Here is a 230,686-nt window from a genome sequence, read left to right on the forward strand (position 1 = left end):
ATTTCTTTGGACATCATATAAGAGCTTATTCCGAGAACCGCCGACAGAGTTACAACCGTAACGAAAAGAATCATAAACAATTTCGTGCCAACAGACTTGAAATGAAATGGGTTCCTAAGCTTCATCTTCTGTCTCCCCCTTTATACGGACAAGCTTATGTACTGAAAAGGGTATAGTTCCCAGAAGACTTCTGAGGCTATACCCTTGGTAAACCTATGCTATCCTTTGCTCGCGCCGGAAGTTAATCCATCCACAAGCAAACGCTGCATAAACATAAACAGAATCGTAATTGGAACAGCAATCAGGACGGCACCCGCCGCGAACACGGTAAAGTTGGAATTCTGCTGAGAAGCCACCATGTCCCACATACCGACCGCAATCGTCCAGTTCTCCTTGGAGCGTAGGATGAGTCTCGCAAATATAAAGTCTACCCATGGTCCGACAAACTGGAGCAATGCCAAGTAAGTCAAAATTGGTCTCGACAGAGGCAAAATAATGGATGTGAAAATCCGGAAATTGCTCGCTCCGTCAATCCGGGCCGCTTCATCCAGTGACCTTGGAATCGTATCGAAGAATCCCTTAGCTATAAGCGTTAATCCAAGAGGAGCACCTGCTGCGTACACCATGATTAAGGCGATATGTCTATCAAGAAGGTTTATTTCCTTTAGCAACAAGAAGATAGCAATCATACTCATGAAGCCCGGGAACATCCCGAGAACCAACATAACGGAAAGGGCGTTTTGACGGCCGCGGAACCGGAAACGGGACAACGCATAACTGGTGAGCAAAGTCAGGAGCACCCCGAGCAGCATGGAAAAGATCGCAACTTTCAGCGTATTCATATACCATTGCGGAAAAAGGATGACCCGGGAATTAAACAATTCCCCGTAATGCGCCAATGTAAAGGATTCAGGAATCATCGATTTACTGTACAAGGACTTGCCCGGACGGAATGAACCGAGTACGATCCACAGCGCGGGATAGATCGAACAAATTGCCAGAATAATCAGCAATATATAACTGCCCGTTAAACGAAAGACATTTTTTGTTTTGCGTTTGCTCATTGGATCATATCCTCCTCTTTAAATGACTTGGTTCTGCGATAGTTGTAGATCGAGAACGAGGCGATGATCACGAAAATAATAATACCTACGGCCGAAGCCATATTGTACTTGTTCTGACTCAGCGTCAGTTTGTATAGCCAGGTTACGAGCAAATCCGTAGCCCCCGCATACTGATAATCCCCTTTAACCGGGTCGCCGCCCGTCAACAGGAAGATCATATTGAAGTTATTGATATTACCCGCAAATTGGGTAATCAGTGTCGGAGCGGTAGTAAACAGAATCATCGGCAAGGTTACAATTTTAAACTTCTGGAACCCGCTGGCCCCATCCACTTCGGCCGCTTCGTACATGTCTTTCGGAATTGTGGTCAATACCCCCATGATCAACAGCATGGATACCGGAATACCAACCCACATATTTACGAGAATTACGGTAGCTTTGGCCCAAACTTCATGGGTCAGCCACGGCACGCGCCCCAGTCCAAAGTATTCAAGATACTGGTTGATCGGCCCGAATTCGCCGTTAAACATATTTCTCATCACAAGCAGCGATATAAGCTGCGGAATTGCGTAAGGAATAATCAGAATCGTTCTCCAAAGCCCTTTGAACCGGATCCCCTTCTGATTGATTAGCAAAGCTACCAACATGCCACCGAAATAAGTGGTCACTGTGGACAAAATAGCCCAGATGATCGTCCAAGTTAGTACCCCGTAAAAGGTTTGGCTCCATGATTTAAGAGCAAGCAAATTTTTGAAGGTACCAAAACCGACCCAATCGACCAGCATCGCCGGAGGAACATGTTTTGGAGCGGAATAGTTAGTGAATGCGATCATTACCATAAAGATAATCGGCAGTACCGTAAAGAATAGGATACCAATCGTTGGAATGCTCAACAGAGCAACCGGAAACTTATAATCAAGGACATAACGAACGGTTTGCAAAAAGGTATGCGGTGATTTGCCGCTATCGCGATCATCGCCCACACGTCTGGCATCCCGAATATTTTGAATATAAACAAAAATAAATACCAGTAAGAAAATCAGGGTGATCAAACTTTGGACCATAATAAAGATCGAGTGGTCCCCTTCCATCCATTTCCCTTTAACCAGGGTTCTAGGAACATCCCCTAAGGTGACGATCCCCCAGAGCGCCCTACCCAAATTCCCAATTAAATAATAGACTCCAAACGCTTCAAAAAGTAAAAAGAGCAGTCCTTTAAGGTATTGCTTATTATATATCTGTCCTAGGCCCATGCTCAGTATCGACAGTATCGTTGCTTTGTTCCGATGTCGGTCCATGTCCTTCTCCTCTCCCTTGGGAAATCAAGGAATTACCCGCCGCTGTAGGCGGCGGGTGATAAATCCCACTCGGGTGACGGGAAATTATTCCGCTGCTACCCCGTTGTTCAAATCCGTAATTTGTTTCATTGCTTTTTCCATTGCTGTTTTTGGATCCGCATTATTGTTCCAGATTTCCGGCAAAGCAGCGTTTACTGGAGACCAAACGTTAGACATTTCCGGAATGGACGGCATTGGCTCGGAGTTCTTAGCTTGCTCAGCAAATCCTGCAATGAATGGATCGTTCTTGATTTGATCCGATTCCAACGCTTCCAGGTTAGTAGGAATGGAACCGACTTTTTCATTCAGAATCAATTGCGATTCTTTGCTGGATGCGAACTCAGCATACAATTTTGCGGCATTCGGATATTTCGTGAACGAGCTGACTACATAAATCTTCATACCGGAGAAGCTGATTGCCGTTTTACCTGCAACCGTTGGGATCGGAGCAATACCCAGATTGTCGCCCAGTGCTTCTTTGTATCCGGCGAGTTCCCAAGGACCGTTGATGTCCATAGCTACGTCACCAGTATTGAACAAACCGCGTTTGATGTCCGGGTTGATGTCGCCGCTGTTGATCGGAAGAATTTCTTTTAGACTTTGGTATACTTTCAGACCTTCGATAGCGCCTTCGTTAGCAAGCCCGATATCGTCCTTGTTCGTTCCGTTGTCGCCGAACAGGTAACCGCCTGTGCTGGCAATAAACGGATAGTTGAAGTACATGTTGCCTGTTTCCCACATGATTGCGTATTTCTTCTTGGCTTTATCAGTGAACGTTTTACCGAACGCGATAACGTCCTCAAAGGATTTAGGCGGTTCTGGAACGAGCGATTTGTTATAGTACAAAGCATAAGTTTCAGCCGCTCTTGGATAGCCGTACAGCGTACCGTCATAAGTAGAAGCTACGATCGAAGATTCTGTATTATTCTTCGTAGTCGCTTCGCCGAATACGTCGTTTGCCAAAATCAAACCGGATTGAGCTGCGTTACCAAGATGGTCATGCGGAATCATCATAACGTCTGCGCCCAGACCCGAAGGTCCGTCCGTCGTCATTTTGCCGACTTGGTCAGGAACCGCTACTTCTTCGATTTTTATCTTTACGCCATATTTCTCTTCAAATTGCTTGGCTACTTCTTCAGTAAAGGCAACTTCTTCTCTACTTTCCCAAACGAGAAGCTCTGCCCCTTCTTCAGGCTTGATCTCTTCCGTCGTTGCTTCATTGCTGCCGGTATTCTGATTCTCTGCTGCCGTGTTGGACGGCGCAGGCGTGTTCGCTGCGTTGTTGGTTTTGTTGCCGTTGCCTCCGCATGCTGTAATGGATGCAGCCAGTGACAGCGTAGCGAGTAAAACTAATGTTCTCTTGAATTTCATAAAGCTAACCCCTCCCAAATTTTATACAAAGCAAGAGTTACAGAATTTTGCGCAAACGATTTCAGAGATGAATGATAAATTCCTAGTTTTTTTTGTTTCTTCAGGGAATTGTTCATCTTTCCCGAATAGAAAGCGCTTTATAACTGAAATAATCATACAACATAGCAAGGGCATTGTAAAAACGTTTGCACATATCGTTTTTGGGTATAATCGCTTTATTTTATTCATAATGCTCCCAAATGCTCTTGTTTTCGCAAAATAGCTTATTTTTATCGTCTTATTTTTAAGCTCTATTCCTCCTAGTTCGGCCTGCTATCAAGGCTTTCGGCGGAAACCGGATTCTATTCGCGAAAAGAAAAATCCTCCTATTCTTTCAGTCTTGTGCAACGGTTTGAACAATGCTATAATCCTGAACCATAAACGGTTCCATCCGCTATGGATCCCGTCTTTGTTCCCAATGCACAATTTGAAGGCACTGTTATCTTCAAGGTACATCCTCGGCTACTATTCTTGCCGCGGTGTGCCTTTTTTATTATGAACCAACCAGGATAGGGTACCGTTAAACGGTTACTATATCTTAAGGGCAACCCTCGTGCCGTGCATCGCATCGACAGCTCCGCCAGATGGAATTAACTTAATACAGACCAAGGAGGAAATGAATCATGCAGCTTGAAGCGGTCTATCACCGTCCGAAACTGAACTGGTCCTACGCCTATGATCTTGAAACGGTCCATCTTCGCCTGCGCGCAAAAAGGGATGACTTGACCGAGGTTTTTGCTTTGGCCGGCGACAAATACATATGGGATCAAAGCAAAGAATTGATCCCCATGTCCAAACTTACTTCGGACGACCTGTTCGATTACTGGGAATGCGCCGTCAAACCGAAGTACCGCAGATTAAAATATGGTTTTCTGCTAAAGTCGGGGGATGAGGAAATCTGGATGACGGAGAATGACTTCTCCAAGGAACGTCCTCCGGTCCCGGACCGGTTGTTCGAATACCCGTTCATCAATCCCGCCGACGTGTTTACCGTACCGGCTTGGGTCAAGGATACGATTTTTTATCAAATATTCCCCGAACGGTTTGCTAACGGGAATCCGGACAATGATCCTGAAGGCGTGCTCCCTTGGGGCGGCAAACCGGAGAGAGAGAATTTCTTCGGCGGAGACTTGCAAGGGGTCATCGATCATCTTGATCATCTTAGCGAGCTTGGCATCACAGGGATCTATTTCACTCCCGTTTTCGAGGCAACGACAAACCACAAATACGATACTGCCGATTACATGAAGATCGATCCGCATTTCGGCGATATTGAAACGGTGAAGAAGCTTGTGAAAGCTTGTCATGACCGCGGCATCCGCGTTCTGTTCGACGCAGTGTTCAACCATTCCGGCAAAACGTTTGCCCCGTTCGTCGATGTGATGGAAAAGGGCGAAAAATCCCAATATAAAGACTGGTTCTCCGTCCGCCAATATCCGCTTGAGGTTAAGGATGGCGTTCCGACATACGATACGTTCTCCTTCGAGCCGCTCATGCCAAAGCTGAACACGGACAACCCTGAAGTCAAACAATACCTGCTGAAAGTCGCTGAGTTTTGGATAAAAGAGGTTGGCATCGACGGCTGGAGACTGGATGTCGCCGACGAAGTCGACCATCAGTTCTGGCGGGATTTCCGCAAAACGGTCAAGGCCGCTAACCCCGATGCTTATATTCTCGGAGAGATTTGGCATGAATCCTCCCCTTGGCTGCAGGGCGACCAATTCGACGCGGTCATGAATTATCCGTTTACGGATGCGGTGCTGGACTATGTAGTGCGCGGAACTTTGGATGCCAAAGGCTTTGCCAACGCCATCGGCAGACAGTTGTCCCGCTACCCGCAGCAAGCCAGCGAGGTGGCTTTTAACCTGCTGGATAGCCATGATACGCCGCGCCTTCTGACGCTCTGCAAGGGCGATAAAAACAAGATGAAACTCGCCGCCCTGTTTCAATTCACTTACGGCGGCACGCCGTGCATTTACTATGGCGATGAGATCGGCCTCGATGGTGAGCAGGATCCCGACTGCCGTAAATGCATGGAATGGGACCCGGAGAAACAGGACCATGATCTGTTTGCGTTCTACCGCAAGCTGATCGCAGTCCGTAAGGACCTTGCCGCGCTAAGATCCGGTTCCATCCATTTCCTGATTGCCGAACAAGGCGGCAGCAAGCTGGCTTATGAACGTCGGCTGGGCAAGGAGTCGGTACTCGTGCTGCTCAACAACTACGATGCGGCGCAAACCTTGGAAGTGCCGGCCAAAGGTCTAATCTGGCGGGATGCCATGAACGGCAGCACCCATGAGACTTCGGACGGCAAACTGGCCGTGAAGCTTCCGGCATATGGATATGCGGTATTGACGCAAGCATAGCAACTTGCCAAAACATGAAATGGCGGTGCGGGGAACATCTCCCCGGCACCGCCATTTTTTTATACGGAACTAACTTTCATTTTTTACAATCCCGCTTTCTCCATAAAGAGAATAAGCACGGCAGCTACTTGCTCACGAGTCGAGGTTGCGGCAGGTTCAAATTTATTCTGCCCCATTCCGTTCATAATACCAAGCGCTTTTGCCGCTTTAATGCTGTCTACGGCGTAAGCGGATGCCTTGCCTAGGTCGGAGAATGCTTCCTCTGCCCCAGCAGCCTCATTCGCCGATTGCCCGGTCACCTGAGCATACGCCTTCATCAGCAAGGTCGCCATCTGCTCTCTGGTAATCGTCTGGCTCGGACGGAAGGTTCCATCCTCATAACCGGATACGATGCCCAGCTCGCTCAATGCCGCGACATAACCGGCATAGTAGCTGTTCTCGGCTACATCGCTCATACCGGAAGAAAGCCCTGCCACATCAAGCCCCATGGCCCGACCGAGGAATGCGGCAAATTCACCGCGGGTGACCTCGCCCTTCGGATTAAACCGCTCTGCATCGACACCGGATGCAATATGTTTTGCAGCCAGAATCTCGATATAATTTTTGGCCCAGCCGCCCGTCACATCACTGAACGTTTTGTTGTACTCCATAACGATATATTGGGCAAACCGGTCTGTCGAGAAGGTGATGCGGTTACCATCCCACTTACCGCCTACGTAAACAACAGATCCGTCTTCATTGACCGCATAGACTCCTGCCTTGTTCTTGTCCCCAATTCCTTTCAAGGCGGTCTCATCAAGGGTCAGCGTCACTTTTACTTTGGCAGCCAACTGGATTGCGCTGGCTTTCTTGCCTGCATCTACGCTTGAGAAGTTAAAGTTATAAGTCCCCCCAACCGGGCGGTAAGCCCCACCTACAGTAGGGGTGCTGCCTGCTTCTTTACTGAATACAACCGTTCCATCTTTCTGAATCGCTGTAGCCGGAATACTTCCTGCTGGGAACTCAACCGTGACATCAGGGAATACGAGTTGAAGAGCAGCCTTTTGTTCCAAGGCCTTCCCAACGGCACTTCCCGGAATCACGAGCTCCGCCGCTTCTCCCGCAGCTACTCCGGAAATTTGAATAGTTACTGGTTTATTACCGTTCGTGGCTGCCGCAATGGCTTTCTCCAGATCAGCCGCACTCACTTCGGCAACCTTGCGTCCGTTCTCACCGGCTTTAGCCGTTACATTCACGTACTCGGATACTGCCGGCGTTGGGTTGCCGGCGCCTGGGGCTGAGGATCCTGATCCGGAACCAGGATTCGATGATCCCGGAGGAGTTACCGTACTCGAAGCCGCAGCCAATACGATCGTTCCTCCGTCCAGACTGGACGGCAGCGTTAATGTCACTTTGCTGTCACTATCGGCCTGCACCGTTTGATTGCTGTACTGATCGACCCATTTCGTATTTTTATAGCCAGGTACAGTAAATGTGATTTGTTGTGCAGTAGTCTTTGTGTTTATACCTACAACTACGCTCTTGCCTTGATATGTCCGTGTAAATACATCATATCCGACCTGGTCGGAGCCGCCGATTTGCACACGGGTTCCCTTGGAGAAAATCTTCGAATAGTTGTCGCGAATACGCAGCATTTTCTTATAGTGTTCGTAAATATGGCTGTACGTCGGATCGTTCAACCCTTCCCAGTTGAAATCGTACCGGTTTTCGCTAAACTGGCCATTTTCCATATTCCCGGCATTCATGCCGGACTGCCCTACTTCTTCGCCATAATAGATAACAGGTTGGCCCTTGGCCGTAATTTGCAAGGAAGCTGCGATTTTATGCTGCGCCTGCAAATTCCTCAATACTTCTGCGTCCAGAGTTCCGTCCTTGAATTTTTGGCGATCGGCTTCTGACAGCAAACTTACCATGAACCCGTTCTCGTCATGGCTGCTCAGGAACTGGCCGAGCATGGCTGTATTGTCGATCTTACCGTTGCGGTCCTGAAGCTTCCGTTCGACGGACTCGATTTGTCCTTTGACGAAATCGGTGGCAATTCCTTTAAAGCCGAAATCGAGCTCGGAATCCATCGTACCCGTACGCAGAAAACCGCCATCGTTATCCACGCTTGCCCCAAAGTTCTCCCCGATCATTTTGAAGGCAGGATTGATTTCGGTCATCCGGTTCTTAAATGCCATCCAGGTCGTGTTCTCCACATGCTTGATCGTATCGACACGGAAGTAATCGATCGTGTTGCCGCTGGCCGTCTTGGACTTCTCAATCCAGTCGGACTGCCATTTGATAATTTGTTCGCGTACGGCAGGATCTTCCGTTTTGAAGTCGGGAAGACTGGCTACTCTGTTCTTGATAACGGGATCTTCATCGCTATCCCGCAGCATTCCGGCGAACACCTCGCGTTCAGTCTCCGTAGGAAGGTTGCTTAAACCGCTCCAATTTGGACTCAACTGATCCATGCCGTAGCCGGTATGGTTCAATACCACGTCAACCATGACTTTAATGCCTTGGGCATGAGCCGCATCCAACAGATTTTGAAAATCTTTCAAGTCTCCAAGATGCTCATCAATTTCAGTAAAGTCTTTAGCCCAGTAGCCGTGGTAAGCATACTGGTTGCTGTTGAAATCTACGCCCTTGTTAAAGTCGATGTTATCAACAATCGGCGTAATCCAGATCGTATTGATACCGAGATCCTTCAGATATCCAATTTTCTCGGTAACGCCCTTGAAATCTCCGCCGTGATAAGTCTCCGCATGGCTGAGGTCGTAATTCTCCCCGTTTGGATCGTCATTGGCGGTATCTCCGTTCAAGAAGCGGTCCGTAAGCATGAAATAGATCCGGGCTTCATCCCAGTCAAAATCGTCTTTTCCGACCGTCTGCCGCGGTTTGACGGTAACCTGGGCATTCTCTGTATGTTTATTGCCGTATACATCGACAACGGTAACTGGGATTTGTTTCAAACCAGTGGTTACCGAGTGTTTGACTGCAATGCTTATAGATTTAAGTTCCTTATCGATTACTGTAATCGCATTTCCGCCCAATACAGTCAAGTCCGCGGAAATGCTGCTAATCTCATCGTCGGCTATTTGTGATAATGAAAGGTTAAGAACCGCATTTTCATTGTAAGAAATCCTCTCCGGTACTGTTGTAGTCTGAATGTCCGGGTGGATTACTTTGTAAACGATACGCGATTTTCCGTCGATCGTATTTTTCGGATCTGTAATCTCGTTCTCAGTACCATCCAGCATTTTGACAACGTAGGTGTACTCGAATGTACCCTCTGTTAACTGATCAAGAGTGTAAGTAAACCGCTCATCTTCGGCATTATAGTCCATTTTGTAAAGTTGGCCGTCGATTTTCAGATGAACGCTCACAATTTGATCCATGGCATTATTCTCATATAAAGCCTGGTCACGGTAAGTAAACGTCGCCTTACCATTCTCCAGAACCGGTGCGGCAGTTCCCGGAAGAATCCGGAACGGGCCTTGGCCTGCCGTGACAATAACCTTGGTTAAAGCTTCAGACCCCGTATAAATCTCACGGTCATAATCCTGATCGATTTTCTCAACCGTGCTCCAATCGCCTGCTACTCCGCCTTTACGCATTTTAAAGCCGATCTTCTCCACGCTGGAGCCGATTGGAATTATAGCTGTAGCCTTATTGCCGTCAAACTTCGTGAATTTGTTCTCTCCGTCCGATTTCACCGTATACCATGTCCAGATATTCCACTTTTTCAATTCCGATGGATCCGTTTCATCAGAAATGTAGGTGAATTGGATAGACCGGGAACTCGGCTTAATGGCTTCAAAATCCGGCTTTTCGTAATATACCGTCGGTATATCTTCAACAAGCCATACTTCAACCTCCGTTTTTCCTTCCGGAACGGCGATTTTTAATTTAGGACCCTCCGCGGCCCAATCATTTCCCGGCTTGCTTAAGCGAGTAATCACATTAACCGATGATTGCGTGTATTTGTAAGTCCCTTTGGCAATGCCGTTTTCGTTGCTGGTGAACTTATTACCGGTTCCATTCGAACCGTCCGGCCAGAGCCAGAGGTTCCAATCATTCGCTGTGCCATCATAGCGGTAATAGTTAATGGTGAACGAGTTCATTTTCTCAACAATTTGAATAGTCTTGGTGGTTTCCAAGCCATTATAAGAGGCTTTGACTTCTACGCTTCCTTTGGCTGCGTTAGGAGCGACAGTCAGCAAACCGGCATCCGAGATTGTAAAGCCGGTAGGAGGAGTCACTAAATCCCATTTAGGTTGCTGCGTAACCGGGGCTTCCTTACCTGTCTGATATTCTTCAGCCTTCAGTTGCAGGGAGCCTCCGATCTCCACTTCTTCGCCTGAATTAATTACTAGTCCCGGGACGATGGCCAGGGAATTCCCGCCTGCACTAAGCGGATTTAACGTATCGATGAAATCGCCGGCCCAGCTACCCAAATTCGGAATGAATTTGTATTGGTAAGCCCCTGGAGCAAGGTCTAGAGTCACACTAAAAACTCCGTTTTTCAACTCCATAGGTATGGCTTCGTTCTGGTTCCAGCCGTTCAAGCTGCCAACCAAGAAGACGGAGGACAAATTACCTTGGGCTACGTTGAAGGTGATCTTTCCATCGCTTATAACCGGACTTTGCAGCGCCTTATCCGTGATTCGTATCGTTTTCGTGACTTTCCACTGATCGTAAGCGATATCAAGCTCAATATTACCTTGATCCGCATCAGCGGCCACACTTATTTCATTGGTATTATCGTTAAACTCAACGCCCTTTAAGCCCGTTTTTAAGGTAACAACCGCTGGGACGGTGTCCCCTTGGTTGCCTGTGTAATAAACAGCGTCGATAACTGAGGATTTATTAAGCAATATTTCTGAAGGTACTTTGACCGCTAACCCCGGAACAGAGAGGCCAGGGTTGTTACCCTTTTTAACGAGATTCCATGGATCTCCGATCCATTCCCCGTTCGGGTCCTCAGAGGGATACCATGCCATTCCATACTCGTACCAACCGGCAGGAATATCAAGGGTTCCGGACCACAAGTTCTCAGAATCTTTGCTTAGGTCCGTGTTATTCCAACCGTTAAACTCACCCTTAACAATTACCTTGTTCTCTTGCCCTTTCCCTTCATAATTAAACGTCACATCCGCTCCGGTTGCAGTCCTATTCGCGATGACCGGACTGGCTATAACGGTGCTGGAGCTGCCCTCGACCGGTTCCTCCGCTCTCGCTTGAGTAAGGAAGCTGCCGAACGAACCGACAACCAATACAAAAATGAGCAGGCGGGAAATCCAGCCTTTCCATGACTTATGCATTTTGTTAAGACCTCCTAAGTAGTATTCACTGACTTACATCATAAGAATTACTGAAATAAACGACTTGTGGCAGGCGTGTATGTATCCTCCTTTCAACCCATAAATTGCGCAAACGTTTGAATAAAATTTAATACTTTTCTGTTATGTCTAAGGAGTACATTAAGCGTGGAAAGCGCTTTTATGTTTCTAATCATATTATATTAAGCGCTTCCAAATGTTAAAACGTTTGCACAGTTGATTTTTAGAGGATTTTATCCCTATTCCTTCTGTTTCCTTATTCATTCTCTTTCAATCTTCGAATTACTAATTATTTAATTAATAAAGTAAAAATCTCACAGTCATGCCCATCTCTAGGGGAAAATGCTCATAATATGACACCTATTCCCCGCTTTCTCTATTTACTTTCCGATATGTTTCGATTAATATTACAATGTAAAGCAAACGGTTCCACAGAGGAGGTTTTTTATGGCTGTTACCATAAAAGATGTTGCCAAAAAGGCCGGAGTATCACCCTCTACCGTGTCCCGGGTGCTGTCCAATCATCCAAGAATTAGCGCCGAAACTTCGAGAAAAGTAAAGGACATTATGGATCAGCTTGGATACCATCCGAATATCATGGCTAAGAGCCTGGTATCCAAAACAACCAACAGTATTTGCATCATGTTGCCGAAGTCTGCCGAGGAATTGTTCTCCAACTTCTTCTTCATGGAATTGATCCGCGGGATTGTCACGCAAGCGAGCCGTTTGGGCTACGACGTGCTGATTAGCTCGGGAGCCAATGAGAAGGAAGAAATTGAAGGCGTATCCAGACTGATTAACGGTCGCCGGGTAGATGGAGTGATTTTACTTTATTCGAGAAAAGACGACCCTGTTATCGATTTCCTGCATGAGAACGGTCACCATTTCGTTCTGATCGGACGAAGCGAGCAATATCCCGATATTTTATCGGTGGATAACGACAACGTCCAGGCATCCTATGATGCCACGAAGCATTTGATCTCGCTCGGACATGAACGGATTGGGTTCGTCAGCGGACCTCCAGACCTGGTCGTTTCCAAGGACCGGCTTAAGGGGTATCTGGATGCGTTGCATGATTCGGGACTGGAAATGCGCCCTGAATGGATTGTTGAAGGGGAATTCTTGCAGGACAGCGGCTATCGGGCTATGTCCTTCTTCATGAATTTACCGAATCGTCCTACGGGGATCGTCCTAATCGACGACGTTGTATCTTTCGGCGTGTTGCGTGGCCTGCATGAGCTCAAGTACAAAGTCCCCGAAGATTTATGCTTGGTCAGTTTCAACAATATTCCCTTGTCTGAATTGTCGACACCACCGCTCAGCAGCATAGATATCGGAATTTACAATTTGGGATACACCGCTTCCCAGGTTCTGATCCAGTCGATCCAGAACAACAACGACAAGAGCTATCAGAAGCGGCAGATCATTCCACATCGTTTGATGGTTCGTGAATCTTCCATGTATTCGATATCGAAAAAATAAGGCACGGGACACAAAAAATAATCGAAGCGACGGCTTCTTTTATTTTTTGCAATTTGTTCAAACGTTTGCGCTATAGGAGGAGGAGAGGTTATGACCTCAATTAAAGCATGTTTATTCGATCTGGACGGTGTGCTTGTCGATACCGCCAAATATCACTATCTTGCCTGGAAACGCTTGGCCGACGAATTGGGCTTTGAGTTTACCGAGCAGGACAACGAACGATTAAAGGGTGTCAGCCGAATGGCTTCGCTCGATATTTTGCTTAGCGTCGGCGGAGTCGAACTGGATGAAGCGGCCAAGCTGGAGCTCGCCGAGCGCAAGAACAATTGGTATTTCGATATGATCTCCAAAATGGATGATTCCGAAATTCTGCCGGGAGCGCTTGAATTTCTGAAGGATTGCCGGGAGAATGGCTTAAAAGTCGCCCTGGGTTCAGCCAGCAAAAATGCCATGACTATTTTGAACAACACCGGGCTCACGCCATATTTCGACGCCATTATCGACGGGACCCGGACTACCAGCGCCAAGCCCGATCCCGAAGTATTTACGCTGGGGGCTACTGAACTGGGCGTCTCCCCGGATGAATGCGTCGTCTTCGAAGACGCGGAAGCCGGTATCGAAGCGGCTCAGCGGGCCGGGATGCGCAGCGTTGGCATCGGATCGCCATGCACGCTCGGCAAAGCCAATCTCGTCATCGCATCACTTGGAGATATTACGGTCGATCGGCTGTTGAGTATTGCCGCCGTCTAGAACTGCCATTCTTTTTTTATAACCCTATTCATATAAACAAAACACTTGATAACTTAAAGAAGGAGCCGGTAAATCGTGAGACAATATTTAAAACTGGATGAGTGGTCCATTATTGAGGAGTCCTTTGACCCAACTACGCATGAAATTTCCGAGAGCATCTTCAGCATCGGTAACGGATTCATGGGGCAACGGGCAAACTTTGAGGAGCAATACAGCGGAAAGTCCCTCCAAGGCAGCTACATGGCGGGCGTATATTATCCCGATAAAACGCGGGTCGGCTGGTGGAAAAACGGGTATCCCGAATATTTTGCGAAAGTGTTGAACAGCACCAACTGGATCGGTATCAACGTGCTCATCAACGGCGAGTCGCTGGACCTTGCCAAATGCGAGGTTAAAGACTTCGTACGCGAGTTGAACATGAAAGAAGGCTACTTGTCCCGCCGTTTCGTAGCAGTGATGGAGAGCGGCAAAGAAGTTCGTGTGGAATCGATCCGCTTCGTTAGCATGAAACGTCAGGAAATCGGAGCGATTCGCTATTCGATTACCCCGCTTAATTTCTCCGGAAGTATCCGGATTGTGCCTTATTTGGACGGAGACGTTCAGAACAAGGATTCCAACTATGACGAGAAATTCTGGCTCGAAGTGGAAAAGGCAGTGGCTCCGGATCTCTCTTACCTGACTTTGAAAACGAAAAAGCTGGATTTCCATGTTACGTCGGTCATGGCTTTTGATGTTTACAAGAACGGACAAAAGCTGGAGTTTGAAGCCTCCGTATCCGAGCGCGAAAAATTCGTTTCCGCGGAAGCCGCTTTTGAAGTTGAACAAGATGCAACACTGACTGTATACAAATATGTCGCCAACGTGACTTCCCGCAATCACGGATTAGGCCAGCTTGTGGAAGTGGGCAAAAACCTCTTGCTTGAAGCACATGCGGCCGGATTCGATACCCTGCGTCAGGAACAAGCCGATGCCTGGGCTGATAAGTGGAAAGGCAGCGACATCATTATTGAAGGTGACGTCTCGGCTCAGCAAGGGATCCGCTTTAATATTTTCCAATTGAATCAAACGTACACCGGGGAAGACGATCGTCTGAACATCGGACCGAAGGGCTTTACAGGGGAAAAATACGGCGGCAGCACCTACTGGGATACCGAGGCTTACTGCGTACCGTTCTATCTGAGTACTGCGGATTCGAACATTTCCCGCAACTTGCTGATCTATCGCTACAAGCACTTGGAGAAGGCAAAGGAAAACGCCAAGAAGCTCGGCTTCACTAAAGGCGCGCTCTACCCGATGGTTACCATGAACGGCGAAGAGTGCCATAACGAATGGGAGATCACGTTTGAAGAGATTCACCGGAACGGCGCGATCGCTTACGCAATCTACAACTATGTGAATTACACCGGAGATAAATCCTATCTGAGTCAGTACGGCTTGGAAGTGCTCGCGGAAATTTCCCGGTTCTGGGAAGAACGCGTCAACTTCTCCAACACCAAAGGAAAATACGTAATGCTCGGCGTTACCGGTCCAAACGAATACGAGAACAACGTCAACAACAACTGGTATACAAACCGGATTGCTTGCTGGACGATGGAGTATACGCTGGAAGTGCTCGATTATTTGAAAAAGAACGAGAACGCCCGCTATCTCGAGCTGATCGACAAGTTGAAGCTGACGAACGAAGAAACCGCCAAGTGGCAGCATATCATCGACAATATGTACTATCCGGTCGACGAAGAGCGCGGAGTTTTCCTGCAACAAGACGGCTTCCTCGACAAGGAACTGGTTCCGGTCAAAGACCTGGCTCCGGAAAACCTGCCGATCAACCAGAACTGGTCCTGGGACCGGATCCTGCGTTCCTGCTACATTAAGCAAGCGGACGTGTTGCAAGGCCTGTTCTTCCTGAGCGACAGATACGATCTCGAAACGAAAAAACGGAACTTCGATTTCTATGAACCGTTGACCGTTCACGAGTCCTCCCTGTCCCCTTGCGTGCACTCCATTATGGCCTGCGAGCTCGGCTATCAGGACAAAGCGTACGAAATGTACCTGCGCACTGCGCGTCTGGATCTGGACAACTACAATAACGATACTGAAGACGGCTGCCACACCACAAGTATGGCAGGAACCTGGATGGCTGTTATCCAAGGGTTCGCCGGACTCCGCGTTAAGAACGACGAGCTGGTGCTCCAGCCGTTCATTCCTTCGCACTGGAAGTCCTTCTCGTTCAACGTAATGTTCCGCGGCGCTACGTTGAAGGTCAACGTCGGCGAAGACGTCATCACCGTGACGAACGAGACCGATACACCGGCCGCGATCCGGATCTATGACCGCAGCTATACGGTCAGCGCACACGGAGAAATCCAGGCGCAAAGATCTTCCGTTACGATCTAAGTTATAGTATGAATACAAAAAGGCAGGCCCTGCGATATTATGCAGGGCCTGCTTTTTTCATGGCTACTTAGTCAACATGTTCAGAACAAATTGCGCCGCGTCGGCACTTATTGCCGCTTGATCCGGAGCAAACAGGCTCCTTACAAGGCTTATGCCGCGATATCGCCTACCAGGTTCTTGATCCACTTACGCGACCGGATTCGGGCCAAGCCGATGCCGAGCCGGACAACCTCCTCTAAGGACAGCACAAGATACACCAGGTAAACCGGTTGTTTGAAGACAAACGACAGGAGCAGCCCGGACGGAACCCCGATCAGCCACGTTGCCGCCGATTCCATCGCAAATACGAATTTGCTGTCCCCGCCGCTGTTCAAAATGCCCCCGGCCATAATCATGTTTCCGACCTTGACCCATAAGAAAGCGGCAAATACCCAAACCAGGTAAATTCCCAAGCGGTGGGCTTCCCCCGAAATATTAAAGAAGGATACATACCAAGGGGAAGCTGCCGCAATCACCAGGCCGACGGCAAGGGAAACGGATATTCCCAATGCAATGAACCGTTTGGCGTACTGCATGGCCGTCTCTTCTTCCCCGGCTCCGAGCTTGTTGCCGACCATGACTCCGCCCGCGCTGGCCAATCCCGAGAGCAATCCGATACAGATGCCCTGCAGCGGAAAGGTAATCGTCATCGCCGTCATCTCGGAGGTTCCCATCCGGCTGTAGATCATGGCATAAGCCGTCTCGCCCATGACCCAGATGAATTCGGTCAGGATGATGGGATAAGTTGTTTGAATGAACTTTTTCAGGAGCGGTCTTGGAATTACGAACAGGTTGCCGAAATCGACCGAACCCGGAAGCCTGAACTTATAGACAGCTCCAATAATTAATATGCACTCCACAATTCTGGCAATTAACGTTGCGATAGCCGATCCTTTTAACCCCAATTCCGGAAAACCCCAATTCCCGAAGATCAGCAAATAATTCAGTAGAATATTCAGAACTACCGTGAACAAGCTGACGAACATCGGCAATTTAACATGCGTCGTGCTTCTTAGAATGGCGGAATACATCATCGTAAGCATCGTCGGCACATAACTTAGCGAGATGAGCTGCAGATAAATGTACCCCTCTCCCAAGATCCGCTCATCCGTCGTAAACAAGGACAAACAAAGCTGGGGCTGAAAGAAGACGAGCAGTGTGAATAGAAACGATAATGCAAACCCGGCCATGAGGCCGATACCGAGCAATTGAGAGATGCTTTTGCGGTCCTGTTTTCCCCAGAACTGGGCCGCGTAAATCGACACGCCGGCAGAAAGACCGGCGAGCACTACGGAAATGACTCCGTATATTTTCGTTGCCATTCCGACGGAAGCGATGGCCACATCGCCCAGCTGTCCCACCATCAACTGATCCGTGAGCGTGAGCAAAGACATAATCAGGCTTTGAAACGTTACCGGAAGCGCAATTTTATATACGTTCTTATAAAAATCTCTTTTTAACTCATCGCTCATTTAACCTGATCCCCCATATTCAAACCGCTTTTAAATACCGCAGCAAGGTGTAATTATCCTTCGGCTCCACTTCGACCACCTTAAACTTTTTGGCAAAATCGAGCTCTGTGTAGCCTTCCCCATCAACCAGCGTAATGTTGGAGGCTCCGCCGATGATGATCGGAAGCTGCATCAGTATGATCTCGTCAACCAGATCCTGGTTGAAAACATGCCAGTTCAGAAAGCCTCCGCCCTCCACCATCAAGCTGTTGATGCCGTACTTTTCCTCCAGCAAGTTAAACATTTGCCCGAAATCCACTTTGTCTTGCCCGCAAATCAGGCACTCCTTGCCCCGTTCCCGGAGCTGTTCAATCTTGCGTTCATCCTTGCCGTTCTCCGTCGTAACAATGAGGGTTTGTCCCTCATCCGTCAGCACATTGCTATCCATCGGAATATCCATGGTTCTAGTGGGGATAATCCGCACCGGATTCTTGTTCTCTTCATAACGGTTCGTCAAAAAGGGATTGTCCGTGGTGATGGTATTTTTTCCGACCATAATGCCGTCAACCTTGCCCCGAAATTTGTGAATATACTCCATATCCCGGCCATCAAAGAGACTGAACAAGGGCTTGCTGGACTGCCCCGGACCCAATGTCAGCTTACCGTCGATAGAAATCTGGCTAAATACGCTCGTTTTCATGGATCATCCCTCATTCCTTGTTTTTTGTTTACAGGACACCGGCAGACTGCTTAAAATGTTGATCCATCGCACTCCAGGCAGACGCTTCGCCTTCTTTCTCCAAGACTAGCAGACCCGCTCGGATCGCCTCCCAAACCGAAGCCATGGCCGGTTCAATCGGCATGGACCGACTCTCTTCCAACAGTGCCGCAAGCGTCCCTCTATTAACACCGGTTAAGTTTTTCAATCTACCGCGTGCCTCCGAATGAACGGGAATCCGCTGAACCTCCGTTCCCCATTTCATTTGGCTCTCCGCACTTAGCATGAAGGCCGCAAAGGAAATAACCTCTTCCCGAAACTCCGACTCCAGCGAATAGCCCGGGAAAACCAGTCCGATCGCCGATGACATGGATATGGATGGGCGGCCCTGTATGGAAGGCAGCCTTGCAACGCCTAGCTTTGATGTCATATGCCGATCCAGGTGATTATATATCCACTCCCCGCAAATAATTGCGCCGACTTCCCCGGCGATGAATCCCTCCAATAGTTCGACCGATCCGTTCAAACTGGCCAGTAGACCGCTGTTCATCCGGGTCCGAACATATTGCAGCGCCCGCTTCATCTCGCTCTGCGGGAGACAAGGCGTGCCTTCCGCCATGGGCCAACCTCCGAATGCCGTCAAAAATGGCATGAACCAGTAGGGCTCCCGTAAGTCGGCGGCAACGGGAATAATGCCCTTCTCCAACAATCCGTCACCCAGATCTTCGATTTCCTCCCAAGATGCCGGGGGCTCCGGGTAAATTTCACGATTGTAATACAGCACCAGATGGTTACCCGTAAGAACAGGCAAGCCATAGGGTATTCCTTCAGACCGCATGGATTCGAGAAAGCCGGAACCATGCGGGGCTACTAGCGACAGCAGTTCATCCGGTACCCTGGAATACTTCGCCTTCTGACCGAATCCAGCCATATCCGCGGGAACCAGAGCCATTTGGGGGGCCTCGCCTCCCTCGCCTACTGCGTTCAAGCGAATGACCAGCTCCGAAATATTCATCACTTCGGGAATAACCTGAATGTCATTTTGCCGGGAATATTCATGGCATAAACGTTCCAAAAGTTCAATGGAGGTATCCCCCGGTCCATCGAATTCATGCCAAATCACCAGCTTCTTTGGATGTGATCCCATCTTTGCACCTGCCTCCGTGTTTTTAAATTTTGATTTGAGGGTGATAAAAAATCATGCCCTGATAAGGCTGAAGCAACCACTCGCCCTGCCGGTCTACTGCTGAATGAAGCTGCGCCGGCTCGGATTCGGAATCGGCCCGGCTGTCGATCAGGACAGTCCATCCCTTCGATACGGGATATACGGCATTCAGGCTTACGGTTTGCGGTTCATCCGGACTTAAATTAAAACAGCCTACAAGCAGCTCACCGCCATATAAATAGGCGTACATCAATACCTCACCCTGGGGATTTGGTATAAAAAAGTTATGCGGCTGCACCAGATAATCCAGCTGGTTCTTGCAAGAGTACAAGCGGTTCAACAGGGGGATCATGGGCAGCGGATGCGTCCAGTTAATGGATAACCGGTTGAAAAATGCCCGCGGGATGTCCGCGCCTCCCGTATTGTCTCCAAGGCCGCAGTTGAGCGGCTGCTCTTCGTTCACTTCCATTCCCGTAGTCAGAAACGGAACGGCGTTTGGCAAAAAGCTGTTGAAGACGCTCATCATACGAGCCAGCGGAATTCCGCCGCGACTTGTAATTCTAGGCGTGTCCGCCGTTTCGGAACAGGCAAAGACATGAATGGCCAGTTCCGGAAGTTCTTTTAGATAAGCCTGAAGTGTCTCTACGGAAATATCCGTCATGATATTCCAGCCGCTGCCAAGCATAATATTATAGCCGGTGCTCGCCGCCTTTCGATGGTTGCGGTTGAACAAATCTTCGCTGATCAGGATGGCGTTCGGCCTGATTTTCTTGATTCTCCGGAACATTTCCTCGAGAAGCGCCACGGGCAGAACATGACCGATGTCGATCCGAAACCCGTCGATGCCGTAAGTATGTAAGTTAAATTCAATGGCTTCCACCAGCATGTCCCACAATTCCTGGTTCGGTTCGGACCCGGGATACATATTGCATTTGATCGTGTCAAATAACACGTATGGCGGTTGACCCGGCTGTATCAGATGCCTTACTTGAGGCGAAACGTCCTTATACAGCCTGTAAAAAGCGATATCCGTCCAGATCGGCTGAACGTCATTGATCCAGTCGGAATGTGCCGGCGCCGTAGTAATTCCCATTTCTGTCTCCACAAGAGAAAGCAGTTGCTCCCCGGATTGCCGGGCACGCTGCTTCAGGCATTGCCATAGCAGCGGATTAAGCTCATTCGGCGGAGGTGAAAATTTACTCAGAAACGAAGATGTGTCTGCACTTCGATAAACGGTCTCCAGTTTATCCGGCGTGCATTCTTCAAAGAATCCAAGCTCCGGAATATGCGGCGGAGTAAACCCGTCCAGATGTTCTTTACCGATCCAGTACACCCAATCCGGATGCTCTTCAATAATTTCACTATCCCGTGCGGTCACCCGGGGGATAAAATCCACTACAACTTTCATGCCGAGCAGATGGCAAGCCTCAACGAGCGAGCCCATTTCGTCATGCAGCGTAAATTCGGGGATTCCGTCGAGCAAGGGATCGTGCAGTTCGGGATCAAGCTCAAACAACGAATGAACCGCGTAGGGAGATCCCACGTCCCCTTTCCAATGCATTTGGCTGTATCTTGTAACCGGCAGTAAATACAGGATATTTACACCCATCTTCTTTAGCAGCGGGAGCAGAATCATGAAGCGCAAAAAGGTCCCTGATTGGACGCTTCCGTCATGGTTGTAGTCCCAGGCCGCCGAATAGCGGACCAGCGACGAGTAAATGACGCTGCGATCCAGATTTCTTCCCTCTGAAAAGGCATGGGATTGCGACAATTGAAAGAGGTAATTTAGATGATGCAGGAAAAAGGGTACCGGCTGCACTTCAATTTCATTATTTTTCGTATTCAGAATATCCGGGTACCGGCATTCGTTCCAAATCGCCGGAATCCAGATCGACGGCAGTTCTTCGCGCTGGCGGGAGGCCAGAAACCGGTACATATGTCTCAATCCCTCTTGGTGTGCCATGCACTGCATCCCCTTTCTTCAAAAATTCTGTTCAGAACGTGAATACGGTTTTCATCGTTTCGGACGGAAGACGATTTCCCGTTGACAGCTCGTAGCCCAATAGCTCGTGAATGGCCGTCTCATATTGTTTGAGCGGATATTTTTTTGTCACCAGGGACGCCAAATCCGGATGATTCGCCGCAAAGTCAAGCGCCTCTTCGAAGGTATTGAGGTATTCTCCGGCACCTATGATTTTGATGGCATTCTGTGTGTAATGGGTCGGAGTCAACAGATATCGATAACCTCCGTTAATGCCGAAGGGAACGATTCTGCCGCCTCGCTCCACCCATTGCTCCGCAAGGTCCATTTGGGTTCCCACCGTATCGATGACAACATCGTATTTGCCGGATTCCCCAAGCCGGAGTTCTGTTTCCGCAGCCAGCTCCGCCGGGGTTAGGACCACCTCCGAAAAACGGCGCGAATACGACAGCCGATACGGATTTATTTCTGTAGCTATCGTGATGCACCCCAAGGCTCTGCTTACGATTTGACAAAGCAGCCCCATCGGACCGGACCCCAATATCAAAACCCGGTCTTCCCGGGTTATTCCGGCTTCCTTGAAATTGTGCAGCACGCATGCAAGCGGTTCTACAAGCACCGCCGCCTCCCAGCTCATGCCCTCCGGTAACTTGTGAACAAAGGACTCGTCGGTAACGAAATAGGGGGCAAACGTTCCGGAAATATTCAAACCGGCGATCGGCATCCCTTGTCCATCCGGACCGATGCAGAGATGCAGCCTTCCTTTCCGGCAAAACCGGCATTCCCCGCAGCTTTGGTTAGGGTCGATCACAACGCGGTCTCCTACCCGGAAACGGGTTACCGCAGACCCGATATCGACAACAGTCCCCACAGCCTCGTGACCGCGAACAACACCCGGAAGTCCCGGTTCTTTACCCGTAATAACAGCAAGATCCGTACCGCAAATGCCTGAGAGCTGGATTTGTATCTTTACGTCACCTGGCTTGGAACAAGAAGGAGACTCCTCCTCGACAAGCTCCAATTGGCCATGATTCGTCCATATTAATGACTCCATCTGAATTCCCTCCTTTCACATCGTGATTAAAATATCTGTTGTTCAAACGTTTGCGCAAAACGTTTGAACACATCTTATCACAGTTATTTGTAAAAGTAAGGGAAAATTTGTCGAATGCTTCCTCTGTTTTCGGAATTTTCATGCAACACCTGTAATTTCACATCTAGTTTCTGCAAATTCAAAAACCGCAGGCTGTTCACTCATTCAAGTGTTCATCCTGCGGTTGTTATAAGCTATTTAATTGTTCGGCATTGGGACAGTTTAGGAAGTTATGTTCAAAACGACCATACCGGTTCCATGGACTTCCAGTCTGTTATTCCCGAGCTTTTGAACGAATTCATTCCCGTAATGCACTTGCCAGTCACCGAGATCGGGCAGTTCCAAAGAAATCGGCTCCGCATTGGCGTTATAGAGTACATACAGATGGCGGTCGGAGTCGCCACCGGCGTGATTCCGCAGTGTATAAGCCACGGCATGAGCAGGCGCCGGTTCAAAATTCAAATGCTCGCGAACCTCCTGGGCCGTCCGCAATCGGAAAGCGGGATGGGATTTCCGCAGCTTGATCAAGCTCGCCATGTATAACACGTCATTTTGACGGCTTGCACAGCGTCCCCAATCCAGCCAGTTGATCTCAATCGCCGATTTGTAGCTGTTCTCCACCCCGTTCTTGGAACGCATGAATTCCTGGCCGGCATGTATAAACGGGATGCCCTGCCCGGTGAGAATTATCGCCGAAGCGAGCCGGTGCATTTGAGTGCGCTGTTCTTCCGATTCAACGGCGGAGGAAATATCCAATTTATCCCAAAGAGTATGGTTATCATGGCATTCAACATAATTAACGTTTTGTACCGGTTCATCCGCAAACTGTTCAATCGAGCCGCTGTAGCGGATGCCGCCGACTACGCCGCGTTTGACGCCATCCTCAAGCCCGCCGCCCCGGCCGACGAACCCCTTCGATCCGAAAATAAAGGTGTCCCCTTTCACAGTATCGCGGATACCGTCGTTGAAATGGGCGATTCTCGGCATGCGCCAGGCGTTGCCTTGATGGGCGCGACGATCTTCCGGCAGAACGGTCCCCATGTTCCAGCCTTCGCCGATCATCAGGATCGAAGGATCGATCTCATCGACCCGGCGCCGGATTTCGTTCATCGTATCCACATCGATCAGGCCCATCAAATCGAACCGGAAGCCGTCGATATGATACTCGCGGATCCAATGCAATACGGATTCGACGATGAATTTTCTCATCATCGGCCGTTCGGAAGCGCACTCATTACCGCAGAACGAACCGTTCGAGAAGGTTCCGTCCGGGTTGTAGCGAAGATAGTATCCCGGAACCAGCTTGGTGAAGTTGACCAGATATCCGTCGTATACGTGGTTATAAACCACGTCCATGATCACCCGCAAACCCCGGTCATGAAGACTCTGGATGCACTGCTTCAATTCCGTGATCCGGGAAGCGGGAGCATACGGATCCGTAGCGTAGGAGCCCTCGGGAACGTTATAATTTTTCGGATCGTAGCCCCAGTTAAAATGCGGCTCATCCAATTTGGTCTCATCCACGCTCTGCGTGGAATAATCGTAAATCGGCTGCAACTGAACATGCGTGATGCCCAGCCCTGCAATATGATCCAGGCCGGTCGGAATCCCCCCTGGCCCGCGAGTGCCGCTTTCGGCAAGGCCGAGGTATTTCCCTTTATGCTGGATACCGCTGTCGGGATGGATTGATAAATCCCGGACATGCAATTCATAAATTACCGCGTCCACTGGCGAAGAAAACGGCGGCATCGCTCCGGTCCACCGCTCGGGGTCGGTACGGCGTAAATCAAGCACGACCGCCCGGTCGCCATTGACGCCAACCGCCTTGGCGTAAGGATCGGCCGCTTCGTTCCAGCTAGTGCCGACCTTGACCCGGTACGTGTAATAAACGCCGTGGTAATCTCCCGCCGTTTCCAGCACCCAGGTCCCTTGCACATCACGGACCATCGCCCGCTCTTTTACGGGCAAGCTGTCCCACGAAGAGTAAAACACGACTTTCGCCTCCGAAGCAGTCGGAGCCCATAATCGAAACGATGTTTTCTCAGGGGTATAAACCGCTCCCAAATCATCGCCGTTATAATAAAATTTATCGTCAAACGCTTTGTCAAAAACGGAAACGCCTCCGGTTACCTCCGGATCACCATAATCCATAATCACATCAATTTCCTTCTGTACCGACAATGGATTCACTCCAATCATTTAAAATTGTCGCGCCTTAGTTTCCCAGGCTTCATATCATGGGTTATTGATTAACCGATTCGCTTAAATAAGGCAGAACATCCTCGGTATACGCCCGCAAAATCTCCCCGACGCTCCAAGCCTGCGAGAAGCAACCGCGGCCCGTGCAGGCAAACTCGCCGTCGAAAATCTCGGCGATTCCGCCGATAGCTCCGTCTTGAAGATGATCCTCAAACACCTCGCACATCTCCTTGGCCGCTGACACGGCTTCCTCGCTGTAACCGTTTACCCTGCAATAAGCGGAAATAAACGCACCTAACGGAAACGCCCATACGGTTCCCATGTGATAAGCGCCGTCCCGGTCAATGAGCTTGCCGATATAACGGGGTTTGTATTCCGGATCTTCAAAAGAGAGCGACCGGAGTCCGTAAGGCGTGTACAAATGCTTATATACGGTACCGACGACCGCTTGTTCTTTCTCGGCGGGAAGCATCGTAAACGGGAGCGAGACGGCCCAGATTTGATTCGGCCGGATTCTGCCGTCGTTTTCCAATAACCCATGGCCCTGGTCTACATCGACCACATCGTACAAACATTCCGCCTCTTCATTCCAGAATCGGCGGTTGAAGGATTCGCGCACGGTTCGTGCTAATGCATCATATGGCTCCGTGTCCCCAAAACGTTCCGCCAATTCCGCCATGACACAGAGTGCATTGTACCAAAGGGCATTGATTTCCACCGGTTTCCCGTGCCGCGGGGTGACGACCCATTCGCCAACCCTGACATCCATCCAGGTCACCTGGTCCAAACCGCCGCCCGCACGGATGAGACCGTCTTCGTCCATACTTATGGAAAAGTCCGTTCCCGCTTTGTAGGCGCTAACGATCTCCTTGAGTTGCGGGTAAATTTTCTCTTCGATAAATCGGTAATCCTCGGGGCTTCCGGTATAGCGCAGGTACTCATGCACGGAATGAAAATACCAGAGCGAAGCGTCGACCGTATTGTATAGCGGCTCTTGGCCGTCATCGGGAAACATGTTTGGAATCAGCCCGTTCCGCACGTACTTAGAGAACGATTCCAAAATTTCTCTGGCATCCCCGAACCGCTTGGTCGATAGCGCCAAACCTTGCATCGCGATCATCGTATCCCGTCCCCAATCGGTAAACCAGGGGTATCCGGCAAGTACGGTTTTCAGCCCCGTCGATTCACGATGGACGATAAAGTGGTCCGCGGCCTCCACCAGACGATCTGCAAACCGGTTTCCGTATCCGGCTTGGGCCACCAGGCCGTCCATACGCTGCTTATATTCCCGGACGATGGTAAATCCGTCTTTCTCGTCGAGTGAATCTATGGAACATTTTACATAGAAGGCTTTCTTTTCATATGGTTTCAAAGCTATTTGAATTTCATAGGGAGTATAATGATAATCCACCCCCATAAACCCGTTGCGATTCTCGAACTTGTAATAGTGAGCCTCTTCATATAAATACGGCGGCGTTGCCATCGTTACCGGAAACGTGGATCTGTCCACGTATTCCCCCTCGGATGTCATGAAGTGGATTGCCGTTTCCGGCCGGCTGCCGGGCACCAGTTTCAGCGTTTTTCCCGTCTGCTCTGTTTCAAAGATGAGATTCCCTTTCTCTGAAGCCTCGCCAGGCGAGCGGTAATTGAACAACGGGACCAGCTTGAGGGTCGTATGCTCCCGGCCTCCCGACACTTCATAACAGACGGTCACGGTATTTCGGCCATATTCCATGGCGATCGTTTTGCGGATGGACACGTCCTCCACCTGATAGTGATATTCCGGAACGGTATCCAGTTTGAATCTTCTCAAGTAATGCTGTCCGTCCTTTTGCCAGTTCACATATTGCTGCGAGGTTAAATCGTAAGATTTGCCCCCGATCTGAACCTGCTCCTGGGTTCTGGTAAATACCAGCACCCGGTTTACGGGCGCTTTGGTCGAAGCGACCAGATAACCGTGGGACATCCGGAACCCGCCGCCGGGCACCGAGTGACTCGCATAACCGCCGATTCCGTTGCCGATCAGCCATTCCCGTTCATTGCCTTCCTCGATCGTGCGCCAGGCGCTTCGTCCCAATACGTAAGCTCTTTCCATGCCGCAACTCCCCCTTTAACGCTACAGAAAAAGAAGTTATATCCGCAGCTAGTTAAACGTTTACTTAACCATTATGTGCTGAATTATATCATCGCTCTTTCCTGCAGGTCAATCGTTTGCACAATGATAATTCGCAGGATTTATGGCGTTCCATGTACATTCCAGTGCAGCTTACCAAAAATGCATCTTTCTGCACACAAGGCCTAACCTTTAACCGCCCCGGCGGTGATCCCGGCGATGAAATATCGCTGTAACAACAGGAATAGCAGAATAATCGGCAGAATGGCGATCAAGGAACCCGCGAATACAATCCCCCATTGGGTCGTATATTGACCCTGGAAGTTGGCCAAGGCAATCGGCAAAGTGCGTTTTGCCGGATCATTAATAATCGTCAATGCCCAAGGGAACTCCTCCCATACCGTTAGCGCATTGAAAATAGTAGCCGGAACGAACGCAGGCTTGGACAGCGGTAAAATAATCGAGGAGAACAGCGTCCATGCATTTCCGCCTTCCATCTCCACTGATTCATCGATATCGCGGGAAATGGAATCGAAAAATCCCTTTAGCATAAACGTCGTAAACGGAATGGCCCCTGCCGTGTAAATAACGATTAATCCCCAACGCGAATCAAACATGCCGAGCTGACGGATCAGCACAAATTGGGGAATGAGAAGCGTTAGACTCGGAATGACGAGCCCACCCATCAAGATGGTGAAACTCAGTTTCTTTCCTTTAAAGTCAAATCTTGAATAAGCAAAGGCCAGCATCGAAGAAAACAGAAAAATAAGACCAAAGCTGGCTATAGTAACTAGAACGCTGTTAAAGAGATACAGTGCGAAGTTCTGACTGACCCAGGCATTCCTGAAATTGGACAAGGTCATTTCCGAAGGCAAAAAGCGCGGTGGAAATTCAAACAATAAAGTCATCGGCTTCAATGCGGTCATGAACATATATACTAACGGATAAATGGAGATCAATCCGCCAACAACGAGAAAAGCATAGACGCATATCGACTTCCAAAGCGAGCGCATAGGATCGCCTCCCTCCTATTCCTGTTTGTTCAAACGGAACTGCAAAAACGTCAGGCCGGCAATAATGACGGCAAACACGTAGGACAATGCGGAAGCATAACCGAGGTCATATTCGGTGAACGCCTTCTGGTACATCCGGGTAAGCATCACTTCGGTCTGGTGCAGCGGTCCGCCGTCCGTAATCAGATAAATCGACGTGAACACATTAAAAGCGCCGATAATCAGCATCATTTGAATGAAAAAGGTAGTGCTGCGAATTGACGGCAACGTAATATGGCGAATTTGCTGCCACGCGTTACATCCATCGAGCGAAGCAGCTTCGTATTGATCCTTTGGCACGCCTTGCAGGGCGGCCATATAAATTACCATCGCCCATCCAACGCCTTTCCAGATCCCGAGGAAGCTAACCACCATCATTGCTTTGCCCGGATCGCTCAACCAACTGATCGTCTTATCGGTAAAGTGGAGTACATCCATTATGAAATAATTCAAATATCCCTGATCAGTGAACACGAATTTAAAAATTAGCGACGCGACTACCCAAGACGTAATGACTGGTAAAAAGAACAGCACCCGGAAGGTCTTGGTTCCGGGCCGGTTCTGGTATAAGGCGTACGCGACCAGAAATCCCAAGACCATTTGGCCGGGAACGGAGATGATCCCATAGATGAATATATTTTTAAGCGAAATCCAGAAAACGTGATCCTGAAATACATGCCTGTAGTTCCCCAGCCCGATGAATTCCAAATGATTGAGATCGGTTAGGCGGAAGTCATAAAAGCTGTACAGGAAGTTCCGAATTAACGGATACAGAATGAATACGGCAAAAAACAAAAAACCGGGCAGAAAAAATAAATATCCGGCCGTTCCGTTTTTTTTGCGCATGATCATGACTCCTTCATTGGAGATAGCGTCTCCCAAGCGGAAGACGCCCCCGGTGTAATTAATTATTCAGCTTCAACAATCCGTCAATTTTGGATACCGCAGCATCCAGTTCAGCCTTGACGTCTTTGTCGGTCATAAAAATGCTGCTCATCGTGTCGCTAAGGACGCCGTCAATTTGCGGCCAGGAGTCGACCGGCGGACGAGCCTTCGCTGTCTTTAACTGTTCAAGGAATGGAGCGTAATAGGCGACTGCTTTGATTTCGTTACTCTCCATAGCATCCAGATTGACCGGAATTTGCCCGATTTTGCCCATTTCGACCTGCGCCGCTTCCGAAACCATGAATTTCACAAACTTCCAGGATTCCTCCTGCTTGTCCTTGCTGAAAATCCCGAGATCCTCCCCGCCAAGCACCTGTATGGAGCCGGCAGAGCCCTTCGGGAAGGACGCCATTTCAAACGTGAAGTCGCCGAACTGTGACTGGAACTGGGCAACCGCCCACGGTCCTTCGGCCATCATGGCATAGCTTCCGCCCGCATGCCCTTCCGTCACTGGCACATCGCCCGGTTTAAATCCTGCGAGCTGTCCCGAGGTATATGCCGCTTTCAGCTTGGTAACGATGTCGATCGTAGCCTGACTGTTCAAGAAACCATCCGCCGTCGTAAAGTCCGGTGAGAGCACATCTCCCCCGTTACTCCAAATCCACGGGAGGATATTCCACCCCTGCAAGGCCGGCTCGCCATATCCCCAGCTCTTGTCGTATTTGGCTTTGATTTGCGCAAGATCCGCAAAGAACTCCTCCGCGGTTTCCGGCGCTTTATCGATGCCGCTTTGCGTTAGCATCTCCTTGTTCCAGAACAAAACCTTGGTGTTTGTGTTGAGCGGAAGGCCGTAATAATGCTCCCCTACTTTAGCCGTAGACAGCGGGCCTTCCAGCAGTCCCTTGGCGATGTCGTTAAAATCGCTGAATTTCTCGTCCAACGGCTGAAGCAGCCCGCGTTTCTGGAACTCCGGCACCCAAATGATATCCAGCCGGGCTACATCCGGCAGGTCCCCGCCGCTGCCTCCGATTTGCAGCTTCTTGTGCAATTCTTCCCAAGGAATCGCTACCGCTTTTACCTTGATCCCCGGATTCTCGGCTTCGAATTTGGGGATCAGCACTCCCGTGAGCGTTTTCTCCTCCGGAGATGCCGTACTGTAGTGATGCCAGAACGTTAAGGTTACTTGCTTTCCGGTAGCCTTCCCTCCGGATTCCGATGCACTCTCGTTACCCGTGCCGGCTCCCGAACCGCATGCGGTTAATACCAGCAGCATAGCCAGAATTACCAGCGATAATTTGCTCCATTTATTTGTCATCGTTCATGCTCCTTATTTGACAGTCTGAAAAAGCAGGCATTGGCCAGGTTCAATGTTTTCAGGCAGATCACCCGTATATTCAAAATCGCAAATGTTATATGAGCCGTTTAAATCAAATCGGGACAGCTCAGGCGCAAGGGCCAGACGATCTGCGGAGAAATTGCAAAGAAGCACGATTTCATCCGTCCCCATGTACCGCCGGATGACGTAGCAATCCGAACCTTCCCGGTAACGGAGCTCCAAGGAGCCGCTCTGCAAGAGCGGATTCTCTCTTTTGCGCGTGATCCAGTTCTGCGTGTACCCGAACAGGTCCGATTCCTCCGGTGATCGTTCCCATGTCATGCTTCCTCGGCAGCCCGGATCATTCTCCCCGGTCATTCCCAATTCGTCGCCGTAATAAACGGTTGGATTACCCGGGAAGACAAATTGGATAGCCATGATTTGACGCAGCTTATCCCTATTTTCCCCGCAACGGGTCAAAATGCGTTCCGTATCGTGGCTTCCCAGCAGGTTGAACATCTGGTGCAGCTCCTTCAGGGAGTATCTATGGGCAAGCCGGACCAAACGGGAATGAAACTGCCGAAGCGTAATGGAACGGTCGAGACAATAGTCAAACAGAATAGTTCTGAACTCATAGTTCATAACGCTGTCGACCCCGCCCGACATCATCAGCCGCTTGGCATCGTCCCAAATTTCTGCAATAATGATTGCGTTAGGATTTAATCTCTTGACACAGGATTTCAGCTCCCGCAAGAAGCTGATCTCCACCTCATCTGCGACATCGATTCTCCAGCCGTCGATACCTGTTTCTTTCTGCCAAAAGGAAACGATATCATAAATGTACTGCTGTACTTCGGGATTCGATGTCCGCAGCTTAGGCATCCACTGGTAATACCCCACGGAATCGTAATCTTCCTCGCTCCGCTCAACCGGATAATTATTGACGTAGAACCACTCTTTGTAAGCCGAAGCCTCTCCTTTTTCCACCACATCCTGAAAATAGGGATGATAAAATCCGCAGTGATTGATTACCAGATCCAGAACGACCTTGATCCCGCGTTCATGGCACTTGTTCACCAGTTCCCGCAAATCTTGTATCGTACCGAACTGCGGATCGATTTCAAAATAATTGACCGTGTCGTACTTGTGATTCGAAGTCGCCGTAAACACCGGATTCAAATATAAGGCGTTAATTCCAAGCCTGCCGAGATAATCCAGCTTGCCAATAATGCCTTGCAGGTCACCTCCCATGTAATTGTCCCGGGTAGGCTCGCTTCCCCAGGGTTCCGTCCCCTCGGGGTCATTGCCTAGATCTCCGTTGCAGAATCTCTCGGGGAAAATCTGATACCATACCCGGTCCCCGATCCATTCCGGAGCTTGTACGGCATCCCGGTCTCCCGCGTAAGCATAAGAATAGCTTCCTTTGAAACCTTTCGTATTCTGCAATCCCTCGGTATTAAGCCAACGCGTCTCCCCCTCGAGCTTAAATTCAAAAGCATATTGTAGGTATCGAATCCGGGATTCCATACCGGTCAATATCGTGCGGTAATAGCGGTGTTGCTCCGATTCCGCCCATAGCGTCATCGGCTGCGACTGAACTCCGAATTGTTCGGTTTTGTACTTATTCCAGTAGAGCAGCCGCACTTGTTCGGCTTCCGCCGGAAGCCTGAGACGAACCTCCAGCTCGTTAAGCGAGATTAAGGTGGCGTCTACCGCCGGGTCGTGATCATAGTTAGTCATTATCATAGTTTCCTCTTCATCCTATATTGTTTTGTACATGAATAATAAAGGCCCTTAACTTCCGATTCTTGTAGCAATGGACACCGACTTCGGTACGCCCGGCTCCTTGTTCATTAAGGAAAACAGCATGCCTGCCGCCGCCTTTCCCATCATCTCGAGGTCGACCTCCACAAAGTGTACCGGATGCTTCATATACTTGGACATGGGGAAATCGTCAAAGGTCGCCAACGCGATTTCCGAAAGCAAGGGATTACCGTTCTCGAAATCCAATATTTCAAAGAGCTGTTCATGCGTGCAGCAAATTAATGCTTCGGGGCGCCCCTCCACAGCCGATTCGGACGACTCGGAGCCGTAAAGCGATTTCAACACTTCCGCTTGCTCGATAATACGGACTTCCAAACGATGGTTCTCCATCGTTTTCCGGTAACCATTCAGCCGGTCGGCGATAAATTTATCCCTCTCCGCGGCTGCTCCGCCTGCATAAATCATGATTTCCCGGCAGCCAAGATCGATCAGATGCTCCGTCAAAATTTGACCGGCCTGCACGTTATCGATGTCTACCCACGGAACGCCGTCTTTGGACAACATGTTTTCCCCCGTGACGACGTAAGGCATCTCATGCTTAACGAGCAATTCGTAATTCCGCTCATTCAGCAGCGAATTCGGAATAATCAACCCGTCGACACGATGCTCCACTACCACTCGTTCGAAAGTCGATTGGCTTTTCTTGTTGTCATGATCATGATCGCTCATCATTAAAAACATATGATCATGGTTATAGACGATCTCTTCGATTCCTTGAAGTACCTTGTAAAAGAACGGATTGGCAAAAGCCCGCTTATCCGTATAATCCGAGCAAAATCCGACGGTAAAGGTTTTATTGAAGGCCAATCCCCGGGCTATAGAATTGGGGACATAGTTGTGCTGCTTCATGATAGCTTCGACTTTCAGCCGCGTCTTTTCCGAAATGTTACGGTTCCCGTTGATCACGCGGGAAACCGTCGCCTTGTTCACGCCCGCCAAATCGGCGATTTCTTGAATCGTTATCTTGGACATCTTCTAAATCTCTCCTATCTAATGCAACCGGTTGCATAAACTATTATATATAACGTTTCCGGACAATGCAATACAGATTTTTGATTTGATTTCTATTCAATTATGCACCAACTGTTCCGATAAATATAAATGACTTAGTTCTTTCGAACTATTACGATGCTGTTGAAATAAGTCGGTCGGAGGTAGCCATGTTTTGTTCAAATTGCGGTACTAAACTTTTAGAAGATGACAAGTTTTGTGTTAGTTGCGGAAGTCCGGTGAAGCCCCGGGAAGAAACGGCTCCTGCCGATAATCCCTACTACGCACCCCAGTCATCCGGTTCGGCCGGATATGCGGCAGGAGCAGGGAATCGGGGCAGGGATACGGAGCCTACTGAAGAGGATTTTGCTCTGTTTATCGGCAAGAAGGCCGATGAATACTTGAGCATCTGGAACGAGGACCGGCGCTGGAATTGGCCCGCATTCCTGTTCGGAGGCTACTGGATGCTGTATAGGGGCATGTATTTGTATCTGCTCCTATACCTGATTGTGATGAGTTTCATGGTCAATATCGTCCGTGCGATCATGTTCCCGGTGTATTACTTCTCGGGAGGTGTCGTGGTCGTGGTTCTCATCGCCAATATCGTGCTTCAAGCTATCTTTGCCCTGTTCGCCAACAAGATCTATTTGCATCATGCCCGGCGGAAAATCAGAGCCATAAATGCTCGCTTGGCCAACTTCCCGGATCTCCGGGAAGAACGAATCGCTACCGCCGGCGAAACGAGTCTGTACATTCCTATCGCTCTCGCCGTATTGCCCGTACTGATCTTAATCGTCACGACTCTCTTTTACTCGGTCCACGTGTATAAGGAGATCAATGAAGAAATGCGTTATCGGCAACAGCAGGACAGCAGCATGGTTCAGCCTTATTTCTATTCCCGGGTAACTTAAAAAGAACGGTGGAGCATCCTTTGCTCCACCGTTCTTCTGTTTAATCCCCTTCTTATTCTCACCATTGGATAAATTCCAATGAGAATCGGCAATCCATGCCCAGGAGCAAGTCTGCTTGGAAGATTTCCAACCATTACCCCCATTTAATTCAATACTTGCTTAAATGGCGCTCCCTCATTGGAATTTCTCCAATGAACTTAGCAAGTAAGCGCTCTTGAGGAAGATTTGATTGGATATTATCCAATCAAATCAAACTCCACTCGCTGCCGCTATACTCCCGCCTTCTCCAGCATACCACGGGCGATCCAAACGCCTGCGGCTCCTGCCTGGGCCAAGCCCCGGGTAATTCCGGCGCCGTCCCCGCCGCAGTAAAGCCCGGCGATCTCGGTTTCCAGCGATTCCGACAGCTTCGGACGCGCCGAATAGAACTTCGCCTCTACGCCATAGAATAGCGTGTGTTCAGAGGCGATGCCCGGAGTCACCTTTTCAAGCGCCTCTACCATTTCAATCAAACTTTTCATCGTATTGTATGGAAGCACGAGCCCCAGATCCCCGGGAACGGCCTCTTTCAGAGTCGGCTCCAAGAAGCCCTCCGCAATACGCCCTGCCGTCGAACGCCGTCCGCGCAAAATATCTCCATACTTCTGAATGATCACGCCGCCGTTCGAAAGATCATTCGCCCGCTGGCAAATCTCTCTGGCATATTCGTTCGGCTTGTCGAACGGATCGGTAAATTTATGCGAGACCAGCAAAGCAAAGTTCGTATTGGAAGATCCCAGTGCAGGATCCTTGTAGGAATGGCCGTTGGCCGCCATGACACCGCTATGGTTCTCCACCACGACATGTCCCGACGGATTGCTGCAAAACGTACGGACTCGGGTGCCGACCGAGGTGTTGAATATAAATTTTCCTTCATATAGATGTTCATTGATTTCTCTCATAACCACGTCGGAGGTTTCCACCCGAACGCCTACGTCAACTTGATTGTTCGTCATTTTCAGGCGGCGTTTCTTCAATATGTCGGTCAACCAGGCCGAACCGTCGCGCCCCGGAGCTACCATCACTTGATCGGCTTCATACGTATCGCCATTTTTCAAAATGATGCCTTGAACCCGATGCTGCCCGTCTTCCTTGACGGTAATCAGATCTTCAACTTCCGCCTTATATATCATGTCGATCCGCGTTTTCAGGTATTCATAAATCGACTTTAATATCTCCAAATTTTGTTCCGTACCCAGGTGACGTACTTGGGCGCGCAACAGTTTCAGTCCGGCGGCATATCCCCGCTGTTCGATTCCGCGAATCGCATCCGTCATCGGATCGGTGATATTCTCGGTTGCCCCGTGTTCGAGATTGATGGAATCCACATAGCGGATCAGCTCAAGCACTTTGGAAGGCGCAATGTAATCAGTCATCCAACCGCCGAATTCAGTCGTTATATTAAACTTGCCGTCGCTATAAGCTCCTGCGCCGCCGAATCCCGCTGTAATGGAGCAGGCCGGAAGACAGCCGGCAAATTCCTTTTTGCCTGCGGCAGGCGGACAAAGCGTGATCTTCTCCTCCAGAATCGGACAACGGCGCCGGTAAATGTCATGTCCTTTATCAACCAGCAGCACCTTCCAATGAGGCGCACGGCGTGTCAATTCATAACAAGCGAATATTCCTGCAGGTCCGGCTCCAACCACAATCACATCATATTTATTCATCAGTTTCCTCCTGAAGTAGGTTTATAGAGGTACTTATTGGCCAGGTAAAAATGAGCACAAAAAAATCCCGACTATGAATAGGTATGCGCAAGCACCCGTTCGTAGCCAGGAATTTGTGGTTCCTTGTAGAGACCCTCAAACCGTATTTTTGAGGATATACGAATCGTCTCGTAAGACTTAATTTCAATTGTCACATCACGTTAGTAATATTATCGTTAAAACACGTATGAGTCAACACCGATTTATACTATTATTCGTATATTGTTGAATTTACCTAATTAAATCATCCTCGCGCTTGTTGAACATTAAGCAAAACACGAACATTAAATCCGGAAAATAATCCAGATTCCCTCCGACTTATTAGCATTCGCATACAATATGCTATATAATAGGCTTATGCTTTATTCATATTTTTATAAACAAAAGGAGTAGATGTAGAGAATGGACAGTGACAGGCTTTTGGTATTAAATTTGGTTTTGGTCGTGGTTCTGATTGCGCTGACGGCATTTTTCGTGGCGGTGGAATTCGCGATCGTCCGGGTACGGGCAAGCAGAGTGGATCAATTGATCGCCGAAGGAAACAAGAAAGCTTTAGCAGTCAAACAGGTAACATCCAATCTAGACGGCTATTTATCGGCGTGCCAATTGGGGATCACTATTACGGCTCTCGGACTCGGTTGGCTGGGCGAACCAACGGTGGAAAAAATAATGCACCCGGTGTTCCACAGTCTCCATATACCTGAAGCGTTAAGCGGTGTGCTTTCTTTCATTATCGCGTTTGTAGTCATCACATATCTTCACGTCGTAGTCGGTGAATTGGCGCCGAAGACGATCGCCATTCGTAAGGCGGAGAGCGTCGCCATGTTGACGGCGAAACCGCTCATTCTTTTTACCAAGATCATGCGTCCGTTTATCTGGACGTTGAACGGCTCGGCTAACCAGCTCGTGCGGTTGATCGGGATCAAGCCCGCCTCCGAGCATGAGGAAGCCCACTCGGAAGAGGAATTGCAGATCATTATCAACGAAAGCTTCGAAAGCGGAAAAATTAATCAGAGCGAATACGGATATGTGAACCGGATTTTTGCTTTTGATAACCTGCTCGCCAAAGAGATTATGGTCCCTCGGACCGATATGGTGTGCTTATATACGGATAAATCGCGCCAGGAAAACCTGGACATCATCAAAGAACAGCAATACACGCGGTTCCCGGTCGTAGAGCAAAGCAAGGATAACGTCATCGGGATCGTGAACACCAAGCAATTTTTCCTTGCCTATGAAGATAACCCTAACCTGGAGGTTGCTGCACTGCTGCAGCCGGTCATGGCGGTATCGGAAGTCACTCCGGTCAATGAACTGCTGAAGCGAATGCAGCGCGAAGGCACTCACATTGCCATCCTGATCGACGAATACGGCGGAACGGCCGGCCTCGTCACCATCGAGGATATTCTGGAAGAGATCGTCGGCGAAATCCGCGACGAATTCGACAAGGAAGAGGAGCAGCCGCTCGTACAGCTCAGCGAAACGCATCTCGTCGTCGACGGTAAAGTGACCGTCAACCAGATCAACGATGTGCTCATGTCCGACCTCGATACGGAGGATGTGGATACCATCGGGGGATGGTTATACGGAAGACATCCGGAAATGAATGTCGGGGAAACGCTGGAGCATCATGATTTACAATTTAAGCTTCTGGACAAGGAGCCTAACCGGTTCAGAAAGCTGGAAATTATAAAACTTACGGTGCAAACCGATTCCTAAGAACAGCCGGTAAGACCGGGTTAGAATAAAGCACCCTCATCCGAGACATTTGTCTCTGGATGAGGGTGCTTTTGTTTTGCGGGCTTGTCCTTTTTCCGGCTGAAATTAAAAGTCCAGCTCCCTTTTAATTCTCGCGATTTCGTCATCGGACGGCTCCTGCTCCTTATACCGGGCTTTATAATACAAACCCAGAAGCTCCTTGGCCGCGGATCTTCGCATCCCCCAAGCCGACTTCCCTTCCCTCGACTTTGGGACTGGCTGCTGGCGCAATTCCGCTTCCGTTTCCTGCGGAGTAAAATAAGGCTTCAGCTTATAGCCCTGCGCCTGCTCGGCGTGAAGCAAATGCCGGTATAAATAACGGATCCGTTCCCGATTGTCCGGGAGATCCTCCAAAGTGACTTTCTTACCGGAACGGGAGCCAAAGATACCTCGCCAATTCTGCCATTTGGGGATCGCAGACTTCCCCATTTTCAACCGGATCTCTTCGTCAACAAAGGCTTCGTTCCGTTCGTCTTTCCCTGCCCGGCCAAGCATGGCTAGCAGCCGGTCCATCCAGCGGCGCCAAATCCCGCCTGCGTTCTTATAGAGCCAGTATAAAACAACCGCCACCAAGGCCAAAATTACTGCCGTAGCGAACACGTAAAACAAAATATTCAGAAATTGAGACAGCCACCCCGGCTCATGCGATTTTCCCGTTTCCATCGGAAAAGCCGCGGGTCCTCCCGTATCCTCTTCCGGTATGGTCACAGGCTCCCCCGAAGATCGGGTCAGCCAGCCGACTATTTGCCTTAGCATACCTAGCAGAACTCCACCGGCCCAACGCCCTGCACCCGTTGCCAGCAGCAAGGCCGCAAGCACGATAGCCCCAATCCAGGTCATATTGTGCCCCCTTAACCCACGGGGCAGCCGATTTCCCGCCTCTTCTTCGGAGAACGTGTTGTACCGCAAATAACTTCGGTTGACCGCGAACAGCGTCCATGCCAAACAAAGAACGCCCACCCAGGTAATGAACGGCATAAATTCCTCAAGCTTGGTGAAACGAGGAAAAAAGATACCTGCAAGCAAATAAAGACCAATCCCGATCTTATACAGCTTGTTTTGATTGGTTCTCCCTGCGGACGTCACCCCCTGATAAGTAAGGACTGTCCCCGCGAACAGACAAACCATAACTCCCAAGATAGTACCGTTTCCCAGGCCCCCTATCGCTACAGCAAACAGCGTTCCCAACAGTACGGAAGCGCCTGCCCGCTTCCAGAACACCGGCAGAGCTGACCGGACCGTTACTCCGGCGAGGGACATCAGGGGAATGCTGCATAACGCAAGCAGAGAAATTTGTTCCGGTACGAGAAAAGAATAGGCAAGCAAGAAGAGCGGCATAAAAAACACGCACTCTATGAGACATAAGCTCCAAGCCTTTATAGACCTGGTGAAATAATCAACACGAACGGTTTCCAAGAAATGACCTCCCTGAAGAGGATTAGATTTACAATTACAGCGTCAAATACATTTCGTATTGCGAAATGGCGTCCCGTTGGAACCCGAGCCGACGTATGAACCCCTCTATCAGGGCATTATTGGGCATGGAGATGGAGAGCTTGGAGAGTTCGAGTTCCGAAACAGCTCTCTGGAGCAGCCGTGTCGCCGTTCCCCGAGACCTGAAGTCAAGGTCGACGAACAGGATGCTGATCCTTCCCGTACGGGTAATTCCAAGGGTACCGACCAATTCCCCCTCATGGAATGCGCCGAAAAACACATGGTCGCCAGCCCGTCTGATGTAATCCAGATCATTTTGCCAGTTCAAGTGAAAATACCTGTTCTTATTGACGCTAGATGCAAAGTCACCCCAATCGAGTGGGGCCACTGAAATAGGGTCATCCAGCTTGTTGGGCAACGATTTCAGATTGCTCAAATCGCTCTTGCTAAAATAGGAGAGCTCATACACCCTGGAGTAACCCAGCTTATGATAAAAGGCGATAGCCCGGTCATTGCCGACGATGACCTCCAGCAGAAGCTGCCGACAGCCTTGCCGGATCGCCTCTTTGCGATGCAGCTCCATTAGTCGGGCGCTAACGCCCTGCCCCCGCTCCCCGGGCTTCAAAGCCAACGCGCCGCAGCGCATCGTGCGGATGCCCTCGTACTCTCTAGTTCCGCCAAGGACAATTCCGACCGGCTCGTCTCCGCGCAGCGCAACAAAGGAATGCTCTATTGCATTGCCCTCCGGACCGAAGAACCGGTCAGCGAACTGTTCCAACGTAAAATTGTATTTGATGAGGTAGTCCGAGAATCCGGTTTGGAAAGCCGTAAACAGCACATCCATTTTGCATTCCGTTCCGCGATAATATTGAATCGTTGTCATCGCCGCATCCCTCCATAGCCCTGTTATAGTTTCACGCACGCAATCACTTTCTCGCCGGGTTCAAGCTTAAGCTGTCTCCGGTATATCCATCCATTCGATTCCGTTCCCGTTCCGCTCCAGCAATTCAGCCTGGATCAGAAGAGTTTCTCCCTGGTGGCAGGAAATGATTAGAAAATCGGTGTCCCTAGTGTCCGCCTCCAATTCTTCCTCCAACAGACGCGTCATGGAAACGGAGCGGTCCAGCTCGACTCTGGCCAGCGTATCAAGCAGCCATTCAAGCTGCCCCCCGTCGGCCGAGGGCTCGAGCCGGATCGGATCTTTGGAGCCACCCTTCAGCCGCCCATTGCAGAGAAACCCGGTCTCGATGCCGTTTTGCAGCGCATAACCCGCTACTGAAGCGGCATACCGGATCCCCAGCTCGATCCGCTCCGGATTGAGTATATTCCTCCACATCGTCTCGCTCGACTCCACATTCAGACAGATGACCAGCCGGTGGTCAGCGGTATAATCCCGCTGATGAACCTGCATGACTCCCGTTTTTGCAGTAGCCTTCCAATTGATGCTCTTCAGCGTATCCCCGGACCGATATTCGCGGATGCCCGAGGTAAGGAACGGATCCTCTACAATCCAACGCCGCACGGCCAGATTGCCGAGCCAGCTGTGATTCGGCAACGGCAGTTCCTCTAACGCAAGGATGCGGGGGTAAACCAGCAGCTCGAGGTTCAGCTCAAATTTCAAGACTTTAGCCACAATGCCTAGCGGATCGCCTGTAGTCAGCGTGGCCGATTCCAAGCGATACAGGCCTCGCCGCACGCAGGACACCTGATGCCGCCGGGTAATTTGACGGAAAGGGCGAAGATAGAACATGCTGATATGATTTTGATAAATGTCGCCCGCATACACATCCAGATTGTTCTGCCGGCCAAACTTAATTCCGGCGGCCATGCTGGATTCCAGTCGCAGCCAAGGCAGCGGAAGCGGCTTGGCGTTCGAAATAACCTCCACCATTTCCAGGGGGTCTTCCTCAAACACGGCCCTCTGCGTGAAATACCGGGTGTAGCTCACTCCCTTTAGCGCAAACCGTTCATAAATCCAGCCCACTGCAAAGACGATCAAAACCGCGCTGACAAGAAACCATGGAAGCATCTCTCAGTTCACCTGCTTCCCCTTTGCGGCCAGTACTTCCTCCGCCGGTACCTCCACTTCGGAGAGAACCTGGCGGATCACTCCGCTCTCCGGCGATTCCCCGACCTTAATGCCGTGACGCAGCATCAGGCGGTGGGCCAATACGGGGATCGCTACCTCCTTAATATCGTCCGGCGTCACATAATCCCTGCCCCGCACCAGAGCGTAGCCTTGCGATGCGCAAAGCAGAGCTCCGCTGGCCCGCGGGCTTGCTCCCAACCGAACCTCCGGATGCTTGCGGGTGGCTTCGGTAATCCGGATGATATAGCCCAGCAAGTCGTGCGGCACATGAACTTCACTCGCACAGCGCTGGGCGGCGGCGATTTCCTCGCCAGTAGCTACCGCCGCAAGTCCTTCTAGAGGGCTCCGCTCACGGAACCGCTGGAGGATATCCACCCCTTCTTCAAAGCTGGGGTAGCCCATGGAAATTCTCATTAAAAACCGGTCAAGCTGAGCTTCCGGTAACGGGAAGGTCCCCTGGTTATCGATGGGATTCTGAGTAGCCATAACAAAAAACGGGGCTTCAAGCTTATGGGTGAGCCCGTCGATCGTAACCTGCCGCTCCTCCATGCATTCGAGTAGGCTGGACTGTGTCCGAGGTGTTGCCCGGTTAATTTCGTCGGCCAGAAGAACATGGGTAAACAGCGGACCCGGCCGGAATTCAAAATCGCCCGCTTTCTGATTATAAAAATTAATCCCGCTCAAATCGGAAGGCAGCAAGTCCGGCGTAAACTGGATCCGCTTGAAGGTTCCGTCCAGCGAACGGGCGAGCGCCTTCGCCAATAACGTCTTTCCGGTCCCGGGAACGTCCTCCAGCAGGACATGTCCATTTCCGAACAGCGAGGCCAGCAACAATTCGATGACCTCAGTCTTTCCTACGACGACCTCCCCGATATTGCGGGAAATTCGCCCGGCTATATCCATTGCATTCTGCATATTCATTCTATGAAGACACCGCCTTTGATAAAGGTATGTATTTCCATCTGTATCTAATTTATCATATCAAAAAGCCCGCCAGGTTTATAGCGGGCTTTTCCGTGATAGATATATCTTATGGATCTATTCTATTGCAGGAATCTTCTGATCTTGCCCGATTTCAGCAAGCAGGGTATCTTCGATCCCGGACAAGACTCCCTCGTCAGCCGCCTCCTGATAGATCTCCTCCAGTCGCTGGACGATCTGCTTGACTTCGGCCAGGAGCGAAATAGAGTGTTTCATGGAAGCTGAGTAACGATCCTTGATGCCGCGTATAGGATCGGCGTATTTCTCGTCCGTCCCCGGAGTAATTGCCAGCTCGTAGACGTCGAGTATACTATCCCCATCTCGGACGGGGAAATGCTCATGCGGGGCCGTGCTATCGAATATACCGAGGCTGAGTTCCGGAAAAATCAGCATATCCAGGCTGTTCGGATCAAACCCGCAATGATAAATTTCCGTGTCGATTCCTTTGTCGGCAGCCAATTCGCCGAGCTTGCGGAACAACGTAGATTTGCCCGAGCCCGGCCGCCCTTTTACAAAAATACGGGTGGTCAGACGGTCGGTCAGATTAGGCACGAAGTCTACCGCGCCGCGCCAGGTTGCCGCGCCAAGGAAGCGGTGCGTCACCCGCGCCTGCTTCTCCTCGCCTTCCGGCCCCAGCAGATAGGAATCGGACCACTCCAGCGCCAGGCGATTCATCGTCTCCCGGTCCAAATTGTCGATATAAAATTTCTCCCATTCATCATGAATCCGAAGAGTTTTCAGGAAGGAGGCATAAGCCTCCTCGTAAAGCTCGGCAATTTCGCGCTCGAAGTTCTGGATTTGTTCCGTAGAAGCAGTCAGCTTTTGCGGCTGAATCGCCTTTTCCAAGTCTACGAACTTCACCTCACTTCCTGCCTGAACCGATTCGCCCGACCATGCGCCACTATCAATCAAGGCGACGGACAGATCTTCAATCACGATCCCCTCCAGACAATCTCCGTCCAGCGGCTGATGAATCAGCTGCAGTCCCCAGCCGCGCCGCGCAAACTCCGAAGCCAGACGTCCCAGTACTTTCGCCGTTCCTCCCGGATATCCCTTAATCACATAAATTGTCCGTACCTCTTGAAATATCGAATCCGTTAGACTGTGCAGCCCAGCCGCCGTATTGCCCCGTGCAAAATAGTGAAGCTCCCGTTCTGACATGCCTCGTAAGACTCCCTTCCCTGAACCCGGTAATGAAATACCTTACACTTTATGCGAATTTCCCGCACTGTGTGTTTGCCTATCTTTCAGGAATTCAGCCAACGGTGCACATCCACCACGGAACCAATCGCATATTCCTTAAGAACAGGAATCCCGTTTTCCGTCACGATCAGGCACGGTACGCTGGATATTTGCCATTCATCACGTAAAACCGGGGCAAAATTGATATTGATCTTCTTCCCAGGAATCTTGGTGCCCGATTCTTCCGCAATCTCCATCATCCTTTCCGCCAACAGGCAGGTCCCGCATAGGGGGGTATAGAACAGCAGCGCCATTTTATCTTCAGCCTTCTCCAGCCGGAGAAGGAGATCACGTTCCATAATTTCTTGCAGCATGAGCCTCACTCCTTCCTCTCTACACGTAACTATATCATAAGAAAAAAGGCTGAAAGTACTCCTCCCGCCCGCTGGACTCGGCTCCCATCGCAAGTCATAATAATGACAATGAATGTCACAATAAAAATAAAGCTGCAGGAGACTTGTAACATGCCAAAATCTAAGCGCCTGATGGAGTTAATGATGACCGTGAACCGAAAACGTAAATTCACGGTTAAAGAGCTGGCCGGCGAATTCGGCGTATCCTCCCGGACTATTCTCAGAGATTTGCAGGAACTGAGCGAACTGGGCGTGCCTCTCTATTCCGAAGTTGGTCCGCACGGCGGATACCAGGTGCTGAACGAGCGGGTGCTCCCTCCGATCGCTTTTACCGAGGAAGAGGCGGTCGCCATCTTTTTCGCCAGCCATGCCCTCCGTCATTATTCCTTCCTCCCTTTTGAATCGGAGAGCTCCTCGGCCCTCAGCAAATTTTATAATTATATGTCCGGCGATATCCGCGACCGCATCGACGAGATGAAGAACCGGGTGGACTTCGTAAGCCCGCAAAGACAATCTGCGTTCCCGCATTTAGGCATCCTGCTGGATGGAGCCGTGCGGCAGCGCGTGATCCGTATCGAATACGAATCCAGAGAAGAAAATCTCTGCCGGGATATTCAGCCGGTGGGCATTTATGCCAGCGGCGGTCTTTGGTATTGCCCGGCTTACTGCTTCCGGCGCAAGGATTTCCGGCTATTCCGGTGCGACCGTATCCTTTCCGCGGCGCTCCTTCCGGAGGCAGAGCCGCTGGACCACCGCGATGTCAATCTGAGCAATTGGAAAACCAGGATCCGCTCCAAACGGCACGGTGCCGATTGTTATGTGGAACTGAGCAAAATGGGGGTTGAATTGTGTGAGCCCGAGTTGTCCCGCCGAGTGCCTATGCATGTTCGGGAGGACGGTTCCGGTTATCTGGAAGGATCCCTTCCGCTCGAAGATATCCCTTTTCTGGCGAGGTTTTTTATCGGACTGGGCCGGGAGGCCACGGTAAAGCAGCCGCCCGAGCTGTTGGATGAAATCAAGAGGGGACTGGCCGAATTGACGGAGAAATATAACCGGGAGTGAACCACAGAAACAGGGCCAAGAATAGTTCTGGATAAGTTCAGGCCCCTCCTCAAGTGCCAACCCGGCTGCGGTAGTCTCTGGGAGATACGCCGGTGATTCTTTTGAACACGCGGGAGAAGTAAAACATATCTTTGTAGCCAAGCATCTCGCTGATTTCCTTGACGCTCATTTCCGTGTTGAGCAATATATTTTTTGCTTCTGCTGCTTTGAGCCGGTGAATAAATTCATTCAGGGGATATCCCGAATACTCATGTATCACTCTCCTGAGTGTCGATACGGAAATATGATGTCTGGCGGCAATATCAACTGCATCCAACGGCAGATATAGCGATCGGCCGATATCTTCAATCACCTGTAGCACGAATCCGCCCCGATTGCCCGCCTCCGCTTTATCTTCCCAGGACACCAGCTCATACAACAGCGATTCCAGCTGCAGGGCGGCCCGGTCCAAATTGCCGGGGACGCCGCTGTCGATCAGCATGAACATCAACTCCATTTTGTGCAGCAGCGTATCGTCGACCGAGACTCTTTTCACCTGATCCGGAGACAGCAGCCAGTCCCTCAACCATTCTCCGACCCGTTCGCCTTCCACCGTGAAATAATATTCGTCCCAGTATCCGCCTGCGTCAGGCCCATAATTGAATTCCGTACCGGGAAAAAGGCAGAACCAACTTCCGGCCTCCACGCGCTGCCTCTCGCCCCGGTTTACTTGGTAATAGCCCGCGCCGCCCGTAATCACTACAAACGCCCATTGCTGAAAAACGGCACTCGCACGCTGCAGCGTTCTGCCCGGCAAATGGCCTGCTCCCACGACGGAGATCGACTTGATCTTCAGCCGGGTCGCCTCGACGGCCGGATTGAACACCCGTATAGGATGGGGGCTGATCATATAGTCCATAAACTTTGTCATCCTGCACATTCTCCCCTTATATCAACTATGTTAGATTATTGGTGAATGATTAAATAAAACATATTCGTGCGTTGAAGCCGGTATTATTGTAGCAAATCCGCACGGGTAATGAAAGGGTGTAAACGATTACAATGGGCGAATTGAAAGTAGGCCTGATCGGTAACGGCTCCATCTCGGAATGTCATCTTCAAGCGTATGCGTTAAACCCTAAAGTTGAGTTAGTCGCAATTTGTGATCTTCAGGAGGATCGGGCCCGGGAAAGTGCCCGTAAGTACAATATCCCTCACATCTATACCGATTACCGGGAGCTGCTCGCCAACCCGGATGTTCAAGCCGTCAGCATTTGCACATGGAATAACAGCCATGCCGAAATCAGTGTCGCGGCGCTTCGAGCGGGCAAGAACGTGCTCTGTGAAAAACCGCTATGCAAAACCGTGGACGAAGCGCTAGAGGTGGAACGCGCCGTGCGCGAAACCGGTAAGCTGCTCCAGGTGGGCTATGTCCGTCGTCACGCCTCCAACATTGCGGTATTAAAGAAATTCATCGATGCCGGTGAACTCGGTGACATTTACTTTGCCAAAGCCAGCCTGATCCGGCGCCTCGGCAATCCGGGCGGCTGGTTCGCGGACAAGGAGCGCTCGGGCGGCGGTCCGTTGATCGATATCGGCGTTCACGTCATCGACCTGTGCTGGTACCTTATGGGCAAACCGAAAGTGAAATCCGTAAGCGGGAATACGTACAACAAACTCGGTAACCGCTCGCATATCGAAAATTACGATTTCTATAAAGCGGCTGATTACGATGCCTCCCTCAATACGGTCGAGGATATGGCCAATGCGCTGATCCGGTTTGAGAACGGCGCCTCGCTGATGGTTGACGTCAGCTTTTCGCTCCATGCGAAAGACAACTCGGCGATGGTCAATATTTACGGCGACAAGGGCGGCGCGGAAATTGAGCCGGTGCTCTCGATTGTAACGGAGCGCCATAACACGATCATCAATATCGATCCGCAGATCAGCACGCCGGGCTTTGATTTCCAAGGAAGCTTCAATACGGAAATTAACCATTTCGTCGACAGCTGTCTGGGTCTGCATGAGACCAGCTGTCCGGTGGAGGACGGCGTGGAAATGATCAAAATATTAAATGCCATCTACCAATCGGCCGCGGAAGGGCGGGAAATTGAAATCAATTAATTTAAAGGAGGCGGACCAAGGGTGAAACTGAACAATAAAATCGGAGTTATCGTTGACAGTTTCGGTCTGGGCGTTAGAGAGGGATTACTCAAAGCCAAAGAGGTCGGAGCCGACGGCGTGCAAATTTATGCCGTATCTGGCGAAATGGACCCGGAAGTACTGACCGGAAGCAAACGCAAGGAATTGCGCAGCTATATTGAAGGCTTGGGCCTGGAAATTTCCGCGCTCTGCGGCGATTTGGCCGGACATGGATTCCAGGACGCGGAAGCGAATCCGGCAAAAATTGAGAAATCAAAACGGATCCTCGATCTGGCCGTCGAGCTTGGCACGAATATCGTTACGACGCATATCGGCATCGTGCCGGATAATGCGGATGGCCGTATTTATGAGGCGATGCAGCAGGCTTGTGAGGAGCTCGGTGTGTACGCCAAGAGCATGAACGCCTACTTTGCCATTGAGACCGGACCCGAGCCGGCGGCACATTTGAAGGAGTTCCTGGATACGCTCAGCACGAACGGCGTTTCCGTCAATTTCGATCCGGCCAATATGGTCATGGTGACGGGTGATGATCCGGTACAAGGCGTCAAAACGCTGCGGGACTACATCGTCCACACGCATGTCAAAGACGGCAAGCGTCTGCGTCCGGTCGATCCGAAGGACGTATACGGTTTTCTTGGCTACAGCGCGATGGATCACCAGAAAATCGCCGAAATGGCCGCCTCTGGCGCAGCCTTTGAAGAGGTTCCGCTCGGTGAGGGCAAAGTCGACTTCCCGGCTTATTTTGCGGCGCTCCAGGAAATCGGTTATACCGGCTACCTGACGATCGAGCGTGAAGTAGGCACCAACCCTGCGGAGGATATTGCCAAAGCGGTGTCCTTCATCCAATCTTATCGAGGCTAAATTAGGGAGATGACCAATCATGAAGTTAGGAATTAGTTCTTACAGCTTGTTCCAGGCTATGCATCAAGGCCGCATGAATATCAGTGAGGTGATCGATTGGACCGCAGATATCGGGGCCAGCCATATTGAAATCGTGCCGAAGCTCGGATTCGACTTTGACAACGACCCGGGGCTTGAGGAACAAATTATAAATAAAACCAAAGCAGCCGGCATCGAAATTTCGAATTACGCGATCGGAGCCAACTTTATCACGGATACGGATGAAGCCTATGAGGCGGAAATTGCCAGAGTGATCAGCGAGGTGGATCGGGTCCACCGTTTGGGCGCGAAACTGATGCGGCATGACGTCGCATCCCGCCAAGATATCTCCATCCAGCGGTTTAACGAGGACCTGGACAAAATCGCGGCAGCCTGCCGCCGGATTGCCGATCACGCAGCGCAATACGGAATTACGACCAGTGTGGAGAATCACGGCTACTATGTCCAAGCCAGCGATCGCGTACAGGCGCTTCTTCATGCCGTAGATCGGCCGAATTTCAAAACAACACTGGATGTCGGCAACTTCGTGTGCGTGGACGAGAATCCGGTTACTGCCGTAAAAAGCAATTTGAAATATGCCTCGATCGTGCATATCAAAGACTTCTACATCCGTCCGTCCTACCGCAATCCCGGGGAGGGCTGGTTCAAGAGCACCGGAGGCAACTTCTTGCGCGGAGCGATCGCCGGACATGGCGATATCGATCTATGGGAAATTATTCGGGCTATCAAGAGTTCCGGCTATGACGGATTTTTCTCGATCGAATATGAAGGCATGGAAGACTGTCTGAACGGTACGAAAATCGCCTTTGATAATGTGAAACGAATTTGGGACGAAGTATAGCCTGACTCCGCTCCTTGCTCAAACCTCCTCTCCCTCTATTACATAATTTGCTATATACGCAAATTTTGAAACTAAGGGGGAGATGAGGAACTTTGAAAGCTGCTAAACAAACGCCCCTTTTGATGTGTTACGGAAAGACGCCCTATACGCCCGGAAGTTATTTGGAACGGGCTTTAAGGAATATAGGCACTCCCGTAGACACGGTTGAAAAGGAAGTGGATTTTGCAAAAATAGATCTTGGCAAATACAAAGCTATACTCTTTGTGGAGAGTCCTGCCCGACCACCCGTTGTCGTAGCGAATCGCAATCTCGTCAAAATTCCCGTCATCCATTGGATTCACCATGGGGAAAACCGCCTGGACACTAATCTGGAATTGGTCGCTGCATACCGCCCTGATCTCCTGTTGATGTCCCATTCTCTACATCTGGCGCCCCTGTTCTCGACATCCGTTAAATTTTTTCCGTTCGGGGCAGATCCTCATATTTTCCGCTCCGATATTCCTTTACCTGATCGGACCGTCGATATTGCGTTTGCGGGCTCGCACACCTCCATCTATGCTGAACGTGATGCCAATCTCCGGTCTATGGAAACGTCCCTCAGTCAAAGAAACTGTTCGTTTCGCAAGCGTCCTTATTTGGAAAAGCTAAGCGAATTGTATGGAAACTCCAAAATCGTGTTCAACCAGACAGCCGATCATATCAAGACTTTTAACATGCGGATCTTCGAGGGTATGGGTTGCGGCGCTCTGGTCCTCACGGACGATACTCCCGAGCAGTCCCGCTTGTTCCAGGACGGGAAGCATTATATTATTTTCAACTCGACAGAAGATTTACTGGAAAAGGCGCAATATTATCTGGAGCATTTGGATGAAGCCGCCAAAATCGCGGCAGCCGGGCACAAGCACGTATTGAAAGCCCATACGTACGAACATCGGGCGCGTCAATTGCTGGAACTGTTCTAACTAAAAAGGTACAGTCCCCTCATAAACTGAGGAGCTGTACCTTTTTTTGTGCCATTTCTGTTAATAACCAATTTATCTGTGAATCCCGATCGTTACGATTTCGCAAGGTCCTACCAGCAGTGAAAGCCCTCCGGCCGTGTTGCCGGACAAAGGCTGCGCAGGCTCCTCCAATATAGTCGTCTTATATAAATACTCCGACTTCATATCAGGACTGAAGGTCAGTTCAGCATCGCTATTGCTCATATTGTACCAGCGAAGCAACAGATCTCCCGTCTCCTCGTTCATTTTGAGCGACGAGAAGGCAAGCTCCTCCCCCTCCCAACGCAACGGCGTGTAGAGCGGAGCGATTGGTCCGGTATGCACGCCTGTCTGGCAAACCGTCCATGGAATCTGGAACTGGTAGGCCTCGGTATATGCATTGAACGCTCCGCTGCCTTCATGGCCATAAGGAATCAGTTCCAGGCGGAAGGTATGCTCACCGAGACATTGCGCCTCCGGCGTCGGGAACAAGCCCCAGTCACCCAACTCGCCGACGGAACGGAGCAGGGTTACGGCGATCGTATTGCGGCCGTCCCGCAGCACTTCGTATTCATTCAAGCCCAGGTTGGCTACAGCAAGACCGGTCTGGCCGTCGCTAATCTCCACAAAGGCTTGCTGATGCTGGGTATTGCTTGGGTTTACCCATTCTGGTGCCGGTTCGTTGTCTCTCACGGCGATTTCGAACATGGAATCGACCTTATGCTTGGCCGCCATGAGATCGGTCGGGAACAGAACGCGAATCCGATGGTCCTTCGCCCGGTTATCAAGGCTGTTTTCGATATGCAGCCCTTTGCCGCCTTTCTCCAATGAGAGAACGGTAGTGATCTCCAATGGAACGAGGCGCTTGCTGCGCTGTGCCTTGCGCTCCGGATAATAAACGAGCGCCCGTTGCTCCGCATCCAGCGTATCGTCCGCGGAAGCGGGAATTTCCCAATGGTGGCGGATCTCGATGGACGCGCGGTACGGCGTATCCTCCAGCACGCGGATTTGCGCGGCTAACCCCTTCGTGGTCAGCGCTTGCTCGCCTTCCGGTTGACGGTACATATATTCGTTGCCGATATCCCCGGTATCCTCGTAAACGCCGAGGTCCCGGTAGGTGCGGCCCGATTTTTTATCGATCAGCGCAAAGGAGCCGTCCTCCGCAATCTCAATCTTAATCGCGGTATTCTCCATAACGTGGTGGCCGGTCAGCAGTGACCCCGCGTTCTGAGGAATGGAACCGGACGCTGCCTCCTCCCGGCGGACCCATGCGTAAGTACGGAGTCCGAGTGCCGGAACGTCTTCCGCCTGGAACGTGATCCGGACCCGGCGGCACATGTAAGGCTGGCGGAACTTGTCGTCCGGCAAATCGTATCCGAACAGGAGTCCCAAGTCTTCCACGGTGCAAGCGACCTTATTTCCGGCTTCATCAACCAGGACGCGGCCGGACAAATCGGCCTCCTTCATCCGGCGGGCGGTTTCCTCCAGGGTAAAGCCTTCCCGCAAATACAAGCGGGCCGCATCCAACTCCACCGATATCACGCCGGTACGAGCCCAGCCGGTCGTATTCATCGCGACCAAAGGAAGCGGATCTTCGCCATATGCGGTGAAACCCGAAGTATCGATCGACTCGGCGATTACCTGCTTGCTGTCGTCGATGACGGACTCGGCAACGTGGCGGCTTTTGGCGAAGCGAGTGACCATTTCGCGATGCACTTCATCCACGCTGCAGCCGCAGATGCTGTCGTGCGGATGGTTCTGCATCAGCGTTTTCCAGGCATAAGTAAACAGGTGATGCGGGTATTCCTTGCCCAGCAGATGCGCAAAAGAGGCCAGCGGTTCGGCTACTTTTTCAAGCAAGGCCTGACCTTCCTGGTTCATTTGCTTCAGATACACCCGGGCCGACGCCGTATTGACGAGCGTCCCCCAGCCGTCCGTGCGCTGACTGCGCAGTTCGCCCTTCACGGAAGACAAATCCCGGTCCAGCGCCCCTTCCAGCGACTGCAAATACTGCGGCAGGCTGGAGTGGACAAACTCCGTGTCCGGGTACAACCGGGATGCCGTTTCGATCGCCTCCGGCAGATCGAGCTGGATCGGCTGATGGTCGCAACCGTTCATGAACAGCAATTCCCCGGTAGAAGCGTATTTCTCCGCATCCGCCAGCTTACGGTCCCAGAACGCCTTGGCTTCCTCGTCATCAGTCGGTACCTCGTTGCCGTTTGAGTACCAGTTAGCGAATAGAATGCCGAGCACCTTCGAGCCATCGGGGCCTTCCCAAATGAGCTCCGAGAAAGAAGACTCATACCCGCCGTCGGATACCGTATTGTTGAAGCCTGTCGGCTTTACGCCGCGCCCGAAAAAGGCGTTCTTGATCCCGGACTGCTGCATTAACTGCGGCGTTTGCCCGACAAGTCCGAACGTATCGGGGAAATATCCGATCTTGGCCGGCTCCCCGTAACGTTTGGCGTCCTGATGGCCGATCTGCATGTTGCGCACATTCGCTTCGCCGCTCGTCAGGAACGCATCCTGCAAAATATACCACGGTCCGATCAAAATACGGCCTTCCCGGATATGGGCTTCCAGCCGTTCCTTATTCTCGGGACGGACTTGGAGATAATCCTCCAAGATGATCGTCTGCCCATCCAGATAGAAGCTCTTGAACTCTCCGCCCTGGTCCAGTTTGTCCAGAAGCGCGTCTACCAGCGCCACGAGCCGGACATGGTGCTTCTCGTAAGGCAGGTACCATTCTCTGTCCCAGTGCGTGTGGGAAATGATATGCGCCGTTCTTTTCTTGTCCATGCGTTGATTCCCCGCTTTCTTCTCTATTTAAATCGTAAATTATATTTAAGAGTCAGGTCATTCCTCACTAATTTATCGTATCGGCCCGGTTTCATATAGGAGCGAAACTAAAGATATAGATAGAAAAATTAAAGATGGACTTACAATCGAGTTAGTCACACCCTATCCACCTGGACCGGAACCGGCCCGAGGAATAAAGAACCGCCACCCTCGCTTCAAGCGAAGCAGGATAGCGGCTCTCCTGTTTCGAAAAGGCCCGTCGTCGATCTACTATTTACTTCCGTAAACGCTGGCTTTTCCGTTCTAGTTTATTACTTGTTTCGTTCTACGCTAATGTTTGTGCTTATGCAAATGCTTATGCTTCCAAAGGATACTTTTCCATGTAAGCCAGCAATTCATCCACGGTCGTGAAAGCGAGTCCCGTCACCGTATCGGCGCAGCCGTAATAGATCGCAATGCGGCCGGTGTCGGCATCGGTCAATGCGGCGCAAGGGAAGGTTACGTTCGGCACGTCTCCTACGCACTCGTACAGCGTTTCCGGGCCGAGAATGTAGTTGCGGGAACGAGCAAGCACTTTCCAAGGCTCATTGATGTCCAGAAGCGCGCAGCCCATGCGGTAAACGAATCCGTTGCAGGTATTGATAACGCCGTGATAAATCAGCAGCCAGCCTTTGTCGGTTTCGATCGGAACCGGCCCGGGACCGATTTTTTTGGATTGCCATGCAGACTCGTCTCCGCCGATCGTACCCATCACATAGCGGTGTTTCCCCCAGAACGTGAGGTCCGGGCTTACGCTGTAGAAAATATCTCCGAACGGCGTGTGGCCCGTATCGCTCGGACGGCTGACCATAGCATAGTAATCTCCGATTTTGCGCGGGAACAGTACTCCGTTGCGGTTATACGGCAAAAAAGCATTTTCCAGCTGATGGAACGTTTTGAAATCGGTCGTATACGCAATGCCGATCGTCGGACCGTGATAGCCGTTGCACCAAGTGATGTAGTAGCGGTCTCCAATCTTGCATACCCGCGGATCATAGCGGTATTCCCGTTTAATAATTTCTTCGTCGCCTTCGAATTGAATCGGATCGTGATTGATGTTCCAATTCACGCCGTCGTCACTGAATCCGGCGAAAATATCCATGCTCACCGATCTCGAGTCGCAGCGGAATACGCCGGCAAACCCGCCTTCAAAAGGCACGACTGCGGAGTTGAATACGCTATTGGAATTCGGGATCGCGTGACGTTCGATGATCGGGTTTGCGGAATAACGCCAAACCGGCGCATTCAAGCCTTCCGGCTTCTCCTGCCAAGGAATATTTTTCAGGGATTCGCCAATAATTTTGCTCATGATCAGGTCTCCTTTTTATAGAAAGGTTATTTATCAAGCTCAAATCGCTTTATTGTAATTCGGGTTCTGGTCAGGTGATGGCCGGTAAAAGCCTATAGCAAACCTGCTTGCTTACAAAATGCCTTCCTGCATGGCCCGGTACACGAGCTGCGAGAACAGGCTGTTCGACCAGGCGAACCACTTGCGCGTAAAAGTGTGCGGATCGTCGGCATGGAAGCCCTCATGCATGTAGCCGGTATCCGCGTCCGTCGCCTCCAGCATCGCGATCATCTCCAGCTTCTCTTCCTTGGTCTGCGCCGTGATGCCCTGCATCGACAAGGCCATATGCCAAATGTAATCCTTCGGCGTATGAGGGCTGCCGATACCCTTGGCGGCTTTCCCCTCGAAGTAGAACGGATTCTCCTTGCTGAGCGCGAAACGCCGCGTATTTTGGTAAATTTCATCGTCCGCGGTCACATAGCCGAGATACGGGATGGACATCAGACCCGGCGTACCCGCATCGTCCATCAGGCAGTAGTTGCCGAAGCCGTCGGTTTCGTAGGCGTAAATCGGACCGAATTCAGGGTGGCGATATATACCGTACAGCTTGATCCCGTGATCGACTTCGAACTCCAATTCCTTCAATTCAGCCAGGAAATCCATATCACGGAACACCCACTCCGCAAATTCCTGCATTTGGCGCAGCGCCACCACAGCGAACATATTTCCCGGAATGTTGTAGTGGAAGTCACAAGCGTCGTCGCTGGAGCGGAAGCCCGACCAGATCATTCCCGTGTAATTAACCGGCATGCCGAGACCGCCGTTGCGCAGCGAATCTTCAGGAATTCCGTTGTTCCGGGAGAAACGGTACGGCGATTGTTCGAAATGATGCTGTTCGGTTTTGAACACGTCGTAGATCCGCCGCATCGCCGCTTTGAAGCCGGCATCGAAAATGTCGGTCCGCTCGGTTTCCTTCCAGTACTTATAGGCCAACCGGACGACGAAGCACAGCGAGTCGATTTCGAACTTGCGCTCCCATACCCATGGGGACATTTCCGTCACATCCGTCGTATTCCAGTGCCAGTCATTCGCCGTTTCGTTAAACGCATTGGCGTAAGGATCGATATGAATGTACTGGATATGGCGCTTGATGAGGCCACCGATAATCCGCTGCAAATCGGCATCTTCCTTGGCCAGCGGCACGTAGTGAATCACCTGCTCTACCGAGTCGCGCAACCAGGAAGCCGGAATATCGCCGGTAATGACAAAGGTCGTTCCGTCCTCCATCAGCTTGGTCGTCGTTTCCAGCGTATTCGGAAAACAATTCTTGAATAATTGCAGCAGCTTGGGGCGATGGGCGAGCTTCACTTCGGCATCGGCCAGCACGTCTTGAACGGCTTGCGGAAGCTCCAGCTTCGGCATCGGTATTTTCGGTAGTCTAAATTGTTCCATGGGCTATCGACTCCTTATTTATCTTCAGTGTTTTGATCTCATACGGGGCAAAGTCCAGCTTGATCGGCCCCGCCGCGGCGCTCAGCGGCTCAATCTCCCGCTCCAGCGCGTCGGACAGGAATACCCCGCCGTAAGGCTGACTCCAATTCAACTCCACGCGCTCGCGGCCGCCGGACGATTCATAGAAGCGGAGTATTACCCCGCTGCCGTCTTCGGCCGGTTTGACCGTATCGAGTATGACATGCTCGCCTGCAAAGCCGATCAGCGATTGCTTGGGCGGCAACGAGCCTGCATGGACTTCAGCGGCAATGACCGCCGGGTCCAGATTCAATTCCGCCGCAGCGCGCACCGTATGCGCCGATTGCCAATCCCCGGTATGCGGATACAGCGAATACGTAAATTCATGATCACCCAAATCGGCGGTGACGTCCGGCCATTTCGGCGCGCGCAGCAAGGACAGGCGAATCGTGCTGCCCTGCACGTCGTAGCCGTACTTGCAGTCATTCAGCAGGCTGACGCCATAGCCGCGCTCGGATACATCGACGAAGCGATGTCCGCAGACTTCGTATTGCGCCTGCTCCCAGCTTGTATTCCGGTGCGTAACCCGCTCCAAAGCGCCGAACGGAATTTCGTAGGTCGCTTTATCGGTGATTACATCGATCGGGAAGCCGACCTTGAGCAGCTTGTGAGCTTCGTTCCAGCTTACCTTGGTCTTAAAATCGATCCGCCGGTCGTGATGATACAGGATCAAATCCTGCGTAATCTCCGATTGCCCGATGCTCCAGCGGAACCGAAGCACATCCTGCACGGCTCCGGCCGCTACCACGCTGCTCTCCAGCAGTTTCGCCTGACCGGCCGGCTGTTGCTCGTAGCGGCTGTCGATATCCCAGGCATCCCACAGCGTCGGCCGGTCATGGAAGAAATGGAACCGGTTCGCGGCTTCGCCCGATTGGACAATTTCCCGGTCGGCGTCTTTATCCCAAAGGCTGACGATTTCGCCGCGCTCATTGAACTTTAATCGGTAATACTCCGTTTCCCACTCGCATGGGAATGTTTTCTCACGGGCAGACGATCCCGGCATATGTTCCTGTTTAGCTTCGCTCCGCAGCCAAATCGTCTTGTAGCCGAAGGCCGAAATTCCGGGTACATGAACCCGGACCGCGTTATCTTCGCCTTGTACCCCAGAAGCGCCATCCAGGATCAGTTGTCCGCCGTTCTCGTCATATGCACTAAGGGTGCCGTCAAGCCCGTGGTCGCGGATGGAAATCGCCGCATCCCGGGACCAGCCCAGGCTGTTAAAGACGATATAAGGCTTACCCTCACCCGCCGTCGCCACCTCTCCGGCCAAAGACTCGAGACCCTGCGACAACCCGGCGTTTCCTTTGCCGAAAATTTCTCTATATTCTTTTTCTGATGTCTCATAGGTTTCGGTGATCGCCGACCCCGGAATAATGTCATGGAACTGATTCAGTAAAATCAGCTTCCAGCCTTCATTCAAGTCATTCCGGATTGCGTCAGCACGCTCTTCCTGCATAACCGGAGCCGCCAGCGTATTCCACACCTCAGCCTCGCGATACAATATTTCCGCTTTGCGGTTGTTTCGCTTGTTGCGGCCATGCGTCGTGTAGGTGCCGCGGTGCAGCTCCAGATACAGATCACCGTGCCAGGCCGGAAGCTCCGGCTGCGCCGCATCAATTCCGGCAAAAAACTCGGCCGCGGTGCTATACTCAGTGGCAGGCTGTCCAACCATAAGCTCGGCCCGGTCATTATATTCCAGCATCTCGCGGGTTACGCCTCCGCCCCCGTCGCCGTGGCCGTACAGCAGCATCTGTTCCGGGTGCGCTGCTTTCTCCCGGTAAGATTGCCAATGATCGTGAATATCTTTAGGGAGCGTATTTTCGTTGACTCCATGATTCAAATAGGACAGCATCGGCGTTCCGTCAATCCCGACCCAGTGAAACAGATCGAACGGAAACACGTTCGTGTCGTTCCAGCCCAGCTTGGTCGTCATGAAGTAACGCACGCCGCCATGACGTAAAATCTGAGGCAGTGAAGCGCAGTACCCGAACGTATCGGGCAGCCATTCAATCTCCGACGTCATGCCGAACTCCTCTTGATAAAAAGTCTGTCCGTACAGCATTTGCCGCATCAGCGATTCCCCGCTAGGCAAATTCAAATCCGGTTCAACCCACATGCCGCCGACGAGTTCCCAGCGGCCTTCTTTGATGCGCTGCTTCACCCGTTCGTACAGTTCGGGGTCGTTCTCCTTTAAATAGGCGAACAACTGCGGCTGGCTCTGCGTATAGCGGTACTCCGGATACTCGGTCATCAGGGCGTCGACGGTCGAAAACGTCCGGCTCGCCTTGCGCACCGTTTCCCTCGCCGGCCACAGCCAAGCGATATCGATATGGGATTGGCCGACCATATGGATCAAGCCTTCGGCAGATCCTCCTATGCTCTTCACCCGTTCCCGGAGCCGCTGTTCCAGTTCCGTGATAGCCTGGCCTTCAGCAATCGACGCAAGGTCCAGCGCTACGAATTCGTCCATCGTGGCATGCAGCGCCTCGATCAGGCGAGTGCGCCGGAAATCCTGTTCCGGCAGCAGCACGGCCGAGTCGCGGATTACCGTTGCCGTGTACATTAAGCTTTGCACCGGGCGATTGACCAGGACCAGCCTGCTGTCGATCGATGTAATCGGCGGCTGAATCACCGCTTGACGGTTCAGAGGATCCACCGGTTCGGGAATCGGATCGAACAGTTCGATCTCCAGCTTCAGCGGATGATCTCCCGGCCCGGCAGGCAAGGTTACGAAAGTATGATTCCGGTCCAGGCCCTGGTACGATTTCCCGTTGATGCGCAGCAAACCTTCGCCACCGGAAGCAAATACGAGCCCGGTATGGCCGCCTTGCCACGACTCCGGCACCTCAAGCGTCATCCGGAAGAAATACGTCGTTCCTTGCCTGCTGGGGAACCGTTCAAAATGCTGTCCCTCCGGATAGTTCATTTCCTCGGTATACTGACCGGGAAGCCGATATTCGGAGGTTGTGATTTCCCACCCCCTCAGTTCGGACTGCTCCAGCCACTGCACATCGGCCAGCTCCCGGATAAACCGTTTGATCCGTTCCATAGCTTTAACCCTCCCGCACGATAAGCTTGGCGCTCAGCGTCTCATTCACATGGCTTCCGACGTGAATTACGAATTCCCCGGGTTCCACGACCGGCTTGTAATCCCGGCCGATGTATTGCAGCTCCTCCGCTCCGACGGTGAACTCCACCCGCCGGGATTCACCCGGCGCGAGCTCTACCTTGCGGAAGCCCTTCAATTCCTTGGCCGGTCTCGTCACGACGCTGGCTACGTCAGTTACGTACATTTGAACAACTTCTGCACCGGACCGGTCGCCGGTATTAGTCACTTCTACCGTTACCTTTGCCGATCCGTTCGGAAGAATAGAGTCCGCCCCGATGCTCAGGTTCTCATATTTAAATTCCGTATAACTAAGGCCATATCCGAACGGATAACGCGGCTGCGAATCGGTTTCCAGATATCTCTTGCCGCGCGAACGCTTGCCGTTATAGTAAACCGGAAGCTGACCGACATCCTTCGGAATCGAAATCGTCAGGCGGCCGGACGGATTAATGTCACCGAACAACACGTCGGCGATCGCATGTCCGCCTTCTTGGCCCGGATACCAGGCCTCCACAATGGCGTCCGCATGCTCGTCGATCCAAGGTTCAGTGATTGGCCGTCCATTGATATAAACCACGATCAGCGGTTTGCCCAATTTATGGACTTCCTGAATCAGTTCCAATTGGACTCCCGACAACTTCAGGGACAAACGGTCGATGCCTTCGCCGCAATCCATGTCGCTCTCCGCATTTCCGGTCACTTTGGAAGCCCCCGTCTTCAAGTCGATGCTTCCTTCGCCAAAGTCCCGGGCGCTGGAACCGCCGACGACCATTACGACCGTATCGGCCTGCTCCGCACAGGATAAAGCAAGTTCAAAGCCTTCTTTGGAATCGCCTTTGATACGGCATCCCGGGGCATACAGCACCCGCTCCGATTCCGCGCCCAGCTTGCTGCGGATACCGCCGAGCACGGTCGTGACTTTCGACCGCGGCTGCGGCGAAGTATAATCGCCAAGCTGGTTATAACCCACGTCAGCGTTCGGGCCAATGACGGCGATCGTTCCCGCCGACTTCGACAATGGCAGCACGCCGTCTTCATTCTTTAGCAGCACGATGCCTTCCCCGGCGATTTTCCGGGCCAGTTGGGCGTGTTCGGCGCTACCGATCACCCGCTCGGCCTTGTCCGGGTCGGCATAAGGCTGTTCGAACAGCCCCAGCTTGAACTTCAGCGTGAGTACGCGATTGGCAGCCTGGTCCACCACAGCCTCAGCCAACCGGCCGGACCGGACCGCATCAAGCAGATGCTTGCCGAACATCTCGCCGGACATCTCCATATCGATGCCTGCCTCAATCGCCTGAACGGCGGCATCCCGTCCGTCCTCGGCCACGTCATGGCCGGATGCCAGCATGTCGATGGCGCCGCAATCCGTAATAACCATGCCGTCAAAGCTCCACTCGCCGCGAAGGACGCCGTCCAACAATTCCGTGTTGGTCGTGCAGGGCACACCGTCAATCTCGTTGTAAGCCGGCATGATCGAAGCCGCTCCCGCTTCCACGGCTTTGCGGAACGGAAGCAGGTCCACCTCCAGCAGCTCGCGCCGTCCCATATGGACCGGCCCCGCGTTGCGGCCGCCTTCCGAGCTGCCATAGCCTACGAAATGCTTCAGGGTGGCGGCAACGCTGTCTACGCTGTCCAGACTGCTTCCCTGCAGTCCCTCGACCGAGGCCACCGCCATTTCGCCGATCAAGTAAGCATCCTCTCCGAAGCATTCCTCCGTCCGGCCCCAGCGGGGATCGCGGACGACGTCAAGCACGGGAGAGTAGGTCACCGCCCCGCCCTGACTGCGGGTTTCCAAGGCCACGGCCCGGCACATTTCCCGGTACAAATCCACGTTCCAGGTACTGCCGAGCGACAACGGCACGGGGAATACGGTGGCGCCGATGGCCATATGCCCATGAGAACACTCTTCCCCGATCAGAATCGGAATGCCGAGCCGGGAATGCTCAATCGCATACCGTTGGATCTCGTTGACCGCCTCGGCGCCCTGGCGGGGAGATAATCCGCTCTCCAGTGTCACTCCTGTCCAGGGATCGGCTCGAAGCACGCCATATAACGACCCGACACCTCCGTCAGCCACTTGTTTCTTAAAGCTTTCCGTCAGCTCTATTTTTCCGTCTATATGCTCATAAGTCTGCCAGCCGAACGGCTGGATCAGCTGGCCGACCTTTTCTTCCAAAGTCATCAGGCTGAGCAAATGCTCCACCCGTTCCTGTATCGGTTTAGTCTTGTCTTTATAGATCATGGTTTCCACTCTCTCCTCCAAATGATCCTATTCTTTAACTGCCCCTACCGTAAGACCTTGAATGAAATAACGTTGGAAAAACGGATATGCAAAAATGATCGGCCCCGTCGCCAGTACTACCATAGCCATCCGCGACGTATCCTGCGGCAATGAACGCAGCGCCTCAAGACTCAAAGAGCTGTTTTGCGAATTTTGCAAAATGAACTGCATGCTGGTTTCGATACGCATCAGCATCGATTGAAGCGGAACCAGATTCGGATTGTCGATGTACAACAACGCGTTAAACCAGTCGTTCCAATACCCCAGGGTGCTGAACAACCCGATGGTTGCCAAACCTGGAAGGGATAGCGGCAATACGAGTTTGAGAAAAATCCGGAATTCTCCCGCTCCGTCGATTTTCCCGGATTCGATAATCGCGTCGGGAACGCTTGTACTGTAAAACGTACGCAGAATCATGATATAGAAGGCGTTGACCGCCAGCGGCAAAATCAGAGCCCAGACCGAATCTTTAAGCGACAGCATTTGCGTCACGATAATATAGGTCGGTACCAGACCGCCGTTGAACAGCATCGTAAAGAAAGCAAAGAAGGCGAAAAAATTGCGGTATTTAAAGCTTTTACGCGAAATGGCATAGGCATAAAAGGAGATGAACAACAAACTGACAATCGTACCTACCACGGTCACGAATATCGTAACCCCGTAGGACCGAAGCAAAGTATCCCCGGTTTGGAACACGTAGCGGTAGGCTTCCAGGCTCCACCCGGCAGGGATCAGTTTGTAGCCGTCTCTCGCCAGCACGTTTTCGTCCGTAAAAGAAATAATGACGACGAACAGAAACGGAAATACGCACAGAAAAGCGAAAATACCGGCAAAGAGATTGAATATCACATTCCAAGGTGTTGAAAGCCGATGAAAATCACGTACTTTATAGGTTCTCGCAGACATGTTACTCACTCCTTCCGGTGGATTAGAACAAGGCGCTGTCCTTGTCAAATTTGCGTACGATATAATTCGAGGTCATGACCAGAACAAAGCCTACGACGGATTGATACAGACCTGCCGCCGTACTCATGCCGATCTCGCCGGTCGTTTTGAGTCCACGATATACATACGTATCGATAACGTTCGTGACCGAATACAGGGTGCCGGAATCCCGCGGAACCTGATAGAACAACCCGAAGTCCGCATAGAAAATCTTGCCGACGGCCAACAGCGTCATGATGGTGATGATCGGGGTCAACAGCGGAATCGTAATGTTGCGGATTTGCTGGAACTTGCTTGCGCCATCGATCATGGCCGCTTCGTAAAGCGACTTGTCGATCCCCATAATTGCAGCCAGATAGACTACGCTGTTATAACCAACCGCTTTCCACAAATACACGAGAATAAGAATATAAGGCCAGACTTTAGGATCGTTATACCACTGCATCGACTCCCAGCCTAAGCTCTTGAATACTTGATTGAGCAGCCCGCGCTCGGAGCTGAGGAAACTGAATGCGAAATAACCGACGATAACCCAAGACAGAAAATAGGGAAGGAACATGCCGGTCTGATATACTTTGGCCAGTCTTTTGTTGGCGATCTCACTGAGCACCACGGCCATTAGTACGGATAGAATCAAACCGATAATAATGAACGCGACATTGTAGAGTAAGGTGTTTCTCGTGATGATATAGGCATCGTTCGTACTAAATAAAAACTTAAAGTTGTCCAAGCCCACCCATTTGCTGTTGACGATGCTCGCCCAGAAGCCGTCCCGGCTGAAGCGGTATTGCTTAAAGGCTATAATCGTACCGAACATCGGCATATAGGAGAAGAAGAGGAACCACAATGCACCCGGCAGAACCATGAGCAGCAACACTTTATTTTTGATGATATCGCGAAAAAATCCGCCTACCATTTTCATGCAAATCCCTCCTGATCGCTAAAATGAAAACCTGACGAGTGTAAAAAAGATCGGGCGTTAGGATCTTCACCCGCCCGATCTTCCTAAGCCTCATGAAGCTTGATTACTTGTTGTTAGCGGCTCTCCACTCATCGATTTGTTTTTGCGCTTCGGCAATGATCTTGTCGAGTCCGGCTGCTTTGAATTTCTCGTTTGCTTTTGCCAGATATTCGTTCGGATCTACCGTACCGGTCATCAGGGAAGACCAGAACTCTTCCTTCACGTTTTGCACAGCCGCGATTTCATTCGTTACCGCGGAAGTATCGAAGTTGAAGCCAAGCAGTGGAGCGTTAATGCCCGATGCGTTAAATTTCTTGAATTCGTCCCATTTATTTTCTGGGTCTCCTTCATTCAGGTAAGTGATCATAACGTTGCCGAGCGAGAATGTAGGCATGTCGTAATTTTTGGCATCAGCCAGGTTTTTGACCGTGTTGTCATTCACTTTTTCGTAATGAACGCCTTCAATACCCGAGTCGATCAGGTTGCGCAGATAAGAATCCGTGTTCAACAGGTTCAGGAATTCCATAGCTTTCTCCGGATGCTCGGAGTTCGCGGAAATAGCTTGCATGGAGCCCATTACGGACCAGTTATAAATGTACGGTTGGCTGGCTGGTGTCGAAACTACCGGATAACCGTAGCTTGCGGACCAGAGGTTATCGGCCAACGGCTGCGTTGCAGCGCGGTCCATGAACCATTTGCCGGATTTATACAGATCGTCTACAGATGTCGTAGTTGCTACTTCCGGAGAAACATAACCCGCCTGGTAGAACTTGCGGACGGTTTCCAGCGTCGATTTCGCTTCTGGAGTTTCAAGGATATTGACTACCTTGTAATCCTTCGTATCCATATACACGGCCATCGGCATTTTCTCGATGACATAGTCAAATGGCATAACCGGCATGAAATCCTTTAACATCGCGTATGGAGTAATGCCCGGTTCGTTTTCCTTGATTGTCTTGAGCATCGGCTCCAGGCTTTCCATCGTTGTCGCCTTGCTTATATCCAGATTGTATTTGTCGAGCAATTCTTTGTTGAAACGCCATACTTCTTGAGCCGGGAGTTCTTTGTTGGCAGGAATCGCGTAGTTATGTCCGTCAACCTTGGAGCCTTCCAGGAAGGCCGGGTCCAATGTATCCGTGATTCCTTTTCCGTATTTGCTCAACAGGTCATCCAATTCCATAAAAGCGCCCTTCCGCGCATTTTGAACGTAATCGAAAGCCCAGGAGCTTGTGAACATGATGTCCATCGGCTCGCCGGAAGCAGCCATGACTTGCATCTTTTGCGTGTAATCGCCGAAGTCGATCATTTTCATGTCGATGGTGGCATTAATTTTTTCCAAGGTGTACTTGTTGACTTCATCCACTACGCGTTTAAGGTCTTTTTGCGGAGCGCCGATCGTGTACCAGATCAGTTCAACTGGTTTTTCGGACTTTCCCGAATTACCCTTCGCCGCCGAATTGTCGGCTTTGTTACCGCCGCAAGCGCTAACAATCAGTGAAAGCGCAACCAATGAAATCAGTAACAAGGAGAAGCTTTTTCTTTTTTTGTTCATTCAGGTATAACCTCCCTTTGATGTAGAAGCAATGAATCTATATTTACTGTAAATCATGAAAGCATTTTCAAATAGAAGTGAAAATAAATAAATCATGGTTCAAAATAAAGAAAAGAGTCGGCCAGCAGAAAAATGCTAGCCTAACCCTTTAAATTCCGTGGGGGATACCCCGACATACCTTTTGAATTGTTTGTAAAAATATCCAGTTTCCCAGTACCCGACATTACGGGCGATTTCATGTACTTTCTGATGTGTCGTCTTCAGCATTTCCTTGGCTTTGTCGATCCGGTAACGGTTGATATACTCGGTGAACGATTCGCCTACTTCTTTATGAAACAGCTGACCCAAATAAACCGGATGGATCTTGTACGTGTTCGCCAGCGTCTTCAGCGAGAGATCCTGGTTGTAGGAGTTCTGAATTGTGTTCAGCACCTGCTGAACGACCGGACTCTTCACATCCCGGGTCATGGCCTCCATGACTGCCGCTGCGGTTTGCTTCACAATGGCTGCAAGCTCTTCCACCGTGGTTGCCGATTGGATCTGTTCAAATCCGCCCGAAAACAAACCGACGTCTTCGGAATGGCGAATTTCCTGCAATTCCAGCTTAATGCGGATCATCCACTCCAGGGCTACTTCCTGAAGCAGTGCCGGGGACGCAGCCCCCGATTCGCCAAGGGAGGTGAACTGCCGGTCGATTAATGCGAAAAGTCCCTCTTTGTCCCGAGCAAGCAGCAGTCTCGAGCTTTCGTTCCAATCAAAGGAAGACGCCTCGGCGGTGGTCGCAGAACGGGCGTTCAGTTCGTCGTAGCTGATGACGTTCTTCTCCGGAAAAATCATGAAATACTCTTGGGCCTTCTTCGCATTTTCATAGCTGAGCGAAGCGCCCGTATCCCTGTTCTCTACACTGCCAAGGGAGATTTGGGGCTGAAAGGAGGACAAAATAGAAGTAAGGCGGTCGATTCTCGCTTGCACCTCTTGTTTACCCTGCCCTGAATCCTCAAAATGATGCAGCAGCACAATATCGCTATCATTGTTACGGAACGGGATCACGTTTGGATCTCCGCTAAGCTCCCGTTCGACCAGATCAAAGGCGCCTGTGGAGTTCAGCCTGAACCGCAGCAGCGAAATCAGCACCAGCGGCTTGTCGATGTCGATCCCGAGCAGGTCGGCTCTCTCTTTGAATTCCAGCGTGCCGATTTGATTGTACACCCAGCGGTGCATGACATTATCCCGCAAAATACGGATGCTATATTCATTCAAGGCCTCATTGCTCCGGGACACTTCAAGCTTGTCGCGAACGCTCGCCAAGGTCCCGCGGAACTCCTCCAGATTTATCGGTTTCAGTAAGTAATTCTCAATGCCTAACGCCATGCCTTCTTTCAAATAGGCAAATTCGTCATACCCGCTTAACACGATCACCTTCAAAGCCGGCTTGAACTTACGCGCCTCTCGGATCAGTTGCAGACCGGTCATTTCCGGCATCGAAATGTCGGTAATCAGAATGTCTACCGGCTTTTCGTGCAATGCCTGAAGAGCGGCTTTCCCGTTCTCGGCCTGGCCGACGATCTCCATACCGAGCTGGGCCCAATCCACGATATCGTACAATCCTTCGATGATAAACGGTTCATCATCCACAAGAAATACTTTATACATTCCGGTCACCTTCCTCTAGCTCAGGAAAATTCACGATTACAGTCGTGCCTTTCCCCTCTTCGCTGTGTACTTCCACCCCATAAGCATCCCCGTACAGTAGCTTCAACCTTTCGTGAATGCTCCGCAGGCCGAAAGATTCCGAGTATTCATCGGGCTTCTTAAGCCCCTGATTAATTTCTTCCAGCCTGGCCGGGGAAATTCCGCGCCCATTGTCCTCTACCTTAGCTTGCGCTAATCCTCCATCGGAAGGAAATACGGAAATCGAGACGAAGTTATCGTCCCGGTCTGTCCGCAGTCCATGGACGATGTAATTTTCGATGATCGGCTGAAGCGCCATTTTCATCACCGGTCTGGTTTCAAGCCCTTTGTCGAATTGTATTTCATACGCAAGCCTATCCTTATAGCGGATCCGAAACAGCTCCAGATACATGCGGCATGCTTCCAGTTCATCCTTTAGCGTGTAGTTCCGCTTTTGCTGCACATAGTTTTTGAAGAGCATCGACAGGCTGTAGATCATTTCGCCTACATCGTTCGCTCCCTGCGAAACGGCGCGCATGCGGATCACTTCCAGCGTGTTATACAAAAAGTGAGGGTTGACCCTGGATTCCAGCGCTTTCAATTCGGATTGCTTTTGCTTGATTTCAGCTTTATAGACCCGGTTTATATACAGGTTTAAATTATCGAGCACACTATTAAAGCTCTTGGAGATGAGCCCGAGCTCATCATCACGGTCGTCTTCGATGCGCACCGACAAATCGCCGTTTCTTACTTTGCGCGTAAAGCGGACAATCCCATAGGTCCGTTTGGCAAAGTTGCTGATAAACAGGGACGGCAGGATAATCGCCACCAAGATACAAATTAAACTGATCGTCAAGATCGTGTTCCGGATGCCGCGATAAGTTTTGGCAAGCTCATTTTTCGGAATCGTGCTGAGGACAGTGAACCCGCCCTGATTTTGAATCAGTTTGGTGACGATCAGACCATCGGCTATCATCCCATTGTCATACGCGGAATTGACCTGTTCAAAATGAGGATATACGCGTCCGTAATACGTGCCCGAACTATCGAACAAAACATCGCCTTTGCTTGAAATGACAAGAATTTGGCCTTTCAGATTATCGCTGAAACGTTCCAGGCTCTCCTGCACCCGGTTCGTGTCGAAATAGACAACCAGCTGCCCCATGTTTCGCAGAGACAAATTATTATTGACGGGAACCCGAACCGAATACATCGGCGTTTGCGGCATGCCGATCGTCTTGCGAATCCAGATGTTCGGCAGGGAAACGCCGCTTTCTTGCTCCAGATACATCGCATCGGGAACATAGGAACGGGAAGCGTTGGTCGGTATGATTTTAAACTGCTTGAAACTATTATAGGCGTATAATTGCTGCATATCCGCGCTGTACAGCATAAGACTCAAAATATCCGGGTCATCCTCGACCTGATTTCTGAAATACTGCACCGTGTCCGTAGGGGAACCCGTATCGTTGAAGAACCGGTCCAGCCTGTACTTCACATAATCCTGATAAGGGTGCTCCATAAAATAGGACATATTATAAGCCAGCTCCCGGTCACGATAAACGTCGCGCAGCATCCGCTGAACGGACTCGTATTTGCCGGAAATGTAATTCGATACGCTTTCCAACGCGCTTTTTTGCACGTCCATTTGCCGCTGAACCGCAGCTTCCGACATCACCCGGTACATCAGATAGGAGAACGTAATGATCGTCAAAATCATGACTACGGAGAAGAACAGGATGATTTTCATAAACAGGTTGTTTTTGAAGTATTTTCGGTAGATGTCTCCTACAATCATATCTCTCTCCTTTCCGCCAGGCGGCCGATCATCAAAATTATAACATGACCAAGCAAGCACTGCGGGTGGCCAAGTGGTGATTTCATTATTTTGGATAACTGCTTAATTGTATAATTTCCGCAGTTAAGATATATTGTCATCATTCGTAGATAGCAGGAGAAATCCAGTCAAGGAGATGCTTAAACCGTGATCCAAATTTTAATTGCCGATGACGACCCCCATATCCGGGAGTTGTTGACTTATTATTTGCAAGGAGAAGGCTATGGAGTCATCGAAGCCGCCGACGGAACCGAGGCTTCGGCTATTCTGGAAGCGCGGCCCGTTCATCTGGCCATTATAGATGTCATGATGCCCGGGAAGGACGGATTTCAGCTCTGTAAAGAAATCAGGGAGGATTATGATGTGCCGGTCATTTTGCTGACGGCCAAAGATCAGTTGTCCGACAAGGAACAAGGCTTTGCCGTAGGGACCGATGATTACGTCACGAAGCCGTTTGAGCCGAAGGAGCTGCTCTTTCGCACCAAGGCGCTGCTCCGGCGCTATCAGATGGTAAACGCGGAAACGATTCGGCTGGGTGATACGGTCATTGACCGGAAAAGCTATGAAGTGTTGTGCAAAGGAGAACAGCTGCTGCTCCCCATGAAGGAATTCGAGTTACTGTCCCAATTGGCCAGCTACCCGAACCGGATTTTTACGCGTGAAGAGCTAATCGCCCATATTTGGGGCTTTGATTTTGCCGGCGATGACCGAACGGTCGATGTGCATATCAAGCGACTGCGGGACCGGTTCTCGGACTGCGGCGACTTTACGATCACTACGGTTCGCGGCGTGGGTTATAAACTGGAGGCTGCCAAGTGAAGAACCTCTACCACCGTATCGTCGCCACCACCGTGCTTGTGATGATTCTTAGCAGCTCGATCGCTTTTCTGACCTCCAACCTTTATTACCAGTACAAGCTCAAATCTTATAATGACAGTAAGGTCGCTCATATGGCCGAGCAAATCAAGCATTTCTACGAGGACAACGGTGAGCTGCCCCTTTCCCCGTATCTTGACCATATCGGAAAGCTCGGATATCAGTTTTATTTGGTGGACGAGCAGGGCCAAGATGCTTTTTACGGGCAAAGCTTCCGGAAAACCGGGATCGATCCGGGAACGGTCCGGTCGGTTCTCGAAGGTCAGACGTATCATGGAATTACGGAATTCCCCACGGGTTTGTTCATTACCGGGTTCTTCGACAACGATCTCCGCAATACGATCGGCGTGCCGCTCCATAGAGCGGGCGAACCGGCTTACGCCCTTTTTCTCCGTCCTAACGCTATGGTTCAGTTCGGGGAAATGCGGACCTTTTTCGCGATCATCCTTGTCGTTTCCATTCTGCTTAGTATCATTCTGGTGGCGTTCAGCACCCGGTATATGGTCAAGCCTATCGTTAAATTGACGGAGGCCACCAAAATGCTGGCTCGCGGTAAATACAACATCAAGCTGGACGTAAAACGGGACGATGAAATCGGAAAGCTCGCCGTTAATTTCGCCCATATGGCCAAAAGCCTGGAACAGCTTGAAGCGATGCGCCAGGAATTCGTCTCCAACGTCTCTCACGAAATCCAGTCGCCGCTGGCGTCGATCCAAGGATTTTCGCACACGCTGCTGACCGCCGATCTGCCGGAGGAACAGCGCCGGCATTACCTTTCGATTATTGAGGATGAAAGCCGGAGAATATCGCAATTGAGCAAACAACTGCTGACCCTTGCCTCGCTGGAGAAAGAGGAAACGATTCTGGAGAAAGGGTCATTGGATGTAGGGGCCCAAATCAAGCAAGTGCTGTTCATGACCGAATGGAGCTGGCGTGAAAAAGAGCTGGCGATCAAAATGGATCTGCCTTCGCTCTTTATTCAAGCGGACAGCAAATTGCTGCATCAGGTATGGATCAATCTGATCACCAACAGCATCAAATTTACGGAGGAAGGCGGCACGATTTCGGTCCGGCTTCGTCCGGACGGGAAGGATTATATCGCGGTGGAAATTGCCGATACCGGCATCGGGATCTCCGAAAGCGACCTGCCGAATATTTTCCAACGGTTCTACCGGGCCGATAAATCGAGAAACCGGAAAGAGGGCAGCAGCGGGCTGGGACTGGCGATCGTGGAGAAGATCATCGAAATGCACGGCGGGGAAATTCACGTCGAAAGCGAACCCGGAAAAGGAACGCAGTTCCGCATCCGGCTGCCGATTCATTAATAGATTCATTAATAGATTCATTAATAGATTCATTATTGGTTTCATTGCCGGCTCAGCTTCCGTTCATATTCAGTTCATACATCCTGTTTATATTTATAGATGCAGCGAGTCATTGCTCGCTCGAAAAAATAGATAACAGGACTGGAGTGGAATAGAGATGTTTTTAGCCCTACGTGAACTAAAGCATTCTAAGACGCGTTATATGCTGATTTCATTAATCATGGTTCTGATCGCCTGGCTGGTGTTGTTTGTATCCGGCCTCGCCAAAGGACTATCCTCCGATAACGCTTCTTCGATTCAAAATATGAACGCGGATTACCTGGTGCTCGATCAAAACAGCGATCACAGGCTAAGCCGGTCGGCTTTGGCGGAAGACATGCTGGAGCAGGTTAGACTGGCGATGGGCGCGGACGCGGCGGCAAACTCTTCGGATCGTGACGCCAGCGATACGGCGATGGCTGAACCGTTGGGGGTTCAGATGTCTGCGGTAACCCAAGCGGGTTCGCTTAAAAAAATCGACGCGACCTTCTTCGCGGTCGAAGCGGACGGTATGCTTGCTCCGAAGGTGACGGAAGGACGGATGATCGGCGCGGATGCCGCGGAGGAGGTCGTTGCGGACTCTTCTTTTAAGGCGGAGGGCTTGAAGCTCGGAGATGTCATTGAAGACCAGACCTCCGGCCGGCAATTTACGATCGTAGGCTTTTCGGAGGGACAATCGTTCAGCCACTCGCCCGTTCTCCATGTGAATTTTGCGGCGTGGGAAACAATGCAAGCGAGTGGACCGCGGGCTATGGGGGGAAGCGGTGCTGTGGGTGAAGTGAGTGCTGATGGTGGTACTGGTGAGGTAAGTGCTGCTGGGGAAGTGAGTGCTAATGAAGGTGTAAGTGCTGCGGCTGATTCGAGTGCTGACGGAGGTGCAACTGCTGCTGGTGGTGCGAGTACTGATGGCGCTGTGAGTGCTGCTGGTGAGGTAAGTGCCGCTAGGGAAGTGAATGGTGCTGGCGAAGGAGGGGCTGGCGTTGTTTTTAACGCCATTGCTTTTAAGGGCTCCGGCTCGACAGCCGCAGAGGTCGGCGCACAGGTATCCGGCGTCGATGTCATCAGTAAAGCCGAGGCTCTCAAAGGTATACCCGGATACAAGGAAGAACAAGGTTCCCTGCTGATGATGATCGCGTTTCTGTTTATCATTGCCGCGTTTGTCCTGGCTGTATTCTTTTACGTAATCACAATTCAGAAAATCAATCAGTTCGGCGTGCTCAAAGCGATCGGTGCAAAGACGGGATTTCTGGCCCGCAGCCTGCTCGCCCAAGTGCTGTCTCTTTCCGTGTTCAGTCTGGCCATCGGGATCGCCTTAACATACGGCGTTTCGGCCGTACTGCCGGACAGCATGCCTTTTGAATTAAATTTCAGCCTGGTCGGCGGCAGTGCGCTGCTATTCCTGGTCGTTGCCGTGGCCGGCTCGCTGCTGTCGCTTTATCGGGTTGCTAAAGTAGATGCGATCGAAGCTATTGGGAGGGCTGCATAATGAGCACGATGACAAAAGAACAAGATGTGAAGTTTTGGGCACGCTCCGATTCGAACGGCGACAGCAAGTTGCTGCTCGATCAGGTCAGCAAAGTGTACGGCGACGGAGATGCCGAGGTCAAGGTGCTTGACCGGGTATCGCTAGAGGTGAAGGCCGGGGAATTCGTGGCTGTCGTCGGCCCTTCTGGAGCCGGAAAAAGCACGTTCCTCTCCATTGCCGGCGCTCTGTTATCCCCGACTCGGGGCAGAGTCCTGATCGGCGGACAGGATGTCAGCAAACTGAGCGGCTCCGAACTGAACGATGTCCGGCTCGCCAAGATCGGATTCATATTTCAATCCGCCAACCTGATCCCCTATCTGACCATCAGAGATCAATTGCTGCTGATTGGGGAATTGGCCGGCAAGCCGAAGGCGGAGTCGAAAAAGAAAGCCGACGCCCTGCTCGAACGTCTCGGACTAGGCCACCGGCTGACCCGCTATCCCGAGTCTCTCTCCGGAGGAGAACGCCAACGTGCGGCCATCGCTCGTGCCTGGATGAACGACCCTGAGATCATCCTCGCCGACGAGCCGACGGCCAGCCTCGACTCCGAGCGCGGCCGCGACGTCGTACAGATGCTGGCCGACGAGGTCAAGCATCGCGGCAAGGCCGCCGTCATGGTTACCCATGACCAACGTATGCTCGACCTGTGCGACCGCGTCGTGTACATCGAGGACGGCCAGCTGTCGGAGGCGTAAAGCCGTCGCTTAGCCCGGCCCGGCTCGGCCCGGAGAATTAACTGCAAAACCTGCAGTTAATTCTCTCGATAAACCGACTCCGGGACATTTAAATGTAAATTCTACAGCTAATTTAGGCTCTTTCAGCGAAAAAGGCAGGAATGATGAAAATTAACTGTACAAAATACAGCTAATTATCCGAAATGAACGAATTCAGAACAATTAACTGTAGAAAATACAGTTAATTATTCAGAACAAACGAAAAATTACTCTTATGGTACTCAAGGATGGAATGTTACTGGAAGGTTTGCATAATGCGCGCGGTTTGGTCACCAGTTAGTTAAAGTAATTCATTCATGCACTTGGCCGAACGTTTCAGGAACGGGCTATTGCGTTGCTGGAGCAGCATCCTTAGAAATCCATCAGGGATAACCACTTGAACTCATCAAGCTCAGCTCTCTGTTCGCCTAACCTAGCCCGGCCTATAAAATTAACTGCAAAATCTACAGTTAATTCGCCCGATAAACCGGTCGCGAGCAAATTAACTGGAAATCCCACAGCTAATTTAGGCTCTTCCCAGCGAAAAGCGCAGAAAAGATGAAAATTAACTGTACAAAATACAGCTAATCATCCAAAATGACCGAATTCGAGTCAATTAACTGTAGAAAATACAGTTAATTATTCTGAACAACTGAAAAATTACTCTTATAGGCACTCAAGGATAAAATGTTACTGGGAGGTTTGCATAATGCGCGCGGTTTGGTCACCAGTTAGTTAAAGTAACTAATTCATGCACTTGGCCGAACGTCTCAGGAACGGGCCAACGGGCTACTGCGCTGCTGGACCGGATCACCAGTCTGAATCATCACTCGGAATCATTAGTCGAACTCACCAAGCTGAGCTCTCTGTGCATCTCAACCAGTCTGCCCTAATAATTAACTGCAAAATCTACAGTTATTTCGCACTATAGACCAGTCTCGAGCAAATTAACTGGAAATCCTACAGCTAATTTAGGCTCATCCCAGCGAAAAAGGCGAAATGATAAGAATTAACTGTACAAAATACAGCTAATCATCCAAAATGACCGAATTCGAGTCAATTAACTGCAGAAAATACAGTTAATTGTCCAACAGAGCGCCCAGTTTAGCTCTTTAACGTCAAAAGCGCGAGACCCCTTACAGCGTAAAGGGTCTCGCGCTTTTAATTGTCTATTCGATCCTCCGGTTTAGCCGCGGAATTCCTGCAATCCTTCGTTCAGCGAACGGGTGGCGGAATAAACTTGCTGATACAGCTTGAACAGGCGGCCGTAGGTTTCTACGTTGGCCGGAATCGGCTCGTAGGTTTTGCCGTAGCCGATAAACTTGTCGGCGCATTCTTTCAGGCTGCCGAACCAGCCGCAGCCTACGGCGGCCATCATGGCGGAGCCCATGGCCGGGCCTTGCTCGTTCTTCAGCGAGACGACCGGCGTGCCGAAGATGTCGGCCTGCATTTGCAGCCAGACCGGATTCTTGGCACCCCCACCGATGGAGATGACGCGTTCGACCGTGATGCCGGCTTCGCGGAACAAGGCCACGGACTCGGCCAGCGAGAACGTGATGCCTTCCATCACGGCGCGGGCGAGGTGCTCGCGGCGGTGCGTGCCGGACAATCCGATGAAGCTGCCGCGGATGACGCTGTCCGCGTGCGGCGTGCGTTCGCCGACCAGGTACGGCGTGAACAACAGACCGTCCGCGCCCGGAGGCAGCGAGCCGACAGGCTCCAGCAATTCATTGAAGCTGAGCTCCGGCGCGAGCGAGTCCTTAAACCAGCTCAACGAGTAGCCGGCCGCCAGGGTCACACCCATGGCGTAAAAAGCGCCCGGATGCGCATGGTTGAAGAAGTGCACCTTGCCGGCGAAGTCCTTGTTCTTGTCCTCTTCGTACGTGAGGACAACGCCGGACGTGCCGATGCTGCACAGCGCATCGCCCTTACGGACAATGCCGGCGCCTACCGCGCCGCAGGCATTGTCCGCGCCGCCGCCGAACACCCGGGTGTTCGGCGAGAGCCCGCACTGCTGCGCGAATTCCGGCAGCAGCGTGCCGGTTTGCTCCGTGCTGCCGACCAGCGGCGGGCAGAACCCTTCCGGAAGGCCGAACGCCTGAGCGATTTCCTCGCTCCAGGCCCCTTCCGGAACGTTCAGCAGCAGCGTGCCTGCGGCATCGGAGATTTCCATCTCTACGCGCCCGGTCATCCGGTAGCGCAGATAATCCTTCGGCAGCACGAACCGTGCCGCCTTGGCGAACAGCTCGGGCTCATGCTTTTGCACCCACAGGATTTTCGGCAACGTAAATCCTTCCAAGGCTGCATTGCGCGTAATGTCGAGCAGCTTGCCGCCGAGCTTCTGCTCGATTTCCCGGCACTCCTTCGTCGTGCGGGTATCGTTCCACAGAATCGCGTTGCGCAGTACATGATTCTGCTCATCAAGCAAAACCATACCGTGCATTTGTCCCGAGAAGGACACGCCCTCAATATCTTCCCCCGAAATACTGTTTTCCTGGAGCAATTGCTTCAGGCAGGCGATCGTTCCGTTCACCCATTCCTCCGGATTCTGCTCGCTGTAGCCCGGACGCTCCTGAATCAGCGGGTAAGCTGCTGTAGCTTCCCCTTTGATTTCTCCCTCCTTGTTCACCAGCACCGTTTTTACCGAGCTTGTGCCAAGGTCAATCCCTATAACGTATTTCATCCGTGACGCTCTCCCTTCATTCAACTAGTCAGTTAAGCCTTGCCCAACCAAGCAGGCCAAATACCACAAAAAGGGACGGCAGGCGTCCCTTTTTGCTGTTTCAATCAAAGATCAATCGCACCGGTAGTCGTTCGTTCCGATTGCTTATTTTGTTCCGAAGATGTACTCGTTCAAGCGGGCTTTAACCAGCTCGAGGTGGTTCGATTTGTTGCGGATGTCGCTGTGCTCAAGAGCATAAGCTTCCAACGATTTGAAGTTGGCTTTGCCGGACAGGATGTCGGCGCCGATGCCGGATTTGAAGCTGGAATAGCGCTCTTCAAGCAATCCGTCGATGAATTTTTCTTCTTTCATTTTTGCAGCCACTTTCAGGCCTTTCGCAAAAGTATCCATACCCGCGATATGAGCATAGAACAGATCCTCAGGCTCGAAAGAAGTACGTCTTACTTTAGCGTCGAAGTTTACGCCGCCGGAGCCGATGCCGCCGTTTTCGAGAATTTCGTACATAGCAAGTGTAACGGAGTACAGGTCAGTCGGGAATTCGTCCGTATCCCAGCCGAGCAGCATGTCGCCTTGGTTCGCATCGATCGAACCGAGCATGTTGTTCAAGCGGGCTACGCGCAATTCATGTTCAAAAGTGTGACCTGCGAGCGTAGCATGGTTAGCTTCCAGGTTGAGTTTGAAATGATCTTGCAAGTTGTATTTTTGCAGGAACGCGATTGTAGTAGCCGCGTCGAAATCGTATTGGTGTTTTGTAGGCTCTTTTGGTTTTGGCTCGATCAGGAATTGACCTTTGAAGCCGATTTCCTTAGCGTAGTCGATCGCCATTTGGAAGAATCTTGCCAGGTTGTCAAGCTCAAGGCCCATATCCGTATTCAACAGGGATTCGTAACCTTCACGTCCGCCCCAGAACACATAGTTTTCAGCGCCCAGTTCAACTGCAGTTTCCAAGCCTTTTTTAACTTGAGCAGCAGCGTAAGCGAATACGTCGGCGTTCGAAGTTGTTGCAGCACCATGGACGTAACGTGGATTGGAGAACATGTTAGCCGTATTCCAAAGCAGCTTAACGCCAGTATCCTTCATGCCTTCTTTCAATTTAGCAACGATTACGTCGAGGTTCTGGTTGGATTCTTTCAAAGTTGCGCCTTCAGGAGCTACGTCGACGTCATGGAAGCAGTAGTAAGGAGCGCCGAGTTTTTGAAGGAATTCAAAATTAACTTCTACGCGTTCTTTAGCCAGATCCAGGCCGGATACAGTCTCCCAAGGACGGATCATGTTGGCCGCACCGAAAGGATCGGTACCGTTCATGGTGAATGTATGCCAGTAAGCTACAGCAAACCGGAGGTGTTCTTTCATCGATTTTCCGAGTACGACTTCGTTTTCGTTATAATGTTTAAATGCCAGAGGGTTGTTGGAGCCTGCGCCTTCATACTGAATTTTGCTAATGTTCTTGAAATAACTCACTTTTGAGTCCTCCCTGCATGATTTGGATTTTAGTAAGCCCTTTCATGGGCTCCCTTAAAAAGATGGTTCAACAAATCAAATTTCGGACATGTTGTAATCTTGGATGCAGAAAACCTGATTGATTGAACATGATTTCTTAAGTAGCATGCCCTGTAGATTTGTCTGCATGCCCTTTTCAACTAGATCGTATCACGTTATACTTAGTTTGTCTAGTAAACTAACTAAGTTATTCAGTTACCTTTTTGTTTTTATGATATGATGGCAAATAAGAGCAAGTCTATACGGAGGATTATCATGAAAATTACCGGCGACCAGCAGTTGATAAAAAAAATGAACAAGAGCATCGTGCTGGACACCATCCGTCAGCGTCAGCCCTTGTCCCGTGCAGATATTTCAGCCGGCATTGGCTTAAATAAAGCGACCGTTTCCTCGCTCGTTTCCGAACTGATCGACAGCAATCTTGTTACGGAGATCGGTCCGGGGGAATCGAGCGGCGGACGTAAACCGACGCTTCTACTATTCAATAAAAATGCAGGCTTCGCCATCGGCATAGATATCCGGGTCAGTGATCTGCTGGCTATCTTGGTTGACTTGGAGGGGAATGTCCTCCATGAGAAAAACGTGCCTTTAACGGACTTCTCTCCGGAGACGGTTCTTGAGCAAATTCGAAAAACGATCTTGCTGCTTAAGCGAAAGCTCCCCGAGTCCCCTTACGGGATCGTCGGGATCGGCATCGGAGTTCCCGGACTCGTTAATGAAAAGAACCGCGTCGTTTCTGCTCCTAACCTGGGTTGGGATAACGTCGATCTGGCAGGTGCCCTGGCGGCGGAATTCAGCGACAACATTCATATTGATAATGAGGCGAACGCCGGAGCGATTGGTGAGAAGCTGTATGGTGCCGGCCGCGATTCGCTCAATTTGATCTACTTAAGTCTTGGCGTCGGGATCGGCTCAGGAATTATCGTTGGCGGGGAGTTATACCGGGGAACTTCCAACTTCTCCGGCGAAGTCGGCCATATGACGATTGCGGAAAACGGGCCGCTCTGCCGCTGCGGCAACCGGGGCTGCTGGGAAACGCTGGCCTCGGAGAAGGCCTTGCTTGACCGTGCTGCAGCCCTCGACGGACATGGCGAAGCTCCCGATCTGGAGAGCATCATGAAGTCAGCCAAACAAGGCGATCCTGCCTCCGTTTCCCTGTTAAACGAGATCGGCTCCCAGCTCGGCGTCGGGCTGGCCAATCTGGTCAACATTCTAAACCCGGAGCTCATCGTCATCGGCAATCGCTTGTCGTTGGCCGGCGAATTGTTTGAAGATGCCATGCTGCGCACGATTGAGAGCCGGAGCTTATCATATCACCGCAAAAAAACACATGTCGATTTCGCCAAGCTTGGCATCCGTTCCACGGCGCTCGGCGCCGCTTCCATGCCGATTACGGCTTTCCTTACGGACCCGGACGTAACCATCGACTAGATCTTCTACAATAAAAGCGCGAGTAGCAGGAGGCATCCCCCGCTACTCGCGCTTTTAATATTAAACTTCCCCGCCTATAATTCGGCTCGTAAAATGCTTCAGGAATCGATCCGCGTCAACGCCGGTACAAACGCTGATTTTCGGTTCGCCTTCCGTCGTTCCTACAGTTCTGCCGGTTTGGTCGCCCCCGGTAATGACCGTTACCCGCATCGGCTCTACACGGACCAGGCTTGGATCCACGGCAACCCCTACCGCTAACGGGTCATGCAGGCCGCAGCCTCCTTTTCCCGGATAAGTCGATTCGTAAAATCCCATATAGAACTCGCTCATTTCCGCAAGGAAGATCGCTTCGTTCCGGCCGGACGACCGCCAAGCATCCAACTGCGTTCTCGGCAGCAGCGTTTGCAGCGTGACGTCCAGTCCGACCAGCGTCAGCGGCAATCCGGATGCGAATACCACGGCGGCTGCTTCCGGATCGGCCACAATATTGGCCTCCCCGTATGGCGTAACATTGCCGGGCATGGTAACCGCACCGCCCATCACAATCACTTCCTTGACCAAGGTCACGATTCCCGGCTCCTTTTCAATCGCCAGCGCCAGATTGGTCAACGGACCCACCGCTATGATCGTTAGTTCACCCGGATAGCGCGTTACCTGATCAATGATATAATCGGCCGCTATCCCCGGTTCCGCTTGGCCCTGCGGCGGCGTACTCAGTGTGTTTCCAAGCCCGTCCTCCCCATGAACATGCCTCGAGTAACGGGCTTTCTCTCCGCGGCGCAGAGTTTCCTTGGCTCCTTCTATGACGGGAACCGGCTTGTCCAGCTTCTCCAGCACCGCCAATGTATTTCTCGTAGCTTCCGCTACCGTAACATTCCCGAAGCAAGTCGTAATCCCGATCAGTTCCAGCTCGGGGGAGTGTGCGGCATAGACGATAGCCATTGCATCATCCACGCCTGTATCTACATCCAGAATAACTTTTTTCAATGAGGATCCTCCCTACATGATGTGATAAAACCTAGAAGTCTGTACGATCCTCCTGCTCCCAAATATACAATTGCCCTCATTCAGGATGCTGCAAGGCGGAAGCTTTTCCGCCGATGTCGTAAACAGGATTGCTCCGGATAAGCCGGATCGCTTCCTTTTCAGGAAGCGGCTTGCTGATAAGGTATCCTTGAATTACATCGCATTTTGCCCGTTTGACATACTGCATTTGCCGGGCCGTTTCCACGCCTTCCGCCACGACCTTGAGTCCCATCTTTCTGCCGATCAATACAATTGCCCGGGCCAAAGAACGGCTATCGTCATCGTTAGGCACATGCTCGATAAAGGTTTTATCGATTTTCAGCGTCGTAATCGGCATTTGTTTCAGATACCCGAGAGACGAGTATCCGGTTCCGAAATCATCGAGAGCAATTTGAATTCCCTTGGATCTAAGGAAGGAAAGATTCGGGATCAGCTGGTCAAACGACTCCACAATTGTCGATTCCGTAATTTCGAGTTCCAGTAATTCCGGTTCAAGCCCCGTTATTTCCAGCGACTCCATTACTTTATCGACGAAATTGTCCTGAATCAGTTGGATCACCGAAATATTGACCGCAATTTTATAGTGTCCGTGCCCTTGATCCTGTAACCGCTTGGCAAACATGCAAGCCTGCAAAATAATCCAATCCCCTATGGGAATAATCAGTCTGCTGTCTTCCGCAACCTTGATAAATGTAAGTGGCGATACGAATCCGAGCTCCGGACTATTCCAGCGGATCAGCGATTCAAACCCAATGATTCTGCCGGTTTTCAAGCTTAGCTGCGGCTGATAGTATAACAGAAACTCCTCATTTTGTAATCCTTGCCGCAGATACTTTTCCAGTTGAACCCGTTCATTAAACGCTTGAAGGAATGAAGGATCGAAGATCATGTACTTCCCTTTACCCGCTTCTTTGGCGGCATACATGGCCACGTCCGCATTTTTCAGTATTTCCTCTGCGTTCGTCCCGTCTTGCGGATAGTATGAAATCCCGATGCTCACGGATACATAGAGATCGCTGTCATTGATATGAAACGGCGTTTTGAACCCATCCAGCAGCCGATCGGCCAGCTCAACGGCCTGCTCCTTCCGCTCGATTTCCTTCATAAGAATGACGAATTCATCCCCGCCGAGCCGGAACAGCATTCCTTCATCTCCAATGATCTTGGAGAGACGGGAGCTGGCTTCTATCAGCAAACGGTCACCGAATTTATGGCCAAGCGTGTCATTTATGTATTTAAAGTTGTCCGTATCTACGAAGAACAGAGCCGCTTTCCCGTCGGGACGGGAGAAGACCAATTCCAATTCCTCCAGCAGATACAAGCGGTTTGGCAGATCGCTAAGCGCATCGTAGTATGCCAAGTGCTGCAAACGCTCCTGGGACAGCTTCAGCTCATTGATATCTGAAATCGAACCTATAAACCGGATGGATTCGCCGGCTTCATTAAGAACCGTCTTTCCTCTACCCTGAAACCAGCGGTACTCTCCATTTTTCATGCGCAGCCGATATTCGCATTCGAACAGGGACTTGCCATTTTTCTTGGCCGCCTCCAACTCGCGCTGATATTTCTCAATGTCATCCGGATGAACGATATCCGTAACCATCTCATTCGTCACGTGATCTTCATGAGAATATCCGAGCAGTTCGAACCATCGTTGGGAGTAATAATACCTTTTCTTTACCAGATCGAATTCCCAGATGCCTCCATTCGAGGCTTCTGTAACTAACCGATAACGTTCCTCGTTCCGGCGCAGCATTTCCTGATTCTCCAGCAACTGTTCATAGTTGATCCGCAATTCATCCTGAGTCGCCGTCAACTCTTCGCACATCGCCTCCAACTCGTGGTTGCTTTGCTGCAGCCGGAGCTCGGATTCCTTACGGTCGGTGATATCGATCATGGACCCGGCGAACCGAACGACCTGGCCTTCATGATTTTTACGGAGCCTGCCTCTGGCTTGGATCCAGATATAAGATCCATCCTTTTTGCGCATGCGATATTCGCCCTCATAAACAGGACTCTCTCCGTTCAAGTACTCCTGCCGCAGCTTTGTGATGCGCTTAACATCATCGGGATGGATCAGCTCCATCCAACCACCTAGCGTCGACTGAATCTCGTCCCGCTCGTAACCCAGCAGCTCGAACAGCCGATCGGAGACGAAGTAATCCCCAGTAGAGGGTACCGTATCCCAGATAACCGCACCGGATCCCAAGGTGGCCAATCTGAATCGCTCCTCGCTGATACGGAGCTTGTCCTCTTTTTTGATCAACTCATCGAACTGTCGTTCCATCTCTTCCTGAGTCGCCGCCAGCTCTTCATATGTAGCTTCAAGCTCCTGATAACTGTTTTGCAGTTTGTTCTCGTAAACCTTGCGATCCTGGATATCCATCCCCGCCACCACAAACACATCCGGGTCCCCGGACAAGCCGCGGATCGTGGAAGACCGGAACAGAAACACTTTGGAAGGGCTCCCGTCCGCGCATACCAGCGTCATCTCCCGGTTGTCCACGAACTTCATAGACAGCGCATCGTCGAGAAGGGTGAACAACTCTTTGTAACGATCCTTCAAGCCAGGGAGTTCATTGTACTTGGTTCCGATCGCGGCCTCTTCCTTGATCCCGGTCAGCCACTCGGCATATTTATTAAGGCGGACGGTTGTTCTATCGCCCTGCACGGCCCAGATAAATAGATTCGTATGATCCAGCACATCCTTGGAGAATTGCTGTTCCCCATGAATCGCTCTCCGGAGCCGGTTAATGTACAGCTTGAGGAGCACATAACTCAAGATAAGGAAGAAAACAAGAATGAAGCCGGCCAATATATAACGATTTCGGATTCTTTCCAAGTAAAAATCGGAATGCTTGAAGAAATACCTTTCGTATAAAGCTTCGTAGCTTTGCTCTCCGCGCAGTTCGTCAATTCTTTTATTGATATATTCCACCATTTGAGGCGAACCTTTACTGACGCCATAAGCTATGTCCACTGGATACAAATCGTATAACACCTGGCGAATTTCCTTATTCATCCCCTCTTTGACCATTAAGTAATTGACGACCTGCTGGTTCTCGAACAGAAGATCAATCGATCCCTCTCTTAACGCCATCAACCCTTCCTCAACGGTCGGAAAACTGCTGTAATCATCCACTCCGGCGCTAACCTTGAGCTGTTGTTCCGTATATTGTCCCGCTGCCACGCCGATCTTGAAATTTTGCAGCGTTGCAAGCGTCACCTGACCTTCGAAGTATTCCCTCACATAGACGCCGGTATATGTACGCATAACGGGTTTGGAATATAGCAAATCATCCTTACGGCTATCCGAAACCGCCATCAGACCGACGGTATCGATCTCCTGGTTCTTGAGCTTATTATAGGCGGATTCCCAATTATCGAATGTATAATAAATCGAATATTTATCCTCTTCAAACAGCATCCGGGTCAGTTCCAGATCGAAGCCGGAGGGATATCCATGCTGGTTAAATTTATAAGGCGGGTAGTCGAGCTCGGTGTAGTAAGTCACATTATGCCTGGAACTGCCCTCTCCAAAAGCCGGATTATAGAAGGAAGTAAAAAGTATGATGGCAAAAATGAACATCCAAAGTATTCGCTTCATCATCATGCACCCTTTGAATTATGATTGTATACCCGGCCGCCTAGCAAAGAAGGATAGAGTGGGAGAACAAGGAGCGGGAGTCATTGTGACAGAAACAGTGACTATGGAGCTGTTTTCCAGGATATTCATCCTATTTCGTTTAATTTTAACATAATTTTGAAAGTTCAAATAGGCTTTTTTACCTAAAAATTCAAACGCGGAACCGCACGCAAAAAAGACCGGCCTCTACTCTGAAGAGAGAAGCCGGTCTTATAAGTCCTATTTTTTCGGCAATTTTTCGTGATTTTCCGCATCCAGGAACGGTTTATTGACAAAATAGTACATAAAGCCCATCAGCAATACACCGCCTACCAAATTACCCAGCGTAACAGGAACCAAATTGTGCACGACCCCGCCGAAGGAAATGGTGCCCGGATGGTTGAGTACCAACGCAATTGCGAATGTACACATATTAGCTATACTGTGCTCGTATCCCGAAATGAAGAAGCAGAACACGAACAGCATCATCGCAAACATTTTGGCGCCATCCCCCTGCAAGGACATAGGAATGAAGAAAGCCAGGCAGACCAGCCAGTTACATAGAATTGCCCGAAAAAACAGCTCTATGGTCGAGGTGCTCATCTTATGCTCTACCACATTCAGCAGGAAGCTGTTGACAGAGGAATCGTCAAAAAGTCCGGTCAGGTAGATCAGCAGCGCAAAGGCGCAGGCTCCTAATATATTCCCGATATAACTAAGAACCCACAGTTTAACGACCTGAAGCCATTTCAGCTTCTTTCGCAGCGCGGCATAAGTATAGTAAAACGTATTTCCGGTGAAAAGATCCCCTCCGCCATAAGCGATCAGGATAATTGCCGCGCCGAACGTAATGGCGGCCATCGGATAAGTCAGCGGGGATTGCTCCATGTAGAAAAAGTTTCCGCTCTTGAAGGCTACGATGACCCCGAATCCGATGAACATGCTCGCAAGCATGGCTCTGGCGATGTAACGAAGCTGGCTTTGCTTGAAGATTTTGTACTTTTTAAGCGCCAGCTCTTCCACTTTTAACAAAGATTCAGTTTCCATAGTGCCTCCCTTGTATTATTTCTCCTCATTTTCCATAAATCCTGGAGGTTGTCAAGCTTCTCCGCATTTTATTAGATACTCGTTATTTACTTTTTGCCCTTAATTGTGCATAATGATAATTAACAACATATGATAATGATTATCATTATCTTCATTTGAACAGGAACTTATTTATTTTTCACATAAAGGAGTAGGAAGCCCATGAAAGTATCTACCCGTAAATCTTCGCTGCAAATCGACGATTACTTGGACCTGCTGAACCTCGCGGTCGGTCTGGGGGATGTTAAATGGCAGAAGGAGATTATCCGCAAGCTGGAATATATGCAGGCCGACTTACAGCCTAGGTAGGGGATGTCCCCTTCCGTCGGCGGATTGACAAATCCAAGGAAGATCCTGTATATTTTACAAATAACAAGATACCGAGATGCGATGTAACAATAAGGGAAGCACCCGTATTGCCAAGGCCGATTGTGCCTGGCTTGCGGGTGTTTTTTTGTCGTTCTCCGGTATCTCGCACCGGCTCGGCATCTTGTGCCGGAAACAAATGATAAGAGAGGTGTTATTCATGAAAATCCGCACCCGACTTCCTGCGTATGCACTCATCTTCAGCCTCCTGATAGGTACGGCTTGGGGAGGACGGCCCGCCATGGCGGCGGCCATTGAATTTACCGATTCGCTGAACGCCCAAGTCAACAAAGCGGCCGACCAGGCGGGAGGTACGAAGGGGACCAAGCTTCTCAAGCAGTACGCCGACTTTTCCAAGCTTCAAAAGGATTTGGCTGCTTTGGACTCTAAAACCTCCACACTGCGTTACGACAATGAGGCCAGGCTAACGGCTGCCCGCAAGAAGCTGAAGGAGATCGACAAGAGCGTCATCACAAAGCTGGACGAGCAGGTGAAGACGGCAAAGACCAAGTACCAGCCCCTCTTCGACTCTTATTCTTCGGTAAGCAAACAGGCCACGGCCGCTAAGAAGCTAAAGGACAAAGCGTTGTACTCCTTGCTCAAGACACAAGCCGACGGACTAAAGGTCGCCAGCACCCTGGCAAGGCAGGACATTCGCAACAAGGAATCGGCACTGCAGGCAGCCAAAAAGGAGAAGACCCGAAAATCGGAGGAGATCCGCAAGATCCTGGATGAAGTCGACCCGCACAAAACCAAAATCAAGTCGGAAAAAAGCGCAATATCATCCTCCAACAAGCTGATTTCTACGGAGTGGAGCAATTTTAAAGCCGCTGTCAAAAAAGGGGACGCAGACCGCAGCTCCGATACCCTTGCCCGCTTGCTCACGCTTTCTGCCCAAGTCCAGAAAAACAAGCAAAGCATTTTTAACTTGGAGGAAAAAATTGCAGCATCGATTCTGAAGGCTGAGAAAAAGCTGCCTTAACTAAGAAAAGGCGGCCCCTGCTCACCGGAGGTGCCAGGGAACCGCCTTTTATTCATGTATTAAATGACCTATTCTTCTTCCGGCAGCTCCCGGTCGTTAAAACGTTCATTCCCGACAAAAAGCTTGCCGCGGTATTCAAAAGGAGATATGCCCTCAAGCTCCTTAAATACCCGTGAGAAATGCCGGGTGTTCTCAAATCCGACTGCCGCACTGATTTCCGACAGCTTCAGCGAACCTGTTCCGATTAATTCCTTCGCTTTGCGGATCCTAACCTTCTTTAGATAAGTTACGAAGCTCTCCCCGGTATATGCCTTAAATGCCTCGCTGAAATAAGAATAATTCAAGGATACATAATTGCTCACGATCGCCATGTTAAGAGGGCGGTGATAGTTTGTCTCGATATAATGTACTGCATCCTTCATATCTCCGTGCTCGGTATGGGCCGAGCGTATCTCTTTAATGTATTCGTTCAGGCTGAACATCAGTTGTTCCAGGGATCGGAAATAATCATGGAAATGACGGAAGTTAGACAGATCTCCTACCTTACGGTAGAGCTTGATGACCTCAACAGACGCTTCTCCATACATCCGGAATACCTCATCAAGGACCTGTTCATTGATCTGTTTGCTCACGGCATTCAGATAATCGATATCCATCCCCGCCAAATGCTCAATTTTAAATATGTCATGCAGCAGCTGCCCGATTTCCTTCTCTTGATTGGTTCCGAGAATATTGCCCAGTTTGCGGATCTCTTCCTTCGGAACGACATGGCGCGGACGTTCTGCCGGCAGCTCCTTGAACCAGATCAGATGCGTTTTCGGATAAATGAACGTGTAGCTCAGAGATTCCGCCGCCTGTCTGTAACACTTGGCAAGATCCTGCAATCGGCTTCCTTCCTCGCTCACCCCGATCAATAAACCGTCGAGCTCTTTTTCATCCGCCAAAATGGATAACTCCGCAAATTTACGCTGGGGCCCTCCTACTAAAATGACTCTGCCCTCATGATCCAGCAACGAGGCCTTCAGTTGACCGTCCACAGTTTTAAACATATGCTCGGCAAGCGACTTCAACTCATCCTTCTTCATCCTGCTGCCGTTCTCATACTTATAGGTCAGCAGAGCAACTGAAAACGGAGAATTATACCGCTCGACATCTATTTCAGCGCTTAATTTTCTTACATCCTCTTCGGTAAAATCCTTCAATAGCATCAGATCCATCAGTTTTCCTGCTTGGATCTGCTGTCTGTAATTCTCCGTGACCGCTAATTGTTCCGCCATCTGCGAGCTTTTGGCCAGGTTATCCTGGCATTTCCGCAGCGCTCCGAACAATTCGTCCCGGCGAATGGGCTTCAGCAAATAATCAACAGCCTGATAACGGATCGCTGCCTTGGCATATTCAAAATCTTCAAAACCGCTTAATATAATGACCAACGGCCGTACCGTCTGAGCGCCCGGCAGCGGCTCTGCCAAAAGCTGCTCGATTAGGGCGATTCCGTCCATAACAGGCATCCGAATGTCCGTAATCATAATCTCGGCACCTTCGGCCCGGTATAATTCAAGCGCCTCAGCGCCCTGACTTGCCGTAATCAATTCAAATTCTCCTGGAAACTCGCGCTCGATCATAGTCTTAAGTCCGAATCGGATATTCTTTTCGTCATCGACGATCATCAGTTTTGTCATCCGTGCCTACCCTCCCTGTTAAGAGCACCTTCGGCAGCACCATCATCACCCGGGTGAACCGACCCTGCTCGCTGAATACTTTTAAACCATACTCCTTCCCGTAAAAGATCCGGATTCGCTCTTGTACGTTGCGAAGGCCAATGCCATATGTGCTTGGTTTTGCTCCGAAACCTCCAGGAACTTTGTCGGTCAGACCGACCGTTTCCAATTCCTGATTCAATTCTCTCAGAACCTCTTCTTCGATCCCTACCCCATTATCGGTCACGACCATCCTAATCAAATTATGCTCCCATTCGTCAACCTGAATGGAGATTTCGCGTGTCCCTGACTCTTCTCCCGTCCAACCATGCTTAACCGCATTTTCGACAATCGGCTGCAGCGACATCTTGAGCACCTCCAATTCCATGAAATCATATGGAATATCAAGCCGGAGCTGAATAGGCTCATCAAATCGGATATTCATAACCTCGATATAGTTCTCAATATGCCGGGTTTCATCGTGTAGCTTCACATACTCCCCGGACCATTTGAAGTTGTACCTCATCATACCGCCGAGGGAAGTCAGCGCATCAGAGATGGCCCTTTGATTCTCGATCTCGGCCAGCATTTTAATATTTTCTAATGTATTGTAGAGGAAATGGGCGTCAATTTGGTTGTGTAGCGTGCGCAGTTCCGCCTCTTTAGTCAGCGCCTGCTTATATACAGCCTGCGCTACCAGGGTATTAATGGTGTTCATCAGCTTCGAGAAATGATGGGCCAGTTCCCCGACCTCGCCGCCTCCGCGGATCGTGATTCCGCTGTAGGTTTCTCCCCGCCGTACCTTCTTCATTTCTTCGGTCAGCAAGCGAAGGCTCTTTAGAATAAAGGCGTTCATCACGTAAGCGATAGCCGTTACCAGCGTAATAAATCCGATATTGGCGCCGATGAGTATATTGCGTGTATGTGATATTTCCTCCAGTACGCTGTCCATGGAGACGATATTGAGCAGGTCCGCGTTGATCCGCTCGATCGGCTTGTGCAGCAGAAGAAATGATTTTCCGTTTTCCGTGTAATTGATGTCCCATTCTCCGGTTGTCCTGTAACGCTGAAGCCGCTCCTGAATCACCGACTTCATTACCGAATTTGTAGCCAAGAAGGAATTTTCGCTCCGGGTAAAGATCTGGGCTTCGCTATCGACAATTAACATTTGCGATTGGCTATCCTTAACCACAGAATAGGTTCTGGGGCTGAACTTATCGAGCAGCATATCTACCTGAACCATGCCTACATGATGATTTGCCGGAATGCTCTTCTCGCGAAGAAGAGACACCTTTGGTGTTAATGCCGGAGACTGTCCCTTGTAGCGATCAAGGATATCGGGGTCATTATAATGGAAGGACCAGGAATTTGTTCCCTTCATCTGAACTGCCCTCTGGTACCATACCTCGTCTGCCACGCGGCTTTCACGCAGGAACATCGGCCAAATTTCAATAATGTTGTTGTTGGAAAACATGCGGAGATGCTCCACATTAGGGTTGTAATATTGAATGCGTGTCAGATTCTTGAAACCACGGTTGCTGAAATCCACCAAATCTTCGGTATCAGGCTCGCTAGTATTAGCGAGATAATCTATTGCTTCCTGATCATCATATGCGACCTGCATGGCCCGTTCCATGGATTCGATCTGCGTTTGAATGTGCAGATCCTCCATATCGAGCAGGGATTGGTTCTTATCCCTCGCATCGCGTACATACATGTTATTAATCAATTCATATGAATAAAAGGACACCAGCACGCAAGGTCCCAAAATAATAAAAATATACGCGGCAATCAGACGGCTCTGCAACGAGCGGCGCCCGAACCAATACATGAAGGAGTCCCATATCGACGCCCAGCGCTTGCCCTTCTTCATAAGTAAATGGCTCCTTTATAAAAACACCCAAAAGCCCGCGGTGGGCGGGCGTTTTGGGCAAATCTAATTATTGCATACCAAGCTTCTTCTTGTTCTCTTCATATTTCGTTTGCTGGAAGGCTTGAACCTTAGCAAGGCCGAGGTCTTCTTGCTTCTTGATATATTCCTCCCAGATTTTATCGAAATCGGTTTCGGAGGAAGCCATTAACAGCTTAGGAAGGTTCTTACTGCGCAGATCCTTGATTTTGCCAAGAATGATACCCTCCTCGGAGTTGGCTAACGGATCAAGCAAGTCGAATTCGGAGACACTCTTCGTTTTACCGCGAGTCCAGTCTTCCAATTGCTTGTAAGGTTCAACCGATTTTGGTGCCCACTGTTCCGTAATGTTCGTATTTTGCATCATCCAGAAGGTGAAGGAAGAACCGTATTCCTTGTCAAATGCTGCACGGTCTTTATTCATCAGCTCAAATGCTTCAGGCTTGAATTGGTCTTTGCCATCGATTGTATCATAGCTTACGCCTTTTTCGCCAAGGTAAAGATCCTTTTGGCCTTCTTCACTCATCAGGTAGCTCAGGAACTTGATCGCACGAGCTTTGTCCTTAACGTCCTTGGAGATCAAAGTTACTGTCCAGCCGGAAATCGAAGGACCGTTCAGTTGCGGTGCATCCAGGTTGGTGTTGGCAGGTCCGTCAACTGCGATATAGATCTTGTTAGGATCTTGTTGGAACAAAGTACCCAATTGAGCTGCAAAGTCTGTACGTTGGTACAGCATCGCGAAGTAACGTCCTTGGGCAATCTTTTCTTCCATTTGAGGGCGTTTGTCGATAAAGATATCCTTAGCCAGCAACCCGTCTTGGTTTGCTTGACGCAAAGTTTTCAACCAGCGAACGTATTCCGGATCGGTTTCACGGTTATACAGTTTGCCGTCCTTTTCTCTTGGAATGGCCAGGAAGTTCTGAATGTAACCTTCCAGGGAATCATTGCCGGTTGCCGTGAATTCATGCAAGCCGAGCGGGATGATCGGTTGGCCGTCGATTTCCGGGAACTTCTCCTTGGCTGCCTTCAAAGCATTAAGGAAGCCTTCCGGTGTACGCATATCCGGGCTGCCGATCGCTTCATAGATATCCTTGCGAACTACGAAAGTTTGGTTGGATACATAAGTATCGCCATATTTTTCATAGTCTTTTGGAGATGAAGAGGAGTTCGGATAGCCGTAAACATTGCCGTCCTCTTGGGTATACCAGCCCAGCTTGTCGGGGTCGGATACTTTAAAGAAGTACGGGTCATACTCTTCAGCCAATTTGTTCAGCGGCTCAACGAGGCCACCTTCGATCATTTTCTTCACGCCGTCTTCATACCAGCCAAGCGTAATGAAGTCTGGCAGTTTGCCGGAAGCGATCAGCGTATTCAGCTTCTCGTTTTCGTTACCGGCCGGAACGATGAAGTTAATATCAACACCCGTCTTTTTCGTTACATATTGGGAAGTCGGATCGACGCCCCATTTATTCGGGAACCAGGCAAAGTTCAAATACCAGTCAAACGTAATCGGAGACGTGTCGGATTTCCATCCCGGTTCGTCAGCCGATGGAGGAGTTGCCGGTTCGGAAGTTTCAGCAGAATTTGCCGGCTTGTTGTTAGCGCTTTCTTTACTAGCGTTGTTTTTACCGCCGGAACAAGCTGCCAGAGAGAAAACCATGATGGCTGCCATCAGAAGCATCATCATTTTTTTGGACTTACTGTTCATGCCCATGCTTTTTTACCCCTTTTCTAAATATGTTGAAGTGCTATAAGTGCAACTCCAAAGCCGCCGCGAGGCGGCCCGGAGGAGTTACCGAAAGCGATGCGGGCACGGATTGCCCGTTTAGCCCTTGATCGAGCCGATCATCATTCCCTTAACGAAAAAGCGCTGCAGGAACGGATAGGCGAACACGATCGGAAGTGTGGTTACGACCATCGTTGCCAGCTTCACGGATTGCGAGGTTACCGTCTTGGTGACGGCGCTTCCCTGTAAAGCCGTAGTCATAATATTGGAGCTGGATTGAGCGACCACCCGGTAAAGGAAGGTCTGAATCGGCTGGAGCGACTCCTTATTGACGTAAATGATCCCGGCAAAGTAGTCATTCCATTGGTACACCCCATGAAACAGGGCGATTGTAGCAAGAACAGGCAAGGAGACCGGAAGAACCACCTTGAGAAAGATTGTCCAATCATTTGCTCCGTCAATCCGGGCCGCCTCTTCCAGCCCGTCGGGAATTTCCCGGAAGAAGGTCATGAAGATAATAAGATCAAAAAAGCTGAATAAGACCGGAATAATATAAACTAAGAAGTTATCGAGCAAGTGCAAATTACGTATCAGCAAGTACCCTGGAATCAGACCGCCGGAGAAGATCATGGTGATCGTCCCGAGCAGGATGTAGGTCTTACCGAAGATCAATTCTCTGCGAGAGAATGCGTAAGCTACCATAGCTGTGAAAAATACGTGAGCGACTACCCCAACGACGGTCTTGGCAACGGTGAGCCACATTGCGGTCATAATGCCGGCATTGTTGAACACGGCCTTATAGTTTTCGAGACTGAACACCCGCGGGAACCAATAGATACCTCCCAGCATCGCATCCTTGCCATCATTAAAGGAATTGATCAGCACGTACCAGATTGGATACAGGGTGACGAAGCAAATCAATAGCATTCCTAAATTATTTAAAAGATCGAAGATGACTTCGCCCTTTGTTCTACGGCTTGTTATAAACATGTGCAGGTCCTCCTTGGCCTAAAACAACGAGGTGTCGTTGAGTTTTTTGGATACTTGGTTCGCAATCAACAGCAATACGAGCGCAATTACGGATTTGAACAATCCGACAGCCGCTGAGTACGAGAAACGGCCTTGAGAAATACCTGTATAGTAGACGTAGTAATCGATAACGTTACTTGCGCTGTCGTTCAATGAGTTGCGCAATACCAAGATCTGGTCAAAGTTGGAGTTCAGCACACCGCTGACAGCAAGGATGAACAAGATGCTGATCGTGCCTTTAATTGCAGGAAGCGTCACGTACCACATCTGTTGGAAACGCCCGGCTCCATCAATCGTAGCCGCTTCGTACATCTCAGGCGAAATACTGGTGATTGCCGCCAAATAAATGATCGCGGACCAGCCCAGCTCCTTCCAAAGGTCCGATGTGATGACGATCGTCCAGAAATACTTCGGTTCAGCCAGGTATGAAATCGGCTGGTCAATCACATGCAAGGCCATCAGGATATGGTTGATGATACCTACATCCGCCAACCATGTAGCGAGGATCCCCCCGAGAACTACCCAAGATAAGAAGTGAGGCAAGTAAGAGATCGTCTGAATCGCTTTTTTGAAGCGAAGTGAGCGGACCTCATTCAAGAAAATAGCAAATATAATCGGTAGTGGGAACAACAACAGCTTGATCAAGCTGATGCCAAGCGTGTTCTTCATAACATAGCCAAAATTTTCATCCGACAAAAACTCTTTGAAATGCGTCAGTCCCGCCCAAGGTGCTTCGGAAATAGTTCTGATGATGTCGTAATCCTTAAATGCAATGATGATACCATACATAGGAACATAGTTGAAAATAATCATCCAGGCAATGCCGAGTAGCGCCATGATTTGAATATGTCTTTGCGTGTACAGTTTTTTCAGCCATTTGCGCCTTTCGGAAGGCGGCGTCTCTTTTTGTGTCATGGCTGCCGGTTGCGTAGTCTGTTGCATGTCCATTCCCTCTGACCTCCAAGCTGTTTCGTGGCTTAGTGTGTAAGCACTTTCAAAATCTATAGTCCTATTGTAAGGAGTTTCGCTAAAAGAGGTAATGCTCCAGATTTCGTTTTGGGGGTACCATTTTTCGGATGCCAAAAAAGTATCCATTGATTTCCTGAACGGGGCGCATGTATGATGGAACTAAGATGTACTCCCGTATACCGGACATCATCAGTTGAATACCTACCCGTTTACGGTTCATTTTTAGGGGGTCTTACAGTGGACAGAATCGAGTCTATCATAAATGCTTCCGCCTTGCTGAGTTCCATCGATTTGATGAATGTAGGTATGGCGATTACCGATCCCAATTTGAAGGACAATCCGCTCGTTTACGTCAACCAGGGCTTCGAGCAGATTACCGGATATTCCCGGGATGAAGTTTTGATGCGCAACTGCCGCTTTCTTCAAGGTAAAGAGACGGATAAAGACCATCTGGACGTCATTCGCCGGGCGGTCAAGGAAGGTCGATCGGATACAGTCACGATTAAAAACTATAAAAAAGACGGAAGCACATTCTGGAACCAATTCATCATAAGCCCTATTTTCGATCATGACGGCAGTCTTTTATATTTCATCGGACTCCAATTCGATGTCACCAAAGAAATGGAGGAGCGAGACGCTTCCAACCAGAAGATTCGCCAACTCTCTTACTTCGACCCGATTACGGAACTGTTGAACATGAACCGCTTTAAAGAAGTTGTTAAATCGGAATTGGTCTTGACCGGCAGCGAGCAGAAAACGGCTGCCATTTTGCGTGTAAACCTGAATCGGTTCAGATATATTAATGAAAGTTACGGGGAAGCGGCGGGAAATGAGCTTCTCGTGGGCGTGGCGAATCGGATCCGCAGCTGCTTCGGCGATGGTCCTGCCATCTGCCGCAGCTTCGCCGATGAATTTATTATTTTGTTATCCCGTCTCTCCGATCCGCTGCAAATTCATAGGATGGCCGTTGACTTAAGTGCACTGCTGAAGAAGCCGTATCAAGTGCACGGCGAAGAAATCAGCATCGGCTTCGGAATGGGGATCAGCATCTATCCGGATGACGGGCAGGATGTGCCTCAGCTGTTGAAACACGCGGAGTTGGCTATGAAGGAAGCCAAAAGCGAATCGTTAAGCGATCCGCATTACTTCGACTATTATTTAGTGGACAAGCTCCTGGAGCGCGTCCAAATCGAGAAAAAACTGCCCCGGGCGCTCACGGATAACGAATTCGAGTTGTTCTATCAGCCGAAGATCGATCTTTCTACTCAAGCCCTTACCGGGCTGGAGGCGCTGATCCGGTGGAATGACCCGGAGAATGGGCGAATCTCTCCCGCCTCCTTCATCCCGATTGCCGAGGACAGCGGATTTATCGTCGAGCTTGGGGAATGGGTGTTGTGGGAAGCTTGCCGGACCAATAAGAAATGGCAGGATGCCGGGTATCCCAAACTGCCGATTTCCGTAAACGTATCCGCCGTCCAGTTCCGGCATCCGCAGTTTGTCCGCACGGTTGAAACGGTACTGGAGCAAACCGGTCTCGAACCTAAATATCTGGAGCTTGAGGTTACCGAATCGCTACTGAATGATCCCGTGCTGATCAAGGACCGGCTGGATTCCCTGAAGCAAAGAGGAATTTCATTGTCGATTGACGATTTCGGAACAGGATACTCTTCCATCTATTATTTGAAGGAGCTTCCGCTACAGGTACTAAAAATCGACCGGACCTTTGTCCAGAATACGCCGTCCTCTCCGAGAGACAATTCGCTGCTCCAATCGATTATTCAACTTGGGAAATCACTTGGCCTTACCGTGCTGGCGGAAGGCGTGGAAACCAAAGAGCAATTTGATTTCCTGCGCCAGAATGAATGCGATCAAATTCAAGGCTTCTACTATAGCCGTCCGGTTGACAGCGACACTATGGAGGAAATGCTCCGGATCAGCTTGAGCGGACCGGAACCCGAATCTGAAGCTTAGCATTAGAACGAGAACACAAAAAGGCAGTGCAAGGATCGTCTCCTTAGCACCGCCTTTTTTTTATTCCTATAGGATTTAAATGTCCTTCATTGTGATAAATCTTGGTGATTTGTCATCGATTTACTTCTATCATGATTTTTTAAAAGAGAGTCCCTGAAAAGAGGAGATACCGTTATGATCACTTTAAATGAGGAGAATTATTTCAAAGTCAGTGAACCGCTCCATCAGCTACCGATCAATACGTTATTTGCGCAGGCGGTTATTAATGGGCAAGTGCAAGGGATCGTATTCGTTGATGATATTTTGGAGCCTTCCTCCTTTTATATCGTACATCCCCAAGGCATGTCACTGTTGTTCGGACAGACGGAGGACCTTCTCTTTCATCAAAAATTACGCGAGTATTTATTGGGCTCCCAAAGCAGGACTAAGCAGGAATGGCTTCAGGTGTATCCGGACAGCTGGAATGACTATATCCGACAATGGACCGCTTCGGATCTGATCCTAGAGGATTCCAGAGTCAATTTCACCTTTAACCGTCAAAAGTTTGAAGCCGCAACATCTCACTCCCGCTCTTATTCAGACCAGACTGCGATCATCATTCCTACGACCAAGGAAATATTCCTTGGGCTGAACGGGCGGGTGATTCCGAAGGATTACTGGAAGGACGCGGAGCAATTCCTTGCTGCCGGTGCAGGGTACAGCCTTATCGAGAACGGCGCGGCGGTATCCACCGCTTTTTCAGCCTACTTCATCGGCAACCAATTGGAAATCGGCATTGAAACCGCCGAAGATGCCCGAGGTAAAGGATACGCCTTTCAAGTCAGCCGGGCCCTGATCTCATACTGCCTGGAGAACGGACTGGAGCCGGTCTGGTCATGCAGGAGAGAAAATGAGGCTTCTTATCTTCTGGCACAAAAACTAGGGTTCATTCCGTCCTTGACTATACCTTACTATCTACTTCCATCATGTAGTTGAGTGACTGCAGCCCCTCAGTCCCGGTTATTGTGTCTGCCGCTGCACTTCCCGCAGTTCCTTCCAGCGGATCAGCCTGATTCCCTCTTGCTGTATAACCTCTCTTACTTCGGGGTCGCGGAACAGCTCGAAGTCCCATTGCCGCTTCTCCCATTCATGATGGATGGAACGCAGTTCATCGTCCGCAAAGGCCGGGTGTATGATGATTTCCGATACCCCCGGCTTCAGGCTTTTTAAGACGTTTATCATATCACCTTTGTAAGATTCGTACGTTTCCCCGGGCTGTTTGCCAAAGGGGGGGCCGATCAGATAATCCAGGATGACGACTCCCATACTATCAGCCAGTTCGCCGACACGCTTTGCAATTTCTGCGGCTTCCGACGGGATTTTATCCATTTCAGGCAGCGAACGCGGCAGCCGAAACGGCAGCCCGTACTGCAAGCAAACCTCAAATACGACATCCAGGAAGTGATTGCCGGTTACAAGCCCGTACAAGCTGCCCATATGATTATCCAGGTGAGTCGGATCGACCCCCATCGATCGGGCCATTTCAATCTGATGGATCATTTCAAGGCGGACTTGCTCCTGATCGGCCTGCGATTCAAAGGTCGCACAGTCGGCCGGAAAATATCCTTCCTTCGTAACCAGGCTGCTTACGTCTCCGCTTCGGGTCACCGGCCCCCATTTATAACCGCTCCATTCGCTGGTAAAGGTCAGATGTACACCTACATGATACTCCGGGTGAGCCGCGCTCCAAAGCGCAGCTTCCCTTGCCCAGCCGCAGGGCGTCATGAGCGTCGTCGAGGAAATTACCCCTTCTTGAAACAGCTGCTGGATCGCCAGGTTTTCGGCATGGCACATCCCGAAATCATCGGCATTGACAATCAACAGCTTGGCATCGGCTTCGTAGCCCAATCGTTGTCCCAGTGTCATCGCAATTCCTCCGTTCGCCAAGATAGCGCTTTATTGTATCATATGTGAGACGCTTCCCTCTTTTGCCTGAACCTTGCAGTATAGTTCCAAATAAAGGTTAATCCATCCAACTCATCGCAGCCAGCGGTCAAAAAAGTCCTGATACCCCTGCTTCATTACAGAGCTGGAGAACTTGGAGAAAGCATAATCCCGGTTATCCATCGAGACCCGCAGCGGAGAAGCCGCCGCCATATTGACCAGCTCAAACCAATTCCTCTCATTGCCCGCAAATGCATGGCGAGAGCTGATATGGTCATAGCAAGGATGTTCCGGCTTGACGACGATTTTCCCCATGGCAAGCGCTTCGGTCAGCGGCATCGCAAACGTATCGAACTTGGAACAGCTCCAATACACCTTCGAAGAATTCATTAACGCAAAGATTTCATCTTGCGACAACGCAAACCGTAACTGGATATTGGACGGAATATCATATTTTTTCATGCTTTCTTTGTAGCGCAAGCCTCCGAAGACCATGAACACTTCCTTGTCCGGGTTCCGGCGGGCATATTCCAGCACCAGATCCGGACGACGATTCTCCTCGTCCCGGCCGATCCACAGAATCCGGTTATCCACCACGGAATCCGGATCAAAATGCCGGTTCGCCAGTTCCTCGCTGAAACCGATCGGGATGACGTCGACCTCCTTTACACCAAACACGGTATCCAGCTGTCTTTGTAAAAATTCCGTCTGTACAATCGCCTTGTCTACAATACTGTAGAATGGCTTCATCATTTCATATCCGGTTAGAGCCGGATCGGGAAAGCTGTGCGGGAACAGCACGCTCTTGGGAAGAAACATCTTGAGGAAGGTAAACCCGGATACCGTGTAGATGACATGCTCAATTCCTTCGCCATAAATTTGGTCAAGCACGACGTCGTAGTTGACGAGGTCTCCTTTTTCGTGCTCGTATCCCGGAATCCAGTCATGCCCGCTTACATGGCGCTCCGGAGAAATAAACACGATCTCGACGCCAAGCTCCCTGGCGATATTCCGCAGTCTTTCGGCAAAAACGCGAGGCCCCTGGGATTCGGCAAACTGTATTTTCCGCATCACTAAGCCGACTTTCTTCAAGCTCCGATCACCCCTTCTTCTTTAAGTTCACATTCGTTCAAAAGATGACTTTTTGAAATTCCTCTTATAACTCCCCGCCTGCAGCACGAGCCCGAGGCTGTTGAGAGGAGCTATCTCTGTCATCATTCACCAGCGAAAGTCTAACTAAACAACCAATTAGAGAATCCATCGTCTCGCTTCTTTGTGCCCGCAGCCGGGCTTCCGGCCAGACGCTGTCCCCTCGTATTAAATCGCCCGAAATGAGCAGCAGCATCCACAAAGAGAACACAGCGGCAAAACAACAATAGGCGCGGATGAAGTCATCCCGGTCCCAACTGCGACCTTGGTAGGCTGACTGCTTCAAGTAGTAGCCGAGCAGCCTTTCCCGCTCCGACAGGGGCAAGGTTTTCGGGAACAACGGATGCGACATATCAATGAGATGGTATAAATCCCAGAAAGGAGAGTTCATATGCACATGTTCCCAATCGATAATGTACAATTTCCCGTCCGCTCCCTTGGCGTAATTGCCAAGATGCAGGTCGCCATGACTTAAAACCCTGATTCCGAGGAAAGCCTCTCCTTCCGCTAAGCCTCGAAGAAGCCCGTCCAAGCGCATCGTTGACCCGGCCTCCTCCAATAGCGCATCCACTTCATCCCGCCGTGTCTTCAAGGACATCGATATTTGCTCGATCGGCGGCTTGTTTCCTTGTCCGTTCAGATCTTTCCAATGCGATTCCGGGAAGGCGTGCCACCAGGCCATCTGCTTCACGACCTCCATGGCCAGCTCCACGCTGTACTCATGACGCAGCGGACCGAGATCCTCGAAAACCGACCAGCCCGCCTCCCCTGCTCCCTTCTCCGAGGAGGCCAACAGCCGGGGATATACCGGCGGGAACAAATTCAGCACATGCCGGTATATCCAAGCTTCCCGGTCCATGCTCTCCGCGTTCGTTAGCGGCTTGAAAATATAACTCCGTTCCGGCGAGGGATAGAACCGCTCTACGACTTTACCGTTCATGCCTTGATACAGCGGCTCTCTTCTCCAGAGCTTGCCTCCGTCTAATGTGCCGTCAGGCAGAACATAGCTGCTTAAGTTGTCCACAACAAGCCCTCCCTACGGCATTACTAGTCTATACACGCACGAAATCTTCTAAATTTTATTTAAGTTTAGCGTACAAAAGGTTTCAAACCATTGTCAAATCGGGAAAAGAAAACAGCGGGTTCTGCCGATAATAATAAGGGGAGGTGTGATTATGGATATTGCTGCAGCAGCTACGGTTATGAGCCGTACCGCTCTTTCCCAGGCCGTGGGGATCCGGGTGTTAAGCATGGCCAAAAGTCAGGCGGAGACACAGGGGCAAAATCTGGTCCAAATGCTGGAACAGAGCAACGTGAACCCCAACCTGGGTAACAAATTGGATATTAAAGTGTAAACCATGTGGCCGCGGAAAATAAGTTCCGCGGTTTTTCCATTAAAGAGTGCCCTGCACTGCCCTCTGGGTTCCTCAAGCCAGGCAATCCAATCAGATTAACTGGATTTTCTCCAGCTAATTTGCCCGTCTGCTCCCGTTTTCCAAAAATAGATGGAAAACCTCCAGCTATTTAAATGAGCCATTGAATCACATGGGAGATTCATAGATGGCAGTTTTCACTACTCCACCTTCCCCCTGCCTGCAGCTTATCTAACTTACTAACGAACCCACCAAACCTTATCTGGCAAAAATACAGCCGACTGTGATTATAAGGAACTTCAGTAACCTTATTCCGAGCAAAGAGACACTTTTCACGCCTCAATTTACTCAATAGCGTCGCTGGAGTTCTTTAGATTTGGGAATGAGCCATTTTCCTGCTAATAAGCACGCTACGGTTCGTTAGAGTGAAAACGTGCGCGTAGGAGAAGAGCAATGTGATGAGGCATGATGGGATGTGATGAGATACGCGGAATCTCTGGCGGACATACGAAACCTTAACTAGCAGTTTTTTGCGGTCCAAACATTCTAACGGTCACAAGAGACCTTATTCGCCCGAAAAGTCCATTTTCATCGAAATCCGGCACGAATAAGGGCGGTGGTGTCCTTTAAAATAGTCAACTCCCGTTTTCGGGAGGTTTAACGTCTCTCACGTCCGTTAGAATCGTAAGCGGCTGTTATCTTACGCCAGAAAGCCTAGCACGAGACTATTTCGCCATCATTCAGCCTAGTCAGAATATTCAGTTCAGTCCACTAAAAACTGCCGATTCGATATGAATCGGCAGTTTCTTGGTGTTGTTTCTTTGCTCCATCAATTATAAAACAATTGGATCTATTGCTGCGCTTGTGTTGTTGGGTCAGACTCCTTGCCAGGTTCATTAGTCTGCGTATCAGATTTAGGAAGCTGATTCGAGATGAACTTCTCGGATAAGGAGTACTGATAGGAACGGGTATCCGTTGGAATCGACAAAATATAAATGTCGTACACAGAATCCGTCGTGCTCAGAGCACTCCCGGAAATATCCTGTCTCACAGTAACTTGTTTAGTTCCTTGCCCGTTACCTTTCCCGATTACTACGGACTTTCCGTTCGAATATGCACTAATTGCTGTATCCAAGTTCATAGGCTCGCCTTGTTTTACAGCTATAACCGCAAAAGATGCGATATTAGCATTATCATTTGGTTCGGAGAAGCTGACTTCAATGTCCGCGTTGTTTACTGCTACAACATTCGCAGCACTAACCTTCTCTAGTGAAGCAACGGCAGCTTGATTTACTATCACCTGACCTGAAGCATCGGACAGAGCATTTACCGCACCGCTTCCGGACTTGGCTACCGACAAAACAAATACCTGATAGGTTGTGCCGGGCTGAATCCGATCACCAAAGGCAGTATTCTGGCTTTGTACCGGATAATTCGTAATATTGCTTCCTCTCGGAATAACGGAGGTATAATTTTGAGACAAGGTTACGTTGTTAGCATCCCGGAGCGAGAAGGAGCCTGCTTGCCCTGCGGGCACTACCAGAATGCGATATTCCGCAATGTTGCTTTCATTTGCCGGCTTGTTGAAGCTCACCTTGATGTCGCCTGCGGTACCCGTGCTGGCTGTGGTCTCGGACCATACGCTCACTCCGGTAACCGGCTGTACCTTTGAATTATCCGACAGCGTAAATTCCGCTGCGGAGGACAGAGCATTATTTCCGCCATAATTGCTATTAGCTACCGAGAGAACGTAAACCCGGTACTTAACCCCATTCCGAATCGGATGACCGTCATAGTCTTGGGCGTTTGAGCCTAAAGTCTGGGTCAGCGTGCTTCCGGCCTTATAGACCGGAGTAAAATATTGACTCGCATTTGCCTTGGCCAAATCAAGCGTAGTTGTTGCCTTGGCAACGATAATCCGATAATGGTTGATATTGGTTTCGTCCGAAGCCCGGTTAAACTTAACTTGAAGGTCACGACCATCGCCGTAATCGCTGATATCTTCCAATACAGGAGTCGAAGCGGCTCCTACGCCGTAGTTGTTGCCTAACGTAATCTGGGATGATGCCGGGGATAATGTATTTTCTCCCGTATAACTGCCTCTGCCAATCGACAGAACGAACACGCGGTAACTGACTCCGTTGCGGATCAAATCCCCGTCAACGTCTCGCGCACTGCTGGACAGGACTTTGCTGAAGTTGCTTCCCGTATTCGCCTGAGTGTAGTATCTGCTGTCAACTGCATTTGCTTTGGCCAGCGTGAAGCTGTCGGATTTAGAAGCCTTCACCACCAAAATGCGGTAAGAGCTAATATTCGACTCATCGGACGCCCGGTTAAAGGAGACCAACAGGTCACGGCCATCGTTATAATCGTTCACGTCGCTAACATACAAGTTCGATACAGACCCCACACTGTAATTGTTCAGCAGGGTAATGGCATTCGATGCAGAGGACAACGCGTTATTTCCAGCATTGCTGCCGCTGCCGATCGCCATAACGAAGACGCGGTAGCTGACTCCGTTGCGGATCAGAGCACCGTCAACGTCTCTGGACGAAGAGTTCAAGTTAGGATTTTGGTTGTATCCCGTCTTGCTGAACTCGGTGTAGTTCGAACTGGAAACGGCATTCGCCTTGGCCAGTGTAAAGTTCGAATAATCGCTTGCTTTCACTACAAAAATTCGATATCCCGAAATTTTGGACTCATCAGAGATTTTAGTGAAGCTGACCCGTAAATCGCGGCCGTCCCCGCTATCGCCGCGGTCCTCAACCAGAGTAATAATCGGTGCTGTAACGGTTCCCACGCCGAGCGTAATGGCCGAAGAAGCCGAAGACAGCTTGTTGGACGCGCTCGTATTGCTCATGGAGAGTACGAACGTCGTGTAGGAAACGCCATTCTTGATCAAATCGCCGGAAGTATCCCGCGAAGACGAGCTAAACGTTCCCGTCAAAGTTGTATTGCTTCCTGTCGGTTTGTTTACGGTAGTGTAATACTGATTTGCATTGGCTGCAGCTAGGTTAAAGCTTCCAGCATCTTTGGTCTTTACGACAAATATGCGATAGCTCGAAATATTGCTTTCCGACGACGCACGGGTGAAGCTTACCGACAAGTCGCGGCCGTCCGTGTAATCGCTGATATCATTGGCTCTAACATTCGTAGCGGCAGCTACGGAAACACCCGTATCCAGAGTAATTCTGGAAGAAGCATTGGACAATACGTTGCCCGCATTGTTCTTTCCGATGGCCAAAACATAGCCCACATAGGATTGATTAGACTGAATAAGCGCTCCGTCAACATCCTTCGACCCCGAGGACATCGTGATCGCCGGATCGGAGCCGTTTGGCCGTACCGTCGTATAATTCGCAGAAGATACCTTCAAAGCAGAAGCCAGATTAAAGTTTGAAGCATTCGCCGCTTTCACGATCATAACCCGGTAATGGTCCACCAACGATTCGCTGGAAGAACGGGAGAAGCTAACCTCCAGATCGCGTCCGTCTCCTGTATTGCCTACATCACGCAGGGTAACATAGGATACCGGATACAGAGTCCCCGGCTGTTCCGAAGAACCGCTGGAAACGATCGTTACCGTCTTCGCGCTGGAGTTCCAGTTCACGGCCTCGCCGAGTGCCTCGCTCACGAAGCGTACCGGTACCATCGTTCTGCCCTTGATCGCCTGGGCCGGAACATCGAGTGAAACCGTCTCGTTATTGATTGTCGCCGTTTTTGATTTAAGCTTTAAAACAACCGTTGTATTGTTCTTGGTTGCTGTAACGGTTTGTGTCCACTGATTCCAATCCACCGTAGCATCCAGCGCTTCAAAAATCGCGCGGAGCGGTAAAAGCACGCGTCCTTGAACGGCCACCGGCGCCTGATCCGTCGCCAGCTTGCTGCCGTTAATATACACGCTGATAGGCGTAGCGGCTTGTGCTGTATTTTGCAGCAGCATCGGAACGACCAGAATCGCCGCTAAAAGCGTAGTCCATATTTTCCTCACAGTTTCATCCTCCCTCAATTTAAACAAAGCATGTGCTTCTCCATGACTATATGACGCATCGAGACAGATAAAAGTTTCTGCAATTTAGCATCCTAACAAAAATTACCCATAGGCGAAAATTTAGAACCCCAAAAACTGAAACTAACTAGCTTGCCCAGCCGTAATACCTGAAGAAGGCTAGTTACATCACTAAGACAATGAAAGAGGTTTCTCCTATATGAATATAAAAAGAATTGTCATTGTAGGCACCATGGCTTGCGTAATTACTGTCATTCCCGGCATTTCGGGACATACTTCAAGCAAAGCCTATGCCGCCGCTTTTCCGGCGATGCTGTCTCATCTGGACAAATCGAGGGAAACCGGAAAGGACCGGTTCATCGAATCCCTCGGCTTAACCAACGAGCGTGTATTGTATGACTCATTGCTGGAAGGTCAGTCGCTGGCGGACATCGCGGAATCCAATGAGAAGGAAATCGACACGGTCATCCAACTGCAGACGGAGCAGCTCCAACAGCAATTGACACAACGTTTTGCATCCGGCCAGTTGAGCGAAACAGCCTATAGGCTGCAAATGGAGGAGACGCCTGAGATTATAAAAGAGAGCGTTTACCAATCATATCGCATCTTAGAATAGAATCTTGGTTCATAAAAAAGGGCTGTTCCCAAGTCATCCGTGGATGAAGGGAGCAGCCCTTTTGTTATGCGTGAATATTTTAATGCCGTTTCGGAATAAGCTTTACGTACTCATCGGACAGTTTCATCAATTGAGTAATGTAATCGTAGTCGCTGCGGTAAGCGGAAATATCCGACACCGGTTCCAGCGTGTCCAGCGATACGGCCGTACCGTCATCGAATCCCTGGCCAGGCACGAACATGACTTCGTTGTTGAAAAACGAGCCCGTCGGCAAATAGTAGCGCATGCCGATTACGTTGCGGTCGATGTTCAGCAAATCCTGGCCGAGTGCGGTAAACTTGTCATCCTTCAGGGAAACGCCGAGCAGGTTAGCCATCGTCGGCAGCATATCGACCTGTCCACCGGTTACGTTGGAGACAATACCCATTTGCTGTCCGGGTACATGCACGATGAACGGAATATTGAACCGGCTGATCCGGTCGTCATAAGGGATTCCGAGCTTCTCCGTAATTTCGGAGGCTCCGGTCTCGCTCGGCTGAATGCCGAAATGATCGCCGTAAATCGCCAGCATCGTGTTATCCCACATGCCGGCTTCCTTCAATTGCTCGATCAACTTCCCGATCGCGTAATCCGTGTAATTGACGGCGGTAATGTAATTGCCGAGATTCGTCCCTTTCAGGTTGTCGGGCAATTGGATTTTCACCTTATCTTTCGGTACCACGAACGGAGAATGGCTCGATGTCGTTACAAACTGGGCATAGAAAGGTTTGCCCTGGGTTTGCAGCTCCGTTAATTTTTCTACCCCTACACGGTACATTTCCTCGTCCGAGGCTCCAAAATCATTAAAATGGTCGTTTTCAAAGTACGGCTTGTCATAATATTTATCAAAGTTCAACGCAGGGTACAGTTTGTTGCGGTCCCAAAATGTCACCTTGTTAATATGAAACGTGTTCGCTACATAACCATGCTGTTGCAGTAAACGCGGCAAACTAGGAAGCTCCCGGCTTCCATACCCTTTGGACATAGCCACCGCCGCCGTCGGATAGATCGACGTATTGGACATGAATTCCGCATCCGAGGTATTTCCCGGTCCGATCTGCTGGAACGTATGCAGGAAATAAGCCCCATCCTTAGCCAGTTGATTCAGCACCGGAGTTACTTCCTGGTCCCCCACCTTTAGATGGATGGGGAAGTTCTGGAAGGATTCCATTTGAATGACGATCAAATTCATGCCTTGAGCGGCTCCGAAATGTTGTGGAATCGCTCCTGCGGCCCCCTCCCGATAAGGATATCCGGACTGCAAGCTCTGGATGTTTGAGATTGTCTCCTGAATATTGCCTTTCGCAATCATCTCTTCCTCTTCACGATTACGCAGCGCGGCATCCACCTGATAATTCAAAAAACCGATGCTTTCTGCGCGAACCAGCTCGTTGTCAATCTTTTTGCCGGAAGAGATAAACCGCCCGGATATCACCACACTGACGATTAGAACACAGGCAACTCCGATTCTCCAGCCCCAGCCGGTGCGGCGGCTGCCCTGTCCCCAACTACTGCTCCGAAAGCTGAGCGTGCGGTTTCGGCGATGCTCCCGAATGCGCCCCGCTACGGCAATAATAGCCAGCACTACAAAATCGGCAAAGAATAGAAACTGCTCCGGCCGAATCAGTGCATTGACGCTGGCCCGAATTTGCGGCACCTGATTCAATTCGCTTAATACCGCATAAGTGGGCACCGTCCCAAAATGTGCGTAATACAAAGTCGCAGCAAACAGCATAAATGAATAAATAAAATTAAAACTCCAAAAGACGGGTCCTTTTCGCTTTAAAGGGAAGATCAGATCGACCAGACATAAAATGGCCAGCACCGATAAAGCCTCCGCCGGAAGCCCCTTCCACTGGATCCCCTCGTAGAAGAAAGAGCGCATCAGCCCGATTTTTAACAGTAACAAAACGAATGTTAGAACAAACTTGCTCCGATTCGAAGATAGATAACTACTCATTGCTATATTCAACTCTTCTCTATTACAAAATAATAATTCAGTGCTCAATGAAGCAGCATGAATAATCGCCTTTACTATTCGCTGTCCCGGCATATTCCGCATGATCCGCGGATAATTAGCTCTGTCGGGATAATAAGTGTCGGCGGGGCAATATGCGGAGTACGGATCAATTGATCAAGCTGCAGGACGGCCTGCCTGCCGATAGTTTGAAAGTCTTGACGTATTGTTGTTAGCGGCGGATTCGTATATCGGGAGATTTCAATATCATCGAATCCGATGACCGACAAGTCCTGCGGCACGGTTAAGCCCGCCTCCGCCGCCGCTTCGATGACCCCCAGCGCGCTCATATCCGAACAGCAAATTACGGCTGTCGGAGGTGCAGAACACTCCAAGAACTGCTTCATCGCGGCGTACCCGCTGTCTCTCGTAAAGTCGCCGAAGAAAGTATATTCCGAGCTATAAGGCAAATCCGATTCCTGAATCCCCTGGCGGTAACCCTCAAAACGCAGCTTGCCCACGTAGGAATCCTGGTAGCCGGCCACAAAAGCAATTTTCCGGTGCCCCAGTCCTGTTAAATAGCTGACAGCCTGCCGCATACTATCCACATTATCCGAAGTAATGAAGCCCGCCCTGCTTCCGATCAAATCCAAATCAATAAACATCGTCGGGATTTCAGACTGCAGCATCTCATCAAAATTGAGGTCGTTCCGTTGAAAACCAAAGATCAGCACTCCGTCCACATTCCGGCTACGACAATGGCGCACCAGACTATATTCCGGATTCCAGTCGATCTGGGCCAGGTAGATGAGGTCATAACCCGACTCTTTCAAAGATTCTTCCAAACCGGCAAGCAGTTGAACAAAATAAGGATGTGTTAAACCCGTCGTCAAAAAAAGCCCTAAAGTTTGAGTACTCCCCTTGACGAGCCCCCGCGCGGTTGAGTTGGGTACAAATTGTTCTTCCCTGACAACCCGAAGTACGCGCTCTTTCGTTTTGTCGCTCACATTTGGATAATTATTAATCACTTTGGAGACCGTCGAAACGGATACCCCTGCAGATTTAGCGATGTCGCGAATAGTCCGAACCATGTCCCACCTTGCTCTTCCTGAACTTATTTTCAAATCAATACAAGGATACTCTGTTTCCCCCAGGGATGCAATGAAGCGGATCTAAGGACTGCACTGCCCTCCCGTTCCTTCAGGCCAGACAGGTTACTAGATTTTCTCCAGCTAACCTACCCGAAAATGGGCATTTTGGGGTTGTTCATCTTATATAGCTGTATTTCCTACAGGTAATTTGCACGAAACCGGGCATTTTGAGAAATTAGCAGTATTTCCTACAGGTAAATTCCACTTTTCCCGCCTCTTTCGTTGAACGAGGCCAAATTAGATGCAATTTTTCCAGTTAATGTATGTAAAAGCGTGAACTTCAGGAAATTAGCTGCAGGTTTTGCAGTTATTAAGTCATTGAATCCCGCTGGAGAAATGTAAAAAAACAGCAGCCCGCCAATGGCGAACTGCTGCTGTGCTTCCTTACATATTTAAATGGCGTAATCCCGCATCGAAGTCACCGACAATGCGCCCGGCGTACCCGAAACAAAAGCGTCGCTTGCGTTATCGCCGCTGCGGCGACGGAACTCCACAGTGACTGGCTGCCCCGGAATCAGATCGAAGAAGTTATCCGAGAAGATTCCCTCTGCCTCGGCGTGAAGCCATACCTGTCTCGCCAAGACATCCGTATTCAGCGTAAAGGCTCTACCCTGGCTGCCAGGGACTTCTTCTACCGTGATCTTCGCCTCAGGCAGAGTCAGTTCCCGATGCAATTCAAAATAGAAGTGCTGGCTGTCCAGTACCTGGCCGCCGCTCTCCAGAGCGGCATGCAATACAACGGACTTGCCGTCATGTCCATCCAACAGCTCTGCTGCTGAAGCGCTGTACACAATCGCCGCCGAGTCAGCACCGATGCTGACAGCCCGGGACTGTTCAGACAGCAGCCCCCCGCTAAAGTCATACAGGGACAGGCGAAGCTCGGCCTGAAGCCCTTCCCGCCGGTCGGATACGACATGGAAAGCTACTGTTTCCTTATCCGATCCGTCTACCGACAGCATGACCTCACGGAAGCTGCGCCGAACCACATATTGCAAAGCCTTCCAGCGGCCATAATAGTCCATGCTGGCCCAGGAAGCGACCGGCCAGCAATCGTTCATCTGCCAGTATAGGGTCCCCATGCAGAACGGCTTGTTTCTGCGGTGCGCCTCGATCGCGGTTTTAATAGCTTCCGCCTGAAGCACCTGGCTCATATACAGGAACGCTTTGAAATCCCGCGGCTCCGGCAAATACTGCTCCATATATTCCTTAATGAGCTGGTTACCCCTGCCGTTCTTCTGATGCGCAAGCATAACCTCCGATTCCAGCTCAAGCTGCTCTTCTGTAGCATACTTAAGTACCGAAGACAGCTCGGGGAACGATTGGAACCCGTATTCACTCATGAAACGCCCAACACGTTCATTGTAATTGGAGAACGGTTCGACCGCGTGCCATACGCCCCAATAGTGCACATCTCCCTCGCCCGTAACCTTAAGCGAGTGCTGACGATTATCATTCGTGATCTCCCGCATTGGCGAGGATGGCCAGTAGGCTATCCCGCCGCCCAAGCGCTCCACGACCTCAGGCAGAAGATGATGAAAGATCGCTTCGTAATCGGCCCAGATTTTCTCACGTTGTTCATGAGTATAGTCCTTCTTCCATCCCCAGCCGCCATCTTCTTCAAAGTGCGCCCATGCCGAATCGATTTCATTGTTGCCGCACCACAAAGCGATGCTCGGATGATTCCGCAGACGCTTCACGTTATATTCGGCTTCTTCGCGGACGCTTTGCAAGAACGCTTCGTCTCCGGGATACATGCTGCAGGCGAACATGAAGTCCTGCCACACCAGAAGACCGTACTCGTCGCAAAGCTCGTAAAATACGTTCTCCTCATAAAACCCGCCGCCCCAAATACGAAGCATATTCATATTGGATTCCGCGGCGGAGGCAATCTCATGCCGATAACGTTCCACAGTTACTTCGGGAATGAAGCTGTCGTTCGGAATATGGTTGGCTCCTTTGGCAAACACGGCAACCCCGTTCAATTCAAAACGGAAGGTGGTTCCTGCGGCATCTTTCTCCCGGATCAACCGGATTTGCCGCAATCCTGTCTTAACCGAGCGCTCTGCAACCACTCCTTCCGCACCACTGCTCCGCAAGCTGGCATTGAACTCATACATGGCCGGCTCGCCAAGCCCCCGGCACCACCACAGGCGGGGATTCTCAATTTCAAGTCCCAGTTCTACCGTCTGATGGCCCTTCTTCAAGGAAACTTCCTTTTCCCAAGTCAGCCCGTCGGCGGCAAGCACGAGATTGCCTTGCCAGTCGGCGTCAGCTTCAATTTCTACCACAGCCGTAAGCTTCGCAATTTGTCCGCTTACCTCGTCCTGCCGGATGAACAGGTCGGTCAGACGTGGTCCGGACCAGCCGATCAAATGCACCGGCCGCCAGATTCCGCTCGTCACCAAGCGCGGACCCCAATCCCATCCATAATGGTACGGCGCCTTACGGGCGAATACGCTGACCCGGCGATCCCCCAGTCCCCCTAGCTCCGACTGGTCGTTTGACGCCGGAAGGTTGTAGCCGAGCTTCTCGAGCTTCGGTAAGTCCTCCTTGATCGGCGAGCGCAACCGGACGTTCACGACATTATCGCCAGGCTCCAGCAATTCTTTAACTTCCGCACTCCAGGCTTTAAACATATTATCCGCGGACAGAACCTGCCGCCCGTTTACAAACACATCCGCATAAGTGTCCAATCCTTCAAATAGAAGCTCAACGCGGGAGAAGTCCTTCCATTCCTCCGTGAGCGTGAACGTTGTTTGGTATTCCCAGTCTTTCTTATCGATCCATTGCAAATCATGCTCGTTCGTTCCATAAAAAGGATCCGGAATTTTACCTTGCCGCAGCAAGTCGCTGTGCACCGTCCCCGGTACCTGCGCTGCATTCCACTCCGTCTCGTCACAAGCTTTAAAGCTCCAGTTTTTCAGCTCTTGTTGTTGATTCCTCATAAGCCCTCCATGAAAACGATGTCTTATCTCTCATTATCCCTGATTATCTGTAAATATCAATATTTTTGTTAGCTATTTGTTAGATCAGCACTAGAACAAATGACCCATTCCCTGATTTCTTTCTGTAATATAATATGAAAACACGCAGACAAAACAGCATAATCCAGGACAATAAAAAATAACTCAGCACATTTAAAGTCCCCTAACAAGTAGTATACAATTTAACTGTAAGCGCTAACAAATACCATAAAAGAGGGGCGATCGAAGCATGAAGAAAGGCATTCTACTTACATTTCTGATGGTTTTCTCATTATCCGCCATCCTGGCCGGCTGCGGCGGCAATAACGGAAACAGCAAGTCCGGAAACAGCGGAAATACCGGCAAATCGAACACGAACCAATCCGCAGGGGAAAACTCCGGAGCTAACAGCGGCGAAGGAACGGCGGAAAAGCTTAGCGGCAAGGTCACTTTCCTGACGAACCGCACGGATATGATCGGCAAGGAGTACGACGAATACGTCAAACGTTTTAACGAGAAATATCCCGATATCAAAATCGAATTCGAAGCAAGCCAAACCGATTACAATCAGCAAATCAAAGTACGAATGGCCAGCGGAGAGTTGCCGGACCTGATGTTCATTCCGGACATTCCGAATTCCGATCTTCCCAAATATTTCGCTTCGCTCGATGACTTGCAGTTCAGCAGCGAGCTGACCTTCAAAGACTTTAAATCGTATGACGGCAAGCTTTACGGAATCACTACCGGTAACTCGACTTCCGGGATCGTGTATAACAAAAAGGCGTTCGCCGATGCCGGAATTACGGAAGTCCCGAAAACCTGGGACGATTTCCTTGCCGCTTGCGAGAAGCTCAAACAAAACGGCGTCATCCCGCTCTCTTCCAACTTTAAGGATAAATGGCCGCTCGGAAGCTGGGTATACGATATGCCGCGCATCATCGAGAACAACAAGGATTTCCCTAACGAAAGAATCAATATGGAAGCTCCGTTCTCCATGGATAACGGCTACGGCAAAGCTATGATGCTGTTAAAAACGCTGAACGACAAAGGTTATCTGGAAAAAGACATCAACTCCACCAACTGGGAACAATCCAAAAAAGATATCGCTAACGGCAAAATGGCTATGTACTTCCTTGGCAACTGGGTTATCAACCAAGTTATCGGCGTAGGTGCCGAATCCGACAACATCGGTTTCTTCCCGCTTCCGTTTGACAACTCCGGCTCGAACAGAGCTCCGTTTAACCCTGACTTTTTCTACGCGGTAAACAAAGACAGCAAGAACCTGGAAGCAACCAAAGCTTTCCTGACTTGGATGATTGAAGAATCCGGCTATGAAGATTTCGCAGGCTTTATTTCTCCGCTGAAAGGCCGGGAATCCAAGCTTTCGCAATTGGCTGAATTCCAGGCAACCGGTGTGGAGATGCAAGAAGGCGTAGCTGATGATCCGAAGGTCATCGAAATCTCGAACAAAGCCCAAATCGATTTGCCTGCAATCGCACAGGAATTCGTACTTGCAAAGGACCCTCAAGCGGTTCTCGACAAGTGGAACAAGGCGTGGGCCAAAGCTAAAAAAGAACTCGGTTATTAATCTTCAGGCAAAATGGGTTATCGGTGGCGATAATCCATTTTGCTTTCAATCATCAGACGCGGAAAGAAGGGATTTAAGGAATGTTCAGGACTATGACCTACAACAGACAAAAAAATATCATCATATTTACATTCCTGCTCATACCGGTAGCCTTGTTGCTGCTCTTCACCTATTACCCGGCCGCCAAGCTCGTCTTCTTCAGCTTCACGGATTGGGACGGATACAGCCCGGAGAAACCTTGGGTTGGATTGGATAACTATAAGGAAGTATTCTCGAATCCCGATATCTTCGGGGTCTTTACTCATAACTTCGCCTATTTTGTCATGGGATTAATCCAGAACGTCGTGGCGATTTATTTCGCCGTGGTGCTGAACGGCAGGCTGCGCGGAAGAAACGGCTTCCGGCTGCTCCTGTTCCTGCCCTACATTATGAATGGCGTTGCCGTAGCTTTTATGTTCGGCTATGTATTTGATACTACACAGGGTTCACTGAATTTGTTCCTGAACAGTATCGGGCTAACCAAGCTGGGCGAAACCAGCTGGCTCGGCACCGCCGGACTCGTCAACTACTCGCTTGCCTCGACCGGCCTGTGGCGGTTTATGGGCTATAACATGGTCATCTATATCGCATCCCTGCAGGCTATTCCGAAGGATATTTACGAGGCTTCCAAAATCGACGGCGCTAACGCCTGGCAAACCTTTTGGCGCATCACCTTGCCCAACATGAAACCGGTCATTCAGTTGAACCTGTTCCTGACCGTGACGGGAGCGCTCGAAGTCTTCGACCTGCCGTTCGTACTGACCAAGGGCGGACCGGCCGGAGCGAGCCAAACCTATGTGCAGCGCGTGGTTGAAACCGCATTCGCCTTCAACAATTACGGTCTTGCGTCCGCTATGAGCATCATCCTCTTGTTCTTTGTCATTGCGGTAGTAGGACTTCAGCAATTCGTGCTTAGCAGAGGAGGGAACAACAAATGAACGCGAAAAAATTCAAGATTACGGACGCGTTGAAGTACCTCTCTTTGCTGATCGGGGTCTTTGTGGTCCTGTTTCCTCCCTATGTGGTCATCGTAAACTCGTTCAAAGCGGATGAGGAATTCAACACGGCCAGCACCATGGCCCTGCCGAAGAGCTTCTTCAACTTTGAGAACTTCAAGGTTGTTTTTGAACGGGGCGGCCTCCTGAGCGGTTTCGGCAATACGTTGATCATTATCTGCGTGGCGCTTGTATTTAACATTATGTTTGGCACGATGGTTGCTTACGTGCTGGGCCGATTTAATTTCAGAATGAAAAAGGCGGTGTTCGGGCTTTACCTGTTTGCCACCGTTATTCCAAGCATTACGACCCAGGTAGCTACCTTCGGGATTATCAAGTCGCTCGGACTGTACAACACGATGGGTGCCCCCATCATTCTGTATATCGGAGCGGATGTCATCCAGATCATTCTCTATTTGCAGTTCATCCGCAACATTCCGGTGGATCTCGATGAGAACGCCATGGTGGAAGGCGCTTCGCTCTTCCGGATCTACCGGTCGATTATTTTCCCGCTGCTGACGCCGGCAACGTCGACATTGATCATTTTGAAATCTATCAGCATTTACAACGACATGTACACCCCTTATCTCTACATGCCAAAACAGAGCTTGGGGGTCGTAACGACCGTCCTGATGCGCTTCCAGGGCATTAACATCGCCAACTGGAATTTGATCAGCGCCGCGATCCTGCTCATTTTGCTGCCGACCGTAGTGCTGTACTTCTTCCTCCAAAAATATATCTTTGAAGGAGTTGCGAGCGGTGCGGTAAAATAGGAGGCAATCTGCAGGAAAGGACGAGGGGTTCTTTTGATCAAGCTGATCCGTAATCTATTCCGGAAATCGTGGTTGTTTTTTGCCAATCTGTCGATGCAGAAAAAACTGGTGGTTATCTTCGTATTCTTAATTACTTTGCCGATCACCTATGTCAGTTACTCTTCCTACCGTACCAACTCCAACTCCGTGCTCGCCAGCACGACGGCGTCGGCAGGCCAAATGACAGACAACGCGATGGATAAAGTCGACAGGTATATTGCGGATCTGAAGCGGTATACCATCCTTCCCCTGTATAACAAGGACGTTCAAAAATATCTTGACCAGAAGGGGACGGATTGGGATAAGAACTCAAGCGTCAATATGTTTCTTATGTATCTGGCGAACACGAAAGAAGAAATCTCCGCCGTCTATATGATCGATCATTACAATTCGATTTTTTACTATAACAAGCCTGGGGTCAATGAGCTGTATCCTTACGAAAGATTGGCGGAATGGAGGGTTCGGACCGAGCAGGCCAGCACGGCTACAGTACTGACCGGCACGCACCCGATCCGCGTCAACGTTTCCGAACAACGGCAAGTTTTTACCGTCATGCGTTCCATCCAGTCTGTCAGCACGCTCAAAAATATCGGAATGATCGTCATCGATGTCGATATCAGTTTATTCGAGGGAATTATTCAGCCCCTGAACACGGTAACCCATGGCGACACGCTGATCGTGGATGACCTTGGAAAGGTCGTCTATAACAGCGATCCGTCCGAGCTAGGCAAAGATTTAAGCGGAAGCCCTCTACTCGCTCAGGCGACTGCGTCGCGGGGCAACTTTCGGTTGGACATCGGCGGCGAACCGTATATGGCGGTCTATTCCGTTTCCGAGAGCACTGGCTGGAAGACGCTTGTGTATATTCCGCTTAAGGAACTGCTCGCTCCAATGAAGCAGAGTCGTAACGCCATGATGATCATGACGCTGTCGATTCTTTCTTTTGCTCTGCTGGTGGCGATGTTTATCTCGTATGCACTCACCAAGCCGATGAAGCGGACCGTCCAGTTAATGAAGCAGGTGCAGCGCGGTAAGCTGGATGTCCGGGTGAATGTGAAATACAACGATGAAATCGGGATGCTGGGCAGCCATTTCAACCGGATGATCGGCCGGGTCCGCGACCTGCTGCAGGAAGTGTACGAAACGGAACAGAGCAAACAAAAGGCCGATATGCTGGCCCTGCAAAATCAAATCAATCCGCATTTTATTTATAACACGCTGGAATCGATCCGCATGCTGGCCGAGCTGAATGATGACGACCGCGTCGCAGAGCTGACCTATCTGCTTGGACTGCTGCTCCGCTACAGCATTACCCGCAGCGATGAGATCGTTACCGTGAAGCAAGAATTGCAGCATGTGGAAAATTATTTGCAGCTGCTTCAGCTGAGATTTCCGGAGAAAATCAGTTACTGCTTCCTGATCCCTGAAACGTATCATTCCTTGCCGATCATTAAATTGGTGTTCCAGCCGATTGTGGAGAATGCCATTTTCCACGGGCTGGAGAAGCAGGCGGAACCCGGGACGATCACGATTACAGCCTGGAGCGAACGGGACGATGTGATTTTCACCATTCATGACGACGGGGTCGGCATGGACGAGGAAAGACTGGCTTCGCTCAATCAAAGCCTAAAGGATGGAAAGACGGATAAATTCGGCATCGGTTTGCGTAATGTGAATGAACGCGTTCGCCTGCATTATGGAGAGAATTCGGGGCTTGTCGTGAGCAGCAGGCTTGGAGAAGGTACGATAGTTACCCTGCGTATTTCCGGCTTTTTGAGGACTGGGGAAATGCCTTTGCCGGAACCGAACAGTTATGCTTAAAGGAGGAATAGGCTATGCTGCGAATTGTCATTGTCGACGACGAATTATCCATTCGCGAAGGATTAGGCAAGATGATCGGCAAAGAGAGCGACCGGTTTCTTATCACCGGTTCTTTCTCCAACGGACAAGAATTGCTGGACTTTGCTCAAGACTCGGAATTTGACGCAGTCATTACGGATATCCGAATGCCGCTCGTTGACGGCCTGGAGCTGATCAAGGAACTGAGGAGCATTCGGCCCGAAGCCCGCTGCATTATCATGAGCGGGTTTACCGATTTCGAATATGCGCGGCAGGCGCTGAGATACTCGGCGGTGGATTATTTGCTGAAACCGATCAACAAAAAACAGTTATTCGGTTTGCTATATCAGTTAGACGAGGACAAAGAGCTTGCCTTGGGAAAAGAGCAGCAACTGCGTTCCGGCCTCCTCCTTTCTTACCTGAAGGGCGATCCGGCGCTCTGCGACCGACTTCCCGAGCTCATCTTGCCATTGCCTCATTTGTCGGTAACCGTCCTCAAGGGCAGCGATATGGAGGCGCTCCACTCCAGCGTCTCCCTGCTCCGGCGGCAGCCCCAATTCCGGTTTGACACTGTGGACACCGGGGAGGAAGGCATCACCCTAGTCAGCTATTATAATGAGCTGCCGGATGCTGACGATATAGCAAGGCTGGCGGATTCGCTCCGGCAATTCCCCCATCCGGGTATTGTTATGGCCGGATCGAGCCTCGGATACAGCCATCCGTCGGAACTTGGCAGAGCCTATTACGAGGCAAAAACCGCCTGCGACCGCGGCATGTATGGACGGGAGGCCTGGGGCTATTCCAGCTTCAGCCCGGCTTACGAACAGGAGCCCGATGTGGCCGGGTTGTTCGCGCGAAACCGGGAGGTGCTCGCTCAAGCCGTCCAAGTGTTAAATATTCCTCAAGCGCTGAAAAGCCTGGAGCTTCAGCTTCATGAGCTTGAGCAAGCCAAGGCTTCGCGCGCTTCCATCCTTCAGCTTTGCCGGTTTGCGATAGAAACCGCAGGCACCGAACTTCCGGAATGGGCTAAAATATTCGGGCCGGGACTTCCTTTGCAGTTGGAAGAATACTCGCTGACCTGCCTGACGTTCCATGAACTAAAGGACCGCTTTATGGAGGAGTTCTCCGAGACTTTGCAGCAAATCCGCGAAAGCCGGCTAGCCCAAGGCGGCAAATCCGTAGAAATCGTCAAGAAGTGGATCGCCGAGCATTATGACCAACCCGCGGACCTGAGCCATCTGGCCAGTATGGTGTATTTAACGCCGAGCTATCTTAGCAAGCTGTTCAAGCATGAAACTGGCCTGACCATCACCGACTACCTGATAGAAGTCCGGATCCGCAAGGCGAAGCAACTGCTGGCTGAATCCGCGGAGCTAAAAATACATGAAGTCGGCAGCGAGGTCGGATACCCCGATCCGGCTTACTTTAACAAGCTGTTCAAACGAATCGTCGGCGTTACGCCGAACGAATATAAGAGGATCAGCAAGTCCTCATAAAGACTCAGAAACCCCATCGATGTTCACTTTTAGGTGGACATCCATGGGGTTTCATTCTTTTATAAGACGTCCTTGCCCTCCACATTTCGGAGAGTAAGCAAAGCAACCAGGACACCAGTCACCGCCAAGGCTGCGGGAATATAAACGATGGAATTCAAGGTAAACTCTGTACCGCTGCCAATATTCAAAACCGCCATAAGGATAACCGCGGAGACGATAGTTGCGGACGCCGAGTATTTCCGCATTCCGAAGTAAAGCGGGACAAGACTGATACAACTGGTCATGACCGCCCCGGACAGAAACCCGGCTCCGTAATCTGCCAGCATACTATTCGTTAGCTCCTCGTCAACGATCTGAGCGAACTGATTGAAAATATAAAATCCGGTGAAAATCACTACCCGGGAGAGCAAGCTGAACACAAAAGTAAACAGGACAACGATAGACATCTTTGCCGTCAGGAGCTTTTTCCGGCTTAAGGGGTACATGAACAGCACGGTCACGGTTTTGTTTTTGTATTCGTTGATAATGAACTGCGATAACAATACGGAAGCAAAAATGATAAAAATGAATGAAGCGGAGTTCGTCAACAGATACGCTTCTTTGTAGCTTTTTAAAGGTTCGTCGTAGTTTACCGCGATCAGGGAGCCCATGAATATGAGAATGGCGATGACCCCTCCCAGAATGGTACCCTTAAGTTTATACTTTTGCATTTCCAGTTTTATTAAATTTAGCATTCTCTTTTCCGCCTCCCTTACATTACATCCTTAACCTCCACGTTCCGAATCGCCAAATACGCAACCAGGATACCGATCACAGCGAATGTAGCGGGAATAATAATGATCGAATTTAGCGTAAAACCATTGGTTCCACTCGTGGAATTCAAAATAACTCCAATGATAATCGCAGATACGATCGTAGCGGGAACCGAGTGCTTACGCATCCCGAAATAGAGTGAAGCCAGGCTGATGCAGCTGACCATGACCGAATTCACGAGAACGCCGACGCCTTGTTGAAGCAGTAATTCGGTCCCCAAGGTACCGGGAATAAAATGGGCATATTGGTTATACCAGTAGAAGCCGGCGAAAATCACCACACGGGATATGATCCCGAATAGGAACGTAAACAGGAAGACAACGGCGATTTTGGCAAGAAGCAGCTTTTTGCGTTCCAGCGGATACATGAATAGCACCGTGATAGAGCCGCTTTTATATTCATCGATAATATACTTGGCCAACAGCACGGACGCGAAGATGGTAAACGTGATGGATGTAAAGGTATTGATAAAAGCAAAAATAGAATCGTAATCCGAGAACGGTAACTCCTCCGTATTATCATAATTAAGAACGATCACAAAGAACATGATCAGGAAAGTAGCGATGAATCCGCCCAGGATATTACCGCGAATCTTATTCTTCTTCAATTCCAGCTTCATTAAATTAAGCACTTAATTCGCCTCCATTCAATAAGGACAAGAAGTAGTCCTCCAGAGAACTGTTCTTCTTGTGAATCGACTCGATCATCACATCGTTCACGACCAGAACTTTGGTCATCTCATTCTGCGCGGTACGGGTATCATACACGCGGAGCGTATGCTCGTCGATGACTTTGAAATTGGTCAAATTCAATTGATCCGATAACAGGAATGCGGCCTTCTTGCTGTCGCTCACGATCAGCTCGATATATTCGGTATTCCGCTCCCGTACCCGGTCCATCGGAACCTCCTCAATCAAACGCCCGTGATTAATGACGCCGATCGTATCGGCCATCTGCTCCATTTCCCCCAAGATGTGGCTGGACACCAGCAGCGTGATGCCATACTCCTTGGATAGCATTTTAAAAAGATCACGTATTTCCTTGATGCCTACGGGGTCGAGCCCGTTAATAGGTTCATCGAGAATCAGCAGTTCAGGCTTGGTAATAATTGCTCTGGCGATGCCCAGCCTCTGCTTCATGCCCAGTGAGAAATCCTTTACCGGCTTATTGTCGATATTCGTCAAATTCACCAGTTCCAAGGCATCGTCGATCGATTTCTTGTTGTAATAGCCCATGTACTCGCAGTGCAGCTCCAGGTTCTCCCTGGCTTTCAGTCTGTCGTAAAAGACAGGCACCTCAATGATCGTTCCCATCCGTCCCAGCAGATGGTACGATTTGGGGGTCAGCTTTTCCCCGAAAATCTCAATTTCTCCGCCAGTGGGCTTCACCAGATTCGTGATCATTTTCATAATCGTTGTTTTACCGGCGCCGTTCGGCCCTAAAAATCCGTAAATTTCCCCTTGCTTAATGTTCATATTGACATTGGAGACCACTTCTCTCCCCTGAAATACTTTCGTCAACTGCGTCGTTCTTAGAATCGAGCTCATCTCTCGTCCCGCTCCTTTGTTTTAGGTTGGCTTTCTTTTCTTCATAGTTTTATTGTAAAAGCCGATTTGGTCGTATTTATTAATCAAATCTTACTTAATTCTTAAGTTCCTGATTGTTTAAAAAAAGCCTAAAGAGAGCAGACCCTCTGCTTCCTATAGGCTTCTGTTCAACTTAGTACCGGAATGGCTTCAGCTGAACGGTAAAAATAGTTTTCTCGTACGGCTTACTGTAGAGATGCACGTCTCCACCCAGGTTTTGAGCGAGCCTTTTGGTAATCGTAAGACCCAGGCCGCTGCCCTGGAACGATTTGTTCCGGGAATCCTCCAGCGTGTACATCCGGTCGAAAACCCGGCCCTGATGAATGACGCCAATCCCTTTTCCCCGGTCCCATACGTCAATATGCACATGATCTTGATCCTGTTTTAAGGTCAGCCCCACGACATTTCCGTCGCTGCCGTAACGAATCGCATTTGAAATTAGATTGTGCAGAATCCGGTCCAGAGCTCCCTCATTGGCATACGCGTAAATCGGTTCCTCCGGAATCCGGATGTCCACTTCCATCCCTTTGCCCGTCAGAACCTCGTAAAAGGCAAGTATGTTTCTTCGACACACTTCATTTAAAAGAACCCGGGTCAGCGGCAGCGGCTGATCTCCCGACTCCAGCTTCGCCAGATCAAAGAATTGCCGGATCATTTCCATCACTTCATTGGCCTTCCGAGTAATCTTAACCAACATTTCCGCCCTCTCTCCGGCTTCCATATCCGGATCGAGCTGGATCGTCTCAATGTAGCCCAGAACCACGGTAAGCGGCGTATTCAAATCATGCGAAATATTGGACAACATCCTGCGGATCGATTGCTCGGTTCCCGTTCGTTCCGCCAGAATACGCTGGTTGGATTCCAGCAATTGATTGATGTCAGTAAGAATAACCCTGAGCTCGGGATCTTCCGTAAAGAGCAAGAGCTTTTCCCCGGTCTTATCGGACAAAATTCGTTGCAGCCTTTCATGAACCCGTCCCAACTGGTGGCTTCTTTTCTTGTACTTGTAATGCTGTCTATAGAGAAGTCCGGACAAAATTAAAATAATGCCGATCAGCGCAAGGTCCATCATTCGCGTCCATCCCACTTGTATCCGATCCCCCACAAAGTTTTCAAGTATTTCGGGTCGGAAGGGTCTTCTTCAATTTTTTCGCGCAGCCGGCGGATATGTACATTAATGACATTCTCGTCGCCCAAATAATCGTCGTTCCATATAAAGCCGTAAATTTGCGCCTTAGTAAAAACACGATTCGGATTTTTGAGAAACAGCTTGAGAATCTCCGCCTCTTTGGCGGTCAGCTTGACCTCTTGCTCATCTTTTCGAACAAGGTAGTTATCCAGATCGATCGCCAGCCGGTCCAGCATGATCATCGTATCCCGCTTCTCCTCCGGCTCACGCCGGGCGTACAGGGTCGATCTGCGGATCGCCGCCTTGATCCGGGCTGTGATTTCAATCAAGGAAAACGGCTTGGCAATATAGTCATCGGCACCGAAGCCAAGTCCCAGCGCCTTATCGATATCGCTGTCCTTGGCGGACATAATCAGAATGGGAACCGCACTGGTCTCCCGGACGGTCTTAATGACCTCCATCCCGTCCAGCTTGGGCATCATAATATCCACAACAAGCAGATCAAAGGGTTCGCTTCGAAATAGAGCTAGTCCTTCCTCGCCGTTATTAACGGAACGGACCGTATATCCTTCCTTGATTAAATACCCGGCAAGCATATCTATAATAGAAGCATCGTCTTCTATCAGCAAAATTGTATGCGACATCATCCAACCACCTCTCAACTTTTCCCATTATACTATGATTTGAGATGGCATCGGAGCCGTAAAATTATAAAATATCAATTAACGGCGATTTCGTTCCAGAAACATGCAAAAGAGCTGCGTCCTCTTCACGGGGCACAGCTCTTCTCTAAGTTTTATCGCCAAGGACAAGGATCATTTGCTGAATCTTCATCATCCGGGCTTCCTTCATGCAATCGGCTGCTTCCTTTGCAACTCTGCGTATTTGGCCTTGTTGTATTTATTGATCAATTTATCTAAAAGCAGAGATTGATTAAGCACTGCCTTATGGCGCAATCCGTATTGTTCAGCTAATTGGTTTAATTTTTGTCTCTCTTTTTCAATTTTCATTTTCATATACTCCTTATTATTCATAGCTCTCACCCTATGAATATATTATTGAGTGTTGCCAAACAATACATGTTGAGGCATTATGCATATTATAAAAAATTCCAAATTTAGAAAAGATGAAAATAGGATCAGCTTGTGAGCTGACCCTACTTAAAATGAAATTCAAATCGGAAGGATTATTACCGTCCGCCCCATCCATGGAAGAATGGAGTAATCGTTGGTCCAGCAACTACAACAGCAAAACTAAACATAAGCATACCCGAAACCACCCATGACATTTTCTTTTTCATAATCCCACACCCTTCTACAAAGTTCATAATATTCATTGCATTGAGTTTCCGAAGCATACCGACGATACATTTCAAACAATGCCATGCTATTAACCATGATGTCTTTGCTGCTTAATTTCATGGACATATTCATGCTGTATAAAATATACTTTAAGCCCTCTTCATACAAATCTTTCCTAAAGTTATAAAGGGCAAAGTTCTGAAAGAAAACGGAGTATCGAAAAAAATACGGGGGAACTTTTGTACCATCTTCCCCTATCGCTCTCCTGGTGAAAAAGTTGTCCTTGCCGGTGATTCTGTATTGTTCGATTTCATTTGAGAATTTGGTAAGAACATCGTCGATAAAGAATTGATGACGATTTGCCGATTCAATTAAAGTGATTAATCCCTCGACGACTTCATCTGGATGCGCTTCCAAAAAGGTGACATATTCCGGGATCTTTGAACTCTGACCACATTTAATATCCACGCATAGATAATTAGCTTCGGCGAACATTTGCAACTGTCGAACTTCCTCAAGCCCGGCCTCATCCATTCCCTCAAACCAGCTTAGATCCGCATATTTGGCAATCCATTTTCTGGACTCCTCAAACATCCCCCGGAGTTCATAGGTACCCGATTTATATAAATACGCAGTCCCATAATAAAATACGAGAGGCCGAACCGGTTTAAAGTCCTGGTCTTTCCAGATCTTTCGTTCATACAGCTTCCAGGTAAATTGACTAAGTTCATCAGCATAGTTTTCAACTTCGGCCCAATTAAACCTAACGGCGTACACCTCGGTTAACATTAATAGGCCATCAAGCGTTAGTGCTTCCGGCAGACGATAACAATAAGGGAGGAATTGTAAAGCTGCCTTAAACCCCTTCAGTCTGTCCGATTGATAGATTTGAAACAATCGATAATAACTCATGGCCAGCCGCTCCGAATGATTGGATCTTTCACTCTCGATCACAACTTCATACAAAACAGCGGCTGCTTCCTTCCACCCCTGCTCCAACATTAACTCGGCCGTTTCGAAGATTCCTCCGACCTGCTTCAAATCCTCAAGCAGACGACTTAGCACTTGTTCAATACAGTCCAGCCGATCTATCTCCGCACAACGGAGTAAAAACGGTCTGAGTCTCCGCCAATGCGGAGAGGTAGGGATAAAACATTCATCTACGTACAAATCATAGAAGTAACCTTCGGAGAGTCCCATCGCCATCGTGATACGATCGAGTTGCCCGAGGGCGATCGGCCGATTGCCATTTAATATACCGCTTAAGGTACCGACGTTCACACCCGAAAGTTCGGAAAATTGTTGAAGGGTTCCCCCTTCTCTCTTGATGTGGTCTTCCATTTCTGCGCGAATCGTGGTTGTGGAAATCAAATGGCGAATCACCCCCTTATCCAATTCGGCAAAAACTTCAATCATTATCCAAAATCTAGCATATGATGTATTTATATGTAATTATAATGTCAATATTTACAAACGTCAACTAGAAAATTGTAAATAAATAAGTAAAAAACAATAAGAATGTCATATTTTTATATAATTTGAGATTCTGTCTGTGATATGTAAGGTTATGATCGTGAATTACGTCGAATATAGCAAAAAAAGAGAGGAACCGTATGCTCCCGCACCCCGGTTCCTCTCCTATGTTGATCACTCCGTTACCAATTGCGCAGCACTTGCGTTCGACTCCACCTGCGCCGGGTTTTTGCAGCCCGGAATCACCGCGGTGACCGCCGGGTGGCGAAGGCACCAGGCCAGTGCCCATTGGGCCATGTTCACGCCTTCCGGCACCTCGTTACGTGCGATCTGCTCCACTTCTTCGAGCTTGCGGCGCGTGTTCTCCGGATCGTGACGGTGCCGGACATCGGTCGTATCGAACACGGCGCCCGGCTTGTATTTGCCGCTTAAGTACCCGCTCGCCAACGGTACGCGGGCCAGCACGCCGAGGTCCTGCCGCTCGCAGGACGGAAATACCCGCTGCTCCGGCACGCGGTCCAACCGGTTATATACGACCTGAATGACCTCGGAATTCACTTTCGTCGAAGCCTCGGTCTGATGCAGGTTATCATTGCTTCCGATGGAGGTGCCGAGATGGCGAATTTTGCCGGCTTGCTTCTGCTTGTCCAGCATCGTCCACAATTCATCGCTATCAAAAGCCGCATCCGGCCCGCTATGAAATTGGTAAAGGTCAATGTAATCGGTTTGGAGCGCCTTTAGAGAAGCATCCAGTTGCACCAGCATGTCTTTGGCGCCATACATATCTGTCCGGGTAAACCGCTCATGGAAGTGATGCCCGAACTTCGTCGCGATAATCCAATCCTCGCGTTTGCGGCGGCCGATATAGTTACCGATAAACGATTCGGATAAATGATCGCCGTAGCATTCGGCCGTATCAATGAGGTTGATGCCAAGTTCCTGGCCTTTGTCGAGAATGGCGTCGACTTCATCCTGCGTAAACTGCAGGCCCCACTCTCCGCCGAATTGCCAGGTTCCGATCCCGATAACCGACACGTTCAGCTCCGTCTTTCCCAATCTGCGAAATTTCATATTGTAATCCCTCCTCTTGAAAATTGTATCATGTCCCCGTTCCTATGCAAAAAGCGGCCTATTTCATCACCTTTTTTATCAGGTTCAGCTTCTTATCACTGTAGGGCGGGAAAATAAAGTTGATTTTCACCCGTGTCGATTTCTTCAGCACGCCTTTCATATGGGAGAAGGCTTCAAAACTGTACCTGCCATGATATGAGCCCATCCCGGATTGGCCTACACCGCCGAAGGGCAGATACGGTGTCGCCAAATGCAAGATGGTGTCATTTACGCAGCCCCCGCCAAAAGACACCGCCTCCATCACGTTGCGCTCGATTCCCTTATTCGCAGTGAACAAGTAAAGGGCAAGCGGTTTAGGTCTGGAATTCAACATCGAAATGGCCTGGTCCAGATGCTCGTATTCCAAAATAGGCAATATCGGCCCGAAAATCTCCTCTTCCATCACCTTGTCCCCCCACTGCACCTTATCCATCAAGGTCGGAGCGAGGTACAAATCCCCGCGGTCGCTCTCTCCACCGGTCACGACTTTAGAGGGTTCCAGCAGTCCGGTCAATCGCTCCCAATGCCGCTCGTTGACGATGCGTCCAAAGTCAGGGCTTTGTTTCGGGTCAGCCCCGTAGAAGGCCGTTATCTGTTCTTTCAGTTTAACCAAGAGGGCAGGCTTAATCTCTTTGTGGGCAAGCACATAGTCCGGAGCGACACAGGTCTGGCCGGTATTCACAAACTTCCCCCATACGATTCTCTTGGCGGTCAATTCGAGATCGGCGTCACTATGCACGATACAAGGGCTTTTGCCTCCCAGTTCCAAAATAACCGGAACAAGATGCTCGGCGGCGGCCTTCATGACGATCTTCCCGACCTGCGTGCTCCCTGTAAAGAAAATCCGGTCAAATGGGGCATGAATCAGATCCGAGGTCGTCTCCTTTCCGCCCTCGATGACCCGTATATAATCTTCATCAAAATGCTCCCGGATCAGCTTCGCGATGACCGCCGACACATGCGGGGTAAATTCCGACGGCTTGATGACAGCCGCATTCCCGGCAGCGATCGCACCGGCTAATGGGTCCATAACGAGCATAAACGGGTAGTTGAACGGCCCGATGATCAGGGCCGATCCGTACGGCTCAGGGTAAATTACGCTTTTCGAGCCGAAATGCATGGCAGGGGTCCGCACTGTTTTCGGCTTCATCCAACGCTTCAGATGCTTCATCGTATGGCCAAAGCTGTCGAGCAAATATCCAATTTCCGTGGTGTACGCCTCATATTGAGATTTGCGCAAGTCCTGCCGCAACGCCTCCATGATGTCTTTTTCATATTTCTTGACGGCTGATTTCAGTGTTTGCAGCTGCTTCATCCGGAATGCCAGAGGCCGTGTTCCTCCGGAAGCTACGAGCCGCTTCTGTTTGTCGATCAGATTTTGTATCGCTGAAGCATCCATCGTTTCATTAATATTCTGCACAGTGATCCCTCTTTTCGAATCGTAACAGTCCTGTTAAATAGTATACCTCAATACCGGATTGAGAGTGTGTGGATAGAAAGATTGATCGGATCCCGTAAGTTTACCTTGCGATTCCTTCGGAAATAATGGTGGGATAGCTCAACTTGCGAGAGGAAGACAACCTATGCGCTATCGAAGAAAAAGCAATCAGTTCACCAACAAAACTCAAGCATCAGCTAAGGAGCCGCCATCTCCAGCTAAGCCCGAATCAAGCTCATCGGACATCTTGAATTGCAATCTTAAGGCCAATTTACAGCAAATCAAAAAGATGCTCGGAAACAGCACTGACATTATTATTCGAGAAGTACCCGTTTCGGGGTCAAAAGAGCCGTCAATCGCCGTTATTTACACGGACGGGCTTGCCGATCCAAAGGAAATTAACAATTCAATTATGAGGCCTATCTCCTCTATTTCGGAAGGTTATAAAGATGGTTCTTCGTGTTCTTCTCCCTTGAACGGACAACACCTTTTGGACGATATCACTTCGGGATTAAAAGACTTTTCCGAGGTCCAGGACTATACATCGCTTTTGCACGACCTTCTCTCAGGAGATACGATCCTTCTATTCGAAGGATTAAATAAAGGCATCTCAGTCTCTACGCCCGGGTGGAAGGACCGCGGGGTCACGGAAACCTCGGCGGAGAACGTCGTGCGCGGTCCACGCGAAGCCTTCTCCGAGTCGATCCGGACCAATACCGCTTTAGTCCGCCGGAAAATTAAAGATCCTGACTTACGGCTGGAAACGCAGCAAATTGGGCGGCGCACCCAGACTAATGTCGGTATTATGTTTATCCAAGGCATCGCCAACGAGAAAATAGTCCAAGAGGTACGCGACCGGCTTGCTGTCATAGATGTAGACGGGATCCTGGAGAGCGGATATATCGAAGAAATCATTCAGGATAAAACCTTGACCCCCTTCCCCACGATTTACAATACAGAACGGCCGGATGTAGTCGCGGCCGAACTCTTGGAGGGGAAAGTCGTGATTTTGGTGGATGGGACGCCGATTGTTCTTGTGGTTCCAGCTCTCTTCGTCTCTTTCCTGCATGCGGCGGAGGATTATTATCAACGTGCGGATATCAGCAGCTTTTTGCGGATGCTCCGGTACTTAAGCATATTTATCTCTTTGCTGGCACCGTCCCTATACGTCGCGATTTCCACGTTTCATCAGGAAATGCTGCCGACCCAGCTTCTCTTTGGTCTGGCATCGCAACGGGAACAGATTCCCTTTCCCGCCTTCGTAGAAGCTCTATTGATGGAGTTGACCTTCGAGATCCTGAGAGAGGCAGGTGTACGTTTGCCTAAAAATATCGGCTCCGCGATTTCTATCGTAGGAACGCTCGTCATTGGACAAGCCGCCGTGGAGGCGGGGATCATTTCGGCGGCCATGGTTATTGTAGTCGCAACCACGGCCATATCCAGTTTCGTGCTCCCCTCCTTCAACATGTCCATCGCTTTTCGGATGCTTCGCTTTCCGTTGATGTTACTAGCCGGTTCCTTCGGACTTTTCGGCATCTTCATTGGCGTCACTACCCTGATTCTTCATTTATGCAGCCTGCGGTCATTCGGAATCCCATATATGGCTCCTTTTGCCCCATTAATTCCCGATGGGCAAAAAGACGCAATTATCAGACTTCCGCATTGGCTGCTGCTGACCCGTCCCCGGATTATAAATAAGAAGAATATGACACGCAGAAAGAGCACGCCTCCAGAAAAATCACGAGAATAGAAGAAATGACAGACAAGCCAGAAAGCGAGTGAAACTTGATGAAGCGAATATCGGCGTTAATTCTGCTTAATCTTGCCGTTTCTTTACTTCTTAGTGGTTGCTGGAGCCGAAGGGAATTAAACGATTTAGCCATAGCTGTTGCAGCGGGTGTGGACAAGGTAGGGGATCGCTACCGCTTATCCGTCCAGGTCGCCATCCCCGGTCAGGTCGCTTCGAAAAAGGCCGGGAGTTCCCAAGCCCCTGCAACCTTATATACGGCGGAAGGCGATACTTTATTTGAAGCGGCGCGAAGAATGACTCAAATCAGTCCGCGAAAAATATATTTCCCCCATCTCCGGGTATTCCTGATCGGCGAATCCATGGCTAGCCAAGGGATCGCCGAAATTTTGGACTTGCTGCTCAGAGATCACGAATTTAGAACTGATTTCTTCCTTGTAGTCACCAGAGGAACGACAGCGGAGGAAGCTTTAAAAATTATGACCCCACTCGAAACCATTCCGGCCAACAAACTGTTCAGTTCCCTGCAAACCGCAGCAAAGGCCTGGTCGCCCGCCAAAGCGGTAACCCTGGATGAATTGATTAACGATCTTACCAGGGAAGGAAAACACCCGGTCCTGACTGGTTTAGAGATCACCGGTGACAGGAATATAGGACAGACCAAGGAAAACATATTAAATATCTATACGCCCAGTCATCTGCAATATTCCGGTCTCGCCATCTTTAAATTCGACAAACTGATTGGCTGGCTAGACGAGAAGGATAGCCGGGGATACCGACTTCTGATCGGAGACGTGAAGAGCTCGGTGAGCTTCGAACGTTGTAAAAACCAAGGGAAAGTCGTACTGGAAACACTGGGAACAAATACGAAGACCAAGGGAAAGATCGTCGATTCGCGACCGGAGATGGACATTAAAGTGTACGTCGAGGCAAATGTAGCTTCCGTGGAATGCAAAGGCCTGGATCTAACTAAACCGGAAACGGTCACGGAATTAGAAACCGGGATGGAAGAAAAGGCCACTGGCATCCTGGAATCGGTAATCGCGAAAGTGCAGAAGGAGTATAAAGTGGATATTTTCGGCTTCGGGGAAGTATTCCGCCGTTCTCATCCAAGGATGTGGACAAAAATAAAGGAAGACTGGAACGAAGGCTATTTTCCGAACTTAAAAACTCATATTCAGGTTGACTACACCATCCGCCGGACTGGAACTACCGGTAATTCCTTCTTAAACGATCTTAAGGAGTAAGAATAAACATGCTGAATATCACTTTTATTTTGGTGTCCGCCTCGTTAATATCCTGGCTTGAACTTCCCCGGATGATCCGGGAAGGAGAACTCCGGGAAATCTGGGGATTCTCGGTCTTTTTGCTAATCGGAATTGGTCTTAGCCTAGCCCAGAGCTTCATAACCGAAATTCCCACACCTTTGATTTGGATTACGATGATCGTCAAACCGTTCAGCGATCTTCTCTCCGCGATAGGTTTGATTCAATAAGGAAGGGAGCAGGAACATGCCGGAAGTAAAAATATCATTACGTCAGCTCAGCATTTTAACCGCCCTCTACACGATCGGCAGCGCTATACTTATCGTTCCCTCCAGCGTAGCCTCCATAGCCAAACAGGATGCCTGGATCGCAGCGTTAGCCGGGTTGGGATTCGGCCTTCTGATCCTGGCTCTGCATCATCAACTATCGCGAAGATATCCCGCAATGAACTTGTTGCAAATTTCCGAGAAACTGCTTGGGAAATGGATCGGCAAAACGGTTAATTTTTTGTTTCTGGTTACCTTATTTATGGGCGGACCCGTTACGGTATTGTACGAAATCGGTACCTTCATGACCATCCAGATCCTTCCCGAGACTCCCACTCAGGCGATTCTCCTTCTCTTTGGAGCTATTGTTGTGTTAGGTATCCGATTAGGGCTTGAAGTGCTGGCCCGGTCGGCTGAGTTGCTGTTTCCATGGTTCCTTCTGCTGTTTCTGTCCATGTCTACTCTATTGTTGTCTATCGTTAAATGGGAGAAGGCCTCGCCTATTCTGGAACACGGGATAGGTCCGATCTTCCCGGCCGTACTTTCTTTTCTAAGCATTACCTTTTTGCCGCATATTGTCCTGCTGATGTTCTACCCGTCTTCTGTCGCCCGCCCGCAGGATGCTTCAAAAGCCGTCTATATCGGAAGCCTGCTGGGGGGAGGGGTGCTTATCATCGTTATTGCGTTGACAATTCTAGTGCTGGGCCCGGGTCTTACGGCAATAAATATATACCCTAGTTATATGCTCGCTCAAAAAATCAATATCGGTAATTTCCTTCAGCGCATAGAGGTGATCATGGCCGTAATGTGGTTCATTTCCTTATTCTTTCGCACCACTGTATATATGTACGCTATTGTTACCGGCATTAGCCAGTTATTTAATATAAAAAACTATCAGCCGCTGGTTATGCCCATCGGATGGATCATGGTCTCTTTGGCGGTCTTCATTTATCCTAATATTCCTTTTAAACATGATTGGGACAAGAGGATTTGGACCCCGTATATTATCATCATTAGCATTGGATTGCCGCTGCTTCTCCTCGGCGTGCATGGCGTCCGGAATATGTTTTCAAAAAGTCCAGGAAAGACATCATGATAACGCGGGTGCAAATTAAATTGAAAGACCTCCAGATCCCGGAATGACCGGAAATTTGGAGGTCTTTCTAACCTTGAAAAAGCACTCAAGGCTTTACCTGTTGAATTTGAATCAGGTTGGTCGTTCCCGCTTGACCAAGCGGCAATCCGGCGGAAAGTACAACCGTATCACCGGGAGTTACATATCCTGTCTTCAAAGCGCTTCGAATCGCCGAATCGAACATCTCATCCACAGCGGACACCTGCTCCCCCTGAAATGGAAATACCCCTGACAGCAGACACACCTTTGAGAGTACGTGCACGTCATGCGTAATTGCCAAGATCGGAGCCTTCGGGCGGTACTTCGAGATCATTCTCGCCGTAAAGCCGCTCCCCGTGGAGGTGATAATGGCCTTAGCGTCGAGTTCAAGCGAAGCGCTGACTGCGCTTTGGCTGATCACTTCGGTGATGTTGGTGGCATGCTGCTTTCTTTTCCGGTCGAATTGATCGTAGTAATCGATCATCGCCTCGGCCTGATGGGCCACTCTGGCCATCGTCCGGACGGATTGAACCGGATATTTCCCCGCAGCGGACTCTCCGGACAGCATGACCACGTCGGCTCCCTGCATAACGGCGTTGTAAACATCGCTGACTTCGGCACGCGTCGGACGCGGGTTGACCTGCATCGACTCCAGCATATGCGTAGCCACGATGACGGGTTTGCCGGCAAGGTTACACTTGTCGATCATTTCCTTCTGCATCATCGGTACGTTTTCGACCGGAACCTCAACCCCGAGATCGCCCCGGGCTACCATAATGCCGTCCGAAGCTTCCAGAATGTCGTCCAAATGCTCGATGCCTTCCTCATTCTCAATCTTCGAAATAATCTGTACATGGCCTGCGCCGCGCTCATCCAGAATCCGGCGGACCTCACGGATATCGTCGCCTTTTCTGACAAACGAGACCGCAATCATTTCGATATTCTGTTCCAAGCCGAAGCCGATATGTCGGATATCCCGTTCGGTTACGCCAGGCAGGGTCGTTTTGATCCCCGGCAGGTTCACGCCTTTGCGAGGCTTGAGCGTCCCTCCGCTGATAATGCGGCAGGTGATCTCCGAGCCTTCTACGGAGAGCACCCGCAGCTCTACGAGGCCGTCGTCGATCAGAATCCGGTCGTTCTCATGTACCACCTTCGGCATCTCCGGGTAGTTGACGGAAATCCGGCGGGCGTCTCCCTCGATCTCTTCCGTCGTCAGGATGAGTTCCTCTCCCGCAATCAATTGGCAGGATGCTTCCTTCAGTTTCCCGATCCGCACTTCAGGTCCCTTGATATCCATCATGATCGGAATAAACGTGTCCAATTCCCGCGCAGCTTGACGGACACCTTCGATCCGCCGCGCATGCTCTTCCGGCTCCCCGTGGGCCATGTTCAGCCGCCCGACAGTCATCCCCGCCTGAATCATCTCCTTCAGGATTTCCGGCCGGTCGCATGCCGGCCCCAGCGTACAAATGATTTTCGTCCGTAGCATGAAATGAATCCCTCCTTGGTCGTTTGCTCCTTATTCTACTTCAAGTTTAGAACCAGCCCTGTACCTATTATCACCCTTATGTCTGTAACAAGGTGAAAATATCGGCAGTCTTTAGCCCCTGCGCTTCTGCCACGGCCGGATAAGTTACCTGACCGGCCATTACATTGATGCCTTTGGCCAAGGCTTTGTTGCCGAGCGCCGCCTGGCGTATGCCCTTCCCGGCAATTTGAAGGCCGTAGGGAGTCGTGACGTTAGTCAGCGCGATGGTGGAGGTACGGGCGACCGCCCCGGGCATATTGGCGACCGCATAATGAATGACGCCGTGCTTTTCGTATACCGGCTGGTCATGGGTTGTGATCCGGTCGATGGTGGCAATGGACCCGCCTTGGTCGATCGCCACGTCGACGATGACGGAGCCGGGCGACATGGCCTTCACCATATCCTCCGTCACGAGACGCGGCGCCCGCGCACCGGGAATCAGTACCGCTCCAATCAATAAATCGGCCCTTTGCACAGCTTGAGCGATATTGAACGGATTGGAGATCAGCGTTTTGACCCGGCCCATGAACATTTCATCGATTTGGCGCAGCCTTTCCGCGCTTAAATCGATAATCGTCACTTCCGCGCCCAGGCCGACGGCCATCCGGGCTGCGTTAGTCCCGACGATGCCGCCGCCGATGACGGTTACCTTGCCCGGCTCGACGCCAGGAACCCCGCCAAGCAGCAGGCCTTTGCCGCCGTGCGCTTTTTCCAGAAAATGCGCCCCGATCTGAATCGACATCCGGCCCGCCACCTCGCTCATCGGCATCAGTAGCGGCAGCCGCCCGTCATCCAGTTGAATCGTCTCATAGGCAATCGCCGTCACTCCGCGCTCTACAAGAGCCTTCGTAAGCTCCGGCTCCGGTGCGAGATGCAGGTACGTGAACAGGATAAGTCCTTCCCGAAAATAGCCGAATTCCTCAGGAATCGGCTCCTTCACCTTGACGACCATTTCAGCGGCCCAAGCTTCCGCCGCCGTTGGGACGATCCGGGCTCCTGCCGCCTCATAATCTTGGTCGCCGAACCCGATGCCTTCTCCGGCACCGCTCTCTACCAGCACTTGGTGGCCCGCTTGCACATAAGACACCACCGAGCCCGGCGTCATGCCGACGCGGTGCTCGTTATTTTTCGTTTCCTTGGGTACCCCGATTATCACTTGCTCCACCGTCCCTTTACTCGTCAGGCTACTTCAGCCCTTACCTTCTTACCTTCATGCCTTATGGCTTATCCCCTTATTACCCGAAAACCGCCAGTTCTTGCCTTTTATTCAGTATATTCCGGGTTTACGGCTCCGGTTTGCCAAAAATAGGTTTCCCGGGAAAGAATAGCGTTATCCTGCTACCACCTGATTTTTGTGATAAGTTCAAGGATTCGATCACGCTCCGGTAAACTTATCGGCCATTCCATGATTTCGTTCCTGATGCGCTCCAGACTTGTATAACCTTTCGCTAACCCGTTCAGTCTGGCCGCAATCGTCGAACCGTCGATTTCTTCCTGCGAGGGATATAACTGGCTCAATTTAGCTAGCGCGTCCGGAAATCTTTTCAGATAATATTTCTGATGTCTCTCTTCGGCAGGATAAAAGACAGTATATGGTGCAATCTCGGTCTCCGGTCTGCGGTCGCCGCTATCTATGCGCTGCTCGATGCAGTGTTGAATGGCGCGCTCCTGCTCGGCGTCATGGAACAGTAACAAGGACAAATATTGACGCCCTTTATAATCGTTGATATTAGCGGGATTATGATTGTCCCAAAATACTTTCAGCAGTTGCTCATACGAAATTTGTCCGGGATCAAAATCGATCTGAACCGTTTCCGTATGGTCTCCCATCCGCCGGTATTCCGGGTTATCGGTCGTTCCCCCGGCGTATCCGGTACGAGTTCGCATTACTCCCGGCAATTGGCCGAACAAAGCTTCCGGCGACCAAAAGCATCCCATTCCGAGCGTTGCTGTCTGATGTTGCGGGTGACTCTTAGTTTCCGATTCCGTGCGGCTGTTGTTGAATTGTTCCGGCCCCTCGTTCAGCATAGCTGGAAAACCTCCCGTTAATGTAGTCGGAAATTGCGTTTAACCGGCTATATTAGAAACGAGACAGTTCCCCTGTAAAAAGAAACCGTCCCGCTCTATATTTGTGTACGACCTCACATCTCCCGAAGTCTATCATCCAGCATCCGGAACATCGCCTCGCGCTTTTCCTCCGGAACTTGGGAATACATATCCCCTACACTTAGCTCGAAATAACTTGTATCCCCGTCAGATTCTCTCACATTTCCGGTGATTCCGATCCCCGAAGCTTCACATAACTCGATCAGTACCGGTTCGACCATGGCCTTTGGAGCATCAAAATGTACATGGAACATATTTGATACAGGTACCGCCGGGCGGGTGTTCACGCGAGTGCAGGCATTGAAGCATTCCGCCAGCCGGACGGCATCCCGGTAGTATTGCTCCATTTTGCCGATCCGTTCCTTAAAATAGTGCGCGCTGCTCAAAATATACGGATATAAGCTGATGAGATTGCCGCCGTGCCGTCTTTTCCAAACCTTCGACTTTTCGGTGAAGTCCGCGTCTCCCGCGAGAATCGCCCCGGCAATCCCGCCGATCGTTTTGTAAAAAGAGACGTAGACACTGTCGAACAGCGCGCAAACCTCGGCGGCACTTTTTTGGTAGTACGGTAAGACCTCAAAAAGTCTCGCGCCGTCCAAGTGCAGCTTGATGCCTTTCTCCCGGCAATAAGCGGAGATCGCCTCCAGCTCCGAGTATTCCGGCAACTGGCCGCCGATTTCGCGCTGCGGCAGTTCCAGCAGAAGGCAAGCGATATCTTCCCGTAAATTTCGGACATCCTCCAAAGTGATTAGACGGTCCTTGTCCGCAAGCAAAATAGGCTTGATGCCATGCAGCTCCTTTAATCCATCCTCTTCGTGGATCTCCAAATGGCTTAGAGGATGATAAGCCACTTGCTTGAGATTTCCCTCGTCGCACCAGATTCTTAAAGCGATTTGCTGCGCCATCGTGCCGCTTGGGAAAAACACCGCGCTTTCCTTGCCGAGATACGCAGCCATCTCGCTCTGAAACTCCTCGATGACTTGGCCTTTGCCATATATATCGCTCTCTAAGCTTCCCTCAACTTGCTCCAAGACCGATTTCAAGACTTCTACATTCCGGAGGCCCTGGCCCGACAGGCGGTAAGCGGTCCGGTTAAATGCTTCCGATAGGGTTTTCTGCTCATTCATCGCTGTTCTGCTCCTTTATTCTTTTTCCGAAAAGTGTTATCCGGTCCATTCGTGTCCTGTATAATACTCCTATTTTAACACTTCCACAGGCTAACGTAATAATCTTATACCTCGCTGGAAGAGACCTCCATTGAGTCAAATGGCATTCCTGTTTAATGACAAGCATACATTTGGAGAAGAAGGGGCGGGGGCTGACGGAACGGAGCCCGGCTTCAGCCCTTCATATTCTTTAAAGGAAGCGATGCTTGTGAATCTATTATCTAGCAGAACGAAGGGCTATCTTTTGCGCCGATCCTGTTTAAAAGCCTCCTTGATTCTCGCTGGTTCCCTTATCCAGGGATTCGGCATGGGCGTCTTTCTGTTTCCGCATGCCATTCCTCCCGGCGGGGCCGGAGGGCTTGCTTTGCTGCTAAATCATTGGTTTTCCTTGCCGATGAGCATCGGCTTCTGGCTGATGAACTTTCTGTTTCTTTTGACCGCGATTCCGTATCTTGGAACGATCAGCACTATAGGCACGATCGGGGTGATCACCACCACTTCGGTATCCTTTAACATCTTCGGCGTCTACTTCACAAGCCCGTTTGGTAACGTCTGGTTCGATCTGCTGGTCGGCTCGGTTCTGCTTGGGCTCGGCATCGCCGTTCTTCTAACCCAGCGTTTCTCCAACGGAGGCATCGGATTTGCGGCGCTCGCACTATCCAGGCAAAGGCATGCCGACCCGGGCAAAACGCTGCTGTGGATGAACGGATGCATTTTTATCCTTACGGCATGCGTTATCGATTGGATGATTATTATTCAAGCCCTCCTATGCCAATGGATTTCCACCAGCATCGTGAGCTGGTTATATAGCGCCTCTTTCCCCACCAAACCCCTTTATGTCTGGCGTGGTAGAAAAGGAGGCTGAATCTGGAACGGAAGGTTCCAATCCAATCTTTAGGGAAACAGCTCCCTCCCGCTTTCGTTGGAAAAAATACAGCCATTTCTTTCACCACTCTGCCTTAAAGCCATTTCATTGGATAAAATCCAACCACTACGAGCGTATATGCCGCTTTATCCCTGAAAATCCGAGTAATGATTGGATTTAATCCAATCATGGCATCAGACCTTGCAGTTTGTGCGCCGTTTGATTGGATTTCTTCCAATGAGCGACAGCAAATAAGAAGGCGGTGAACAACAAACAAGCCGCCCAAGGATATTACACCCTGGAGCAGCTTGTTTTGTTAGGACGCTCACACATCCTTATTACTAAGTATGCTCAATGAAAAGGCCGCCAAGAAGCGGCCTTTATCATGCGCTCACAAATTGGAAGATCCCGATTAGTACCATAAGGAAAACAATAACGAGCATTAGGATTATGGCTATTTTAAGAGGTCTGAAGCTCTTAGATCTTCTCTCCAACTGTGCCTCAACATGTTCCAATCGATCTTTAAGTTCTTGAATTTCATTTTTCCGGTCCATGATTACCTCCTTTATGCAGCTTTTAAACTATATATCTATTCAATAAACAGAGGCTGCATGCTCCTTCTATATAGAATGGATACGCGAAATGAGAACTGACCCGGTCCCCCCGGGTATCCCCTACCGCAGACTTTAAGTATAATGGAGGTAGATTTTTCTATTTGCAATCTGGAGGTAGAACGATGGGACTGTTTTCTTTTTTGAAAGGCCAATTTATTGAAGTCATCGAATGGCTGGACGAATCGGCGAATTCCGGCTCGATGGTGTACCGTTTTCCTGTATACGATAATGCGATCAAAATGGGCGCCAAGCTGATTGTCCGCGAATCTCAGGCCGCCGTGTTCGTCAACGAGGGACAGATCGCCGATGTCTACGGCCCCGGCACTTATACGTTATCCACGCAAAACATGCCTTTGCTGACCGCCCTTAAGTCTTGGCCGTATGCGTTTAATTCGCCGTTCAAGGCGGATGTTTATTTCGTCAGCACAGCCAATTTCACGAATTTAAAATGGGGAACGACCAATCCGGTTATTCTCCGGGATACCGAGTTTGGCGCCATCCGGCTGCGGGGCTTCGGAAGCTATGCGATCCGCGTAAAAGACCCGGCCTTGTTCCTAAGGGAATTGTTCGGTACCCGCAGTGACTTTACGACTGAGCACATTTCCGGGTATTTAAAATCGATCCTTGTTACCGGAATCAGCGATCTGATCGGCGAATCCCGCATTCCCGTGATGGATCTGGCTTCTTCGTATGAAGAGCTGAGCGCCCGGGCCATGGAACGCCTGCAGCCGCATTTTGAAACCATGGGCCTGTTCCTGTCGCTGCTGCTGATTGAGAACCTGTCCTTACCGCCGGAAGTCGAGCAAATGATCGACCGGAAGTCGTCGATGAATATCGCCGGCAACCTGGACCAATATATGAAATATCAGACCGCCGAGGCCATTCGCGAGGCGGCAAACAACCCGGATTCGGGCGCAGCCGGAACCGGAGCCGGTCTCGGCGCCGGCATGGCGATGGCCCAGATGATGGGCCAGATGATGAACCGGCCGGCCGAACCGGGACCGGCAGCAAGCGGCGGCGGCCCCGCAGCGGCAGGAAATGGGAATGCCGCGCAAACCGGAGTGCCGAAACGGTTCTGCACGGAGTGCGGTTCGCCGCTGGTGGAAAACGCAAAGTTCTGCTCCGGTTGCGGCACGAAAGTGTAGGGGATGACGATGGAAGCTCCAGCACCAAAAGAAGCCACCGCGAAGGCTCCAGTTACGTTTCCCTGTTCCGGCTGCGGCGGCCCGATGCTGTTCGACTCCGAGGCGCAAAATCTGAAATGCCAATACTGCGGGCGTAAAGAGGCCATTGAGGATTCCGGCAGCCAGCCCGTAGAGTACGATCTGGATTTGTCCGGAACGGATGAAGAAAATGCAGCGCGGACGGATTGGGGATTCCGGAAGCAGACGCTGCACTGCGAAAGCTGCGGCGGCGATATCGTGTTGCCTGAACTGGAAACCGCCGCGATCTGCCCCTTCTGCGGATCCTCGAAAGTTCTAAGTCAACAGGACACGGCCAGTATCAAACCGGAAACCGTGATTCCGTTCCAAATTTCCATGGAACAGGCCATGGCTTCGTTCAAGACATGGAAGTCGAAGCGATGGTTTGTGCCGAATGCCTTCAAGAACGGGAACATTGTCGCTCGGCTGTCCGGTCTGTATATTCCCTACTGGACCTTCGATGCCGATACGGACTCGGTGTATACGGCGGAACGCGGCGACTATCATTATCGCACCGTCACTCGTACCCGGACCGTCAACGGTAAAACCGAAACGTATACGACCCAGGAGCGGTACACGGTATGGCACCGGGTCGGCGGGGAGTATGACCGCTGGTTTGACGATGTGCTGGTTCCGGCCTCCCGGCGTTATGACGGGAAACTGCTGGAGAAGCTGAACAATTTCGACCTGTCGAAATTAAAAGAGTACCGACCGGAATATCTGAGCGGCTATCTGGCCGAGAAATATTCCGTGCCCCGCAGCGAGGGCTGGCAGCAAGCCAAGGTGCGCATCGACAATGCCATCGAAGTCGGCATCAAAAGGCAGATTGGCGGCGATGAAATCCGTGCGTTGCGTACCCGTACGCAATACAGCGGGCTTACTTACAAACATCTGCTGCTGCCGATCTGGAATGCTGGCTATACTTATCGCGGAAAGCCTTACCGTTACATGGTCAACGCTCAGACCGGACTTGTTTCAGGCACTGTTCCGCGCAGCCCGTGGAAAATCACCTTTTTCGTGCTGTTCTGCCTCGTTGCGGTCCTGATTGTGTTGTACTTCATAGGGCAAAGCCAATAAAAGTGAAGGCCTATGCATGCGACATCATACTCAACAGAGAAAAAGACAGTCTCCCGAAATCGGAAGACTGTCTTTTGTTATGCTACTAATTATTTTGAAAGCAGATTGTACAGGATCTGCGCCACTTGGGCACGGGTCGATGCCTCTTGCGGGCCAAGCTTCCCGTTGCTGCCCGTTATAACTCCGGCTCCCGCAAGTTGCCGGAATGCCTCTTGCGCGTAGCCGGCAATCTGTCCAGCGTCGCTATAGCTTGCAAGCGATGCTTCGGATTGGTCCGAAGGGAGTTCGCTGAGTACACCAAGCGCACGGTACAGCAGCGTGATCAACTCCTGACGCGTAATTTCAGATTCCGGAGAGAACTTGTTATCGCCCGCTCCGTTAGCGATACCGAGCTTTTTCGCCGCGGCCAAATAACCGCTGTAGTATGATTCCCCGGCATCGGAGAAATTGTCCGCTCCAACTGCCTCTGGAGAAATATTGTAGGCTTTCAGCAACAGCACGACAAATTGTCCCCGGGTCACTTTGGCATTCGGGCTGAAGTTGTTGTCATCAACCCCCGACGCAATGTTTCTGGCCGCCAGATAATCGATAGCCGGGTAATACCACAACTCCGCTGCGACATCGGCGAAAGCGACTTTATGGTATCCGATAATAAGTTGGGATAACTCGTTGACCGCAACATCAACCGTCCCCGTTGCAGGATTAAATCCGCCTCGCAATACCTCCAACTCACCCGACTCGCTGACCCGGTACACGATGATCGCATTATTCGTTTCGCCGGCTTGCGGCTGGTACGGAATGCTGATCTTAATCTTGCCACCGGTGCCTGCGCTCGTGATGCTCTTGTCGCCGGCAAAGATGGAGAAATCATACACAGGACGATCGCCAAGCGCCTGTTTACCTTCTTCCGTGAGCTCGGCTTTCGCAATCAGGATACTAATATCGCCGCTCTCCTCGGATGCGCTGAGCTTATCGATGGTGCCGGCATCCAACGTAATCGTCGCAATCCCCTCATAATTGATCACGACAGCAGCGCTTGTTCCGGCTGCCAATTCGTTAAAGGCCTTTCTTGGGATCGTAAACTGAGCCGTTTGCGTGCCGGCTGCTGCCGTGGCCTTGAATTCGATCACGGCTGTTTTGCCGGCTGCCTCCGCCTGTTTCGCGCTATCCGTTAGACTCGTCACGGCTGCTGCCGAAGCTAATGCCGTACTTGACCCTGTTGCTTCGTCCGTAACAGGCTTCACCGTTATTGAGACAACAACGGAATTTCCATTCGTTGTTACCGCCGGCTTTCCGCTGTCAGTTGGTGCAGTCGTACCAGTGTTCCCGCCGGAGCCGTTGCCAGACGATGAATTCGAACCTCCGCCGCCCGAGCCGTTTCCGCCATTGTTGCCACCGCCGTTATTGCTGCCGCCTCCCGGCGCCGGTGCGTAGGCTGGAACGATTACGGCCGTATCCGGGCTGGCATGATACCCCGTCTTGGCTGCATATCTGACTTGGTATGTCCCCGGTACCAATCCGGTAATCGACGTGCCTGTCACAGCGGTATATTCTGCCGAACCGGACAGCTTATACTCCTGGCCCGGCTCGGTTCCTTTGATCCGACCGTCGTTATTGGCCGAAGTTGTCGGAGCCACGCCTGTCAGTCCGGCTGGGGCCGCTTGTTCCGCGGCATAGGCCGGAACTTCCACATCGGTCGGACGGCTTGCTTTGTAGCCTTCTTTTTCCGCATACCTTACATTGTAAATTCCCGGAACGAGCCCCGTAACCTCAATGGCCGTAGCGTATACGTAATCCGTAGCGCTGACCAGTTTATATTGCATCGCGGTCGTCGTTCCGACGATTTTGCCGTCATCATTGGCCGGCGTCGTTGGCGCCACGCCGATTAATCCCGTCGGCGCAGCCTGCTCGCCGAAGCCCGGGACTTCAACCAAAGTATCCGGGCTCGCTTTGAATCCCTCGCGGGCCGCATATCTTACGGCATAGAGTCCCGGCTCTAAACCGGTAATAGCACCCTCTACAGCCGGTTTATAAGTGGAGTCGCCTTCCCGTTTATATTCCTGGGCAGATGTAGTACCCGTGATTTGACCATCCAGATTGTCGGCCGTCGTTGGCGCAATCCCCTTTAATCCGCTAGGTGCGTCTTGTTCTTGATCTTGCTTAGCCGCCGGAACCACAACTTCTACCGACTGGCCCGGCGCGTAGGAAATCGCGGTCGCCCCTTCTTTGCTGGTCGGTCCCTGATAGCCCGGTTTGGACGCATACCGCACCTGATAAGTGCCCGGAACCAATCCGGTTATCGACGCACCGGATACCGGCTTGAACTCGGATTCCCCGGCCAGTTTATATTCCAAGGCAGAAGTGGTACCCGTGATTTGTCCGTCATTGTTAGCGGACGTCGTCGGCGCTATTGCATTCAATCCCATCGGCGTAGCTTCCAGTCTGGAATGCAACGCTTCAAGCGCTTTGATGTAGTTGTTATATCTGGCGCCTACCGCGTATCCATCGCCTTCCTTCACGTAATCCGGTTGAATGTTGGTCCAGGAATACATCAGCTCGATATGTCCCAGAATTGGAGCGCCTTGGCCATCCGCATCCTTGTTATCCTTGTTGTAAGCGAACAGATAAGGAACCTGGAGACGGTCCCCGGAAATCACGGTTCCCTGTCCATCTACATAGCTGATCGTCGTCGGTTTGGCAGCCGTATTATTCTGAGTCTTGATATTGGTCAGATAGCTGTTGACCAGATCGACGTACAATTTGGCATATGGATGATTTGTCGTCCGGACTTGAAGCGTTTCATTGCCGTGCGGATTATCCCCTCTCGGTCCGCCCGTATTATTACCGGACTCCCGGACTTCCAGTCCCCCATCCAGCTTGGTATCCCAGAAATAGATTTTATCGATGCCCTGCTGCTTGGCATATTCGTTAATGTATTTGATTACCGCCTGCGTATTCGGGCACCACGATCCCCCGAACAGAAACAAGTAGTTCCCTTCGCTCTGCAAAATCTGTTGCAGTTGGTGATAGGTTACATGCTCATAGACGAGATCCCCGTCGGCTTCCGTAAAAATAGTCTGCCCGGCGTTCTCCCCGGCATAGTTGAGGTTGAAGGCTTCCTTAATATAATCGGATTCGTTGATCGTGCTGTATCCTTGCGCAGCCTTGAATACGGTGCGAACCAACTCTTTATACGCTCCGACCTTATTAGAATCCAATTGGCCATCCGTCAAAAAGTCATCCCAAATCCGGCGTTCGTCCAAATAGGTCACGATCGGTGCCGGAATTCCCTGCTCGTCTTTATGATCCTTGTTGTATACAAACAGGAACGGGGCTTCGATTTTGTTGGCGGCTACCGTATTGCCGTCCTTCGTGTAGCTGACGTTGTAAGCCGGGTCATTCTTGTCGTCCAAATTCAGGTTTTTCAAATACTTATTGACCAGATCTACATATTTGTAAGCGAACGGGTTACTGGAATCCGCAATCTGCAGGGAATCCCCATCCAGCTTGGTATCGAAATTATAAACGGTATGAATGCCTTGTTCTTTCGCCACCTCGTTAATGAATCCGATGGTCGCCTGAGTTTGCTCGCTCCACGCCCCGCCGAACAGGACAGCGTAGTTGCCTTCGCTCTCGAACAGATGGGCGATGTCTTCATATGTAGCCGTTTTGAACACATGGTTCTCATCATTCAAATGCTCATACACCTTATCGAAATAATTAAAGTGACTAACCGCCGATTTAGCGATGCCGCTACTGTTTGCAGCCTCAGCGGCGCTGGCGCTGGCTCCGCCGAATACCGGCACAGCCAGGAATGCCGCCAGCAGCAACGTCAACCATCGCCGGGACTGGTTTAATCTGATTTTGTTCATATTAACACCTCAATGTTCTTGTGTGATTTGAACCTCATTTGGTATTGCTTAATTAGCAATCTTCATCGGAGCTCGGCGGTGCTGGAGCTGGTTCCGGAGCAGGAGCCGGAGCTGCCGGTTCTGGTGCCGGAGCAGAAGTTGACGACGAAGATGATGAGGAACCGGACGACGAGCTGGATGATGATGAAGAAGATGACGAGTCGGATGAAGAAGAACTCGAGCTTGACGCAGGCGCTGCGGCCGATTTGGTTTCGGTCACTGCAGGTGTTGTCACTTTAGGTTGATTATTCTGCTTCTTGATAAAAGAGACAGACGAACCGGAACCGGTGTTTTGCTCTTTAACAGCTGGAGCCGACGCTTGCGTTGACGGCGCCTTTTGTGATTCCGCTGCCGTCGTACCCGCTTTGTCCTTGCTCTCCTCGGAGGCCGTACTAGCCGTAGGTGCAGGCTTACTGTCCTGCTTAGCCGCGGATGCTGTCGTCTTGGACGGTGTCGATTCCGTTGCTTTGTTTACAGCGGCTGCATTCTTCGCCGAAGACTCCGATGCTGCCACCGTAGAAGACCCAGACCCTGCCGCTTTACTTCCTTCAACCTTCACAGGAACCACTGTCGTCGCTGCTTCGGCAGACCCAGCCGTTTCACCAGCCGATTCGCTTTCCGCCACAGTCGATTCGTCAGCCGCAGACGCGTCCGGTGTGGCTGCTTCAGCCTGCTGCACGGATCCGCTATCCTCCGCATTGACAGGCTCTTCCGTAATCGGAGGCTCCGCCGCCGTATTATCTAAAGACGAGGTTGCCGGAGCAACCGGAGCGCCCTCCGCCGCGTTTACTTCCCTGGCGTGTTTATTCGCGGAAACCGCCGCAAATGTCAGTACGCCGAATACCAAAGCCGCTGAAACTAGGGATATCGCAATCTTTTTCATGAGTACACAATCCTTTCTGAGTTTAAAATTGTTGTTGTTGCATCACCGCACTAATCTTCGCTGCTCACCCTCTTTGTTTGCTTCATCCGGATAATAAAAAAAGACCCAACAAGCCGCATAGATGCGTGCTCATTGGATCTCTGGCCGTCCAGTAGATCACTCTTTTTCATCATCCTGAATGATGTGGTTGATAGGTGCTTTTGTTTCTTGTAACCCTATATTAGGGTCCGATCATCGCAATGTCAATCATTATTTTAATTTTTCCTATTGGTTTTATCGGAATTATTTAACTTTTCCATCTCCTTGCGGTGTTCCGGCGTAATCAGTGGCGTATTCAGCGGAGTCTCAACGGTGTTTTCTGCCGTCCATTCATCCTTACTCAACCAGCAGTTGAATTCCAGCCGAGTTACTCGTCCTAAGATACATAGCGTTTCTGCCGTCCGTGTTTATAATGAAGATAACGACGTCGTAATCTGATTTAGGAGAAGAAACGATGAACAACGGGGATAAAGTAGGTAAACGCATCGCCATGCTTCGCAAGGAAAAGAAGTTCTCACAAGAGGAGCTCGCCGAGCGGCTCCATGTAAGCGCACAAGCGGTTTCCAAGTGGGAAACGGGGAAGTCGCTTCCCGAGACGGCTACGCTGCCCTTGCTCTCCACCATCTTGGGACATTCCATTGACAGCATCCTCATGCCGCAAGAATTAATCATTCTCTCCGCATGTTATACGGATGGACAGGAGAACCATGAAGTTACTCACTTCTTGAATCAGTTTGTTGTCGGCAATCAATTGACATTTCCCGTAAGCGAACAGACCCTTCCATTCAAAATTCACAGTGACCGGCTCAAGGTTCTGCTTGTGAAATTTGAGACTCCCTCCGGGGTTTATTCCGATTACGCATTAAAAGGAGACACCTTGACCATCGGGATCGACTCACAAACTTTCATGACCAAGGACGGCGAACTGGACTTTATCTTTGCAGCCTACGGCAATGAAACGGCTTATCTGAACGTGATGAAGAAAATGAGTCATCTCCAGTATTTCCGGTGGGATCAGTTTCAGGCCAATCATGAAGTGTTTCCAAGCCTCATTGACAATGAAGGACAAGACTATTTGCTGCTGATTTACCGAAATGCCGAAGGTCTCCACGCCGTCAGCTGCCGGGAGGGTGAACGCATCCGCTACAGCCCGGATCGAATGTCATTATTTTGGTACGACGACTCCAGCGAGAGTTACATTATCGAACAGGTTGACCGGCTGGGCTTCGGCAAAGGAATGGACTGCTCTTGGGGCGGCGCAATGTACCTTTCTCTGAAAAGTATGGGCGTTCAGACTTCCTATGAAAAGATCATGGGCGTCTCCGGGGCATGCTGGAAAATCTCTTTTACCCCGGCCTGGGACTACAGCTCCGCTGATGCCTTAGTAGCTTACGATTATGCCGTTCCCGCCTTTGCGGCCTATGGCTTTCAACCGATCTGGGCGGATCGGATCAGCCAGAAAGAACGAAAAGCGGAAAAGCAGCAAGTGTTGGCCAGCATTCGCAAACATCAGCTTCCTATTGCCATCAACCTGCGCGTCGCACCCGAGTGGGGCGTCATTACGGGATATCTTAATAACGGAAACACCTTGCTCTGCCGATCCTATTTCGATGACGAAACCTTCCGGGATCTTCATGATGATCCCGAATTCCAAGCCTCCATGGAAGAGAGCAAAGGTTATCTTTATGTCGATCAGTGGCCGTTCGCCATGGTGCGGTTTGGAGATCAAGGCCCGGTTCCTTCCGACTTCGACAACCTGCTTCGTTCACTGCATACCAAGGTAGACTCGATGAGCCAAACCGAAAATCGGGGTTACCGGATGGGATACGCCGCTCTGGAGACGTGGAGAGAAGGACTGCTGGATGAGGCATGGTATCGAACGGCGGAGGATTCGGATATTTCCCGGAGGCTTAGCGTCAATCATTTTTGCATGATGGCCCTAACCGACGCCCGGAAATGCGCGGCTGCTTATTTGCGTGATTCCCTGTCGCTGCCTCATGAAGAACAGGTTTCCCGGCAACTCTCAGAAATGGCCAGAATTTACGAAACCGTGTATTCTCGGCTTTCGGCTTTTTATGAAGCCATGCCAAGTGATGAAACTTTAAAAACCTCTTTCTCGGTCCGGCAGGCTTGGTCGAATGAGCAAAGAGCCGAACAGGCACAACTGCTGGAGTGGATGGCAAACCTGGAGAGACAGGGAGACGAGCTGGCGAGGCTGGTTTTGGAAAATGCGAATAACAGGCTAGCCAGCGACAAGCGTTAGTTCAGGGACTAGTTCAAAAAGGGGGTTATCTCCGCACCTTATCCTCATCCGGTGCGGAGATAACCCCATATTTTTGCGAACAACATTTATTTTATGATATCTTCCAGCTTGTTCATTAATTCCCGTAATTGATTAATCGACGTGACAATCTCTACTACATGCTGCTGCTGGACATGCGAACTTGCCAGTACCTGCTCAACCGATGCCGCGGATTGTTCCGTGAAAGCGGCCACCGTGGTAACCTCCTGGACGACGGTTTCAGAAATTTGGCGCAGACGTTCATTCATTTCGCGAACCTGTACCGCCTGTTCCAAGACCCCGGTTGAATTCGACTCGATTCCGGCAAATAGCTGTTCCGCATTCATCGCCGATTCCTTGCCCGCATCCACAACCGTACGGCCATGCTCCACTAAATCCGTCGCCTGCCCGATGCGGCTTTGAATGGATCCGAGAATGACCGAGATGTCCGTAGATGCCTCCTGAGCATGTTGGGCCAACTTCCGGATTTCCGTGGCCACCACCGAGAACCCTTGTCCATGTTCTCCAGCTCTCGCCGCTTCGATAGAAGCATTCAAAGAAAGCAGGTTTGTCTGGTTCGCAATGTCCTTAATAAGGTCCACGATGCTTTCGATCTTCCGGTTTTCCTCATTCACTTCTCCCATAACCAGGGAAGTATTTTGAACGATTTGGTCGATTTCATGGATTTTTTCCGTCAATTCGTCCATTTTGACTTTGCCTTGAACCGTAAACTCGGAAGTCGCCTTCGATTGTTCACTCATTTTAACGGAAGCCTGGCTTGTGGCACTTACATTCTCATCCACACGATGGATAGCCTCCGATATATCGGAAATGCTGGCGGACCCAGTCTCGATACCGACCGCGATTTCATTGAAGGCGGTTACGACCTGATTGGATATTTCCCCTGTATGGGTGGCATTCGCCTGCAAGCTTAGAATCGAATGACCCAGCACTTCCACCGTATTTTTAACCTCTCCCAAGACTTCCTCCGTCCGATTTTGCGCAACCGCGGATTCCGCCGCGCTGGCTTCCGCTTTCCTTCTCATTTTAGCGCCGATCAGGCTCTGTGCAATCAAGGCCGTTAGGGTGACGATCAGATAACCATTTAAGTTAATGTCACTTTCCGTTGACAGAAATTCTTTGGTCTGCAAAAAGTAGTTCGTCATCACTATCGCAAGCAGGCCGCTAAGCAGCAAGGGACGATAATTATGATAAATTGAAATAAGAGCCAGCGTAAAGAAAATAAGAAGCAGGCTGCTGTATCCCGCGCTCGCATTAATAAAAAAGAAGGTAATGATGCTAAGCCCGATCGATACGAGGTACATAATATAACGAACCCCTATTTTTCTCCAAATCAGAATCACGCACAGCAGGGCGACCGGCAGTCCGGAAATAGCCAACGTCTGTCTTATGTGTGGAACCGACAGTACAAGCCCCAGAAAAAGAGTTCCCCATAGCAACCAAACCATTAATTTGTTCCTTCGGTGCAATTCGATTAATTTCTCTGACATCACAATCACTCTCTCTCTGAGCTGTTTTATTCTACGGGGTTGCTATATTACATAAATACTTGAACACTGCACTGTAATTCGACATACTCGAACAAAATCCCTCCACCCTTTTCATGAACTCTACTATCGTTTTTTGAGCGCTGCTTTCCTATTAAACTCAAGCTTATTGAAAGCGATATCAAACAAATGATAGTATAAGGATTGGGAGATTCTCTCTACCTTATTTTGAAAGGAAGTACTCAGTCTATGGTCAATACAAAAGGGAAATGGGCATTAATTACGGGCGCAAGCCGGGGCGTAGGCTATGAGACCGCCATTTTTATGGCGCAGCAGGGTTGCAATCTCATCCTGCACAGTAGAACGTTGGAGCATACGAAGGCTTTGGAAGAAGAGGTTAAAAACCTCGGCGTGGAAGTATATAGCGTGCAGGCGGAACTCGCCAATCACGAGGAAGTGGTAGCGATGCTGGATGAAATTGAGGCAAAAGGGACGCAGGTCGACATCGTCTTCAACAATGCCGCCGTTCAGATCGCCTACCGGACCGATTACTGGAATACTCCGGTGGAGGACTTTGAACAGAGCTTCCGCATCAATTTCATCTCTGTCGTTACGATTTGTAACCGGCTTATTCCGAAAATGATTCAGCGCGGCTTCGGACGCGTTATCAATACAACCAGCGGCATCCGCAATGAACCGGAGCAAGCGGGGTATGCGGCCAGCAAAGCCGCGCTGGACAAATTCACGAAGGATTTGGCCTCCCGTCTGGAAGGCACCGATGTCATGCTGAACCTGACCGATCCGGGCTGGTGCCGGACCGATCTGGGCGGACCATCGGCCCCTAATGACGTGAAGAGCGTCATCCCGGGGATTGCGATCGGCGCCTTTGTCGACGACAAGAAGAGCGGGCGCTTCTTCCCTGCGCAAAGCTTCACCGGCTTATCTCTTGAAGAAGCCGTCGTGAAAGCGGAGCAGATCGAAGCCCAGCCTCATGTTATTTAAGAGCGTACTGTAACTGTAAATAGCATAAAAAGGCCCGTATCCGGATCAAAACATGTCCGGGATACGGGCCTTTATTTTTGGAGTCCGAAGTTGATTCATGTGTCTCCTGGGGAGTGTATGAGCGCATTTCCCTTCCCTGCTTAGTCGGTGCCAACTTGCTCCATGATCGCCGCCGTTACGGCCTCCCAATGCTGCTTCATTTCCTCCCGGGCCCAAGCGTCCGTCAGCTTCTCCTGATGAAAGCTGATTGTCGTCTTGTCGGCATGCGACGGGTTGGGAATGAGTCGAATCTGGAGCGTGGACGGCTGACTCCACCCTTTTCGTTGCCAGGTCAAGCGAAGCTGCTCCAGCGGCTTTACGACGCGCAGCTCCCCAAAGTTTCCTTCTTCGGTCGTATATTGGTGCCCCGGTTCGAGCTCCAGCGACGACAAATCGCCCAACCACAGCTTCAATCCTTCCGTGGAGAGCAGAAATGCCCAGGCCGCCTCCCTGGAAACGGGAAAAGTCCGGCGCACGCCGATCTGAAATCCGGCCGCTTTTGTTTGTCCTATCATCGAAACCACTCCTCTCAAAATTAAGGCGTAAGTCCTCTTACGAACAATTCGATGCTCGAATCCAGAAATTCCGTCAATGCCACGCCGGCAATGCCTTCCGAACCGTACAGATGAGCCATGAACGCACCGTAATTCATCCACATGAACGTAATCGCCTGCGCTTCCGGCGAAGTAGGAGTCAGCTTCCCCTTCTCCATCATCCCGGTAAAATAATTAGTCAGCAGTTCCCGAAGCTGCCGCGGGTGCTTTTGTGCCTTTTCCCGCGCGGCGGATAATTCCGCTTCCTGGAGAACGACGCGAATCCACGTCCGATTCCGATTCATGATTTCATGGTACGTTTCGGCGACCAGCCGCAAATCGCTCCGCAAATCCCACACCAGCTGCTCGGCAAAAATCGTCTCCATGGCACCGGTATAATAAAACCGGTCAATCGCCTCGTCCAGTAAATTGGGCTTGCTGCCAAAGTTACGAAACAGCGTCATCTCGCTGACTCCCGCCTCAGCCGCAATCTCCTTGGTGGAAACGCCATTGTAGCCCTTTTCCGCCATCAAAGAGAGCGCCGCCTGCATCAGCTTTTCCTTGCTGGTCAACTTTTGCTTGCCCGCAGGCTTTTGTTTACCTACCGACTTCTGTTCGCTCGTCAAGTTCTGTCTATCTCTTAATGTCTCATTAAATTCCATGCTCGCTCCTCCAAAATGTTAGTCAACACTAACATATGGATATTATATACGCTGCCTTTCTATAAGTAAAAAAAAGGAAGTAAAAAAGACGCCGTACAGGCGTCTTTTCTCTTGAAATTACCTTTCTGGTTCTGCATATAAAGCACACATCCGCCGTTCCGTCCACCATCCAACAGTTCGTTATCTTTCTTCGCCCCTCCTCACTCGCGCAAAGGGCAGCTTGTTGGATTTTTTCCAATGATATAGAAGTTACTTTTGCTTTGGTGATGTTTGGTTGGAAAATATCCAATGAAAAATGAGTGTCCGTGCCGATTTAGAGTTATAGAGAGCTTTTCATTGGAAATTATCCAATGAAAATGCTGTTTGGGCGCTGAATCAGCCATCTGGTTGGATTTTTTCCAATCATCCCTTGATCGATCCGGCGACCATCCCCTTCATGATCTGCTCCTGCAGTATGAGGTAAACGAGAATCGTCGGAAGGACGGCGATCGCCATCGCGCCCATCGTCAGGCTGTAATCGGTACCGAAGCCGTCCGAAAACAGGGACAAGCTGAGCGGCAGGGTCTTGAGCGCCTGCGTGTTGATGAACACAAGGGCGAATGAGAAGTCGTTCCAGAACCGGAGGAACGCCAGAATCGAAATCGTAGCGATGATCGGCGTGCACAGCGGCAGCACGATTTTTCCGAAGATGCCCCACCAGCCGTTGCCGTCGATCATGGCCGCCTCCTCAATCTCCCGGGGGATCGAAGCCATATATGCCATGGCCAAAAAAATCGCGATCGGCAGCTCGAACGCCGTGTAAGGCAAAATTAGCGCCCCGTACGTATCCAGCAGATGGATTTTATTCATGATGATAAACAGCGGCACAAGCGTGCTATGGATCGGAATGAGCATGCCCGCCAAAAAAATTCCAACCACCGCTTTTTTGAAACGGAACGGGAACCGGGCCAGCACATAAGCCGCCAGAACGCTGAGCAAGATCGTAAGTACAACCGCGGCCAGCGTGACAATGGTGGAATTCACCATGGCCCGTCCCATGTGCCCAAGCTCCCAAGCTCTAACTATATTCTCCTTCATCCAGACGAGCGGCAGGCCGTAAGGCCGGTTGAAGAAATCCTGATTCGTCTTGAACGCGCTAATAAACAGCCAGTATAACGGGTACAGCGTAATCACGGAATACACGAGCAGCAATAGCTTGCCAAGGCCCGATAAGCCCTTGACCGCCAACTGTCTGCCGGATAGATCCCGTCTCATCCCGCCGTTCCCACCATTTCCTTTTTGAAGGCTCTGATCGTTGGTTACCCCTGTTTTCAAGGCCGGCTCTATTTTCATGTCGCCTTCTCCTTCCCGACTAACCCGATTTCTGCCGGGTCAGGATGTAATTGATGCCGATCAAGAGCGCACTGATGAGTATGATCATGGTCGACACGGCGGAACCGTATCCGTACCGGTACACGTCAAAAGTACTGTTGTACATATACGTCGCGAGCAGCTCCGTCGAGCGCGCCGGCCCGCCGCCGGTCATGACGATGACATGGTCGAAGGCCTTCAGGCTGCCCGAGATGCACAGGACGAGCGTGACGACGACCGTGCCCCAGATCATGGGCAACGTTACATAAAGGAGTTTGCGCCAACCCACGGCGCCATCGATTTTGGCCGCATCGTCGACCTCCGGTGAAATATTTTGCAGAGCGGCAATAAAAATAACCAGGTACGGCCCGACATTGCTCCAGTTGATCGGTATGGAAATCGCCAGCATGTTGACCTGCGGATCGGACAACCAGGCCCTGGTCCAGGACTCTAATCCGATCATTCTCAGCACTGTATTGGCGAGCCCGAATTGCGTTTGGTAGATATATCCCCAGATCAGACCGACGACAACTGTAGACAGCACCATCGGCATGAAGACGGCGGAACGGACGAACCGGGAAAAGAGAGTATTTTTCAGCAGCAGCAGAGCCAGCAGAAGTGCAATCGGAATCTGTCCGATGATCGAGGATGCTACCAATATCAAATTGTTGCGGAGCGCCCGCCAAAAGATTCCGTCCTGAAACATTTCGCGGTAATTGTCCAAACCGATAAAGCTTGCCGCGCCGAAGCCCTTCCAGCTGAAAAATCCGTAATACGCCGACCAAAACACCGGCACGATAACGAACATTAAGAATAGTAACAGGGCCGGAAGCAGCGCCACGGCAATGAATCCCTTGCTTCGTAATGCGGTTGGCATGAATGCAGCCTCCTTTCTTAAGCAAACAGTCCATTTGTGTCATAAGGCTGACTTGGGGAGGGCTGGCCTCCCCCGTCCAATCCTGTATCTAACTAAAAACTGCTCGCCTTAAGGAGTAACTGATCTAGCCTGCGCATCCTGTACCTTCTGGGCTACCGATTCCGGCGTACCGCCCATCATAATTTCCTGCAGTCCGTTATTGATGACATCCGCCGCATCGGCGGACAGATAAGCGTCATAAACCGGCGTAATCCCCGTTTTCTTGACCAGGTTGAAGGCTTTATAGTACAACGAGGTAACCTTCGCCTGATCGATTTCCGTATCATACATGACCATGGAATTGCTCTCGGCAATCGCTTTTTGAGCTTCGGGGCCGCTGACGGCATAGATCAGCTCCAGCGCCGCTTCCTTGGCCTTGCCCTCCGTCCGGCTGCTTAACGCAAGCCCGCCGCCGGCTCCGCCGGTAATCGTGTTCGGGTCGCCCTTGCCGCCAGGAATCGCAGGAAGGACGGTGACGTCGATCGCTTTCATCTGCTCTTCCGTGGCTGATGCAGCCAGGTTCGTGAGCGTCCAAGCGCCGCTGATCATCATCGCGGCGTTCCCCTGGATGAAGTACTGTTCCGCCTGGGTATTGTCGATGCTGTTCGCGCCTTCCTGGAATGCCTTGTTATCCACCAACTGCTTGAAGTAACCAAGCGCTTCCACAAACTGCGGATCGGTAAACTTGGCGTCCTTCTGAGCTACTGCGTTTTTGAACCAGTCGGTTCCAGTTACCCGGTCGGCCAGCGAGCCGATAATCGTCGATTGCGCGACCCAAGGCGCCTTGTTCCCCAGCGCGATCGGCGTAATCTTGTTCTCATTGAACACTTTGATCGCCGTCATCATTTCATCCCATGTGGTCGGTACTTTTACGTTATATTTCTCAAACAATGCAGTGTTGTAATACAAAATCGAGGTGGCCGACATACCGAGCGGAACCGAATATACCTGATCCGCTTCGAACTTATACGCGTCGAAAGCTCCCGGCAAAAACTTATCTCTCCATTCCGGATGTGCGTCCAACGCTTCTGTAACCGGTTGCAACAATTTCGCGTTGTAAAGCTCGGAAGAATGGCTTCCCGCATACACAAAGAACAAATCCGGCATCTCATTGGCCGCCGCTACGGTGCTCAAGCGCTGACGATAGCCGTCCGGCGGAATCGCCTGCGCATCCAATTCCACGTTCGGATGATCCTGTTTATACTGATCGATAAAGCTGCGCACGGTTTTCGCCCGCAAATCATCGCCGGCAAAATTGTGCCAGATCGTCAGTTTTACCTTCTCCTCTTTGCCCTTGGATCCCTCAGCTTTTTCCCCGCTCTCTCCTCCGCACGCCGAAAGCAGCAGTGCAACGATTAGCAGCAGCAGACCTATTTTTCCTTTGGCTTTCATCGTCAGTCCCCCTTGATTGGATTGAGATTGTATGAAGCTCCTTGTTGATTAGCCCTAGTATAAAAGAGGGGGCCGTTACTCCACAGGGGAGAAACTTCAGTCGATAGAGGGACATTTTTCAGGTCTTTCCCGATACTCGGACGGGGTAAGCCCCGTGAATTTCTTGAACAGGCGGTTAAAATACTTCAAATCCTCATACCCGATCCCGTTCGCGATCTCGCTGATTTTCGCCGTCGTTTCCCGGAGCATAGCCATCGCCCTTTTCAGCTTCGCACGGGTAACGAATTCAATATAATTTTGCCCGGTCTCCCGTTTGAACATCGCGCTGAAATAATTCGGGTTCATATGGACATGACCGGCTACCTGATTCAAGGATAGAGATTGACCCAGATGATCGTGAATGTATGAAATGGCGCTCTGGACGGGGCTGATTCCCCCGACCATCACCTGGTGCTGGTTCATGAGCGATTCCAGATGGGCGAACAACGCCTCTTCCGGGGCGCGCGCCAGCTCATCCAAATCCAGCTCCTCCTCCGAACCGCTAAAGGAATAAGCATGGCCGATGGAGGAAGCGGCGCGCTCCAGCCAGCGCCGGCCGGCAACGGCAAGCGAATGCAGGTAAGCGCGGACCGAGCCCGGCGTCGCTTGTTCGTCCAGGCGGAGCCGCTGCAGCTGTCCGCAGATCCATGCTCTCAGCTCTTCCGGATCGCCCGCCCGCAGCAGCAGGGAGAGGGCATGCTCCTCCTCCTGGGAGCAAACGGCGCGGCAACCTTTGCGCCTCCGGATCTCATCGTACCGGAGCGTCCGCTTCAGGTGGAGCAGCCAGTGGAACTGGGCGGTCTCCTCCGCGGTTTCTACGGCGCTGCGCAGACCGCGGGCCGATACCGTCGGCTCTCCGCAGGCAGCCAGAATCGGGCAGCCCAGCGACTGCTCGGCGGACCGGATCGCCGTTTCCACGGCGCACCAGCCGTCACCGCAGTCACGCTCCCGCCGCACAACCAGCAGAAGGCCTTCTCCCCAAGGCAGCCACTCGCCTTGGAGCCGCCCTGCCAGCATGGCACCGATCTGCTCGGTCAACGCTCCGGATGCCTGCTGCAGACGTTCCCCGCCCTTAGCGCATTCAGCATCAGGGTCTTTCTGGTTGTTGGCGGTGATCCGCCAAACCTCCAACCTTTCTCCACTTTCAGTCAATCGGAGGTCCGGATACCGCTCCCGAAACTCGCGTTCCGCGATTTCCTCATCGGCTCCCGTGCCGGAAGCAAGCAGGTTGCGGAGAAAGCCCTGATTCACCAGCCGCTGCTGCATGGCGCGAAGCTCCTTGAGCCGTCTTTGCTCCAGCACTCGGTTTCTCGCCTGGTCCGCCGCCTGTACGATTTCGCCCGGGCGGCTGGTCTTCAACAAATAATCGCCCACTCCCTCCCGAAGTGCCTGCTGCACATACGAAAAATCATCAAAGCCCGTAATGATGATCAATTCCGTATCCGGAAACTTCAGCTTAACCTCGTGGGCCAGCTCCAGGCCGCTCCTTCCGGTCATGCGGATATCGGTCATGACGATCTCCGGCTGTTCTTCCGGGATTCGTTCCAGCGCTTCTTCAGCCGAAGCCGCCGGCTCCATGACCTCGAACCCGTGCTCTGCCCAAGGAATTACCGTACTTAGCCCGGTCCGGATAATGACTTCATCATCGACAATCAACACTTTCATGGCTGTTCCCCCTTGCAAGGAATCGTAAAACTGACCCTGGTCCCTTCTCCTTCCGTACTTTCCACGCGCAATCCGGAATCCTTGCCGTAATGAAGCAGCAAGCGCTTGTGAACATTACGCAGTCCATAGCTTCCTTGCGGAGAACGCGTCTGCTCGTATCTCGGATTCTCAGCCAACTGTTCCCTCAACCAGTTCAGCCGTTCGGCGGACATACCCACGCCGTCGTCTTCCACATACAATTCCAGCCGCTGTCCCTCCCCCTTGATGGAAATCGTGATCGTCCCGGGCAGCTTTTGTTTCAAGATCCCGTGAAGCATCGCATTTTCCACCAGAGGCTGCAGCAGCAGTTTTAGCATGAAAACCTCGTTCAAGCTTTCATCGCACAAAATTTCTAGCGTAAATCGATCCGGATAACGGGCTGATTGAATGTTGGCGTAGTTGCGGACATGCATAATTTCCTGGTGGACCGTGCAATATTCCTGGCCGCTATTCAGACTAAACCTTAAAAAGTCGCTCAAAGAGCCGACCATATCCGCAATCTTCGTATCCTGGTTCATTAGCGCCAGCCAATGGATCGAGGACAGCGTGTTATAGAGAAAATGAGGATTAATCTGTACCTGAAGCGCATGCATATCGGCTTCCTTTTTCAGCGACTCATTCAATTTGACCTCTTCGTTCAGCTTCACAATCCGCGAGCTTAGCCGGTTATAGCTGATGATCAGCTGACCTACTTCATCGATCGATTTGACCGGGAGGGCCGGCAACGGCTCGTCGGGACTGGCATTCTTGAGGAATCTCGTTAATGCGGATAAAGGCTTGGTAATCTTCTGTATTAAAAACAAAACGGAGAAAATAACGAGCAAAATGGCCCCGGTAACAGCTACTGCCGTCAGGGAAAGAAAATACCGGTTCTGCGACCGGTATTCCTGTGCCGGAATCAGGCCGACCAGCTTCCAGCCGACCCCGTCCATCGTCCGGTACAGAATCGTCTTTTTGTCGCTGCCTTCCCCATAGTTAAGGTCTCCGCTTATCCCGTCCAGATCCCCGATCCCCGGATAGTAATGGTCAAGCGGCAAGTTCGTCCCCATGTCCGCAGGTCCGGCAATGATCCGGTTCTCCGCATCCAGCAGCAGAACAAATCCGCTCTCCTCCATCGCGGCCTGACTCACCTGATGGGCGACGACCGACTGATCCAGATTGATCTGGAGCTTCCCGATCGGTTTGTACTTATCGGTGCTGCGAACCGGCCGGGACAGCGTTATCACCTCACGCATCCCCTCGAAGGTCCACTGGCGATGAACGGGGGACCACCATTTCGGATGACGTGCGTAGTATCCTGATTCCGTCCCGGTAATGTCCGCGAAATCCGAACGGATCAGAGACTTAAGCGTGATGCTTCGTTTGGCGTCGAGCGGCTCGATCACGATATTGGCGACGTAATCTTTGGAGAATGCCAGACTGTTCAACAGCAGAATGATGGAATTCTGCAGCTTCAAGTCGCTCTCCGGTGCTTTTAAATAGCTTTGGACGCTGCTGTTTCCGATCAGAAACAAGGACATATTCTCCGCATCCCCTACCATCGTCCCGAGATAAGCCTCCAGTTGGCGAAGCGTGTTCATCCCCGATATTTTGGCCTTTTCTTCGGACACGCCCTCCGCCATTTTGTAGGAGAACAATCCGAGAAACAGCAGAGGAACCAGCGTGGCGAAGATGATTAAGAGCGACAACTTATGCTTGAGCGATTTCCCAAGCCACTGCTGCATGCGGCAAGCTCCCCCCCATTTGGAACAATTTTTATATAATATACCATTGGTAGCGCTTTCTCGGAATACTTTTTACTAAGCGTGCTTCTCTTCAATTAGCCCCCCCGAGCTTGGCATGAAATGAGACCCGGTTTAAAACAAAAAACACGCCGTGTCCGGCGTGCTCATTGTTTGTGATTCATATTCATATTCATATTCGTATTCTTAAATCTATTTTCTAGTAACCGTAAATCCCTTTTCCTCCAGCAGGTTCACGATCCCGATGTCTCCGGCCATATGTGCCGCACCCACCACGATCAGATAGACGGAAGATTTTTGGCCTTTCAAATAGCCTTCGATTTTATCGGTCATTGCAATGTTCCGGTCTACGAGCATCGCCTTGTTGAATTCCTCGTTCTTGCCCATTTCCTGGACCAGCTCCAGCAAGGCCGCGTCGTTACCGGTTTTCCACATGTCCGCCATAGCAGTCACGCTGTCGTCAACTTGATCGAAGTTATTCAATACGGCAAGCAAATTGTCTTCCTGCAGCTTCGGCGAAAAGCCGTTAAACATGCCCAATTGGGATTCGTACGACTCCAGTTCGATAATCGGAAGCTTGCGCTCCATCGCCTTCGTAAGGAAGTAAAGATCGATGCCGGTTTGCCCCTCATATCCTGTTTTGGAGGCCTGGAGCGTTGAAAGCGTCGTTTCGACCACCCATGGCTTGAATGCATCCAGCGCATCCTTAGGCAGGCCGTTTTCCGCTAAAATGTTACCCAGCTTGGCGTAAGTCGTCTCGGAAATATGATCCTTCAGTGTGGTTCCATCCTGATAGGCACCCAGCTTCATGACCAGTTCCTGGGTTTCCGGATCGGCGGCCTTCGCAATATCGACTTCTACCCCAAGGTAATCGGCCTCTTCAAAGGCTTGTTCTATAGAAGGATGCAGCGGGTAAAAGCTGGCGTCCGCCAGGTGCATCGAACCGAGCAAATATACCTTATTGCCGGCATTCTCGACCTCCCACAGGAATCCGCGTCCGCTTGCCGCTACCTCCTTGCTCTTCAGGATTACGGTTCGGGACGCCTCATCCCAGAAAACCTCGTATCCGGCTGCATCCCCGAACGAACGTACCGGAAGATATGTAACTCCTTCAATCTGCTTTGGCGCGGAGCTTAACTGAACCGATTGTCCATTGACGACGGCTGCATTCCGGCCGTTCTCAAGCTCGATCGTCAGTCCGTTTTTCGTTCCTTTGACAAGTTTGGACTTGGCATCCTGTTCAAACTTGAAATTGAGCGCCTCAAACAGTTCCTCCATAGGGACCAAGGTCATCCCGCGATCGATCACCGGCGCATGTCCGTCAAATCCGACCCGCTCCCCATCCACTTGCAGTGCCACCGGTTTGGCGGCAGCGGAGGCCGCTGGCGCAAACAAAGTCACCGCTAAAAGCAGCGATAAAAAGGAGGCTGCTATTCTCTTCATTCCCATCTTCCAAATTTCCCCTCTCATAGATATTCTTTCATAGATTATATCGAATTCATTCTATGAAGCCAACCCAAGCCGCTTAAGAGCCCGGGTTATGCGCGCCATAATTTCGACACATGAACAAAAACCGCGCAAAACAGGCCTGCTGCGATGGTGAAAAAATACGGATGCTATGCTACAATACTGAAATGTTCTTAGGGAAATTAAGTAGGAGGTTATTTGAATCGCCATGTTAATTATCGGCATCGCCGGCGGCACCGGCTCCGGAAAAACAACAGTTGCCCGCTCCGTCATTGAGCAGCTTGGATCGGATAAAGTTACGTTTATATCGCAGGACAATTATTATAAAGATCAGTCTCACTTAACGATGGATGAACGTCAGCTGACCAATTACGATCATCCCTTCGCGTTTGACAACGAGCTACTGATCGAGCATTTAACCCTTCTCAATAGCGGACAAGCCGCCTATGCGCCGGTATATGATTTTACCCAACATACCCGCTCGGCCTCGGATACCGTTCATCTTAAACCAAACCGCATTGCCATTGTCGAGGGTTTATTCGTGCTCTATGACGAAAAACTCCGCAATTTACTCAATATCAAAGTGTTTGTGGACACGGATTCCGATGTTCGCCTGCTGCGTCGTGTTCTGCGGGATATCGAGGAACGGGGCCGCTCAATCCACTCCATCCATCAGCAATATCTAGCCACAGTGAAGCCGATGCATGAGGCGTTTATCGAGCCCTCCAAAAAATACGCCGACCTGATCATCCCCGAAGGCGGGCATAACGAGGTCGGCATCCAATTGTTGACCATATTAACGGAGAAGTACTTAACCGGCGGTGAAAACTGGCTGGTTTAGAATACTCATCCTATTTCATACCGCTAATCTCGCAAACCGGACCTATATGTATAGCCTGTCAGGATACGACCTCATAGGCTTGCAGCATGGTCCGGTTTTTTCCGCTTTTCTTGGCTTCGTAAAGCAGTGAATCCGCCTGCTCAAACAAATCCGAACGGGTCCGTCCTGCCCGGTATTCCGCCAGTCCGATACTGACCGAAATCCGGCGTCCGTCCATTTCCTCATGCCCGAGGCGCCAGATGTTCTCTCTAGCCTTTTCTGTCTCCCGGTAAGCCTCTTCCAGCGTTTTCCCCGGAAATATCACAACAAATTCCTCTCCGCCGTATCTTGCGATAATTTCATACGGGGAGAAGGATTCCTTCAGCGTACTCGCTACCCGGGCCAGGATGATGTCCCCTACCGCATGGCCGAACGTGTCATTGACGCTCTTAAAGTCATCGATGTCCAGGACTGCTAGCTGAAGCGGCATTTCGCAGTTATTGCTTTGCTCGATCAACTGATCCAGGTACTCATGCAAAGTCTTGTGATTGTAAAGGTCGGTCAATGCATCGATTTTTACCATCCGGTCCATCAACGCATTCTTGACCACCAGTTCCTGTTCGCTTCTTACCATGCGCATGAGGTCGTTCAGTATTTCCTCGCCCCTCTGAATAATGCCCCGCAAGATGTATAGCATCCCGACCATGGCAAAAATAAAGGCCGAAATCTCATATCCTCCCATGCTCTCCCGGATCCGGGGGAACGCCCAGTACACCATTCCAAAAGCCGCCATATTGACTGCAAAGGCAAAATAAAGCCTTTTAATGTTGAAATAGAACATGGAGACCAGTAATGAAAGAAGAAATATATATTGAAGATGAATTGTCTTATTGGCAATCATTAAAGCGGAGGCGATACAAGTGCCGCTTAGAATAATGAGCAAGGGCTGATCGATCCGAAACCGGTAGGCGACCTCATTGATTCCCAACACAAGGAGTTGAATAGCGGTTGGCAGGAACATCGTATGGACCAGATATTCGGAAACCCGATCGGGTTCAGTCGTAAATTTCACATAAAGGGCGACCATTTCCGCAATTACGGATATGCCAAGGACAACCCAATAAGTGATTAATATTTTTCTATGCAATGCCCGTGTATCGGATCTCATTATATAATGCTCCTCTGCTTCATCCACTCATCGATTTGCTCAATACTCATCGGCCTGCCGTAAAAATATCCCTGCATATTGCGGCAACCGAGCTGCAATAAAAAATCGACGTGTTCTTGGTTCTCGACTCCCTCGGCAATGACCTCCAGATGAAGATTCTCGGCCATGAGAATGATAGCGCTAATAATGGCCCGCTTGGTCGGGCTCTCCAAGTTATTCGTAAACAGGCGGTCCAGCTTGAGCGTATCCAGAGGAATCATGTCCAGCAGGCCAATGGAGGAATAGCCTGTCCCGAAATCATCCATCGAAATCTTGACCCCCATATTTCGGATGCCTTCGATTTGCCGGATAATTTCCTGGATGTCATACAGCACCATCGATTCCGTAATTTCGAGCTCCAGCCATTGCGGGTCCAAGCCCGCTTCGTCCAATATTCTTTGGACCGTCTTCTGCAAACTTCCCGTCTGAAACAAACGGACGGAGAGATTCACGGAAATCGGCTCCAGAACTCCTCGTGCCTGCCATTCCCGGCATTGTAGACAAGCCTTCTTCAGCGTCCAGTCCGTCATCGGTACAATCAGGCCGGTCTCCTCGGCGATAGGTATAAATTCACCCGGAGATATAATCCCGAGCCGGGGGTGATTCCAACGGATCAAGGCCTCCCAGCCGGCCAGACAATTTTCCTTCACATTCCATCTTGGCTGATATACCAAAAAAAATTGCTCATTATCCAGCGCCGGGTGAAGGTCCTTCTCCAGCTCCATTTTACGAAGCTCCTGTTTTCCCATTTCCTCGCTGTACACGCAATACCGGTTCTTTCCCGCTCCCTTGGCTCTATACATCGCCGTATCCGCAAATTTCAGCAAAACGGAACGGTCCGTATCGTGGATAGAGCTTATGCTGATCCCGATGCTTGCCGTAATGAACAACTCGTTACCTTGAATGGAATATACTTTTTTAATGCTCTTTAGAACTTGTTCCGCTAACCGTTCGGCCTGTTCCTGATCGCATGGCGCTACGGTAATCAAAAACTCGTCGCCGCCCATCCGAAACACTTCGAGCCCGCTATGCACGAATTTACTTAACCGTTCGCCTACCTGCTGGATGAGAAAATCCCCAATATGGTGACCCAGCGTGTCATTTACCGCTTTGAATTGGTCCAGATCCATAAACAAGACCCCGATGCTCTCTTCACCGGTATGCCTGTCAAAAAAACGGTTCATTTCATTCCGGTTAGGAAGTCCGGTGACCGTATCCAGGTAAGCCATCTTCTCCAGGAAATACCGGTCAAAGAATAACGCGCCCCACGACACCAGAAAAATACTAAAGATAACTATAGTAACGCCCAGCAACAGCATATAATCGGCTACAGGCTCCGGCTCTAACACCGCGCCCGCATGCTCGGTGAAATTGGCGGCTTTCATTCCCGTATAATGCATCCCGCAAATCGCAAGCCCCATTAGGCAGGCTGACAGCCACTTCAACCAGCTTGTTCCGTATTGGGTCCGGAACCGCAGCAGCAGAAACATGGCCGCATAGGAAGCAACTAGAGCAATGCCGGCGGACAAGGTCCAATACAACGGATCGTACGATATATGTGCAGACATCATCATTGCTTCCATGCCCACGTAATGCATGATTACAATCCCGCTGCCCATAGCGAAGCCGCCGACGGCAAATTTAATCCAATCTATATTTTTAGGCAGGGTCAGATAAAACGCAATAAATGAAGATATTATGCTCACCATCATCGAAAGCAAAGTGAGGCCTATATTATATTTGACAGTCATCTTCAAGTGGAATGCCAGCATGCCGACGAAATGCGTCGCCCAAACCCCCGTACCCATTACGAAGGAGCCGGCCATGATCCAATAAAACCGGGTCCTGCCCGTCTCCCGCGTAATTCTCGCTGTGATGGTTAGAGCCGAATAGGAAGCTAATATGGCAATAAAAATGGATAACACAACGATATAGGAGTTATAGCTGCCTTCTAAATACACTATCTTCATTCCTGCCTCTCATGATGCCTGTTGTGGATGCCTGTTGTGGATGCCTGTTGTGGATATCTGTAGTGATTATAATATGATAGTAATTCAAATGAATAGAGGATCATAGGCTTTTCTTGCGTAGGATCCAAAATATTTTAAATTTGAGTCCCGTCTATGGATTTCGAAGCAGAGATCATAGAAAAAACCGGCATTGGATTCATTCATCCTGTACCGGTCTTTACTTTTAGCTTGTCTCTATTAAACGCTCTGAAGCAGTTCGCTAACCGTCACCAGTTCATACCCTTCGGCTGTCAATTCGGATACTAAAATTCGAACGGCTTCCACGGACTGGGACCGGTCATCGTATCCATCATGAAAGATCAAAATACTGCCCGGTCTCACCTGCTCCCGGCTCTTGTCAACAATATGCCGGACGCCCGGCATCTCCCAGTCCGTCGCTGCTCCGTTAAGAGCCCCGATCGCCTTGTAGCCAAGCTCCTCAACAACTTCCGCTACCAGCTCGTTATATGCAAAATAAGGCGGACGGAACACTTTCGGAGCGACTCCGGTCAACTTCTCAATCAGCTTCTCGGTCTGGATCAGCTCTTCTCTGCATTCCTGTTTGAGAAGCTCCGGCAGGCTCGGATGCGTATAGGTATGGTTTCCGATCTCATGACCCTGCTCGTGAGCCTCCCTTACCAACTCAGGGCTCAACTCCATCTGGCTGCCAATCATAAAAAAGGTGGCCTTTGCTCCGGCCTCCCGGAATATATCCAACACCTGGGGCGTATAGACCGGGTTGGGACCATCGTCAAAAGTGAATGCAACCGCTTTCCTTTTGATCGGAACCTCATTGATTATCTCGAAATTGGACATGATTCTGACTCTCCTTAGGAAGATTGGACGCTGTACAAGGAAAGGATAATACTACGCTGCAAGTCCGTCAATCCCGAGTTTCTTATTTTCCCTTCTTCAAAGCCGCTTCCTGCTTCGCAGCAAACTCTTCGGGGGTAATCGCGTTGCCTAAAAGCGCTTGGATCAGGTTGTAATGCTCTTCCGCGGCGACCGGTTTCATTTGCACGTCCAGATACAGAATAACCTTGCTTGCATTGTTCAACTCGTTCAGCACATCGGTGAACATTAGCGGCAAATTCACGCTGGTCGTATCGACCTTCGTACCGGGGATGATTCCCGCTTCGGTTACCGAAAGCTCTCCCCACCGTTGCACGAAGAAGCTGACGAACTTCTTGGCGTCCTCTTTCACCTTGGAATTTTCGGCTACGAACAAGCCGACGCCAACGCCTCCGACCCAATCGTCGATGTTACCTTTCCCGCCTTCGATCGTCGGGAATTTAAAGAATCCGATCTTGTCCTTGAACTCCTGCGGAATGTCCGCCCTCGTCGTATAGTTGGGAACTTCCCACGTTCCCATCGCATACATCGCTGCCGTTTCATTCATAAATTCCAGTTTGGCCTCATCGTTGGACAATCCGTTAAAACCTTTGACGAACGCGTTGCTGTTCACCAGTTCCTGGGCTTCCCTCGCAGCCGCAATCAAGCTGGGATCACTAAAATTGCTGCTCGCAACCGCCCGGTCCTGCACATCAGGACCTCCAATCCTGTCGGCGAGGTACATATACCAGAACGATCCGGTCCAAGCATCCTTGGAGCCAAGGGCAATCGGAGTGATCCTGTTGTCGTTCAACGTTTTGATGATAGATTTTAATTCTTCATAGCTTTGCGGCGGTTGAAGATTGTATTTGGCGAATATTTCTTTGTTGTAGTAGACAGGAACGATGTTCAGTTCCACGGGAAGTGCATACGTCTTTCCCTCAAAAGCATAGGCTTCCGTCGTACCGGCCACGAATTTATCCTTCAGTTCCCCCTGCAGAAGATCATCGAGTGAAGCAAACATCTCGCCCTTCACATAGGGCTCAAGGAATCCCGCCGCCCAGGTAAATCCCACATCGGGCAAGCTGTTGGACGCGGACAACACTTTAATTTTGTTCTTGTACGGCTCGTTATCAAGAACTTCGGTTTCGATGTTCACGTTAGGATGGGCCTGCTCGTACTCGCCGATAATTTGATTTACCAGCTTGTTTTGCGCGGAATTGCTGCTGTCCGGCCAAAGATGCATCATTTTAATCGTCACTTTATCGCCGGTCGAAGCGGCGTTACTGCCCGAGTCCTCTGCGGATACGCCGTTACCGTTCAGGTTCGAATCTCTATTCTTAGTACCGCTGCTGCAGGCAGCCAGAATCAAGGCCAACACCAGCAATAACATGGATGCCGAAAACGCCTTTTCTTTCATGCAAGCCTGTCCCCCTTATCGTTGCGACTAAAATGTATGCGTTTTCCCTCCGAACCCAGTGTAACACCCTGCCTTATAAGGACATAAGGGTACAGCTTATGGATATTGTTCCATTTTATTTGGAATCGGCGCCAGGCCTCAGACTTCGGGATTCTGGTTCCTGACCTCGCTCCGGTACAATCCGGGACTGTGCCCTTCGTACTCCTTGAACACTTTGTTGAAGTACTTGGTCGTCTGATACCCCACGTGTTCTGCGATTTCCGCTACCGACAGCCTGGTCTGCAGCAGCAGTTCCTTGGCCTTTTGAATCCGCACACGGGTCAGGTATTCAATGAATGTCATCTGCATCTGCTCCTTGAACAGAACGCTGAAGTAGCTTGGATTCAAATGGACGTGATCGGCCACTTCGCGCAGACCGAATCCCTCATTTAAATGAGCCTCCACGTACTGAAGCGCCTCCCTGACCGGTTCGCTGACCGGCTCCATGTCGTCGGTCGCCTGGATCAGCTTGCTATCGACGATCCGCTGGATTCTGCTGATCCGGTTACGGTGCTCTCCAGCCTCCAAAGCCTGCTCCACGGCTTCGATCAGCTTGTCCTTGCGGATCGGCTTCAGTAAATATTCGACCACGCCCAGCTGAATGCCCTGGTGAGCGTAATCGAATTCGGCATATCCCGAAATGAGAATTACCGCAGGTTTATAAGTCAGAGAAGCCGACTCCAGTTGCTTAACCAGATTCAATCCCGTGATTTCCGGCATGCGGATGTCGGTAATCAACAGATGTACCGGCTCGTTCTCCAGTATCGTAATGGCATCCCGGCCATTATCCGCCGTCTTTACCTCAAAGCGTCCGCCGCCCCAGGCCTCCAGCATATTTTTCAGTCCCTGTCTGGTTCTCGGTTCGTCATCGACGATCAAAATCGTTTTCGGTTTAAACATAGTCCATCCCTCCCGTCTGGATTGGAATTACCAGGCTGACTGCAGTCCCCTCGTTCTCGCTGCTTTTGATCGAGAGTCCGGGTGTTTCTCCCCCCGAGTCCCCGTAGTAAAGTTTCAACCGCTGCTGTACATTGAAAATCCCGATACCGGACCCTTTGGCGGAAGGGGTCTTGCCAGTATTAAGCGCGGTAACTATAGTACGGAGCGTTTCACCGTTCATCCCCTTGCCGTCATCCTTTACGGTGACAACCAGGTGCGCGGCATCTTCGGAAAGGGTGACATGCACGGATACCGTACCGGGCCCGATTTTGCCCTCGACGCCATGGAGAATCGCATTCTCGACCAGCGGCTGGATCAGCAGCTTGGGCATATTTATAGAGGCATAAGCAGGCGATGACGAGATCGACCAGGTCAACCGCTCGCCCAGCCGCATTTTCATAATCAGGAGGTAGCGTTCAATATGCTCCAGTTCATCCCCCAGCGTGACCCATTCTTCCTTGTTCGGACCGGTAATCGTATACCGGAACAAGTCGGACATCGCCACCACAAACTCTGCGAGCTCTTCCTCCTGCTTCTCCTGTAACGACCAGTAAAGCGCCTCCAAAGTATTGAACAGGAAATGCGGATGGATCTGGGCCTGGAGCGCTTTAAGCTCCGTTCGGCTCTGTATGATCTCTTTTTCATAGACCAGTTTGATCAGTTCGTTCATGTGCTCAACCATCTGATTGTAGGTATGATTCAGTTCGTTGATCTCAATGGTGGATGAAATTTGCGTAGTCGGCTTCAGACCTCCGAGCCGCGCACTGCGCATCGTCTTGATCAATTTAAAAATCGGGCGCGTAATGATCGTTGACATTAAAAAGGACAATACGATAAACAGGAGCGTACCGATCCCCGCTGAAACGAGAATTGCCGTGCGGAGTACGGAAATACCGTCCGTAATGGCGCTGACCGGCGTCAGGATCAAGAAACTCCATCCTGTAACCTCGGACTGCTGCTTGACCAGCATGTATTTCTTCTTGCCGAGCGCCACGATCGGTTCGCGGGCTTCCATCAGCATTTGGATCGAATCGACCGGAAAACGGTCGTCATTCGTCGCGATCAGGCTGTAATTGTGGCCGACGACCAGCATCGTCTCGCCCCCGGCTTCCCCGGCCAGCGATTCGCCGATTTTTAGCGCGGCCCGGTCCATCCGGACAAGCAGATACCCGCCTGATGTAAACCATTGATCCATCAGACTGACGCTGCGAATGGCCAGCAAGGAATTCGGATCCTTGGGGTCGATGCCGGCCCAGATCATCCGCCCCTTGCCTTCTCTTGCCTTCGTAATCCAGTTAAGACTTATTTTTTTCTCCAAATTGCTGCCATCCAAAGGAAACAGTCGGCGATACTCGCTGCTGTACAACTCAACCGAGGTAATACCATCCGCATAGGTCTGAACGATTCTTATACTGGCAAGCAGTCCCTGCCGCTCGGAAAAGGTCGCTTGCTTCCCGTTCTTTTCGTTGAGCAGAAGTTGTTGTACATAAGCGTTTGTAGCTACCTGGGTCGTCAGCGAATCAATCTGATTGAGCACCGCCTCCAGCCGGCCGTTTGCCTGAATCGCCGTCTGCTGAATATGCTTTTCCGCATTATTTTTCAATAGCCGGGAAACCGAGTCGAAAGTGACGACACCCACTACGAACAAAATAATCATCATCACAAACAGGAACCCTACCAGCATCTGGTTTCGCAGGGTATTCCATCGGCTAATACGAGCTTTCATGTCCTTATCCGCCTTCCTTCGGTTCCGTCCTGCTGCATATTGCATTCGAGTTTATCTAATTCTAGGCTGGCTGCGGATTCCCCTTTTTTTGAGCTGGGCTGCTCCTGAATTAAGCCGTCTCCGGCTGGTACCCTAATTATCGCTTTTTAACAATGATAGTGTTATGGTAATTTTTAGAATGAGAGGTTCCAATATGAAGGGAGAACGAAAATGAGAATTTATGTCGCTCTGCTGCGGGGCATTAACGTCGGCGGCAAGAACAAGATCAAAATGGCCGATTTACGAGCGGAGCTGGAAAAGATCGGGCTGACCCGGGTACAAACCTATATTCAAAGCGGAAACGTACTGTTTGAATCGGAAAAGGACGAGCCCTCCCTTCGTCAAGACCTCGAGCGGATGATCGAGGCGGTATTCGGGATCAAGCTGACCGTGATGCTTCGAACGGCGGAGGAAGTGAAGGGGATTGTGGAACAATGCCCGTTCCCGGAGGAGCTTGTTGCCGAGGCAGCGGCCACGCGTGTCGGCGAAAGCCTGCATGTCGCCATGCTTACGGAACCGCCGGCCCCGGCGGGAGTGGACAAGCTGGAGGCGGTTGAACGCGGCACCGATCTGTACAGCATCGCAGGCCGCGACGTATATTTATTGTTCCGGGACAGTATCCGGGACTCGAAGCTGGCCGCTAACCTGCATAAGCTGGGGGTAGAGGCAACAGTCCGGAATTGGAAGACTATGAACAAGCTCGTTGAATTGGCGGAGGGAATGAAGCGCGCTTGAGGCGGAGCTGTTCATAAAAGACAAAAGCGACCCCGGAAGGTCGCTTCTGTCTTTTTAATTCAATAATAGACCAAAATATAATTGCTAAGGCTAGCCAATTGGGCATTCTCGTATTGCTCATCAGACAAACTGCTCAAAGCCTTCCCCGTTTCGGTGGCCAAAGCTTCCTCATCTACCTTGCCCGCCAGGCGAAGCACAATATAAGTTTCCCCTGCTTTAACTTTCTCTTCCAGCTTGGATCCGAACTCCTGTACACTTTTTACTTCCAATCCATTCGCCTTGTAATATTCCATGGAATCGTCTACCGCCGCGAATTCAGGTATTTCGGCATCTACCCAAAACTCGTTGTTGAGCGAATAATTAAGCGTTTGAGCCGTATCATCACTAGAATTGAACAACAAGTAAGGCACCCCGCTATTGGTCTCATTATTGGTGGAATCCACATGTACCCACCCGTTATTCAGCTTCACTTTGTTCCAGGCATGCGGCACGCCTCCCATGTCTCCGGTCACCACGACGCTTTCCAGACCGGCCAGATCTCCCAGCAGCTTGTAAACAGAAGCATAGGAGGCACAGACTCCGACCTTTTTAACCAGAATACCGTAGGTTGTAAAAGAATCATCGAATTTCGAGTCAACGGTACGGTAGCCGTTTGCCTTCGCATCCTCCAATGCCGCGTCGTCATATTTGGTGTTTTCGTTCAGATATTCGTAGATGGCTTTGCTCTTATCCTCCGCCGACATCTCCGCAGTAATGACGGAAGCTACGACCTTCTTCGCCTCGTCGATGATTTCCTTCTGCTTTTTCTTAATCGAAGCTGCCGAGTCATTATATTTGATATGGAGGGTCAGCGTTTTGTAATCGTATTGGAAACCTTCTACGCCAAGCACAAGAGGATTTTGGTACATCACCTTTAAAACCATGTCGGATAAAGTCTCGAAGTTCTGCGCCTCCGGGAAGGCCTCTAACGACACCTCTTGCACAGTGTCTATCATACTTAGAGCGACGATTTCCTCCACAGCGGAGTCGGCGTTCACCGGAACCTCTTTGACGATCTCCGGCACTTGAACTTTCCCCTTGTCGCCATCCTCCACTCTTTTCTTCGTATTTTCCTTTTGCGACTCCGTAATGTTCTCCGGTTCCCCGCCTTGCTGCGCATCCGAATCTCCTTCTTCTATGACCGTAGGAACATTCGGATCGGGAATATATTCGGTGTCATTCTTGGGTTCTACATACCCTGTACTCGGCTTAGCCCGACGCTGCTGCTCATTTAATTGATCAAGATCGGCGGCGGTGACGTTCTGTACGTAGACATACCCTTTTAACGCTGTTCCTTCCACTCCCACATAAATGGTGGGCCGGTAATCCTCCAGGTTGGTGCGGGAGGTATCGTAAATCAGGTTTCGGCTTTTCACGGAACCGTCAATGAAAGTAACCTCGGTCGTTGTCGGCAATTGTGAAATATCGCTATAAGCTTCGTAGGTGATGTTCCCCTCCCAATCCGCCGGAATCCGGGAAGACAAAGGATACGTGCTGACTACGTTACTGAAGTTCGACTCTTTGCCGCCGCGAATCGCGGTGACGTAGTACTCGCCGTATACCCCCGCATTTTGAAAGGAAATGTAATCCGGATCGGTGCGATCCTCGCTCGAGTCATAAAAGAACTCTGTTGCCTTTACCTCTTCCAGAAGGCTCGGAATTCCTCCGGCATACGCCTCTTCCGGCCCGGATACCGGCAAATTCTCAATCGCCAGCAGGTCGCCGAACTTGGAATCGCGATAAATCCGGTAAGATTCGGCCCCCTCGACAGGGTTCCAAAGCAGCTTGAATTCTCCCTTTTCATTGATTTCGTATCTTAATGTCGGCACTGGAATTTCGGATTTGATCGTGAAAGGAATGATGATCGGCTTCTCCAGCTTGGAAGGCTCCGGAGCGTCCAGATCGTAGTTGATTCGTATGTAGTAAATCGGGGCATTTCCCCAGCCTCCAAAACCGTCGAGCGTATCGGACGAATCCAGCACGCTGCCCAGCGGACTGATCTCCACTGTATCGGTTTGGGTCATGTTCTTAAAGAAGGTGGAGGTTAGCACTTGGCTTTTGGGTAGTGCCTTAATGTCCGTATGTACGGTAACTACTTCCGAGGCCATCAGGTCATCGAACCTGCTTTTGAATTGGAACGTAAACCTTTCGTCCTTCGCCACATTGTACATCGGCATCATAGCCTGATCGGTATCCGATCCGTACTTCTTCTTGACGTCGAGCACGCTCAATTCTCCGGTAGCCGTATCTACGGCCTCAAGTTTATCGCTTTCGTTGTTCTCTGTCAGAGCCACCTCCGCAACGGAGTTCAAATCGGTTCCGGCATTTCCGAAACACCCCGTCAACGCTAACATGACTCCAATTAAAACCAACCACAACCTTTTCACTTCAACACCTCTTTCGTAAATAATTCATGCACCATTTGCACATCAACAATGAACTCACCCGATTTCCAAAATCTAGGATGCCAGTGCCTCATACGCTAGGATACAATAAAACACTACATCATTCCATAAAAATTTCCTTTCATTCCATAAGGATACAAACAATCCATCCGTTTGCCTGAAACGCAAAAAAGGGCGATCGTCAGATCGCCCCTACTTCGTTTATAACGCTATTGTTTTACCGTCATTAACGTTAAATCAGCTTATGCGCATACCACTTCTTGCCGCGGAAACGCCACAGGAAGAGTGCTCCGCGCACACCCCACTCGCAGTTCATCGCCAGCCAGACACCGAGAATTCCGAAGCCCAGCACAATGCCGAGAATGTATCCGAGAATGACCCGGAACAGCCACATCGTCATCATCGAGGTAATCGAGGTAAACTTGGAATCTCCTGCAGCCCGGAGGGCGGACGGCAATATAAAGCTGATAGCCCAAAGCGGCACCTGGGCAATGGTATTAACCAGCAGCACCAGGAAGATATCATCGACGATTTCAGGCGGCGGATCGAAAATGCCCACCAACGGCCGGAATAACGGCATCAGAATCAGTCCGATTAACGCGAGAGAAGCAGAACCTAGCCAGAGAAAAGATTTGATAAATTTCCGGGCATCCTCAATATTCCCCCGCCCGATGCACTGGCCCACTACGGTGACGATGGTCAAGGACAATGCACTGGCGGGAATTTGAAACACCATGGCCAGCGAGCCGCTGATCGCGTTGGTCGCGATGGCGTAAGTGCCCAGGCTGACGATAAACACCTGGGTCAACAGCTTGCCCCCATTGAAAAACATCTGTTCGGCCGCGAACGGAACGCCGATGAACATGATTTTTTTAAGCATCGATAACGGAATATGAAAAAGATCGCGGATTCGCAAATGCAGCGTACCATCCAGTTTAAACAAGTAATACAGCGCGCAAGCGGCCCCCGCATAGCGGGCGATATTTACCGCGAGCGTCATCCCAAGTACACCCATATCGAGGACGTTAATAAAGACCACGTTCAGCAATACGTACAGAAGATTCATGATCAGGGACAGGGCTAGCGACGCACGAGTCTTGCCGACTCCGCGGAGCGCCCCGCAGACCGCCTGAACCACCGCGATACCTACATAGGAGATGCTGCTCCCGATGAGATAAATCCGGGCGCTATCCAGTACGTCCGCCGAGGCTGATCCGAACAGGACATTGAGCACCGGGTTATGAAAGCCCATAATCAGGAGCCCGATCCCCAGGGCCAGCATGGACACTGAACTAACCGTACTCGCTGAAGCCCGGGACACCATCAGGTCATTGCCGCTGCCTTTATACTGCGCAACGACCACCGTCCCCCCGGTAGCCACGGCTACAAACACATTGATGAGGAAAATATTCAGCGAATCGACCATATTTACCGCACTCACAGCCGCCACCCCGGACGAACTGATCATGGCGGTATTCACCAGATTCAATCCGACGATGAACGCCTGGTCGATCAGAATCGGAAGAAATAAAGCTATAATTTGCCGGTAATCCATCGACTCCCCGGTAAAATATTTGTCCAGAAAGCCCTTCTGTTGAAAACGCAAGCGAAGCTGCTTCAAGATCATCACATTCTTTTCTCTAAAATGGAAAAAACCCTTCGTGTGAAGAGCTCTTAATCAGTGTATCGGTTAAATTACGACAAGATATGAATATATCCAGGTCTGCGCCCGATGCGGATCAATACCTGTTTGAAGATATCACTGACCGCAGGTTCTGTCAATGAAGGCGTTCGCTCATCTCATCCCATTTTCGGATAAACAATAGCTCCATCTTCCTCAATGATCGGCATGGCTCCCCATTTTCCAAGCTGGTGTTTGACGAGCTCAGATTCACCTCGGGAATTGTCTATAATGTGGTATACATCCCACCCATTTACCGTAAGACAGTTGCTGATTAGCAGGCGGTGGCAACGCGCCGGATGCCTTTCTGAACACATATAAGCGAGATTCATGGAAGCTGCTTTATTCACTAGTTCCTCAATGCCTGCAGAGAATTCCTCGCTCAACGTATAGTCCGCATAATTATGAAAAGATGGATTATTCCATCCCTCATTCAAACTTGTTCCCACCAGGGACGATTCCCCCCGCCTCCCGCCAAGCTGCGGAAAGTGCTGGTACCCGATATTTCCTCCGGACAGCCATTTTATCATTTCTTCTTTCTTAAATTGGGGATGCTTCCTGCTAGCGGGGAAGGCACGAACATCGGCGACAAACTCTATATTGGCAACGCCTAACATTGCGATAAAGTCCTCTTGTGAATGATCGGAATGTCCAATTGTAAATATATTCATTAAGATTCCTCCATCCACAGGTCTCCTCTTATTTAACAACCGTTAAGCTAAAAGCGAGTAAATGGCTTTATGTTCTACATATCCATTGTTTCTGGTAGTGAACCACAAGGCCAAATCAGTCTTGGAAAGTACCCCATAATAAAAAAAAGCCTGGCAATGCCCACCGGGCCTCACACCCGCCATCTGCCTGCGGCTTGTCTGACTTACGCGTACAACGAAACCAATAAACCCTATTTATTTGACCAAAATACAGCCGACTGTGATTCTAAGGAACTTCAGAACCCTTATTCCAAACAAAGGGACACTTTTCATGCCTCAATTTGCTCAATAGCGCCGCTGGAGTTCGTTAAATTTGGTAATGAGCCATTTTCCTTGCTAATAAGAACACTGCGGTTCGTTAGAGTGAGAAGGCGTGCGTAGTAGAAGAGCAATGTGGCTGGTGGGAGGAGGAGTAATGTGATACGCGGAAATTTCTTACGGACATAGGAGACCTTAACTAGCTGGTTTTTGCGTCCTAAACATTCTAATGGTCACAAGAGCCCTTATTCGCCCGAAAAGTCCATTTTCTTCGAAATCCGGCTCGATTAAGGGCTCTAGTGTCCTTTAAAATAGTAAACTCCCGTTTTGGGAAGGTTTAACGTCTCTCACGTCCATTAGGATTGTGAGCAGCTATTACTTTAAGCCATAGAGTGAAACGTGAGACTAAGCCGTCTTCATTTTCCAGGCTCCGTCTGTTTCTGGGAACCGACATCGGTTTGATCCTCAGACTCCTGCTTAGTAAATTCCATAACTTTATAGTCGATCTCCTTCACGGTAATCACACTTCCGTCAGGAATGGATTGCTCCACGATGACGGTAACCCGGCCGGGATACTGTTCCGGTGTTTTTATTTCCGGTTCGGAAGCGGGATCCGTCCCGGTAGTTCCTGTATTTGTGCCTGCATCTGGAGCTCCTGTTTCTGTACCTGAAGTTGCTGTACCTGCACTTGAATCTCCAGTACCAGGAGCTCCAGCACCTGAAGTTTCTGTGCCGTCAGTTTCTGAAGTGTCCGTTGAATCCTTGGTCCCTGTATCACCAGATTCCGATTTCCCGGTTACCGGGTCCGCTACCTCGCCGGTCGCAGGATCCGTTTTCTTACCTGCCGCCTCATTTCCTTCGACCTCTCCCTTGCTTCCATTACCATTCTGGGATGGGTCGACTGCATCTCCGTCATCGTTTGCCTCCGAGTTCCCGTTATCGGGAACGCCGGCAGAACACTCGGAGGTGAATTTCAGCATGGACAGCTCCTGCGGCTCTTGGCCCGTTACCTGAATGGACAGTGCGCTTGGATCAAATACTTTGCACTCGGCCAAATCATCGAAAGGGAAAATCAGGCGCGTTTCTGCCTTGCCGTCATCCTTGGTTTTCAATGGCTCGGCAAATACTATAGGTTCCGAAACCGGATCCACCGGATCACCCGCTCCGTCGGTCGTTGCAGGGGGATTATCATCCTTCCCGATCACGCCGGTCTCTTTCAATACCCACAATCCTCCGACGATAACGATCACCAACAGGCAGAGCACTGCCGATGCGGCAACGACGGCCTTCCGATTCTTAACCAATAACCGGCTCAGCGGAGATGACAACTCCAGCTTAGCCTTGTCGAATACAGACCCCAGCGCCTTTCCTGCCTTCGAAAAATAGTTCCGTCGATAATCGCGGCTCTTGAAGGCGGACTTATCATGTCTTTTGAAGTAGGCCAAAATCGCTGAGCCATAGGCAGGAACCAAGCCCCGGGGACGCGAAAAATGCGGGTGCGCTTGAGACCACAGCATAAACTCATAAATCATTTCCTTGTTATCGGCATTTCTGCGTAAATAGTCAAACAGCGCGACATACTCCACAAAGCCCGACTCCGACTCCCGATAGAAGGCTAAGGCAAGTCTATGGAATTCAGAAGGCCTGATCTCGCCCTGAAGCCATCTGCGAACAATCTGTTGAACGCGGTCCACTTCCATCAAGCCTAATCCGTCAAATACCTCAACGTCCGGTTTGTCCTCAGTAAACATCCGGTGGAGAGCGTACAGCATAGCTGCATTACCGCTTAAACGAGTATCCTTCTGATCCCGCACCCAGGCCTTGCCGTCGATCCGGCTCAAGAACTCGGCACTTAGCAGCTGCTCTTTGGTAAGCCTGTCCAAATCCAATTCGCTTAGCAACGTCCGGCTAGCTGCCCTGGATAAGGTCTCTACCATACCCGAATCCTGTAATGCGCTATCCGCCGGAGAATGACCCTCAGACCATTTGCCGGTTTCCAGCAAAATCAGATTCACGGCACGAAGCAGCTGCGAATTGCTGCGCAATATATCCAACAACCGGTTGCGCGCAGCCTCCTGAAACGAAGGGTTGTAAAGCACCCGCGGGTGTTTAGCCCCCCAGGAGTAGATCAAGTTCAAAATTCCCTTGATATCTCCCGATTTATTGAATTTATCTTGAATATAAGGCTCAAATAAAGCTCTGGAGAGCCCATCGTTAGCCAATATACTCGTAAAGAAAGCGGCATCCAGACCAGGGTGCCCTTCTATCAGCGCATAGAATGCATCGGCCGCATCCCGCCGTTCCTGCAGCAGAGCATTTTTCAAAGCCCGGACGTAATAAGCGATGATCTTATCCTCCTGCCCGGCTCCTTGAATGCTGAAGTAGTCGCGGAAGCATTCCGCCACAGCAAGGTCGGGGATTTGTCCCTGGCTGACCCGGTCAAACTCAAGATCGAAGCGGGACAGGAATAGATCGTTCAGCTCCATCCTAGTTTCCAGGGATCCGGCCGGCTGCAAATAGTCCAGCAATCCCCGCAGAACCGCAAGCTTATGATCTTCGTACATCGCATCATCGCCGGATTTCACCTGATAGAATACGGCCAGTTCATGATAGCTGGACAGGGCCGACTTGCGCTCGCTGCCCATTCCTTCCAGCATTTCATCGGCAAAAACAAAGAAATCCTCCAGCCGGTCCCTGTGCTCCAAGCTATTCCAGGCAAGATCGAGGTACGGCTGACGCGACCAATCCAGATCCATTTGTCCGGTCCGTTCGGCAGCCAAATCAAACACAAAGTCTTTCTCGATGTTGCGATCATGAGGGCGCAGACTCCCTTTTTCCACAAACTGAAGATGAATATACTTCTTGTTGGTCGGTTCCTTAGCATAAGTAAGAAAGCCCAGACGTCTGCGGAACTCAAAAGGAAGGCAGGAATACAAAATGTCCAGCAAAGAGAGCGCCTCTTTGGAAATGTCCTCAATAGGGACGTTCAACGAGATATATACTTTCTTTCTGCCCTGGCCCGAAGCGGTCATTACGGCGAACAACAATTGTTTGAAAAGGAGTTCATCCAGACCGAGCCGGGCCAAACGTTCCTTCGCGGAAGCTTGTCCCGCTAGTCCCGCAGCAGCCATGCTCCCTTCCAAGTGCGGAATTTGCGGCAATTCAGGCAGTTCGAGCCCGCGCTCCACATCATACCTGCCTTCAAAGGCGGCTTCGATCAAGGACTTATAATTCGTTACAATCTCCTCGGAGCGTTCTCCGGGGATGACATAGTTATGCGTAAAAAAAGCGCTCCGCAAGCCGGTGAAATCCACCGGCTGGTAAATGCTGCGCCCAAGCACGGTTTCGCCGCCTTCGGCATGAAACAAATGGACGGACTCGGGATACAAGGCTCCGTCCTTTTCGCTGCGGGCAGTAAGTTCGGCAGGCGCATCGTACAAGCAGAACGGATGAAGGACCTTCTTGATGAAGGCTGCTTCAAGACCGGGAGACTTGGCTACCGTATCGAAGCCTTCGGCGGAGCGAAATATGCCCCGCCGCTCCCGGGTGTACATTTGCTGCTGGATGCTTCCTGGAGAGATGGACTTCAATGCGATTCTCTCCCCTCGATGTAATTCAACTGGTACAGCAGCCAGATAAACGGCTCATCCACCCGGATCGGGCTGACTACGCCTTGCAGCTTCTGATCCACCGGATTGCTCCCGAGCGCGGAAACCGCGAAATACGCCGTATTAGTAAAGTACACATCCATCGTGCCTTTAAACGGACGGTCGACTTTCTCGATAAAGCGCCGGATCTCTCCGTCGATATTTTCAAATTCGGCGACATTAAAGCTTTTACGGTGAACGACATTGTTGAATACGTTACTGTTCGATTTGATGTATTCCCCATCCCCATCGCTCAATGCGCGAAGCATATCGCTCTTGGTCAGGACGACGGCCGTTGGAATATCGGTTTTCCCCTTTTCCTCATAGGCGATGAAATCCCCGAACATCGTCAGCACCACGTCCCGCGGTTCATCGTACTGGGAGACCCATTCGCCCGGCTCCCCGCCGATATTGATGCGAATCTTCTCGCGAATCGAGCGGATTTGCAGCGGATCGACCATAAATAGAATGCCGGAGGAATTCTTGATGTGCTGGCCCTGCAATCCCAGATAATCCTGATCCACCATTCCCTCGCCCGCCACATCAAAGAAGACCAGCGTCAATGGCGGCTTCCGGTCATCCTTAAACACAAACTGAAAAATAAACGGCTCCTGCATCTTCTCTTTCTGAGTCGAAGCGAGCAGATCTCCGCGTTCGAACAACGGCTCCTCGTACATACTACGGAACTTCCGGCTGATCTCCGCATTCAGCGGCATACAGGCCGCATCGAAGTGATCCGCCGTCGTATTCTGAAGCGTATGAATCAGAGAAGTCATATACACCGACTTCCCGACCTGCGAAGCTCCGATGATGGAGATGATGTTGCTCGGCACTTTGCCGGCGGTAACCGGAAGCTCGTTATGGCAGTGCGGACATAACCTCCGGCGCGTGATGATCCCGTAGCGGTCATTTAGCCCGATCAGCACGTGATCCGAATAAATCCGGTGTTCCTCCGGAACCTGATGAGGAGCGATAATCGCCTCCATATCATAGACCGTGTCCAGGCCAAAGCGCTCCCGGTACTTGTTCAACGCTTCGTCCTCGCCCAGGGCGTAGTCCTCGTCGTCCTCCCGGTGATGTGCCGCCCGGAACACTACTTCCTCCGGCGAAAACTTACTGAAGCAGTAAGGACAGACAATATCGTAGAATAACGGCCGCGGCGCGGCCTGTGGTTTCTTCTTGAACATCTCGAAAATGCCCATGGTTCATTCCTCCTTCAGGCTCTGCGATTACTCCGCGATGAGCTCATACAATTGTCCGTATTTGCGCCCATCCGTAAAGAACAGCCGGACGTAATCGCCTTTGCCCACCTCGATGACAGGCAGAACGTTTCTCCCCGGAGCAAAGTCCTGCAGAAAATGATAGACGGTCCCATCCTCCTTGCCTGCCGGATACCCACCCTGTTTCTTGACGTAACAGAGAACATCCTTGCCGAGCGCCGTCTCCGTCATCACTTGAATTTGAATGCTTTTATATTTGCGGAACAGGCTGTTCTTCTGCGTAACAGAGTAATAAATCCGTGCTCGGCCGGCATTCATCACCAACCGGTTCTGCCCGTCCTGCTGATGGATCAGCTGCAATTCGTCGTCTGCCGTCAGGCATCCGTATACCGTATATAATACGCGTCCAATTCCGTCCAGACGCTCGCGATAGCCGCCGTTCGCCTTGTATTCCTCCCGCGTGTAGAGCTTCAAGTCCGTTTCCGCCGGCAATGTATCCAAGGAACCGTCTGCGGGGCATTTGTGAATATACACCGCCTGGACTCCCTCCGGCCAACGCCATCGCAGGCATATCCAGTCTTCATCCAGACTGTAGTTCATTTCCCGAATTAACGGAGTTGACGGTGCCGCATCGATAACCCGCATGTTCTCTTCAACCTCCCTTGCTCTAGAATCCCCGGTTGACTCCGTCCCGCGGCCGTTCCCCGATGCCGTTGCTGGCCGGGGAGCTATGCCCGTTCCGACGGCGCCCGGATATTCTGCCTTGGTTCTCTTTTACAGGCACCACCAGCGTAAACAGGGCAATAACCCCCGCCAGCAGCAAGCAGGCCAACAGGCGGACGATTACATCAATAAACTCTTCTCCGGACAATCCGAATTCCAGAAGCAGCCCCGCCAGGATTCCTCCCACCGCGCCGCCGATGCTGAAGCTCTTGGCCAGATACCGGTTATCAAACATAATGCCGAGCCCTAATCCGATCACCGCGCCGATCAGAAGGATCGATAGGATTCGCAGCGCCATGTAAATGCCGCTATCTTCCGTCGGACCCGTCCGCTTCGTTACAAGGGTACGCTCCCCTATGTTGTCGTATATTTTCTGGAAGGCAAAAGTCAGCTGATCCGCTTCGGCCACATCCTGATATTGTCCGCCCGTCTGAGCGGCAATTTCTTTAAGCAGAGCGGAGCCTTCCGCATTATCCAATCCGAGACCTATCGCATTGATGGCGATCCCGTCTTTTTTGTACTCGCTGAGCGCATTCGCCGTATCCACTTCGCTATAACCGTCCGACAGCAAAATTACCAGTGTTCCCCGGCTAGAGGAGTTTCGCGATTTAATCTGGTCCATCGCTTCAGTCAGAGCCAGATCAATGTTCGTTCCCCCCTGCATCGGCTCAAGGTCGTCCAGTCTGGAGAACACCTCTTCCTTTACCCCTTGATCCTTCAGTCTCACAAAGGGTTGAATCAACTGGACCCTATCGTCAAACACGATGATGGCCGCCTCTTTATCCTGATCCATCTTGTTAATCAGCATTTTGGTTGCTCCGTAACGGCTATTGTCCGGATCGCTGGCCTCCATGCTTCCGGAGTCGTCGATAACAAACACGATATTCTTGACCTGCTTCAGCCCGCCGAGATTCAATTCATAAACGAATTCAAGCGCCAGGCCTACGACGAACACCATTACCAGGGTTGCCGGAACAACTAGCTTCCAAGAAGCGCCTACGTATCGTTGGCGCCAGGAAGACCCGTTCAGCCGCGGCTTGGTCATTTCAGCCACCAGACAGAATACGCCGATGCACAGAGCCAGAATCCCGAAATACAAACCGATGATCACCATGCCGGGCAAATCGCCGGGAAGGCGATTCAGCAGGATTTCGCCGACGACAAAACCGACGGCCCCCCCAACCAGACTGAACAACAACAGGAGCAAATTGATTTTACGCCTCATCTTGTTTGCTTCCTTTCCATTGATTTAATAGTTCTCTCAACGCAGTTCCGGCAGGCTGTCGGGTTGTATACCGTGAAACTCATAACCGTTCGCAAGATAGGTCTCGTAATACACCTTGCCATTGCGGTAATACATCAGGTCTTCCAAATGAAAACCGCCCATCAGGTTCAGCTTCACTACGCCGCTGCTGCGTCTCTCATGAAGGCATCCGAGTTTATAGATCCGCGACGTTTCATCGACGCCAAACACATAACGGACGAATTCACTTTCATAATCCCCGAAAATATACTTCTCTTCATAACGGTGTTCCTGCGTGTAATCATACAGCCGCAAATGGATGGCGGCGCGGTCTTCGAGGGTTCGATACAGCTTCTTGAACAATTCGTCCTTCGAAAGAACTTCCTTATTGCTGTAATCAATCGTGACATTCGAACGCTGCAGCAGCTCTTCTTCAAACGTCAGCTTGAAATAGGATGAAGTCAGCAGAGTGTCCCGGCAAACCGAAATCAGTTTCGTCAGAAGGCCCTCTGTTCCGTTATGATCCAGCAGTTCCCGCTGATTACCAAGCATTCTATCTTCAAAAAATACGCCAGGTCCGCGCTTCGCCTTCCATTCGTCGATCACGCGTTTTGTCACCAGCTCGTAGTATTCCATAATATTTTGGCCGATGTAGTCGTCCGCCCAGGTTACGCTCTCCTGCGCCGCCTCTTTCAGCTGGCTTTCCAGGCTTTCCAGTTGAGTGATCTTACCGCCGTAACGCTTATGCAAGGCCTCGACTTCCGCCTCGATCCTCGTGATCAGCTTCAGCTTCATCTCCAGAACCAGCAGGTTCCGCTTTCTGTAATAGACGGTCTGGAACAGCTCCGAGATGCAGGCCCGCAAATTACGCTTATCCATAAACGGCACCCGCTTAAAAGACAAATGATCCACGATTCCTCCGGAAATCTGGTCCAACTCGGCCTTCGCCAAGTCCAGCTCCATTTGCGTTTCCCGGTACAGGGCTTGCAAAAACGGCCTTATTCCGCCGTTCTCTTTATGCTCACCACTCCAGTGAAACAGCTGGAACAGGCCGATTAGCGGGTCAGCAGCCATGCCGGTCCGTACCGCATGATCCAGTTCTTCCGCTACATTCAGCTGTTCCAGCCGCCGCCGGGCTGTTTCTTCGTAGTTGCTTCGGAAGAAGGCGGCACAACCGCCTCCGAACAACGCTTCCTCCGCCTCCCGAAGCGACATTTGACGTATAGCCGCATAGCTGACCTCGTTAGTCATCAGGGCATGCATCTCGGAAATCGCCTCGACATCAGGTACCAGCGTGGATACCCGTTCCTCGATCAATACCGGGTTTACGCCGAACAAAGCCAGCCTCTGCTGCTCGCTTGCCCCCGGGTCCTGTGCCATATCTGTCATCATCTGACGATAGAAGTGATAGAGTACCACCAAGGCAATCGATTGGTTAGGCCGCTTCACCTTGGCTAAGCCAGCCGAAACGTATCCCTGACGACCCGATTGAGTCATGATGTTATTCTTGAACGAAGTGTTGTTGTAGCTGCTATTAGCCGGATCAAAGGCCTGTTCTTTGTATTTCCGGTTCTTCAATAGACTGATATGGCTGATCATTTCATAGCTGCTGTACAGTTCGCCCGCCGACATAATCCCCCGCTCGTTGCGATCCGACAGAACATACACCAGATCAAACAACGGGGCGGCCCGGTGGGTCACCGGAATCGAAAGACCGTCTTCCGTGACGTGCAGATTGGCCGTAAAAGAATAATCCGGCTGCTGCATATAATCGAGCTCCCGCAAGAAAGCCACGCCCGCCGAACTGCCGTAGCCGAACGCCTCCACTTGTTCCCGCTCGCTGATCAAGACGTACAAATCCATCTGCACCGATTTGAACGATTGACCGAGGATCGATTCCGCCAGCAGCGAAAGCTCGGGGACAAACACATTAAGCGGGTCATCGACCCGCGTAATCACAGAGAGATGAATCCGGTCGAAGGAAGAATAGAGCCGGCCGTATTCCGATATACTGCTGCTGACCTGGCGAATAGCCCGGTTTAATTCAAACAATCCTTGCCCATTGCGGTAAAACTCCCGGTACATGCGGGGACGAACCGTCTTCGGATCGTCCCCTCCCCCTATACCGTCGAGAATATGCCTTTTGACCGAAACCGAAGAGCTGCCCTCTGATTGAGCAGATACCCCTTGTGAGGTCATGACGTGTAAATACATAACCCCTTTGCTGTTATCCCATTTCCGGTCATTGAGTTCCTTGACTACGTCGATCGCCTCCGCGGTCTTGTCACCAATGAACAGAAACAAAGCGGGATAATGAATGCTGCTCTGATCGTCGCCCTGAAGGGTCAGGCGTTCCTCATTCCGGTCATAATCTATTGCAAATTGCTCCAATTGCTCCTTCATCGCTTACTTCAACCTTTTACGAATATCGTTTAATTGGGCGGCTATTCCCTTGTAGAATTGATACAGTTCCTCGCCGTTAGCCAATTCGATCTTCTCATATTCCAACGCATCGCGGGCTTCCAGGAAATTCACGGTCAGCTCATCCAGCTTGGACAGCAGCGGCGCGATATCCTCCGAAGCCGTCATTTCCGAAGCACGGCGGGACGCCTTGCGCAGTAAAGTATTCCGGCTCTTCTCATCCAGCCCGCGGAAATGAGTAAACACCTCGTATTCCGCATAGTTCCGGCTCTTCATCAGGTTGGCAAAAGGCTCCCAAGCCTCTTCCTCGGCGTCGCGATCATAGACATAAAGGGCGCCCTTCTTCACAATTGTGCCCGTATACATCGCCTCGATAAATTGCTCCAGCCATTTCTCCTCGTCGCGATATTGTCCGAGCAGTCCTTCCAACCGGTCGGCCATTTCACGAATCGCATTATACTTGGCCAGTTCGCTGCGGACCGTAGCGATCAGTTCCGGCGAGCGAATGAGGTTCTCTTGGGCTAGATCTTCAGTGATACTGCCGAAGATATCTTTACTAGCTGCGACCTCCAAACCGTCGGACAGCAGCCGCTTCAGCTCGATCAAGGCGGACTTCACCTCGCCCAGATTCGGCTTCGGCGCGTCAAGACGCATATCGTATCCGGCCAGCTTCCGATCCAGATCAAACGGTACGGTCTGAACTACGGCAAACCGGTTGCTTGTATTTTGATCGATACTCTTCTCCACAATGATCTTCAAACTGCGGGCTTCGCCAAACTCGCCGCGAACACGCGCATTGTAGCTCTGCACCCGCTGGTTCACATAAACATCGCCCCAGGATTTCTCGGGAATCGGAGAAGGCAGATACGTCCAGTTATTCTTGTCGGTTTGCACCAGATGGCGCCCGATGCCTTCCTTATCGAGAATCGTACGTTCATAGCTTTCTTCGTACACTTTAAGCGGTGTATAGACGAAGAGCGGCACACCGTTGCGGGTGTTAAGCCAGAAGATGCGGTTCTTGACTTCGCTCTCCTTCACCGTGAAGTGGGATTTGCCTACCGCGTTATTCTGATAATTGCGAATCCCCTTCAGAATGCTCGGAGCCTGAACCGGAACCGATACGAAGCCCCAGGCCGGGAAGTTCAAATTCCCGGTGCTGTTCGATAAATGGAACACCGGTACGGCTTCATCGTCCAGCTTGCTCGCAATATTGCGCTCCACAAACTTCTCGATGGATTCATCCTGCCCATACTTAATAATCAGGAATTCCTCCATCGACTTCGTGATCAAATCCCCGAACTTGTCGCTCAGGAAGGAAGAGATTGAGCTGACAATGTCAATTTCCTGCTCCTTGATCCACTGGTTGGAGTGGTTCAACAGCTCCGTCGAGAAGTCGCGGATCAAATCGTCCACGTCCTTCTGCTCCATCAAATTATTAACGACCTTGGAGATATCGGGAACGCTGACGATGTTCCAATAGTACGTTTTGTTCCCTTTATGATCAGACTGCTCCTCCCCGTTAATGAGGATATCTCCATTCTTGGCAAAAATAGAGCTGAGCGCGTTCAACACTTCCGTAAATACGTTATAAATCCGGTTATTTTCCGAGTTAAGCAACTCGTAAAGATCCTCGTAGAACTCGATCAATTGCTCCGTACGCTCCGTATCGGCATGGAGCCAGTACTCATTGATTTTCGCTTCGATATAGAAGTTCTTCTTCTTATCCTTGGATACGAAGGCACTCTTTGCGTCGCTCAGCTTATCGGCAGCCTGCTCTTGCGCCGCTTCGATCTCGCGAGGAATGCGCAGCAGATTCTCCCGCAGCGCTTCAATGTAGGACAGAAGCATTTTTAGCAGGCAGAAGCCTTTCTCCGTATAGACCAGCCGGGACACGTAGAACGGCCCTTGCTCCGGATGAAGAAACAGCCGGCGGACCTGATCGCGGAACTGCTCCATGATTTCGCCGGGAAGCTGCTTCTTCGCCTTGATGTATTCTTCGCGGGCCCGTGCCAGGAAATTCTGCTCCAGCTCGGTATCGATATTTACCACCTGCGATTTCACCACATTGGCATGACTAAGCCGTTCGCTGTTCTCATAACCGGGAAGCGGCTCGGGAACGCGCGATTCGAAGGTTTTGGCCATGCTGTCGAGGTCGATCCCCAGCTTCCGGGCGAATTTCTCCACGTCCTCCTGGTTCGGAGCCTTCTCGAACATGCCTTCCATCTTGTCAAACAAACGATAAGCCAAATACGTCGTCATTTCTTCGATCGGAAGAACCGCCGACGAAGCGCCGATAATGTTGTATTCGTAGTTGGCGGGATAGATTTTGTTCATCTGCGCGATATTCGTGCGAATGTTACTGATGTAATCGTGGATGGCAAATTCCTCTCCGGATTGCTTATCCTCGCTGGCCATAAAGTTCGTGATATTCTCGGCCGTCACGTTCATGCAGTAATCGTAGGCATTCTCCAGCAGCTTGCCTTCCGTATTCGTCGCCGAGATCAAATGGCAAAGATTAAACGGCGGCAACGGGGAATTCACGGTCAGAATGTTGCCGTACTGCTGCTTGAAGCGCTCGCCGCGGCTATCCACGTTCATCCAATAGTCCAGTTCCTTAAGCGCGGCATACCCGTTCTTCTTAATATATTCCCGGGTATGCTCGCTCAGGCTCTTGTTCGAAAGGTTGATATCCGGGGTGAACAAATATCCGAGCGTATTCACCCGGTCGATGCCCGCTGAGCCGTGATCGCGCTCGATGATGCCCCGTACGATATAGGCGATGTCCAGGAAGCAGCCGCTGCCGGTTCCGCCGGATAAGCCGGTAAGGAGAAATACCATCAGCTTCTTGTTGGTGCCGACGGACAACGTCTTGATCTTCTTATCGATGGCTTGCACCACTTGGGTAATTTTCGTAAACAGCAGCAATCTTCCGGCCTGGCGCACGCCGGCCGCACCGTTCATCCCATCAGTGATGCTTAATTCAGGTGACAACCATTCCGTAATGTAAGGTTCAAGGATACTGCGGTTTTGCAGTAATCCGCCGATTTCGGCGTTCGATAACAACACGAATTCATTGATCGGGTCGAGGCCGATGCCTTTGTATTTCTTGGTCCGGTCCTGCTCATTCGTTTCAAATGCCAGGAACTCTACATTGTCCGGCTTTTCCCGCTTTTTCTTGGAAAGCGGATCTTCCGGCAGGCGGAACCGCCGGTTAATCTGGTATTTCAGCCGCAGCAGCGCATCGATCCCCGTGCCGCCCAAACCGATGATCAGCATCGGGTTGTCGATCGTGTCGACCCGGATCTTATCACTGACAATGCCTCCGCCTAATGAAACGTCCAATTGTTGAATATGTTCTCTTACTACGGGCTTCATATGTGTTCCCCCTATTCGCTTTTAGAACAACCCTTACACGAGATATTCGATAAAAATCGTTTTGTCCACACTGCTCAGCGGGAGGGTGATACGATCCCCGCCTTTCAGCTCATAGCCTTTGCTTGCGTCAATGGCACGCCCCGACTTTTCGATCGTTCCGGCGGTGCCGCTCGTTATGATGATCCGGTCATTGCTGCCGGGGGTGAAGACGATTCTTTCCGTCTCCTTCAGTTCAGGCGCCAGCTGCAGGAGCTGGTGAAGATTAAATTTGCCGCGGAAGGCGGTTAATTTCTTGTACTGCGGATAAGACTTTTCGTTTGTATTCTCATCGCGGATTTCGAGGACGATTTGTCCCACAAAACCGCGGTTGTTCTGCTTCACCTTCCGGAATATGAAATATCCCGCACTTAGCAATACAAGCGCAGCCGCTACGCTCAACAGGACCGGCATCAGTGGAAAAGACTTCTCCTCTTCACCCGTGCTTGGCGAGGAGGCCGGTGGAGTCGCGGCTGAACCTGCCGGCTTGGCGGTTATTTTGACGGGAGGACTCTCGCGGTAAAAGCTCTTCTCCTCCGCCTTCACCACCAATTCATATTCATGCTTGTCAGGAATCTTGTAAGTTCCTTCAAATTTGTCTCCCTTATTGTCCAATTTGATTTCTTCCGTCTTACCGGAATCGAGATCGGTCACCTTCAGGACCGCAGCCATATTCTTGTACATTTCGTCGTTGGCCAGCTTCTGTCCGTTACTGGTCAGATAGGAGGAAATAGCGACTTCATCTCCCGGTTTGTAGCTTGTGGAAGGCAAGGGCTCCATGGCCAGTTCCAGATCGTAATTGAACACGAGATTAATATCGATTTTGTCTTTCGATGTTCCCTTGACCTTCAGTTTCCAATCCCCTTCGCTTGGGGACAACAGCTTGAGCAAGGTATAGCTCTTCGATTTGGTAACCACCACGTCGCCTGACGGAATCGCTACCGCCTTTCCGGAAGGGTCGACGAGCTCCGTCTCCACCGGCTTGGACGACATGATAGAGATATTCGCTTCCAGTACGTTGGCGTTCGGAACATTGACGGTAACCTCTTGAAAATTACCGGTACCCGTCATACTCTGGATCGGTACGATTTTCAGCTTCAGATGACTGGCAAAGATCTCGCTCAAAATTTGCGGCAGATCCTCCGCCGAATTGGTGGAGAAGGATTTGGCCGCGGTTTTGTCGGACAGGGCAGCCAAAGCCTCTTTATTTAATTTGCCGTCGGCGTTCAGCCCGATCGTGTAGATCGGAATCCCCGCCTGCTTGGCCTCTTCGACCGAAGCATTCAATTCCTTATCGGATTCACTCTGCGTTCTACCCGAGTTTTTGTCAAAATCGTTATTCCCGTCGGCCAGAACGACGATCATCGGATCGTGGTTCGGGTCGGCACCGTTCTGAAGCACTTTGATCGCTTCTTTTACACCGACCGCAATATCCGTGTAAGGCCCTCTGTCCAGGCCGTCGATAAATTGCTTCAAGTCTTCCTTGTCGCCCGGAGTCTTGATTTCAAGCAGGGCCTTTTCTCTCTGGATTTTATCGGTAAAGGCGACGATGCCCACTCTGTCGCCATTAACCGACAGCATATCGATAAACATCTTCATGGCTTCATTACCAATTTTATTAGTATCGCTCGTATTCATGGAGTTGCTGACATCCACAACAAGCACGGCATCGATCTGCGAGGTCTGTCCGGCGGCATAAGCCCCCGGCAAACGGAAGCTGAAGAGAAGCAACATCAGCGATAATGCGAGCAGCAAACTGCGAGTTTTTATTTTTCTTTGGAACATGTGTAGTACTCCTTTACTGAAAAATCGTTATGTTATTGCCGCTGCATGATTTGACAAATCTCCCCCTAAGATCTGCCAATGCTATGCCAATATGATATAATTAACGCCTGTAAAGTTCAATTATTTTAAAGGTTGTTCAAAAAGACATCTTTCCACGACGAAGCAGAACATGAAGCGGATTCGACGTCGAATCTTGAATTCAGCCGGGCCTTCCGTTGCTCACGTACCTCATGTACGCTCCGCTACTCAGTCCCTAGCTTCATCCAACCTTCTTGGTCCTGAAAACCTGTCTTTTTGAACTCGCACTTTTAGGTATAATGGCCTGCTCGGCCTATAAAAGAAGGAGACTGTATATGATTACTTACGTTTGCCTGGCTATTTTGTTTCTTTTTGTCATTGCAAAATCAATCATATATTGGAGACGCAATAAGAATTCGATTGCGCCCGAAGAGCTTGACCGCAGGCTGGTACTCCAAATAAACCGGGATAGTGATAACCATGGACAATAAGATTCCTGTACAAATTAAACCTACTATTAAAACGAAATATGTATATGAAAAGTTAAGAATATGCAACAATTGCCATCGCTATACGATTTTACGCGAAGATAATTGTACGTTCTGCGGGAAGCCCGGTCTTCTTCCCCTGCGTGAAAAGGCTGCTGCAACCGTACGCCGCACCATGCGCAATGAAAGGCTGGCCGCGATACTGATCACCCTGATCAGTATCTTCTTCGGCAGAAGCTTTCAAGAGATGGCGATTGGGCTGGCCGGAGGGGTCATTCTGACCGGGTGTCTCTGGTTTGTTCAGCGCAGGCTGCTTCCGCGGGCCGTTTCCCGGGAAATAGCCCGAATGTTCCTGCACGATCGTCAAAGAATAGCGGACGGACTCATCGCTAATCTGGACCGGGCCGTCGAAACGGGCAAAGAAGATAAAGCCCGCTCTTATGAAATGCTGCGGGAAATCGCCGCGCTGGTCCATGATGACACCATCCGGTCGCTGCAAATCATACTGCTGCAATCTTTTGTGCTTCGTAAGGATATGGAGCTGGAATTGGAGCCGTTGCTGCAAAGCCGATTTGATCCTGATCTTGCCCGCTATATCGGCGAATTAGCAAAAATCAAACGCGAGCTGATCAAAGACAGGACCTTTCGCTACATATTAAAATATGAACATGAAATTGCCTCCTTGGAACGCGGAGAAGACATTCTTGCCGGGGTGGCCGGAGCCGCCGTAAGGTTGAAACGTTACGTCCTGAGCTACTCCGACTTCATTTCGCGGTATGCGCGCCTGCTTCCCAAAGAGCGATTCTTGCGCCTTTACCGGGTCATAGCCACAAATCCAAACGAGCCGTGGACTTCCCTGGCGGATGAGGTTTACCGGATTTACAATGAGAAATACCAATGGGATGCCGATTTTCAGCAAATAACACCAAGGAGCATTTCCTTATGATGATTCGTAGATTGGTCTCTCTGCAAAGCCTGCTTCTTGCATCATGTGCCGTTATGCTGATTCTTATCGGTCTCAAGGGTTATGGAATTTCGCAAAAGATGGCCTGGTTTGACGAGGCCGAGCGCCTCTATGCGGAGAAGGATTTAATCCAGGCCGAAACCTGGTATTTGAAAGCCCGAAACAACACCTCTATAGACTATAGGGAGGACATCATCTCGGCTCGTCTGAAAGAGCTGGCTCCGATTACGGATATGAAACGGCAGCTGGCGGAGTTAAGCTCGCAAGGAGCTAAGGCCACTTCCAAAGGCGATTTCGATAAGCTTATGGATGTCTATGCGAAGTTATCCCTGCTTCGCAACACCTATTATACGGGGAACGGGCCTTATAGCGAAAATTACCGTGAAATTTCGAAATCGAACAACGTTTCCGAGAAGTTCGTCTCCTATTTCGCCCAGTTCAAGGACCGGTTCTACGCGGATATGGATCACAATCTGGATACCGGCGATTATTCGAATGAATCCTTTAAATGGAATCTGCTCCGGATCCCTTCCAACTTTTACGGGGACAGCTCCAAGCAAATCAGCGAATTAAGCGCCAAATTCAAAACCTACGACGCAAGAAGAATCAAAGCCACCGCGTCCAAGGGCCTTTATGACACTTTATTCGCTGAAGCAAAGGATATGCTGGACGCCTACAAAAGCCATCAGTTTGAAGCGCCATGGATCACAAGCACAACGAAAGAGCTTATTGGAAGCCTGCTGGAATACGATCTGAAAGAAGAAAACTATGCCGCCTTCGCCAAGCATGCCAAACAATACAAGGAATTCGCAAACCAAGCCGACCCCGGGTCGTCGCTGACGGAATATGCGGAGGGCCAAATTGCGCGATTGATGAAAAAAGCCAAGAAAATGGCGGCACAAGGGGAGTATCAGGAGGCCATTAATCTCTATAATGCACTGAGTGGTTACCAGGATACCGGCGAAGCCGTGGATCAGGTCAAGCTGGCCTGGATGGCGGCAGAACCGTCCCAACTGCTCCCTATTCGAAGTGAGGGGGACAGCTATCAACACGTAAGCGGGGGTACTGACGCTTACGGCTCCAAGATATATGTCACGGCAGCCGATGAGACAAACCGGATTTATTTCGGCAGAATGAACGCCCAGGAACAAGTTCAGGTTCTCAGCAATACGGATATAACTTCAAATGCGACCATCCGGCAGCTGTCCATTGAACGTAAATTAAGCAACAAAGAGACCCCTGTCCTTCTCGTTGAAGCCGATTCCGCAAGCAGGAACGCGCTTTATGCGTTGTTTGAAGTTCAGGATGACCGGATTGAGCTGATCCTGTGGGTTGAAGCGGACAATCTGACCATCAACCCGGATGGCAGCCTCCTTGTAGAGAATCCCGCAGGATCGGGCGAGGGACAAATCGCCATTTACGAACGGTCAGGCTCCTACTATGAGTTTACCGGCGTCAAGACCGTTATCCCGGAGATTGCCCCTGAAGATATCGCTCAATATCCGCAGAAAAAGGTACGCTTCACATGCACGATCTCCGCGCCGGGCGAATTCGAAACTACGGCATGGGCCGGAGACAATTATATCGTGCTGACAGGTGACTTCCAATTCTCGGAGGGACCCGCTGTTATTACCGGTACGTTTGTTGAATATAAGGACATCATGATCAATGAGGACCTGCTAAACGTTCCCGTAGTTCAAGTGGATTCCGTTGAGCCGTCTACGTTGCCCTGACTCTTCCGGGATAATGACCCTCGCTCCATTTTCGACTTCAGATAGGCCGTGAACCTGAATTCAATGTAATGATAGGACAGATGCGATATCAGGACCGACAGCGCTAACGATAACAGCGCGTAGATTCCGAAGGAAACCGCATTTGTCCCTATCATAGCGGCGAATTTGGGCACGGCTATTTTTAATGGAAACATGACCATCGTATGCCACATGTACAGACTGAAGCTGATCCTTCCCAAGTAGCGCATCACACTCGTTCGCAGAAACCGGGACAGCAGCCCATACTCCATAAGGATAGGGATAAACAGCAAGAAGCTCAGCACAAGCGCGGCCCAAATCGGAACCTTTAACGTATAATAGGACAGATAGATTGCAGCCAACAGAATTACGCCATTGAAATAAAACGCTTTGACGGGTTTCCAGTGGCTCTTTATCTGTGCCTGGCTGAAATACGCCGCGACACCTACGGCAAAGAAGGAGAAGTCTCTGCGATAATAAATAATGATCATCGTAGCGGCAGCGACCACGACATACAGAATGCCCTTCCGAACCCCGGGCAACTTGGAACTGCGGTAGATTAACCAAGCCAATCCAGCAATAATATAGAAGAATAACTCGTAACTCAGTGACCAGGCAACGATCTGAGCGATCGGAAGCGGGAACATGCCGGGCAGCAGAAGAGCGTTGGATAGGAAATGAAACGCATATTGCCCTGGTCCGATTCCATCCATCCATTTATAGCCGATCACCGGTCCGACCGCAAAAATAATAAGATGAATCGTTATAAATACGGGATAGATGCGCAGCAGCCGGTTGACGGCAAACTCCCGGAACGACTTTTTATTCAACAGGCTTTGGGTGATCAAGTATCCGCTGATGACGAAGAACAGGTTTACTGATATAGGCCCGGCCTCATTGATCATATAAAGAAAATTTTCCTTGGGAATCTCGGGAATGTATCCCTCGATCACGGCGGAAATATAGATATGATAGATCACAACCGACAGGGCAAGCAGTCCGCGCAGTCCCATCAGCGTATAATTCATCTTCTTCACGAATCTTTATCCCCTTTGCCAAAAACGGTCAAATCCTCTCACTCTACTTAATCACAGGATGGCTATCTAGTCCACTGGCGGACCAACCGCAGCCCGTCTATATGCAAAAAGACACCCTTCCGGGTGCCTCCTTCGCTAAATAACTACTTGTTTACAGTCTCTTGGCAAATTGATTCAGCCGTTCGGACATGTGTTGAATTTCCTCAATAAACGAAGACATGTGCTGAGCAGACTCCGCTTGTTCTTCCACCACTTGGTTGATCCGGTCGATGGATTTCCCCATTTCGGCCGTAACCTCCCTGAATTCCTTTAAAATGCCCTGTATGACTCTGGTGGAGGAAACCGTCTCATTGGACAGCTTTCGGATCTCCCCCGCTACAATGCCGAACCCTCTTCCTTTATCCCCGGCATGTGCTGCCTCAATCGAGGCGTTAAGCCCGAGCAAATTCGTCTGATCTCCGACGGCTTTTACGATGGAGACGACTTCATCCGTCTTGTTGACCTGTTCCTCGGTCGCCCGTGCGAGGGCGAGGAGCTGATGAGTAAAGCCCGCTAAGTCATTTGAACCGCTCGCCATACGGGAAAGCCTGGCGTTTGCCTGGGTCAGCGAGTCCGCGATTTGATCGGAAATGTCCCGGAGTTCGCTCTGCTTGCGCAGTTGGACCGCAATACCGCCGATAACATGGCCTTCATGGTCATGCAGCGGGGTAGCCGTCCCAGTAAATTCAAATCCGTAAAAATCGGCAGGCACTTCTGCCTTCAGGCTTATATTGTTTTTGATTGCGTTCGTCAGCGGTTCATCGGGATGCAATAACTGGTCGACCTTGATTTGCAGGTCGATATTCTCCCCCGGCCAATAAGCGACGAACTTGTCCAGATCGCAAATCGCGATCGACAAATCCATCGGAACGGCCTCCTTGATAACAGGTATGATTGCCATGAAGTCTTCCAGCGTTCTCTCTTTATCCATTTCCAAACCCCATTCTACGAATATTGCAACGAATTATATCACAATATACGCCCTGCTAAAGTAGTTCTACCAGCTCATAACATCTTTCCTTAGTAATCCGGGCTTTGGCGGAAAGCAGCTGCAAGGCCTCCATCGTCCCGCCCTTATACTCTGCCGCTTCCTTCTCGGCGGTTTCGTCTCTCTCTGTAATCCACTCACGCTGCTCCTGCTTCAAGGCTGCCATATCCTTCTCGGAAAGCCGATCTTCCAGTTCACCATAAATTTCGTTCAGGGCCGCATCCCACCGTTTATAGGTTTCATCGGCGGCCTGGGTCATCGATACGGTGGTCCCCTCCTCGTTCAGCTCCTCCAAATCCGCAAGCCCCTTCTCGACCTCATCCAGCTTTTTCGTATATTCAGCCCGCAATGGTTCACTGTTGGTTGATTGATCAGCTTCATTCGATTGCTGGTTCCCGTTCAATTGCTGATCATCTTCAGAAGATGCAGGCTCCTTCGTTACTCCGTTCTGGTTCGTCTGCCCGTTCTGACTCGGCGGTGCGCTTTCAGTCTCTTTGTCCGAATTTCCATTTCCGCATCCCGCCAAGATACTGCACGCCAGCAAGCTTAAGATCAGTATTTTTCTCATCATTCTCCACCCATTCTTTTTATTTTTTCTAATATAAGGTAAAACGAATATACAGCCGGGATTGTTGCTATATCATTGACAGCCTTTCCGGAACGGCCTGTATAATAAGAAGGCTTAGCCGAAGTATCAATAAAGAAAAACGGTATCTTTTCATCTAACCGACAAGGAGAATTACTAAGTTATGTGGTTTCTATTCGCTTTACTGACCGCCCTCGCTTGGGGAGGCGCAGATTTGTTCTACAAGAAAGGCAGCGACTCCCGCGACCGGTTCAGCCATATCAAAATCGTTATCATGGTCGGGCTCGTCATGGGGGTTCATGCCACAGGGTATATGCTATTTAAGGGAATTACGCTGGATCCGGCCGACCTGCTTCGCTATTTGCCCGTATCGGTCCTTTACATCTTATCGATGACGATCGGGTATATCGGACTCCGTTATCTTGAATTGTCTATCGCCTCCCCCGTCCAGAACTCCTCCGGGGCTGTCACCACGATTCTGCTGTTTCTGTTTTTTACACATTCATTAAATACGCTGGAGGTTACGGGCATAGTCATTATTACCCTCGGCGTGATCGGTTTAGCAGTCTTGGAAAGAAAAGCCGAGCAAATCGCGCTTCAAGCCAGTTCGACCAAGATTGACCCTAGATATCAGATCGGCACGATGGCGATTCTGTTTCCGATTCTGTATTGCCTGATCGATGGCCTTGGCACGTTTGCCGACGGGATATATCTCGATGAACTGAGCCTGATCAGCGAGGATGCGGCCCTGCTTTCCTACGAATTCACTTTTTTCGCCTGCGCTGTTCTAGCCTTCATCTATCTCCGGTTTGTGAAAAAACAGCGGTTCAACCTGTTCCATGAGCGCGTCAAAGGCTATGCGGCCGTATTTGAAACGATCGGTCAATTCTTCTATGTATTCGCCATGTCCAGCAACGCCATCATTGCCGCGCCGCTGATTGCTTCTTACAGTATCTTTTCCGTCATTCTGTCCCGGATTTTCCTGAAGGAACGACTGAACAAGGCGCAGTACGCCGTCGTTATAGCGGTCATTATCGGCATCGCCCTGCTCGGAATTGCGGATGAATTGTAATATACTGGAGACGAGAGGTGATTGAGAGATGAATAGAACCGGTCCTGATCCCAATGCCATTTTTCCTAACCCAAGCATGAAAAGAATTTGCTATATCAAAAATGTGATCACCAGGTCTAACATCAGTATCGGCGACTATACGTATTATGACGACCCCGATGGTGCGGATCAATTTGAATCCCACGTTACTCATCATTATGAGTTTTTGGGCGATAAGCTGGTGATCGGCAAGTTTTGCGCCATCGCCAAGGGCATCGAATTCGTCATGAATGGCGCCAATCATCGGATGAACTCCGTAACTACGTACCCTTTTAATATTATGGGCGAAGGCTGGGAGACCGTTCCGGTCTCATTGGACCAGTTTCCCTTCAAGGGAGATACCGTGATAGGGAATGATGTATGGATCGGTCAAAATGTGACGATCATGCCGGGAGTCCATATCGGTGACGGCGCCATCATCGCAGCCAATTCCCTGGTGGCCAAGGATATCCCCGCTTACCATATCGCGGGCGGTAATCCGTGCCAGATTATTAAGAAGCGGTTTGACGATGAGCTCATATCGTACCTTGAACAGCTAAAATGGTGGGATTGGCCTGCAGACAAAATTTTCGATAACCTAGAGATTCTGTGCAACTCTGACCTTGAAATGATTAAAAACGTGAAGTAGAGAACGAAAAAAAATTCAACATTGCCTTGGCTGCTTAACCTAAATTCTGCACAAAAAAAGAGCTTCACCCTTTGGGGGCGGGAAGCTCTTTTATCGTTTTGAAGATCTTGCGCGACGTCTGTTACCGGGCCCGTTCTTGACTTACGTCATTGTAAAATTTGATCGAGTAGATGGCACAAATCCCGACAATAACATAAACGATCCGGGATAATGTGGAGGTTTGCCCACCGAAGATGCCAGCCACCAGGTCATATTCAAAGAGGCCGATCAATAACCAGTTAAGTCCGCCCACAATCAGTAAAGTGAGTGCAATCGCATTTAGTGTTTTCATTTCAGCCACTCCTCAGATAAGAGTTTTTCATTAAAAAAATGCCCTTTTCCATCCAACTTTATACATCCGGTCTTGTGACAAAATAGGAAACATGAAATTCTGAATCCAGCCATTCCGCTCCGGATGTGAAGGAGACGCTCTATTTTGATATACTCACAATACAGAAACCTCTATGTAATAGAATTTAAGAAATGAGGAAGAAAATGCGGGGCAATCACATGGACGATAATGAGGGGGCTATTCTGGAACCGTCACTTTCGGAATGGCATGAACTGTTCAATTTATGCGCAAATGCTGTAGATGATAAAACGATTACGGTACGGTATGCAGAAAGCGTCTTGAAAGCGATCCGGGGCGTTAAGCCGGAGCTCAAGCCCGGCTTGGGACTTATTTATGATCTGAATGCCGCTCTTTACTGTCTTAAGCTGTTAATTTTACCTGCCAAGTCAACCTCCACTACTTATCATGCCAATTTTATGGGCTATTACAATTCGGTGGCCGTAAAGGAAATGCAAGATTCCATCGGGCTAATCCTTGGTGAACCACTACCTCTCGGGCCTGAACAACAAGGATGGACAGTTGTCTTACAGACACTGGACTTTATACGCAATGAAATGCTGAATGCACAGCAGGATCAGATTTTCGGAGAACCTTATTATCAACTCTGGCAAGCCTGGATTGTGCCAAATATAAAAGATAAAAATGTTTTCTTGCGCGAATTGGAGCTATTGGAGCAAGCGGGGAAACAACCCGGTTCAAGTGTGCATCAAAAAGCGCTAATTCGGGCCCAATGCTGGATGTACTACCGCTTATCCGATGATCGGATGGCTCTGGAGCTACTCAAACAGGCGCAGGAGAATACGAAGGATTATTATGTTTTCATTCTGAATATTCTGGGCTTAATGCTGATGGAACAAGACTGGACCCGGTTATTGGAATGGCTTATTACGGTCGGACCTCTGCTGGAAAGCCGGTACAAAGACGTCATGGACAGTTATGCAGGCTACTGGAGCAAGACGGTAGAACAGCTTCCGGAATGTGAGGAAAGGATGTGGAGCACGCTCAGAGAGATGCTCCCTTATTCGGAGCGTATTTACGAACAGCTTATGATCGAGCTGGGGCAATGGAGGCAGTGGATGGACTTGCAGCTTTCCAATAATGTCGATCCTCTCGCTATTCGTGCAACCGATCTGAAGCCCTTGGAGAAAAATGCTCCTGAGGTATTGCTGCCTTTTTATCATCAGGCTGTAGAGAGATATGTGCTCGAGAAGAATAGAGGCAGTTACAAGAAGGCTGTAAGGCTGTTGAAGCGGCTCTCCAAGCTGTATACCAAAATGAAGCTTACCGCGCGGTGGGAGCAATTTATCGACTCCTTTACCGACAAGCACAGTCGTCTTCGTGCTTTACAGGAAGAGCTGAGGAAAGGAAAACTAATACCATGACCCGATTCAAACAAGCTATATCCATCGGTATCCAGTTGAGCGAACATGGGGATGCGTTATTTTTCGGTACGGTAAACGACCGCAATTTCGTATCCGGACTTTCTTTGAAGCATCACCTGTTCGCCTGGCACGAGGAGTCTTATTACGGGACGGAGCTTGAAATCTCCCAAATCCAGGATATCGAAATCGTACTGCTCCCGGCCGAGCAGGTCATCCCTTTCCTGGCGAATTGCGAACTGCTCCGGCATATCGACTGGACCTGGCAGCCGCAGGCCCAGCCACTCCGGCAAATAGCTCCCCTGCTGGCCGTCTGTCTGGAGGAGAAAGCCTATATCCCCAGCTATACAGCGGCTAAATCGGGTAAACTGGCGTGGGAATGGGACTTGAGTGCGTCCGCCCAAGCAGAACTGGACGCGATCAACTATGACGAGATAGATCCGGATTTTATAGATAGAGTGCGCGCCGCCTTCTCCGCTTCCGTTTTCTATCGTTATTACGGCACTCAAGAAGCCGCTGCCGATTTGCGCCGGGATTACCCGCTGTTGTTCAGCAAAGAACGCATGTCCGCAGGAAGCGATGAACAGAGCTGGCTTATTGACATCGGCTGGAAGCCGGATACTTCCCCCTTCCGTCCGTTGCTGCAGCTGCTTGAACCCGGAATGGAACCGGAAACCGAATTTGATCCATCGGCTGACGAGGACTGGCGACTTCAGCTTGTTCTGCAGGACAAGCTAAATCCTGCGCTGCTCGTGCCCATAAGGCTCGGCACTGACGGCCGATGCTTCGGCACTTGGCCCGAAACGTGGTCAGAATACGTCCGTAGCCGCTCCGCCAATTGGCTGGACCGCTTGCAAGCCTGCCTGCCGGAGGCCTATTTCTCAGCAGCGACTGCCGCCAGCGATGTCTTTGCGGAACCGCTGAACGACCGGGCGGCCTGGCAGTTTCTGACCGAAGACAGCCGGCGGCTGCTGGACGCCGGCTGGCAGGTGCTGCTTCCTTCCTGGTGGGAAGCAGCCAGCCGCACCAAGCCGCGAGTGCGGGCCAAAATCTCAGCGGGTGCCGGCGGCAGCAAATCCGGCGGCGGGGAATCGCTGTTCGGGCTGAATTCGCTCATCGACTTCGATTGGCGGATCGCGATTGGCGATGCCGATCTGACCGAAGCCGAATTCGCCGAGCTGGCGGCCCGCAACGAAAGACTTGTCCGCTTCCGCGGACAATGGATTCCGCTCGACCCCCGGCTGCTCGCGCAAATTCGCAAAGCCATGGCACGGGTCGATTCTTCGCGGGGAATGTCCTTTCAAGAGGTGCTCCAGCTTCATTTGCTGGGCGGAACCGAAGGTGCGGCAGACCGCCTGGACCCGCTGAGCGGTACGGACGATTTCGCAGGACAAATCCGACTTGAAGTGGAATTGAACAAGCACTTGAACCAGCTCATCCGGCAATTGGGCCAACAATCGGAATTGCCCAAGCCCGAGCTGCCGGCCGGACTGCGGGCGGAGCTGCGTCCTTATCAGCATGAGGGATTCGGCTGGCTTGTCCTGCTGGAGCGTTTCGGCCTCGGGGCCTGCCTCGCCGATGATATGGGACTCGGCAAAACGGTGCAGCTCATCGCCTATCTCCTTCACTTAAAGGAGCGGCAAGGCGAAGAATCCGGACAGCCGTCTCTGATCATATGCCCTACCTCTGTGCTGGGGAACTGGCAGAAGGAGCTCAACCGCTTTGCACCGTCACTGCGCGTGATGCTCCATTATGGCGGAAGACGTCTGGACGGCGATCCTTTCCGCGAGGCTGCGGACCATGCCGATGTGATCCTCACCTCCTATGCTACCGCCGCGCTGGATCAGGAGTTATTGAAGGAATACGCTTGGGGAACGATTTGTCTGGACGAAGCCCAGAACATTAAAAATGCGCAGACGAAGCAATCCTCTGCCGTCCGCAGCTTTCCGGCCAGACACCGGATTGCGCTCACCGGCACGCCGATCGAGAACCGGCTCTCGGAGCTGTGGTCTATTTACGACTTCATCAGCCCCGGATTCCTGGGCAGTGCATCGGCTTTTCAACAACATTTTGTTCAAGCCATTGAGAGGGAGCACGATGAACAACGTACAGCCGATCTGCAGAAGCTCATCAAGCCGTTCCTGCTCCGCCGCAAGAAGAGAGACCCGCACATTCAACTCGATCTGCCGGACAAGAACGAGATGAAAATGTACGTGAATCTAACCGCCGAACAAGGGGCCCTATATGATCAGACGGTGATTCAATTGATGGAACGCATGCAGAAGCTGGAGGGAATCGAGCGCAAGGGAGCTATTTTAGCAGCACTCACTCAATTAAAGCAGCTTTGCGACCATCCTGTGTTGATGACCAAGGAGCCCATCCCTTCGCCAGAAGATTCCTCAAAGGACGGGAAGGATTTGGAGGCGCTCATCAGCCGTTCCTCCAAACTGGAGCGTTTGCTGGAAATGGTCAAGGAATTGCGGGAAGAAGGCGAACAGTGCCTTATTTTTACGCAGTATGTAGGGATGGGACAGATGATGCAGCGAGTGCTTGAGCAGGTGCTCCAAGAGCCTGTTCTCTATCTGAACGGCAGTACGCCGAAATCCGCCCGGGATAAAATGATCGAGCAGTTCCAAACGCCGATTGATGCGGGAAGCGCCCAGGCCGGCACCAAAAAGCCATGCGTCTTCGTTCTCTCCTTGAAGGCCGGCGGTGTCGGCCTGAATCTCACGGCGGCCAATCACGTGTTCCACTTTGACCGCTGGTGGAATCCGGCAGTAGAGAACCAGGCGACCGACCGGGCTTACCGCATCGGGCAAACCCGCGACGTACAGGTGCATAAATTTATTTCGCTGGGCACGCTTGAAGAACGCATCGATGAAATGCTGGAAAGCAAGCAGCAGCTCAGCGACAACGTCATCGCAAGCTCCGAGGGCTGGATCACCGAGCTTTCGACTGAGGAGCTAAGGGATCTTTTTTCGCTCCGGAAAGAGTGGGTCGGCCAGGATTAGGGAGGGCTCTGTGAGCACTCCCGGCTTTCCTCTTCCCTTTTCTACCTCACCACGAAACTATTCAATACTATTTACCAAAGAAGTAAAATCAAGTATGTTCATATAGAACAGTTAACGGGGGTGTTATATGAGATATAAAGGAGCAGCCTTGGGTGTCCTATTGCTATTAGGAATTTCAGCGTTTTTCCTCTTCCCTAAAAATACTCACAAAGATCTGATCCTCATCCAAGAGACGGAGCACGGCCTTTTTTACAGCCCTACTAACGATTCCGAAACCACTCAGATGATCGACATTTTAGCCCTCGAATTCGATGCACACTACACGCGCCTGTCAACGATGTTCCATTTTGAATCGGAACGCAAACTCCCTGTTCATGTGTACCCGGATTACGAAGCATTCCGTAAAATGATCGGCCGCGATACGGAAGGCACCTATGATGCAAGAGACAAAACGATTAAAGTGTACACTCCGGTGAACCTCGAAAATCCGAATACCCGAAAAGCTTTTACCGATCAAATTACGCATGAACTCGTTCATGCTGTCATCCAGCAGGTCAACCCGGAGGTCGGGCGTACAAAGTGGCTTGATGAGGGGACCGCCTATTATGCGTCCAATCAATTTGAAGCCGAGTTCGAGTCTAAGCTCCTGTTCGGTTCCGCCTTTTTGGATTTTCCGGATCTGGAGCAATTTCAGCAGTCTGACTATTTCAATAAGGCTGGGGGAGCAGCCTACTTTTACAGTGGCACCTTGATCGATTACATCATTGATGAATACGGGTTAGACGCGCTTAATGAAATCATCCGAAAACCTAATCGAATGGAGAAAATTCTGAATACGTCTCTCGAAGAGTTGTATGCTGAATGGAAATCCCGGCTGCAGAATCCAGAAGACTAACGGCTTCAAGGACTCTTCCCACATAAAAGACTCCTTAAGAAAAAGCCGGAATCCTGGGATCCCGGCTTTTCTTAAATTATAGAACGCAACCATTGCCGATTGTACGTCCAGATTACCTCAAATGCTATTCGCTCTCCACGTACTTAATGCCGTCGCCCTGAAAAAACTTGTCTTTGTATGAATACTCAATTTCTAGTTGGCCGGATGAAAGCGCCGGAGAGAACCATAAAGGTATAATCGCGTACAGTTTATCATTTCGAACCTCGTACCGGAAATATTGACCATATGCCGGGCTTTCATACCAATAAGGCTTGCCGGACTTAAAATCCTCTTCTGGAATACCATGCGGAATGGCCAGCTCTTTATGATCAATCTGGATGCTGGCCCCCTCTTTCGTAACTTTTCCCGGCACGACATGTTTTAAAGTATAGGTTTGCCAGTCCTCCAGAGGGATCTCCGAGAAGTCCCCGCTATCGAAAATATATGCCTTTTCCTCTTTAAATCCTGTTCCGTAACCCGTCGTTAAAATGATCAATAATTCGTCCTTGCCGTCCTGATTCAGATCCTGAAGATAAACCTGAGGGGCATAGGATGGATTGCCGACATTATACCAGAAAGGAAAGTTGCGGGTTATCTCACCAAGGGTTATCCGCATTCCCCAGTATCCGCCGTCCGATTTTTCACCCCATATTTTGACCTTCTGAGTTCCCTTCACATATTCGGTCAATAGGTCTTCCCGATCAACGATATTGACCTCTGACTTCTGAGCATTCCATTGAACCTCTTTACCCAGAGCCTCGGCTGTCGTTCTTATGGGGACCATAACCCTTCCGTTCACGAGGCTTGGAGCTTCCTTCGAGCCGATCTTAGATCCGTTTACCAGCAAAGTGATGGGATTCTGAGCAAATACGGTGGCCGCTGTTCCGACGAGTATACCTGTAGTAAGTGTGAGGATAAGCGTTAGCTTTTTGTTCTTTTTCATAGACACAATTTCTCCTGGTAGGGGATATTTGGTGATTTTGCTATTTACCTCTACCTATTATACATCGATTTAGGGCGTGCGATAGGAAAATACCATATATATCACCCTTCTAAAAGTCTTAATCTAATAAGAAAAGCACCGACCAAGGTCAGTGCTTCTCGATATTAACTTAACCATCCGGTAAAAGAACAACAGGAACTGCCTGCCCAATCTTACTTCCGGCGGCGGCCCTTCGTCATACGGTTATAGGTCACCAACGCCGCAATAATCATGGCGACGAACCCGATATCGCCCGCCAGGCCGCGCTCTAGTCCGAACAAAATGCAGAGGTTCGTAACCAGCGTATTCGTCAACAACGCCGTTGCAATCAACAAAACCGGTCGCCAAACATTATATCCTCTCAAATGTACTACCCCTTTGCTTAGGTATTCTTCTAGGACAATTTGAACTCGATCCAGCCGATTTGCAAGCCCGGTTTGACGAAATCAAGCGTTAGCTCGTAGAGACCCGCTTCCAGCTCGACTTTTACGAGCCGTTGTCGGAACCATTTGCCTTCGGTCCCGTTCGTTTGGACGGTAGTCATTAATTGGCCGTTCAACATGATATTGCAAGCGCTCTGAGCCAAGTAGTCGTCCGGGGACATCATGTTCACCGTAATCCAGTATGGACCTGCTACGTCTGCCCGAATGAACGTCGATCCATTAGCAACCGGTTCAACCTGTGCTTGACGGGACAGCTCTTGCACCTGTGCCGGCTCGGAAGAAAGACTTGCCGCCTTGAATTGCTGAACCGTTGCATGAAGAACCTGCTTTCTGGAGAATACAGGTGCATTCATGAGGAACCGGCAAATATTCATCGCGTTCCGCTGCAGTTCACCACGGGTCAGAGTTCCGTTCTCGAGAGACGCCAGCGTATTGTCGTCATAAGCGTTGATTTCTGCGCCGTAATTGCTGACAACCATGTAGAGATCGTTTTGGGCACGAACCATGAAGTTCGTAAACTTCCGGTCGGCCGGACCTCCATTAGCGACGTCATTCATTACAGCCCACCAGTCGGTCATGACGATGCCATCAAAGCCCCATTCCCCGCGCAGAATGGTGGTGTTGAGGTCATAGTTCGACGCGGACCAGTGCCCGTTGATCGGATTGTAAGCCGTCATGATCGAATTGGCTCCGCCTTGCTTAACCGCCATTTCAAAGCCCTTCAGATAAATTTCCCGCAGCGCGCGCTCGGATACGACCGAATCCACTTTACTGCGGTATTTCTCCTGGTTATTGCAGGCGAAGTGCTTCAACGTAGCGTTAGAGCCGCCCTTCATGATGCCGCGCGTACAAGCCGACGCGAATACACCGGTAACCAACGGGTCTTCGGAGAAGTATTCGAAGTTCCGTCCGTTCAGAGGACTGCGCCGGATATTAAGACCCGGTCCGAGCAAGGTGTCGATCTCGTTTCTGAGCAGTTCTTTGCCTTCCAGGACGTAAAGCTCTTCAACGAGCTCCACATTCCAGGTAGCAGCCAGCAAGGTGCCTATAGCAACTTGAGTTGCCTTCTCTCCGCTGTCCATCCGGATGCCTGACGGACCGTCCGCTGTACAACCAACCGGAATTCCGTAGTTGAACAGCCGGTCGCTGACACCGCCAAAAGCCGAAGCCGTACCGGAAGTGACAAGCGGGCTGACCATTCCCTCGCCCCGGACGAGTACCGCCAAATCATGATCGCTGAGTTGAGCGATAAAGGTCTCCAGGCTGATTTTCCCTTCCGAAACATCCCGAAGCGTATAACCCTGATCCCCGGTTTGTTCCAAGGTCTTTGGAAGACGGCTTTGAATCCGGTCCGCTAGCGAGATCTTGCGCGTCGGCACCTCTTCATAAGTGAGCTCGTACGAACCGTCCGCCTTTTGCGTACCCGGTCTCATCCGGGAGTAGCTCTCGATCGGTGCGAGCGCTTCTTCCATCTGCTCCACGACTTGCAGCGACTCCACGTTGTACCCGCTTTGTCCATCCACGCCGATCTGCACCAGGTCCTTCACACTGCCGCCTACATAGAGGCGATAAACTCCGGCTTCCAGTACATAAGCGGAACGATGCCCCGTTACGCCGCCGTCATCGTAAGAAGCCAAGGAACGTACCGGGAAGCTTAGCGTAAGGCGCTGCGATTCGCCCGGCTGAAGCTCGTTCGTTTTGCCGAAAGCGGCCAGAACTTTGGACGGCTTGCCCAGTTTGCCTTGCGGTGCTTCCACATACACCTGAACGACCTCTTTACCGGAGAACCGGGTCCCGGTATTTTGCACGTTTACGCCGATTTCCAAATACGCTTCCCCTTCCCGGGAGACCACTTTAGCCTCTTCGGAATCGAGCTTAAACTGCGTATATGAAAGACCGAAACCGAATTCGAAATGAACCCGATCCGGGCAGAAAGTTTCGAAATACCGGTATCCTACATAAATATCTTCCTGATATAAGTTCTTGAACTCATTGCCGTAATTCCGTGTCGACGGATAATCCTCAATGGAATAAGCGATCGTATCGGTTAATTTCCCGCTTGGCGTCACTTCTCCAACAAGCACATCCGCAATTGCGTTGCCGCCCTCCATACCGCCATGCCAAGCATAAATCACGCTCGAAATCGGATTCGCATATCCTGCGTCGTCCAACCAGCTCATATCGATAATGTTGGAAACATTCAAAACAACGATCGTTTGTTCAAAATAGGAAGTTACCATGCTCAGCATAGCCTTCTCATCATCCGTTAAACGATAGCTTCCCGGCGCATCGGCATTATCCTGATCTTCGCCCGCGGTGCGTCCGATAACGATGATCGCCTTGTCCGATTGGCGCCGGGCCGATTGCACCAGTTCATCGGTCAAAGGCATCTCCTTCTGATGCCATGGTTCGGCAGCCCAGCCGCCTCCGCCGTTGTCGAACGGATTTTGCTCAATCCATTTTTCATAGACGGCCGCTACGTCTTCGTTGACCTTAATCTGCTCTTTGCTCCGCAGTCCGTCAAGCAGGTTCGTGGTGTAGGCCACATGGACGCTTCCGCCCGATCCTGTACCGCTCCGGTAATAGTTGACCTGGGTCCGGCCAAAAATTACAACGTTTTCTTGATTTTGAAGCGGAAGAACTTGTCCGTCATTTTTCAACAACACGGCACCTTCGGCAGCTACTTTTCTGCTGAACTCGGCAAAGCCTTCTAATGGAATTCCCAGTTTCTTTGTAGTCAATTTGTTCTCTCCTTATGTCGTTAAAAACGTTTTTGTCGTTATATATTAAGTTACCTTATCTCTATTGAAAATTCCAATCTTTTTGAGGGTATTCTCTTTTTTTTGTAAACGCTGCCTTATAAAAAAAACGCCATGTTCCCGGAAAACAACCGGTTCATGCCGTTTCATCAGCTTATACTACTGTCCATCATTCCTGTGAATCTCCGATCGCCGAAATGGCCTCGCGATAATCTGCATACCGTTCTTCCCATTCTGCTTTGCGGGACGGGAAGTAGCGCCCGGCCAACAAGGCGGCAATAACGTCGAGGCAAACATGCCAGCCTGCCAAATCCCGCGGCGTATGGTCGGTAATCCTTGTTATCTTCTCAATGAGAAGAAGCCGGCAGCCCTCCGCCGTAGGGAACAGTTCAAAACGGACGCGGTCCTGGTCCCAAGTATATTCCAACACGTTATAGGGTTTAACCTCCAGAAGGGTCATCTCCTCGAAACTGCCGTTTCCCATATCAAACTTGATCGCTCCGCCTTCGACCAGTTCATCCACGCTTAGTTCCGGGAACCATTGCTTCAGCTTGTCATTTTCCGTTAAGAAAGACCATACCTGCTCGGCAGGATGCTTCAAGCTGCGCTCAAAAGTTACGGTATACCCCTGCTGACCGTGACCTGCTTTTTGGATAGTTGCTATGTTCATGGATTGGATTCAGCTCCTTATTTCCTGTGGACTGCGATTCCTCGGATTATAGTATAGCATCCCGCGTTCCCAGTATTGAAATTGGAAGGCCGGAGAAGGACCCATTGCTCGAAAAATCCGATAGGCCTCGCCGCTATTGGGCTCTTGGATTCTTCGTAAGGATTTATTCTGGGAACTCATTTAGAACCGATAAATCATATAAATCAAGGGATTTCAGTCCTATCAATATATCAGCTCCACAGGTACAGATTGTGGATAACTCAAAGCCTAAACCTTCCCGTTAATAGGTTGATTATGTTTTGCGTAATCTCTATGTAACGAAGTATTATGTTAGGGTCGGAGTGGTTGAAAAATATCCTTCGTTTCTTTATAGAAATAATATTCATTTGTCTTTAGAATGGTTTCCTATGCCTTCAAGTTTAGAACTCATGCCTGATGGCCCCCATGATCTGATCTTGTATGTCATCGAGCGTCCCAAAAGTTTATTAACTCCTTCTCGACTCTTAATTAGAAACTCGTCATTCGTTCGATCTCCAACCAACAAAAGCAATTCAAGCCTAACAGTTGGATTCTTTTCGAACGTCCTTCTGTTTACGAGTCTTCTTTTCCGTAATATATAGTAAAGGTTTTTTAGGTCCCTGACTCGTAAAGGCAATATGTCAGATATTCGGAAGCCGATATTTATGCCTATAACAAACAGGATGTAATTGCGCTTATCTGAAATTCACCCTATTAACACAATAAAAAAAAGACTGCATTGATTGCAGCCCTTTTAATATTTTTATGGAACGGGTATTGTTTCCGTTGTAACATTAACTTTTATTATTTTTATAACGAATTTTTGTTTCTCCTTAATAGATGAATAATGTTCGTTTAGTTTATGTATCAGAATATGATCACTTATTAAGATATCAGAGTAAAACTGAATTGACACGAAATTATTAGATAATCGAATAGTTTGGACGTTATTTAGTTCTTCACCTGTAAGATAAAACATATCTCTTGTAAAGAACGTGGATATCATAAAAATATCCTGTACTTCTCCTTGAAGTTCAGCAAAAACATCATAGTGAAATACTATATCCTCATCAAATAAAGCATTTTTATGCACCATATCATTAAAGTTCTTTTGAACAGAACTTATAATTTTATTTTGTTCATTTAAGAATTTCTTTGTACTTTTTACATCCTCTATTGCTTTCTCCAGATCATGATTGTTAATAGACTTTCCAAAGTATTTTTGCGCCTGTGAAAGAAACTGCTCAGTATTATAAAGATAAAATAATTTGTTGCCGCTTACTCTTTTGAATTCATGTACAAGTTCAGGTTGAGGACCTTTTTTTTGGCCTTTAATGGTTAATACCCAATCTTCTTTATTATCATCAGTAATTAAAATAATCGATTTAACTAACTGATCCTTTGATTTATCTAATATTTGAAACCAGTAAATTAAATCACCATACTTGTCTATATATTCAAGACCGTTGGTGAAGGTGACTTTTGCGTCCTTCTCTTTGCTGTCCTTATATCCAGGTGGGATCTTGTTTTCATATCTCTTGTTGCCCAACTCATATATTTCATTTAACTTCATCTGAGTATACTCAGGCCCTAATTTTCCGGTGAATAAAACATCTATTTTCTCTTTTATTAAATCTAAATCAGGTTGGCTTGATTCCTGGAGTTTTATTTCGTCTTTTATTTTATTTTCGAAACCTTTCAGTAGTTCATTAATACGATCAGCATTAATATTTGAATGACGAAGATCACTTAACTCTCCTTGTAATGATGTAACAAACTTAGTCACCTTTTCAGAGATGCTTTTGTATTCATTTTTTTGGTTGTTAATTTCCACGAGCATATGTTTATGATATTCTAGAGCAACCTGATGGGGTATCCAAATTCTGTCTACAATAGTTTCCATCACTTTAAACAACAATTCTCTAGATTCTTTGGAGTATCTATAAAGATTTAATAGTGTATTGGTATCAAAGACAAACAGACATTCTGACCACAGTTGTTCAAATTCCTCTTCTGTAGGCGAATAATACCCTGAGAAAACTGCCTTCATTGCCTGAACCTCCAACATAATTTGAGTATCACTTCATTTTTCGACACAATTTCATGATATTCCTCCTAAACTTTATGGCATTCACAAAATGAGCTATAACAATACTATTCCGTTACTGTTTATTCACTCTTCCAGCCTCCAATAAGGAACAAACAGATATTACCAATAATTCACCTATATAACCCTGTTATTTTATAACTATCACCTATAGACTGCTTTCGTAAGACAAAAGAAAGATGCCCTTCGGCGTCATTAATGCTGGTGAACAAGTAGTCTCATAATTTTTTCTTCAACGTTGGTGCTTTGTTACATATTCAAGCCACCTTAAATGTAAGAAAGGTTTTTTTACAGGCTCCAAAATACGTACTTGTTTCGTTTCTTTAATTTAATTCAATAATGGTCTCAATAATATTCGGTTTATCAGTTTCGCGATCATAGGAAAGCAACGATTTGCGGCAGCTGTGGAATTACTCTGTTTCGAAGCTCGGTTACTTCTTGAAATTGAATTTCGCACTATAAGACAAAGCGACAGAGATCGCGAGAAGACAAATCGGAACTATGCTGATAAGCACCCGGAAGGTCAACTCCGGCGCGGGTCCCGGATCGTCGCCGCTCTCATAGCCGAGTATCATGCCGACCACAAAAAAGGCCAGCGCCGAGATCAGACCGCTCGAACGCGTAATAAACCCGGCCACCGCGGTATAAATCCCTTCTCTTCTTAATCCTGTTCTTTCCGCATCCTCATCGATGATCCGGCCGCTCACGATCGGCGGAGTCACCAGGAAGCCGGCCAACCCGAAGCCCGCCGCCACACCGGCCGCAATTCCGCTGGCCAAATCGTACCCAAACCAGAGCGGAATCATCGAAAGGCCGTAAACGACGAGGGATAAGCGCCAAGCCTTAACCCCGTTCATTCTGCGGATGATCCAATACCAGACGAAGATCAACGGAATTACCGATACGAATACGGCGGCCAGCAAAATCGAAACTTGCCCCTCGCTGATATGCAGCACGTATTTTGCGTAAAAAGGAATCATCGAGCTGAGCAGTCCATTGACCGTCTGGGCAAAGGAGTTCGAAATATTGAACACCCAAAACTTCCTGTTCTTCACCGTCGCCTTGAACGCGGGGATCAGCTTCAACGGTTCCCCTTGGCTGGCATCCGGCTGCTCCCGGACGCTCAGTACCCAGACGGACATCGCTACCCCGAAGACGCAGGCATACAACACCGCCATCATCGAGAAGTTTAGGGCGGCATAAATGAGGGGCGTGACCGCCGTCGCAATCAGCAACGCAACGATCTGATAACCTTGCTCCACGGCCGAAGCCTTGGCGCGGATGCGGTCCCCGCGGAACAATTCCGGAAATAGGGCGCCATAGTTTACCCATAGCACGGTTGCAACCGTCTCGTACAGAATCAGCGTGACTAAAAACCAGACGAACAGCCCATTCTCCGTCAATCCGCCGGGAGGTGAGAAGACGAGCACGAAAAACAGCATAAACAGCGGAATCGCACCCATAACCCAGGGCCTGCGCCGCCCGAATCTCGTCTTCGTCCGGTCTGACCAGTAGCCGAAGATCGGATTATTCACGGCGTCCCAGATCAGGAAGATCGTACGGGCCAGGGTTGCCAGGCCGATGCCGAGCCCCAGCTTTTCCACATAGTAATAGCTGTAAAACGAACTGAAGGCCTGGCTGGGCACCATCATCGCAAACATGCCTAGCGCAAATGCGTACGGGGCATTGATCCATCTGCTCTTCTTGTTCATAGAATCCCTCCCGATCGATAAAATAGAATAGCGGAATTTCAAACTTCCACGGCAATTCGTTAGGCATTCTAGTATATTCTTTGGGGTTGTGAACAAGATCATTTTTTACAGGACGTTAAAAAAGAATATGCCCTCTTTATTCCACGAATTATTGAATCTTCAAACGGTATAAAGGCAGGCGGCTTGCTGCTGGCGGATCCGATCTTTTATATCAAAGTATGTACTTGGACAAAGAGGTGCTTGGACCAATGGACAGGGGGTTGCTTCCTCCCAACAAATTAACTGGAAAAACTACAGTTAATTTCCGTCAATCTGCCTGATAATCAAAATTAACTGGATAAACTACAGTTATTTGGCGCTATAACGCAGAATCCGTGCTTGATCGGCGAAATTTAATGGAGGTTTTACATCTAATTTATCTAAAAGTCATTTTTCAGGAGAATTAACTGGATAAACTACAGTTATTATTCATTGGGGCTTGCCTTGCCCAAATTACTTATTCAGTCCCCCCACTACTTCGATGTCGTAGATGCTCCACTTCTCTGTACCAGCACCCGAGTCCTTGGCAAGGCTGAAGATCGTTTGCTTCTTCGTCCCGTCCGCCCCCGTCTCAACCAACGCAACTATGGCGTCGCTTCCGCTTTCCTCCACTTCGAAATAAGCATCCTCGCCGTCCAACTCCAGTTGCAGATTGCCTACTGTCCCGTAGTCCACTTCAAGCACGGGCCGTTCACCGCTCGCCTCGCGGAATTGACAAAGTTCGTCAAGACGCTCTTCCACATTCGGCGGCAGTCGGTCGTCTATAATGCTTAATGCCAAAAACTCCATTACGGCCGCTTTTGGAGTAGATGGGTATTCCAACAGTTCCACCGAGGTGTCGGTTTGTACAAACTCGCCTTGCTCCAACGTGAAATAGCGGGTAACCCCGTAATAAAAGACATCATAGCTGCCCCGGCGCTGTTCATAGCCATCAAACTTTCCGTCCTCGTCGTCGTCCATCAGCATATCCTCGCCCGATCCGCTCGCAGAGGCGCTATAGGCCAAATCCTCCAAAGTATCGCCCGAAATTCCAACCAACCCAAAGCCGGTCATACTGACCCAATTCGTGAGTCCCAGGTAAATGACCTTCTCCTCCCGGTCTTCCAACTGGACGAGCCGGATTTCATTGATGCCGTATCCGCCGCTATTCAGACTATCTCCAATCTGATGTATCTTTCCGCCCTGATTTCGTAAAACGTAAATCTCGTTGAACTCAATATCCTCTTCACTTTCATTTTCCGCTATCTCAGCATCTCCAAATGCTGCTATCGCTTCTTCGTTCCCATCCAAATCTATATCTTCCTGTTGAAAATAGATTAGTGAGAGATCGCCTCCTAACCCTTTCTCTTTCAAATAATTTTTAAATAACATAGCAGTGTCCTGAGGTTCGGATGACTCTGCCTTTTCCGCAAGCTCACCGCCCCCCGCCGAAGCGGTCTCCGCAGCCATTTCGCCGTCACCCTCCGCATTAATCCCGTTCCCTGCCGGGGGCACGGCGGATGAATTCCTTTCTGCGGCTTTGCTGCAGCCCGCCAGAAGCATAACCAAGGCCAAAGCATAGACGATAAGCCTGAGTTTTTTCATATAAACCTCCCTGGATTCTGTCCCATGTCTGTTCAGGCAGGATAGCCTTGTCCCTCCGGTATCTATCCTCATTCCCTATTTGTCCTATATTCTACAGCCTTTTGGGTGTTTCTTCCATACATGCGCACGGGTTGGTGGCAAGGAAAAGGAGAATCAGGCAAAATATTATTTATAGCAAATGAACTTTTCCTTAGGGTTACGACTCTTATAGGGGAGAGAGGTGGAGCCATGAATGCCGTCAGGCAAATTAAACAAGCAAAAAGGGGAAATAAAGATGCCTTGCTGCAGCTGATTCTCGCCGATAAAGACGCTTACTACCGGCTGGCTCTCGCCTATACGGGAAATGAGCATGACGCGATGGATGCGATGGAGGAAATGATCGTCCTGCTGTATGAGCGGATTCATCAGCTCCGGAATGAGGATGCATTTTATAGCTGGAGTAAGACTGTCCTGGTCAATGTATGCAAAGCTCAGCTTCGTAAACGGCAACGGCTTGTTCTGCTGGAGGATTTGCAGACTGCGGATGGAGCGGACCCTAGCGGTCCCCCCCTTACGAGCGACCCTTACCAGAACAGCGATCGACAGATGGATCTTCAGGAGCTGATGCAGCAATTAAACGAACCGCAAAAAGAAGCGATCCAATTGAAATATTTTCACGATCTGGATTATAGGGCGATAGCCGAGGTGACGGAGGTTCCGTTGGGAACCGTGAAATCAAGGATTTTTCAGGGACTGAAGAAGCTGAGAGAACTGTATGGAGGTGAAGCCGATGAATAAGATCGAGGAACGGTTGGCGGAGGAGAAAAAGAGGATCGACTCCATTACAGCCCCGGAAGACCTGGAGACGAGGCTCCGAAAAGCGCTGGACAAAGCCCCATCTCGAAGTAAAAGGCGGGTTCCGCCCATTTGGAAAGCTGCGGCGGCCGTCTTGCTTTTTATCGTTATTCTCAGCTTCAACTTCCCTGCCTTTGCTTATTACGGCAAACAACTACTCGGGTTCGACGGATTAATTAGCGGTACACTCCAAGAGCTCAACGATCAAGGAAAAGGACAATCGCTCGAAAAAAGGATGACCCTTCAAGGCGGAACCGTGCTCACCATTGACGGACTCATGGCGGATGCGAACCAATTGATCCTGTTTTACACCTTGTCCAATCCTCAGGGAGTATCGGAGGCGGATGCAAACGGCATCTTCAGCCCGGCCAAAATCACCGGTTTCCTGACAGATTCCTTCGTAGAGGCGGGGGCTTCCCTAATGAATGACGAGCATACCGAGATAAAAGGCACGTTTACTTTCGAACCCGTCAGTCCGTTCGCCAAAAAATTAACGTTGCATTTCCGCCAGCAGCCGTCATTCGGAACTGTGAAAGACAGTGAATTGACCTTTGCCTATGATCCCAACAAAGCCATGCAAACCGAGGTCAAGCAGCGCATTCGCAAGACACTGGAAGTCGACAAGGGTACGATTACCTTTCAGACAATTACGGCTACTCCTACGATGACGATGATCAAGGGAACGCTGAACATCGACAACTTCGATCGGATTCGAAACTCCCTGGACGGAATTGAATTGATAGCTAACGGACAACCGGTAGACCAAGTCGGCAGCGGCCGTCAATCTTCCTATGGGGGAATGAAATTTGATATCCGCTACGATGCACTTCCTCAGGACTTGAAATCTTTGAAGCTGGTTATAAAAGAGTTCGTCGGGTACCGGAAGCTGGACCTCAAGATCCCTCTTCCTTCCCCCGCCGATCAACCGGTGTTGCTGGAAGACAAGGAACTGTGGATTAAAAAGGTGTCATCAACCTCGCGCGGTATCGAGATCACGATTGCTACCGAAGAGGACGTTATGCTGGACGGCGTATCCATCCAGGCGAACGGAGAGAATATCCCGCTGAATACGACCCTGAATCAACACGATACCAAGTTGCCGGACGGAACCATTCTGAAGGAGCGCACCCTGTTGTTCGATGCCTCCGTTCAACCGGAGCAGTTAATCATCAAAGGAATGCATTACATGAAGCCTTACAATATAAGCATCAAAATCCCTGTGGACTAGATCTTCACACAAAACAAGGAGCTGCTCGAAGGAGCTGCTCCTTGTTCAATTAAAACCACGTTAAAGGCCACCGAGTTGGGCGGCTAGGAGTTTTTTTTCAAATCTCCTTACCGTTCCGCGCCTGTGTCGGTCTTGTCATCGAGAATGGACTCCGCATACTCCATCGTATCCGTGGTAGTTTCTTCAATCAACCCGTTATCCAGAGTCACATTGCCGCCCCCCAGGCCTTCGTTGATCATTCTGTCTATGTCCAGGAATCGCTCTTCTCTTCCATCCTGCTGATCTTTGTTTTCTGCCATCTCTGCATCCACTCCTCCAAATTAACCCGAACCTTATAAGTAAGTTTGCCCGGATTGGAAGGCCTCATTCCAGAGCGGAGGCAGATTTGATTGCCGTAATATGCTGTGTATGCAGTATCCAATGGGGATAAAAAAAGATGACCCCTGTGCAATACAGGGATCATCTCTTATGGTGCTGCTTATTTTTATTGACGAATCATATAATCGAAGGCACCCAATGCAGCGGTGGCACCCGATCCCATCGAAATGATGATTTGCTTGTACGGACTGTTCGTGCAATCGCCGGCGGCAAATACGCCCGGAAGCGTGGTTGCGCCATGGTTGTCCACGATAATTTCGCCCATACGCGTACGTTCTACCGTACCCTCCAGCCAATCGGTATTAGGAACGAGGCCGATTTGTACAAATACGCCTTGCAGCTCGACATGCTGCGTTGTTCCGGTTTCCCGTTCGATGTAATCGATACCGTCCACTTTATTAGTTCCGGTGATTTCTTTGACTTGAGCGTTCTTAATCACCGTTGTGTTCGGCAGGCTGTTCAAGCGGTCTTGAAGCACGGAATCGGCTTTCAGTTCAGGCATGAATTCGAACACGGTAACATGAGCCGCAACACCGGCAAGGTCGATTGCCGCTTCTATGCCGGAATTACCACCGCCGATAACGGCAACGTGTTTACCGGCAAACAAAGGACCATCGCAATGCGGGCAGTAAGCAACGCCCTTGTTCTTGAATTCGGCTTCACCCGGAACGCCCAGATTACGCCAGCGAGCCCCGGTGGAAACGATGACCGTCTTACTCTTGAGCACAGCCCCGTTTTCCAGCTCGACCTCGATGAGATCTTTCTTCTCCAAGCGTTTCACGCGTTGAGCCTTCATGATATCGATATTGTATTCCTTGGCATGCTCTTCAAGGCTTGCGGCAAGCTTAGGACCTTCCGTGTACTTCACACTGATGAAGTTCTCGATGCCCAAGGTATCGTTGACCTGTCCGCCGAAGCGCTCAGCAACGATCCCTGTCCGGATGCCTTTGCGCGCGGAATAAATCGCTGCGCTCGCACCGGCAGGTCCACCCCCGACAACCAATACTTCAAAAGGCTCCTTGCCCTCAAACTCGGAAGCGTCGGACGTTCCCAGTTTGGCAAGAATATCGTCCACGGTCATTCGGCCGCTTTCGAAGAATTCGCCGTTCAGGTGAACGGTCGGCACCGCCATGATTTCTTTGCTTTCCACTTCGGACTTGAACGCCGCTCCGTCGATCATCGTATGCGTGATGTTCGGATTCAGAACGCTCATCATGTTCAGAGCTTGCACAACGTCAGGACAGTTATGGCAAGACAGGCTGACATAAGTTTCGAATTGGAATTCGCCCTTGATTCCCTTAATGCGGTCGATGACGCTTTGTTCCGCCTTCGGTGCTCTTCCGCTGACTTGAAGCAAAGCCAATACCAAGGAAGTAAATTCGTGTCCAAGCGGTACACCGGCAAAAGTGATGCCGGTGTCCTCACCCGGACGATTTACGCTAAAGCTTGGTGTTCTAGGCAAAGATGCCTGCTCTACCGTAATGCGGGAAGACATGCTGGCCAGTTCGTTGACCAAATCCGTCATTTCTTCCGATACGGAATCCGAGCCGGTACTGACCTTCAGCAGAACATCGCCTTCCATAAGCTCAAGGTATTGTGCCAGCTGGTTTTTTATGTCTGCATCCAGTTTCATTGTATTCTCTCCCTTAAATTTTACCTACAAGATCCAGGCTCGGTTTCAAAGTTTCGGAGCCTTCTTTCCATTTAGCCGGGCAAACTTCGCCTGGATGATTACGTACGTATTGAGCAGCTTTGAGCTTGTCCACCAATGTGCTTGCATCGCGGCCGATGCCGCCAGCAGTGATTTCAACAGTTTGAATCACGCCGTCCGGATCGATGATGAACGTTCCGCGGTCAGCAACGCCTTCTTCTTCAATCAACACGTCAAAGTTGCGGGAGATCGCATGAGAAGGATCGCCGATCATGATGTACTCTACTTTGCCGATGGCTTCGGAGCTGTCATGCCAAGCTTTGTGCACGAAGTGGGAATCCGTGGATACCGAGTACACTTCGCAGCCCATTCCTTTCAAAGTCTCGTACTGATTTTGCAAATCTTCAAGCTCGGTTGGGCAAACAAAGGTGAAGTCGGCCGGATAGAAACATACGACGCTCCATTTTCCTTTCAAGTCTGCTTCTGTTACCTCGATGAAACTTCCGTTGTGAAATGCGGATGCTTTAAATGGGAGTACCTCTTTACCAATCAGTGACATATGAACCTACCTCCAAAATATTATTTTAATGGGTTAATCTCTTGTTTATATTAATTATTATATGAGAACCCTTCTCAATGTTCAAGACTGTTCATAAACTCTTCATCTTTCTGTGGGTGAAAACGCTTATAGCTTTAGTTATCACTGTAACCTCTACTAAAAGCTATGATTTCTCTCACATCCCACATTTATTCTTGAAAAATTTATTTCACCCATTTATGCAATAAAGGCCCCTCTTCACCAAACACCGGATCCTTATGCGGGACAGGTACATTTCTAATTTCGGCGATCGCTTGCGTGCGCTCCTCCGGCCTGCGTTCCCGCAAATTAGGTGATTTTCCTTCCGGATAAGCGCCTACCACTGCAAAGTTAGGGCTGCTTGCCAGCTTCTTGTGTGCGGTTCCTGCCGGCAGCACGATGACATCTCCGGTTTGCAGTTCCAGACGCTCCCCTGCGTCACCGCCAATCAGAACAGTCGCAACTCCGGATTTAACGCCAAGCACCTCATGCGTGTTGGTGTGGTAATGGTGGTAGTCATAGATGCCGCCGGTCCAACTGCCGCTCCACCCATGGCGCTGAAATGCCTCTTCCATCCCGTCCGGGTTATCCTTGAATACGCCCAGGTACACAATGACCGGCAATTCGTAGTTATTCGGGACCTCTCCATCATCCTTTACAAAAAAAGATCTGACTATCCGTTCCATGATCGTCAACTCCTTTTCCCTCGTTGATGTACTCGTAGTACCAGTACCCTTCGAGCGGAAGGGTTAAACCCAAGCCGAAATGATAGGATGACATAAAGAAAAAAGCCCCCGTCAAGGCGGCTTCTATGTTCTATAAATTAATTTCATCTGCGGCGGCAGCGGTGGCAGCAACGGCAGCGGCAATTGCATCCGTGGCGTAATTTTTTTCTTCCTTTTGTCCGACGTTTTCGCGGTCCCGAAGGCCCCTGTTCCGCTGGACGTTCTCTATTCTTGTCAGGGCAGGTTGTTTGCTGCTCGTTGCCAGTTTCTTGATTATCGCAGGGAACGAGCCTTCCCCATGAATCGATCCTGTACTTGTACATCATCACCCCTCCTTTGATTCATTGTATTCCAGGGAAGGAGGAGTGCTTGGACCAATGGACAGGGGAGTATGTCCGCAAAACTATTTATATAGCGATAAAAGACTTCATTCCACAGCGGGGGCAGATTCCGCTGCCGCAATGATGCGCCGCATACAATTCAGATGATGTTCTTCTTCTCTCAGATGAAATGTGAACATCCCCCGCACATACTTAACCCGCAAGAACGGCTGGGCCACGAGATCATTCAGCTTTCCGTCCGAAGCAGTAATAATCTCGTCCACCTGGCTTCTCAGCCTGGATACAATCTCCTCGTAGGCCGGCGGCTCTTCTGTCCAGGCACTCGGCCTGCTTCCTTTAGGAAACATAAAATGATATTTCTGCGGTATTCTCCTGGATTCATTGATTTTAGGGAAAATGCCATGGTCCCAGGCCACCAGAATATGGCCCAAATTCCACCGGATGCTGTTGTTAAACCCGGACGGAACAATATCGACCAAATCGGGCGAAACGGACTCCGCCAAGGCAAGGGTCTGTTCCCGGAGTTCCCAAAACTGCCTGAAGAACTTGCTTTCATTCATCATAATTTCCTCCCGTCATTTCAAAGATTGTGCCCTATGTCATCGTAAGGTACATATTCCCTCTAATAAGAGGGAATTCCTCCAAAATAATAGAATCATGAACCGTTATAGCGGGTTTTGTTGTCTGGAGTCCAGGCTTACATCTGCCGGCGTTGAATTGCCCTCTATAGGTTGGTAGAATATAACTTTATAGGACTATACTTCTATCTAAGGGAGAGAGAACAATGACAGCCCAACGGCAAGCGGCAATGGAGTCCATGATCGACTGGCTGGCGGATGAGCACGAACTCGGCCGGAAGCCCAGCAAGATCGAAATTGCAGGCGAATTTGATTTGCACAACATGCACTATTACATATTCAAGTATAAGAAAAACATGCTGGGAAAATGGCTTCTCGGCGTTTGCGGCGGTTATGAGCAGCCCTCCGACACCGAGCATTGCGGCCATGTGTTCAGCGAGATGCAGCTCTATGATCCGGCAACAGCGGAGCAGCAATCGATTGCGATGGTAGAAATGATCCGTGAATACTGGATGAAGCAGGCGGCGGCCATCGAGGCCGAGCAAAGCCAAAGCGATGAGAGCGAGCCGCAGAGCGAATCGTCCGGTATTTTCAACGGATTCGTGCTGCTGAACTCGGCCGAATGCGATCTGGAACAAATCAAGAATAACCTGTTGCAAGACTGGAACATATCCTATCCGGCAGGAGAGGACGGCCGCGAGTCCAGGGAGCAGGAAGGGATTCTGGTCTTTGACGTAGACGGCTTCACTCTGGCCGTCAGCTTTGTTGATGCGCCCGTCCCGGACGGTGAGGCCGAACATTACGCGCAGGGCAACTATCTCTGGCCCGGAGGCGCAGACGTGGTCAAAACTCATGTCGCCCAAATCATCCTTGCAGTCTTTACCCGCTGGGGTTCCCCGCTCGACAGCGGCAAAATGTACGTCAAGCTGGCCGCCAGCTGCCTGAAGCTTCCTAATGCCATAGGACTCTATTCATCCGGCACTGTGTTTGAACCCGACATGTACTTGAAAATGGCGGATATCATGAAATCCGAGGGCGAAGAAGAGGAAGAGTTCCCTCTCCTCAATCTGGTCCATTTTGGCTTGGTTCGCACGGAATCCGGCACGAACGGATACACGAACGGTCTGAAACCGTTTGGCAAGGAGGAAATCGAAATTGTCGACAGTCAGGCCGATCCAGCCGATCTTCGCGAATTCCTGATTGATATTTCAAATTATGTCATACAATACAACGTCACTTTGAGACATGGGGAAACGATCGGCTTCAGTGAGGAACAGAAACTGACGATTACGCGTTCGGAAGGCGTGTATGTTGATGGAGAAAGTTTAAAGATAGGTTTTTGACGGAGAAAAAAAGGATAGAGCGCCCATGATCAGGGTCTGCTCTATCCTTTTTCGAATTACTATTTTCCGCCCGCGGCGGTCAAAGCCTCCGCCATTTCATTATAGCCGCGGCTTATAGCATGCTGTAGCGGCGTTAAGCCCCTTGGCGCCGTCCGAATAGCGGAAGTCGAATTTCGCGTAAGCGTAGAACCGCTCACCGATATTGAAGGTATTGCGAATCTGGTTGTTATTTAAGTCATATGGCGGCAAATGCTGCTCTAATGCCGGTTGGTTAATCGTAAACGACTCGAACACTTGATTGCTTTCCCGACGGACGAAGAGTCCGGCCCGCACCGTCCTGAGCTTGAAATCGTACTCTTTCAGAAGCTCCTTGTCCTGCAGCTGGTCCGGCTCATTTTTGGCGAGATATTTCAGTTCCAGGAAAATGGACTCCTCTTCTTCGGTCAAAGGAATAAGCTGATAATGCACCTTATAGAAATCCTGGATGCCGTGGATGTCGCCCGTTGCCGCGATCGTAAACAGACCTGCGGTCACGACGACTACCAGCAGGCTGATGATAAGCATGCCCGTGTATGACAGCAATAATTTTAACCTGATGGACAAGCCGCTCACCTCACTGCGATCGATAATAAAAAATGTAACCCTAGTATGACACATCCCTCTTTTAAGGAAATCCGGAAAAAAATACGCTGCATTTCGAGATTTATATAAGAAAAGTACGGAACATTCTTTAATTTCGAGTAAGACGGTGCTTCCCTGCCGATGGTATCATTTGGGACTGAAAGGAGGACTTCACGCAATTAAATGTAAGCGCTTAACCTACTTAACCAAACTTTTACAGGGGGAGTGCAATGAATGCGTAAAATCATCAAACAATCCATCTCAATTTCCATCGCAGCGGCCCTGCTGATCCCGTCAGGCTGGTTCGCCCAGAGTGGAGGAGCAGTTGCAAACGCAGCAGAAGACACGGTAACGGTTTACCACGAAACCTTTGCGAACGGTCAAGGTGCGGCCGTTCAATCGGGCGGCGCCACACTCACGGTGGTCACCGATAAGGTGTTTGAAGGTAATGAAGACGGAACTGCATTATATGTAGGCAACAGATCAAACAACTGGGACGCTGCGGATTTCTATTTCGACAAAATAGGCCTGAAGAATGGTAAGAACTATACGGTAACCGTAAAAGGTTATGTAGATGCGGGAGCGCAAATCCCTGCTGATGCCCAAGCCTTTCTCCAGACGGCAGATAAAGCCAACGGTTGGTTGGCAGGCACTAATTATAAAGCTGGTGAAGCCTTCACCTTAAGCAAAGAATTTACTCTTGATACGAGCACTGGCGATACACGTCTCCGCGTACAATCCAACGATGACGGGAAGAAGGTACCCTTTTATATCGGGGATATCCTCATTACATCAAAATCAACATCGGAAACCGTCGAAAAGGAAATCTATCATGAAACCTTTGAAAGTAGCATAGGGAAGGCTGAGCAATCAGGTAACGCTAAGCTTGAAAAGGTCGCAGGTAAGGTCTTTGACGGGAACGCTGATGGAGGAGCCTTATCTGTCACTGAAAGAGCTCAAGGGCATGATGCCGCTGATTTCAAATACTCCAATATCGGTCTGGAAAACGGAAAAACTTACACAGTAACCACTGCTGTTTATGTGGATCCTGATGTGGCCGTACCGAGCGGAGCACAAGTTTTCCTTCAGACGGCAGATATAAAATATGGCTTTTTGGCGAGCGCAGATTTTGTTCCCGGAAAAGCCGTCACTTTAACAAAGGAATTTACGGTAGATACGAGCACAGATAACCGCCTGCGTATTCAATCCAATGATAAAGGAGCTACGGTTCCGTTCTATATCGGATACGTGCGTATCACCGAGAAAGTAGCCTCCGGCGGTGAAGAAGAACCGCCTAGAGAACCAGCTCTACCTTTTGAAACCGTCACATTTGAGGATCAAACAGCAGGCGGCTTTGTTCCTCGGGGAGGCGTCGAGAAGCTGACCGTTACCGATGAAGCCAACCATACGGAAGGCGGTTTATATGCCCTGAAGGTAGAAGGCAGACAAGAGAATTGGCAAGGGCCGTCGCTCCGCGTGGAGAAATATGTGGACAAGGGCAGCGAATATAAAGTTACGGCCTGGGTTAAGCTGATTAGCCCTGCGAGCTCGGAGATCTCATTGTCTTCCCAGATTGGCGAAAGCAGTCCGAATTACCCTGAACTTGCCAAGAAAACAATCAGTGTCGGCGACGGATGGGTACAGTTGGAAGGAACCTATCGCTATAACAGCGTGGGAGGCGAGTATTTAACGATCTATTTGCAAAGCCCTAGTGTGGACACCACCTTCTATATCGACGACATTAGTTTTGAAAAATTAGCATCGGAACCGATTGAAATTCAGAAGGATCTGATTCCGATCAAAAATGCCTACCAAAACGATTTCCTGATCGGCAACGCCATTTCAGGCGAGGATCTGGAAGGATTACGACTTGACTTGCTGAAAATGCACCACAATGTTGCTACCGCAGGCAATGCCATGAAGCCGGATGCGCTGCAACCGAAGAAGGGCGAATTTTCCTTTAGCGGCGCGGATGCCATGGTCAATAAGGTCCTCGCGGAAGGCATGCAAATGCACGGACACGTGCTCGTATGGCATCAACAGTCTCCGGCATGGATGAACACAATCACGGAGCAAGGAAACACGATACCTTTAAGCCGTGATGTGGCCCTTACGAATTTACGCACTCATATCAAGACCGTCTTAGAGCATTTCGGCGACCGGGTGATATCCTGGGACGTTGTCAACGAAGCGATGAGCGACAATCCGAGCAACCCGACCGATTGGGAAAACGCGCTGCGGACGGCTCCTTGGAAAACCGCCATCGGACCGGACTACGTAGAGCAAGCATTCCTGGCAGCCAGAGAAGTGCTCGATGAACACCCTGAGTGGAATATCAAGCTTTACTACAACGACTACAACGAAGACAACCAGAATAAGGCTACGGCCATCTACAGCATGGTTAAAGAAATTAATGATAGATATGCGGAGACGCATCCCGGCAAATTGCTCATCGATGGCATCGGTATGCAAGCGCATTACAATGTAAACACCAATCCGGAAAACGTCAAACTCTCCCTGGAAAAGTTCATTTCTTTGGGCGTGGAGATCAGCGTTACCGAGTTGGACATCATGGCCGGCGATAAGTATCAGCTTTCCGAGAAGCTGGCTAGTGCACAAGGCTATTTGTACGCACAATTATTCAACCTTTATAAAGAAAACGCCGAGCATATCAAACGCGTAACCTTCTGGGGTCTGGACGATGGCTCCAGCTGGAGAGCGGAGAACAATCCACTCTTGTTTGATAAGCAGCTTCAGGCCAAACCGGCCTATTACGGCGTCATCGATCCGGATAAATTCATTGAAGAACATGAGCCGGATTCATCGAATGCTAACCAGTCCACTGCGAATTATGCTACTCCTGTCATTGACGGAACCATCGACGCGGTATGGAACCAGGCTCCAGCCATGTCTCTGAACCGGTATCAAACGGCTTGGCAGGGTGCAAACGGCGTAGCTAAAGCCCTGTGGGACGATCAAAACTTGTACGTTCTGATCCAGGTGAATGACGCGCAGCTCGACAAGAGCAATGTAAATGCTTGGGAACAGGATTCCGTCGAGATTTTCCTGGACGAGAATAACGCCAAGAGCACGTTCTATCAGGACGATGACGGACAATTCCGCGTCAACTTTGATAACGAGACTTCATTTAGTCCGGAAAAAATCGGCGAGGGCTTTGTTTCAGCCACCCAGGTTTCCGGAACGAACTATACGGTTGAAGTGAAGATTCCGTTCAAAAAGATTACCCCAAGCAACAACGTGAAGGTTGGCTTTGACGCGCAAATTAATGACGCCAAAGACGGCTCCCGGCAAAGCGTTGCCGCATGGAATGACACCACCGGCAACGGTTATCAGGACACCTCCGTATACGGTGTGCTTACCCTTACGGGCAAACCTGGGAAACCGGGCGATAACGGGAACGGCAACACTGGCGGTAACAGCGGCGGCAGCGGGGGAACTAGCGGAGGTTCGGCGACTCAACCGAAACCAGTTGAACCGGCTGGCGGCGTAATCAAACCGGAGGTAAAAGTTGCAGGAGGAGTCGCCACGGCGACGGTTTCCGGCGACAACCTGAAGAAGGCTCTTGAGCAAGCAGCCCCTGCGGCCAACGGTAAGAAACAAATCTCTATCGAAGTTCCGCAGCAGGCAAACGCGACATCTTACGATGTGCAATTACCGACTCAAAGCCTGAATGGTCAAGAAAACTTCGTGATTCTATTAAAAACGGAGCACGGCACGATCGAGATTCCGAGCAACATGCTGTCCAATGTGACAGAGAATGCAGGGCAAGTCTCCATCCGCATCGCGAAGGCTTCGTTGGATGAGTTGGATGCAGCTTCCCGGGAAGCGATCGACAACCGTCCGGCGCTTGATCTGAGCATTGCTGTTGATGGCAAGGCCATTGCCTGGAACAACCCGAAAGCGCCTGTCACGGTAGCTATTCCTTACAAGCCAACAGCAGCAGAACTTAGCAATCCGAATTCCATCGTAGTTTGGTACCTTGAGGATAACGGCAGCGTGACCCCGGTTCCAAACGGCCGCTATGATGCTGTAAGCGGAAGTGTCGTTTTCCAAACGACCCACTTCAGCAGCTATGCCGTTGCTTACGTGTCCAAAACATTCGGCGACCTGCAGAACGTGCCATGGGCGAAGCAAGCCATTGACGCCATGGCCGCGCGCGACGTGATTCGCGGAACGGCGGAGAATGCCTTCTCCCCTGCCTCTTCCATTAAACGTGCCGACTTCATTGCTCTTCTTGTCAACGGCCTTGAATTGAAAGGCTCCGGCAAGGGTCAACCAGCGGCATTCAGCGATGTTCAGCCAAACGCTTCCTATAGCGATGCGCTGGCGATCGCGAAGGAGCTTGGGATCGTGACCGGGTACGCGGACAACACGTTCAAACCGAACAGCCCGATCTCCCGTCAGGAGATGATGGTGCTGACAACCCGCGCATTGACGGCCGCGGGCAAGCAAGCCGCAGGCAGCGCTACTTTAGATGCTTATACGGATGCGGCGCAAATTGCCGACTTCGCTAAAGCCAGCGCAGCTGCCCTTGTGCAAGCCGGCATTGTCAACGGCAAGGACGGCAAGATCGCACCGGCCGAAGCGCTCACCCGCGCCGAGGCGGCGGTGATTTTGTACCGGATTTGGAAGCTGTAGTTGACGACAAAGAACTAAGCTATGAACCAAAGAACCCGCTCATTTGAGCGGGTTCTTATTTTTTTTCAAACGCTCAGGATTCAACTTCTTCATCAAGGCTCTCAACTGCCGTAAAGAATACGTCCAGAAGCTCCATGGAGAAGTTGTCTTTTACATAACCGGCCATTTGGTTCAGTTCTTCCTTGCTCTTATATTCCAGGCAGGCGCGGCCTTCGCACCATAACACCGAACAATTAAACTTCTGTCTCAAATGCTCGATGACGTAATCCTGATCCACCCATTCACGAACACCCATTATGCTTCTTTCCGTCTCCTCTCTTCTACTCTATTTCCTATCGGCAAACAGATTATCACCAGCCTCCGACATTCCGCTCAACCAACCCCGCTAGGAAATCCAGCCACTCCGGCTGGTCATTCAAGCATGGTGCATATTGATATTGATCGGCTTTTCCGCCGGAGGCACCAAATTGGCCCCGTCCTTCAATATCCAGCTCATACAGTGTCTCCAGGCAATCTGTCACGAAGCCGGGGGCAAATACCAGGGGATTTGCGATTCCTCGTTCCGGCAGGCTCCCGATCACTTTTTCCGTGGAAGGCCCAATCCATTCCTCCGGTCCAAAACGGGACTGGAATGCAATCTGCCAACTATCTTGACGCCAGCCCATCGCCTCAGCGAGCAGCCGCCCCGTTTCTTTGCACTGTTCCGGATAAGGGTCCCCAGTATCCGCATATCGCTTGGGAATACCGTGAAAGGACAACACGATCTGATCCGGCTCCCTGTCCAGCTGTTTCATGTAGCGGTGCAAATGCGCCTTCATTACGGAAATGTACCCCTGGTCGCAATAATAAGGCTCAACGAACCGCAGCGCCGGAACATACCGCTTGAGCGCCGGTCCTCTGGGGCTATTGCGGCCCAGAGCCGCAAAACAAGCTTGATCATATACGGAAGCCGTTGTCGTTGAAGAGTACTGAGGGAATAACGGAACGATGAGAACACGGCCGATTCCCGCTTGTTCAAACTGCCGCATGGCCCGCATGATGCTATTTTCACTGTACGCAAGTCCCAGCTCTACTTGGAACTTTGGCCCCAACCTCTCTTGCAACCCGGATTGCTGACGCTGGGAGTATACCAAGAGCGGAGAGCCCTCCTCGCTCCAGATTTGCCTGTATAATTGGGCCGACTTCCGGGGCCTCGTCCGGAGGATGATCCCCCGAAGTACCGGCTGCCAGACCAGCGGATTCGTATCCACGATCCGCCGATCGGACAAGAACCGCCGCAAATAAGAGCGCACCGGCTTCGCCTCCGGCCGTTCCGGCGTTCCGATCTGGGCCAGAATGACACCGATGTTGGGATTGGATCTCAAAGGCAACAACTCCGTTTCTATGGTTTTCGGTATAAGTAAATTACAGGAAACATACACGAACGATGCTGTATTTATAGCAATTTTACGGCAATCCTTCTCCTTTTTCAGCGACATAATCCGCTTCACTCAAGTGGGTCATATTTTAAAAGTGCCTAACTTCACAATTGACACCCATTAAAATTTAAAATAATATACTCTAGACCGGTCGTTATAATTTTAAGGGGATCATCTGTATGAAGAAGAAACAGGATACCAAGGAGATCATTTTGCAGTGCGCAACCCGCTTGTTTCAACGGCAAGGCTATAACGGAACAGGGCTTAATCAGATTATTGAAGAAAGCGGTGCTCCTAAAGGTTCCATCTATTATCACTTTCCAAACGGGAAGGAAGAGATTGCGGTCGAGTCCATCGCGATGATGAGAAAGATGTTGATGGAAGGAGCCGAAAAGGATTTAGCGGAAAAAAATTCGGCGCTCGAAGCATTCCGGTATTATATCCATAATATTGCCGCCGTTTTTGATAATCAGGGGAGTTGTGCGGAGGGGCTGTCCGTCGGACTGATCGCATTCGAAACTGCCTCGACGCATGAGAAGCTACGCAATGCCTGCGAAATGGTGTTTAAAGATTGTCAGTCTTTATACGCTCATAGGCTTGAACAGTGGGGATTCAAACAAGAAAGAGCCGAAGAATTAGGGGTTACGATTACGGCCATGATCGAAGGGGCTTGTCTTCTGTCGATCACCTATAAATGTGGAGATCCGCTGCGAATGATCGCAAAGCAGCTGGAATTTTTATTAGACAAATAAACAGAGAGAACGTGGGAGGAACCAGAATGGATATGAGCAGTACGCAAGCGAAGACGGGAGAAGTGGCAATCGGCAATTTACGTACCGTTCCGATCATCATTTCCTTCGTTGTTGCGGGATTTATCGGCTTGTTTAGTGAAACGGCTTTAAATATGGCATTGACAAATTTGATCGAAAATTTCGGTATTCATGAAACGACAGCACAGTGGTTGACCACCGGATACTTACTTACACTCGGCATTTTGGTCCCGGTATCAGGGCTGATTATGCAGTGGTTTACGACAAGACAATTATTTATTACGTCGATTATGGCTTCCATCATCGGCACGCTCATCGCAGCGGTCGCTCCAGGCTTCGCAGTATTAATGATCGCACGCGTCGTCCAGGCTATAGGGACAGCGTTATTGCTTCCGTTGATGTTCAACACGATTTTGTTAATCATTCCGCCGCATAAACGCGGAAGCATTATGGGGATCATCGGTCTGGTCATTATGTTTGCGCCTGCCGTGGGACCGACCATTTCAGGACTTATTCTGAACAATTTGACCTGGCACTGGATTTTCTGGATTTCGTTGCCGTTGCTGGTCGGGGCACTTATTTTCGGCTGGTTCTTTATGCAAAATGTAACGACTCCAACAAAACCAAAAATCGACGTACTTTCCATTTCCTTATCCACTGTCGGATTTGGCGGAATTGTATTTGGATTCAGCAGTGCCGGAGAGGGAGGCGGCTGGGGAAGCCCTACCGTTATTGCTTCTATCATCATCGGTGCCGTTGCGCTGGTCCTCTTTTCAATCCGGCAAGTCAAGATGCAGCAACCCATGCTTAACTTGCGTGCATTGAAGTATCCGATGTTTACAATCGGTCTGCTTTTGATTCTGGTCTGCATGATGGTCTTGCTCTCCACGATGATTCTTTTGCCGCTTTATATGCAAACATCGCTGGCTCTGACGACTTTTGCCGCAGGACTTCTTCTCTTGCCAGGCGGAGTCATCAATGGTGTTCTTTCGCCGGTCATGGGAAGATTGTTCGATAAGTTCGGACCTAAATGGCTGGTGTTGATCGGAACCGTGATCGTCCTAGGGGCTATGGTCGGGTTCTCGACGATTTCGATCGAAACGAGCTCGGCGTTTATCATTGCCCTGCACATCGTTACGATGGTGGGTATATCTATGGTGATGATGCCGGCGCAAACCAATGGTCTGAATCAGTTGCCGCGTGAGCTGTACCCGGATGGAACAGCCATTATGAACACATTGCAGCAAGTGGCCGGTGCAATCGGAACGGCAATCGCCATTTCCATTATGTCCTCCGGTTCTGAAAAATTCATGACTACCGTTAAAGATATTTCAAATCCGTTAAACCCGCTTCTTGCCTTTACGGCGGGAGTTCAGGACGCATTTTTATTTGCGATTATCATGGCCATTATCGGCTTTGTGATCTCGTTGTTCATTAAACGGGTCAAAGTCGAGCATCAAATATAAGTTCCCAAACCAGCCTTGCTATCTAGAATAGTGAGGCTGGTTTTTTGATATACAGATAAATCGAACTATGAAACAAAAAAAACGCCGATAGATATCGGCGTCAGCGTGTTATGTCCTCCCCTAGTTGTTCAAGTCATCGAACATGGAGCCTACTACAGTTACTTTTAGGGAATCCATAGTCTCGATCCCTTTTAAATTACCCAAAATAGAATAAGTATGATCGATATCTTGCAAGTTGACATCCTCGAACCAGACCTTGATGTTGTACTCACCGTCCGGCATGTTTGCATGCGTGTAAAGCGGAATGTTATCCGGATTGACCACGATCGTGATTTTCGAAGTCTCGGTAATCTTGTAAATATGTTGTCCGGCTTCTACGTACTCCCTGTATTTATACGACTTATGGCTTGTCTCGGTTTTGGATTCGCTGTAGCCCTCAAGTACCTTCTTCCAAAACACATGGGAATCTTCGCCGCGCACATCGGTATGTACGATTTCTTCTACCTTCTGATCAAAGCGGGACTTATCCTCACTCCGGTCCAGGACGCGGATGAGCTTCTCCCCATTTACTCCTTTACTATCTTGTACGGACAGTACGCCTGTCTTTCGCTCAAAGCCTCCGCCTTTGGGTGCCAATCCTTCGTTATGAATATTGACTGCTTGTTTCTTGTTGTTAATATACATTAAATCCGATTCATAACGGAACGAGTTAATCAAGGCGTCCAGGAGGCTATGGGAACATCCATGTAAGTGTTGGATTCCAAATATACTCTCCCGAAACCCTGTGATAGGTAAGTCGGAGGCTGAATGACGTGGACGTACTTAATCCATCCACCGGTGGGAGCACCGTTTTTATAGTAAACTTTTCTATCTTTATAATGGAAATTCTGTTTGTTATACATAAGATAGTCGCCATATCTAACCCCAGCATACTTCTTATTTAGAGCCGTGAGGATCTGTTGTTCGAAGTGAAGCTTGGGATTGAGTTCTTTATACTTGTCCGTGAGTTGGCCTTTAAAATTATTAGGAAAATCATCGAACTTATAATTAAGGTCTTTATCTTTCCATGGAGACGGAACTAAACTGAAATTATGAATCTGTACACCACTCCAACCCGCGTCCCAGGGAAACCCATCCGTGGATACCGGATCACCAAACTTATTGTATCCGGAATACCTGGTCATGTGCTGCCCATGATGAACGATAGGAGTTCCATGACTGGTTCCATAGACAATATCAAACCCAGAGAAATTTTCCGGATTCTTAATAGCCTCGTTTATTTGTTTCTGTACTAGGGCAGCATTAAAAGAGCCGTTATCCGTCTTGACAGGATAATAATTTTTCAATCCGTACAGTTCTTTCATATCTTCGTTTGCTCGTTGCAACACAAGATCAGGGGTAAGCGTTTTAAGATAATCCAACAAAGTGTTCTCCTCTTGGGAGTACACTCTTCCTTGTGGTAAGAAGCCGAATAAGAATATCACTATAAAAAATAGAAGGCTAGACCTCTTCACGATTTCACCTACTTATACCAAACATAAATAATAATATCATCGTAAGTTTTTGATATTACTACTACCTTAAAAGTATCATCTTGAAATATCTTTTCTGCCAGTTTATCCTCCTCTTTTTTCTTTTGTTTAACATAACTCATAATAGAGTCGACAGTTTTCGAGTTTATTCTTTGCCCAATAACCTCTTCAACATCTTTAATCTGCTGGTCCAAATCATCATCTTCGAATCCAAAACTCACTAAAATTCGTAGTATAGCTGTCTCTTTTGCTTTCGAATCATAACGATCACCAAATACGGTTAACCCGGATTTATAGAAATTATTAAAACTAAACCCTTCTACCTTCAGTTTCTCGCTCTTTCCCTCCACATTTCTGTTAGCTTCAAACTCCTCCCATGTTGTTGGTTTCTCTGCATTACCAGTATCTTCACCTGTTGTCGAGCCTGTTGATCCGCTTCCCGTATGTATTTCCACGATGTAATTCAAGGAATCCCATTTGACCTCCGCTCCTAGCGCCTCACTCACAAACCGCAGCGGCACGAATGTTCTGCTCGATTTCCGGAGCGCCACGGTATCCATTTGCTTGGTTTTACCGTTGACCGTGTAACTTTTTTTGCCCAAAGTGAGTACAATCTGGTTACCCTCCAGGCTTACCGTTACTGTCTGGGCCTTGCTATTCCAGTCCACTTTTGCGCCAAGTGCCTCACTCACAAACCGCACGGGCACTTGCACCCGGCTATTCTTGTCCGCAAAAGGCTGAGCATCCGGGAAAATAATCTTCTCCCCATCCACCTCCACGCGTAAGGGCAACTGGGCTGCCGAAGACAGAGCTGGAAGTACGGTCAACATAAGAATAAGAGACATAAGAATGAATCCTGCTTTTTTTAGTTTCATGAATAGACATCCCCTTTAAAGGTAATATTTACCTAACCCAACTCTTGCTATTATACAAACAACTCATTCCATAGACAATCAAATTTGGGTAAATAACCCTTTTAATGATATTGATTCCAATCCCTTATATTGCTAGAATACCCACATAGATACTCTTGTCGGATTGGACGGTGAACCCAGTGTGAAAGTAGATCTTGACCGGATTGTGAATCTGGCCGATCAAATGAAGCGGATGAATCTCAACATAGAGGATCGGGTGCCGGGACTAGTACGGGAATTAAAAGTAATGACAGAGAATCTGAGGCGCGACTACTCTGAATCGAGAAGCGTTCAAACAACTATAGATGAAACAGAACGTCTCCTCGAAGAGGTATTTAATCTATCCAGGAGTATAAGCAACCAACTAGATCAGAAAGAGAAGTCACTTCGTAAGGTATCTGCCCAATATGCCGAAATAGAGAAAAAAACGACCTTGATGTTAAAGAGAACAGTCAAATTCACGATAACCGGCTGGGAGACTGGGTTGTTGAAATCAGGCAAAAGCAATGTTATCCGGAGTAGGCTATCAATGGGAAACGCCGGGACAGAGACGCTTAACTGGAAGGATACATTCAAGCGGTTTGTTCAACAGCCCCTGATGTTAGTAACAGGAGCACCTCTCTTGCAAAGACTAGAGCATGTAAAAGAAGACGAGCGGATATCTCACCTTCTACGGCAGATGGAGTCAGGAGATTGGACCGAAAAGGAACGCGCTTGGCTGGAACTGATACAGATTGCCGAAGCCTTTGAGAACATCGCACGCAGCCAACGGGCATATGCCATTTACAAAACCTACGGCAATGGACCCTATATGGAATCAGCAAGACTGTACGTTAGGGAGCAAAGAGAGAAACTAAAGCAACTGGGCGTCTCCGAAAAATGGTTTGGAGCTAACGTCAATCTGAGTGGCCATTATTCGGGCTCACCGCTAACGGCATGCCAATATAATCCGCTGAAGCACGATGCTTCACCCATGCCGGAAGAACCTGAACTGCGATTAATGATTGCCGCCGGGCTTTTGAACAATCCATACCGCACATGGGTCCATCTTACCTATGGATACGCCGAGTCCGCTATCAAAAGAATGGAAGCGGAAAGAAAAGATGCGGACAGGATCCTGGAAAAGGCCGTAGAATATTATAACCAGAAGCGACAGGAAAGCAGCACGGCGGACTTCCAGCTCTATTATGTCTCTTTGACCCTAGCCCTTAGAATCGAGCACGGAGCTGATCAAATCGGCAATCTCGATTATTGGCTCGGCCAGCAGCTCTCGAATGAACGAAAGATGGAAATCGCCCAAGCGCTCCGGGATGCTGGGACCGAAGAGGTTGCAGTAAACAGTCTGTATATCCTCACTCCTACCTATGAACAGGCCCAATCAGACCTGGCGGGCGGTTATGGCGCCGGCGCACCAAGCGTAGTTCCGCGAAGAAGCCCAGGAATGCCAAAAGTGAAGACACCTGACATAGCGTCTGAAACGCTGCCTAGCAACAAATTAAAAGTGAAGCTGCCAGCTCTGCCTGCGGCGGATCTACGTAAGTTTTTTCAAGACATGCGTAAAGATCTCTGGAACTGGGGTTCGAGAACGAATCTTGCCACCACGG

The 230,686-nt window shown here is 50.1% G+C and carries 165 protein-coding genes, 2 pseudogenes and 1 riboswitch (2 of these 168 only partly in view); of the genes and pseudogenes, 53 read left to right on the forward strand and 114 right to left on the reverse strand.

What is annotated here, in order from left to right; genetic code table 11:
- The 4 genes from NYE70_RS24360 to NYE70_RS24375 form a co-directional block, all read right to left on the reverse strand.
- Positions 1–125 carry the start of a methyl-accepting chemotaxis protein gene (locus tag NYE70_RS24360; protein ID WP_290407594.1) on the reverse strand. It extends 1,948 nt beyond the left edge of the window, so 125 of the gene's 2,073 nt are visible here — the first part of the coding sequence; it begins with the start codon at positions 123–125; the stop codon falls past the left edge of the window.
- Positions 126–218: 93 nt separating this feature from the next.
- Entirely contained in the window at positions 219–1,064 is an 846-nt protein-coding gene (locus tag NYE70_RS24365) for a sugar ABC transporter permease (protein ID WP_290407595.1), read from the reverse strand.
- Entirely contained in the window at positions 1,061–2,362 is a 1,302-nt protein-coding gene (locus tag NYE70_RS24370; RefSeq protein ID WP_290407596.1) for a carbohydrate ABC transporter permease, read from the reverse strand. The genes NYE70_RS24365 and NYE70_RS24370 overlap by 4 nt, the downstream gene beginning before the upstream one ends.
- Positions 2,363–2,446: 84 nt before the next feature.
- Positions 2,447–3,772, reverse strand: a complete 1,326-nt coding sequence (locus tag NYE70_RS24375; protein ID WP_290407597.1) for a sugar ABC transporter substrate-binding protein — start codon at positions 3,770–3,772, stop codon at positions 2,447–2,449.
- 662 nt (positions 3,773–4,434) lie between these two features.
- On the opposite strand from NYE70_RS24375, the gene NYE70_RS24380 reads away from it, so the two are divergent.
- Positions 4,435–6,177, forward strand: a complete 1,743-nt coding sequence (locus NYE70_RS24380; protein WP_341048674.1) for an alpha-glycosidase — start codon at positions 4,435–4,437, stop codon at positions 6,175–6,177.
- A gap of 83 nt (positions 6,178–6,260) precedes the next feature.
- Here NYE70_RS24380 and NYE70_RS24385 read toward each other — a convergent pair whose 3' ends face one another.
- On the reverse strand, positions 6,261–11,486 hold the full coding sequence (locus tag NYE70_RS24385; RefSeq protein WP_341048676.1) for an alpha-amylase family glycosyl hydrolase: 5,226 nt from the start codon (positions 11,484–11,486) through the stop codon (positions 6,261–6,263).
- Positions 11,487–11,951: 465 nt separating this feature from the next.
- Between NYE70_RS24385 and NYE70_RS24390 the strand changes: the two genes are divergently transcribed.
- The 3 genes from NYE70_RS24390 (at position 11,952) to NYE70_RS24400 (ending at position 16,130) form a co-directional block, all read left to right on the forward strand.
- Positions 11,952–12,986 carry a LacI family DNA-binding transcriptional regulator gene (locus tag NYE70_RS24390; protein WP_213654478.1) on the forward strand — a complete coding sequence of 345 codons (1,035 nt, stop codon included), beginning with the start codon at positions 11,952–11,954 and terminating at the stop codon, positions 12,984–12,986.
- 90 nt (positions 12,987–13,076) lie between these two features.
- Positions 13,077–13,736, forward strand: a complete 660-nt coding sequence (gene pgmB / locus NYE70_RS24395) for a beta-phosphoglucomutase (RefSeq protein ID WP_211022283.1) — start codon at positions 13,077–13,079, stop codon at positions 13,734–13,736.
- Positions 13,737–13,811: 75 nt separating this feature from the next.
- Positions 13,812–16,130: a glycoside hydrolase family 65 protein gene (locus NYE70_RS24400; protein ID WP_341048677.1), complete on the forward strand. Its 2,319-nt coding sequence runs from the start codon at positions 13,812–13,814 to the stop codon at positions 16,128–16,130.
- Positions 16,131–16,279: 149 nt separating this feature from the next.
- On the opposite strand, the gene NYE70_RS24405 is transcribed toward NYE70_RS24400, so the two are convergent.
- From NYE70_RS24405 to NYE70_RS24460, 12 genes are all read right to left on the reverse strand, one after another.
- Positions 16,280–17,641, reverse strand: coding sequence for an MATE family efflux transporter (locus tag NYE70_RS24405; protein WP_211022285.1), 1,362 nt, complete (start codon positions 17,639–17,641; stop codon positions 16,280–16,282).
- 19 nt (positions 17,642–17,660) lie between these two features.
- Positions 17,661–18,320, reverse strand: coding sequence for a dihydrofolate reductase family protein (locus NYE70_RS24410; RefSeq protein WP_290407601.1), 660 nt, complete (start codon positions 18,318–18,320; stop codon positions 17,661–17,663).
- A 28-nt stretch (positions 18,321–18,348) separates the two neighbouring features.
- Positions 18,349–19,485: a sugar ABC transporter substrate-binding protein gene (locus tag NYE70_RS24415; protein WP_211022287.1), complete on the reverse strand. Its 1,137-nt coding sequence runs from the start codon at positions 19,483–19,485 to the stop codon at positions 18,349–18,351.
- A gap of 22 nt (positions 19,486–19,507) precedes the next feature.
- On the reverse strand, positions 19,508–21,466 hold the full coding sequence (locus tag NYE70_RS24420; RefSeq protein ID WP_341048679.1) for an alpha-amylase: 1,959 nt from the start codon (positions 21,464–21,466) through the stop codon (positions 19,508–19,510).
- A gap of 31 nt (positions 21,467–21,497) precedes the next feature.
- Positions 21,498–22,538 (reverse strand): zinc-dependent alcohol dehydrogenase, encoded by a 1,041-nt coding sequence (locus NYE70_RS24425; protein ID WP_211022289.1) that lies wholly within the window; start codon positions 22,536–22,538, stop codon positions 21,498–21,500.
- A gap of 261 nt (positions 22,539–22,799) precedes the next feature.
- Positions 22,800–24,758 carry a type I pullulanase gene (pulA, locus tag NYE70_RS24430; RefSeq protein WP_211022529.1) on the reverse strand — a complete coding sequence of 653 codons (1,959 nt, stop codon included), beginning with the start codon at positions 24,756–24,758 and terminating at the stop codon, positions 22,800–22,802.
- 61 nt (positions 24,759–24,819) lie between these two features.
- Positions 24,820–26,871 (reverse strand): amylo-alpha-1,6-glucosidase, encoded by a 2,052-nt coding sequence (locus tag NYE70_RS24435; RefSeq protein ID WP_341048681.1) that lies wholly within the window; start codon positions 26,869–26,871, stop codon positions 24,820–24,822.
- A 203-nt stretch (positions 26,872–27,074) separates the two neighbouring features.
- Entirely contained in the window at positions 27,075–27,902 is an 828-nt protein-coding gene (locus NYE70_RS24440) for a carbohydrate ABC transporter permease (protein WP_213654470.1), read from the reverse strand.
- A 15-nt stretch (positions 27,903–27,917) separates the two neighbouring features.
- Positions 27,918–28,787 carry a carbohydrate ABC transporter permease gene (locus tag NYE70_RS24445; RefSeq protein ID WP_341048682.1) on the reverse strand — a complete coding sequence of 290 codons (870 nt, stop codon included), beginning with the start codon at positions 28,785–28,787 and terminating at the stop codon, positions 27,918–27,920.
- Positions 28,788–28,845: 58 nt separating this feature from the next.
- A complete protein-coding gene (locus NYE70_RS24450) occupies positions 28,846–30,141 on the reverse strand; it encodes an extracellular solute-binding protein (RefSeq protein ID WP_341048684.1) in 1,296 nt (431 codons plus the stop codon).
- A gap of 12 nt (positions 30,142–30,153) precedes the next feature.
- Entirely contained in the window at positions 30,154–31,881 is a 1,728-nt protein-coding gene (locus NYE70_RS24455; RefSeq protein ID WP_341048686.1) for a glycoside hydrolase family 13 protein, read from the reverse strand.
- 54 nt (positions 31,882–31,935) lie between these two features.
- Positions 31,936–32,937, reverse strand: coding sequence for a LacI family DNA-binding transcriptional regulator (locus NYE70_RS24460; RefSeq protein ID WP_341048688.1), 1,002 nt, complete (start codon positions 32,935–32,937; stop codon positions 31,936–31,938).
- 188 nt (positions 32,938–33,125) lie between these two features.
- Here NYE70_RS24460 and NYE70_RS26065 point away from each other — a divergent pair.
- Positions 33,126–33,191: pseudogene (locus NYE70_RS26065) on the forward strand (zinc-ribbon domain-containing protein); the annotation flags it as partial.
- Between the two features lie 3 nt (positions 33,192–33,194).
- Complete coding sequence (locus NYE70_RS24465) at positions 33,195–33,866, forward strand: DUF2628 domain-containing protein (RefSeq protein ID WP_341048690.1); 672 nt, start codon at positions 33,195–33,197, stop codon at positions 33,864–33,866.
- A gap of 269 nt (positions 33,867–34,135) precedes the next feature.
- Here NYE70_RS24465 and NYE70_RS24470 read toward each other — a convergent pair whose 3' ends face one another.
- Complete coding sequence (locus NYE70_RS24470; RefSeq protein ID WP_341048692.1) at positions 34,136–35,572, reverse strand: NAD(P)/FAD-dependent oxidoreductase; 1,437 nt, start codon at positions 35,570–35,572, stop codon at positions 34,136–34,138.
- 82 nt (positions 35,573–35,654) lie between these two features.
- Positions 35,655–35,754, reverse strand: a riboswitch (purine riboswitch).
- A 259-nt stretch (positions 35,755–36,013) separates the two neighbouring features.
- Here NYE70_RS24470 and NYE70_RS24475 point away from each other — a divergent pair.
- Positions 36,014–37,330, forward strand: a complete 1,317-nt coding sequence (locus NYE70_RS24475) for a hemolysin family protein (RefSeq protein ID WP_211022298.1) — start codon at positions 36,014–36,016, stop codon at positions 37,328–37,330.
- 105 nt (positions 37,331–37,435) lie between these two features.
- Here NYE70_RS24475 and NYE70_RS24480 read toward each other — a convergent pair whose 3' ends face one another.
- The 6 genes from NYE70_RS24480 to NYE70_RS24505 form a co-directional block, all read right to left on the reverse strand.
- On the reverse strand, positions 37,436–38,785 hold the full coding sequence (locus NYE70_RS24480) for a DUF4129 domain-containing protein (RefSeq protein WP_341048694.1): 1,350 nt from the start codon (positions 38,783–38,785) through the stop codon (positions 37,436–37,438).
- Positions 38,786–38,819: 34 nt separating this feature from the next.
- Positions 38,820–39,686 (reverse strand): GNAT family N-acetyltransferase, encoded by an 867-nt coding sequence (locus NYE70_RS24485; protein ID WP_341048696.1) that lies wholly within the window; start codon positions 39,684–39,686, stop codon positions 38,820–38,822.
- Between the two features lie 66 nt (positions 39,687–39,752).
- A complete protein-coding gene (locus tag NYE70_RS24490) occupies positions 39,753–40,832 on the reverse strand; it encodes a DUF58 domain-containing protein (RefSeq protein ID WP_213654462.1) in 1,080 nt (359 codons plus the stop codon).
- A gap of 3 nt (positions 40,833–40,835) precedes the next feature.
- Entirely contained in the window at positions 40,836–41,813 is a 978-nt protein-coding gene (locus tag NYE70_RS24495) for an AAA family ATPase (protein ID WP_341048698.1), read from the reverse strand.
- Positions 41,814–41,930: 117 nt separating this feature from the next.
- A complete protein-coding gene (locus tag NYE70_RS24500) occupies positions 41,931–43,034 on the reverse strand; it encodes a hypothetical protein (RefSeq protein ID WP_341048699.1) in 1,104 nt (367 codons plus the stop codon).
- An 86-nt stretch (positions 43,035–43,120) separates the two neighbouring features.
- A complete protein-coding gene (locus tag NYE70_RS24505; RefSeq protein ID WP_211022304.1) occupies positions 43,121–43,429 on the reverse strand; it encodes a thioredoxin domain-containing protein in 309 nt (102 codons plus the stop codon).
- Between the two features lie 150 nt (positions 43,430–43,579).
- On the opposite strand from NYE70_RS24505, the gene NYE70_RS24510 reads away from it, so the two are divergent.
- Positions 43,580–44,530, forward strand: a complete 951-nt coding sequence (locus NYE70_RS24510) for a helix-turn-helix transcriptional regulator (protein WP_341048700.1) — start codon at positions 43,580–43,582, stop codon at positions 44,528–44,530.
- A gap of 49 nt (positions 44,531–44,579) precedes the next feature.
- On the opposite strand, the gene NYE70_RS24515 is transcribed toward NYE70_RS24510, so the two are convergent.
- Positions 44,580–45,440 carry an AraC family transcriptional regulator gene (locus NYE70_RS24515; protein ID WP_341048701.1) on the reverse strand — a complete coding sequence of 287 codons (861 nt, stop codon included), beginning with the start codon at positions 45,438–45,440 and terminating at the stop codon, positions 44,580–44,582.
- Between the two features lie 131 nt (positions 45,441–45,571).
- Here NYE70_RS24515 and NYE70_RS24520 point away from each other — a divergent pair, with 131 nt between their 5' ends.
- The 4 genes from NYE70_RS24520 to NYE70_RS24535 all read left to right on the forward strand — a co-directional run bounded on the left by NYE70_RS24520 (position 45,572) and on the right by NYE70_RS24535 (position 49,375).
- Positions 45,572–46,633 (forward strand): Gfo/Idh/MocA family protein, encoded by a 1,062-nt coding sequence (locus tag NYE70_RS24520; protein ID WP_341048702.1) that lies wholly within the window; start codon positions 45,572–45,574, stop codon positions 46,631–46,633.
- Positions 46,634–46,654: 21 nt separating this feature from the next.
- The gene (locus NYE70_RS24525) at positions 46,655–47,533 is read left to right on the forward strand and encodes a sugar phosphate isomerase/epimerase family protein (protein WP_211022308.1); all 879 of its coding nucleotides are present in this window, start codon (positions 46,655–46,657) and stop codon (positions 47,531–47,533) included.
- Between the two features lie 19 nt (positions 47,534–47,552).
- Positions 47,553–48,413, forward strand: coding sequence for a sugar phosphate isomerase/epimerase family protein (locus NYE70_RS24530; RefSeq protein ID WP_341048705.1), 861 nt, complete (start codon positions 47,553–47,555; stop codon positions 48,411–48,413).
- Positions 48,414–48,505: 92 nt separating this feature from the next.
- Positions 48,506–49,375: a CgeB family protein gene (locus NYE70_RS24535; protein ID WP_247681782.1), complete on the forward strand. Its 870-nt coding sequence runs from the start codon at positions 48,506–48,508 to the stop codon at positions 49,373–49,375.
- A 72-nt stretch (positions 49,376–49,447) separates the two neighbouring features.
- On the opposite strand, the gene NYE70_RS24540 is transcribed toward NYE70_RS24535, so the two are convergent.
- The 10 genes from NYE70_RS24540 to NYE70_RS24585 all read right to left on the reverse strand — a co-directional run bounded on the left by NYE70_RS24540 (position 49,448) and on the right by NYE70_RS24585 (position 67,366).
- Positions 49,448–52,192: an alpha-mannosidase gene (locus NYE70_RS24540; protein ID WP_341048707.1), complete on the reverse strand. Its 2,745-nt coding sequence runs from the start codon at positions 52,190–52,192 to the stop codon at positions 49,448–49,450.
- Positions 52,193–52,547: 355 nt separating this feature from the next.
- The gene (locus NYE70_RS24545; protein WP_211022311.1) at positions 52,548–53,540 is read right to left on the reverse strand and encodes a glycoside hydrolase family 130 protein; all 993 of its coding nucleotides are present in this window, start codon (positions 53,538–53,540) and stop codon (positions 52,548–52,550) included.
- A 111-nt stretch (positions 53,541–53,651) separates the two neighbouring features.
- The gene (locus NYE70_RS24550; RefSeq protein WP_341048709.1) at positions 53,652–54,971 is read right to left on the reverse strand and encodes a glycoside hydrolase family 125 protein; all 1,320 of its coding nucleotides are present in this window, start codon (positions 54,969–54,971) and stop codon (positions 53,652–53,654) included.
- On the reverse strand, positions 54,958–58,098 hold the full coding sequence (locus NYE70_RS24555) for an alpha-mannosidase (RefSeq protein WP_341048710.1): 3,141 nt from the start codon (positions 58,096–58,098) through the stop codon (positions 54,958–54,960). The genes NYE70_RS24550 and NYE70_RS24555 overlap by 14 nt, the downstream gene beginning before the upstream one ends.
- Before the next feature lie 4 nt (positions 58,099–58,102).
- A complete protein-coding gene (locus tag NYE70_RS24560) occupies positions 58,103–60,400 on the reverse strand; it encodes a glycoside hydrolase family 3 N-terminal domain-containing protein (protein ID WP_341048711.1) in 2,298 nt (765 codons plus the stop codon).
- 27 nt (positions 60,401–60,427) lie between these two features.
- On the reverse strand, positions 60,428–61,345 hold the full coding sequence (locus tag NYE70_RS24565) for a carbohydrate ABC transporter permease (protein WP_211022315.1): 918 nt from the start codon (positions 61,343–61,345) through the stop codon (positions 60,428–60,430).
- Between the two features lie 22 nt (positions 61,346–61,367).
- Positions 61,368–62,306 (reverse strand): ABC transporter permease, encoded by a 939-nt coding sequence (locus tag NYE70_RS24570; RefSeq protein WP_211022316.1) that lies wholly within the window; start codon positions 62,304–62,306, stop codon positions 61,368–61,370.
- 103 nt (positions 62,307–62,409) lie between these two features.
- Positions 62,410–63,897 carry an ABC transporter substrate-binding protein gene (locus tag NYE70_RS24575; RefSeq protein ID WP_211022317.1) on the reverse strand — a complete coding sequence of 496 codons (1,488 nt, stop codon included), beginning with the start codon at positions 63,895–63,897 and terminating at the stop codon, positions 62,410–62,412.
- Between the two features lie 135 nt (positions 63,898–64,032).
- Entirely contained in the window at positions 64,033–65,550 is a 1,518-nt protein-coding gene (locus NYE70_RS24580) for a response regulator transcription factor (RefSeq protein ID WP_341048714.1), read from the reverse strand.
- Entirely contained in the window at positions 65,543–67,366 is a 1,824-nt protein-coding gene (locus NYE70_RS24585) for a sensor histidine kinase (RefSeq protein ID WP_341048716.1), read from the reverse strand. The genes NYE70_RS24580 and NYE70_RS24585 overlap by 8 nt, the downstream gene beginning before the upstream one ends.
- A 186-nt stretch (positions 67,367–67,552) precedes the next feature.
- Here NYE70_RS24585 and NYE70_RS24590 point away from each other — a divergent pair, with 186 nt between their 5' ends.
- The 4 genes from NYE70_RS24590 (at position 67,553) to NYE70_RS24605 (ending at position 71,865) form a co-directional block, all read left to right on the forward strand.
- Complete coding sequence (locus NYE70_RS24590) at positions 67,553–68,224, forward strand: response regulator transcription factor (RefSeq protein ID WP_341048717.1); 672 nt, start codon at positions 67,553–67,555, stop codon at positions 68,222–68,224.
- The gene (locus tag NYE70_RS24595; RefSeq protein WP_211022321.1) at positions 68,221–69,606 is read left to right on the forward strand and encodes a sensor histidine kinase; all 1,386 of its coding nucleotides are present in this window, start codon (positions 68,221–68,223) and stop codon (positions 69,604–69,606) included. Before NYE70_RS24590 ends, NYE70_RS24595 begins: the two co-directional genes overlap by 4 nt.
- Positions 69,607–69,763: 157 nt before the next feature.
- Positions 69,764–71,131, forward strand: coding sequence for an ABC transporter permease (locus NYE70_RS24600; RefSeq protein ID WP_341048719.1), 1,368 nt, complete (start codon positions 69,764–69,766; stop codon positions 71,129–71,131).
- An 8-nt stretch (positions 71,132–71,139) separates the two neighbouring features.
- The gene (locus NYE70_RS24605; RefSeq protein ID WP_290407627.1) at positions 71,140–71,865 is read left to right on the forward strand and encodes an ABC transporter ATP-binding protein; all 726 of its coding nucleotides are present in this window, start codon (positions 71,140–71,142) and stop codon (positions 71,863–71,865) included.
- Between the two features lie 1,204 nt (positions 71,866–73,069).
- Here NYE70_RS24605 and xylB read toward each other — a convergent pair.
- Both xylB and xylA read right to left on the reverse strand, forming a co-directional pair.
- Positions 73,070–74,566 (reverse strand): xylulokinase, encoded by a 1,497-nt coding sequence (gene xylB, locus NYE70_RS24610; protein ID WP_211022322.1) that lies wholly within the window; start codon positions 74,564–74,566, stop codon positions 73,070–73,072.
- A gap of 144 nt (positions 74,567–74,710) precedes the next feature.
- Positions 74,711–76,027 carry a xylose isomerase gene (gene xylA, locus NYE70_RS24615; RefSeq protein ID WP_211022323.1) on the reverse strand — a complete coding sequence of 439 codons (1,317 nt, stop codon included), beginning with the start codon at positions 76,025–76,027 and terminating at the stop codon, positions 74,711–74,713.
- Positions 76,028–76,321: 294 nt separating this feature from the next.
- On the opposite strand from xylA, the gene NYE70_RS24620 reads away from it, so the two are divergent.
- Positions 76,322–77,497, forward strand: a complete 1,176-nt coding sequence (locus NYE70_RS24620) for an ROK family transcriptional regulator (protein ID WP_290407192.1) — start codon at positions 76,322–76,324, stop codon at positions 77,495–77,497.
- A gap of 60 nt (positions 77,498–77,557) precedes the next feature.
- On the opposite strand, the gene NYE70_RS24625 is transcribed toward NYE70_RS24620, so the two are convergent.
- The 3 genes from NYE70_RS24625 to NYE70_RS24635 all read right to left on the reverse strand — a co-directional run bounded on the left by NYE70_RS24625 (position 77,558) and on the right by NYE70_RS24635 (position 83,195).
- Positions 77,558–78,484 (reverse strand): nucleoside hydrolase, encoded by a 927-nt coding sequence (locus NYE70_RS24625; RefSeq protein WP_341048721.1) that lies wholly within the window; start codon positions 78,482–78,484, stop codon positions 77,558–77,560.
- A gap of 76 nt (positions 78,485–78,560) precedes the next feature.
- On the reverse strand, positions 78,561–82,130 hold the full coding sequence (locus NYE70_RS24630; protein WP_341048723.1) for an EAL domain-containing protein: 3,570 nt from the start codon (positions 82,128–82,130) through the stop codon (positions 78,561–78,563).
- Positions 82,131–82,388: 258 nt separating this feature from the next.
- Positions 82,389–83,195 carry a formate/nitrite transporter family protein gene (locus tag NYE70_RS24635; RefSeq protein ID WP_211022327.1) on the reverse strand — a complete coding sequence of 269 codons (807 nt, stop codon included), beginning with the start codon at positions 83,193–83,195 and terminating at the stop codon, positions 82,389–82,391.
- Between the two features lie 201 nt (positions 83,196–83,396).
- Here NYE70_RS24635 and NYE70_RS24640 point away from each other — a divergent pair, with 201 nt between their 5' ends.
- Together NYE70_RS24640 and NYE70_RS24645 are read left to right on the forward strand one after the other, a co-directional pair.
- Positions 83,397–83,543 (forward strand): hypothetical protein, encoded by a 147-nt coding sequence (locus tag NYE70_RS24640; RefSeq protein WP_211022328.1) that lies wholly within the window; start codon positions 83,397–83,399, stop codon positions 83,541–83,543.
- Positions 83,544–83,619: 76 nt separating this feature from the next.
- On the forward strand, positions 83,620–84,582 hold the full coding sequence (locus tag NYE70_RS24645) for a hypothetical protein (RefSeq protein ID WP_341048726.1): 963 nt from the start codon (positions 83,620–83,622) through the stop codon (positions 84,580–84,582).
- 68 nt (positions 84,583–84,650) lie between these two features.
- Here the strand turns inward: NYE70_RS24645 and NYE70_RS24650 are convergent, their stop codons facing one another.
- The 5 genes from NYE70_RS24650 to NYE70_RS24670 form a co-directional block, all read right to left on the reverse strand.
- Positions 84,651–86,261: a response regulator gene (locus NYE70_RS24650; protein WP_341048727.1), complete on the reverse strand. Its 1,611-nt coding sequence runs from the start codon at positions 86,259–86,261 to the stop codon at positions 84,651–84,653.
- Positions 86,236–88,152, reverse strand: coding sequence for a sensor histidine kinase (locus NYE70_RS24655; protein ID WP_341048728.1), 1,917 nt, complete (start codon positions 88,150–88,152; stop codon positions 86,236–86,238). Before NYE70_RS24655 ends, NYE70_RS24650 begins: the two co-directional genes overlap by 26 nt.
- A gap of 67 nt (positions 88,153–88,219) precedes the next feature.
- A complete protein-coding gene (locus NYE70_RS24660) occupies positions 88,220–89,902 on the reverse strand; it encodes an extracellular solute-binding protein (RefSeq protein ID WP_341048729.1) in 1,683 nt (560 codons plus the stop codon).
- Positions 89,903–90,013: 111 nt separating this feature from the next.
- Positions 90,014–90,904 carry a carbohydrate ABC transporter permease gene (locus NYE70_RS24665; protein ID WP_211022333.1) on the reverse strand — a complete coding sequence of 297 codons (891 nt, stop codon included), beginning with the start codon at positions 90,902–90,904 and terminating at the stop codon, positions 90,014–90,016.
- Between the two features lie 18 nt (positions 90,905–90,922).
- Complete coding sequence (locus NYE70_RS24670) at positions 90,923–91,891, reverse strand: ABC transporter permease (RefSeq protein ID WP_211022334.1); 969 nt, start codon at positions 91,889–91,891, stop codon at positions 90,923–90,925.
- A 258-nt stretch (positions 91,892–92,149) separates the two neighbouring features.
- Here NYE70_RS24670 and NYE70_RS24675 point away from each other — a divergent pair, with 258 nt between their 5' ends.
- Together NYE70_RS24675 and NYE70_RS24680 are read left to right on the forward strand one after the other, a co-directional pair.
- Positions 92,150–93,883, forward strand: a complete 1,734-nt coding sequence (locus tag NYE70_RS24675; protein WP_341048730.1) for a putative bifunctional diguanylate cyclase/phosphodiesterase — start codon at positions 92,150–92,152, stop codon at positions 93,881–93,883.
- 174 nt (positions 93,884–94,057) lie between these two features.
- A complete protein-coding gene (locus tag NYE70_RS24680; protein WP_341048731.1) occupies positions 94,058–94,858 on the forward strand; it encodes a GNAT family N-acetyltransferase in 801 nt (266 codons plus the stop codon).
- 24 nt (positions 94,859–94,882) lie between these two features.
- On the opposite strand, the gene NYE70_RS24685 is transcribed toward NYE70_RS24680, so the two are convergent.
- From NYE70_RS24685 to NYE70_RS24695, 3 genes are all read right to left on the reverse strand, one after another.
- Positions 94,883–95,788 (reverse strand): polysaccharide deacetylase family protein, encoded by a 906-nt coding sequence (locus NYE70_RS24685; protein WP_341048732.1) that lies wholly within the window; start codon positions 95,786–95,788, stop codon positions 94,883–94,885.
- A 111-nt stretch (positions 95,789–95,899) separates the two neighbouring features.
- Positions 95,900–96,898: a glycosyltransferase gene (locus NYE70_RS24690; RefSeq protein WP_341048733.1), complete on the reverse strand. Its 999-nt coding sequence runs from the start codon at positions 96,896–96,898 to the stop codon at positions 95,900–95,902.
- 64 nt (positions 96,899–96,962) lie between these two features.
- A complete protein-coding gene (locus NYE70_RS24695; protein ID WP_341048734.1) occupies positions 96,963–97,979 on the reverse strand; it encodes a phosphotransferase in 1,017 nt (338 codons plus the stop codon).
- Positions 97,980–98,130: 151 nt separating this feature from the next.
- Between NYE70_RS24695 and NYE70_RS24700 the strand changes: the two genes are divergently transcribed.
- Positions 98,131–98,310 carry a YjfB family protein gene (locus NYE70_RS24700; protein ID WP_290407203.1) on the forward strand — a complete coding sequence of 60 codons (180 nt, stop codon included), beginning with the start codon at positions 98,131–98,133 and terminating at the stop codon, positions 98,308–98,310.
- 868 nt (positions 98,311–99,178) lie between these two features.
- Here NYE70_RS24700 and NYE70_RS24705 read toward each other — a convergent pair.
- Complete coding sequence (locus tag NYE70_RS24705) at positions 99,179–102,319, reverse strand: copper amine oxidase N-terminal domain-containing protein (protein ID WP_341048735.1); 3,141 nt, start codon at positions 102,317–102,319, stop codon at positions 99,179–99,181.
- Positions 102,320–102,536: 217 nt separating this feature from the next.
- On the opposite strand from NYE70_RS24705, the gene NYE70_RS24710 reads away from it, so the two are divergent.
- Complete coding sequence (locus NYE70_RS24710; RefSeq protein WP_341048736.1) at positions 102,537–102,953, forward strand: hypothetical protein; 417 nt, start codon at positions 102,537–102,539, stop codon at positions 102,951–102,953.
- Positions 102,954–103,032: 79 nt separating this feature from the next.
- On the opposite strand, the gene NYE70_RS24715 is transcribed toward NYE70_RS24710, so the two are convergent.
- The 3 genes from NYE70_RS24715 to NYE70_RS24725 all read right to left on the reverse strand — a co-directional run bounded on the left by NYE70_RS24715 (position 103,033) and on the right by NYE70_RS24725 (position 109,045).
- The gene (locus NYE70_RS24715) at positions 103,033–104,952 is read right to left on the reverse strand and encodes an LTA synthase family protein (RefSeq protein ID WP_341048737.1); all 1,920 of its coding nucleotides are present in this window, start codon (positions 104,950–104,952) and stop codon (positions 103,033–103,035) included.
- Between the two features lie 74 nt (positions 104,953–105,026).
- Complete coding sequence (locus tag NYE70_RS24720) at positions 105,027–106,040, reverse strand: LacI family DNA-binding transcriptional regulator (RefSeq protein WP_211022342.1); 1,014 nt, start codon at positions 106,038–106,040, stop codon at positions 105,027–105,029.
- Positions 106,041–106,492: 452 nt separating this feature from the next.
- Complete coding sequence (locus NYE70_RS24725) at positions 106,493–109,045, reverse strand: beta-mannosidase (RefSeq protein WP_341048738.1); 2,553 nt, start codon at positions 109,043–109,045, stop codon at positions 106,493–106,495.
- A 268-nt stretch (positions 109,046–109,313) separates the two neighbouring features.
- Between NYE70_RS24725 and NYE70_RS24730 the strand changes: the two genes are divergently transcribed.
- The 5 genes from NYE70_RS24730 (at position 109,314) to NYE70_RS24750 (ending at position 115,832) form a co-directional block, all read left to right on the forward strand.
- Entirely contained in the window at positions 109,314–110,651 is a 1,338-nt protein-coding gene (locus tag NYE70_RS24730; protein ID WP_211022344.1) for an ABC transporter substrate-binding protein, read from the forward strand.
- A gap of 92 nt (positions 110,652–110,743) precedes the next feature.
- Positions 110,744–111,628 carry a carbohydrate ABC transporter permease gene (locus tag NYE70_RS24735; protein WP_445323868.1) on the forward strand — a complete coding sequence of 295 codons (885 nt, stop codon included), beginning with the start codon at positions 110,744–110,746 and terminating at the stop codon, positions 111,626–111,628.
- Positions 111,625–112,458: a carbohydrate ABC transporter permease gene (locus tag NYE70_RS24740; RefSeq protein WP_211022346.1), complete on the forward strand. Its 834-nt coding sequence runs from the start codon at positions 111,625–111,627 to the stop codon at positions 112,456–112,458. The genes NYE70_RS24735 and NYE70_RS24740 overlap by 4 nt, the downstream gene beginning before the upstream one ends.
- A 33-nt stretch (positions 112,459–112,491) precedes the next feature.
- Positions 112,492–114,318 (forward strand): cache domain-containing sensor histidine kinase, encoded by a 1,827-nt coding sequence (locus tag NYE70_RS24745; protein WP_341048742.1) that lies wholly within the window; start codon positions 112,492–112,494, stop codon positions 114,316–114,318.
- A 14-nt stretch (positions 114,319–114,332) separates the two neighbouring features.
- Positions 114,333–115,832 carry a response regulator transcription factor gene (locus NYE70_RS24750; RefSeq protein ID WP_341048743.1) on the forward strand — a complete coding sequence of 500 codons (1,500 nt, stop codon included), beginning with the start codon at positions 114,333–114,335 and terminating at the stop codon, positions 115,830–115,832.
- Between the two features lie 59 nt (positions 115,833–115,891).
- Here the strand turns inward: NYE70_RS24750 and NYE70_RS24755 are convergent, their stop codons facing one another.
- From NYE70_RS24755 to NYE70_RS24795, 9 genes are all read right to left on the reverse strand, one after another.
- On the reverse strand, positions 115,892–116,566 hold the full coding sequence (locus NYE70_RS24755) for an ABC transporter permease (RefSeq protein ID WP_290407210.1): 675 nt from the start codon (positions 116,564–116,566) through the stop codon (positions 115,892–115,894).
- Between the two features lie 17 nt (positions 116,567–116,583).
- The gene (locus tag NYE70_RS24760; protein WP_290407211.1) at positions 116,584–117,276 is read right to left on the reverse strand and encodes an ABC transporter permease; all 693 of its coding nucleotides are present in this window, start codon (positions 117,274–117,276) and stop codon (positions 116,584–116,586) included.
- The gene (locus NYE70_RS24765) at positions 117,269–118,192 is read right to left on the reverse strand and encodes an ABC transporter ATP-binding protein (protein WP_213654423.1); all 924 of its coding nucleotides are present in this window, start codon (positions 118,190–118,192) and stop codon (positions 117,269–117,271) included. The genes NYE70_RS24760 and NYE70_RS24765 overlap by 8 nt, the downstream gene beginning before the upstream one ends.
- A gap of 172 nt (positions 118,193–118,364) precedes the next feature.
- Complete coding sequence (locus NYE70_RS24770; RefSeq protein WP_341048745.1) at positions 118,365–119,318, reverse strand: sensor histidine kinase; 954 nt, start codon at positions 119,316–119,318, stop codon at positions 118,365–118,367.
- A complete protein-coding gene (locus NYE70_RS24775) occupies positions 119,300–120,004 on the reverse strand; it encodes a response regulator transcription factor (protein WP_341048978.1) in 705 nt (234 codons plus the stop codon). The genes NYE70_RS24770 and NYE70_RS24775 overlap by 19 nt, the downstream gene beginning before the upstream one ends.
- A 204-nt stretch (positions 120,005–120,208) precedes the next feature.
- Positions 120,209–120,370, reverse strand: coding sequence for an aspartyl-phosphate phosphatase Spo0E family protein (locus NYE70_RS24780; protein WP_247681787.1), 162 nt, complete (start codon positions 120,368–120,370; stop codon positions 120,209–120,211).
- A gap of 243 nt (positions 120,371–120,613) precedes the next feature.
- Positions 120,614–122,032 (reverse strand): XRE family transcriptional regulator, encoded by a 1,419-nt coding sequence (locus tag NYE70_RS24785; protein WP_341048747.1) that lies wholly within the window; start codon positions 122,030–122,032, stop codon positions 120,614–120,616.
- 276 nt (positions 122,033–122,308) lie between these two features.
- Positions 122,309–123,205, reverse strand: a complete 897-nt coding sequence (locus tag NYE70_RS24790) for an aldo/keto reductase (protein WP_341048748.1) — start codon at positions 123,203–123,205, stop codon at positions 122,309–122,311.
- A gap of 58 nt (positions 123,206–123,263) precedes the next feature.
- Positions 123,264–124,643 (reverse strand): aldehyde dehydrogenase, encoded by a 1,380-nt coding sequence (locus NYE70_RS24795; RefSeq protein ID WP_341048980.1) that lies wholly within the window; start codon positions 124,641–124,643, stop codon positions 123,264–123,266.
- A 184-nt stretch (positions 124,644–124,827) separates the two neighbouring features.
- Here NYE70_RS24795 and NYE70_RS24800 point away from each other — a divergent pair, with 184 nt between their 5' ends.
- Genes NYE70_RS24800 through NYE70_RS24815 form a run of 4 tightly spaced genes read left to right on the forward strand, consistent with a single transcriptional unit; the run spans position 124,828 to position 129,056 of the window.
- A complete protein-coding gene (locus tag NYE70_RS24800) occupies positions 124,828–126,432 on the forward strand; it encodes a spore germination protein (protein ID WP_341048749.1) in 1,605 nt (534 codons plus the stop codon).
- Between the two features lie 38 nt (positions 126,433–126,470).
- A complete protein-coding gene (locus NYE70_RS24805) occupies positions 126,471–127,676 on the forward strand; it encodes a Ger(x)C family spore germination protein (RefSeq protein ID WP_341048750.1) in 1,206 nt (401 codons plus the stop codon).
- An 8-nt stretch (positions 127,677–127,684) separates the two neighbouring features.
- Positions 127,685–127,924: a hypothetical protein gene (locus NYE70_RS24810; RefSeq protein WP_341048751.1), complete on the forward strand. Its 240-nt coding sequence runs from the start codon at positions 127,685–127,687 to the stop codon at positions 127,922–127,924.
- 16 nt (positions 127,925–127,940) lie between these two features.
- The gene (locus NYE70_RS24815; protein ID WP_290407217.1) at positions 127,941–129,056 is read left to right on the forward strand and encodes a GerAB/ArcD/ProY family transporter; all 1,116 of its coding nucleotides are present in this window, start codon (positions 127,941–127,943) and stop codon (positions 129,054–129,056) included.
- 85 nt (positions 129,057–129,141) lie between these two features.
- On the opposite strand, the gene pyk is transcribed toward NYE70_RS24815, so the two are convergent.
- The 4 genes from pyk to NYE70_RS24835 form a co-directional block, all read right to left on the reverse strand.
- The gene (gene pyk, locus NYE70_RS24820) at positions 129,142–130,563 is read right to left on the reverse strand and encodes a pyruvate kinase (RefSeq protein WP_213654416.1); all 1,422 of its coding nucleotides are present in this window, start codon (positions 130,561–130,563) and stop codon (positions 129,142–129,144) included.
- Positions 130,564–130,639: 76 nt separating this feature from the next.
- A complete protein-coding gene (gene ald, locus NYE70_RS24825) occupies positions 130,640–131,758 on the reverse strand; it encodes an alanine dehydrogenase (protein WP_290407278.1) in 1,119 nt (372 codons plus the stop codon).
- 182 nt (positions 131,759–131,940) lie between these two features.
- Positions 131,941–132,630, reverse strand: coding sequence for a peptide-methionine (S)-S-oxide reductase MsrA (msrA, locus tag NYE70_RS24830; protein ID WP_341048752.1), 690 nt, complete (start codon positions 132,628–132,630; stop codon positions 131,941–131,943).
- 113 nt (positions 132,631–132,743) lie between these two features.
- Positions 132,744–133,835, reverse strand: coding sequence for a threonine aldolase family protein (locus tag NYE70_RS24835; RefSeq protein ID WP_341048754.1), 1,092 nt, complete (start codon positions 133,833–133,835; stop codon positions 132,744–132,746).
- 139 nt (positions 133,836–133,974) lie between these two features.
- On the opposite strand from NYE70_RS24835, the gene NYE70_RS24840 reads away from it, so the two are divergent.
- The 3 genes from NYE70_RS24840 to NYE70_RS24850 all read left to right on the forward strand — a co-directional run bounded on the left by NYE70_RS24840 (position 133,975) and on the right by NYE70_RS24850 (position 137,632).
- Positions 133,975–134,739: a YitT family protein gene (locus tag NYE70_RS24840; RefSeq protein ID WP_341048982.1), complete on the forward strand. Its 765-nt coding sequence runs from the start codon at positions 133,975–133,977 to the stop codon at positions 134,737–134,739.
- Positions 134,740–135,475: 736 nt separating this feature from the next.
- The gene (locus NYE70_RS24845) at positions 135,476–136,498 is read left to right on the forward strand and encodes an SPFH domain-containing protein (protein ID WP_290407220.1); all 1,023 of its coding nucleotides are present in this window, start codon (positions 135,476–135,478) and stop codon (positions 136,496–136,498) included.
- Between the two features lie 3 nt (positions 136,499–136,501).
- Entirely contained in the window at positions 136,502–137,632 is a 1,131-nt protein-coding gene (locus NYE70_RS24850; RefSeq protein ID WP_341048755.1) for a hypothetical protein, read from the forward strand.
- Between the two features lie 89 nt (positions 137,633–137,721).
- On the opposite strand, the gene NYE70_RS24855 is transcribed toward NYE70_RS24850, so the two are convergent.
- Positions 137,722–141,504 carry an S-layer homology domain-containing protein gene (locus tag NYE70_RS24855; protein WP_341048757.1) on the reverse strand — a complete coding sequence of 1,261 codons (3,783 nt, stop codon included), beginning with the start codon at positions 141,502–141,504 and terminating at the stop codon, positions 137,722–137,724.
- A 52-nt stretch (positions 141,505–141,556) separates the two neighbouring features.
- Positions 141,557–142,426, reverse strand: coding sequence for a hypothetical protein (locus NYE70_RS24860; RefSeq protein ID WP_341048758.1), 870 nt, complete (start codon positions 142,424–142,426; stop codon positions 141,557–141,559).
- 493 nt (positions 142,427–142,919) lie between these two features.
- Here NYE70_RS24860 and NYE70_RS24865 point away from each other — a divergent pair, with 493 nt between their 5' ends.
- Positions 142,920–144,728 (forward strand): helix-turn-helix domain-containing protein, encoded by a 1,809-nt coding sequence (locus tag NYE70_RS24865; RefSeq protein ID WP_341048760.1) that lies wholly within the window; start codon positions 142,920–142,922, stop codon positions 144,726–144,728.
- Between the two features lie 86 nt (positions 144,729–144,814).
- Here the strand turns inward: NYE70_RS24865 and NYE70_RS24870 are convergent, their stop codons facing one another.
- Positions 144,815–146,257 (reverse strand): methyl-accepting chemotaxis protein, encoded by a 1,443-nt coding sequence (locus NYE70_RS24870; RefSeq protein WP_211022366.1) that lies wholly within the window; start codon positions 146,255–146,257, stop codon positions 144,815–144,817.
- Positions 146,258–146,503: 246 nt separating this feature from the next.
- Here NYE70_RS24870 and NYE70_RS24875 point away from each other — a divergent pair, with 246 nt between their 5' ends.
- Positions 146,504–147,256, forward strand: a complete 753-nt coding sequence (locus NYE70_RS24875; protein WP_211022367.1) for an SDR family NAD(P)-dependent oxidoreductase — start codon at positions 146,504–146,506, stop codon at positions 147,254–147,256.
- A 140-nt stretch (positions 147,257–147,396) separates the two neighbouring features.
- Here the strand turns inward: NYE70_RS24875 and NYE70_RS24880 are convergent, their stop codons facing one another.
- The 8 genes from NYE70_RS24880 to NYE70_RS24915 form a co-directional block, all read right to left on the reverse strand.
- Complete coding sequence (locus NYE70_RS24880) at positions 147,397–147,810, reverse strand: SRPBCC family protein (protein ID WP_211022368.1); 414 nt, start codon at positions 147,808–147,810, stop codon at positions 147,397–147,399.
- Between the two features lie 20 nt (positions 147,811–147,830).
- Positions 147,831–148,379, reverse strand: coding sequence for a TetR/AcrR family transcriptional regulator (locus NYE70_RS24885; RefSeq protein WP_341048984.1), 549 nt, complete (start codon positions 148,377–148,379; stop codon positions 147,831–147,833).
- Positions 148,380–148,892: 513 nt separating this feature from the next.
- Positions 148,893–149,744, reverse strand: coding sequence for a carbohydrate ABC transporter permease (locus NYE70_RS24890; RefSeq protein WP_211022540.1), 852 nt, complete (start codon positions 149,742–149,744; stop codon positions 148,893–148,895).
- Between the two features lie 97 nt (positions 149,745–149,841).
- Positions 149,842–150,717, reverse strand: coding sequence for a carbohydrate ABC transporter permease (locus NYE70_RS24895; RefSeq protein ID WP_211022370.1), 876 nt, complete (start codon positions 150,715–150,717; stop codon positions 149,842–149,844).
- A 108-nt stretch (positions 150,718–150,825) separates the two neighbouring features.
- On the reverse strand, positions 150,826–152,148 hold the full coding sequence (locus NYE70_RS24900; protein WP_341048765.1) for an extracellular solute-binding protein: 1,323 nt from the start codon (positions 152,146–152,148) through the stop codon (positions 150,826–150,828).
- Positions 152,149–152,244: 96 nt separating this feature from the next.
- Positions 152,245–153,852, reverse strand: a complete 1,608-nt coding sequence (locus tag NYE70_RS24905; RefSeq protein ID WP_341048767.1) for a response regulator — start codon at positions 153,850–153,852, stop codon at positions 152,245–152,247.
- Complete coding sequence (locus NYE70_RS24910) at positions 153,849–155,615, reverse strand: cache domain-containing sensor histidine kinase (RefSeq protein ID WP_341048769.1); 1,767 nt, start codon at positions 155,613–155,615, stop codon at positions 153,849–153,851. The genes NYE70_RS24905 and NYE70_RS24910 overlap by 4 nt, the downstream gene beginning before the upstream one ends.
- A 210-nt stretch (positions 155,616–155,825) precedes the next feature.
- Positions 155,826–157,082: a TraB/GumN family protein gene (locus NYE70_RS24915; RefSeq protein ID WP_306434206.1), complete on the reverse strand. Its 1,257-nt coding sequence runs from the start codon at positions 157,080–157,082 to the stop codon at positions 155,826–155,828.
- Positions 157,083–157,308: 226 nt separating this feature from the next.
- Between NYE70_RS24915 and udk the strand changes: the two genes are divergently transcribed.
- Entirely contained in the window at positions 157,309–157,941 is a 633-nt protein-coding gene (udk, locus tag NYE70_RS24920; protein ID WP_211022375.1) for a uridine kinase, read from the forward strand.
- Positions 157,942–157,999: 58 nt separating this feature from the next.
- On the opposite strand, the gene NYE70_RS24925 is transcribed toward udk, so the two are convergent.
- The 6 genes from NYE70_RS24925 to NYE70_RS24950 all read right to left on the reverse strand — a co-directional run bounded on the left by NYE70_RS24925 (position 158,000) and on the right by NYE70_RS24950 (position 166,091).
- A complete protein-coding gene (locus tag NYE70_RS24925; protein WP_211022376.1) occupies positions 158,000–159,088 on the reverse strand; it encodes a GGDEF domain-containing protein in 1,089 nt (362 codons plus the stop codon).
- A complete protein-coding gene (locus NYE70_RS24930; protein WP_211022377.1) occupies positions 159,088–161,097 on the reverse strand; it encodes a bifunctional diguanylate cyclase/phosphodiesterase in 2,010 nt (669 codons plus the stop codon). The genes NYE70_RS24925 and NYE70_RS24930 overlap by 1 nt, the downstream gene beginning before the upstream one ends.
- Before the next feature lie 237 nt (positions 161,098–161,334).
- Positions 161,335–161,952, reverse strand: coding sequence for a polysaccharide deacetylase family protein (locus NYE70_RS24935; protein ID WP_211022378.1), 618 nt, complete (start codon positions 161,950–161,952; stop codon positions 161,335–161,337).
- 82 nt (positions 161,953–162,034) lie between these two features.
- Entirely contained in the window at positions 162,035–163,387 is a 1,353-nt protein-coding gene (locus tag NYE70_RS24940) for an extracellular solute-binding protein (protein ID WP_213654401.1), read from the reverse strand.
- Positions 163,388–163,525: 138 nt separating this feature from the next.
- On the reverse strand, positions 163,526–164,326 hold the full coding sequence (locus tag NYE70_RS24945; protein ID WP_213654400.1) for a response regulator transcription factor: 801 nt from the start codon (positions 164,324–164,326) through the stop codon (positions 163,526–163,528).
- Positions 164,319–166,091: a sensor histidine kinase gene (locus NYE70_RS24950; RefSeq protein WP_341048770.1), complete on the reverse strand. Its 1,773-nt coding sequence runs from the start codon at positions 166,089–166,091 to the stop codon at positions 164,319–164,321. The genes NYE70_RS24945 and NYE70_RS24950 overlap by 8 nt, the downstream gene beginning before the upstream one ends.
- A 210-nt stretch (positions 166,092–166,301) precedes the next feature.
- Here NYE70_RS24950 and NYE70_RS24955 point away from each other — a divergent pair, with 210 nt between their 5' ends.
- Positions 166,302–166,865, forward strand: a complete 564-nt coding sequence (locus NYE70_RS24955; RefSeq protein WP_290407235.1) for a DUF1697 domain-containing protein — start codon at positions 166,302–166,304, stop codon at positions 166,863–166,865.
- A 59-nt stretch (positions 166,866–166,924) separates the two neighbouring features.
- On the opposite strand, the gene NYE70_RS24960 is transcribed toward NYE70_RS24955, so the two are convergent.
- The 10 genes from NYE70_RS24960 to NYE70_RS25005 all read right to left on the reverse strand — a co-directional run bounded on the left by NYE70_RS24960 (position 166,925) and on the right by NYE70_RS25005 (position 186,408).
- Positions 166,925–169,258 (reverse strand): transglutaminase domain-containing protein, encoded by a 2,334-nt coding sequence (locus tag NYE70_RS24960; protein WP_341048772.1) that lies wholly within the window; start codon positions 169,256–169,258, stop codon positions 166,925–166,927.
- Between the two features lie 283 nt (positions 169,259–169,541).
- On the reverse strand, positions 169,542–170,936 hold the full coding sequence (locus NYE70_RS24965) for an MATE family efflux transporter (RefSeq protein ID WP_211022541.1): 1,395 nt from the start codon (positions 170,934–170,936) through the stop codon (positions 169,542–169,544).
- A 173-nt stretch (positions 170,937–171,109) separates the two neighbouring features.
- Positions 171,110–171,661, reverse strand: coding sequence for a DUF488 domain-containing protein (locus NYE70_RS24970; RefSeq protein ID WP_341048774.1), 552 nt, complete (start codon positions 171,659–171,661; stop codon positions 171,110–171,112).
- A gap of 713 nt (positions 171,662–172,374) precedes the next feature.
- Positions 172,375–175,548 (reverse strand): GAP1-N2 domain-containing protein, encoded by a 3,174-nt coding sequence (locus NYE70_RS24975; protein WP_341048775.1) that lies wholly within the window; start codon positions 175,546–175,548, stop codon positions 172,375–172,377.
- Entirely contained in the window at positions 175,545–176,807 is a 1,263-nt protein-coding gene (locus NYE70_RS24980) for a TRAFAC clade GTPase domain-containing protein (RefSeq protein WP_290407239.1), read from the reverse strand. The genes NYE70_RS24975 and NYE70_RS24980 overlap by 4 nt, the downstream gene beginning before the upstream one ends.
- A 27-nt stretch (positions 176,808–176,834) precedes the next feature.
- On the reverse strand, positions 176,835–177,470 hold the full coding sequence (locus tag NYE70_RS24985) for a beta-mannanase (RefSeq protein ID WP_341048776.1): 636 nt from the start codon (positions 177,468–177,470) through the stop codon (positions 176,835–176,837).
- Between the two features lie 22 nt (positions 177,471–177,492).
- Positions 177,493–178,773, reverse strand: a complete 1,281-nt coding sequence (locus NYE70_RS24990) for a vWA domain-containing protein (protein ID WP_341048778.1) — start codon at positions 178,771–178,773, stop codon at positions 177,493–177,495.
- A gap of 36 nt (positions 178,774–178,809) precedes the next feature.
- Positions 178,810–181,194 carry a transcription initiation factor TFIID gene (locus tag NYE70_RS24995; RefSeq protein ID WP_341048780.1) on the reverse strand — a complete coding sequence of 795 codons (2,385 nt, stop codon included), beginning with the start codon at positions 181,192–181,194 and terminating at the stop codon, positions 178,810–178,812.
- Between the two features lie 3 nt (positions 181,195–181,197).
- Complete coding sequence (locus NYE70_RS25000) at positions 181,198–184,587, reverse strand: tubulin-like doman-containing protein (RefSeq protein WP_341048781.1); 3,390 nt, start codon at positions 184,585–184,587, stop codon at positions 181,198–181,200.
- A 33-nt stretch (positions 184,588–184,620) separates the two neighbouring features.
- On the reverse strand, positions 184,621–186,408 hold the full coding sequence (locus NYE70_RS25005; RefSeq protein WP_213654389.1) for a vWA domain-containing protein: 1,788 nt from the start codon (positions 186,406–186,408) through the stop codon (positions 184,621–184,623).
- A gap of 498 nt (positions 186,409–186,906) precedes the next feature.
- Between NYE70_RS25005 and NYE70_RS25010 the strand changes: the two genes are divergently transcribed.
- Together NYE70_RS25010 and NYE70_RS25015 are read left to right on the forward strand one after the other, a co-directional pair.
- Positions 186,907–187,860, forward strand: coding sequence for a hypothetical protein (locus tag NYE70_RS25010; RefSeq protein ID WP_341048782.1), 954 nt, complete (start codon positions 186,907–186,909; stop codon positions 187,858–187,860).
- Positions 187,857–189,611 (forward strand): hypothetical protein, encoded by a 1,755-nt coding sequence (locus tag NYE70_RS25015; protein WP_213654387.1) that lies wholly within the window; start codon positions 187,857–187,859, stop codon positions 189,609–189,611. The genes NYE70_RS25010 and NYE70_RS25015 overlap by 4 nt, the downstream gene beginning before the upstream one ends.
- Here the strand turns inward: NYE70_RS25015 and NYE70_RS25020 are convergent.
- The 3 genes from NYE70_RS25020 to NYE70_RS25030 all read right to left on the reverse strand — a co-directional run bounded on the left by NYE70_RS25020 (position 189,575) and on the right by NYE70_RS25030 (position 192,264).
- A complete protein-coding gene (locus NYE70_RS25020) occupies positions 189,575–190,657 on the reverse strand; it encodes an acyltransferase family protein (RefSeq protein WP_341048988.1) in 1,083 nt (360 codons plus the stop codon). The two genes, NYE70_RS25015 and NYE70_RS25020, sit on opposite strands and share 37 nt — an antisense overlap.
- A 160-nt stretch (positions 190,658–190,817) precedes the next feature.
- On the reverse strand, positions 190,818–191,636 hold the full coding sequence (locus tag NYE70_RS25025; RefSeq protein WP_341048785.1) for a methyl-accepting chemotaxis protein: 819 nt from the start codon (positions 191,634–191,636) through the stop codon (positions 190,818–190,820).
- 55 nt (positions 191,637–191,691) lie between these two features.
- Complete coding sequence (locus NYE70_RS25030; protein WP_341048788.1) at positions 191,692–192,264, reverse strand: lysozyme inhibitor LprI family protein; 573 nt, start codon at positions 192,262–192,264, stop codon at positions 191,692–191,694.
- 178 nt (positions 192,265–192,442) lie between these two features.
- Here NYE70_RS25030 and NYE70_RS25035 point away from each other — a divergent pair, with 178 nt between their 5' ends.
- Positions 192,443–193,351, forward strand: a complete 909-nt coding sequence (locus tag NYE70_RS25035; protein ID WP_341048790.1) for a DMT family transporter — start codon at positions 192,443–192,445, stop codon at positions 193,349–193,351.
- 28 nt (positions 193,352–193,379) lie between these two features.
- Positions 193,380–194,018 (forward strand): Vat family streptogramin A O-acetyltransferase, encoded by a 639-nt coding sequence (locus NYE70_RS25040; RefSeq protein WP_341048793.1) that lies wholly within the window; start codon positions 193,380–193,382, stop codon positions 194,016–194,018.
- Between the two features lie 121 nt (positions 194,019–194,139).
- On the opposite strand, the gene NYE70_RS25045 is transcribed toward NYE70_RS25040, so the two are convergent.
- Positions 194,140–194,349, reverse strand: a complete 210-nt coding sequence (locus NYE70_RS25045; protein ID WP_211022400.1) for a DUF378 domain-containing protein — start codon at positions 194,347–194,349, stop codon at positions 194,140–194,142.
- 218 nt (positions 194,350–194,567) lie between these two features.
- Between NYE70_RS25045 and NYE70_RS25050 the strand changes: the two genes are divergently transcribed.
- The 3 genes from NYE70_RS25050 (at position 194,568) to NYE70_RS25060 (ending at position 199,694) form a co-directional block, all read left to right on the forward strand.
- Entirely contained in the window at positions 194,568–195,791 is a 1,224-nt protein-coding gene (locus tag NYE70_RS25050; RefSeq protein ID WP_341048796.1) for a hypothetical protein, read from the forward strand.
- On the forward strand, positions 195,788–198,799 hold the full coding sequence (locus NYE70_RS25055) for a DEAD/DEAH box helicase (protein WP_341048799.1): 3,012 nt from the start codon (positions 195,788–195,790) through the stop codon (positions 198,797–198,799). Before NYE70_RS25050 ends, NYE70_RS25055 begins: the two co-directional genes overlap by 4 nt.
- 283 nt (positions 198,800–199,082) lie before the next feature.
- Positions 199,083–199,694, forward strand: a complete 612-nt coding sequence (locus tag NYE70_RS25060) for a hypothetical protein (RefSeq protein ID WP_341048801.1) — start codon at positions 199,083–199,085, stop codon at positions 199,692–199,694.
- Positions 199,695–199,818: 124 nt separating this feature from the next.
- On the opposite strand, the gene NYE70_RS25065 is transcribed toward NYE70_RS25060, so the two are convergent.
- From NYE70_RS25065 to NYE70_RS25095, 7 genes are all read right to left on the reverse strand, one after another.
- Entirely contained in the window at positions 199,819–200,676 is an 858-nt protein-coding gene (locus tag NYE70_RS25065; RefSeq protein WP_341048803.1) for a stalk domain-containing protein, read from the reverse strand.
- A gap of 212 nt (positions 200,677–200,888) precedes the next feature.
- Entirely contained in the window at positions 200,889–201,080 is a 192-nt protein-coding gene (locus NYE70_RS25070; RefSeq protein WP_211022405.1) for a hypothetical protein, read from the reverse strand.
- Between the two features lie 29 nt (positions 201,081–201,109).
- Positions 201,110–203,899 (reverse strand): glycoside hydrolase family 3 protein, encoded by a 2,790-nt coding sequence (locus NYE70_RS25075; RefSeq protein WP_341048806.1) that lies wholly within the window; start codon positions 203,897–203,899, stop codon positions 201,110–201,112.
- 187 nt (positions 203,900–204,086) lie between these two features.
- The gene (locus NYE70_RS25080; RefSeq protein WP_341048807.1) at positions 204,087–204,587 is read right to left on the reverse strand and encodes an SRPBCC family protein; all 501 of its coding nucleotides are present in this window, start codon (positions 204,585–204,587) and stop codon (positions 204,087–204,089) included.
- Between the two features lie 781 nt (positions 204,588–205,368).
- Positions 205,369–206,655 carry a PIN-like domain-containing protein gene (locus NYE70_RS25085; RefSeq protein WP_341048808.1) on the reverse strand — a complete coding sequence of 429 codons (1,287 nt, stop codon included), beginning with the start codon at positions 206,653–206,655 and terminating at the stop codon, positions 205,369–205,371.
- Positions 206,656–207,143: 488 nt separating this feature from the next.
- On the reverse strand, positions 207,144–208,424 hold the full coding sequence (locus tag NYE70_RS25090) for an MFS transporter (protein WP_341048809.1): 1,281 nt from the start codon (positions 208,422–208,424) through the stop codon (positions 207,144–207,146).
- A gap of 492 nt (positions 208,425–208,916) precedes the next feature.
- On the reverse strand, positions 208,917–210,047 hold the full coding sequence (locus NYE70_RS25095) for a hypothetical protein (RefSeq protein ID WP_341048811.1): 1,131 nt from the start codon (positions 210,045–210,047) through the stop codon (positions 208,917–208,919).
- A gap of 228 nt (positions 210,048–210,275) precedes the next feature.
- Here NYE70_RS25095 and NYE70_RS25100 point away from each other — a divergent pair, with 228 nt between their 5' ends.
- Together NYE70_RS25100 and NYE70_RS25105 are read left to right on the forward strand one after the other, a co-directional pair.
- Positions 210,276–210,824 carry a sigma-70 family RNA polymerase sigma factor gene (locus tag NYE70_RS25100; protein ID WP_213654374.1) on the forward strand — a complete coding sequence of 183 codons (549 nt, stop codon included), beginning with the start codon at positions 210,276–210,278 and terminating at the stop codon, positions 210,822–210,824.
- Complete coding sequence (locus tag NYE70_RS25105) at positions 210,817–212,109, forward strand: DUF4179 domain-containing protein (RefSeq protein WP_341048813.1); 1,293 nt, start codon at positions 210,817–210,819, stop codon at positions 212,107–212,109. Before NYE70_RS25100 ends, NYE70_RS25105 begins: the two co-directional genes overlap by 8 nt.
- 107 nt (positions 212,110–212,216) lie before the next feature.
- On the opposite strand, the gene NYE70_RS25110 is transcribed toward NYE70_RS25105, so the two are convergent.
- From NYE70_RS25110 to NYE70_RS25130, 5 genes are all read right to left on the reverse strand, one after another.
- Positions 212,217–212,408 carry a hypothetical protein gene (locus tag NYE70_RS25110; RefSeq protein ID WP_211022413.1) on the reverse strand — a complete coding sequence of 64 codons (192 nt, stop codon included), beginning with the start codon at positions 212,406–212,408 and terminating at the stop codon, positions 212,217–212,219.
- Between the two features lie 185 nt (positions 212,409–212,593).
- A complete protein-coding gene (ahpF, locus tag NYE70_RS25115; protein WP_211022415.1) occupies positions 212,594–214,120 on the reverse strand; it encodes an alkyl hydroperoxide reductase subunit F in 1,527 nt (508 codons plus the stop codon).
- Positions 214,121–214,133: 13 nt separating this feature from the next.
- Complete coding sequence (ahpC, locus tag NYE70_RS25120) at positions 214,134–214,697, reverse strand: alkyl hydroperoxide reductase subunit C (RefSeq protein ID WP_211022416.1); 564 nt, start codon at positions 214,695–214,697, stop codon at positions 214,134–214,136.
- 203 nt (positions 214,698–214,900) lie between these two features.
- Positions 214,901–215,401: a cupin domain-containing protein gene (locus tag NYE70_RS25125; RefSeq protein ID WP_290407257.1), complete on the reverse strand. Its 501-nt coding sequence runs from the start codon at positions 215,399–215,401 to the stop codon at positions 214,901–214,903.
- Between the two features lie 466 nt (positions 215,402–215,867).
- Positions 215,868–216,341 (reverse strand): DinB family protein, encoded by a 474-nt coding sequence (locus tag NYE70_RS25130; RefSeq protein WP_341048814.1) that lies wholly within the window; start codon positions 216,339–216,341, stop codon positions 215,868–215,870.
- Positions 216,342–216,565: 224 nt separating this feature from the next.
- Between NYE70_RS25130 and NYE70_RS25135 the strand changes: the two genes are divergently transcribed.
- Complete coding sequence (locus NYE70_RS25135; RefSeq protein ID WP_290407259.1) at positions 216,566–217,702, forward strand: DUF4261 domain-containing protein; 1,137 nt, start codon at positions 216,566–216,568, stop codon at positions 217,700–217,702.
- 138 nt (positions 217,703–217,840) lie between these two features.
- Here NYE70_RS25135 and NYE70_RS25140 read toward each other — a convergent pair.
- Positions 217,841–218,305: pseudogene (locus NYE70_RS25140) on the reverse strand (two-component sensor histidine kinase); the annotation flags it as partial.
- 252 nt (positions 218,306–218,557) lie between these two features.
- Between NYE70_RS25140 and NYE70_RS25145 the strand changes: the two are divergent.
- Positions 218,558–222,982, forward strand: coding sequence for an endo-1,4-beta-xylanase (locus tag NYE70_RS25145; RefSeq protein ID WP_341048816.1), 4,425 nt, complete (start codon positions 218,558–218,560; stop codon positions 222,980–222,982).
- Between the two features lie 73 nt (positions 222,983–223,055).
- Here the strand turns inward: NYE70_RS25145 and NYE70_RS25150 are convergent, their stop codons facing one another.
- Both NYE70_RS25150 and hemH read right to left on the reverse strand, forming a co-directional pair.
- Positions 223,056–223,277 carry a hypothetical protein gene (locus NYE70_RS25150; protein WP_290407261.1) on the reverse strand — a complete coding sequence of 74 codons (222 nt, stop codon included), beginning with the start codon at positions 223,275–223,277 and terminating at the stop codon, positions 223,056–223,058.
- 55 nt (positions 223,278–223,332) lie between these two features.
- Complete coding sequence (gene hemH, locus NYE70_RS25155) at positions 223,333–224,346, reverse strand: ferrochelatase (RefSeq protein ID WP_290407262.1); 1,014 nt, start codon at positions 224,344–224,346, stop codon at positions 223,333–223,335.
- A gap of 233 nt (positions 224,347–224,579) precedes the next feature.
- Here hemH and NYE70_RS25160 point away from each other — a divergent pair, with 233 nt between their 5' ends.
- Positions 224,580–225,152, forward strand: a complete 573-nt coding sequence (locus NYE70_RS25160; RefSeq protein ID WP_213654361.1) for a TetR/AcrR family transcriptional regulator — start codon at positions 224,580–224,582, stop codon at positions 225,150–225,152.
- A gap of 32 nt (positions 225,153–225,184) precedes the next feature.
- On the forward strand, positions 225,185–226,636 hold the full coding sequence (locus NYE70_RS25165; RefSeq protein ID WP_213654521.1) for a DHA2 family efflux MFS transporter permease subunit: 1,452 nt from the start codon (positions 225,185–225,187) through the stop codon (positions 226,634–226,636).
- 120 nt (positions 226,637–226,756) lie between these two features.
- On the opposite strand, the gene NYE70_RS25170 is transcribed toward NYE70_RS25165, so the two are convergent.
- The 3 genes from NYE70_RS25170 to NYE70_RS25180 all read right to left on the reverse strand — a co-directional run bounded on the left by NYE70_RS25170 (position 226,757) and on the right by NYE70_RS25180 (position 229,043).
- Entirely contained in the window at positions 226,757–227,320 is a 564-nt protein-coding gene (locus tag NYE70_RS25170; RefSeq protein ID WP_290407263.1) for a hypothetical protein, read from the reverse strand.
- A gap of 29 nt (positions 227,321–227,349) precedes the next feature.
- The gene (locus NYE70_RS25175) at positions 227,350–228,057 is read right to left on the reverse strand and encodes a hypothetical protein (RefSeq protein WP_290407264.1); all 708 of its coding nucleotides are present in this window, start codon (positions 228,055–228,057) and stop codon (positions 227,350–227,352) included.
- A gap of 101 nt (positions 228,058–228,158) precedes the next feature.
- Entirely contained in the window at positions 228,159–229,043 is an 885-nt protein-coding gene (locus NYE70_RS25180) for a copper amine oxidase N-terminal domain-containing protein (protein ID WP_341048818.1), read from the reverse strand.
- Between the two features lie 181 nt (positions 229,044–229,224).
- Between NYE70_RS25180 and NYE70_RS25185 the strand changes: the two genes are divergently transcribed.
- Positions 229,225–230,686: the 5' portion of an EndoU domain-containing protein gene (locus NYE70_RS25185; protein WP_341048821.1), read on the forward strand. The gene runs 581 nt beyond the window's last position; the window shows 1,462 of its 2,043 coding nt (coding positions 1–1,462); its start codon is at positions 229,225–229,227; the stop codon falls past the right edge of the window.

The organism is Paenibacillus sp. FSL R5-0407, from assembly GCF_038009185.1.
Lineage (GTDB): Bacteria > Bacillota > Bacilli > Paenibacillales > Paenibacillaceae > Fontibacillus > Fontibacillus vini.

Excerpts from the sequence above, each read along its gene's own strand:
- NYE70_RS24365 (WP_290407595.1), bottom strand. The coding sequence starts at position 1,064 with ATGAGCAAACGCAAAACAAAAAATGTCTTTCGTTTAACGGGCAGTTAT.
- NYE70_RS24370 (WP_290407596.1), bottom strand. The coding sequence starts at position 2,362 with ATGGACCGACATCGGAACAAAGCAACGATACTGTCGATACTGAGCATG.
- NYE70_RS24375 (WP_290407597.1), bottom strand. The coding sequence starts at position 3,772 with ATGAAATTCAAGAGAACATTAGTTTTACTCGCTACGCTGTCACTGGCT.
- NYE70_RS24380 (WP_341048674.1), top strand. The coding sequence starts at position 4,435 with ATGCAGCTTGAAGCGGTCTATCACCGTCCGAAACTGAACTGGTCCTAC.
- NYE70_RS24385 (WP_341048676.1), bottom strand. The coding sequence starts at position 11,486 with ATGCATAAGTCATGGAAAGGCTGGATTTCCCGCCTGCTCATTTTTGTA.
- NYE70_RS24390 (WP_213654478.1), top strand. The coding sequence starts at position 11,952 with ATGGCTGTTACCATAAAAGATGTTGCCAAAAAGGCCGGAGTATCACCC.
- pgmB (WP_211022283.1), top strand. The coding sequence starts at position 13,077 with ATGACCTCAATTAAAGCATGTTTATTCGATCTGGACGGTGTGCTTGTC.
- NYE70_RS24405 (WP_211022285.1), bottom strand. The coding sequence starts at position 17,641 with ATGAGCGATGAGTTAAAAAGAGATTTTTATAAGAACGTATATAAAATT.
- NYE70_RS24410 (WP_290407601.1), bottom strand. The coding sequence starts at position 18,320 with ATGAAAACGAGCGTATTTAGCCAGATTTCTATCGACGGTAAGCTGACA.
- NYE70_RS24415 (WP_211022287.1), bottom strand. The coding sequence starts at position 19,485 with ATGGGATCACATCCAAAGAAGCTGGTGATTTGGCATGAATTCGATGGA.
- NYE70_RS24420 (WP_341048679.1), bottom strand. The coding sequence starts at position 21,466 with ATGGCACACCAAGAGGGATTGAGACATATGTACCGGTTTCTGGCCTCC.
- NYE70_RS24425 (WP_211022289.1), bottom strand. The coding sequence starts at position 22,538 with ATGGAGTCATTAATATGGACGAATCATGGCCAATTGGAGCTTGTCGAG.
- NYE70_RS24435 (WP_341048681.1), bottom strand. The coding sequence starts at position 26,871 with ATGGAAAGAGCTTACGTATTGGGACGAAGCGCCTGGCGCACGATCGAG.
- NYE70_RS24440 (WP_213654470.1), bottom strand. The coding sequence starts at position 27,902 with ATGCGCTCGCTTTGGAAGTCGATATGCGTCTATGCTTTTCTCGTTGTT.
- NYE70_RS24445 (WP_341048682.1), bottom strand. The coding sequence starts at position 28,787 with ATGCGCAAAAAAAACGGAACGGCCGGATATTTATTTTTTCTGCCCGGT.
- NYE70_RS24450 (WP_341048684.1), bottom strand. The coding sequence starts at position 30,141 with ATGACAAATAAATGGAGCAAATTATCGCTGGTAATTCTGGCTATGCTG.
- NYE70_RS24455 (WP_341048686.1), bottom strand. The coding sequence starts at position 31,881 with ATGACTAACTATGATCACGACCCGGCGGTAGACGCCACCTTAATCTCG.
- NYE70_RS24460 (WP_341048688.1), bottom strand. The coding sequence starts at position 32,937 with ATGTCCAAGATAACGATTCAAGAAATCGCCGATTTGGCGGGCGTGAAC.
- NYE70_RS24470 (WP_341048692.1), bottom strand. The coding sequence starts at position 35,572 with ATGAATAAATATGATGTGATTGTGGTTGGAGCCGGACCTGCAGGAATA.
- NYE70_RS24475 (WP_211022298.1), top strand. The coding sequence starts at position 36,014 with ATGGACAGTGACAGGCTTTTGGTATTAAATTTGGTTTTGGTCGTGGTT.
- NYE70_RS24485 (WP_341048696.1), bottom strand. The coding sequence starts at position 39,686 with ATGACAACGATTCAATATTATCGCGGAACGGAATGCAAAATGGATGTG.
- NYE70_RS24490 (WP_213654462.1), bottom strand. The coding sequence starts at position 40,832 with ATGCTTCCATGGTTTCTTGTCAGCGCGGTTTTGATCGTCTTTGCAGTG.
- NYE70_RS24495 (WP_341048698.1), bottom strand. The coding sequence starts at position 41,813 with ATGAATATGCAGAATGCAATGGATATAGCCGGGCGAATTTCCCGCAAT.
- NYE70_RS24500 (WP_341048699.1), bottom strand. The coding sequence starts at position 43,034 with ATGTCAGAACGGGAGCTTCACTATTTTGCACGGGGCAATACGGCGGCT.
- NYE70_RS24505 (WP_211022304.1), bottom strand. The coding sequence starts at position 43,429 with ATGCTGCAAGAAATTATGGAACGTGATCTCCTTCTCCGGCTGGAGAAG.
- NYE70_RS24510 (WP_341048700.1), top strand. The coding sequence starts at position 43,580 with ATGCCAAAATCTAAGCGCCTGATGGAGTTAATGATGACCGTGAACCGA.
- NYE70_RS24515 (WP_341048701.1), bottom strand. The coding sequence starts at position 45,440 with ATGACAAAGTTTATGGACTATATGATCAGCCCCCATCCTATACGGGTG.
- NYE70_RS24520 (WP_341048702.1), top strand. The coding sequence starts at position 45,572 with ATGGGCGAATTGAAAGTAGGCCTGATCGGTAACGGCTCCATCTCGGAA.
- NYE70_RS24530 (WP_341048705.1), top strand. The coding sequence starts at position 47,553 with ATGAAGTTAGGAATTAGTTCTTACAGCTTGTTCCAGGCTATGCATCAA.
- NYE70_RS24540 (WP_341048707.1), bottom strand. The coding sequence starts at position 52,192 with ATGGACAAGAAAAGAACGGCGCATATCATTTCCCACACGCACTGGGAC.
- NYE70_RS24545 (WP_211022311.1), bottom strand. The coding sequence starts at position 53,540 with ATGAGCAAAATTATTGGCGAATCCCTGAAAAATATTCCTTGGCAGGAG.
- NYE70_RS24550 (WP_341048709.1), bottom strand. The coding sequence starts at position 54,971 with ATGGAACAATTTAGACTACCGAAAATACCGATGCCGAAGCTGGAGCTT.
- NYE70_RS24555 (WP_341048710.1), bottom strand. The coding sequence starts at position 58,098 with ATGGAACGGATCAAACGGTTTATCCGGGAGCTGGCCGATGTGCAGTGG.
- NYE70_RS24560 (WP_341048711.1), bottom strand. The coding sequence starts at position 60,400 with ATGATCTATAAAGACAAGACTAAACCGATACAGGAACGGGTGGAGCAT.
- NYE70_RS24565 (WP_211022315.1), bottom strand. The coding sequence starts at position 61,345 with ATGTCTGCGAGAACCTATAAAGTACGTGATTTTCATCGGCTTTCAACA.
- NYE70_RS24570 (WP_211022316.1), bottom strand. The coding sequence starts at position 62,306 with ATGAAAATGGTAGGCGGATTTTTTCGCGATATCATCAAAAATAAAGTG.
- NYE70_RS24575 (WP_211022317.1), bottom strand. The coding sequence starts at position 63,897 with ATGAACAAAAAAAGAAAAAGCTTCTCCTTGTTACTGATTTCATTGGTT.
- NYE70_RS24580 (WP_341048714.1), bottom strand. The coding sequence starts at position 65,550 with ATGTATAAAGTATTTCTTGTGGATGATGAACCGTTTATCATCGAAGGA.
- NYE70_RS24585 (WP_341048716.1), bottom strand. The coding sequence starts at position 67,366 with ATGATTGTAGGAGACATCTACCGAAAATACTTCAAAAACAACCTGTTT.
- NYE70_RS24600 (WP_341048719.1), top strand. The coding sequence starts at position 69,764 with ATGTTTTTAGCCCTACGTGAACTAAAGCATTCTAAGACGCGTTATATG.
- NYE70_RS24605 (WP_290407627.1), top strand. The coding sequence starts at position 71,140 with ATGACAAAAGAACAAGATGTGAAGTTTTGGGCACGCTCCGATTCGAAC.
- xylB (WP_211022322.1), bottom strand. The coding sequence starts at position 74,566 with ATGAAATACGTTATAGGGATTGACCTTGGCACAAGCTCGGTAAAAACG.
- NYE70_RS24620 (WP_290407192.1), top strand. The coding sequence starts at position 76,322 with ATGAAAATTACCGGCGACCAGCAGTTGATAAAAAAAATGAACAAGAGC.
- NYE70_RS24630 (WP_341048723.1), bottom strand. The coding sequence starts at position 82,130 with ATGAAGCGAATACTTTGGATGTTCATTTTTGCCATCATACTTTTTACT.
- NYE70_RS24635 (WP_211022327.1), bottom strand. The coding sequence starts at position 83,195 with ATGGAAACTGAATCTTTGTTAAAAGTGGAAGAGCTGGCGCTTAAAAAG.
- NYE70_RS24640 (WP_211022328.1), top strand. The coding sequence starts at position 83,397 with ATGAAAGTATCTACCCGTAAATCTTCGCTGCAAATCGACGATTACTTG.
- NYE70_RS24645 (WP_341048726.1), top strand. The coding sequence starts at position 83,620 with ATGCGATGTAACAATAAGGGAAGCACCCGTATTGCCAAGGCCGATTGT.
- NYE70_RS24650 (WP_341048727.1), bottom strand. The coding sequence starts at position 86,261 with ATGACAAAACTGATGATCGTCGATGACGAAAAGAATATCCGATTCGGA.
- NYE70_RS24655 (WP_341048728.1), bottom strand. The coding sequence starts at position 88,152 with ATGAAGAAGGGCAAGCGCTGGGCGTCGATATGGGACTCCTTCATGTAT.
- NYE70_RS24660 (WP_341048729.1), bottom strand. The coding sequence starts at position 89,902 with ATGGGCATGAACAGTAAGTCCAAAAAAATGATGATGCTTCTGATGGCA.
- NYE70_RS24665 (WP_211022333.1), bottom strand. The coding sequence starts at position 90,904 with ATGTTTATAACAAGCCGTAGAACAAAGGGCGAAGTCATCTTCGATCTT.
- NYE70_RS24670 (WP_211022334.1), bottom strand. The coding sequence starts at position 91,891 with ATGGACATGCAACAGACTACGCAACCGGCAGCCATGACACAAAAAGAG.
- NYE70_RS24680 (WP_341048731.1), top strand. The coding sequence starts at position 94,058 with ATGATCACTTTAAATGAGGAGAATTATTTCAAAGTCAGTGAACCGCTC.
- NYE70_RS24685 (WP_341048732.1), bottom strand. The coding sequence starts at position 95,788 with ATGACACTGGGACAACGATTGGGCTACGAAGCCGATGCCAAGCTGTTG.
- NYE70_RS24700 (WP_290407203.1), top strand. The coding sequence starts at position 98,131 with ATGGATATTGCTGCAGCAGCTACGGTTATGAGCCGTACCGCTCTTTCC.
- NYE70_RS24710 (WP_341048736.1), top strand. The coding sequence starts at position 102,537 with ATGAATATAAAAAGAATTGTCATTGTAGGCACCATGGCTTGCGTAATT.
- NYE70_RS24715 (WP_341048737.1), bottom strand. The coding sequence starts at position 104,952 with ATGAGTAGTTATCTATCTTCGAATCGGAGCAAGTTTGTTCTAACATTC.
- NYE70_RS24720 (WP_211022342.1), bottom strand. The coding sequence starts at position 106,040 with ATGGTTCGGACTATTCGCGACATCGCTAAATCTGCAGGGGTATCCGTT.
- NYE70_RS24725 (WP_341048738.1), bottom strand. The coding sequence starts at position 109,045 with ATGAGGAATCAACAACAAGAGCTGAAAAACTGGAGCTTTAAAGCTTGT.
- NYE70_RS24730 (WP_211022344.1), top strand. The coding sequence starts at position 109,314 with ATGAAGAAAGGCATTCTACTTACATTTCTGATGGTTTTCTCATTATCC.
- NYE70_RS24735 (WP_445323868.1), top strand. The coding sequence starts at position 110,744 with ATGACCTACAACAGACAAAAAAATATCATCATATTTACATTCCTGCTC.
- NYE70_RS24740 (WP_211022346.1), top strand. The coding sequence starts at position 111,625 with ATGAACGCGAAAAAATTCAAGATTACGGACGCGTTGAAGTACCTCTCT.
- NYE70_RS24750 (WP_341048743.1), top strand. The coding sequence starts at position 114,333 with ATGCTGCGAATTGTCATTGTCGACGACGAATTATCCATTCGCGAAGGA.
- NYE70_RS24755 (WP_290407210.1), bottom strand. The coding sequence starts at position 116,566 with ATGCTAAATTTAATAAAACTGGAAATGCAAAAGTATAAACTTAAGGGT.
- NYE70_RS24765 (WP_213654423.1), bottom strand. The coding sequence starts at position 118,192 with ATGAGCTCGATTCTAAGAACGACGCAGTTGACGAAAGTATTTCAGGGG.
- NYE70_RS24775 (WP_341048978.1), bottom strand. The coding sequence starts at position 120,004 with ATGTCGCATACAATTTTGCTGATAGAAGACGATGCTTCTATTATAGAT.
- NYE70_RS24780 (WP_247681787.1), bottom strand. The coding sequence starts at position 120,370 with ATGAAAATTGAAAAAGAGAGACAAAAATTAAACCAATTAGCTGAACAA.
- NYE70_RS24790 (WP_341048748.1), bottom strand. The coding sequence starts at position 123,205 with ATGAAATTTCGCAGATTGGGAAAGACGGAGCTGAACGTGTCGGTTATC.
- NYE70_RS24795 (WP_341048980.1), bottom strand. The coding sequence starts at position 124,643 with ATGGATGCTTCAGCGATACAAAATCTGATCGACAAACAGAAGCGGCTC.
- NYE70_RS24800 (WP_341048749.1), top strand. The coding sequence starts at position 124,828 with ATGCGCTATCGAAGAAAAAGCAATCAGTTCACCAACAAAACTCAAGCA.
- NYE70_RS24805 (WP_341048750.1), top strand. The coding sequence starts at position 126,471 with ATGAAGCGAATATCGGCGTTAATTCTGCTTAATCTTGCCGTTTCTTTA.
- NYE70_RS24810 (WP_341048751.1), top strand. The coding sequence starts at position 127,685 with ATGCTGAATATCACTTTTATTTTGGTGTCCGCCTCGTTAATATCCTGG.
- NYE70_RS24815 (WP_290407217.1), top strand. The coding sequence starts at position 127,941 with ATGCCGGAAGTAAAAATATCATTACGTCAGCTCAGCATTTTAACCGCC.
- pyk (WP_213654416.1), bottom strand. The coding sequence starts at position 130,563 with ATGCTACGGACGAAAATCATTTGTACGCTGGGGCCGGCATGCGACCGG.
- msrA (WP_341048752.1), bottom strand. The coding sequence starts at position 132,630 with ATGCTGAACGAGGGGCCGGAACAATTCAACAACAGCCGCACGGAATCG.
- NYE70_RS24835 (WP_341048754.1), bottom strand. The coding sequence starts at position 133,835 with ATGAATGAGCAGAAAACCCTATCGGAAGCATTTAACCGGACCGCTTAC.
- NYE70_RS24840 (WP_341048982.1), top strand. The coding sequence starts at position 133,975 with ATGGCATTCCTGTTTAATGACAAGCATACATTTGGAGAAGAAGGGGCG.
- NYE70_RS24845 (WP_290407220.1), top strand. The coding sequence starts at position 135,476 with ATGGGACTGTTTTCTTTTTTGAAAGGCCAATTTATTGAAGTCATCGAA.
- NYE70_RS24850 (WP_341048755.1), top strand. The coding sequence starts at position 136,502 with ATGACGATGGAAGCTCCAGCACCAAAAGAAGCCACCGCGAAGGCTCCA.
- NYE70_RS24855 (WP_341048757.1), bottom strand. The coding sequence starts at position 141,504 with ATGAACAAAATCAGATTAAACCAGTCCCGGCGATGGTTGACGTTGCTG.
- NYE70_RS24860 (WP_341048758.1), bottom strand. The coding sequence starts at position 142,426 with ATGAAAAAGATTGCGATATCCCTAGTTTCAGCGGCTTTGGTATTCGGC.
- NYE70_RS24865 (WP_341048760.1), top strand. The coding sequence starts at position 142,920 with ATGAACAACGGGGATAAAGTAGGTAAACGCATCGCCATGCTTCGCAAG.
- NYE70_RS24870 (WP_211022366.1), bottom strand. The coding sequence starts at position 146,257 with ATGTCAGAGAAATTAATCGAATTGCACCGAAGGAACAAATTAATGGTT.
- NYE70_RS24875 (WP_211022367.1), top strand. The coding sequence starts at position 146,504 with ATGGTCAATACAAAAGGGAAATGGGCATTAATTACGGGCGCAAGCCGG.
- NYE70_RS24880 (WP_211022368.1), bottom strand. The coding sequence starts at position 147,810 with ATGATAGGACAAACAAAAGCGGCCGGATTTCAGATCGGCGTGCGCCGG.
- NYE70_RS24885 (WP_341048984.1), bottom strand. The coding sequence starts at position 148,379 with ATGCAGGCGGCGCTCTCTTTGATGGCGGAAAAGGGCTACAATGGCGTT.
- NYE70_RS24890 (WP_211022540.1), bottom strand. The coding sequence starts at position 149,744 with ATGAGACGGGATCTATCCGGCAGACAGTTGGCGGTCAAGGGCTTATCG.
- NYE70_RS24895 (WP_211022370.1), bottom strand. The coding sequence starts at position 150,717 with ATGCCAACCGCATTACGAAGCAAGGGATTCATTGCCGTGGCGCTGCTT.
- NYE70_RS24900 (WP_341048765.1), bottom strand. The coding sequence starts at position 152,148 with ATGAAAGCCAAAGGAAAAATAGGTCTGCTGCTGCTAATCGTTGCACTG.
- NYE70_RS24905 (WP_341048767.1), bottom strand. The coding sequence starts at position 153,852 with ATGAAAGTGTTGATTGTCGATGATGAAGTCATTATCCGGACCGGGCTA.
- NYE70_RS24910 (WP_341048769.1), bottom strand. The coding sequence starts at position 155,615 with ATGCAGCAGTGGCTTGGGAAATCGCTCAAGCATAAGTTGTCGCTCTTA.
- NYE70_RS24915 (WP_306434206.1), bottom strand. The coding sequence starts at position 157,082 with ATGGGAATGAAGAGAATAGCAGCCTCCTTTTTATCGCTGCTTTTAGCG.
- udk (WP_211022375.1), top strand. The coding sequence starts at position 157,309 with ATGTTAATTATCGGCATCGCCGGCGGCACCGGCTCCGGAAAAACAACA.
- NYE70_RS24925 (WP_211022376.1), bottom strand. The coding sequence starts at position 159,088 with ATGAGATCCGATACACGGGCATTGCATAGAAAAATATTAATCACTTAT.
- NYE70_RS24930 (WP_211022377.1), bottom strand. The coding sequence starts at position 161,097 with ATGAAGATAGTGTATTTAGAAGGCAGCTATAACTCCTATATCGTTGTG.
- NYE70_RS24935 (WP_211022378.1), bottom strand. The coding sequence starts at position 161,952 with ATGTCCAATTTCGAGATAATCAATGAGGTTCCGATCAAAAGGAAAGCG.
- NYE70_RS24940 (WP_213654401.1), bottom strand. The coding sequence starts at position 163,387 with ATGAAAGAAAAGGCGTTTTCGGCATCCATGTTATTGCTGGTGTTGGCC.
- NYE70_RS24945 (WP_213654400.1), bottom strand. The coding sequence starts at position 164,326 with ATGTTTAAACCGAAAACGATTTTGATCGTCGATGACGAACCGAGAACC.
- NYE70_RS24950 (WP_341048770.1), bottom strand. The coding sequence starts at position 166,091 with ATGAAAGCTCGTATTAGCCGATGGAATACCCTGCGAAACCAGATGCTG.
- NYE70_RS24955 (WP_290407235.1), top strand. The coding sequence starts at position 166,302 with ATGAGAATTTATGTCGCTCTGCTGCGGGGCATTAACGTCGGCGGCAAG.
- NYE70_RS24960 (WP_341048772.1), bottom strand. The coding sequence starts at position 169,258 with ATGTTAGCGTTGACGGGGTGTTTCGGAAATGCCGGAACCGATTTGAAC.
- NYE70_RS24965 (WP_211022541.1), bottom strand. The coding sequence starts at position 170,936 with ATGATCTTGAAGCAGCTTCGCTTGCGTTTTCAACAGAAGGGCTTTCTG.
- NYE70_RS24970 (WP_341048774.1), bottom strand. The coding sequence starts at position 171,661 with ATGAATATATTTACAATTGGACATTCCGATCATTCACAAGAGGACTTT.
- NYE70_RS24980 (WP_290407239.1), bottom strand. The coding sequence starts at position 176,807 with ATGGGCATTTTCGAGATGTTCAAGAAGAAACCACAGGCCGCGCCGCGG.
- NYE70_RS24985 (WP_341048776.1), bottom strand. The coding sequence starts at position 177,470 with ATGCGGGTTATCGATGCGGCACCGTCAACTCCGTTAATTCGGGAAATG.
- NYE70_RS24990 (WP_341048778.1), bottom strand. The coding sequence starts at position 178,773 with ATGAGGCGTAAAATCAATTTGCTCCTGTTGTTGTTCAGTCTGGTTGGG.
- NYE70_RS24995 (WP_341048780.1), bottom strand. The coding sequence starts at position 181,194 with ATGAAGGAGCAATTGGAGCAATTTGCAATAGATTATGACCGGAATGAG.
- NYE70_RS25000 (WP_341048781.1), bottom strand. The coding sequence starts at position 184,587 with ATGAAGCCCGTAGTAAGAGAACATATTCAACAATTGGACGTTTCATTA.
- NYE70_RS25005 (WP_213654389.1), bottom strand. The coding sequence starts at position 186,408 with ATGTTCCAAAGAAAAATAAAAACTCGCAGTTTGCTGCTCGCATTATCG.
- NYE70_RS25010 (WP_341048782.1), top strand. The coding sequence starts at position 186,907 with ATGGACAATAAGATTCCTGTACAAATTAAACCTACTATTAAAACGAAA.
- NYE70_RS25015 (WP_213654387.1), top strand. The coding sequence starts at position 187,857 with ATGATGATTCGTAGATTGGTCTCTCTGCAAAGCCTGCTTCTTGCATCA.
- NYE70_RS25020 (WP_341048988.1), bottom strand. The coding sequence starts at position 190,657 with ATGAATTATACGCTGATGGGACTGCGCGGACTGCTTGCCCTGTCGGTT.
- NYE70_RS25025 (WP_341048785.1), bottom strand. The coding sequence starts at position 191,636 with ATGGATAAAGAGAGAACGCTGGAAGACTTCATGGCAATCATACCTGTT.
- NYE70_RS25030 (WP_341048788.1), bottom strand. The coding sequence starts at position 192,264 with ATGATGAGAAAAATACTGATCTTAAGCTTGCTGGCGTGCAGTATCTTG.
- NYE70_RS25035 (WP_341048790.1), top strand. The coding sequence starts at position 192,443 with ATGTGGTTTCTATTCGCTTTACTGACCGCCCTCGCTTGGGGAGGCGCA.
- NYE70_RS25040 (WP_341048793.1), top strand. The coding sequence starts at position 193,380 with ATGAATAGAACCGGTCCTGATCCCAATGCCATTTTTCCTAACCCAAGC.
- NYE70_RS25045 (WP_211022400.1), bottom strand. The coding sequence starts at position 194,349 with ATGAAAACACTAAATGCGATTGCACTCACTTTACTGATTGTGGGCGGA.
- NYE70_RS25050 (WP_341048796.1), top strand. The coding sequence starts at position 194,568 with ATGGACGATAATGAGGGGGCTATTCTGGAACCGTCACTTTCGGAATGG.
- NYE70_RS25055 (WP_341048799.1), top strand. The coding sequence starts at position 195,788 with ATGACCCGATTCAAACAAGCTATATCCATCGGTATCCAGTTGAGCGAA.
- NYE70_RS25060 (WP_341048801.1), top strand. The coding sequence starts at position 199,083 with ATGATCGACATTTTAGCCCTCGAATTCGATGCACACTACACGCGCCTG.
- NYE70_RS25065 (WP_341048803.1), bottom strand. The coding sequence starts at position 200,676 with ATGAAAAAGAACAAAAAGCTAACGCTTATCCTCACACTTACTACAGGT.
- NYE70_RS25080 (WP_341048807.1), bottom strand. The coding sequence starts at position 204,587 with ATGAACATAGCAACTATCCAAAAAGCAGGTCACGGTCAGCAGGGGTAT.
- NYE70_RS25085 (WP_341048808.1), bottom strand. The coding sequence starts at position 206,655 with ATGAAGGCAGTTTTCTCAGGGTATTATTCGCCTACAGAAGAGGAATTT.
- NYE70_RS25090 (WP_341048809.1), bottom strand. The coding sequence starts at position 208,424 with ATGAACAAGAAGAGCAGATGGATCAATGCCCCGTACGCATTTGCGCTA.
- NYE70_RS25095 (WP_341048811.1), bottom strand. The coding sequence starts at position 210,047 with ATGAAAAAACTCAGGCTTATCGTCTATGCTTTGGCCTTGGTTATGCTT.
- NYE70_RS25100 (WP_213654374.1), top strand. The coding sequence starts at position 210,276 with ATGAATGCCGTCAGGCAAATTAAACAAGCAAAAAGGGGAAATAAAGAT.
- NYE70_RS25105 (WP_341048813.1), top strand. The coding sequence starts at position 210,817 with ATGAATAAGATCGAGGAACGGTTGGCGGAGGAGAAAAAGAGGATCGAC.
- NYE70_RS25110 (WP_211022413.1), bottom strand. The coding sequence starts at position 212,408 with ATGGCAGAAAACAAAGATCAGCAGGATGGAAGAGAAGAGCGATTCCTG.
- ahpF (WP_211022415.1), bottom strand. The coding sequence starts at position 214,120 with ATGAAACTGGATGCAGACATAAAAAACCAGCTGGCACAATACCTTGAG.
- ahpC (WP_211022416.1), bottom strand. The coding sequence starts at position 214,697 with ATGTCACTGATTGGTAAAGAGGTACTCCCATTTAAAGCATCCGCATTT.
- NYE70_RS25125 (WP_290407257.1), bottom strand. The coding sequence starts at position 215,401 with ATGGAACGGATAGTCAGATCTTTTTTTGTAAAGGATGATGGAGAGGTC.
- NYE70_RS25130 (WP_341048814.1), bottom strand. The coding sequence starts at position 216,341 with ATGAATGAAAGCAAGTTCTTCAGGCAGTTTTGGGAACTCCGGGAACAG.
- NYE70_RS25135 (WP_290407259.1), top strand. The coding sequence starts at position 216,566 with ATGACAGCCCAACGGCAAGCGGCAATGGAGTCCATGATCGACTGGCTG.
- NYE70_RS25145 (WP_341048816.1), top strand. The coding sequence starts at position 218,558 with ATGCGTAAAATCATCAAACAATCCATCTCAATTTCCATCGCAGCGGCC.
- NYE70_RS25150 (WP_290407261.1), bottom strand. The coding sequence starts at position 223,277 with ATGGGTGTTCGTGAATGGGTGGATCAGGATTACGTCATCGAGCATTTG.
- NYE70_RS25160 (WP_213654361.1), top strand. The coding sequence starts at position 224,580 with ATGAAGAAGAAACAGGATACCAAGGAGATCATTTTGCAGTGCGCAACC.
- NYE70_RS25165 (WP_213654521.1), top strand. The coding sequence starts at position 225,185 with ATGAGCAGTACGCAAGCGAAGACGGGAGAAGTGGCAATCGGCAATTTA.
- NYE70_RS25170 (WP_290407263.1), bottom strand. The coding sequence starts at position 227,320 with ATGTATATTAACAACAAGAAACAAGCAGTCAATATTCATAACGAAGGA.
- NYE70_RS25180 (WP_341048818.1), bottom strand. The coding sequence starts at position 229,043 with ATGAAACTAAAAAAAGCAGGATTCATTCTTATGTCTCTTATTCTTATG.